The 230,686-nt window shown below is 67.2% G+C and carries 210 protein-coding genes, 1 tRNA gene and 5 pseudogenes (1 of these 216 running past the window's edge); 113 read left to right on the top strand and 103 right to left on the bottom strand.

What is annotated here, in order from left to right; translation table 11 throughout:
• The 5 genes from I1A62_RS11090 to I1A62_RS11070 all read right to left on the bottom strand — a co-directional run.
• Nucleotides 1-272, bottom strand: partial view of a trans-acting enoyl reductase family protein gene (locus I1A62_RS11090; protein ID WP_219458718.1) — the 5' portion only. 973 nt of this gene lie to the left of the window's left edge; only the first 272 of its 1,245 coding nucleotides appear in the window; the start codon lies at nucleotides 270-272; its stop codon lies off the left edge, out of view.
• Between the two features lie 35 nt (nucleotides 273-307).
• Nucleotides 308-718 carry a DUF2784 domain-containing protein gene (locus I1A62_RS11085; protein WP_124395206.1) on the bottom strand — a complete coding sequence of 137 codons (411 nt, stop codon included), beginning with the start codon at nucleotides 716-718 and terminating at the stop codon, nucleotides 308-310.
• An 89-nt stretch (nucleotides 719-807) separates the two neighbouring features.
• Nucleotides 808-1,224, bottom strand: coding sequence for a universal stress protein (locus tag I1A62_RS11080; protein WP_124395205.1), 417 nt, complete (start codon nucleotides 1,222-1,224; stop codon nucleotides 808-810).
• Nucleotides 1,225-1,329: 105 nt separating this feature from the next.
• Nucleotides 1,330-2,781 carry an SDR family oxidoreductase gene (locus I1A62_RS11075; RefSeq protein WP_124395204.1) on the bottom strand — a complete coding sequence of 484 codons (1,452 nt, stop codon included), beginning with the start codon at nucleotides 2,779-2,781 and terminating at the stop codon, nucleotides 1,330-1,332.
• 72 nt (nucleotides 2,782-2,853) lie between these two features.
• A tRNA-Leu gene (locus I1A62_RS11070) sits at nucleotides 2,854-2,939 on the bottom strand.
• Nucleotides 2,940-3,050: 111 nt separating this feature from the next.
• On the opposite strand from I1A62_RS11070, the gene I1A62_RS11065 reads away from it, so the two are divergent.
• Nucleotides 3,051-4,403: a M20/M25/M40 family metallo-hydrolase gene (locus tag I1A62_RS11065; RefSeq protein ID WP_219458717.1), complete on the top strand. Its 1,353-nt coding sequence runs from the start codon at nucleotides 3,051-3,053 to the stop codon at nucleotides 4,401-4,403.
• Nucleotides 4,404-4,436: 33 nt separating this feature from the next.
• A complete protein-coding gene (locus I1A62_RS11060; RefSeq protein WP_124395202.1) occupies nucleotides 4,437-4,967 on the top strand; it encodes a YbhB/YbcL family Raf kinase inhibitor-like protein in 531 nt (176 codons plus the stop codon).
• 77 nt (nucleotides 4,968-5,044) lie between these two features.
• On the opposite strand, the gene I1A62_RS11055 is transcribed toward I1A62_RS11060, so the two are convergent.
• From I1A62_RS11055 to I1A62_RS11045, 3 genes are read right to left on the bottom strand one after another with little or no spacing between them, the layout of a single operon-like run.
• Nucleotides 5,045-6,115, bottom strand: coding sequence for a quinone-dependent dihydroorotate dehydrogenase (locus tag I1A62_RS11055; protein ID WP_206010960.1), 1,071 nt, complete (start codon nucleotides 6,113-6,115; stop codon nucleotides 5,045-5,047).
• 10 nt (nucleotides 6,116-6,125) lie between these two features.
• Nucleotides 6,126-6,365, bottom strand: a complete 240-nt coding sequence (locus I1A62_RS11050) for a DUF5703 family protein (RefSeq protein WP_087557015.1) — start codon at nucleotides 6,363-6,365, stop codon at nucleotides 6,126-6,128.
• Nucleotides 6,366-7,376, bottom strand: a complete 1,011-nt coding sequence (locus I1A62_RS11045; protein WP_124395200.1) for a hypothetical protein — start codon at nucleotides 7,374-7,376, stop codon at nucleotides 6,366-6,368. It lies immediately after the preceding gene.
• Nucleotides 7,377-7,560: 184 nt separating this feature from the next.
• On the opposite strand from I1A62_RS11045, the gene I1A62_RS11040 reads away from it, so the two are divergent.
• Entirely contained in the window at nucleotides 7,561-7,938 is a 378-nt protein-coding gene (locus I1A62_RS11040) for a hypothetical protein (protein WP_124395199.1), read from the top strand.
• A 10-nt stretch (nucleotides 7,939-7,948) separates the two neighbouring features.
• Here I1A62_RS11040 and I1A62_RS11035 read toward each other — a convergent pair whose 3' ends face one another.
• The 5 genes from I1A62_RS11035 to I1A62_RS11015 form a co-directional block, all read right to left on the bottom strand.
• Complete coding sequence (locus I1A62_RS11035) at nucleotides 7,949-8,818, bottom strand: heme ABC transporter ATP-binding protein (RefSeq protein ID WP_124395198.1); 870 nt, start codon at nucleotides 8,816-8,818, stop codon at nucleotides 7,949-7,951.
• A complete protein-coding gene (locus tag I1A62_RS11030; RefSeq protein ID WP_219458716.1) occupies nucleotides 8,815-9,888 on the bottom strand; it encodes an iron ABC transporter permease in 1,074 nt (357 codons plus the stop codon). The genes I1A62_RS11035 and I1A62_RS11030 overlap by 4 nt, the downstream gene beginning before the upstream one ends.
• Nucleotides 9,885-10,919, bottom strand: a complete 1,035-nt coding sequence (locus I1A62_RS11025) for a hemin ABC transporter substrate-binding protein (RefSeq protein ID WP_124395196.1) — start codon at nucleotides 10,917-10,919, stop codon at nucleotides 9,885-9,887. Before I1A62_RS11025 ends, I1A62_RS11030 begins: the two co-directional genes overlap by 4 nt.
• Nucleotides 10,916-11,602, bottom strand: a complete 687-nt coding sequence (locus I1A62_RS11020) for a heme oxygenase (biliverdin-producing) (protein WP_219458715.1) — start codon at nucleotides 11,600-11,602, stop codon at nucleotides 10,916-10,918. The genes I1A62_RS11025 and I1A62_RS11020 overlap by 4 nt, the downstream gene beginning before the upstream one ends.
• 109 nt (nucleotides 11,603-11,711) lie before the next feature.
• Entirely contained in the window at nucleotides 11,712-12,641 is a 930-nt protein-coding gene (locus I1A62_RS11015; protein ID WP_087557010.1) for an aldo/keto reductase, read from the bottom strand.
• 234 nt (nucleotides 12,642-12,875) lie between these two features.
• On the opposite strand from I1A62_RS11015, the gene I1A62_RS11010 reads away from it, so the two are divergent.
• The 5 genes from I1A62_RS11010 to mshC all read left to right on the top strand — a co-directional run bounded on the left by I1A62_RS11010 (nucleotide 12,876) and on the right by mshC (nucleotide 17,309).
• Nucleotides 12,876-13,721, top strand: coding sequence for an undecaprenyl-diphosphate phosphatase (locus I1A62_RS11010; RefSeq protein WP_219458714.1), 846 nt, complete (start codon nucleotides 12,876-12,878; stop codon nucleotides 13,719-13,721).
• A 40-nt stretch (nucleotides 13,722-13,761) separates the two neighbouring features.
• Nucleotides 13,762-14,460, top strand: a complete 699-nt coding sequence (locus tag I1A62_RS11005; RefSeq protein ID WP_124395192.1) for a histidine phosphatase family protein — start codon at nucleotides 13,762-13,764, stop codon at nucleotides 14,458-14,460.
• 128 nt (nucleotides 14,461-14,588) lie between these two features.
• A complete protein-coding gene (locus I1A62_RS11000; protein ID WP_087557007.1) occupies nucleotides 14,589-15,182 on the top strand; it encodes a DUF3090 domain-containing protein in 594 nt (197 codons plus the stop codon).
• A 3-nt stretch (nucleotides 15,183-15,185) separates the two neighbouring features.
• Nucleotides 15,186-15,989, top strand: a complete 804-nt coding sequence (locus I1A62_RS10995; protein WP_124395191.1) for an SCO1664 family protein — start codon at nucleotides 15,186-15,188, stop codon at nucleotides 15,987-15,989.
• A 72-nt stretch (nucleotides 15,990-16,061) separates the two neighbouring features.
• Nucleotides 16,062-17,309 carry a cysteine--1-D-myo-inosityl 2-amino-2-deoxy-alpha-D-glucopyranoside ligase gene (gene mshC / locus I1A62_RS10990; protein WP_219458713.1) on the top strand — a complete coding sequence of 416 codons (1,248 nt, stop codon included), beginning with the start codon at nucleotides 16,062-16,064 and terminating at the stop codon, nucleotides 17,307-17,309.
• A gap of 39 nt (nucleotides 17,310-17,348) precedes the next feature.
• On the opposite strand, the gene I1A62_RS10985 is transcribed toward mshC, so the two are convergent.
• From I1A62_RS10985 to I1A62_RS10965, 5 genes are all read right to left on the bottom strand, one after another.
• The gene (locus tag I1A62_RS10985) at nucleotides 17,349-21,506 is read right to left on the bottom strand and encodes a TIGR02680 family protein (protein WP_219458712.1); all 4,158 of its coding nucleotides are present in this window, start codon (nucleotides 21,504-21,506) and stop codon (nucleotides 17,349-17,351) included.
• Nucleotides 21,503-22,897 (bottom strand): TIGR02678 family protein, encoded by a 1,395-nt coding sequence (locus I1A62_RS10980; RefSeq protein ID WP_219458711.1) that lies wholly within the window; start codon nucleotides 22,895-22,897, stop codon nucleotides 21,503-21,505. The genes I1A62_RS10985 and I1A62_RS10980 overlap by 4 nt, the downstream gene beginning before the upstream one ends.
• Entirely contained in the window at nucleotides 22,894-24,345 is a 1,452-nt protein-coding gene (locus I1A62_RS10975) for a TIGR02677 family protein (RefSeq protein WP_124395211.1), read from the bottom strand. The genes I1A62_RS10980 and I1A62_RS10975 overlap by 4 nt, the downstream gene beginning before the upstream one ends.
• A 175-nt stretch (nucleotides 24,346-24,520) precedes the next feature.
• Nucleotides 24,521-25,675 carry a hypothetical protein gene (locus I1A62_RS10970; RefSeq protein WP_219458710.1) on the bottom strand — a complete coding sequence of 385 codons (1,155 nt, stop codon included), beginning with the start codon at nucleotides 25,673-25,675 and terminating at the stop codon, nucleotides 24,521-24,523.
• 187 nt (nucleotides 25,676-25,862) lie between these two features.
• On the bottom strand, nucleotides 25,863-26,711 hold the full coding sequence (locus tag I1A62_RS10965) for a trans-aconitate 2-methyltransferase (RefSeq protein ID WP_219458709.1): 849 nt from the start codon (nucleotides 26,709-26,711) through the stop codon (nucleotides 25,863-25,865).
• A 47-nt stretch (nucleotides 26,712-26,758) separates the two neighbouring features.
• Here I1A62_RS10965 and I1A62_RS10960 point away from each other — a divergent pair, with 47 nt between their 5' ends.
• Nucleotides 26,759-27,349: a helix-turn-helix domain-containing protein gene (locus I1A62_RS10960; protein ID WP_206010972.1), complete on the top strand. Its 591-nt coding sequence runs from the start codon at nucleotides 26,759-26,761 to the stop codon at nucleotides 27,347-27,349.
• A gap of 71 nt (nucleotides 27,350-27,420) precedes the next feature.
• Nucleotides 27,421-27,633: a hypothetical protein gene (locus tag I1A62_RS10955; RefSeq protein ID WP_124395184.1), complete on the top strand. Its 213-nt coding sequence runs from the start codon at nucleotides 27,421-27,423 to the stop codon at nucleotides 27,631-27,633.
• A gap of 15 nt (nucleotides 27,634-27,648) precedes the next feature.
• Here I1A62_RS10955 and I1A62_RS10950 read toward each other — a convergent pair whose 3' ends face one another.
• A complete protein-coding gene (locus I1A62_RS10950; protein WP_124395183.1) occupies nucleotides 27,649-28,449 on the bottom strand; it encodes an AraC family transcriptional regulator in 801 nt (266 codons plus the stop codon).
• A gap of 65 nt (nucleotides 28,450-28,514) precedes the next feature.
• Here I1A62_RS10950 and I1A62_RS10945 point away from each other — a divergent pair, with 65 nt between their 5' ends.
• Nucleotides 28,515-28,955, top strand: coding sequence for a DUF3224 domain-containing protein (locus tag I1A62_RS10945; RefSeq protein WP_219458708.1), 441 nt, complete (start codon nucleotides 28,515-28,517; stop codon nucleotides 28,953-28,955).
• On the opposite strand, the gene I1A62_RS10940 is transcribed toward I1A62_RS10945, so the two are convergent.
• The 6 genes from I1A62_RS10940 to I1A62_RS10915 form a co-directional block, all read right to left on the bottom strand.
• The gene (locus tag I1A62_RS10940) at nucleotides 28,940-29,527 is read right to left on the bottom strand and encodes a carboxymuconolactone decarboxylase family protein (RefSeq protein WP_206010975.1); all 588 of its coding nucleotides are present in this window, start codon (nucleotides 29,525-29,527) and stop codon (nucleotides 28,940-28,942) included. The two genes, I1A62_RS10945 and I1A62_RS10940, sit on opposite strands and share 16 nt — an antisense overlap.
• A gap of 91 nt (nucleotides 29,528-29,618) precedes the next feature.
• Nucleotides 29,619-31,805 (bottom strand): acyltransferase family protein, encoded by a 2,187-nt coding sequence (locus I1A62_RS10935; protein WP_219458707.1) that lies wholly within the window; start codon nucleotides 31,803-31,805, stop codon nucleotides 29,619-29,621.
• Between the two features lie 125 nt (nucleotides 31,806-31,930).
• The gene (locus I1A62_RS10930) at nucleotides 31,931-32,257 is read right to left on the bottom strand and encodes a nitrite reductase (NAD(P)H) small subunit (RefSeq protein ID WP_087556995.1); all 327 of its coding nucleotides are present in this window, start codon (nucleotides 32,255-32,257) and stop codon (nucleotides 31,931-31,933) included.
• On the bottom strand, nucleotides 32,254-34,749 hold the full coding sequence (nirB, locus tag I1A62_RS10925; protein WP_219458706.1) for a nitrite reductase large subunit NirB: 2,496 nt from the start codon (nucleotides 34,747-34,749) through the stop codon (nucleotides 32,254-32,256). Before nirB ends, I1A62_RS10930 begins: the two co-directional genes overlap by 4 nt.
• Nucleotides 34,750-34,839: 90 nt before the next feature.
• Nucleotides 34,840-35,991 (bottom strand): MFS transporter, encoded by a 1,152-nt coding sequence (locus I1A62_RS10920; RefSeq protein ID WP_124395177.1) that lies wholly within the window; start codon nucleotides 35,989-35,991, stop codon nucleotides 34,840-34,842.
• Nucleotides 35,988-36,929, bottom strand: coding sequence for a PAC2 family protein (locus I1A62_RS10915; protein ID WP_124395176.1), 942 nt, complete (start codon nucleotides 36,927-36,929; stop codon nucleotides 35,988-35,990). The genes I1A62_RS10920 and I1A62_RS10915 overlap by 4 nt, the downstream gene beginning before the upstream one ends.
• A 51-nt stretch (nucleotides 36,930-36,980) precedes the next feature.
• Between I1A62_RS10915 and metH the strand changes: the two genes are divergently transcribed.
• The 6 genes from metH to hisG are packed head-to-tail and all read left to right on the top strand — an operon-like array spanning nucleotide 36,981 to nucleotide 44,209.
• Nucleotides 36,981-40,550 (top strand): methionine synthase, encoded by a 3,570-nt coding sequence (gene metH, locus I1A62_RS10910; protein ID WP_124395175.1) that lies wholly within the window; start codon nucleotides 36,981-36,983, stop codon nucleotides 40,548-40,550.
• A complete protein-coding gene (locus tag I1A62_RS10905; protein WP_124395174.1) occupies nucleotides 40,543-41,235 on the top strand; it encodes an HAD family phosphatase in 693 nt (230 codons plus the stop codon). Before metH ends, I1A62_RS10905 begins: the two co-directional genes overlap by 8 nt.
• A 15-nt stretch (nucleotides 41,236-41,250) precedes the next feature.
• Nucleotides 41,251-42,108, top strand: a complete 858-nt coding sequence (locus tag I1A62_RS10900; RefSeq protein ID WP_124395173.1) for a rhodanese-related sulfurtransferase — start codon at nucleotides 41,251-41,253, stop codon at nucleotides 42,106-42,108.
• 1 nt (nucleotide 42,109) lies between these two features.
• On the top strand, nucleotides 42,110-43,003 hold the full coding sequence (locus I1A62_RS10895) for a pseudouridine synthase (protein ID WP_124395172.1): 894 nt from the start codon (nucleotides 42,110-42,112) through the stop codon (nucleotides 43,001-43,003).
• A gap of 25 nt (nucleotides 43,004-43,028) precedes the next feature.
• Nucleotides 43,029-43,310, top strand: coding sequence for a phosphoribosyl-ATP diphosphatase (locus tag I1A62_RS10890; RefSeq protein ID WP_009473527.1), 282 nt, complete (start codon nucleotides 43,029-43,031; stop codon nucleotides 43,308-43,310).
• A gap of 47 nt (nucleotides 43,311-43,357) precedes the next feature.
• Nucleotides 43,358-44,209, top strand: a complete 852-nt coding sequence (hisG, locus tag I1A62_RS10885; protein WP_012687844.1) for an ATP phosphoribosyltransferase — start codon at nucleotides 43,358-43,360, stop codon at nucleotides 44,207-44,209.
• A 37-nt stretch (nucleotides 44,210-44,246) separates the two neighbouring features.
• Here hisG and I1A62_RS10880 read toward each other — a convergent pair whose 3' ends face one another.
• Together I1A62_RS10880 and I1A62_RS10875 are read right to left on the bottom strand one after the other, a co-directional pair.
• A complete protein-coding gene (locus I1A62_RS10880; protein WP_219458705.1) occupies nucleotides 44,247-45,083 on the bottom strand; it encodes a thioesterase family protein in 837 nt (278 codons plus the stop codon).
• On the bottom strand, nucleotides 45,080-45,985 hold the full coding sequence (locus tag I1A62_RS10875; protein ID WP_219458704.1) for a RecB family exonuclease: 906 nt from the start codon (nucleotides 45,983-45,985) through the stop codon (nucleotides 45,080-45,082). Before I1A62_RS10875 ends, I1A62_RS10880 begins: the two co-directional genes overlap by 4 nt.
• A 95-nt stretch (nucleotides 45,986-46,080) precedes the next feature.
• Here I1A62_RS10875 and I1A62_RS10870 point away from each other — a divergent pair, with 95 nt between their 5' ends.
• The gene (locus I1A62_RS10870; protein ID WP_087556985.1) at nucleotides 46,081-46,935 is read left to right on the top strand and encodes a tRNA (adenine-N1)-methyltransferase; all 855 of its coding nucleotides are present in this window, start codon (nucleotides 46,081-46,083) and stop codon (nucleotides 46,933-46,935) included.
• Between the two features lie 47 nt (nucleotides 46,936-46,982).
• On the opposite strand, the gene I1A62_RS10865 is transcribed toward I1A62_RS10870, so the two are convergent.
• Nucleotides 46,983-47,486, bottom strand: a complete 504-nt coding sequence (locus I1A62_RS10865) for a hypothetical protein (protein ID WP_219458703.1) — start codon at nucleotides 47,484-47,486, stop codon at nucleotides 46,983-46,985.
• Nucleotides 47,487-47,669: 183 nt separating this feature from the next.
• On the opposite strand from I1A62_RS10865, the gene arc reads away from it, so the two are divergent.
• Nucleotides 47,670-49,445 (top strand): proteasome ATPase, encoded by a 1,776-nt coding sequence (arc, locus tag I1A62_RS10860; protein ID WP_124395168.1) that lies wholly within the window; start codon nucleotides 47,670-47,672, stop codon nucleotides 49,443-49,445.
• 81 nt (nucleotides 49,446-49,526) lie between these two features.
• Here the strand turns inward: arc and I1A62_RS10855 are convergent, their stop codons facing one another.
• Nucleotides 49,527-50,075, bottom strand: a complete 549-nt coding sequence (locus I1A62_RS10855; protein WP_124395167.1) for an NUDIX domain-containing protein — start codon at nucleotides 50,073-50,075, stop codon at nucleotides 49,527-49,529.
• Nucleotides 50,076-50,157: 82 nt separating this feature from the next.
• Between I1A62_RS10855 and I1A62_RS10850 the strand changes: the two genes are divergently transcribed.
• The 5 genes from I1A62_RS10850 (at nucleotide 50,158) to prcA (ending at nucleotide 54,130) form a co-directional block, all read left to right on the top strand.
• Complete coding sequence (locus tag I1A62_RS10850; RefSeq protein WP_124395166.1) at nucleotides 50,158-50,535, top strand: nitroreductase family deazaflavin-dependent oxidoreductase; 378 nt, start codon at nucleotides 50,158-50,160, stop codon at nucleotides 50,533-50,535.
• 74 nt (nucleotides 50,536-50,609) lie between these two features.
• A complete protein-coding gene (gene dop, locus I1A62_RS10845) occupies nucleotides 50,610-52,109 on the top strand; it encodes a depupylase/deamidase Dop (protein ID WP_124395165.1) in 1,500 nt (499 codons plus the stop codon).
• A gap of 169 nt (nucleotides 52,110-52,278) precedes the next feature.
• A complete protein-coding gene (locus I1A62_RS10840; protein ID WP_005242990.1) occupies nucleotides 52,279-52,473 on the top strand; it encodes a ubiquitin-like protein Pup in 195 nt (64 codons plus the stop codon).
• Nucleotides 52,470-53,354, top strand: a complete 885-nt coding sequence (prcB, locus tag I1A62_RS10835; RefSeq protein ID WP_219458702.1) for a proteasome subunit beta — start codon at nucleotides 52,470-52,472, stop codon at nucleotides 53,352-53,354. The genes I1A62_RS10840 and prcB overlap by 4 nt, the downstream gene beginning before the upstream one ends.
• Nucleotides 53,351-54,130 (top strand): proteasome subunit alpha, encoded by a 780-nt coding sequence (gene prcA, locus I1A62_RS10830; protein WP_124395163.1) that lies wholly within the window; start codon nucleotides 53,351-53,353, stop codon nucleotides 54,128-54,130. Before prcB ends, prcA begins: the two co-directional genes overlap by 4 nt.
• On the opposite strand, the gene I1A62_RS10825 is transcribed toward prcA, so the two are convergent.
• Entirely contained in the window at nucleotides 54,121-55,584 is a 1,464-nt protein-coding gene (locus I1A62_RS10825) for a phosphatase PAP2 family protein (RefSeq protein WP_219458701.1), read from the bottom strand. The two genes, prcA and I1A62_RS10825, sit on opposite strands and share 10 nt — an antisense overlap.
• 76 nt (nucleotides 55,585-55,660) lie before the next feature.
• Here I1A62_RS10825 and pafA point away from each other — a divergent pair, with 76 nt between their 5' ends.
• The 8 genes from pafA to I1A62_RS10785 all read left to right on the top strand — a co-directional run bounded on the left by pafA (nucleotide 55,661) and on the right by I1A62_RS10785 (nucleotide 65,130).
• The gene (gene pafA / locus I1A62_RS10820) at nucleotides 55,661-57,019 is read left to right on the top strand and encodes a Pup--protein ligase (protein WP_192582067.1); all 1,359 of its coding nucleotides are present in this window, start codon (nucleotides 55,661-55,663) and stop codon (nucleotides 57,017-57,019) included.
• Between the two features lie 47 nt (nucleotides 57,020-57,066).
• A complete protein-coding gene (locus I1A62_RS10815; protein ID WP_219458700.1) occupies nucleotides 57,067-58,059 on the top strand; it encodes a YafY family protein in 993 nt (330 codons plus the stop codon).
• Nucleotides 58,056-59,036, top strand: a complete 981-nt coding sequence (locus I1A62_RS10810) for a YafY family protein (protein ID WP_124395159.1) — start codon at nucleotides 58,056-58,058, stop codon at nucleotides 59,034-59,036. Before I1A62_RS10815 ends, I1A62_RS10810 begins: the two co-directional genes overlap by 4 nt.
• Nucleotides 59,033-60,097 carry a 2-dehydropantoate 2-reductase gene (locus I1A62_RS10805; protein ID WP_219458699.1) on the top strand — a complete coding sequence of 355 codons (1,065 nt, stop codon included), beginning with the start codon at nucleotides 59,033-59,035 and terminating at the stop codon, nucleotides 60,095-60,097. Before I1A62_RS10810 ends, I1A62_RS10805 begins: the two co-directional genes overlap by 4 nt.
• A 72-nt stretch (nucleotides 60,098-60,169) precedes the next feature.
• On the top strand, nucleotides 60,170-60,466 hold the full coding sequence (gene tatA, locus I1A62_RS10800) for a Sec-independent protein translocase subunit TatA (RefSeq protein ID WP_072941710.1): 297 nt from the start codon (nucleotides 60,170-60,172) through the stop codon (nucleotides 60,464-60,466).
• A gap of 71 nt (nucleotides 60,467-60,537) precedes the next feature.
• Entirely contained in the window at nucleotides 60,538-61,578 is a 1,041-nt protein-coding gene (tatC, locus tag I1A62_RS10795) for a twin-arginine translocase subunit TatC (protein WP_124395157.1), read from the top strand.
• Nucleotides 61,579-61,596: 18 nt separating this feature from the next.
• Nucleotides 61,597-64,332, top strand: a complete 2,736-nt coding sequence (locus I1A62_RS10790; RefSeq protein WP_124395210.1) for an RNA helicase — start codon at nucleotides 61,597-61,599, stop codon at nucleotides 64,330-64,332.
• 102 nt (nucleotides 64,333-64,434) lie between these two features.
• Nucleotides 64,435-65,130, top strand: a complete 696-nt coding sequence (locus I1A62_RS10785) for a DUF4333 domain-containing protein (RefSeq protein WP_219458698.1) — start codon at nucleotides 64,435-64,437, stop codon at nucleotides 65,128-65,130.
• 31 nt (nucleotides 65,131-65,161) lie between these two features.
• Here I1A62_RS10785 and I1A62_RS10780 read toward each other — a convergent pair whose 3' ends face one another.
• Nucleotides 65,162-66,118 carry a 5'-3' exonuclease gene (locus I1A62_RS10780; RefSeq protein WP_124395155.1) on the bottom strand — a complete coding sequence of 319 codons (957 nt, stop codon included), beginning with the start codon at nucleotides 66,116-66,118 and terminating at the stop codon, nucleotides 65,162-65,164.
• A 36-nt stretch (nucleotides 66,119-66,154) separates the two neighbouring features.
• Here I1A62_RS10780 and I1A62_RS10775 point away from each other — a divergent pair, with 36 nt between their 5' ends.
• Together I1A62_RS10775 and I1A62_RS10770 are read left to right on the top strand one after the other, a co-directional pair.
• A complete protein-coding gene (locus tag I1A62_RS10775) occupies nucleotides 66,155-67,294 on the top strand; it encodes a Xaa-Pro peptidase family protein (protein WP_219458697.1) in 1,140 nt (379 codons plus the stop codon).
• 128 nt (nucleotides 67,295-67,422) lie between these two features.
• Nucleotides 67,423-68,181: a polyprenol monophosphomannose synthase gene (locus I1A62_RS10770; protein WP_219458696.1), complete on the top strand. Its 759-nt coding sequence runs from the start codon at nucleotides 67,423-67,425 to the stop codon at nucleotides 68,179-68,181.
• On the opposite strand, the gene I1A62_RS10765 is transcribed toward I1A62_RS10770, so the two are convergent.
• Nucleotides 68,141-68,554, bottom strand: coding sequence for a TIGR03618 family F420-dependent PPOX class oxidoreductase (locus tag I1A62_RS10765; RefSeq protein WP_012687822.1), 414 nt, complete (start codon nucleotides 68,552-68,554; stop codon nucleotides 68,141-68,143). The genes I1A62_RS10770 and I1A62_RS10765 overlap by 41 nt on opposite strands.
• Before the next feature lie 30 nt (nucleotides 68,555-68,584).
• Here I1A62_RS10765 and I1A62_RS10760 point away from each other — a divergent pair, with 30 nt between their 5' ends.
• Genes I1A62_RS10760 through I1A62_RS10745 form a run of 4 tightly spaced genes read left to right on the top strand, consistent with a single transcriptional unit; the run spans nucleotide 68,585 to nucleotide 72,085 of the window.
• Nucleotides 68,585-69,358, top strand: a complete 774-nt coding sequence (locus I1A62_RS10760) for an SDR family NAD(P)-dependent oxidoreductase (protein ID WP_219458695.1) — start codon at nucleotides 68,585-68,587, stop codon at nucleotides 69,356-69,358.
• Entirely contained in the window at nucleotides 69,355-70,590 is a 1,236-nt protein-coding gene (cbiE, locus tag I1A62_RS10755; RefSeq protein WP_219458694.1) for a precorrin-6y C5,15-methyltransferase (decarboxylating) subunit CbiE, read from the top strand. Before I1A62_RS10760 ends, cbiE begins: the two co-directional genes overlap by 4 nt.
• Complete coding sequence (gene cobM / locus I1A62_RS10750; RefSeq protein ID WP_219458693.1) at nucleotides 70,587-71,336, top strand: precorrin-4 C(11)-methyltransferase; 750 nt, start codon at nucleotides 70,587-70,589, stop codon at nucleotides 71,334-71,336. Before cbiE ends, cobM begins: the two co-directional genes overlap by 4 nt.
• 2 nt (nucleotides 71,337-71,338) lie before the next feature.
• Nucleotides 71,339-72,085, top strand: coding sequence for a cobalt-precorrin-6A reductase (locus I1A62_RS10745; RefSeq protein ID WP_219458692.1), 747 nt, complete (start codon nucleotides 71,339-71,341; stop codon nucleotides 72,083-72,085).
• 14 nt (nucleotides 72,086-72,099) lie between these two features.
• Here I1A62_RS10745 and I1A62_RS10740 read toward each other — a convergent pair whose 3' ends face one another.
• The gene (locus tag I1A62_RS10740) at nucleotides 72,100-72,537 is read right to left on the bottom strand and encodes a cupin domain-containing protein (RefSeq protein WP_124395149.1); all 438 of its coding nucleotides are present in this window, start codon (nucleotides 72,535-72,537) and stop codon (nucleotides 72,100-72,102) included.
• 206 nt (nucleotides 72,538-72,743) lie between these two features.
• On the opposite strand from I1A62_RS10740, the gene I1A62_RS10735 reads away from it, so the two are divergent.
• A complete protein-coding gene (locus tag I1A62_RS10735) occupies nucleotides 72,744-73,484 on the top strand; it encodes a lipoate--protein ligase family protein (RefSeq protein ID WP_219458691.1) in 741 nt (246 codons plus the stop codon).
• 356 nt (nucleotides 73,485-73,840) lie between these two features.
• Here I1A62_RS10735 and I1A62_RS10730 read toward each other — a convergent pair whose 3' ends face one another.
• The 6 genes and pseudogenes from I1A62_RS10730 to I1A62_RS10705 all read right to left on the bottom strand — a co-directional run bounded on the left by I1A62_RS10730 (nucleotide 73,841) and on the right by I1A62_RS10705 (nucleotide 77,800).
• Nucleotides 73,841-74,071, bottom strand: coding sequence for a DUF3263 domain-containing protein (locus I1A62_RS10730; protein WP_219458690.1), 231 nt, complete (start codon nucleotides 74,069-74,071; stop codon nucleotides 73,841-73,843).
• Between the two features lie 75 nt (nucleotides 74,072-74,146).
• Nucleotides 74,147-74,440, bottom strand: a pseudogene (locus tag I1A62_RS10725) (MBL fold metallo-hydrolase); the annotation flags it as partial.
• Nucleotides 74,441-74,463: 23 nt separating this feature from the next.
• Nucleotides 74,464-75,747, bottom strand: coding sequence for an NAD(P)/FAD-dependent oxidoreductase (locus I1A62_RS10720; protein ID WP_219458688.1), 1,284 nt, complete (start codon nucleotides 75,745-75,747; stop codon nucleotides 74,464-74,466).
• Nucleotides 75,744-76,067 carry a 2Fe-2S iron-sulfur cluster-binding protein gene (locus tag I1A62_RS10715; RefSeq protein WP_015889129.1) on the bottom strand — a complete coding sequence of 108 codons (324 nt, stop codon included), beginning with the start codon at nucleotides 76,065-76,067 and terminating at the stop codon, nucleotides 75,744-75,746. The genes I1A62_RS10720 and I1A62_RS10715 overlap by 4 nt, the downstream gene beginning before the upstream one ends.
• Nucleotides 76,068-76,149: 82 nt before the next feature.
• Nucleotides 76,150-76,461 carry an EthD family reductase gene (locus I1A62_RS10710; RefSeq protein ID WP_219458687.1) on the bottom strand — a complete coding sequence of 104 codons (312 nt, stop codon included), beginning with the start codon at nucleotides 76,459-76,461 and terminating at the stop codon, nucleotides 76,150-76,152.
• Nucleotides 76,462-76,486: 25 nt separating this feature from the next.
• A complete protein-coding gene (locus I1A62_RS10705; protein ID WP_124395143.1) occupies nucleotides 76,487-77,800 on the bottom strand; it encodes a cytochrome P450 in 1,314 nt (437 codons plus the stop codon).
• Nucleotides 77,801-77,962: 162 nt separating this feature from the next.
• Here I1A62_RS10705 and I1A62_RS10700 point away from each other — a divergent pair, with 162 nt between their 5' ends.
• Nucleotides 77,963-78,961 carry an AraC family transcriptional regulator gene (locus I1A62_RS10700; RefSeq protein WP_219458686.1) on the top strand — a complete coding sequence of 333 codons (999 nt, stop codon included), beginning with the start codon at nucleotides 77,963-77,965 and terminating at the stop codon, nucleotides 78,959-78,961.
• A 111-nt stretch (nucleotides 78,962-79,072) separates the two neighbouring features.
• Here I1A62_RS10700 and I1A62_RS10695 read toward each other — a convergent pair whose 3' ends face one another.
• The 3 genes and pseudogenes from I1A62_RS10695 to I1A62_RS10685 form a co-directional block, all read right to left on the bottom strand.
• Entirely contained in the window at nucleotides 79,073-80,110 is a 1,038-nt protein-coding gene (locus I1A62_RS10695; RefSeq protein ID WP_124395142.1) for a 2Fe-2S iron-sulfur cluster-binding protein, read from the bottom strand.
• A gap of 96 nt (nucleotides 80,111-80,206) precedes the next feature.
• Entirely contained in the window at nucleotides 80,207-81,421 is a 1,215-nt protein-coding gene (locus I1A62_RS10690) for a cytochrome P450 (RefSeq protein ID WP_124395141.1), read from the bottom strand.
• Nucleotides 81,422-81,574: 153 nt separating this feature from the next.
• A pseudogene (locus I1A62_RS10685) lies at nucleotides 81,575-82,659 on the bottom strand (VOC family protein).
• Between the two features lie 1,092 nt (nucleotides 82,660-83,751).
• Here I1A62_RS10685 and I1A62_RS10680 point away from each other — a divergent pair.
• On the top strand, nucleotides 83,752-85,014 hold the full coding sequence (locus I1A62_RS10680) for an aminomethyltransferase family protein (protein ID WP_095864000.1): 1,263 nt from the start codon (nucleotides 83,752-83,754) through the stop codon (nucleotides 85,012-85,014).
• Between the two features lie 29 nt (nucleotides 85,015-85,043).
• Nucleotides 85,044-85,904, top strand: a complete 861-nt coding sequence (purU, locus tag I1A62_RS10675; protein WP_095863702.1) for a formyltetrahydrofolate deformylase — start codon at nucleotides 85,044-85,046, stop codon at nucleotides 85,902-85,904.
• Nucleotides 85,905-86,255: 351 nt separating this feature from the next.
• On the opposite strand, the gene I1A62_RS10670 is transcribed toward purU, so the two are convergent.
• The 9 genes from I1A62_RS10670 to I1A62_RS10635 form a co-directional block, all read right to left on the bottom strand.
• On the bottom strand, nucleotides 86,256-87,185 hold the full coding sequence (locus tag I1A62_RS10670) for an amidohydrolase family protein (RefSeq protein ID WP_124395226.1): 930 nt from the start codon (nucleotides 87,183-87,185) through the stop codon (nucleotides 86,256-86,258).
• Between the two features lie 162 nt (nucleotides 87,186-87,347).
• A complete protein-coding gene (locus I1A62_RS10665) occupies nucleotides 87,348-89,240 on the bottom strand; it encodes an acetoacetate--CoA ligase (protein ID WP_219458685.1) in 1,893 nt (630 codons plus the stop codon).
• Between the two features lie 320 nt (nucleotides 89,241-89,560).
• Complete coding sequence (locus I1A62_RS10660) at nucleotides 89,561-90,832, bottom strand: CdaR family transcriptional regulator (RefSeq protein ID WP_219458684.1); 1,272 nt, start codon at nucleotides 90,830-90,832, stop codon at nucleotides 89,561-89,563.
• Nucleotides 90,833-90,848: 16 nt separating this feature from the next.
• The gene (locus I1A62_RS10655; protein WP_219461176.1) at nucleotides 90,849-92,255 is read right to left on the bottom strand and encodes an NAD(P)/FAD-dependent oxidoreductase; all 1,407 of its coding nucleotides are present in this window, start codon (nucleotides 92,253-92,255) and stop codon (nucleotides 90,849-90,851) included.
• Nucleotides 92,252-94,024 carry a DUF3556 domain-containing protein gene (locus tag I1A62_RS10650; RefSeq protein WP_219461173.1) on the bottom strand — a complete coding sequence of 591 codons (1,773 nt, stop codon included), beginning with the start codon at nucleotides 94,022-94,024 and terminating at the stop codon, nucleotides 92,252-92,254. Before I1A62_RS10650 ends, I1A62_RS10655 begins: the two co-directional genes overlap by 4 nt.
• A gap of 239 nt (nucleotides 94,025-94,263) precedes the next feature.
• Nucleotides 94,264-95,364 carry an IS630 family transposase gene (locus I1A62_RS10645; protein WP_219453424.1) on the bottom strand — a complete coding sequence of 367 codons (1,101 nt, stop codon included), beginning with the start codon at nucleotides 95,362-95,364 and terminating at the stop codon, nucleotides 94,264-94,266.
• A gap of 24 nt (nucleotides 95,365-95,388) precedes the next feature.
• Nucleotides 95,389-95,478: a hypothetical protein gene (locus tag I1A62_RS47190; protein WP_374710752.1), complete on the bottom strand. Its 90-nt coding sequence runs from the start codon at nucleotides 95,476-95,478 to the stop codon at nucleotides 95,389-95,391.
• 245 nt (nucleotides 95,479-95,723) lie between these two features.
• Nucleotides 95,724-96,386, bottom strand: coding sequence for a response regulator transcription factor (locus tag I1A62_RS10640; RefSeq protein ID WP_124395224.1), 663 nt, complete (start codon nucleotides 96,384-96,386; stop codon nucleotides 95,724-95,726).
• A 7-nt stretch (nucleotides 96,387-96,393) separates the two neighbouring features.
• Nucleotides 96,394-98,103: a histidine kinase gene (locus I1A62_RS10635; RefSeq protein ID WP_219458683.1), complete on the bottom strand. Its 1,710-nt coding sequence runs from the start codon at nucleotides 98,101-98,103 to the stop codon at nucleotides 96,394-96,396.
• Nucleotides 98,104-98,145: 42 nt separating this feature from the next.
• Here I1A62_RS10635 and I1A62_RS10630 point away from each other — a divergent pair, with 42 nt between their 5' ends.
• The 4 genes from I1A62_RS10630 to fdhD all read left to right on the top strand — a co-directional run bounded on the left by I1A62_RS10630 (nucleotide 98,146) and on the right by fdhD (nucleotide 103,728).
• Entirely contained in the window at nucleotides 98,146-99,009 is an 864-nt protein-coding gene (locus I1A62_RS10630; protein ID WP_124395227.1) for a bifunctional methylenetetrahydrofolate dehydrogenase/methenyltetrahydrofolate cyclohydrolase, read from the top strand.
• On the top strand, nucleotides 98,895-99,875 hold the full coding sequence (gene folP, locus I1A62_RS10625; protein ID WP_219458682.1) for a dihydropteroate synthase: 981 nt from the start codon (nucleotides 98,895-98,897) through the stop codon (nucleotides 99,873-99,875). Before I1A62_RS10630 ends, folP begins: the two co-directional genes overlap by 115 nt.
• Nucleotides 99,876-100,400: 525 nt before the next feature.
• On the top strand, nucleotides 100,401-102,701 hold the full coding sequence (locus tag I1A62_RS10620; RefSeq protein WP_219461171.1) for an FdhF/YdeP family oxidoreductase: 2,301 nt from the start codon (nucleotides 100,401-100,403) through the stop codon (nucleotides 102,699-102,701).
• A gap of 205 nt (nucleotides 102,702-102,906) precedes the next feature.
• A complete protein-coding gene (fdhD, locus tag I1A62_RS10615; RefSeq protein WP_219458681.1) occupies nucleotides 102,907-103,728 on the top strand; it encodes a formate dehydrogenase accessory sulfurtransferase FdhD in 822 nt (273 codons plus the stop codon).
• A 47-nt stretch (nucleotides 103,729-103,775) separates the two neighbouring features.
• On the opposite strand, the gene I1A62_RS10610 is transcribed toward fdhD, so the two are convergent.
• Entirely contained in the window at nucleotides 103,776-104,957 is a 1,182-nt protein-coding gene (locus tag I1A62_RS10610) for a thiolase family protein (RefSeq protein WP_219458680.1), read from the bottom strand.
• A 75-nt stretch (nucleotides 104,958-105,032) separates the two neighbouring features.
• Nucleotides 105,033-105,467, bottom strand: coding sequence for a DUF3263 domain-containing protein (locus I1A62_RS10605; protein ID WP_219458679.1), 435 nt, complete (start codon nucleotides 105,465-105,467; stop codon nucleotides 105,033-105,035).
• Between the two features lie 251 nt (nucleotides 105,468-105,718).
• Here I1A62_RS10605 and I1A62_RS10600 point away from each other — a divergent pair, with 251 nt between their 5' ends.
• From I1A62_RS10600 to I1A62_RS10560, 9 genes are all read left to right on the top strand, one after another.
• Nucleotides 105,719-106,768 carry a porin PorA family protein gene (locus I1A62_RS10600; RefSeq protein WP_124396374.1) on the top strand — a complete coding sequence of 350 codons (1,050 nt, stop codon included), beginning with the start codon at nucleotides 105,719-105,721 and terminating at the stop codon, nucleotides 106,766-106,768.
• 132 nt (nucleotides 106,769-106,900) lie between these two features.
• Complete coding sequence (locus tag I1A62_RS10595) at nucleotides 106,901-107,095, top strand: ferredoxin (RefSeq protein ID WP_124396375.1); 195 nt, start codon at nucleotides 106,901-106,903, stop codon at nucleotides 107,093-107,095.
• Between the two features lie 92 nt (nucleotides 107,096-107,187).
• On the top strand, nucleotides 107,188-107,598 hold the full coding sequence (locus tag I1A62_RS10590; RefSeq protein ID WP_219458678.1) for an SCP2 sterol-binding domain-containing protein: 411 nt from the start codon (nucleotides 107,188-107,190) through the stop codon (nucleotides 107,596-107,598).
• Between the two features lie 158 nt (nucleotides 107,599-107,756).
• Nucleotides 107,757-108,212, top strand: a complete 456-nt coding sequence (locus I1A62_RS10585) for a hypothetical protein (protein ID WP_219458677.1) — start codon at nucleotides 107,757-107,759, stop codon at nucleotides 108,210-108,212.
• Nucleotides 108,209-108,862, top strand: a complete 654-nt coding sequence (locus I1A62_RS10580; RefSeq protein ID WP_219458676.1) for a hypothetical protein — start codon at nucleotides 108,209-108,211, stop codon at nucleotides 108,860-108,862. Before I1A62_RS10585 ends, I1A62_RS10580 begins: the two co-directional genes overlap by 4 nt.
• A gap of 9 nt (nucleotides 108,863-108,871) precedes the next feature.
• Complete coding sequence (locus tag I1A62_RS10575; protein WP_095863720.1) at nucleotides 108,872-109,405, top strand: hypothetical protein; 534 nt, start codon at nucleotides 108,872-108,874, stop codon at nucleotides 109,403-109,405.
• 46 nt (nucleotides 109,406-109,451) lie between these two features.
• Nucleotides 109,452-110,150, top strand: coding sequence for a hypothetical protein (locus I1A62_RS10570; protein ID WP_219458675.1), 699 nt, complete (start codon nucleotides 109,452-109,454; stop codon nucleotides 110,148-110,150).
• The gene (locus I1A62_RS10565) at nucleotides 110,147-110,806 is read left to right on the top strand and encodes a hypothetical protein (protein WP_124396381.1); all 660 of its coding nucleotides are present in this window, start codon (nucleotides 110,147-110,149) and stop codon (nucleotides 110,804-110,806) included. The genes I1A62_RS10570 and I1A62_RS10565 overlap by 4 nt, the downstream gene beginning before the upstream one ends.
• A 38-nt stretch (nucleotides 110,807-110,844) precedes the next feature.
• Complete coding sequence (locus I1A62_RS10560) at nucleotides 110,845-111,369, top strand: hypothetical protein (protein WP_124396382.1); 525 nt, start codon at nucleotides 110,845-110,847, stop codon at nucleotides 111,367-111,369.
• Between the two features lie 57 nt (nucleotides 111,370-111,426).
• Here the strand turns inward: I1A62_RS10560 and I1A62_RS10555 are convergent, their stop codons facing one another.
• The 5 genes from I1A62_RS10555 to I1A62_RS10535 form a co-directional block, all read right to left on the bottom strand.
• Entirely contained in the window at nucleotides 111,427-111,855 is a 429-nt protein-coding gene (locus I1A62_RS10555) for a tautomerase family protein (RefSeq protein ID WP_219458674.1), read from the bottom strand.
• A 28-nt stretch (nucleotides 111,856-111,883) separates the two neighbouring features.
• Nucleotides 111,884-112,636, bottom strand: coding sequence for an SDR family NAD(P)-dependent oxidoreductase (locus I1A62_RS10550; protein ID WP_219458673.1), 753 nt, complete (start codon nucleotides 112,634-112,636; stop codon nucleotides 111,884-111,886).
• A gap of 81 nt (nucleotides 112,637-112,717) precedes the next feature.
• Nucleotides 112,718-114,187 carry an aldehyde dehydrogenase gene (locus tag I1A62_RS10545; RefSeq protein ID WP_219458672.1) on the bottom strand — a complete coding sequence of 490 codons (1,470 nt, stop codon included), beginning with the start codon at nucleotides 114,185-114,187 and terminating at the stop codon, nucleotides 112,718-112,720.
• 233 nt (nucleotides 114,188-114,420) lie between these two features.
• Nucleotides 114,421-115,464 (bottom strand): 4-hydroxy-2-oxovalerate aldolase, encoded by a 1,044-nt coding sequence (dmpG, locus tag I1A62_RS10540; RefSeq protein WP_219458671.1) that lies wholly within the window; start codon nucleotides 115,462-115,464, stop codon nucleotides 114,421-114,423.
• Nucleotides 115,461-116,339, bottom strand: a complete 879-nt coding sequence (locus I1A62_RS10535; protein ID WP_219458670.1) for an acetaldehyde dehydrogenase (acetylating) — start codon at nucleotides 116,337-116,339, stop codon at nucleotides 115,461-115,463. The genes dmpG and I1A62_RS10535 overlap by 4 nt, the downstream gene beginning before the upstream one ends.
• 495 nt (nucleotides 116,340-116,834) lie before the next feature.
• On the opposite strand from I1A62_RS10535, the gene I1A62_RS10530 reads away from it, so the two are divergent.
• The 5 genes from I1A62_RS10530 to I1A62_RS10510 all read left to right on the top strand — a co-directional run bounded on the left by I1A62_RS10530 (nucleotide 116,835) and on the right by I1A62_RS10510 (nucleotide 121,740).
• The gene (locus I1A62_RS10530) at nucleotides 116,835-117,920 is read left to right on the top strand and encodes a VOC family protein (protein ID WP_219458669.1); all 1,086 of its coding nucleotides are present in this window, start codon (nucleotides 116,835-116,837) and stop codon (nucleotides 117,918-117,920) included.
• Nucleotides 117,921-118,247: 327 nt separating this feature from the next.
• Nucleotides 118,248-119,066: an alpha/beta hydrolase gene (locus I1A62_RS10525; protein WP_219458668.1), complete on the top strand. Its 819-nt coding sequence runs from the start codon at nucleotides 118,248-118,250 to the stop codon at nucleotides 119,064-119,066.
• Nucleotides 119,067-119,109: 43 nt separating this feature from the next.
• On the top strand, nucleotides 119,110-120,327 hold the full coding sequence (locus tag I1A62_RS10520; protein WP_219458667.1) for a cytochrome P450: 1,218 nt from the start codon (nucleotides 119,110-119,112) through the stop codon (nucleotides 120,325-120,327).
• A 51-nt stretch (nucleotides 120,328-120,378) separates the two neighbouring features.
• Nucleotides 120,379-120,573, top strand: a complete 195-nt coding sequence (locus tag I1A62_RS10515; RefSeq protein WP_124396216.1) for a ferredoxin — start codon at nucleotides 120,379-120,381, stop codon at nucleotides 120,571-120,573.
• A 3-nt stretch (nucleotides 120,574-120,576) separates the two neighbouring features.
• A complete protein-coding gene (locus tag I1A62_RS10510; RefSeq protein ID WP_124396217.1) occupies nucleotides 120,577-121,740 on the top strand; it encodes an NAD(P)/FAD-dependent oxidoreductase in 1,164 nt (387 codons plus the stop codon).
• A 65-nt stretch (nucleotides 121,741-121,805) separates the two neighbouring features.
• Here I1A62_RS10510 and I1A62_RS10505 read toward each other — a convergent pair whose 3' ends face one another.
• The 5 genes from I1A62_RS10505 to I1A62_RS10485 all read right to left on the bottom strand — a co-directional run bounded on the left by I1A62_RS10505 (nucleotide 121,806) and on the right by I1A62_RS10485 (nucleotide 126,173).
• Nucleotides 121,806-122,798 (bottom strand): helix-turn-helix domain-containing protein, encoded by a 993-nt coding sequence (locus tag I1A62_RS10505; RefSeq protein ID WP_124396218.1) that lies wholly within the window; start codon nucleotides 122,796-122,798, stop codon nucleotides 121,806-121,808.
• Nucleotides 122,799-122,981: 183 nt separating this feature from the next.
• Nucleotides 122,982-124,244: an acyl-CoA dehydrogenase family protein gene (locus I1A62_RS10500; protein WP_124396219.1), complete on the bottom strand. Its 1,263-nt coding sequence runs from the start codon at nucleotides 124,242-124,244 to the stop codon at nucleotides 122,982-122,984.
• Between the two features lie 126 nt (nucleotides 124,245-124,370).
• Nucleotides 124,371-124,568, bottom strand: a complete 198-nt coding sequence (locus I1A62_RS10495; RefSeq protein ID WP_095863736.1) for a tautomerase family protein — start codon at nucleotides 124,566-124,568, stop codon at nucleotides 124,371-124,373.
• A gap of 4 nt (nucleotides 124,569-124,572) precedes the next feature.
• A complete protein-coding gene (locus I1A62_RS10490; RefSeq protein WP_124396221.1) occupies nucleotides 124,573-125,379 on the bottom strand; it encodes a 2-keto-4-pentenoate hydratase in 807 nt (268 codons plus the stop codon).
• Nucleotides 125,376-126,173 (bottom strand): 2-keto-4-pentenoate hydratase, encoded by a 798-nt coding sequence (locus tag I1A62_RS10485; RefSeq protein ID WP_095863738.1) that lies wholly within the window; start codon nucleotides 126,171-126,173, stop codon nucleotides 125,376-125,378. Before I1A62_RS10485 ends, I1A62_RS10490 begins: the two co-directional genes overlap by 4 nt.
• A gap of 105 nt (nucleotides 126,174-126,278) precedes the next feature.
• Between I1A62_RS10485 and I1A62_RS10480 the strand changes: the two genes are divergently transcribed.
• Nucleotides 126,279-127,073 (top strand): IclR family transcriptional regulator, encoded by a 795-nt coding sequence (locus I1A62_RS10480; RefSeq protein WP_124396222.1) that lies wholly within the window; start codon nucleotides 126,279-126,281, stop codon nucleotides 127,071-127,073.
• Between the two features lie 4 nt (nucleotides 127,074-127,077).
• Here I1A62_RS10480 and I1A62_RS10475 read toward each other — a convergent pair whose 3' ends face one another.
• A complete protein-coding gene (locus I1A62_RS10475) occupies nucleotides 127,078-127,884 on the bottom strand; it encodes an IclR family transcriptional regulator (RefSeq protein WP_095863740.1) in 807 nt (268 codons plus the stop codon).
• Between the two features lie 142 nt (nucleotides 127,885-128,026).
• Nucleotides 128,027-129,025 carry a hypothetical protein gene (locus I1A62_RS10470; protein ID WP_219458666.1) on the bottom strand — a complete coding sequence of 333 codons (999 nt, stop codon included), beginning with the start codon at nucleotides 129,023-129,025 and terminating at the stop codon, nucleotides 128,027-128,029.
• Between the two features lie 280 nt (nucleotides 129,026-129,305).
• Here I1A62_RS10470 and I1A62_RS10465 point away from each other — a divergent pair, with 280 nt between their 5' ends.
• Together I1A62_RS10465 and I1A62_RS10460 are read left to right on the top strand one after the other, a co-directional pair.
• Complete coding sequence (locus tag I1A62_RS10465) at nucleotides 129,306-129,602, top strand: hypothetical protein (RefSeq protein WP_219458665.1); 297 nt, start codon at nucleotides 129,306-129,308, stop codon at nucleotides 129,600-129,602.
• Nucleotides 129,603-129,717: 115 nt separating this feature from the next.
• Nucleotides 129,718-133,179, top strand: coding sequence for a serine/threonine-protein kinase (locus I1A62_RS10460; protein ID WP_219458664.1), 3,462 nt, complete (start codon nucleotides 129,718-129,720; stop codon nucleotides 133,177-133,179).
• A gap of 11 nt (nucleotides 133,180-133,190) precedes the next feature.
• Here I1A62_RS10460 and I1A62_RS10455 read toward each other — a convergent pair whose 3' ends face one another.
• Genes I1A62_RS10455 through I1A62_RS10445 form a run of 3 tightly spaced genes read right to left on the bottom strand, consistent with a single transcriptional unit; the run spans nucleotide 133,191 to nucleotide 136,746 of the window.
• Nucleotides 133,191-133,805: an ATP/GTP-binding protein gene (locus tag I1A62_RS10455; protein WP_124393198.1), complete on the bottom strand. Its 615-nt coding sequence runs from the start codon at nucleotides 133,803-133,805 to the stop codon at nucleotides 133,191-133,193.
• Nucleotides 133,802-134,221, bottom strand: coding sequence for a roadblock/LC7 domain-containing protein (locus tag I1A62_RS10450; protein ID WP_095863745.1), 420 nt, complete (start codon nucleotides 134,219-134,221; stop codon nucleotides 133,802-133,804). The genes I1A62_RS10455 and I1A62_RS10450 overlap by 4 nt, the downstream gene beginning before the upstream one ends.
• Nucleotides 134,197-136,746 carry an ATP-binding protein gene (locus I1A62_RS10445; protein WP_257890789.1) on the bottom strand — a complete coding sequence of 850 codons (2,550 nt, stop codon included), beginning with the start codon at nucleotides 136,744-136,746 and terminating at the stop codon, nucleotides 134,197-134,199. The genes I1A62_RS10450 and I1A62_RS10445 overlap by 25 nt, the downstream gene beginning before the upstream one ends.
• A gap of 625 nt (nucleotides 136,747-137,371) precedes the next feature.
• On the opposite strand from I1A62_RS10445, the gene I1A62_RS10440 reads away from it, so the two are divergent.
• The 4 genes from I1A62_RS10440 (at nucleotide 137,372) to I1A62_RS10425 (ending at nucleotide 141,234) form a co-directional block, all read left to right on the top strand.
• Nucleotides 137,372-137,671, top strand: a complete 300-nt coding sequence (locus I1A62_RS10440; RefSeq protein ID WP_257890788.1) for a helix-turn-helix domain-containing protein — start codon at nucleotides 137,372-137,374, stop codon at nucleotides 137,669-137,671.
• Nucleotides 137,672-138,127: 456 nt separating this feature from the next.
• Nucleotides 138,128-139,117, top strand: coding sequence for a nitronate monooxygenase family protein (locus I1A62_RS10435; protein ID WP_219458662.1), 990 nt, complete (start codon nucleotides 138,128-138,130; stop codon nucleotides 139,115-139,117).
• 60 nt (nucleotides 139,118-139,177) lie between these two features.
• Nucleotides 139,178-140,551: an MFS transporter gene (locus tag I1A62_RS10430; protein ID WP_219458661.1), complete on the top strand. Its 1,374-nt coding sequence runs from the start codon at nucleotides 139,178-139,180 to the stop codon at nucleotides 140,549-140,551.
• Nucleotides 140,548-141,234, top strand: coding sequence for a pyridoxamine 5'-phosphate oxidase family protein (locus I1A62_RS10425; protein WP_124393192.1), 687 nt, complete (start codon nucleotides 140,548-140,550; stop codon nucleotides 141,232-141,234). The genes I1A62_RS10430 and I1A62_RS10425 overlap by 4 nt, the downstream gene beginning before the upstream one ends.
• Here the strand turns inward: I1A62_RS10425 and I1A62_RS10420 are convergent.
• A complete protein-coding gene (locus I1A62_RS10420; RefSeq protein WP_124393191.1) occupies nucleotides 141,222-142,091 on the bottom strand; it encodes a LysR family transcriptional regulator in 870 nt (289 codons plus the stop codon). The two genes, I1A62_RS10425 and I1A62_RS10420, sit on opposite strands and share 13 nt — an antisense overlap.
• A gap of 130 nt (nucleotides 142,092-142,221) precedes the next feature.
• Here I1A62_RS10420 and I1A62_RS10415 point away from each other — a divergent pair, with 130 nt between their 5' ends.
• The 3 genes from I1A62_RS10415 to I1A62_RS10405 are packed head-to-tail and all read left to right on the top strand — an operon-like array spanning nucleotide 142,222 to nucleotide 145,419.
• Complete coding sequence (locus I1A62_RS10415) at nucleotides 142,222-143,256, top strand: nitronate monooxygenase family protein (protein ID WP_219458660.1); 1,035 nt, start codon at nucleotides 142,222-142,224, stop codon at nucleotides 143,254-143,256.
• Entirely contained in the window at nucleotides 143,256-144,155 is a 900-nt protein-coding gene (locus tag I1A62_RS10410; protein WP_219458659.1) for a LysR substrate-binding domain-containing protein, read from the top strand. The genes I1A62_RS10415 and I1A62_RS10410 overlap by 1 nt, the downstream gene beginning before the upstream one ends.
• Before the next feature lie 28 nt (nucleotides 144,156-144,183).
• Nucleotides 144,184-145,419 carry a YbfB/YjiJ family MFS transporter gene (locus I1A62_RS10405; RefSeq protein ID WP_124393188.1) on the top strand — a complete coding sequence of 412 codons (1,236 nt, stop codon included), beginning with the start codon at nucleotides 144,184-144,186 and terminating at the stop codon, nucleotides 145,417-145,419.
• Here I1A62_RS10405 and I1A62_RS10400 read toward each other — a convergent pair.
• On the bottom strand, nucleotides 145,347-147,071 hold the full coding sequence (locus I1A62_RS10400; RefSeq protein WP_225858204.1) for a CdaR family transcriptional regulator: 1,725 nt from the start codon (nucleotides 147,069-147,071) through the stop codon (nucleotides 145,347-145,349). The genes I1A62_RS10405 and I1A62_RS10400 overlap by 73 nt on opposite strands.
• 51 nt (nucleotides 147,072-147,122) lie before the next feature.
• On the opposite strand from I1A62_RS10400, the gene I1A62_RS10395 reads away from it, so the two are divergent.
• The 6 genes from I1A62_RS10395 (at nucleotide 147,123) to I1A62_RS10370 (ending at nucleotide 153,007) form a co-directional block, all read left to right on the top strand.
• On the top strand, nucleotides 147,123-148,421 hold the full coding sequence (locus I1A62_RS10395) for an alpha-hydroxy acid oxidase (protein WP_257890786.1): 1,299 nt from the start codon (nucleotides 147,123-147,125) through the stop codon (nucleotides 148,419-148,421).
• A 152-nt stretch (nucleotides 148,422-148,573) separates the two neighbouring features.
• The gene (locus I1A62_RS10390) at nucleotides 148,574-149,341 is read left to right on the top strand and encodes a transporter substrate-binding domain-containing protein (protein WP_257890785.1); all 768 of its coding nucleotides are present in this window, start codon (nucleotides 148,574-148,576) and stop codon (nucleotides 149,339-149,341) included.
• An 11-nt stretch (nucleotides 149,342-149,352) separates the two neighbouring features.
• Nucleotides 149,353-150,288, top strand: a complete 936-nt coding sequence (locus tag I1A62_RS10385; protein ID WP_124393186.1) for an amino acid ABC transporter permease — start codon at nucleotides 149,353-149,355, stop codon at nucleotides 150,286-150,288.
• Nucleotides 150,285-151,049, top strand: coding sequence for an amino acid ABC transporter ATP-binding protein (locus tag I1A62_RS10380; protein WP_124393185.1), 765 nt, complete (start codon nucleotides 150,285-150,287; stop codon nucleotides 151,047-151,049). The genes I1A62_RS10385 and I1A62_RS10380 overlap by 4 nt, the downstream gene beginning before the upstream one ends.
• A gap of 57 nt (nucleotides 151,050-151,106) precedes the next feature.
• Nucleotides 151,107-151,490 carry a RidA family protein gene (locus I1A62_RS10375; RefSeq protein WP_219458657.1) on the top strand — a complete coding sequence of 128 codons (384 nt, stop codon included), beginning with the start codon at nucleotides 151,107-151,109 and terminating at the stop codon, nucleotides 151,488-151,490.
• 272 nt (nucleotides 151,491-151,762) lie between these two features.
• Nucleotides 151,763-153,007, top strand: a complete 1,245-nt coding sequence (locus tag I1A62_RS10370; protein ID WP_124393183.1) for a reverse transcriptase family protein — start codon at nucleotides 151,763-151,765, stop codon at nucleotides 153,005-153,007.
• Between the two features lie 16 nt (nucleotides 153,008-153,023).
• On the opposite strand, the gene I1A62_RS10365 is transcribed toward I1A62_RS10370, so the two are convergent.
• Nucleotides 153,024-153,770 (bottom strand): SDR family oxidoreductase, encoded by a 747-nt coding sequence (locus I1A62_RS10365; protein WP_124393182.1) that lies wholly within the window; start codon nucleotides 153,768-153,770, stop codon nucleotides 153,024-153,026.
• Between the two features lie 121 nt (nucleotides 153,771-153,891).
• Between I1A62_RS10365 and I1A62_RS10360 the strand changes: the two are divergent.
• A pseudogene (locus tag I1A62_RS10360) lies at nucleotides 153,892-154,769 on the top strand (NADPH-dependent oxidoreductase).
• Nucleotides 154,770-154,781: 12 nt separating this feature from the next.
• On the opposite strand, the gene I1A62_RS10355 reads toward I1A62_RS10360, so the two are convergent.
• Complete coding sequence (locus tag I1A62_RS10355; RefSeq protein ID WP_219458656.1) at nucleotides 154,782-156,290, bottom strand: FAD-dependent oxidoreductase; 1,509 nt, start codon at nucleotides 156,288-156,290, stop codon at nucleotides 154,782-154,784.
• Between the two features lie 148 nt (nucleotides 156,291-156,438).
• Between I1A62_RS10355 and I1A62_RS10350 the strand changes: the two genes are divergently transcribed.
• Nucleotides 156,439-157,056, top strand: coding sequence for a TetR/AcrR family transcriptional regulator (locus I1A62_RS10350; protein ID WP_219458655.1), 618 nt, complete (start codon nucleotides 156,439-156,441; stop codon nucleotides 157,054-157,056).
• Between the two features lie 8 nt (nucleotides 157,057-157,064).
• Here I1A62_RS10350 and I1A62_RS10345 read toward each other — a convergent pair whose 3' ends face one another.
• Nucleotides 157,065-157,418 (bottom strand): hypothetical protein, encoded by a 354-nt coding sequence (locus tag I1A62_RS10345; protein WP_308340764.1) that lies wholly within the window; start codon nucleotides 157,416-157,418, stop codon nucleotides 157,065-157,067.
• A 70-nt stretch (nucleotides 157,419-157,488) separates the two neighbouring features.
• A pseudogene (locus I1A62_RS10340) lies at nucleotides 157,489-157,668 on the bottom strand (ABC transporter substrate-binding protein); the annotation flags it as partial.
• A gap of 113 nt (nucleotides 157,669-157,781) precedes the next feature.
• Here I1A62_RS10340 and I1A62_RS47185 point away from each other — a divergent pair.
• The 3 genes from I1A62_RS47185 to I1A62_RS10325 all read left to right on the top strand — a co-directional run bounded on the left by I1A62_RS47185 (nucleotide 157,782) and on the right by I1A62_RS10325 (nucleotide 160,217).
• Entirely contained in the window at nucleotides 157,782-158,252 is a 471-nt protein-coding gene (locus I1A62_RS47185; RefSeq protein ID WP_219458654.1) for a YbaK/EbsC family protein, read from the top strand.
• Nucleotides 158,180-158,728 carry a hypothetical protein gene (locus tag I1A62_RS10330; protein ID WP_219458653.1) on the top strand — a complete coding sequence of 183 codons (549 nt, stop codon included), beginning with the start codon at nucleotides 158,180-158,182 and terminating at the stop codon, nucleotides 158,726-158,728. Before I1A62_RS47185 ends, I1A62_RS10330 begins: the two co-directional genes overlap by 73 nt.
• 514 nt (nucleotides 158,729-159,242) lie before the next feature.
• Complete coding sequence (locus I1A62_RS10325; protein ID WP_257890783.1) at nucleotides 159,243-160,217, top strand: histone-like nucleoid-structuring protein Lsr2; 975 nt, start codon at nucleotides 159,243-159,245, stop codon at nucleotides 160,215-160,217.
• A 133-nt stretch (nucleotides 160,218-160,350) separates the two neighbouring features.
• On the opposite strand, the gene I1A62_RS10320 is transcribed toward I1A62_RS10325, so the two are convergent.
• From I1A62_RS10320 to I1A62_RS10310, 3 genes are all read right to left on the bottom strand, one after another.
• The gene (locus I1A62_RS10320) at nucleotides 160,351-160,815 is read right to left on the bottom strand and encodes a nucleoside deaminase (RefSeq protein WP_124393175.1); all 465 of its coding nucleotides are present in this window, start codon (nucleotides 160,813-160,815) and stop codon (nucleotides 160,351-160,353) included.
• 100 nt (nucleotides 160,816-160,915) lie between these two features.
• A complete protein-coding gene (cynS, locus tag I1A62_RS10315; protein ID WP_218268762.1) occupies nucleotides 160,916-161,386 on the bottom strand; it encodes a cyanase in 471 nt (156 codons plus the stop codon).
• A gap of 73 nt (nucleotides 161,387-161,459) precedes the next feature.
• The gene (locus I1A62_RS10310) at nucleotides 161,460-162,047 is read right to left on the bottom strand and encodes a carbonic anhydrase (protein ID WP_219458651.1); all 588 of its coding nucleotides are present in this window, start codon (nucleotides 162,045-162,047) and stop codon (nucleotides 161,460-161,462) included.
• Nucleotides 162,048-162,171: 124 nt separating this feature from the next.
• Between I1A62_RS10310 and cynR the strand changes: the two genes are divergently transcribed.
• The gene (cynR, locus tag I1A62_RS10305) at nucleotides 162,172-163,077 is read left to right on the top strand and encodes a transcriptional regulator CynR (RefSeq protein WP_219458650.1); all 906 of its coding nucleotides are present in this window, start codon (nucleotides 162,172-162,174) and stop codon (nucleotides 163,075-163,077) included.
• A 674-nt stretch (nucleotides 163,078-163,751) separates the two neighbouring features.
• On the opposite strand, the gene I1A62_RS10300 is transcribed toward cynR, so the two are convergent.
• Nucleotides 163,752-164,447 (bottom strand): S1 family peptidase, encoded by a 696-nt coding sequence (locus I1A62_RS10300; RefSeq protein WP_257890782.1) that lies wholly within the window; start codon nucleotides 164,445-164,447, stop codon nucleotides 163,752-163,754.
• Nucleotides 164,448-165,512: 1,065 nt separating this feature from the next.
• On the opposite strand from I1A62_RS10300, the gene I1A62_RS10295 reads away from it, so the two are divergent.
• Complete coding sequence (locus I1A62_RS10295) at nucleotides 165,513-165,653, top strand: hypothetical protein (RefSeq protein WP_192581919.1); 141 nt, start codon at nucleotides 165,513-165,515, stop codon at nucleotides 165,651-165,653.
• Between the two features lie 45 nt (nucleotides 165,654-165,698).
• The gene (locus I1A62_RS10290) at nucleotides 165,699-165,971 is read left to right on the top strand and encodes a hypothetical protein (RefSeq protein ID WP_124393172.1); all 273 of its coding nucleotides are present in this window, start codon (nucleotides 165,699-165,701) and stop codon (nucleotides 165,969-165,971) included.
• Nucleotides 165,972-166,617: 646 nt separating this feature from the next.
• Here I1A62_RS10290 and I1A62_RS10285 read toward each other — a convergent pair.
• A complete protein-coding gene (locus tag I1A62_RS10285) occupies nucleotides 166,618-167,391 on the bottom strand; it encodes an SDR family NAD(P)-dependent oxidoreductase (protein ID WP_219458649.1) in 774 nt (257 codons plus the stop codon).
• Nucleotides 167,392-167,506: 115 nt separating this feature from the next.
• Here I1A62_RS10285 and I1A62_RS10280 point away from each other — a divergent pair, with 115 nt between their 5' ends.
• A complete protein-coding gene (locus I1A62_RS10280) occupies nucleotides 167,507-168,109 on the top strand; it encodes a TetR/AcrR family transcriptional regulator (protein WP_124393170.1) in 603 nt (200 codons plus the stop codon).
• Here I1A62_RS10280 and I1A62_RS10275 read toward each other — a convergent pair whose 3' ends face one another.
• The gene (locus I1A62_RS10275; protein WP_219458648.1) at nucleotides 168,110-168,715 is read right to left on the bottom strand and encodes a hypothetical protein; all 606 of its coding nucleotides are present in this window, start codon (nucleotides 168,713-168,715) and stop codon (nucleotides 168,110-168,112) included.
• A 335-nt stretch (nucleotides 168,716-169,050) separates the two neighbouring features.
• Between I1A62_RS10275 and I1A62_RS10270 the strand changes: the two genes are divergently transcribed.
• The 8 genes from I1A62_RS10270 to I1A62_RS10240 all read left to right on the top strand — a co-directional run bounded on the left by I1A62_RS10270 (nucleotide 169,051) and on the right by I1A62_RS10240 (nucleotide 176,939).
• Nucleotides 169,051-170,445 (top strand): NAD(P)/FAD-dependent oxidoreductase, encoded by a 1,395-nt coding sequence (locus I1A62_RS10270; RefSeq protein WP_219458647.1) that lies wholly within the window; start codon nucleotides 169,051-169,053, stop codon nucleotides 170,443-170,445.
• Between the two features lie 44 nt (nucleotides 170,446-170,489).
• The gene (gene dapA, locus I1A62_RS10265) at nucleotides 170,490-171,383 is read left to right on the top strand and encodes a 4-hydroxy-tetrahydrodipicolinate synthase (RefSeq protein ID WP_219458646.1); all 894 of its coding nucleotides are present in this window, start codon (nucleotides 170,490-170,492) and stop codon (nucleotides 171,381-171,383) included.
• 3 nt (nucleotides 171,384-171,386) lie between these two features.
• The gene (locus tag I1A62_RS10260; RefSeq protein WP_219458645.1) at nucleotides 171,387-172,880 is read left to right on the top strand and encodes a sodium:alanine symporter family protein; all 1,494 of its coding nucleotides are present in this window, start codon (nucleotides 171,387-171,389) and stop codon (nucleotides 172,878-172,880) included.
• A gap of 216 nt (nucleotides 172,881-173,096) precedes the next feature.
• Nucleotides 173,097-173,405, top strand: a complete 309-nt coding sequence (locus tag I1A62_RS46320; protein WP_257890781.1) for a GntR family transcriptional regulator — start codon at nucleotides 173,097-173,099, stop codon at nucleotides 173,403-173,405.
• Nucleotides 173,321-174,085 carry a hypothetical protein gene (locus I1A62_RS10250; RefSeq protein ID WP_257890780.1) on the top strand — a complete coding sequence of 255 codons (765 nt, stop codon included), beginning with the start codon at nucleotides 173,321-173,323 and terminating at the stop codon, nucleotides 174,083-174,085. The genes I1A62_RS46320 and I1A62_RS10250 overlap by 85 nt, the downstream gene beginning before the upstream one ends.
• Nucleotides 174,086-174,275: 190 nt before the next feature.
• Nucleotides 174,276-174,599: a hypothetical protein gene (locus I1A62_RS46315; protein ID WP_257890779.1), complete on the top strand. Its 324-nt coding sequence runs from the start codon at nucleotides 174,276-174,278 to the stop codon at nucleotides 174,597-174,599.
• Nucleotides 174,596-175,024, top strand: a complete 429-nt coding sequence (locus I1A62_RS46310; RefSeq protein WP_257890778.1) for an inositol monophosphatase family protein — start codon at nucleotides 174,596-174,598, stop codon at nucleotides 175,022-175,024. Before I1A62_RS46315 ends, I1A62_RS46310 begins: the two co-directional genes overlap by 4 nt.
• 508 nt (nucleotides 175,025-175,532) lie before the next feature.
• Nucleotides 175,533-176,939: a DUF2252 domain-containing protein gene (locus tag I1A62_RS10240; protein WP_219458644.1), complete on the top strand. Its 1,407-nt coding sequence runs from the start codon at nucleotides 175,533-175,535 to the stop codon at nucleotides 176,937-176,939.
• 547 nt (nucleotides 176,940-177,486) lie between these two features.
• Here I1A62_RS10240 and I1A62_RS10235 read toward each other — a convergent pair.
• Both I1A62_RS10235 and I1A62_RS47180 read right to left on the bottom strand, forming a co-directional pair.
• Nucleotides 177,487-177,939 (bottom strand): histidine phosphatase family protein, encoded by a 453-nt coding sequence (locus I1A62_RS10235; RefSeq protein ID WP_219458643.1) that lies wholly within the window; start codon nucleotides 177,937-177,939, stop codon nucleotides 177,487-177,489.
• Between the two features lie 137 nt (nucleotides 177,940-178,076).
• Nucleotides 178,077-178,418 carry an ANTAR domain-containing protein gene (locus I1A62_RS47180; protein WP_257890777.1) on the bottom strand — a complete coding sequence of 114 codons (342 nt, stop codon included), beginning with the start codon at nucleotides 178,416-178,418 and terminating at the stop codon, nucleotides 178,077-178,079.
• Between the two features lie 590 nt (nucleotides 178,419-179,008).
• Here I1A62_RS47180 and I1A62_RS10225 point away from each other — a divergent pair.
• The 9 genes from I1A62_RS10225 to I1A62_RS10185 all read left to right on the top strand — a co-directional run bounded on the left by I1A62_RS10225 (nucleotide 179,009) and on the right by I1A62_RS10185 (nucleotide 195,846).
• A complete protein-coding gene (locus I1A62_RS10225; protein ID WP_219458642.1) occupies nucleotides 179,009-179,941 on the top strand; it encodes a LysR family transcriptional regulator in 933 nt (310 codons plus the stop codon).
• 80 nt (nucleotides 179,942-180,021) lie between these two features.
• Nucleotides 180,022-181,725: a long-chain fatty acid--CoA ligase gene (locus I1A62_RS10220; RefSeq protein ID WP_124396388.1), complete on the top strand. Its 1,704-nt coding sequence runs from the start codon at nucleotides 180,022-180,024 to the stop codon at nucleotides 181,723-181,725.
• Between the two features lie 179 nt (nucleotides 181,726-181,904).
• Complete coding sequence (locus I1A62_RS10215) at nucleotides 181,905-183,140, top strand: NAD(P)/FAD-dependent oxidoreductase (protein ID WP_124396389.1); 1,236 nt, start codon at nucleotides 181,905-181,907, stop codon at nucleotides 183,138-183,140.
• Nucleotides 183,137-183,742: an SGNH/GDSL hydrolase family protein gene (locus I1A62_RS10210; RefSeq protein WP_124396390.1), complete on the top strand. Its 606-nt coding sequence runs from the start codon at nucleotides 183,137-183,139 to the stop codon at nucleotides 183,740-183,742. The genes I1A62_RS10215 and I1A62_RS10210 overlap by 4 nt, the downstream gene beginning before the upstream one ends.
• 30 nt (nucleotides 183,743-183,772) lie before the next feature.
• Entirely contained in the window at nucleotides 183,773-190,189 is a 6,417-nt protein-coding gene (locus I1A62_RS10205; RefSeq protein ID WP_257890776.1) for a type I polyketide synthase, read from the top strand.
• The gene (locus I1A62_RS10200) at nucleotides 190,186-192,195 is read left to right on the top strand and encodes a beta-ketoacyl synthase (RefSeq protein ID WP_219458641.1); all 2,010 of its coding nucleotides are present in this window, start codon (nucleotides 190,186-190,188) and stop codon (nucleotides 192,193-192,195) included. Before I1A62_RS10205 ends, I1A62_RS10200 begins: the two co-directional genes overlap by 4 nt.
• A complete protein-coding gene (locus tag I1A62_RS10195; protein WP_219458640.1) occupies nucleotides 192,192-193,760 on the top strand; it encodes a PfaD family polyunsaturated fatty acid/polyketide biosynthesis protein in 1,569 nt (522 codons plus the stop codon). The genes I1A62_RS10200 and I1A62_RS10195 overlap by 4 nt, the downstream gene beginning before the upstream one ends.
• Nucleotides 193,757-195,202, top strand: coding sequence for a pyridoxal-dependent decarboxylase (locus I1A62_RS10190; protein WP_219458639.1), 1,446 nt, complete (start codon nucleotides 193,757-193,759; stop codon nucleotides 195,200-195,202). The genes I1A62_RS10195 and I1A62_RS10190 overlap by 4 nt, the downstream gene beginning before the upstream one ends.
• On the top strand, nucleotides 195,199-195,846 hold the full coding sequence (locus tag I1A62_RS10185) for an N-acetyltransferase (RefSeq protein WP_124396394.1): 648 nt from the start codon (nucleotides 195,199-195,201) through the stop codon (nucleotides 195,844-195,846). Before I1A62_RS10190 ends, I1A62_RS10185 begins: the two co-directional genes overlap by 4 nt.
• Nucleotides 195,847-195,913: 67 nt before the next feature.
• Here I1A62_RS10185 and I1A62_RS10180 read toward each other — a convergent pair whose 3' ends face one another.
• From I1A62_RS10180 to I1A62_RS10160, 5 genes are read right to left on the bottom strand one after another with little or no spacing between them, the layout of a single operon-like run.
• Nucleotides 195,914-196,747 (bottom strand): carbohydrate ABC transporter permease, encoded by an 834-nt coding sequence (locus tag I1A62_RS10180; RefSeq protein WP_219458638.1) that lies wholly within the window; start codon nucleotides 196,745-196,747, stop codon nucleotides 195,914-195,916.
• Nucleotides 196,737-197,696 carry a carbohydrate ABC transporter permease gene (locus I1A62_RS10175; protein WP_219458637.1) on the bottom strand — a complete coding sequence of 320 codons (960 nt, stop codon included), beginning with the start codon at nucleotides 197,694-197,696 and terminating at the stop codon, nucleotides 196,737-196,739. The genes I1A62_RS10180 and I1A62_RS10175 overlap by 11 nt, the downstream gene beginning before the upstream one ends.
• 10 nt (nucleotides 197,697-197,706) lie before the next feature.
• Nucleotides 197,707-198,588 (bottom strand): metallophosphoesterase, encoded by an 882-nt coding sequence (locus tag I1A62_RS10170; RefSeq protein WP_124393999.1) that lies wholly within the window; start codon nucleotides 198,586-198,588, stop codon nucleotides 197,707-197,709.
• Nucleotides 198,585-199,961: an ABC transporter substrate-binding protein gene (locus I1A62_RS10165; protein ID WP_219458636.1), complete on the bottom strand. Its 1,377-nt coding sequence runs from the start codon at nucleotides 199,959-199,961 to the stop codon at nucleotides 198,585-198,587. Before I1A62_RS10165 ends, I1A62_RS10170 begins: the two co-directional genes overlap by 4 nt.
• Nucleotides 199,962-200,010: 49 nt before the next feature.
• Nucleotides 200,011-201,144 carry an ABC transporter ATP-binding protein gene (locus I1A62_RS10160; protein WP_219458635.1) on the bottom strand — a complete coding sequence of 378 codons (1,134 nt, stop codon included), beginning with the start codon at nucleotides 201,142-201,144 and terminating at the stop codon, nucleotides 200,011-200,013.
• Nucleotides 201,145-201,399: 255 nt separating this feature from the next.
• Between I1A62_RS10160 and I1A62_RS10155 the strand changes: the two genes are divergently transcribed.
• Entirely contained in the window at nucleotides 201,400-202,821 is a 1,422-nt protein-coding gene (locus I1A62_RS10155; protein ID WP_124394002.1) for an MFS transporter, read from the top strand.
• Here I1A62_RS10155 and I1A62_RS10150 read toward each other — a convergent pair.
• From I1A62_RS10150 to I1A62_RS10140, 3 genes are read right to left on the bottom strand one after another with little or no spacing between them, the layout of a single operon-like run.
• A complete protein-coding gene (locus I1A62_RS10150) occupies nucleotides 202,776-203,669 on the bottom strand; it encodes an alpha/beta fold hydrolase (RefSeq protein ID WP_219458634.1) in 894 nt (297 codons plus the stop codon). The two genes, I1A62_RS10155 and I1A62_RS10150, sit on opposite strands and share 46 nt — an antisense overlap.
• The gene (locus I1A62_RS10145) at nucleotides 203,669-204,217 is read right to left on the bottom strand and encodes a YiiD C-terminal domain-containing protein (protein WP_124394004.1); all 549 of its coding nucleotides are present in this window, start codon (nucleotides 204,215-204,217) and stop codon (nucleotides 203,669-203,671) included. The genes I1A62_RS10150 and I1A62_RS10145 overlap by 1 nt, the downstream gene beginning before the upstream one ends.
• Before the next feature lie 39 nt (nucleotides 204,218-204,256).
• Nucleotides 204,257-205,414: an acyl-CoA dehydrogenase family protein gene (locus I1A62_RS10140; RefSeq protein ID WP_124394005.1), complete on the bottom strand. Its 1,158-nt coding sequence runs from the start codon at nucleotides 205,412-205,414 to the stop codon at nucleotides 204,257-204,259.
• Between the two features lie 218 nt (nucleotides 205,415-205,632).
• Between I1A62_RS10140 and I1A62_RS10135 the strand changes: the two genes are divergently transcribed.
• From I1A62_RS10135 to I1A62_RS10110, 6 genes are all read left to right on the top strand, one after another.
• Nucleotides 205,633-206,589, top strand: coding sequence for a PDR/VanB family oxidoreductase (locus I1A62_RS10135; protein ID WP_219458633.1), 957 nt, complete (start codon nucleotides 205,633-205,635; stop codon nucleotides 206,587-206,589).
• Nucleotides 206,590-206,913: 324 nt separating this feature from the next.
• Nucleotides 206,914-207,165 (top strand): hypothetical protein, encoded by a 252-nt coding sequence (locus I1A62_RS10130; protein ID WP_219458632.1) that lies wholly within the window; start codon nucleotides 206,914-206,916, stop codon nucleotides 207,163-207,165.
• Nucleotides 207,166-207,360: 195 nt separating this feature from the next.
• Nucleotides 207,361-207,738 carry a three-helix bundle dimerization domain-containing protein gene (locus I1A62_RS10125; RefSeq protein WP_219458631.1) on the top strand — a complete coding sequence of 126 codons (378 nt, stop codon included), beginning with the start codon at nucleotides 207,361-207,363 and terminating at the stop codon, nucleotides 207,736-207,738.
• Nucleotides 207,739-207,884: 146 nt separating this feature from the next.
• Nucleotides 207,885-208,532 (top strand): phosphate signaling complex protein PhoU, encoded by a 648-nt coding sequence (phoU, locus tag I1A62_RS10120; protein ID WP_124394009.1) that lies wholly within the window; start codon nucleotides 207,885-207,887, stop codon nucleotides 208,530-208,532.
• Nucleotides 208,533-209,032: 500 nt separating this feature from the next.
• A complete protein-coding gene (locus tag I1A62_RS10115; RefSeq protein WP_219458630.1) occupies nucleotides 209,033-210,361 on the top strand; it encodes a hypothetical protein in 1,329 nt (442 codons plus the stop codon).
• Nucleotides 210,362-210,383: 22 nt separating this feature from the next.
• The gene (locus I1A62_RS10110; RefSeq protein WP_219458629.1) at nucleotides 210,384-211,415 is read left to right on the top strand and encodes a glutamate ABC transporter substrate-binding protein; all 1,032 of its coding nucleotides are present in this window, start codon (nucleotides 210,384-210,386) and stop codon (nucleotides 211,413-211,415) included.
• Between the two features lie 48 nt (nucleotides 211,416-211,463).
• On the opposite strand, the gene I1A62_RS10105 is transcribed toward I1A62_RS10110, so the two are convergent.
• From I1A62_RS10105 to I1A62_RS10080, 6 genes are all read right to left on the bottom strand, one after another.
• Nucleotides 211,464-211,766: a universal stress protein gene (locus I1A62_RS10105; protein WP_257890775.1), complete on the bottom strand. Its 303-nt coding sequence runs from the start codon at nucleotides 211,764-211,766 to the stop codon at nucleotides 211,464-211,466.
• A 41-nt stretch (nucleotides 211,767-211,807) separates the two neighbouring features.
• On the bottom strand, nucleotides 211,808-212,365 hold the full coding sequence (locus I1A62_RS10100) for a universal stress protein (RefSeq protein ID WP_219458627.1): 558 nt from the start codon (nucleotides 212,363-212,365) through the stop codon (nucleotides 211,808-211,810).
• A gap of 40 nt (nucleotides 212,366-212,405) precedes the next feature.
• On the bottom strand, nucleotides 212,406-216,263 hold the full coding sequence (locus I1A62_RS10095) for a Pls/PosA family non-ribosomal peptide synthetase (protein ID WP_219458626.1): 3,858 nt from the start codon (nucleotides 216,261-216,263) through the stop codon (nucleotides 212,406-212,408).
• Between the two features lie 99 nt (nucleotides 216,264-216,362).
• A complete protein-coding gene (locus tag I1A62_RS10090; protein ID WP_219458625.1) occupies nucleotides 216,363-216,827 on the bottom strand; it encodes a MarR family winged helix-turn-helix transcriptional regulator in 465 nt (154 codons plus the stop codon).
• 171 nt (nucleotides 216,828-216,998) lie between these two features.
• Entirely contained in the window at nucleotides 216,999-217,307 is a 309-nt protein-coding gene (locus I1A62_RS10085) for a TetR-like C-terminal domain-containing protein (protein WP_257890940.1), read from the bottom strand.
• A gap of 1,126 nt (nucleotides 217,308-218,433) precedes the next feature.
• Nucleotides 218,434-218,970, bottom strand: a complete 537-nt coding sequence (locus tag I1A62_RS10080; protein WP_124394017.1) for a DUF6328 family protein — start codon at nucleotides 218,968-218,970, stop codon at nucleotides 218,434-218,436.
• 503 nt (nucleotides 218,971-219,473) lie between these two features.
• Here I1A62_RS10080 and I1A62_RS10075 point away from each other — a divergent pair.
• Both I1A62_RS10075 and I1A62_RS10070 read left to right on the top strand, forming a co-directional pair.
• Nucleotides 219,474-219,872, top strand: coding sequence for a hypothetical protein (locus I1A62_RS10075; RefSeq protein WP_219458624.1), 399 nt, complete (start codon nucleotides 219,474-219,476; stop codon nucleotides 219,870-219,872).
• 514 nt (nucleotides 219,873-220,386) lie between these two features.
• Nucleotides 220,387-221,666 (top strand): annotated as a pseudogene (locus I1A62_RS10070) (cation:proton antiporter).
• 131 nt (nucleotides 221,667-221,797) lie between these two features.
• On the opposite strand, the gene I1A62_RS10065 reads toward I1A62_RS10070, so the two are convergent.
• The 4 genes from I1A62_RS10065 to I1A62_RS10050 form a co-directional block, all read right to left on the bottom strand.
• Entirely contained in the window at nucleotides 221,798-222,559 is a 762-nt protein-coding gene (locus tag I1A62_RS10065; protein ID WP_124394019.1) for a bifunctional 2-polyprenyl-6-hydroxyphenol methylase/3-demethylubiquinol 3-O-methyltransferase UbiG, read from the bottom strand.
• 65 nt (nucleotides 222,560-222,624) lie between these two features.
• Entirely contained in the window at nucleotides 222,625-223,065 is a 441-nt protein-coding gene (locus I1A62_RS10060) for a VOC family protein (RefSeq protein WP_124394020.1), read from the bottom strand.
• 199 nt (nucleotides 223,066-223,264) lie between these two features.
• Entirely contained in the window at nucleotides 223,265-223,447 is a 183-nt protein-coding gene (locus I1A62_RS10055) for a hypothetical protein (RefSeq protein WP_124394021.1), read from the bottom strand.
• A gap of 249 nt (nucleotides 223,448-223,696) precedes the next feature.
• A complete protein-coding gene (locus I1A62_RS10050; protein WP_124394022.1) occupies nucleotides 223,697-224,275 on the bottom strand; it encodes a dihydrofolate reductase family protein in 579 nt (192 codons plus the stop codon).
• A 402-nt stretch (nucleotides 224,276-224,677) separates the two neighbouring features.
• On the opposite strand from I1A62_RS10050, the gene I1A62_RS10045 reads away from it, so the two are divergent.
• On the top strand, nucleotides 224,678-225,205 hold the full coding sequence (locus tag I1A62_RS10045) for a hypothetical protein (protein WP_124394023.1): 528 nt from the start codon (nucleotides 224,678-224,680) through the stop codon (nucleotides 225,203-225,205).
• Nucleotides 225,206-225,247: 42 nt separating this feature from the next.
• Here the strand turns inward: I1A62_RS10045 and I1A62_RS10040 are convergent, their stop codons facing one another.
• Nucleotides 225,248-225,808 (bottom strand): dihydrofolate reductase family protein, encoded by a 561-nt coding sequence (locus I1A62_RS10040; protein ID WP_219458623.1) that lies wholly within the window; start codon nucleotides 225,806-225,808, stop codon nucleotides 225,248-225,250.
• Between the two features lie 200 nt (nucleotides 225,809-226,008).
• On the opposite strand from I1A62_RS10040, the gene I1A62_RS10035 reads away from it, so the two are divergent.
• Entirely contained in the window at nucleotides 226,009-226,635 is a 627-nt protein-coding gene (locus tag I1A62_RS10035; RefSeq protein WP_219458622.1) for a class I SAM-dependent methyltransferase, read from the top strand.
• Between the two features lie 3 nt (nucleotides 226,636-226,638).
• Here the strand turns inward: I1A62_RS10035 and I1A62_RS10030 are convergent, their stop codons facing one another.
• The gene (locus I1A62_RS10030) at nucleotides 226,639-229,176 is read right to left on the bottom strand and encodes a polynucleotide kinase-phosphatase (RefSeq protein ID WP_219458621.1); all 2,538 of its coding nucleotides are present in this window, start codon (nucleotides 229,174-229,176) and stop codon (nucleotides 226,639-226,641) included.
• Nucleotides 229,169-230,596: a 3' terminal RNA ribose 2'-O-methyltransferase Hen1 gene (locus I1A62_RS10025; protein ID WP_219458620.1), complete on the bottom strand. Its 1,428-nt coding sequence runs from the start codon at nucleotides 230,594-230,596 to the stop codon at nucleotides 229,169-229,171. The genes I1A62_RS10030 and I1A62_RS10025 overlap by 8 nt, the downstream gene beginning before the upstream one ends.
• Nucleotides 230,597-230,686 lie beyond the last annotated feature (90 nt).

Genomic DNA, 230,686 nt, shown 5'->3' with positions numbered 1-230,686 from the left:
TAGGGCCCGACCGTCGTCGCGACCACGCGGGTCCGTCCCGCCAGGGCGGCCAGCGACGCGGCGTCGTCGGAGTTCGCGACTATGACGGGCCAGTCCGCCGCGCGCGGACCGAGCGAGGACCGCACCGTCTCCAGTTTGGCGGCCGTCCGTCCCGCGAGCGCGATCCGGACACCGTCCGGGGCGTGCTGAGCGAGATAGTCGGCGAGAAGTTTGCCGACGAAGCCGGTGGCCCCGTAGACGACGAGATCCAATTCACGCGTGCTGTCTGTCATGGCACGACCCTACTCGTCGGTAGGGAAGGGTGGGGTCAGAGTCCGGCACCGCCGGGGCGGGTCGGTGCGAGGGGTGTCCGCGTGCGGACCCGCAGGACGACGTAACCGGCCCACGACGTGACCACGCCCAGCGCCACGAGAGTTTGGATCGCTCCCGCCGCGGATTCCGGGTAGACCACGCCGGTGAGGTAGTGGGCGATGAACCCGGACGAGGGGAGCGGATCCTGCCCGGCGCGGACCCGCGCCCAGCTCTCCAGATGCGTCAGGGGGCAGTCGATGCCGACGATCAGCCCGGTGAATCCCCAGGCCACCGCGGCCAGGTGGAGGGCAATGGTCCGCGGCCAACGCCAGGCGAGAAAACCACCGCACACGACGTAGAGGATGAAGATCAGGTGTGCGACAACCGTCGCGCCCGCGACGACCTCGTAGAAGACCACGCTCCCCATCGATGCACCCCTGACCTCCGAAGTGTCCCCCCAACGCCATCGTAGACGCGGGCTGCCGGGTCCACGGGGGAACGGGCTCGGCGGCGGAATCAGGCCGAGCCGCGCGCCTCTTCCTTGACCACCAGGATCGGAATGTCGACCTCGAGCAGGAGACGCTGCAGCCACCGTTCCAGCAGGAACTTGCCGACCGGGGACATGCGCCGGGTACCCACGACGAGCAGATCCGCGCCGCTGCTGTCGACCAGCGCACGCAATGCACTCACCTGATCGCCGTCGTGTTCGCTGGTGCGCAGTTCCCACGACGACTCGCCGACCCCGCCACTCTCGAGCGTCGCCTGGATCTCGGCGCGCAGAGCGGACCGATCGGACTCGGCATCCTGTCCGGGATCGTCGTCGAGCACGTGGAGGACGAGTAGCTGTTCCCGTCGTTGCACAGCCTCGCGGGCGGCGTGGACGATGGCCGCCCGGCCTTCCGGACTGTCTCGGTGGACAACGGCTATCGCCATGAAGCGCCTCCATATTCAGGGATCGGTACCACGCCCATTATCCCCGTGCCGGAGAGTGCTCCTGCTGTGTCGATGCTCTCGAACGGGGATCCGCGCGGTGCCCGATCACCAGGGTGAGGGCTCGTAGTCCTTCAGGAAGCAGCCGTGCAGATCGACGCCCTGCTCGCCCTGGACGATGGGGTCGTAGACGCGGGCGGCGCCGTCGACGAGGTCGAGGGGGGCATGGAAACCCTCGTCTGCCAGGCGCATCTTGGTGTAGTGCGGCCGCTCGTCGGTGATCCACCCCGTGTCCACGGCGGTCATGAGGATGCCGTCCTCGAGCATCTCCTTCGCGCTGGTGCGGGTGAGCATGTTCAGCGCGGCCTTCGCCATGTTGGTGTGCGGATGCCCCGGACCCTTGTAGGCGCGGCTGAACTGGCCCTCCATCGCGGAGACGTTCACCACGTACTTGCGGCGGGCACCTGCCGCCGCCATCGCGGGCCGCAGCCGGGACACGAGGATGAACGGGGCGACCGAGTTGCACAACTGCACCTCGAGCAGCTCGATCGGGTCGACCTCCTCGACCGTCTGGACCCAGCTGTTGGTGTGCGCCAGATCGGGCAGCAGACCGCCGGCGTCGATCGCGAGACCCTGGTCGATCCGATCGGGAGACGCCGACTTCGCGACCAGCGCGAGCGAACTCACCGCATCGGGGGACAGCGCGGCGCCCGCCATCACGGACACGTCGGACAGCGACCCGGCGAGCGCCGCCGGGTGGGCGTCGCTCGTCTTGCCGAACGTCAGGACGTCGGGAAGGTCGCCGGAGGGCAGCGCACCGGATTCGGCGTCCGCCAGCGCGCTGTAGGCGCCCGGCGAGCGTCGCACCGTCTGCGCCGCATTGTTGATCAGGATGTCCAGCGGGCCCTGCGCGGCGACGGAGTCGGCGAGCGCGACGACCTGCGCCGGGTCGCGCAGATCGATACCGACCACCCGCAACCGGTGGATCCACTCGCTGCTGTCCTCCATCGCCTTGAAGCGGCGGATGGCGTCGTTCGGGAAACGTGTCGTGATGGTGGTGTGGGCGCCGTCGCGCAGCAACCGCAGCGCGATGTACATGCCGATCTTGGCGCGACCACCGGTCAGCAGTGCCCGGCGTCCGGTGAGGTCGGCGCGCGCATCCCTCTTGGCCCGGCTCTTCGTCGCGCAGTCGGGGCACAGCTGGTGGTAGAACGCATCGACCCGGGTGTAGCGCTGCTTGCAGATGTAGCACGGGCGGGGCCGGATCAGGGTGCCCGCGGACGCGCCGTCGGCGTTCGACGTCAGCAGGATGCCCGCGGTCTCGTCGTCGATCCGGTCGGGGGAACCCGTGGCGGTGGCGGCGACGACCTTGCGGTCGGCCTCGGAGACGGCGTCGCGGGCCGCGATCCGCCTGCGCTTCTTCAGCTTCTTGAAAAGGTGACCGACAGCACGCTGGACGGTGACGGAATCGGGATCCGCGTCGTCGAGGTCTGCCGCCAGATCGAGAACTCTCAGGCAGATCTCGAGATCCGCCGGATCGATCGTCGTTGTTTCACCCATCGAACTTCGCCCTCTCACGAAGAAAGCCCCGGTTCAGTGAACCGGGGCTTTTTCGTCTGTCTCAACTCAGAGTGTCCGAGGGGGGACTTGAACCCCCACGTCCGTTAATAGGACACTAGCACCTCAAGCTAGCGCGTCTGCCATTCCGCCACTCGGACTTGCCTGCCCCCATTTCCTGGGTGCTGCAAAAGATTAACCGATGAACCGCCACGGCCCAAATCGCCCCTCTCACCTGAGCGTTTCCGCCTGACCGGTGGTAGGAAAGTGGAGTGCCAACTACACAGGAAACCCCAGGCCAGGGTCGCGCCGAAGCCGAAGTCGTGGATCTCGTCAGTTCATTGATCCGCTTCGACACGTCCAACACCGGAGAGCTCGCGACGACGAAGGGCGAGCGCGAGTGTGCGGAGTGGGTGGCGTCCCAGCTGCAGGAAGTGGGCTACGAGACCGAATATGTGGAGTCGGGCGCACCGGGCCGCGGCAATGTCTTCGCACGGCTGAAGGGTTCGGACCCCGACCGCGGCGCACTGTTGCTGCACGGTCACCTCGACGTCGTCCCCGCCGAACCGGCCGATTGGCGCGTCCACCCGTTCTCCGGAGCCGTCGAGGACGGCTACGTGTGGGGTCGCGGCGCCGTCGACATGAAGGACATGGTCGGGATGATCCTGGCGGTCGCCCGCCAGTTCAAGGCGGAGGGCATCGTTCCTCCCCGCGACCTCGTGTTCGCGTTCGTCGCCGACGAGGAGGCCGGTGGCAAGTACGGCTGCCAGTGGCTGGTCGAGAATCGTCCCGATCTGTTCGAGGGGGTCACGGAAGCAGTCGGGGAGGTCGGCGGTTTCTCCCTGACCGTCGCCCGCCCGGACGGCACGGACCGCAGGCTCTATCTCGTCGAGACCGCGGAGAAGGGCCTCGGATGGATGCGGCTGACCGCGAAGGGGCGGGCCGGACACGGTTCGTTCCTGCACGGCGACAACGCCGTCACCATCCTGGCGCAGGCGGTCGCCCGGCTGGGGGCACACACGTTCCCGCTGGTCATCTCCGATTCGGTGGCCGAATTTCTCGAAGCGGCAGGCGAGGAGACCGGACTCGACTTCGACCCGACATCGCCCGACCTCGACGGCACGCTCGCGAAACTCGGCTCCATCGCCAACATCCTCGGTGCCACGCTCCGTGACACCGCGAACCCGACCATGCTGTCCGCCGGCTACAAGGCCAACGTCATCCCGCAGACCGCGGAGGCCGTCGTCGACTGCAGGATCCTGCCCGGCAGGCAGGCCGAGTTCGAGGCGACGATCGACGAACTCATCGGACCGGACGTCCAGCGCGAATGGATCACGAAGCTCGACTCCTACGAGACCACGTTCGACGGGCATCTGGTCGACGCCATGAACGACGCCATCCTCGCCCACGACCCCGGCGCCCGCACCGTGCCGTACATGCTGTCGGGCGGAACCGACGCCAAGGCGTTCGCGAAGCTCGGCATCCGGTGCTTCGGATTCGCACCGCTGCAATTGCCTGCCGACCTGGATTTCAGCGCGCTGTTCCACGGCGTCGACGAACGGGTACCCGTGGACGCACTACTGTTCGGTACACGCGTGCTGGAACATTTTCTGCTGCACAGCTGATCGAAAACCGATACGCGACAAGAGAGGAACCGCATGTCACACGACCCGTACGAGGCCCTTCCCGACCTGCCGAGTTTCGAGCTGACCTCCACCGACGTCACCGACGGGCAGCCGCTGAACAAGGAACAGGTCAGCGGAATCTTCGGCGCCGGCGGCCACGACAACTCACCGCAGCTGTCGTGGTCGGGGTTCCCCGCCGAGACCAAGAGCTTCGCGGTGACGGTGTACGACCCCGACGCGCCGACGGCGTCCGGATTCTGGCACTGGGCGGTCGCGAACATCCCGGCCGACACGACGACGCTGGTGAGCGGCGCCGGCGACGACGAGGGCACCGGGCTCCCGGCCGGTGCGATCACGCTGAGGAACGACGCCGGACTGAGCCGCTTCCTCGGCGCTGCCCCGCCGGCAGGTCATGGGCCGCACCGCTACATCATCGTGGTCCACGCGGTCGACGTGGAGACCCTCGACGGGGTCACGGCCGACTCGACGCCCGCGTTCCTGGGGTTCAACCTGTTCTCCCACGGGATCGCCCGCGCGAAGATCCAGGGGACGTACGAGCAGTAAATCCGGTAGTTCGGGAACAGACGAGTGGCCGGCGAATCCTCGGGATTCGCCGGCCTCCGGTCTCGGTGCGGGTTTTGTCAGCGCACGGCGCCGGCGCCGACCGCATCGGCGACGGAGGCGTAGCCGGCCTCGCGGACCTTCCGGGCCAGCCCCTTGTGGATGCGGCGAGCCCAGAACGGGCCGCCGTAGATGAAGCCGGTGTACCCCTGCACGAGGGACGCCCCGGCCAGGATGCGTTCCCACGCCTGGTCGACCGTCTCGATGCCGCCGACGGAGATCAGCACCAGACGATCCCCGACCCGCGCGTGCAGGCGGCGCAGGACCTCGAGGGATCGTTCCGCGACCGGAGGGCCGGACAAGCCGCCCGCGCCGATCGCCGTCACCTCGTCGTCCGGGGTGTTCAGCCCGTCGCGGCGGATGGTGGTGTTGGTTGCGACGATGCCGGCGAGGCCGAGTTCGAGGGCGAGATCCGCGACCGCGTCGACGTCGTCGTCGGACAGGTCCGGAGCGATCTTCACCAGCACCGGGACGGTCACGGTGTCGAGAACCGCACGCAGCAGCGGCCGGAGAGATTCGACAGCCTGCAGGTCGCGTAGTCCCGGGGTGTTCGGTGAGCTGACGTTGACCACCATGAAATCGGCGAGCGGGCCGAGCAGTTGCGCGCTCGCCGTGTAATCGGCGGGGGCGTCCGCGGCGTCGACGATCTTGGTCTTGCCGATGTTCGCGCCGATCGGGACACCGGCCCGGCGCTGACGCAGATGGTTGGCCGCGTTGCCTGCGCCGTGGTTGTTGAACCCCATCCGGTTGATCAGGGCGCGGTCCGCGGGCAGCCGGAACAGGCGGGGAGCGGGGTTGCCGGGCTGCGCCTGGGCGGTGACGGTGCCCACCTCGGCGAACCCGAACCCGAGAGGACCCCAGGCGTCGACACCGGTGGCGTCCTTGTCGAACCCGGCGGCCAGCCCGAGCGGCGCCGGGAAGTCGAGTCCGAACACGGTGTTCCGCAGAACCGGATCGTCCACCACGAGAACCCTGCCGACGAGTTGGCGCAGCGGCGAGAACCGCGTGACCAGGCGCATCGCAGCGAAGGCCAGGTGATGAATGCGCTCCGGAGGAAGGCGGAACATCACCTGTAGGAGCAGGTGGTACAAGGAGGTCTCCCTAGATTGCGGGGTCGGGGACATGGTGAGCGGTCTTCCTTCGTTTGAGCAGAACTCGGCGGCTTCCGTCGGAGTACAGGCGGACCCGCGACAGCTCCCAGCCGCCGAATTCCGCCTGGAGGGCCAAGCGCATCGATGCGCTGACGCGGGTGACGTCGGGTGGCAGCCGAAGCGGCACGTACTCGTAGTCCTCGGATTCGATCTCCCACCCGGAGGGGAGTCGACGTGAATGCGATGCCATCTACGAACTCCTCGTCGGGATCTGCTGCAAGCCGTCTCCCGTCGCGGATCCGATCAGGAGGTCACCGTTCACGGTATCCACAGTGACAGAATTCGGCTGCCGGACGGTGGGATACCGGGCCGTTTCCACGCCGACACCGCTGGACAGGTCGAATCCGACCACCTCGTTGGTTCCGGTCAGCGTGACCCACGCCCGGTCGGCGGTGTCGTCGTAGGCGACGGCGTACGGCGCGAGTCCGGCCGGGAACCGCTGGCGGAGCATCAGTGTGTCGGTGGTGTAGGCGAGCAGTTCGTCGCCGGTTGTGTCGGTGACGAGGATCCGCCCGTAGTGGTCGGTCGTGAGTTGCGTCGCGCCTTCACCGGCGCGCAGCGCGACGCCGAGCGCGGAACCCGGGACGTCGACGGCGGTGACGGACGTTTGACCGCGGTCGAGGGCGGTCAGCGAGTCCCCGACGACGGCCAGCCCGTCGACGGAGGTGAGGCCGTCGATCACCTGTGATTCGTTCGTCTCGGTGTTCACGATGTGAATCTCGCCATTGCCCAGGCCCATTGCCAGCCGGCCGTCGGGCAACTGGGCGACCGAACGGACATCGCCGTCGGCGGGGACGAACGTCACCTCACCCGTGCGCAGGTCGAGCCGTCCTACCTGCGTGTTCATCGCGAGAAGGGCCACACCGCCGGGAGCGAGGGACACCTGGGCGACGGCCCCGTCCAGCGGAATCGTCCGCGGAGCCGCCGTGAAATCACCGGCAGGGAACAGCAGGATCTCGTTGCCTTCGCCGCCGAGGACGACGGTCGTGCGGGTCTCGGGGTCGAAGGTGGTCGAATCGATCGGCAGGCCGACGGGGTGGACGACACCCGCGGGCGCGGTGCTCTGCGCCGGGGACTGCGCGGCAGTCGCGGGCGCGATCGTGATCGCCTGATCCTCGTCGGAGTTCGACGAACAACCCGTGACCAGTAGAAATGCCGCTCCGATACACGAGGCGACGACGCGCGCTCCCGGTCTACCCATGTGCTGCTCCTCGGGGTTCTCTCAACGACCTACACCTGCACAACTGTCCACTAGCATCCCTGATCCGCGAAACGCCCACGAATTCGGTCGGTGCCGAGCGGGTGCCGAGGCGATACCGTGAGAAACATCGACCCCGCGCCCGGTGGTTTCCCGACCGCCGGCCCAGGTCATCGAGGAGCAGACCGTGGAAATACCCGAAACGCCGACGTTCACCGTCGAAGACATCTCGGTCGGACCGCACGCGCACGGCTTCGGCCGGACCGCCGAAGGGAACTCCTACGCATTCCGCGTGCGCAAGAGCACGATGCACGTCGAGGTCTACCGCGCCGACGTGGAAACCGAGGTCCCGGACCCGGACGACATCGTGGCGTCCGCGCGGCGTTCGGTCCGGGAGATCGACCTGACCGACGAGCGCAGCATCGTCGCCGTCGTGCGGGACGCCGTGTCCCATCCCGATTCCCTGGCGGCGGGGCCGCCCGATTCCCGGATGGCGGGTACGGAGGACGGCATCACCGTGCGTGCGGTCCTCAGCCGTCTAGGCGCAGTTATCGACGGACTGTGACCGCCGGCCGCTAGCGGTGGTCGCGGCGGGGGAGGACGAGAGTCGCGCCGGTCACCGGGTGCGCGATGACCTCGACAGGGTGTCCGTAGACCCGGGTCAGCAAATCCTCGGACAGGACGTCGCGGGGAGGCCCGTCGGCGGCGACTCGGCCCTGTTCGAGGACCACGATCCGGTCCGCGTACGCGGCGGCGAGCGCGAGGTCGTGGAGCACGACCACCACCGCGGTGCCCCGCTCCGCGCGGGAGCGGGCGAGACGCATCACCGTCTCCTGATGACCGAGGTCGAGGGCGGCAGTGGGCTCGTCCAGCAGGATGGTCTCGGTGCGCTGCGCCAGTACCCGCGCCAGTGCCACGCGGGCCCGTTCGCCGCCCGACAGCGCGGTGAACGGACGTTCGGCGAACGCCACGACGTCACAGATCCGCATGGCCTCGGCGATCGCGGCGTCATCGTCGTCGGTGCGGGGTGTGCGCGCCCACGGGGACCGGCCCATCGTGATCACCTGACGTGCGGTGAACGAGAATCCGACCGTGTTCTGCTGGGGGAGGACCGCCCGTCGCTGGGCCATCTCGAGCGCCGTCCACTCGCCGAGGTCCCGGTCGTCGAGGTGCACGCTGCCCGCGTGCACGTCCTGATCACCGGACAGCGCCGCGAGGAGCGTCGACTTGCCCGCCCCGTTGGGGCCGACGAGAACGAGAACCTCCCCGATCCGCACGTCCACGGACACGTCGTCGAGAACAGGTCTGCCACCGCGGGTGACGGCGATGCCGTCCGCGCGCAGCGTCACGGCCCCCGAGGGCCGCGGTGGGGGCACCGGATCGGTCCGCCGGAACAGGTTCTGCTCGAGGGCCTCGCCGACGCGGGTGCGGAACGACGGACTCATGCCCACCCGCCCTGACTGGCCCGGGTGCGGCGCAGCAACCAGAAGAAGAAGGGCCCGCCGACGAGGGCCGTGAGCATGCCGAGGGGGAGGTCCGCATTGGTCACGAGCGACCGGGCACCAAGGTCGGCAAGCAGCAGCACGAGGGATCCGCACAGAGCGCTCGCGGGAATCAGGGCTCGGTGGCCCGGGCCGACGGCGATCCGCATCAGGTGCGGGACCACCAGTCCGACGAACAGGATGATGCCGGTGAACGCCACGCTGGAGGAGACGAGCAGGGCGACGATCAGCACCGCGATCTGACGCAGCCGTTCGACGTCGAGGCCGAGGTGCCGTGCCGCGTTCTCGCCGAGCGAGAGCAGGTCGAGTTTCCCGGCGATCAGCATGGTGGCCGCGATCCCGGCGACCGTCATCGGCGCCACCACCGCGACCGCGCTCCACGTGGCCCCGTTGAGGCTGCCCAGTTGCCAGAAGACGATCTGATCGCGCGCCGCGGGGGACGCGACGAACGTGAAGAACGCGATGAGGCCGCCGGCGAACGCGTTGACCGCGACACCGGTCAGGACGAGGGTGACGACCTCGGTGCGGCCCTCGTGCCGGGCCAGGAGGTACACGGCGACGGTCGTGACCAGTCCGGCGACGAAGGCGGCCGCCGCCACCGTCCACCCGGCCGCGAACGCGCCGCCGACGACGATTGCGGCGCTGGCACCGACCGCGGCACCTGCGGACACCCCGATGACGCCGGGTTCGGCGAGCGGGTTGGCGAACACACCCTGCAGCAACGCTCCCGCGCATCCGAGTGCCGCCCCCACCAGGATGGCGAGGATCACCCGCGGGAACCGGACCTCCCACAGTGTCACCTCACCGCTGGGGTGCGCGGGCATCGGCCCGAGATCCAGCCCGATGCGGTGCAGGATGCTGCCGACGACCTCCCCGGGGCCGGTCGGCACCTGACCGATGCAGGCCGAGAACAGGGCGGCGACGGCGAGGGCGATCAGCAGACCGCCGAGGACGGCACCGGTCCGGGTGCGTGACGAGGGCTTACCAGGAGCGTCGAGGTCTTCGACCGTCATGGAGTGGCGGCCGGGTAGACGGCGTCGGCCAGGGCGCCCAGGACGCGACCGGTGTTGGGGCCGAAGCTCAGCAGCACCCCGTCCTGCATGTCCACGACCCGCTGGTTCCGGCCTGCCGGTGTCTGCGCCACCCCGGGGATCTTCTCCAAGCCGTCGATCCCGCCGATCGATTCGAGTCCACCGGTCATCATGAGGAGCACGTCGGGGGCGGCGGCGATCAGTGCCTCGCTGGTGATCGGGGCGAACTGCTGCGTGATCCCCGAGGCGGTACCGGCGTCGACGGCGCCGAGCGCGTCGATCAGGGAATCGGCACCCGATCCCGGGCCGCCGATCATGGTGATCGCGGTGCCGCGTAGATAGAGGAACGCGATCTTCAGCGGAGTCTCGCCCTGGGGGGCGCGACTGCGGGCCGCCGCGATCTCGCTCTCCGTGCGGGCCGCGAGTTCCCGGCCCTGCTCCGGCACCCCGAGCGCATTCGCCACCGCGGTGATCTGGCCGGGCACACCGTCGAGGGTGCGCGTCGGATCGAAATAGACGACCGGCACCCCGGCGGCCCGCAATTGGTCCTGCACCGCCTGCGGTCCGATGCTGGTGTCGGTGAGGATCACCGTGGGCGCCAGGTCGAGGATGGCCTCGGCGTTGAGGGACTGGCCGCCCGGGGTGACGACCGGCACGTCCTGCGCGGCCGGGAATTCGGACGCGATGTCCCGGCCCACCACGTTGTCGCCGAGTCCGAGCGCGAACACCGTCTCGGTGAGCGTTCCGTAGCGGTCCGCGGTCACGATCCGGCTCGCGTCCGTGATCGTCACGTCCACCCCGTCGAAACTGCGGACCGTGACGGGCAGCGCCGGTGTCGCCGGGGACGCGAGCGGTTCCGGATTCAGGTTGTCGAGGACCGCCGTGCGCGCGCCGCCCGTGCCGCCGGCGCTGTCGCCGGAACTGCACGCCGACACGGCCACCGCGGACACCAGGAGCAGGATGAGAACGGCGAACAGCGACCTGTCCGCGCGGGCCCGGAACATCGAGCTCATCGTGAGCGGTACCGGTCGATGCCGGCTTCGAGGTCGGCGAACAGGGCGCCGTTGAGGCGATACGCGAGGTTGACCTCGTCGATCACCCGCTGCTGGTCCTCCGGAGACAGCGGCGCCGCGTCGAGTTTCGCACGGTAGGTGTCCTTGAACACCTTCGGTTTCGGGATCTCGTCGAAGATGTAGAACTGCAGGCCGTCGGTGCTGTACCCGTAGGCGCGCTCGAGCATGCGCCGGATGATCTGCCCGCCGGACAGGTCGCCCATGTACCGGATGTAGTGGTGCGCAACGAAACCGGCGGGCGATTCGTATGCCACTTCGCGGAGCCGTTCCACGTACCGGGTGGTGGCGGGCAGCGCCGAGACGGTGTCCCGCCACGACGGCCCGCGCAGGAATGCGAGATCCGCTTCCAGCGACGGAACCCGCAACAGCTCGTCGTGGAGAAACGGCGACACGACGGGGCTGCCGGTGTGGGTACGCCCGGCGTCCTCGAGTTCGCGGTAGACGAGGTACGTCTGCGCGAGCAGTTCGGCGTAGCCGTCCGGGGAGAGTTCACCGGCGAGGAGGGCCCCGACGAAGGGGGACTGCTCGGTCTCCCGGTGAGCGGCGTCCGTGCCCGCCTTGATGCGCTCGGCGAAGCCGACGGTTCCGCGGTCGGCCGCGTCGGCCTCGTTCAGCGTGGTCATGGACTCTCCTGCGGATCTACGGACGTCGGCCGGTGGGCACCAGGTTAGCCTGCCCTGCACGTGAACTGCAGGTGCACTGCAGGTGCACGTCCGCCGGCTCCCGCTCGCGCTACGCGCTGACGTCGTCGAGCGCCGCCGCGATCGCGGCGGGCAGTTCCAGCTCCTCGGCGACGAGCACGCCGGTCAGCTGGGCGATGTCCCTGGCCCCGACAACCGCGCTCGCGACGCCGGGACGGTCGCGTGCCCAGGCGAGTGCGACCGCCAGCGGGGACGTGCCGAGACCGTCGGCCGCGGTCACGACCGCATCGACCACCCGCACGGAGGAGTCGGTGAGGTAGCTCTGGACGTCCTGCGCGTGCGCTTCGTCGGCGCCCCGCGAATCGACGGGGATGCCGTTGCGGTATTTGCCGGTGAGCACCCCGCGGGCCAGCGGTACGGCCGCGAACACCCCGACGCCGTGATGGGCGGCGGCCGGAACGAGCTCTTCCTCGACACCCCGGGCGAGGAGCGAGTACTCCACCTGGGTGGCGACGAGCGTGGTGCCCCGGGACGCGCCTGCCGCTGTGGCCAGCTGCCAGCCCAGGTAGCCCCTTGCCCCGACGTACCGGACCCGGCCGCTGGATACCGCGAAATCGAGTGTGGCGGCGATCTCGTCGACCGGCGTGAACGGATCCCACGTGGCGACCTGCCACATGTCCAGGTAGTCGGTGCCGAGCTCGCGCAGGGTCGCGTCGAGCTGGGCGACGAGTCCCCGTCGCGAGCAGTCGATTCGCGAGGGTCCCGCCGGGTTGATGCCCGAACTCGAGCTCAGGACGAGTTCTGTGCGCGGCACCACGTCGTCGAGCAGTTCCGCCAGGATCCGCTGCGCCGCACCGTCGCCGTACGCGGGGGAGGTGTCGACGAGTGTTCCGCCCGCATCGACGAACGCCGCGATCTGCGCGGCGGCCTCGTCGCCGTCGGTGTCCCGACCCCAGGTGAGCGTGCCCAGGCCGAGACGTGACACTCGCAACCCGCTTGCTCCGACCGATCTCTGTTCCATAACCGCCTGCGTCTCGTACCGTAGCTGCAACCCGGGCCTCGGCCCGAAGATGCTGGTGCCCCCCGGGAACGGCCACCACAGGAGCAGAGTAGTGGGGTTCCGCGTGGCAGGGGGCCTGCCACGCCGGATTCTGCCGGAGCACACCCACCCCGGTACCGTGGCGCCGGTGAATTACGAACGCGACATGGGAAATTGGCGTCAGAGCGGCACATTCGGCCTCGGGACCGGTGAGTGATGGGCGAGGCGATGACCTGGCTCCAGGCGATTGTCCTCGGTGCCGTCCAGGGGTTGACCGAGTTCCTGCCCATCTCCTCGTCGGGCCATCTCCGGATCGTGTCGGAGGTCTTCTTCGGTGACGACGCCGGTGCGTCCTTCACCGCCGTCACCCAGCTCGGCACCGAAGCGGCCGTGCTCATCTACTTCGCCCGTGACATCGGACGGATCATCGCCGGCTGGTTCCGGGGTCTGTTCCACGCCGAGCATCGCAGTGACCTCGATTACCGGATGGGCTGGTATGTGATCATCGGCACGATCCCGGTGGGTGTGCTCGGGTTCCTGTTCAAGGACCATATCCGCACCGGCGCCCGCAACCTGTGGCTGATCGCGACCATGCTGATCGTGTTCGCGTTCGTCATCGCGGCTGCCGAGTACTACGGGCGGAAGGTGCGTCCCGTCGAGGATCTGCGCGCCAAGGACGGCATCATCATGGGTTCGGCCCAGGCGCTCGCCCTGATCCCGGGGGTCTCGCGGTCGGGCGGCACGATCAGCGCCGGCCTCTTCCTCGGACTCACCCGTGAAGCCGCGGCCCGCTATTCGTTCCTCCTCGCCATTCCCGCGGTCGTCGCATCCGGGCTGTTCAGCCTGCCGGATGCGTTCGAACCGGCCGGTGAGGGTCTCAACGCGAGCGGCCCGCAGCTCTTCGTCGCGACCGCGATCGCCTTCGCCATCGGCTACGCGTCGATCGCGTGGCTGCTGCGTTTCGTCGTCGACCACTCCATGTACTGGTTCGTCGGCTACCGCATCATCCTCGGCGTCATCGTCCTGTCGCTTCTCGCGACGGGCGTCGTGTCGGCCACCTGAGATCGGGCGGTCGGGGAGTGCGCGACACTAGGCTGGGCCAATGACAGTTGTGCTGCTGCGCCATGGGCGGTCGACCTCGAACACTGCACACACGCTTGCCGGCCGGTCACCGGGAGTCGAACTCGACGACCGCGGTCGCGAGCAGGCGCAGGCGATCGTGGCCCGGCTCGCGGACGTGGTGATCGAGGAGATCGTGCACTCACCGCTTCTGCGGTGCGAGCAGACGGTGGAACCGCTCGCCCGGGCACGGGGCCTGACCCCGGTGGTGGAACATCGGCTGGTCGAGGTCGACTACGGCGAGTGGACCGGTCGGGAGCTGAAGGTCCTGCTCGAGGAACCGCTGTGGAAGATCGTGCAGCAGCACGCGTCCGCCGCAGTGTTCCCGGGCGGCGAAGGGCTCGCCCAGGTCCAGGCGCGGGCCGTCGCCGCGGTCCGGGAGCACGACGCCCGGCTCGCGGAACTCCACGGCCGCGACGTCGTGTGGGTGGCCTGCTCGCACGGTGACGTCATCAAGTCGGTCCTCGCGGACGCCCTCGGCGCACACCTCGACGGATTCCAGCGAATCGTCGCCGAACCCGCCTCCATCAGCGTCGTCCGGTACACCTCCACCCGCCCCTACGTGCTGAAGATGAACGACACCGGGGCCGATCTGTCGGGGGTGAACGTGCCGCCGGCGTCGGGAGACGGCGCCCGGGCCGAAGTATCCGGATCGGTGCCGGGCGGGGAGGTCCGGTTGTGACGATTGGGCGGACACCGCCGGTAACGATTGACGGATAATGAACGCAGCATGCTGCGAGGAACAGTCCGAGACGGAACAACGAGTGGGCAGCGCCGCAGTAGGGCCCGGCTCCAGCTGAAGGAGGTGCAATGTCACGCGCAATTCACGTATTCCGCACTCCTGACCGATTCATTGCCGGGACGGTGGGTGAACCCGGCGACAGGTCGTTCTATCTCCAGGCAGTACACGAGGCGCGAGTGATCAGCGTCCTGCTGGAGAAACAGCAGGTACAGGTCCTGGCCGACCGGATGGGACTTCTCCTCGAGGAAGTGCACCGCAGGTTCGGGACGGACGTTCCTCCGGAAGGGGCCGAACTCGACGACGCCAGCCCGCTCGTCACTCCGATCGACGCCGAGTTCCGGGTCGGGACGATGGGCCTGGGCTGGGACGCGGACGCCGGAGCCGTTGTCGTGGAACTGCTCGCCGTCAGCGAGACGGAATTCGACGAGTCCGTCGTGCTCGACGACTCCGAGGACGGACCGGACGCCGTGCGCGTGTTCCTCACCCCACTGCAGGCGAGGGACTTCTCCCTGCGGTCCGAACGGGTCATCGCCGCCGGCCGCGCACCGTGCCCGCTGTGCGGTGAGCCGCTCGCCCCGGAGGGACACATCTGCATCCGAACCAACGGGTACCGCCGCGGCCAGAGCTTCGGACTCACCCCGGAAATGGACGAGGAGGACTGACGGTTGCCTGCCGAGGAGTCCGATCCCCTGGAGTCCGGCGAGCTGACCCTCATCGGCCAGATCACCCACGCCAGTAACGCCACCCTGGTCTGCGACGCGGCCGCGGGTGAGAACACCGTCCGCTGCGTGTACAAACCTGTCCGCGGGGAACGCCCGCTGTGGGATTTCCCGGACGGCACGCTCGCCGGACGTGAGGTTGCGTCGTATCTCGTGTCCGAGCAGCTCGGGTGGGGTGTGATACCTCGCACTCTGCTGCGGGACGGCCCGTTCGGCCCGGGGATGGTGCAGCGGTGGATCGACACCCCGGACCGGCACGCCGACGACACCGGCGGCCTCGACCTGGTCGACATCTGCGCCCCCGACGCCGTCCCCGCGGGGTGGTTCGAGATTCTGCGCGCCACCGACATGGACGGCGAACCGGTCGCGCTGATCCACGCGGACGACCCGCGCCTGCAGCGGATGGCCGTCCTCGACGTGCTGATCAACAACGCCGACCGCAAGGGCGGCCACGCGCTCGAGGGTCTCGACGGTTCCGTCTACGGCGTCGACCACGGCATCTGCCTGCACACGGAGAACAAACTGCGGACCGTGCTGTGGGGGTGGGCAGGGACGGAGGTGCCGGGCGCCCTCGTCGTCGACATCGCCGAACTCATCTCCTCGCTGGAGGGCGACTTCGGTGCGCGGCTCGGCGAGCACATCACGTCCGACGAGGTCGCCGCGCTGTACGAGCGCGCCGTGGATCTGCTCGCCGCACCCGTGATGCCCCGGCCGAACGGTCACCGGCCCATCCCGTGGCCCGCGTTCTGAGCGACCTGTTCGGAGCCCGGCGGGCGGCGGCTCCCTCCGAGGCGGAAACGCGGGTCCATTAGGCTCGCTGTCATGCAGTCTTGGTCCGAAACCGCTGTCCCGTCCGTTCCAGGCCAGGGGCCTCCGCTGCGGTTGTTCGACACCGCCGACCGGCAGGTGCGCCCCGTCACTCCCGGACGCACGGCCACGATGTACGTGTGCGGTATCACCCCCTACGACGCGACCCACCTCGGTCACGCCGCCACGTATCTGACGTTCGATCTGGTGAACCGGATCTGGCGTGACACCGGGCACGACGTGCACTATGTCCAGAACGTCACCGACGTGGACGACCCGCTGTTCGAGCGCGCCAACCGCGACGGCGAGGACTGGGTCGTCCTCGGCATGCGCGAGACGGCACTGTTCCGCGAAGACATGGAAGCCCTCCGGGTCATCCCCCCGCGCGACTACATCGGCGCGGTGGAATCGATCGGCGAAGTGATCGAGATGGTCGAGAAGTTCGTCGCGTCCGGCGCCGCCTACATCGTCGACGACGCCGAATTCCCCGACGTGTACTTCCGCGCCGACGCGACGGAACAGTTCGGGTACGAGTCCGGCTACGACCGCGCGACGATGGACAAGTTCTTCGCCGAACGCGGCGGCGACCCCGACCGGCCCGGCAAGCAGAACCCGCTCGACGCGCTGGTGTGGCGCGCGGTCCGGCCGGGTGAGCCGTCCTGGCCGTCGCCGTTCGGCCCCGGGCGTCCCGGCTGGCACATCGAGTGCTCGGCCATCGCCCTCAACCGCATCGGCTCGGGCTTCGACGTCCAGGGCGGCGGCAGCGACCTGATCTTCCCGCACCACGAGTACTCCGCGGCGCACGCCGAGTCGGCCACGGGCGACCGTCGCTTCGCACGCCACTACGTGCACACCGGCATGATCGGCCTCGACGGCGAGAAGATGTCGAAGAGCCGCGGCAACCTCGTGTTCGTGTCGAAGTTGCGCGGCGAGGGCGTCGACCCGGCCGCCATCCGCCTCGGACTGCTGTCCGGGCACTACCGGCAGGACCGTCCGTGGACCGAGCAGGTTCTCGCCGACGCCCACACCCGGCTGCAGTTGTGGAAGGACGCCGCCGCACTCGAGTCGGCGCAGTCGGCCACCGACACGATCGCCCGGTTGCGCCAGCATCTCGCGGACGACCTCGACACCCCGAAGGCGCTCGACGCCCTCGACGGCTGGGCCCGCCGCGCCCTCGACAACGGGGGTTCCGACACGAACGCGCCGAGCGAATTCGCTGCGGCCGTGGATGCCCTGCTCGGTGTGCGGCTTCGCCGCCCGTGAGTACTTCTTAACCGCGGGCGGTTAACAAGTACTCACGGGTCAGGCGAACTCGAGCGCACCCTCCGCGGGCGTCGGGACGCGTCGGCGGAGGGGCGAACCGAGCGCCTGCGCCAGGTCGGTGCCGTCGTGTTCGGCGAGTAGCTCACCGTCGGACCACACGAGCAGGGTGGCGCTGACGCTCTGCTCGGCCGTCGAGTGCGCCAGATCGTAGTGCGCGCAGCCCGGCACGCCGCCGTATGTGATCCACAGGTCGAACCCGGTCATGAACAGGTCGAGGTCGAATTGGACGCTGAGGCCGAGCAGTTCGGCCCGGCCGTTGTCGTCGACGCCGGCGAATGCTTCGTCCAGTGCCAGCAGCCGCGGGGCGTGCGGGTCGGCGGAGTCGAGCATGACGTGTGCTGCGGCGAACAGCGGCAGGTGCAGTGAGACGGACTGCTCGCCGCCGGAGAGTGCGCTGTGCCGGGCGACCGTCAGCCTGTCTTCGTTGCCGTTCCCGCTGATCAGGGTGAACGAGAACACCCGCCACCGCCGGTAGTCGAGGGCGGACGCCAGGATCTCCGGGTACGACCGTTCCGGGTGGGCGGCGCGGGCGGTCCTGATCTGGTGGGCGAAGTGGGCGCGCATCGTGGCGAGTTCGTCCGGGCCCAGCGCCGAGGTGTCGCGCTCGAGCAGTTTGGAGATGGCCTTCGCGCTGTCGTCGAGGTTGTCGGCGAGGACCCAGTGGACGCCGATGGTGTTGCCGGACGACATCCGCCGCTCCCGCATCTCGGTGCCCATCCGGGCGATGAGTTCGCGGGCGTCGACGGTGCGTTCGTGGATCTGCTGGGCGAGACCGGTGAGCAGCGCATCCTCCAGGATGCGGCGCTCGGATTCGGTGAGCAGCAGTTCCTGATCGGAGCGCGCGGACGCGATGCGGGCGGCGAACTCGCCGATCGACGAGTAACCCTCGTCGTCCTGCACCTGGACCACCGTCAGGCCGTCCGGCGCGTCCCACTGCAGCCGGTAGTCCTGGCCGGCGGCCGCGAGTTGTGCGTCGAAGTCCTGCAGCGCGGTGGTGAGCGCGGTCCGCGTCGACTTGCGTGCCGAGTCGCTGACCCGAACCGATTCGGTGGCGCCGTCCAGCGCGCGGAACAACGCGTCCGCTTCGGGCGGCAGGATCGGGGTGTCCTGGTCGGCGTTCTGGATGCGGTATACCAGCTGTTCGGCGCTCATCCACGCCGCCGTGCTGGCCGGCCACGTGTGGCCGCCGTCGACGCCGAGGAGTTCGAGCAGGTCGCGCCGGGCGTACGGCGCGAGGTGGGCGGCGTCGGCGTGGGTTTCGGTGAGCGCCAGCCGAAGCGTCTGGACGGCGGTGTTGTACGCGCCCTCGGCTTTGCCGATGGCCTCGCCCGCATCCTTGTCCGCCTTGCGGGCGTCGCGCTGCTCCTTCTTGCACGCCTCGATCCGCGCGTGCGCTTCCTCGAGTTGCCGGTCCAGTTGCTCGGCTCCTGCGCCCAGTGTGTCGCGGAGCGTCTCGAGGCGCTGGATCTGTTGCGCGAGGACCTCTTCGGCGACGGCGGCTTCCTCCGCGAATTCCTCCGCGTTGCCGCGCGCCTCGTGTAGCCGGTCCTCGGACTGACGCGTGTGCTCGACCTCCTTGCCGTGTTCGCGCCTGCACCGCTGCACCATCTCGCCCTGCTTCTCGAAATGCCGCACTGCCGCGGCGAGCGAGTCGATCTCGCGGGCGACGTGGGGAGTCCGGTGCGTGGATGCGGTGGCCCGGAGTTGCTTTTCCTTCGCGGACAGGTCGGCGATGGCCTGGTCGAGTTCGCGGCCGACGGCTGTCGCGGTGTCGGTGCGGCTGCGGAGCGCGCCTGCCGATTCGGTGACCTTCTTCAGCGCGGTGAGGATCGATCCGGTGCGTGGCAGGGACTGTGCCGCCACGGTCGTCCGCGTCAGCAGCGCTGCCGCCGCATCCGCTGATGCCGTTGTGTCCTCGAGCCGCGCCCGGGTTTCCGCGAGCGTCCTGTCGAGTTCGGTGATGCGGGCGGCACGCCTGCGGGCCCGCGCGGTGGTTCCGATGTACTCCGCATCCGATTTCGAGTGCCGTCCCCGCTGGATCCCCTGGCGGTACGCCCCGTCCCCGGCGACGCCCACCGGACCCTCGGCGAGGTCGAGGGATTCGACGGCGATGGATTCGAGGATTCCGCGCACGCGCTCGTCGGGGACACCGGTGTCTTGCTCGACGTCGAGAACGTCGGCGAGGGTCCTTCCGGTGGGCCGGGCTTCGGCGGGGAGGGCCACGAGGAAGTGTTCGGCTTCGACGTCCGGGAGCTCGTCGTCGACCGTGACCCAGCCGTCGAGGAGATTCGCGGCCTCCAGTGCGGCCTCGATTCCCGCCGCGACGGCGGCGTCGACACCATCGGCGAACCGGACCAGACGCCAGAGCGGCGCACCGGTCAGCCCGGACCGCGCGTCGTGCCTGGCCGCCGGGAGCGGTGGGGCGTCATCGTGCTCGGATTCGATTGCCGCGCGAGCCGATTCGTATTCGGCGATCGCCTCGGCGGCGGCGGCGGCGTCGCGGTCGTGCTGCTGACGACGCAGCCGGAGTGCGTCGACGGCGTCCGTGGTCTGCTCCGTCAGTGTCTCTGTCAGAGTGGCGGCGTCGTCGTCGCCGATCCCGCGGAGGGCGGTGTCCAGTGCGTCGAACAGCGCGGCGGGCGCCTCGATCTCGGCGTAGAGGGACGAGTGCTCCGTCCACCAGGAGCGGAGTTCGGTGGCGCATCGGCTGCGGGCCGATTCGACCGCGGTCTCGGCTTCGAGGACGGCCACCTTCGCGGTGTCGAGTTGCTCCTGGCCGCGACGTGCCGCGTCGTCGGCGCGGGTTCGCTCGGTGGCGGCCTTCTCGACGGTGACGAGCGCGGCCCGGACGGCGCGAAGGTCACCGTCGCGCTCCTCGGCGTGCCCGCGCAGCGCCGCAGTCAACTGGTCGGCGCGCGCGTCGTCGGGGAGTGCGGTCCAGGTGATCCCGGCGTCCTCGGCGGCGGCGTGAAGTTCGTCCTCGGCGTGGGCGAGCGCCTCGACTGCGCGGGTGACGGCGTCGCCCGCCTTCGCGTGCTCCTCGGACCGCTGTTCGAGGGTCGCCTTGGCCTTGCGGGCCTTCTCGGCCTGCAGTTCCGTCGACTTCTCGAGCGTCGACACGGCCTGCGCCAGGTCGTCGAGTTGCGTACGCCCCTCGTAGGCGGTCGAACGCTTCAGTGCGTCCAGAGTGGCGTTGGCCTGGTCGAGTGCGCGGTCGGCGGCGGTGAAGCGTTGTTCGGCGGCCTCCCGGCTCGCCTGGCTGCGCGCCCGGTCGGCTGCCGCCCCGTGGAGGGCGGTGATGCCGGACCGCACCGCGTCGAGGCGGGTCGCGAGCTGGTCGACGTCGGTACGCGCCTGCTGGCGAAGGTATTTCGCGTACACGCCGACGAAGCTCTGCGCCGCCTGGTCCGCCGCCGCCAGCCCCTCGAGTGCCCGGCCGACTTCCTCCATGTCGCTGAACGAGCGCGCCGCCTCGAGGACGAGTTGTTCGTCGAGGGGGCGCAGACCGTCGGTGAGTGCCTGCGACAGTCCCTTGGGGTCGAGGTTCTTCGCGAGCTGGGGGCGGCGTAGCGTGAGGATGAGGTTGATCAGCTGGTCGTAGCGCTGGACACCGAGCCCGAACATCCGTGCGTCGACGGCGGCGCGGTAGTCGAGCGGCCGGTCGGTGATGGAGTCGGTGCCGATCTGTTCGCCGAGTTGCTTCTTCGTGAGTGGACGGTCGTCGCTGCCGAGCAGGGAGAAGTCGACGCCGACCCGGCCGTCGGCCACGAAGTACCAGCGCGTGACCTTGTCGTTGGTGCGGGAGGCACGCATGCCGATGCCTACGGTGACGGCCTCGGGGTCGTCGTTCGCGCCGCGGCAGAACTCCATCCAGACGTACGAGTACGCGCTCTCCTGCCCGCGGTACAGGAGGTTCGACTTCATGGTCCGTTCCTCGCCGGCGAACGGGTTGAGACGGCGCGGTTCGATCCTGCCGTCGAAGACGAACGGGAACAGCACTTCGAGCGCCTTGGTCTTGCCGGAACCGTTGGGGCCGCGGAGAACGAGGCGGCCGTCGGCGAAGGAGAACTCCTGATCCCGGTAGTCCCAGAGGTTGATGATCCCGGCTCGGGTGGGCCGGAAACGCGCACTCGTCATGCTGTGATGTCCTCGCTGTCGTTCGCTGAGCTCTGGAACAGGTCGATCTCCGGTGTGCGGTCGCGGATCGTGACCACCACACCGCGGTAGCGGGCGAGCGCCGGGAGCGCGAGCACGCCGCCCGGCACCGCCGCGGTGAGGCGCAGCCGCTCGAGCAGCGCCAGCGCGGCGCGGCCCAGGCCGTCCGGGTCGGCCTGCCACCCGGCGGCGAACGTGCGCCCGAATCTGTCGGTCAGGGTCCGGACGGTGCCGGTGATCCACTCGTCCTCGACGACCGGGAAGAGCCGGTCGGCGGGGGCGGGCTCGGCGGGTTCGACTCCGTCGTGGCCTGCCAGGCTGTCGAAGATTCCGGACTGCGGAATCGCGCTGTCGACCTGTTCGACCAGGTCCTCGGACCGGCCGCGCGGCAGCGGCATCCGGGCGATCTCCGGCGTGTCGGGATCCAGGACGCGATCGGCGATCTCCCCGGCGAGCAGCAGCGCGACCTGCGCGACCGTCCCCGTCCCGGGGAACCGGACGTCGGAGAGCCGCCCGGAGGAGTCGATCATCGCGACGCCCTCTTCGCGCCGTTCCGCGACCAGTCCGGTGAGCAACGCGACATCGGCTGCGGTGCGGGGGAGCGCGAGCTGCACCAGTTCGTGATCGTCCAGGTCGGCGGCGTAGACGACGGGCCGTTCGACGAGAGCGCGCCGGACCCTCCGCGTCGTCTCCTTCACGTCGACCGTCCGGGACGTCCCGAACTCCGTGGCGTCGTCGTCGGTCATCGATTCCGCGCCGGCGAGCAGACCGCGGATGGAGCGGAGATGCTGCAGTGCGCGCGGCGGCCGGAACAGGGCGATGACGACGGACCGGTCGATGTCGTAGAGCGCTTCGCCCGCATCGGGATTGGCGGCCCAGCCGCCCGCGTCACCATCGGCGAGGGCGATCGCGCCGCGGGCCGCGAGCCAGCCGACGGCGTCGACGAACGCGTCCCGATCGGACGCGCGTTCGGTGGACAGGTCCACCCCGTCGACCTGCGCGGCGTCGGCGGCGACGTGATCGGCGAGTTCGGACAGGGTGATCTGGTTGCCGGCGCGACCCAGCGCGGCCAGCGCCAACGCGAGGTAGGCGTAGCGGTACCGGTCGAACGTGCGGTCGGTGGCCGTCTTGGCCGGGGTCCCGGCGTCGAGTCGGTCGCTGACCGTGAACAGCCGGGCGGTCGTCTCGGTGACCTCGAGCCGGTACCCGAAGAGCGTCATCAGATCTTCGCGCAGTTCGGTGGCCCACCGGCGGAGCAGGGGAAGCGCGATCCGATCCGGATAGGTCTGTGTCACCAGATGATTCGACAGGATGACGCGGGCGGCGCGCTGATACGAATCGAGGGCGAGCGGTGAGATCTCCCGTGCCTTCACCGAACGCTCACCTGCAGTCCGTCGAGGTGCAGACGTCCTCGGGCGGTGTGCACCACCGTCGATTCGCTGTGCGGGCTGAGGGTGAGCTTCACGCCGTTCTCCGATCCGGTGCTGCTCGTGACGCGGCCGCTGACCGGTACCCGCGCCGTCAGTGCGGCGTTCAGCAGGCTCAGCAGCACATCGGTTTCGGACTCGTCGAGTTCCCGCTCGTAGACTCCGCCCCGGGCCAGCGATTGGGCGGCGGCCGCGCGAAGTCGTTGTGCGGTCAGCTGTTCCTCCCGCAGGCGGCGCACGCTGCCCTCGTTGCGCTGCACCCGCGCGGGCAGGCCAGGGGACGGCGGACGTCCGGTCTCGGCCAGCGTGCGGGAGATCTCCACGGGCTGCGCCTCCCACCACGACCGGGTGTCGGGAATGATGTCGGCGTCCGGATGCACCATCGAGAGATGGCGCGGACGCCCGAGGTCGAACACGGCCTGGAACAGCGCGTGCGCGGCGTCTTCGTTCGGAGTCGCAGCGAACCAGCCTGCGAGGTGCCGCAATTGGCTCTCCCTGCTGACGCCGCCCTTGCGGGTCTCGGTGACGCGGCGCAACAGCGACAGGACGGCGGCGATGGCGCTCATCGTGCCCTCGCGCAGGCGTTCCGACTCGCTCGGACCCGCCTCGCTCCCGACGAACCAGTGTGTCAAACCGGCCCACCGGGCGCGCCAATCGGCTTCGCGCTCTTCGACATCGAGGAACACCCGCTCGTCGCTGGCGGCGGCCCGCGCCACCATCGATTCGACGCCGGTGTCTTCCACGAGCGCGATGGCCGCGGCGAGTTTCGGCGCATACCGCGACAGGTCGGAGCTGAACTCGCGCATGTGTGTGAGGAGAGCGTCCTTGTGGGACATGAACGTCTCGGGGGTGATCTCCGTGGTGCGGACGAGGTCGCCCAGAGTCAGATAGAACTGGGCTGCGCGTCCGGCCATGTCGGACAGCGTCGAGTCGAGTCGGTTGAGTTTCCGGTACACCAGGTCGTTGTCGGCGGCGCGATTCGCCGCGGCCAGGTCGTTCATGTCGGCGAGGAGGTCGGGAAGCGCCAGCCGGGACAGCGACGCGTCGTCGAGCCGGGCCGCGAGTGCGTCCTCGACCGCTCGGAACACCTGGTAGCCGGCCTGACTGAACTGGTAGACGAAGTGCCGGTTCCGGTATTCGGCGAGCGTCGAGGCGCGCGTTCCGTCGTAGCTGCGCTCGAGCACTTCCCAGACGTGGAGTTGCTCGAGCAGGGGAGTGACGTCTCCGGCGCCGAGTTGCCCGGCCGGGTCGTCGCCGGCGAGGCCGTCCAGGATGCGGGCGACGTCGCCCGCGTGGAGCAGCACGATGTAGTTGGCGCGGGCGTGATCGAAGGCCCGCAGCACCCACAGGTACTCCGCCCGCTTCTCCGCGGTGGCGAAGGAGAACAGTTTCAGCCGGTCGTCCCGGAGCGGGGGAGCGACCGCCGGACGCGCGGCGCGCAGCCCCGACGGGGACCGACCTGGATCGCTGCCTGATTCACTCACCGTGACAGGTTATGCGGTCGTGCAGCGGTCGAGCGAACGCCGTGCCGACCTGCGCCGACATCTCCCGACGAGCGAGGCGGGGAAATCAGAGGACGAACAGCACGAAGACGATCGCGACCAGCACGAGCGCCAGCCCGACCGCCGCGGCGACGAGCCAAGACGCCCGGGAGGCGTTGTCGGACTCTTCCCCGGACTGCGCGACGGCACGCGGTTCCGGCGGCGTCGCGACCGCCGTTCCGCCCGACGCCCGCGCGGAGGCGCCCACCGCAGCGGCGGACGCGGGGTTCTGCCCGCGGGTGGCCGGCCGGTTCGGGGTTGCGGACGTCGACGGCACGGGCTCGCCGACGACGGCGTCGATCACCTCGGTGACGTCGTACGACGGTGGCAGGCCGATCGGGGTCACCTTGTGGGTGGTCGGATTGAACCCGGCGGCGCGGATGGCGGCACCGAGCGCCGAGGTCTGCTCGGGGCCCGGGCCGACGACGCACCGGACGTCGAACTTCTCGCCGATCGTGGCCGCGAATCCGTGAACGGCCGCGGAGTCCCTCGCGATCAGGCCGTCGCCCGTGACGACCACGGCGTCGAGGTTGCTGGGCAGCCAGCCGAATGCACCGAGCGCGGTCGCGATCTGGGCCGTCGGGGAGCCCCCCGAGGAGAACCGGAACGCCTTGCCTGCCTCCACACCCGAGCGGATCAGCGCGACCGTCGATCCCGTGTCGTCGACGTGGTAGATGCCGACCAACTGCCCGGGGCGCTCGGCGATCTCGGATTCGAACCAGGCCGCGGCGGCTTCGGCGTCCGAGACCAGGGACAGGTACGACATGTCGGCGTAGTCGAGCGCGTCGCGGAGCGCTGCGACCGCAGCCGAGTCCCAGCGGGTCGGGTAGGTGGCCATGATGTCGGGGGCGCCGCCCGTCCGGCCGCCGTGGTCGGGGAGAGGTTCGCACTCGCGGAGCAGGCATCGCATCGCACCCGCGACCAGGTCTTCTGCGCGGTACCGCGATCCGTCGCCCACCGCGACACCTGCCGGGTCGCCGACGCGGGGAAGGAACCCCGACACGGTGTGGGTGTCGCCGATCATGTGCGGCGCCGATCCGCCGAGAATTGCGGTGCCGTCCGGGCACATGTGCAGGACGGTGTCGCGGACGATGACGACCGGATCCGGGGATCCTGGATCGTTCGACGCCACCACCGCGGTGGACACGACACTGCCGATCCTGAGCCCGACTCCCATGGACATGCAAGAACCCCTATTCGTGTTGCGAACGGATTGCGACTTCCGTCAGGCCCGTCCGACTCGGTCGGTGAGGCCACAAGATGTACATCCTGCTACCAGAGGGTGCTTGTGCGCGCCATCACGCGCGGCGTGGCGTGGTCGTATTGCACACAGTCGGGGAGTTTCCGCCTGCGGCGAGTGATCGGTCAGGTCACCGTCGGGCGATCCAGGCCGTCCGGCTGCCGCGGACCGTCAGGTCGCCGCGGTGCAGGACGCTGTCGGGGCCGTCGTCCGAGAGGAGGCGATCGAGAGTGTCGCGGTCGTCGACGGCCAGTTGTCCGTCGAGGGCGGAGCGAACACGGCTCAGAAACGTGTGTGCGTAGCGTCCGGCGCTCGGCGGGGCCGGGGTTGCCTCGCTGGTGAAACTGCGCTCCTCGACGTCCACGAAACCGGCCCGCTCGATGTGGCCCCGCCAGTTCGGGTGCGCGTTCCAATCCATCCGCGCCAAGGCCTCGTGGCAGCGCGACTCCAGGCCCGGGCGGCCCATGCCCAGGTTTTCGGGCAGGAGTCGGGGCAGCGCGTCCATCTCGACGACCACCAGTACGCCGTCGGGGTTCAGCGCGGCGTACATGTCGCGGAGTACCCGGTCGGGGTCGGCGACCTCGTGCAGCGAGGAGGCCGCCCACACGACGTCGGCGGCCTCGACCGCGGGCCAGCCGGCATTCAGATCGGCGTGCACGCCGATCACGCGGTCGGCCAGGCCCTGCGTGTGGGCGGCGGTGCGGATGCGCTCGAGCATCACCTCCGACCTGTCGATCGCGACGACCTCGGCGGCGGGGAACCGCCGAGCCAGTGTCAGGCTGCCGGCGCCCGTTCCCGCGCCCACGTCGACGACCCGGTGCGGGGTCTCTCGGACGCGCAGCCCGGCCCAGTCGGCCACCTGGTCGAGGTAGGAGCCGAAGATCTCGGCGTCCAGGTCGAGGAGATCCGGCAGACCGGCGTCGTGGGCCGAGGTGTGCCCGCCATGGTGCCCGCCGTGGTGATGCGAATGCTGTGTCATGCCTCCAGGCTAGTCACGTTCTGCTCCATGCGCATATACTCTTGCGTATGACGCAAGAACTCGGGTTGGACGGTGTGATCCGGCAGCGCATCCGGGGCCTACGGCTGGCCCGCGGCTGGTCCCTCGACGCGCTCGCCGCCCGCTGCTTCCTCAGTCCGTCCACGCTGAGCCGCATCGAGACGGGCCACCGCAGGATCGCTCTCGACCAACTGGTTCCGATCGCGCGGGCTCTCGGCACCACGCTCGATCAGCTCGTCGAGTCCGTCGACGACGAGGACGTGGTGATCCGGCCGATGCCCGAACAGGCGCGAGGACTCACGACCTGGTTGCTGTCCCGCGAACGCGCCCTCCACGGCGCGACCGTGGCGAAGATGCGTATCACCCCCGAACGGCCCGCGGGCCCGGACCACGTCTGTGTTCATCCCGGTCACGAGTGGTTCACGGTCCTGTCGGGGACGGCCCGCCTGCAACTGGGGGAGCGGACCATCCTGATCGAAGCCGGTGCCGCAGCGGAGTTCTCGACCATGGTGCCGCACTCCATCGGAGCCCACGACGGTCCGGTGGAGATTCTCACGATCTTCGACCACGACGGGGAGCGGGCACACCTGCACGCCGCGGACGACGCCCCGCCGGCGTAACGTGCGCGCCGGCAACGCACGGCCCCATACGATGTGAGCGGCATCGGCGCCGCCGAGAAGAAAGGACGGACATGTCGTCTTCCGACACCACGGGCGAGACGGAATTCCCGGCGAGCATGGGGAAGGTCTCCCGCCGTGAGCTCGCGTCCCACGGCTACACGCGTTTCGATCAACTGACGACGGTCACCGCCAAGGAGCTGTTGAAGATCCACGGCGTCGGACCGAAAGCGATCCGGATCCTCGAGGCGGAACTCGCCGAGCGGGGACTCGGCTTCGCCGGCTGAGCGGAGCCGGAGGCGCTACAGCAGGCCGTGCGCGCGCTGATACGTGGCGGGCGGTGTGCCGACGACCTGCGTGAAGACCCGCGTCAGGTGGGCCTGGTCGCTGAACCCCAATTCGTAGGCGAGCGCCGACCAGTCGATCCTCTCGCCCGAGTGGGCGGCGGCGGCCGCGTCGAGGATGCGAAACCGCTGGATCACCCACTTCGGGCCGATCCCGACGTAGTCGGTGAACAGCCGTTGCAGGGTGCGCAGGCTGCAGCCGGCGTGTGCGGCGAGCTGGTCTGCACGGACGACGTCCCGGCGGCGCTGGGCGTCGCCGACCAGGGTCGTGACCTCCCGTCCCGTCGGGTCCGGAACGGGATCGGTGCGCAGAAGGTACCGCTCGAAGACGTCGATCATCTCCGCGCTGTCCGTGCCGGCGAGGATCCGTTCCGCGACCGGGCGATCGTCACCGGTGAGCAGATCCCGTCCGGGCTGCACGGTCCCCGAGATCGCACCGAGACTGCCCTTCAACAGAGGCCGGAACCCACCGGCGTGGAAGGCGGCCCCCAGCACGTGGCCGTCTCCCGTCAACATTCGGTAGAACGGCGACCGGGAGATCCCGTGCACCAGCAGCTGTCCGTCCTCGGCGGCGACGTGAACGCGCGGCTGAGGAACCACCTGCTGTCGATGCGGCTTCGGCACCGACCACCGCACCAGCCAGTGGTAGTCGACGAACTCGGCCAAATCCGCTCGGGGAGCGACCCGTTCGACCTCGAAACCGGGTTCGCCGGCGGTGGGGCGGACGATCGCCTCGGGGTGTCCTGGCACATTCGGCACTCGCCCATCCTAGTGTCGCGAATGTTCAAGCACGCCACGCCGGCGCGTACCTAGAGTCTCCTGACATGAGCTACTCACACACCGCTCGAAGCAAATTCACCATCGCCGCGTGGTCGGAATCGGTGATCACCGACATCGACGGCGAAGGCACGACCGCCGGCGACACCTACTACCCGGCGCGCGGCGCCACCCGGGCGGCCGTCGAATATTCGTATTCCGGGGACATCGAGGGAACGAGCACGGTGGCCTACCTGATCGCGTACAAGGCCGACGCCGCGCCGGTGCTCGGTCTCGAGCGCTTCGAGGGCTCGATCGGCGGGCACGACGGAACGTGCGTGTTCCAGCACCTCGGCAGCCAGGACCAGGGTTCCGTGTCGGCACGGATCGAGGTGGTGCCGGGTATGGGCACGGGCGGTCTGACCGACCTGCGTGGCAGCGCGGACCTGTCCATCGCCGGACCCGGCGAGGGCGGCTACGAATTCGTCCTGTCCTACGACGTCGGCTGAGTTCGGGTCGTCGGGCGTTCGCTCAGCGGCTTCAGGCCACAGGACGCCGCGAGGCCCTGCGATTCGATGCCCATCGCGGTGTTGGAGCGGGTCATGAAGTTCGTCAGTGCGATGAACGCGGTCAGTTCCACCAGCGCGGCCGGGCCGAGCGCCTCCAGGAGCCTGGCCGACAGTTCGTCGGTGACCGTCGGTGGGGTCAGCGTCATCGCCTCGGCGTACTCCAGCACGTCGCGCTCCAACGGGGTGAAGACGTCCGACTCACGCCACCGGGGCACCTCGCGTGCCTTCGTCTCGTCCAGACCCTTGTTGTGGGCTTGGAAGTAGCCGTAGTCCAGGCAGAAGGCGCAGCCGACCATGCTCGCGACCGCCATGTGGGCAAACGATTTCAGATTCTCGTCGCACCGGTCCCACTTCTGTACCTGCCGGGCGACGCTGAAGCTGAAGTTCGTCACCTTGCGGTTGTGCCACACGACCCCCACCCCCTCGGGCACGTCCCCGAGCATCTTGCGCGACATCCGCTTGACGACCGCACCGTAGATGCCGGTCAATTCTGCCTGCGGGATCCTGGCCATGATTCCTCCTCGGTTCGAATGTTCTCGGCACAGAGACACCGGCCACGAGCCGAATGTGACATCCGAACCGGATTTTTTCGCCGGCCGCCCCTCAGCCCGGCGCGAGTGCGCGGTCGGCCAGCGCGGCGATCACGGGGGAGAGTGCTTGCGCGTGTTCGAGCGTCAGGTGGTTGTCGTCGCGGTACACGAGGTCGTTGCCGACGACCACCGGGCAGCGCTCGGTGGTGCAGAACAGGGTGGTCAGATCGGCGTACCGTCCGCCGCCTGCAGCGGTGGCCGCCGCCTCGGCCGCGACCCCGGCGTCGTTGACCGCGACCAACCGCGGCGGCGAGCAGGCACCCGCGTCGTCGAGGTGTGCGGACAGGCACGTCGGCACGGTCGACTGCGGATCCGGGACGGGACCGAGGACGAGGACGGCCGCACCCGTGGCCCGGAGTTCCGTGACCAACCGGGTCAGGCTGTCGAGCCAGGGCCCGCCGTACACGCTGAAACCGAAATCGGCGCCGTACCGCCGGGACATGCTCAGCACGACCAATTGTGGCCGCTCGGCCCGCAGCCGGTCGAGGATCTCGCCGCGCCACTGCTCGCACTCGCTGTATTCCCGTCCGAGGTAGGGGCTGGTGAGGGGAAGGTCGAGGAGTGGGCAGGTGACCTTGCCCATCGTCTCCAACCGCCAATGCTGCTGTTCGGCGGCCGCTTCGAACGCCGGGGCCCACATCGCGGCATGCGAATCCCCGACGAGCGCCACCGTCGTCGCGGACGTCACGTCACCCGACGCACACTCGTCCTGCCCCACCTCGAGCCATGACCGCACACAGCCGTTGACGAACACCGCGGGCTTGTCGGCCGGTGCGTCGGCGAGCGGCGGCGACAGATTCGACGGAACCGCCTGCAGTCCTGCCGATTCCGCGACCGCCGCCTGCACCTGCGCCGTCATGTCGTGCACCGCCGCGTCACGAGGATCGACTGCGGGAGTGGCCGATTCGACCGGCGCCGAGACGGTGAGGGCTGCTGCGGCGGCGCCGTGTCCGACCGGGACCGGCCGCGCCACCAGCAGCACCAGTGCCGCACAGACGGCGGCGGCGGTGACGGCTCCGCCGAGGACGAGGCTGCGCGAGGCCGAGAGACGCAGCGGAGCCGCGAACCGGACCGGGTTCTCGACCAGGGCCAGTGTCAGTCCGGCCAGACCCGCGGACACCATGACCATCCCCAGCCGATCGGTCAGATCGAGAGAGCGGCCGAGCACGATCGGCGCGAGCAGCAGCACCGGCCAGTGCCAGAGATACCAGGAATAGGACACCCGCCCGACCGCCCGCATCGGCGGCAGGGACAGGCCCCGGCCGACTCCCAGCCGCGGTGCGGCACAGCCCGCTCCGATCACCAGTACCGTGCCGAGAACGGGCAGCAGCGCGGCGGTGCCGGGGTAGGGCGTCTTCTCGCCCAGCCGAAGACAGGCGAAGACGATCAGCGCGAGACCCGCCCATCCGGCCGCCGCAGCGACCATCGGCGGCAGCCGCCGCCAGTGCCGAACCGACAGTGCGACCAACCCGCCTGCGGCCAGTTCCCAGGCGCGGGCGGGCAGCGAGAAGAACGCCCACGGCGGCAGCGTGCGGGTCCAGTCGAGCGAAACCGCGAACGACACCGCCGCGACGACCGCGAGGACTACCAGATACGGGGTGGTCGACGGTGCGTTATCCGGGCCCTGGCGTCGTGTTCGGTGCCGCACGAGCCAGGCGACTCCGATGATCAGCGCAGGCCACAGTAGGTAGAACTGCTCTTCGACGCCGAGCGACCAGTAGTGCTGGAACGGCGACGGGGGCGTGTCGGCGGCCAAATAGTCGGTGCCGTGCAGCGCGAGCCGGTAGTTGCCGACGTAGAGCGCGCTGGCGATGCCGTCGCCGAGGACCGCGCGGGCCTGCAGCGGGGGAAGGAGCAGGGCCGCGCCGATCGCGGTGGCCACCAGCACGACGCACCCGGCGGGCAGCAGCCGCCGGGCACGGGCGCCGTAGAACTCGGCCAGCCCCACGCGGCCGGTGGACGCCACGTCCCGCCACAGCAGCCCGGTGATGAGAAACCCGGAGACGACGAAGAAGATGTCGACACCGGCGAACCCGCCGTCGATCCCGGGCACACCCGCGTGAAAAAACACCACGGCCAGCACCGCGACGGCCCGCAGACCCTCGATGTCCGTACGGAACACGGTTCCCGCGGTCAGGTCACCGGCCTGAGGGCGGTTACCGGATCGGCCCCGTTGTTCCGGACTGGCGACGGTACTCATTCGATCTGCGATCTGTTCATGCGACGAGCCCCTTCAGCTGCAGCACTGGCCTCATGATGACAGCGGTGCCGCAACTTTCCCGAAAGGCACGCCGTACCAGGGCAGAGCGCAATCGGGGCGAACTTTCACACGTGCACGACGACCGACCCGTCGCGGACCGACGCGGGGTAGGTGCGGACCGAGCCCACACCCTCGGATCCGCAGGCGCCCGTGTCGAAGGCGAACGCGTACTGGTGGAGCGGGCACATCACGCCGGTGGCGTCGATCTGCCCGTCGGCGAGGGGACCGCCCTTGTGCGGGCACACCGCGTCCATGGCCCGAACGGTGCCGTCCGACAGCAGGAATACGGCCACCTGACGGTTCTGCACGACGTACGTCCGGCCCTCGCCCGGGGTCAGGTCGCTGACCGGCCCCACTGCCACCTCGGCGGGACCCTCGATCAGGGCGGTCATCGGACCGGCACCTGGGGGAGCGGCAGCAGCGGGAGCGAGGGAGCGAACTGTGCGGGCGATTTCGGTGCGCTGCGCTCCTTCCAGGGATCCCGGTAGCCGTCCACCGCCGTCTGGATCCGCTCATCCAATCCCGTCACGATGTCCTCCTCGTCTCGGACCAGTAGCGCCTGAAGATGTTCGAGCCCCACCCGCGGCACGAAGTCGTAGGTGCGTTCGAGCCATTTCGCGTTCTCGCGGTAGTACTGGATGAATCGCCCGCCGAGTTCGATCACGGCGTCCGGTGATTCGACCGTGGCCAGCAGGTCGCCCTTGCGGATGTGGGCTCCGGCGGCGCCGCCGACGTAGATTTCCCATCGGCCGTCGCCGACCGCGACCACACCGAAGTCCTTGCACAGGGCCTCCGAGCAGTTGCGGGGGCACCCGGCGACCGCGAGTTTCAGCTTCGCGGGCGTCTCCAGGCCCTGAAACCGCTCCTCGAGTGCGATGCCGAGGCTCGTCGAATCGCCGAGACCGTAGCGGCAGAAATCGGTTCCGACGCACGTCTTCACCGTGCGCATGCTCTTGCCGTAGGCGAACCCGGACGGCATGTCGAGGTCACCCCACACCTTGGGGAGGTCCTCCTTCTTGATGCCGAGCAGGTCGATGCGCTGCCCGCCGGTGACCTTCACGAGCGGCACGCCGTACTTGTCGGCGACGTCGGCGATCTTGCGGAGCTGGTCCGGCGTGGTGACACCGCCCTTCATCTGCGGGACCACCGAGAACGTGCCGTCGCGCTGGATGTTGGCGTGCACGCGGTCGTTGATGAACAGCGCGCCTCGCTCGTCCACCCAGTCGGGGCCCCAGATCGTACGGAGCAGGGACGCGAGCGGCATCTTCGCGGACGCGTCCTCCTTCGCGTCCGTCGCGAGTTCGGCGAACACCTGGGACACGGCGCGCAGATCGCGTTCCCGGATGGTCGCGACGAGTTCCGGCTTGCTCATCGGGATGCACGGCACGTACCAGTCGGCGGAGGGGTCTGCTTCGAGTTCGCCGCCGGCGGCGCAGGCCACGATGTCGGCGACGAGTCCCTTGCACGACCCGCAGCCCTTGCCCGCGCGGGTCGTGGCGCAGACGTCGGTGAGGGTCTTGGCGCCGGAATGGACGCAGGCCACCAGATCGCCCTTGCTGACGCCGTTGCAGTTGCACACCTGCAGGTCGTCGGGAAGGTCGGCGACGCCGGCCGCTGCGCCGGGGGCTCCGACGTCGAAGAGCATGCTGATGCGCTCCTCGGGCAGCGGCACCTTGCCGTCGAATGCCTGCGTGAGGAAGCCTGCCTTGCTGATGTCGCCCATCAGCGTGGCGCCGATCAGCTTTCCGTCCCGGACGACGAGGCTCTTGTACGTGCCGCTGCGCGGTTCGTAGTACTGGACGAACTCGTCGTCTGCGGTCTCCGGTCCCTTGACGCCCATCGCGGCCACGTCGACGCCCGCGACCTTCAGTTGGGTGGTGGTGCGCGAACCGACGTAGGCGGCTTCCGGATCGGAGCCGGTGAGAACGTCCGCGAGGATGACCGCCTGCTCCCACACCGGGGCGACGAGGCCGTACGTCTCTCCCCGGTGCTGCGCGCACTCGCCGACGGCGTACACCGAACCCTCGTCCTCGCAGCGCATCTGGTCGTCGACGACGATCCCGCGCTCGACCACCAGACCCGCGGCCCGCGCCAGTTCGGTGTTGGGCCGGATTCCCGCGGTGACGACCACCATGTCGGCGTCCAGCGTGGAGCCGTCGACGAACGACACCCCGGTCACCAGGCCGGCGTCGTCGCGCAGTACGGCGGTGGTCCGCATCGAGGTGTGGACGCCGACACCGAGTTTCTCGATCTCGGCGCGCAGGACGCTGCCGCCGCGTTCGTCGAGTTGCTGATTCATCAGGTGCCCGGGGGAGTGCACGACGTTGACGGTGAGCCCCTGCGTGCGCAGCCCGTACGCGGCCTCGAGCCCGAGCAGACCGCCGCCGATCACCACCGCGGACACGTCGTCGCGTGCCTGCGCCATCTGGAGCATGCCGTTGGTGTCGGCGATGTTGCGGAATCCGAACACCCCGCGGGCCAGGCGTCCGTCGTGCTCGCGCAGTCCGTCCATGTTGGGAAAGAACGTATTGCTGCCTGTGGCGACGATCAGCACGTCGTAGTCGACGACGCGGCCGCTCTCGCACGTGACGGACTTCGCGAACCGGTCGAGCGAGACCGCGCGGTCACCCGCGTGGAGTTTCACGCCGTTCGCCGTGTACCAGCCCATGGGGTTGAGGATCAGGTCCTCGTCGTCGACAGCCGCCTCCCCGGACAGCACGTGCGAGAGCATGATCCGGTTGTAGTTGCCGTAGGGCTCGTCGCCGATCATGGTGATCTCGAACCGCTCACGCCCGCCGCGGTTCAGGATCTCCTCGACGGTGCGGGCGCCGGCCATACCGTTGCCGACGACCAGCAGCTTGCTCGAACTCGGTGTGTGGGCCATGCAAAGAGGCTGCGCCCCGGGAGTGTCGTAACGGCTGCGCGCACGTTACGTGGGAATCAGGAACACCTCACAGCCCTCTCGGGAAGCGTGTCAGGCAGGTGGTCGGTCGCGGGGCATCAGCAGTGGGGCCAGCACGGCGAGGAGCAGGGCGGGCAGAAGGAAGCCCGCCGCGGGCGACACCGCGTACACCGGGGTGAGGGTGATCGGCGCGAGCGCGTTGCCGGTGAACCGCAACGCCTGCACGACGGACACCGCGCCGCCCCGGTTCGGGCCCGGCGACCCGAGCACGGCGGCGTTGACGCCGACCAGGATGAACTGACCTGCGGTTCCGGCCGCAAACCACGCCACGGCCACGACCGCGAGGAGCGACACCGTCCCGGCGGCGGCGACGAGAACCGCACCGCCGAACGCGCCGATCAACACGGCGGCCCGGGCCCCGATCTTGTCGATGACCCCGCCGACGAGGCGTGCGGTGAGGATGCCGGCGACACCGAACCCGGTGAGCAGCAGGCCGCGCTGAGTGGGACTCAGGCCGAACACGTCCTCGGCGCGGAAGGCGACCAGGAAGCTCAGCCCGCCGAGGGCGCCCCAGCCGAGGAGTGCGACCACCCCGATCCTCAGCACCGACGGGGTGAGGGCGTCACGCAGTCGCGGGCGCGCCGCCCCCGGCTCGGCGGGCGGGCTGTCGGGAACGCCGACCAGACCCAGCACCGCGGCGACGAGGGCGATGACGAGGAATGCGAGCCGCCAGTCGACCTCCGCCGCGAGGCCGCCGACGAGCGGGGCACTCGACTGCCCCGCGGCCTGGAAGGCGCCGAAGATCCCCAGCGCCCGGCCGAGGTGCTTCTTCGGCGTCGAGGCGGCGAGCGCGGCCAGCAGCAGCGGCGTCGTGAACGAGTTGGAACATCCCTGGAGCACACGGGCGCCGAGGAAGAGCGGCAGCGTCGGCGCCGCGAAGCAGGCCAGCGACGACAGCAGGTAGACGCCGTACGCGATCCGCACGGTCCGCATCTGCCCCCAGCGGGCGCCCAGCGTGCCCGACACCAGCATGAGCAGCGCGAACGGCAGCAGGTAGGCCGTCAGCGACCCGGCCGCGGCGGACGCGCTCACGCCGAGGTCGTCACCGATCTCGGGGAGGATCGAGGCGACCACACCGCCGCCGAAGGGGCCGAGGAAACCACCGGCGTAGAGCGCCGTGCGCTGGAGCGAGGAACGAAGCGACTCGGACGAGTTCTTCGTCACAGCCCGAAGCTGCCGGGCCCACGCCTGCGGAGATACCGCTCGAACTCGGCCGCAAGCGCGTCACCGTCGATCTTCGAGATGGCGTCGGAGATGTCGGTCTCGGCATCGCCGCGCTCCTCGAGGGAGCGGACATAGTCGCCGATCTCCTCGTCGTCCGCGGTCATTTCGGTGACGGCTTCCTGCCAGTCGTCGGCCTGCGACGGGAGTTCCCCGAGCGGCACCTCGATGTCCAGGACGTCCTCGACCCGTTGCAGCAGTGCCACGGTCGCCTTGGGGTTCGGCGGCTGGGACACGTAATGGGGCACGGCCGCCCAGAACGACACGGCAGGCACACCGGCCCGGACACACGCGTCCTGCAGCACCCCGGTGATCCCGGTCGGCCCCTCGTAGCGGGTCTGCTCCAGCTTGAACCGCTCGGCGGCCTCGCTGCTGTACGCGCTGCCCGTCACCGGGACCGGCCGCGTGTGCGGGGTGTCCGCGAGCAGCGCCCCGAGGATCACCACGGTGTTGATCTGCAGTTGATCGATCAGCTCGAGAAGGTCGTCGCAGAAGCTGCGCCAGCGCATGTTCGGTTCGATTCCGCGCAGCAGCACCACGTCGCGGTCGCTGCCGGGGGGCGAGCACACCGACAGCCGGGTGGCCGGCCACACGATCTCCCGGGTGACACCGTCGACCTGCCGGACCGTGGGGCGATTGACCTGGTAGTCGTAGTATTCCTCGGAGTCCAGTTCGGCCAGCGGCTGGGCGTCCCAGGTCAGTTCGAGGTGCTCGACGGCTCCGCTCGCGGCGTCGCCGGCGTCGTTCCAGCCTTCGAAGGCGGCGACGAGAACAGGGTCACGAAGTACGGGCACGGCGCTGTCGGTGGCACCGTCGTCGGCGGTGTCGGGGGTGTCGTCGTCGGGGCCCGCAGGCGTGACGGGGAACTCACTGGAACTCACCCACCCAGCCTACGGCCAGCGTTGGTTCCCGCGCCCACTAGTCTGGACGGCATGTCTGCGCCATTTCACTCTGCCCTGCTCGATGCGTTGAACCAGCGCGTTGTCATCGGCGACGGAGCCATGGGCACCATGTTGCAGGCCGCGGACCTCACGCTCGACGACTTCCTCGGGCTCGAAGGCTGCAACGAAATCCTCAACGACACCCGCCCTGACGTGCTCAAAGAGATCCACCGCGCGTATTTCGAGGCCGGGGCCGACGCCGTCGAGACCAACACGTTCGGGTGTAACCTCCCCAACCTCGCCGATTACGACATTTCGGACCGTATCCGGGAACTGGCCGAGAAGGGCACCCGGCTGGCGCGTGAGGTTGCCGACGAGATGGGGCCGGGACGCGACGGCATGGGCCGCTTCGTCCTCGGCTCGATGGGGCCCGGAACCAAGCTGCCGACGCTCGGCCACGCGCCGTTCGCGATCCTGCGCGACGCCTACGCCGAAGCCGCGATGGGCATGATCGACGGGGGCGCCGACGCGATCCTCGTCGAGACCTGCCAGGACCTGCTGCAAGTGAAGGCGGCCATCCTGGGCAGTCAGCGGGCGATGGAGACGCTGGGGTCGCGGCTGCCGATCATCACCCACGTCACGGTCGAGACCACCGGCACGATGCTGCTCGGCAGTGAGATCGGTGCCGCGCTGACCGCGCTCGAACCACTCGGTATCGACATGATCGGGCTCAACTGCGCGACCGGTCCCGCCGAGATGAGCGAACATCTCCGCCACCTGTCCAAGTACAGCTCGCTCCCCGTATCGGTGATGCCCAACGCCGGACTGCCGCAGCTCGGCCCGAAGGGCGCCGAGTATCCGCTCACCGCGGAGGAACTCGCCGAGGCGCTCAGCGGCTTCGTCACCGAGTTCGGTCTCGGCCTGGTCGGCGGCTGCTGCGGCACCACCCCGGAGCACATCCGGCAGGTGGCCGAGGCGGTCCGCCTCGTCGAGAAGGCCGCGCGCAACCCGGTGCACGAGTCGGGGACGTCGTCGCTGTACACGGCGGTGCCGTTCGAGCAGGACGCCAGCATTCTGATGATCGGCGAGCGCACGAACTCCAACGGCTCCAAGGCATTTCGTGAGGCGATGATCGCCGAGGACTACCAGAAGTGCCTCGACATCGCGAAGGATCAGACCCGCGACGGCGCCCACATGCTCGACCTCAACGTCGACTACGTCGGACGTGATGGCGCCGCCGACATGGCCGCCCTCGCGAGCCGGTTCGCGACGTCGTCGACGCTGCCGATCATGCTCGACTCCACCGAGCCCGCGGTCCTGCAGGCCGGCCTCGAACACCTCGGCGGCCGGTGCGCCGTCAACTCCGTCAACTACGAGGACGGCGACGGACCGGACTCGCGGTTCCAGAAGATCATGCGGCTCGTCAAGGAACACGGCGCCGCCGTCGTCGCGCTGACCATCGACGAGGAGGGCCAGGCGCGCACCGCCGAGCACAAGGTCCGCATCGCCGAGCGCCTGCTCGACGACATCACCGTGAACTGGGGCCTCGACGAGTCCGACATCATCATCGACGCGCTGACCTTCCCGATCTCCACCGGTCAGGAAGAGGTCCGCCGCGACGGCATCGAGACGATCGAGGCGATCCGCGAACTGAAGAAGCGGCACCCGCGGGTGCACTTCACCCTCGGCGTGTCCAACATCTCGTTCGGCCTCAACCCCGCCGCCCGTCAGGTGCTGAACTCCGTGTTCCTGCACGAGTGCACCGAGGCGGGCCTGGACACGGCCATCGTGCACGCGTCGAAGATCCTGCCGATGGCCCGGATCCCCGACGAACAGCGCGAAACGGCCCTCGACCTGGTCTACGACCGCCGGCGCGAGGGCTACGACCCGCTGCAGAAACTGATGGAACTGTTCGAGGGCGTCTCCGCGGCGTCGGCGCGCGAATCCCGCGCCCAGGAACTGGCGGCGCTTCCGCTGTTCGAGCGGCTGGAAAGGCGCATCGTCGACGGTGAACGCAACGGCCTCGACGACGACCTCACCGCGGCGATGGAAGAGAAGCCGCCGCTCGCGATCATCAACGAGACCCTGCTGTCCGGCATGAAGACCGTCGGCGAACTCTTCGGGTCCGGGCAGATGCAGTTGCCGTTCGTGCTGCAGTCCGCCGAGGTGATGAAGGCGGCCGTGGCGTACCTCGAACCGCACATGGAGGCCACCGACGAGGACGGCAAGGGCCGCATCGTCATCGCCACCGTGAAGGGCGACGTCCACGACATCGGCAAGAACCTCGTCGACATCATCCTGAGCAACAACGGGTACGACGTGGTGAACCTCGGCATCAAGCAGCCGATCGCGACGATCCTCGACGCGGCGATCGAGCAGAAGGCCGACGTCATCGGCATGTCCGGTCTGCTCGTGAAGTCGACCGTGGTGATGAAGGACAACCTGCAGGAACTCAATTCCAAGGGCGTCGCGGAGAAGTTCCCCGTCCTCCTCGGCGGTGCCGCGCTGACCCGCTCGTACGTGGAGAACGACCTGGCCGAGGTGTACGAGGGCGACGTCAGCTACGCGCGCGACGCATTCGAGGGCCTGCACAGGATGGACGAGATCATGGCCGTCAAACGCGGCGGCGGACCCGACCCGGACAGCCCGGAAGCGATCGCGGCCCGGGAGAAGGCGGCCGAACGCAAGGCCCGCCACGAACGGTCCAAGCGGATCGCGGAGAAGCGCAAGGCGGCCGAGACCCCGGTCGAGGTGCCGGAGCGGTCCGACGTGGCCACCGACATCGTCGTCCCGAGCCCGCCGTTCTGGGGCAACCGGATCGTGAAGGGTGTCTCGCTGTCCGACTACGCCGGACTGCTGGACGAGCGCGCCCTGTTCCTCGGGCAGTGGGGCCTGCGCGGGCAGCGTTCCGGCGATGGTCCCACCTACGAGGAACTGGTGGAAACGGAGGGCCGCCCGCGTCTGCGGTACTGGCTCGACCGGCTGAGCACCGAGGGAATCCTCGCGCACGCCGCCGTGGTGTACGGCTATTTCCCCGCCGTGTCCGAGGGCGACGACGTGGTCGTGCTCACCGACCCGGCGCCCGACGCGGACGAACGCTTCCGGTTCACGTTCCCGCGCCAGCACCGGGACCGGTTCCTGTGCGTCGCCGACTTCGTCCGGTCCCGTACCGAGGCGAAGGAGACCGGTCAGGTCGACGTGTTCCCGATGCAGCTGGTCACCATGGGGCAGCCGATCGCGGACTTCGCGAACGAACTGTTCGCCGCCAACTCGTACCGCGACTACCTCGAGGTGCACGGCATCGGCGTGCAGCTGACGGAATCGCTGGCCGAGTACTGGCATCGACGGGTCCGTGAAGAACTCGTGCTGCCCGGCGGCCACAACGTGGCCGAGCAGGATCCGTCGGAGGTGTCGGGGTTCTTCGACCTCGCCTACCGCGGCGCCCGCTACTCCTTCGGGTACGGCGCCTGCCCCAACCTGGAGGACCGCGCGAAGATGGTCGCTCTCCTCGAACCGGAACGGATCGGTGTGAAGTTGTCGGAGGAACTGCAGTTGCATCCCGAGCAGTCCACGGATGCGTTCGTGCTGCACCACCCCGAGGCGAAGTACTTCAATGTCTGACGCATTCGACGGTCTTGCAGGCGTGCTGTGGGACATGGACGGAACGCTGCTCGATTCCGAGAAGATGTGGGACGTCGCGGTCCGCGAGTTGTCGATTCACCTCGGTGGTCCGATGACCGAGGAGACCCGGCTGAAGACGATCGGCGCGTCCAGCGCCAACGCGCTCGGCGTCATCTTCGACGCTCTCGGTCTCGACCGGGATCCGGCGGCCCTCGCCGACGCCAAGGAATGGATGTTCACCCGCGTGGAGGAACTGTTCGGCGACGGGATTCCGTGGCGGCCGGGCGCCCACGACGCACTGCGGACGGCCCGGGCCCACGGCCTGAGGTCGGCGCTGGTGACCAACACCGAGCGTCGTCTCACCGAGCGGGCACTCGAGACGCTCGGCAGGCACCACTTCGACCACTCGGTGTGCGGCGACGAGGTGCCGGCAGGTAAACCGCATCCCGACCCGTACCTGCGGGGCGCCGAACTGCTCGGGCTGCATCCGTCGCAGTGCCTCGCGATCGAGGACTCGCCCACCGGCGCGGCGTCCGCGCAGGCTGCGGGGTGCGTCGTCCTGATCGTCCCGTGCGAGATCCCGGTGGCCGACGGCCCGGGGCGGGTGTTCCGGGACAGTCTCGTAGGCATCACCGGTTCCGATCTGGCCGAGGCCTGGGCGCAGCCGAGCGGTGTGCGTCTCTAGGTAGTCTGGTTTCCCGTGGCTGTCCCGAAAATCGTGCTGTTCTACGTGTTCACCCCGCTCGCCGACCCGGAGGCGATCCGGCTGTGGCAGTACACGCTCGCCGAGGCACACAACCTGACCGGACGGATCCTCGTCTCCGAGCACGGCATCAACGCGACCGTCGGCGGCGACATCCGCGACGTCAAGCGGTACGTGAAGGGGACGCGCGGCTACGCGCCGTTCAAGGACGCCGACATCAAGTGGTCGGACGGGCTGGGGGACGATTTCCCGCGGCTCAGCGTGAAGGTGCGGTCGGAGATCGTGACGTTCGGTGCACCGGGCGAGCTGAAGGTGGACGCGGACGGCGTCGTCGGCGGCGGTACTCACCTGGCGCCGGACGAGGTGCACCGCCTGGTCGAGGGGCGCGGTGACGACGTCGTTTTCTTCGACGGACGCAACGGTTTCGAGGCGGAGATCGGCCGATTCCGGGACGCCGTCGTGCCGGATGTGTCCACCACCCGCGACTTCGTGCACGAACTCGACAGCGGCAAGTACGACCATCTGAAGCACAAGGCCGTCGTCACCTACTGCACCGGGGGAGTGCGGTGCGAGGTCCTGTCCTCGCTGATGCGGTCGCGCGGGTTCGGTGAGGTCTACCAACTCGACGGCGGCATCGTCCGCTACGGCGAGGCGTTCGGCGACTCGGGTCTGTGGGAGGGGTCGCTGTACGTCTTCGACAAGCGGATGACCATCGAGTTCAGCGATCAGGCCAAGACCCTGGGACGATGCACCCGGTGCGGCGGTCCGACGTCCCGGTACGAGAATCTGCCGGACGACCGGGGCCGAGAACTCGTGCTCGTGTGCGCCGGCTGCACCGAGAACCGGGCGGGCTGAGGTGGCCGGGGCGCCGCTGCCCGTCCGCAACGGTCTCGGTCCCGATCGCATCCGGATGCCGGCCGGGCTCGGTGCGAAGACCGTCGCCGAATTCCTGGTCGAGACGTACCCGGACGAGCGGGCGCACTGGCTGTCGCTGATCGACGGTGGGGAAGTCGTCGACGAGCACGGCAGGGTCGTCGACCGCGGCACCCGCTATGCGCCGACCCGGTTCGTGTACTTCTATCGCGACCCCGCACCCGAGATCCCGGTTCCGTTCGAGATCGACATCCTCCACCGCGACGACCACCTCGTGGTGATCGACAAGCCCCACTTCCTCGCGACCATCCCGCGGGGCGCGCACATCACCGAGACGGCGGTCGTGCGGTTGCGGCGGGCGCTCGACCTCCCCGATCTCACTCCGGCGCACCGGCTCGACCGGATGACGGCCGGTGTGCTGGTGTTCCTGATCCGGCGGGAAGACCGCCGGGCGTATCAGGAACTGTTCGTCTCCCAGCAGGTCACCAAGGAATACGAGGCCGTCGCCGGGCACGATCCCGCGCTGGAGTTTCCGCGCATCATCCGCAGCCGCATCGTCAAGGAACACGGGATCATGACGGCCACGGAGGAACCGGGCGAGCCGAACAGCGAAACCGTCGTCGACCTGATCGAGACCCGCGACGCCCGCGCCCGCTACCGGCTGCTGCCGAAGACCGGCCGGACCCACCAACTGCGGCTGCACATGTCGTCGCTGGGGCTGCCGATCGAAGGCGACAACTACTACCCGGATTTCCGCCGATCCGAGCCCGGCGACTTCTCGACGCCGTTGCGGTTGCTGGCGCGGGCCATCGAGTTCACCGATCCCCGTTCGGGCCGGGTCCGCCGGTTCGAGAGTCGCCGCACACTCGGGTGGTGACCGGTTCGGAGAGGTCCGCGGCGGCGTGAAACAATGGGTCCTCGTGAAGACCTTCGAATCCCTGTTCGCCGAGCTGACCGAGCGTGCCGCTACCCGCCCCGAGGGGTCCGGCACCGTTGCCGCCCTCGACGCCGGCGTCCATTCGCAGGGAAAGAAGATCCTCGAAGAGGCGGGTGAGGTGTGGATCGCCGCCGAGCACGAAAGCGACGAGGCGCTCGCCGAGGAGATCTCCCAACTGCTGTACTGGACGCAGGTGCTGATGGTGGGTAAGGGCCTGAAACTCGAGGACGTCTACCGACATCTGTGATCGGTGATCGAGACTCCTCCACCCGCTCCCGAAAGGAACCCTCAGCCATGCTGCGCGTCGCAGTCCCGAACAAGGGCTCGCTGTCCGAGTCCGCCGCCGAAATCCTCTCCGAGGCCGGCTACCGCCGTCGCACCGACTCCCGCGACCTGACGGTCCTCGACCCGTCCAACCAGGTCGAGTTCTTCTTCCTGCGCCCCAAGGACATCGCGATCTACGTCGGTTCCGGTGAACTCGACCTCGGCATCACCGGCCGCGACCTCGCCCGTGATTCGGGCGCCCCGGTCGCCGAGCGGCTGTCGCTCGGCTTCGGCCGCTCCACGTTCCGGTACGCCGCCCCCGCGGGCAAGGACTGGAAGGTCGAGGACCTCGCCGGGCTCCGGATCGCCACGTCCTACCCCAACCTGGTGCGCGACGACCTCTCCGCACGCGGGATCGAGGCCTCGGTCATCCGACTCGACGGCGCCGTGGAGATCTCCATCCAGCTCGGGGTCGCGGACGCGATCGCCGACGTCGTCGGATCCGGCCGCACGCTGCGCCAGCACAACCTGGTCGCGTTCGGTGACACCCTGTGCGACTCCGAGGGTGTGCTCATCGAGCGCGCCGGTTCGCCCGCCGACGATTCCGCGCGCAACCAGTTGGTCGAGCGGGTGCGCGGCATCGTCTTCGCGCAGCAGAATCTGATGCTCGACTACGACTGCCCGAAGACGATCCTCGACGACGCGCTGAAGATCACCCCCGGACTGGAGTCGCCGACGCTGTCGCCGCTCGCCGACGAGAACTGGGTGGCGGTCCGGGCGATGGTGCCGATCAAGGGCCACAACGGAGTGATGGACGAACTCGCGGACCTCGGCGCCAAGGCCATCCTCGCGTCGAACATCCGGTCCTGCCGCGCACTCTGATCTCGTTCCGCCGCAGGACGATCCGCGTCCGTTCCGATCAGGAGCGGGCGCGGACCTGTACGGTCTGGGCGATCCGGCCGACCGCGCCGGTCTCGTCGTACAGCACGCCCGCGCACATTCCCACGCCGTCGGGTCCGATGGACGTCTCGGAGCCGACGCCGACCCACTCACCCTCGGGGACCCGGAAGATGTGCACGGTGAGGTCGGTGTTGAGGAACGTCCAGTCGGCCGGGTCGAGTTTCGATCCCACACCGTTGGCGACGTCCGCGATGGAGAAGAGCCGCTCGAGCGGCGTCATGGCCTCGCCGAGGACCAGTGCGGGCCGCGGCCTCGCCCACAGCTTGCCGGGGCCCTCGCACCCCATCTCGGCGATCCACCGCCAGTCGAGGGTCGTCAGGTAGCCCGAATTCCAGCCCTCGGCGAATTTGCCCTTGCGGCCGGTGGACCGCGGTTCGAGTGGCGGGTCGACGACGTGGACGGCGTTGCTGGTGTCGACGGTCTCCATGCGCCACGCCGAGCCCCGCGCCACCGCACGCGGCCGGTCGCCGACGGTCCACAATTCGGCGACCACCAGTTCCACCCGGCGGCCCGGCCGCTGCACCCAGGACCGGACCTCGAGTTCGGCGATCGGGATCGGGCCGAGGATCTCGACCACGACCCTCGTGATGCGCGCGTCGTCACGAGGGTTGCACCGTTCGAGTGCCCGCACGAGCAGCGCGGACGGGGGAGCGCCGTGCTGCATCGTCTCGGCCCACACGCTGATCGTCAGTTCCGTGCTGTCGAATCGCTCGACCGTGATCTTCTGGTCCGAGTCCACTTCCGGCGCACCCAGTGCTTCCGAACCGAGTGGTACGTAGTAGGACTCGGAACTCATTCGACAATCTCCTCGAAACCTGGTGCGTCTTCGGCGGGCCCCTCCGGCCATCCCGGGTAGGGCGGCGGCGTTCCTCCGAACGAGGGGCACAGGGACTTATGATCACACCAGTCGCAGAGCCGGCTCGGCTTGGGTCGGAAATCGCCGCTGACGCCCGCCGCCAGGATGGCCTTCCAGATCGCCGACAGCGTGCGCTCGAACCGCAGCAGTTCGTCCTCGTCGGGCGCGTAGGTGAGGACCGTCCCGGACGCGAGGTACAGCAGCCGCAGCTGCGCCGGGACGATGCCGCGGGTACGGAGCAGGACCAGCGCATAGAACTTCATCTGGAACAGCGCCTTGGACTCGGACATCTCGCGGGGTGCGCGACCGGTCTTGTAGTCGACCACCCGCACCTCACCGGTGGGGGCCACGTCGATGCGGTCGACGAATCCGCGGAGCAGCACCCCGTCGGCGAGTTCGGTCTCGACGCGCTGTTCGCACGATTCGGCCTCGAACCGGGTGGGGTCCTCCAGCTGGTAATAGGCGGTGACGAGCGACCGCGCCTCGTCGAGGAACGACTCGCGCTGGTCCTCGGGGACCAGGTCGATCAGGTCGGGAGCGTCGGCCAGGAGGCGCTCCCAGGACGGGAGGATCAGCTCGACCGCCTTCTGCGGGACCCGTTCGGCGGCGGGCAGCCCGAACAGCGTCTCGAGCGCGGCGTGCACCACCGTTCCCTTCACCTGCGCGCGCGACGGCGCCTCGGGGAGCCGGTCGACGGCACGGAAGCGGTAGAGGAGCGGGCACTGCTTGAAGTCGCCGGCGCGGGACGGTGACAGGGCGGGCCGCCTGCGGGTGACCGAAGTGTCGCCGGGCTGTGACGGGGAACCCTTTGTGACAGGGGCTGGCGACTCTGAGATGCTCACACCTGGCAGGGTAGGCCCCCGGTCCGACAGTCGTGTCGGGGCAGCGGGGCGGGCGCCGGACGGCGCCGGACGAACAGGCTGAGGAGTCGGTGACGATGGTGGGACGCGAAACGCGACCGAGTGGACCGTTTCGGGTGGGCGATCGCGTCCAGTTGACCGACAGCAAGGGCCGGCATTACACGGTCAACTTGGAGGCAGGCAAGGATTTTCACACGCACCGCGGCGGAATCCTGCACGACGACCTGATCGGCACCGACGAGGGCAGCGTGGTCAAGTCGACCAACGGCACCCCGTACCTCGCGCTGCGTCCGCTGCTCGTCGACTACGTCCTGTCGATGCCCCGCGGGGCGCAGGTCATCTACCCGAAGGACGCCGCGCAGATCGTCCATGAGGGCGACGTCTTCCCCGGCGCCCGCGTTCTCGAGGCCGGCGCCGGTTCGGGCGCATTGACGTGCTCCCTGCTGCGCGCGGTGGGACCGGAAGGCCGGGTCATCTCGTACGAGGTGCGCGACGACCACGCCGAGCACGCGGTGCGGAACGTCGAGACGTTCTTCGGGGAACGCCCCGCGAACTGGGACCTGACCATCGCCGACGTCGCCGAGTTCGATGCCGACGCGGCGGGCGGACAGGTCGACCGGGTCGTCCTCGACATGCTGGCCCCCTGGGACGCGCTGCCCGCCGTGTCCAAGGCTCTGGTCCCCGGCGGTGTGCTCGTCGTCTATGTCGCGACCGTGACGCAGCTCTCCAAGGTCGTCGAGGCGATGCGCGAGCAGGAGTGCTGGACCGAGCCGCGGTCCTGGGAGTCGATCGTCCGTGGCTGGCACGTCGTCGGGCTCGCCGTGCGCCCGGAACACCGGATGCAGGGCCACACCGCGTTCCTGGTGAGCGCCCGGCGTCTCGCCGAGGGAACCGTCACCCCCAAGCCGCAGCGCCGCTCGGGCAAGGGCTGAGACATTCCTTCGGCGGCGCCCGGAGCGGGCGCCGCCGAAGGACCGAGCTAGCTGCAGCCGGCGCGTGCCATGCCGAGCAGGGTGCACGTGCTCGCGTCCGACACCTTCCACACGCCGTCGACGTTCTCCCACGTCCACGCCGTCGGCGCGGCCGTGCCGTGCGGGCTCACGATCGCGACGTTCGCCGTCGCGGTCTCGCCCTCCACCTGCACGTCCGTGACCGTGAAGGACACCGGGTAGTTGGCCATGGCGGCGGTCATCGCCTCCAGATTCGGGCGGCGTTCGTCGCCGTCGACGACCACTGCCGTCTTGTCGTCGACCGGCCGGGCCGGGTCCACGAGCAGCTGGAGCGTACCGAGCAGTTCCTCCGACGTGGGGGCGGCAACAGCCGCGTCTGCCTGGGACGACGTGGACGCGGACGTCGCCGCGGCGGAGTCGGAAGCGTCGTCGGACGAGCAGGCCGACATCCCGAGCGCGAGGACCACCGCACCCACGGCAACCACGGACCTACCGGTGAAGGACGTGCCGTTCAGGGGCTTGCGGATTATCACGACGAACCCTTTCGTTACACAGAACAGAGAGGAAACTGCTCGACAGGTAGGTAAGGCTAACATGAGAGTTTCGGTGGCCCACGGTGTCAGGTATGCCGATTCGCAATCGGCAGAATCCGTGTCACGGCGCAGAATTCGGGCAGTGCCGGTAGCGTTGATAGATCTCATTGGGAGGAGACGCACATGAGCTCGACAGAGAACCCCGATTCGGTTGCGGCCGCACGAGAGCTCGAGGCGTTGCGCGCGGAGGCGTCGGCACTGCGCAGGCAGCTCGCGGAGTCGCCGGAACAGCTTCGTGAGATGGAATCGCGAGTGGACTCGCTGTCCATCCGGAACACCAAGCTGATGGACACCCTCAAGGAGGCCCGTCAGCAGCTCATTGCGCTCCGAGAGGAAGTCGATCGCCTCGGCCAGCCGCCGAGCGGATACGGCGTGCTGCTCGGAGTGCACGACGACCAGACCGTGGACGTGTTCACCTCCGGACGCAAGATGCGGTTGACCTGCTCCCCGAACATCGACGCCGAGACCCTCAAGCTCGGCCAGACCGTGCGCCTCAACGAGGCACTCACGATCGTGGAAGCGGGCAACTTCGAGCGCGTCGGTGAGATCAGCACGCTGCGCGAGGTCCTCGACGACGGTCAGCGCGCCCTCGTGGTCGGCCACGCCGACGAGGAACGGATCGTCTGGCTGGCCGAACCCCTCGCCACCGTGTACGCGGACAGCGAACGAGAGTCGGTCGCGTACGACGCCGAATCGCCCACCCGCAAACTACGGCCGGGCGACTCCCTCCTCGTCGACACGAAGGCCGGGTACGCGTTCGAGCGGATCCCCAAGGCCGAGGTCGAGGATCTCGTGCTCGAAGAGGTTCCCGACGTCCACTACGACGACATCGGCGGCCTCGGCCGGCAGATCGAGCAGATCCGTGACGCCGTCGAGTTGCCGTTCCTCCACAAGGACCTGTTCCACGAATACGAGCTCCGCCCGCCGAAGGGTGTGCTCCTCTACGGTCCGCCCGGGTGCGGCAAGACGCTCATCGCCAAGGCGGTCGCCAACTCGCTCGCGAAGAAGATCGCGGAGGCCCGGGGGCAGGACAGCAAGGAAGCCAAGTCCTACTTCCTCAACATCAAGGGCCCCGAGCTGCTGAACAAGTTCGTCGGCGAGACCGAGCGGCACATCCGGCTGATCTTCCAGCGGGCCCGGGAGAAGGCGTCCGAGGGCACCCCGGTGATCGTGTTCTTCGACGAGATGGATTCGATCTTCCGCACCCGCGGGTCGGGTGTCTCCTCCGACGTCGAGACCACCGTCGTGCCGCAGCTGCTCAGTGAGATCGACGGTGTCGAGGGACTCGAGAACGTCATCGTGATCGGCGCCTCCAACCGCGAGGACATGATCGACCCCGCGATCCTGCGTCCCGGCCGCCTCGACGTGAAGATCAAGATCGAACGCCCCGACGCGGAGTCGGCGCAGGACATCTTCTCGAAGTACCTCGTCGAGACTTTGCCGGTGCACGCCGACGACATCGCGGAGTTCGGTGGCGACCGCACGGCCTGCATCCGGGTGATGATCGAACGGGTCGTCGACCGCATGTACGCCGAGAGCGAGGAGAACCGTTTCCTGGAGGTCACGTACGCCAACGGCGACAAGGAGGTCCTGTATTTCAAGGACTTCAACTCGGGGGCGATGATCCAGAACATCGTCGACCGCGCCAAGAAGTACGCGATCAAGTCGGTGCTCGACACCGGCGCCCCGGGCCTGCGCGTCCAGCACCTGTTCGACTCCATCGTCGACGAGTTCTCGGAGAACGAGGACTTGCCGAACACCACCAACCCCGACGACTGGGCCCGGATCTCGGGCAAGAAGGGTGAGCGGATCGTCTACATCCGCACGTTGGTCACCGGCAAGAACGCGAGCGCGAGCCGCGCCATCGACACCGAGTCCAACACCGGCCAGTACCTGTAGGCCGATCGGCACGACCCGCGCGGCGGGAACCCGGATACGGTTCCCGCCGCGTGGTCGTCCGTGTGTCAGCGGGTCGTCGTGTCAGCGGTCCCGTGCGACGAGGTAGTCCTCGAGGAGTGCCCTCGTGTCCGGGACGAACGGCCACTGCGGATCGCGCAGATGCGTCACCAGTTCGTGGGGTGTCCACCACCAGCCCGATGCGATCTCGCTGGCCTGGTGGACGACGGGCCCGTCCCAGTGCGTCTCGTAGGCGTACAGGTGGCAGCGCAGCCGCAGGCCCTGCCACTCTCCGTCCCACGCCACCGTCGCGATCGGGGTGAGGCCGACCCCGGTGATGCCCAGTTCCTCCGCCAGTTCTCGCGCTGCGGCCTCCTCCGGGGTCTCCCCGGGATCGACCACCCCGCCGGCCAGGCAGTCGTGGTGTCCGGCGAACACGGTCTTCGTGTCCGACCGTCGGTGCACGTAGAGGCGCTGTTCGTCGCCGGATCGGACGAGGACCCCGGCGCTCGCGTGCCACAGTCCCTCGGCGTAGACGCGAGAGCGCGCGGCGGACCCCACCGGTCGCCCGGAACTGTCGAACACCGCCACCACTTCGTCCGTGCCGGGTGGGGTGTTCGGTGCGGAATCCATGAGTCGATCCTGCCAGCACCCCGGCGAACGTCGGTACTGTCGAGGTCGGTTGCTCGTTCCGGTGCCGAAGGGGTGAGAGTTCATGGCGTTGCCGCGTTCGATCGCCCGATTCAACCGGGTCGTCACCAACCGGGTGAGCCGTCACGTCGCGACATTCCTGCCCGGTTTCGCCATCGTCGAGCACCGAGGCCGTACGTCGGGCAAGACGTACCGCACACCCGTCAACGTGTTCGTCGTGGACGGCCGCTACCGGTTCGCCCTCACGTACGGAGCGCACAGCGACTGGGTGCGAAACGTGGTGGCGGCGGGCGGATGCACCATCGTGACGCGCCGCCGGACGGTGCACCTGACCGACCCTCGAATCGGCACCGACGGCACCCACTCCTGGGCCCCGCCCGGGGTCCGGACCGTGCTCGAGGCGATCTCGGCGGACCGGTACCTGGAGTGCTCGCCGGGCTAGTCGCCGGACACCGACGGCTCGCGCGGCAGGAGTGTGCCGCCGGGTGGCGTCGGTGATCGCATAGGCTCGGCAGCATGCAGCGGATCATCGGTGTCGAAGTCGAGTACGGAATCTCCTCACCCAGCGAGCCTTCGGCCAATCCGATCTTGACGTCCACCCAGGCGGTGCTGGCCTATGCGGCGGCAGCGGGAGTGCCGCGCGCCAAGCGCACCCGATGGGATTACGAGGTGGAATCCCCGCTCCGGGACGCCCGCGGATTCGACCTGGGCCGGCTCAGCGGCCCGGCACCGGTGATCGACGCGGACGAGGTCGGCGCGGCCAACATGATCCTCACCAACGGCGCCCGGCTCTACGTCGACCACGCGCACCCCGAGTACTCGGCTCCGGAGGTCACCGACCCCCTGGACGCCGTCATCTGGGACAAGGCCGGCGAACGCGTGATGGAGGCGGCCGCCCGGCACGCGTCGAGCGTCCCCGGCGCCCCGCGACTGCAGCTGTACAAGAACAACGTGGACGGCAAGGGCGCGTCGTACGGCACCCACGAGAACTACCTGATGTCCCGGGCCACGCCGTTCTCGGCGGTGATCAACGGGCTGACGCCGTTCTTCGCGTCCCGTCAGGTGATCTGCGGGTCGGGCCGGGTGGGCATCGGCCAGTCCGGTGACGAGGCCGGCTTCCAGCTGTCCCAGCGGGCCGACTACATCGAGGTGGAGGTCGGGCTCGAGACCACCCTCAAGCGCGGCATCATCAACACCCGCGACGAACCGCACGCGGACGCGGACAAGTACAGGCGCCTGCACGTCATCATCGGCGACGCGAACCTCGCCGAGATGTCGACGTACCTGAAGGTCGGGACGACGGCGCTGGTCCTCGATCTCATCGAGGCCGGTGTCGACCTCACCGACCTGCAGCTGGCCCGACCGGTCACCGCCGTGCACCACATCAGCCACGACCCGACGCTGCGCGCCACGGTCGCGCTGGCCGACGGCCGGGAACTGACCGGGCTTGCGTTGCAGCGGATCTACCTGGACCGGGTCGACAAGTTCATGTCCGCCGAGGGCAACGACGACCCCCGCGTGGCCGACCTGCTGGAGAAGTGGGCGATGGTGCTCGACCTCCTCGAGCGGGACCCGATGGAATGCGCCCATCTGCTGGACTGGCCTGCCAAGCTGCGCCTGCTCGAGGGCTTCCGGAACCGGGAGGGCCTCAACTGGTCCGCACCACGACTGCATCTCGTCGACCTGCAGTACTCGGACGTGCGCCTCGACAAGGGGCTCTACAACCGGCTCGTCGCCCGCGGGTCGATGGAACGCCTGGTGTCGGAGCAGGCGGTGCTCGACGCCGTCGACACCCCGCCGACCGACACCCGCGCCTACTTCCGCGGCGAGTGCCTGCGCAAGTTCGGCGCCGACATTGCGGCTGCGAGCTGGGATTCGGTGATCTTCGATCTCGGTGGCGACTCCCTGGTCCGCATTCCCACCCTGGAGCCGCTGCGGGGCAGCAAGGCGCACGTGGGGAAGCTGCTGGAGTCGGTGGAGACCGCGAAAGAGCTCGTCGACGAGCTCACGAACTGACATCTCGGCCGTTCCCGGACAGATCTGCCCCGAACTCGCCGTCGCGTCGGCACACGTGGGGCGGCGACGCTCGGTAGGGTGAAGGTCCGAGCGGATGATGTAGTCAGACTGCTTGGCAGGACAGGACGCTCGGAAGAAGAGCTCCCTTCACACAAGGAGGTCGGCGGCGATGGCACAAGAGCAGACCAAACGAACTGGCGGCGGCGACGAGGACGACACCCCGGGTGGTGACGGTGCCGCTGGTCAGGAACGTCGCGAAAAGCTGGCCGAGGACACCGACGACCTTCTCGACGAGATCGACGACGTGCTCGAGGAGAACGCCGAGGACTTCGTCCGGGCCTATGTCCAGAAGGGCGGCCAGTGACGGCGGATCGACCGGCATTGCGGACAGGCGACGGTGACACGAGGCTCAGTTTCGGTTCGAATCTGAGCTCGTTCACCGATTATCTGCGTGGTCACGCACCAGAATTGCTGCCGGAGAATCGGATCGGCCATCGTTCGCACTCGACACGGGGTGGTGACGGGATGGAGAGCGGTGATCTCGCACCGCACGGAACGACGATCGTGGCGCTCACCTACAAGGGTGGCGTCCTCCTCGCAGGCGACCGGCGCGCGACCCAGGGCAACCTGATCGCCAGCCGGGACGTCGAGAAGGTGTACGTCACCGACGAATATTCGGCGGCCGGTATCGCCGGCACCGCGGGCATCGCCATCGAACTGGTGCGCCTGTTCGCCGTCGAACTCGAGCACTACGAGAAGATCGAGGGCGTTCCGCTGACCTTCGACGGCAAGGCCAACCGCCTGGCGTCGATGGTGCGGGGCAACCTCGGGGCTGCGATGCAGGGTCTCGCGGTCGTCCCGCTGCTGGTCGGCTACGACCTCGACGCGGACGACGAGGCCCGGGCGGGCCGTATCGTCTCGTACGACGTCGTCGGCGGCCGGTACGAGGAACGCGCCGGATACCACGCGGTCGGTTCGGGATCGTTGTTCGCGAAGTCGGCGCTGAAGAAGATCTACTCGCCGGACAGCGACGAGGAGACCGCCCTGCGGGCGGCGATCGAATCGCTGTACGACGCGGCCGACGACGACTCGGCCACCGGTGGGCCCGACCTGACCCGTGGCATCTACCCGACCGCGGTCACGATCACCCAGGCCGGTGCCGTGCACGTGTCCGAGGAGACGACGTCCGCGTTGGCTCGGCGCATCGTCGCCGAGCGCACCGAACAAGGGGGGTCTGCGCGATGACCATGCCGTACTACGCCTCCGCCGAGCAGATCATGCGGGACCGCTCGGAACTGGCGCGCAAGGGAATTGCCCGGGGACGCAGCGTCGTGGTGCTCACGTTCCGCGACGGCGTGCTGTTCGTCGCCGAGAATCCCTCCACCGCTCTGCACAAGGTCAGCGAACTGTACGACCGGCTCGGCTTCGCGGCCGTCGGCAAGTACAACGAGTTCGAGAACCTGCGGCGCGCCGGGATCGTGCACGCCGACATGCGCGGCTACTCCTACGACCGCCGTGACGTGACGGGCCGATCGCTCGCCAATGCGTACGCGCAGACGCTGGGCACGATCTTCACCGAGCAGCCCAAGCCGTACGAGGTGGAAATCTGCGTCGCGGAGGTCGGGCGGGTGGGCAGCCCGAAGGCTCCCCAGCTGTACCGCATCACGTACGACGGATCCATCGTCGACGAACAGCATTTCGTGGTGATGGGTGGCACGACCGAGCCGATCGCGACCGCCATGCGCGAGTCGTACCGTGCCGACCTCGATCTCGAGGCGGCGGTCGGCATCGCGGTCAACGCCCTGCGTCAGGGCGGTGCGGGGGAGGGCGAGAAGCGGAACGTCGACGTGGCCAGCCTGGAGGTGGCCGTGCTCGATCAGTCCCGTCCTCGCCGCGCGTTCCGGCGGATCGCCGGAACCGCGCTCGAACAGCTGGTTCCCGCGGAGCCGGCGGCCGCCTCGGAGTCCGCTCCGGAGCCGAAACCGGACACCGAGACGAAGCCCGCCGACACTCAGGACTGAGGTCGGTACACGGCGATCGCTCCGGGTTCGGTCCGGAACTCGAACCGCCGGGCGTCGGCCACCACTTCACCGTCGGTGGCCAGCGCCACCGGCGCGCCGTTCACGCGGACGGTGAGCCGGGGCACGAGGGATCGCACGTACACCCGGCTGCTTCCGAGCGTTCCGGTCGCGGCGGCGAACAACAGCCGCGGCCGGGACGCTCGCCGGTCGGCTCGCACGTACCGGACGTCGAGCAGTCCGCCGGTGATCGCGGGACGTGACATCGGAACCTGATCCGCGGGGGAATACCGACCGTTCCCCACGAACAGCATCCAGACCTTCACGGGGCGGCCGTCGATGGTGATGGCGAGCGGTGTTGCCGCGGAGAGAATCCGGACCATCGCCGCAGCGGCCGCGGGCCACTTCCCGTACCGGGGCTGCCACTTCTCCCGCAGCCGCACCGCGTCGGGATAGCCACCGAGACTGGCGGTGTTGAGGAACGGGGCGGGTTCCTCGACATCGGTGTGGACGACGGCCTGATCGACGAGAACCGCATGTCCGGTCTCGACGGCGTTCGCCGTGTCCGAGATCTCGGCGACGCCGGCGTCCCGCGCGAAGTGATTGAGGGTGCCGCCGGGGAACACCGCCAGCGGCAGAGAATGACGCGCCGCCGCGGACGCGACGGCGACCACGGTTCCGTCTCCACCGCACACGCCGAGGGCACGCGGATTCGCCTCGGCCACCCAGGCGTCGAGTTGCGCGGCGAAATCGTGATCGGTGTCGAGGGCGCGCACGTGCGCCTGCGGGAGTGCGGTCGCGATCTCCTCACTGGGATCCACGCTGTCCGGCCCGGACTCCGGGTTCACCACTACGAGCAGGCCCTCACCTTCCGGCAGCGCCGGCGCGTCGACCGCGCGGCCCAGTTCTGCCGGGTCCTCGGTGCGCACGGCCCACCAGCGGCGGGTTCCCGAAGCGACGGCCCCGCCGAGCACCAGCCCGGCGACGACGTCCGACGGCCAGTGCACGCCGTTGTGCACCCGCGAGTACGCGACCGCGGCCGCGAGGGGAGCCAGTACGGCGCCGGCCGCGGGCGATTCCAGGGCGACACCCGCGGTGAACGCTGCCGCCGACGCCGAATGTCCCGACGGAAAGGACGAGGACCGCGGGATCGGCACCCCGCGCAGCACGTTCGTCCACGCGCGGGCGGGCGGGCGCCGCCGCGGGAACACCGGTTTGAGGATGCCGTTGGCGAGACCGCTCGCCATCGCGAGGGACAGCAGGCCTCGCACGGCGCCGCGCCGGGCGCGCCCGCCGACCAGTCCCAGCAGCGCTGCCACACACCACCACAGGACCCCCTTGTCGGCCGCGTGACTGAGGAAGCGCATGGCCCGGTCGACCTCGGAGGGGCGCAGATCGGCGCTGCGGCCGAACACGATCTCGTCGGCCCGGTGGATGCGGTGCAGGTGTCGGTTCACCGTCTCAGCGTAGGCGCGGAGTGTCGCCGCACAGTTTTCCCGCTCCGCCGGGTGATCGGCGTTGTACTCTCGAGGTGTGCAGCGACGAATCATGGGAATTGAGACAGAGTTCGGTGTGACCTGCACCTTCCATGGTCACAGGCGACTGAGCCCGGACGAGGTTGCGCGCTACCTGTTCCGGCGGGTGGTGTCGTGGGGCCGGAGCTCCAACGTGTTCCTCCGGAACGGTGCCCGCCTGTATCTGGACGTCGGCTCGCACCCCGAATATGCGACAGCCGAGTGCGACAACCTCATCCAGTTGGTCAACCACGACCGGGCGGGTGAGCGCGTCCTCGAGGAGTTGCTGATCGACGCCGAGCAGCGGCTTGCCGAGGAAGGCATCGGCGGCGACATCTATCTGTTCAAGAACAACACGGACTCGGCGGGCAATTCGTACGGCTGTCACGAGAACTTCCTCGTGGCCCGGGCCGGCGAATTCTCGCGGATCTCGGACGTGTTGCTCCCGTTCCTGGTGACGCGGCAGCTGATCTGCGGCGCGGGCAAGGTGCTGCAGACGCCGAAGGCGGCCACGTTCTGTCTGTCGCAACGCGCCGAGCACATCTGGGAGGGTGTGTCCTCGGCGACCACGCGGTCGCGGCCCATCATCAACACCCGTGACGAGCCGCACGCCGACGCGGAGAAGTACCGTCGTCTGCACGTGATCGTCGGCGACTCGAACATGTCCGAGTCCACCACGATGCTGAAGGTGGGCACGGCGGCGCTCGTGCTCGAGATGATCGAGGCGGGGGTGTCGTTCCGTGACTTCGCGCTCGACAACCCGATCCGCGCCATCCGCGAGGTCAGCCACGACGTCACCGGGCGCCGTCCGGTGCGGCTCGCAGGCGGCAGGCAGGCCAGTGCCCTCGACATCCAGCGGGAGTACCACGCCCGCGCGGTCGAACACCTGCAGAACCGCGAACCCGATCCGCAGGTCACACAGGTGGTCGAGTTGTGGGGCCGCATGCTCGACGCCGTCGAGACACAAGACTTCGCGAAGGTCGACACGGAGATCGACTGGGTGATCAAGCGCAAGCTGTTCCAGCGCTACCAGGACCGGCACGGCTTCGAACTGGCCGATCCGAAGATCGCGCAACTCGATCTGGCGTACCACGACATCAAACGCGGTCGCGGCGTGTTCGACGTGCTGCAGCGCAAGGGCCTGGTGAAGCGGATCACCGAGGACGAGACGATCGAGGCTGCGGTGGACACCCCGCCGCAGACCACCCGGGCGAAGCTGCGCGGCGAGTTCATCACCGCCGCGCAGGAGGCCGGACGCGACTTCACGGTCGACTGGGTGCATCTCAAGCTCAACGACCAGGCCCAGCGGACCGTGCTGTGCAAGGACCCGTTCCGGTCGGTCGACGAGCGGGTGGAGCGGCTGATTGCCTCGATGTAGCGGCGCTCGGGGAGTCCGTAACGGGCTCACCCACTAGGCTTCCGGGCGTGCCGACTTCCAAGATCGAGCGCTTGATGAACCTGGTGATCTGTTTGCTGTCCACCAGACAGTTCCTCACCGCCGAGAAGATTCGCGAGAGCGTTGCCGGGTACGCCGACTCCGCCAGCGACGAGGCGTTCAGCCGCATGTTCGAACGCGACAAGAACGAGTTGCGGGATCTCGGTGTTCCGCTCGAGACCGGGCAGGCGTCGCGGTTCTCGACGGTCGAGGGCTACCGGATCAACCGCAACGCGTACGAGCTTCCCGACATCGACCTCAACCAGGAGGAGTCGGCGGCGGTCGCGGTGGCGGTCCAGTTGTGGGAGTCGCCGGAGTTGACGTCCGCGGCGCAGGGGGCGCTGCTCAAGCTGCGCGCGGCGGGTGTGCAGGTGGATCCGGATTCGGCGGCCACCCCGATCACGGCCGTGCCCGCCCGTACCCGCGGCTCCGAACCGGCGCTCGGCAAGCTGCTGGCGGCGGTCGACGCCGGCCGGGCCGTGCACTTCCCGCACCGTGGTGCTCTCAACGAGCCGTACACCGAACGCACAGTGGAACCGTGGGGTGTCGTCACCGCGCACGGCCGGTGGTATCTCGTCGGTCACGACGTCGACCGGGGCGCCGTCCGGACATTCCGGCTGTCGCGGATCGGCGACGACGTGACGGAGTTCGGACCGTCGGGGGTCGTCCACAAACCGGCTGGTGTCGACCTCCGGGACATTGTCGACCGGGTCACCGGTTCGGGGGAGGTCACCGGCACCGCCACCGTGTGGGTGGCGGCGGGCCGAGCTCAGGAACTGCGCCGACTGGCGACCACCGCGGAGGAGAAGCGGGTGAACGAGCGCAGCGGCAACGTGCTCCGGATCCCCGTCCACTCCCGGGACTGGATCGCGCGGCTGGTCGCGGGGCACGGGGCGGACGCCCTCGTCCTCGATCCGCCCGAATTGCGACACGAGGTGCTGACCAAGCTGAAGGACGCCGCAGGGGAAGAGGGGACGTCGTGAGCAACAGGCTGTCGTCACGGCTGTCCCGGCTCCTCAACCTGGTGCCGTATTTCATCGCGAACCCCGGAATGAGCGCCGCCGAGGCCGCCGCCGAACTGGGCGTCACCACCACCCAGCTGATGTCCGACCTCAATCAGCTGTGGGTGTGCGGACTGCCCGGCTACGGTCCCGGCGACCTCATCGACCTGTCGTTCTCCGAGGAGAGCATCGAGGTGACGTTCTCGGCGGGCATCGACCGTCCGCTGCGGTTGACGTCCACCGAGGCGACCGCCCTGCTGATTGCCCTGCGTTCGCTGGTGGAGATGCCGGGGATGGTCGACCCGTCCGCGGCGCACAGTGCGATCGCCAAGATCGAGGACGCCGCGGGCACGGCCGCGGCCCGTGCGGCGGTGACGCCGGCGTCCGAGCGGGATGCGGTGGAGGACGTGGCGGAGGATCCGATCGCCGCCACGGTGCGATCCGCGCTCCATCGCCGCCGGGCTCTCAACCTGACGTACTACTCGGCGTCCCGGGACCGGGTCACCGAGCGCACCGTGGACCCGGTGCGGATCGTGCTGGTCGACAATCACAGTTACCTTCAGGCGTGGTGCAGACAGGCCGAGGGGGTCCGGCTGTTCCGCCTCGACCGGATCGACGCCGCCACCGAACTGGACGAGCCGTCCACCCCGCCGGCGCAGGCACTCGTACGGGACTCCAACCTGGAGTTGTTCAGCGGGGACGCGTCCCTTCCGCAGGCACGGTTGCACATCGGCGCCGACTGCGTATGGGTGCTCGACTACTACCCGATGGACGTCGCGACGGTCGCCGCCGACGGGTCGGTCGAGGCGACCATGAGTTATGGGGCGCTGGAGTGGATGGCCCGGCTCGTGCTCGGGTTCGGATCCGGAATCAGGGTGCTCGAACCGCCCGAATTGGTCGACGAGGTGCGCCACCGGGCCGTGGACGCGCTGTCCGCGTACGAGGCCGTCGAGGCGTGAGCGGCGCCGCGCGTCCGCTGCGGATCAGCGTGTTCGGCGCGGGCAGCATCGGGTGCTATCTCGGGGGCCGGCTCGCCGCTACCGGCGCCGAGGTGACCCTGATCGGCCGGGAGCGGGTCGGGGCCGAGATCCGTGACCACGGATTGCGGCTGACGGACCTGCACGGATCGGACATCCGGGTCGCTGCCTCCGACATCGCCTTCGACACCGGTCCCGAGTCGGCGGCCACCGCCGATCTCGTGGTCGTCTCGGTGAAGTCGGCGGGCACACCGGAGGTGGGTGCCACGCTGGCGTCGGCGATCGGCCCCGGAACCGTCGTGGTCAGCGCCCAGAACGGGCTGGGTAACGCGGACACGCTGCGCGCCGCACTTCCGGGTCACGTCGTTCTCGCGGCGATGGTGCCGTTCAACGTGGTGCACCGCGGCGACGGGCACTTCCACCAGGGTTCCGAGGGCGACCTCGAGATCGAGCAGCATCCGGCGGTGCCCGCATTCGCGCCGGTGTTCGCCGACGCCGGACTCCCGCTGCACCCCCACGACGACTTCCGTTCGGTGCAGTGGGCGAAGCTGCTGCTCAACCTGAACAACCCGGTCAACGCCCTGTCCGGTCTGCCGCTCCGCGAGGAGTTGTCGCGGCGGCCGTTCCGCCGGGCTCTCGCCCTGGCGCAGCGCGAAGCCCTCGCACTGCTGGCCGCCCGCGGTATCGCTGTCGCCAAGCTCACACCGCTGCCGCCGCAGTGGATTCCCCGGTTGCTGACCGTCCCGGACGGAGTGTTCCGGGTGGCGGGTAGTCGGATGCTGGCCATCGACCCGCACGCGCGGTCGTCGATGTGGGACGACCTCGAGGCATGCAGGCGCACCGAAGTGGACTGGATCAGTGGGGAGATCGTGCGCCTGGCGGAGGCGTCGGGGACGGCCGCGCCGGTGAACGCGAGGCTGGTCGCACTGATCCGCGAGGCCGAGGCGGGCGGGAACCGGCAGTGGTCCGGGGACGCTTTGCTCGCCGATCTGCGCTCACAGCGGGGCCCCAGGAAACCGGCAGGGAAACGGCAGCGCAACTAGCCGGTTTCGGCCGAACCGGTGCCGTGTATGTCCGGTAGCATCAGGGTCACCTGATCTTTTGGAGGTTTCATCATGGGAGCCATGAGCCCCTGGCACTGGGCCATCGTCGCGCTGGTCGTCGTCATCCTGTTCGGTTCCAAGAAGCTGCCCGACGCGGCTCGTGGACTCGGCCGTTCGCTCCGCATCTTCAAGAGCGAGGTCAAGGAGATGCAGAACGACAACAGCACGCCGGCGCCCACCGCGCAGAGTGCGCCCCCCGCGCAGAGCGCGCCCGCCGAGCTGCCCGTGGCGGACACCACCACCGCACCGGTCACTCCTCCGGCGCCGGTGCAGCCGCAGTCGCAGCACACCGAGCCCAAGTCGGCGTAGCCCGAGCCGCCTGACAACCGGGGTGACTCTTCACCCCGGTTGACTGCTGACCAAGACTAGGGCGAACAACAGTGCGAATTCCGTTCGATCCGCGCCACAGCAAGCGGAGGACCAACCCCGACGGCACCATGTCGTTGGTCGATCACCTCTACGAGCTGCGCACGCGACTGCTCCTGTCGGTGCTGGCCATCGTGGTCACCACCGCGGTGGGCTTCTTCTGGTACTCCCACGAGATCTTCGGCATCGAGAGTCTCGGCGAACTCCTGCGTGGGCCGTACTGTTCGCTGCCGGCGTCGAGTCGCGCCGACCTGAGCAACGACGGGTCGTGCCGACTCCTCGCGACCGGACCGTTCGAGCAGTTCATGCTCCGCTTCAAGGTCGCGTTCACGGCGGGCGTCGTCCTCGCCTGCCCCATCTGGCTGTACCAATTGTGGGCGTTCATCACCCCCGGCCTGTACGCGAAGGAACGCCGCTACGCGATCGGCTTCGTGGTGTCCGGCGCGGCGCTGTTCATGGCCGGCGCCGTTCTGGCGTACGTGGTCGTTGCGAAGGCCCTGCATTTCCTGCTGACGATCGGCGACAACGTCCAGATCACCGCACTCGGGGGCGCGGAATACTTCGGGTTCATCATCAACCTGCTGATCATCTTCGGCGTCAGCTTCGAGATCCCGCTGCTCATCGTCGCCCTGAACTTCGTCGGCATCCTGCCCTACACGAAGCTCAAGGCGTGGCGCCGCGGCCTGATCTTCGCGCTGTTCGTGTTCGCCGCGATCGCCACACCCGGTCAGGACCCGTTCTCGATGCTCGCGCTCGCGTTCGCGTTGACGCTGCTGTTCGAGATCGCCGTGCAGATCGCCCGCGTCAACGACCGCCGCAAGGCTCGTCGCACGGAGCAGGAGTGGGGTGCCCTCGACGACGACGAGGCGTCGACGATCGCGGCGCCGTCGGACCTGAACGAGTCGTTCGACGTGGCCGCCACCGCGGTCGCCGAGCCCGCAGGCCGGTTACGTCGTTCCCGCAAGTCCGGGAAGTCCGGTGCCGCGAACAAGAACGACGACGCGAGCACGACCGGCAGCAACACACCGGGTCAGGACTTCTCCGACACCCTGTGACAATCTGACGGGGTGGCAGTGACAACAGGTGACACGACCGGCGGCACCGAACTCGATGTGTTCTCGGCGCAGCTCGGTTTCGTGCTCGACCCCTTCCAGATCAACGCCTGCCGCGCGCTCGAGGGCGGCCACGGCGTCCTCGTCTGCGCCCCGACCGGCGCGGGAAAGACGGTGGTCGGCGAGTTCGCCGTGCACCTGGCGCTCGCGGCCGGTCGCAAGTGCTTCTACACCACACCGATCAAGGCGCTGAGCAATCAGAAGTACGCGGAACTGGTGCGACGCTACGGCAAGGACACCGTCGGGCTGCTGACCGGAGATTCGAGCATCAACTCGGACGCCCCGGTGGTCGTGATGACCACCGAGGTGTTGCGGAACATGCTGTACGCCGATTCCGCCGCGCTGCGCGGGTTGTCGCACGTCGTCATGGACGAGGTGCACTTCCTGGCCGACCGGTTCCGCGGGGCGGTGTGGGAAGAGGTGATCCTGCACCTGTCCGAGGACGTCCGGCTCGTCAGTCTGTCGGCGACCGTCAGCAACGCCGAGGAGTTCGGTGCGTGGATGGAGACGGTGCGCGGCGACACCACCGTGGTGGTCGACGAGAACCGCCCGATCCCGCTGTGGCAGCACATCATGGTCGGAAAGCGGCTGTTCGACCTGTTCGACACGAGGGCGCGCAGCGGGGACGCCCGCAAGGATCTGGTGGTCGACCAGGATCTGGTGCGTCACGTCAAGCAGCGGCAGGCCCTCGAACGGGCCGACTCGTGGGAGTCGCGGGGCAGGGGACGACGCGGCGGAGGCCGCGGGTACTCCAGCGATTTCCGGCCGCTGCCCCGGCCGGAAGTGATCTCCCGCCTCGACGACGAGGGGCTCCTCCCGGCGATCACGTTCATCTTCAGCCGGGCCGGGTGCGACGCCGCGCTGGCCCAGTGCCTGCGATCCCGACTCGATCTGACGACGCCGGAGCAGGTCGCCGAGATCCGGACCATCGTCGACGCCCACACCGCCGAACTGCCGAAGGCCGATCTGGAGGTCCTCGGGTACTGGGAATGGCGCAAGGCGCTCGAGCGGGGCCTCGCCGCGCACCACGCGGGAATGTTGCCCGCGTTCCGGCAGACGGTCGAGGAGTTGTTCGTCAAGGGGCTGGTCCGGGCCGTATTCGCCACCGAGACGCTGGCGCTCGGCATCAACATGCCCGCCCGCACCGTCGTGCTCGAACGCCTCGTCAAGTACAACGGCGAGGCCCACGCCGAACTCACCCCGGGGGAGTACACCCAGCTCACAGGCCGGGCGGGACGTCGCGGCATCGATATCGAGGGCCACGCGGTGGTCCTGTGGCAGCCCGGGGTGGAACCGGTGGACGTCGCCGGGCTGGCGTCCACCCGCACGTTCCCGCTGCGCAGTTCGTTCCGTCCCGGCTACAACATGACGATCAACCTGGTCGACCGCATGGGTGCGGCGGAATCGCGGGCCCTGCTGGAGCGGTCGTTCGCCCAGTTCCAGGCCGACCGGTCGGTGGTCGGCCTGACCCGCGGCATCGAACGCAACGAGGCCGCGCTCACCACGCTCAGCGAACGCCTCGGCGGCGAGGACGGCGAGTACTTCGAGTACGCGCGCCTGCGGGAGGAACTGAGCAGCCGGGAACGGTCGCTCGAACGCGCAGGCCGGACCGAACGCCGGGACGCCGCCGTCGCCTCGCTCGTCGCCCTGCGGCGCGGCGACGTGATCGCGATCCCCGTGGGACGGCACTCCGGTCTGGCGGTGGTGCTGGAACCGGACCGGGATCCGACGGACCCGAAGCCGTTGATCCTCACCGAGGCGAAGTGGGCGGGCCGGGTGTCGGCGGGCGACTTCCCCGAGCCGGCACGGTCTTTGGGATCGATGCGGTTGCCGCGACGCTTCGATCACCACACGGCCCGGGTGCGACGCGATCTGGCATCGGCGTTGCGCAGCACCGGAATCGTCGCGCCGGGCCGGCGGAAGCGGAAGAAGTCGGGGGCGGCCGGAGACGACGCCGAGATCGCGCGGCTGCGGCGCGCGATCCGGCAGCATCCGTGCCACAGCTGGCCCGACCGCGAGCAGCTGAGCCGGATCGGTGAGCGCTACAACCGGCTGGCCCGCGAGACGGAGACGATGCGGCAGAAGGCCGCCGCCACGACGAACTCGTTGGCGCGCACGTTCGATCGGATCCTGTCGCTGCTCGCCGAGCGCGACTACGTCTCGGCGGGTGAGCACCCCGATGCGACCGAGCACGGCACCCGGTTGAGCCGGATCTATTGCGAGAGCGACCTCTTGGTGGCGGAGTGCCTCCGGCAGGGTGTGTGGAAGGGGCTCGGGCCCGCGGAACTCGCCGCCGTCGCGTCCGCCGTGATCTTCGAATCGCGCCGCGAGGGGGACACGGTCGAGAGCGGCGGTCCGGGAGCTCTGAGGCACGCCCTCGACGAGACCGTGCGGGTGTGGCGGGAACTGCGGGCGGACGAGATTCGGCACAAGCTGCCGCCCACCCGTGAACCGGACTTCGGCTTCGCCGCCGCGATCTACCACTGGGCCAGCGACAATTCGCTCGTCGAGGCGTTGATCGCGGCGGGAGACCAGGGGCGCGCACTGTCGGCCGGCGACTTCGTGCGGTGGTGCAGGCAGGTGATCGACCTCCTCGAACAGGTCCGGTCGACGTCACCCGATCCGGAGGTCGGCAAGGCCGCAGGTCGTGCGGTCGCGGCGATCCGCCGCGGCGTCGTCGCCGTGGATGCTGCGTGACCCGACGCCGTGTGGTTGGATTCGCACGCCGTCCGAAGGCCCGAATCCGATGGTGGGGCGTTACGGTAGGTACAAAACTTGACACGTGAGCGGGAGGCGACGATGAGCGGCCCTTACGGACCGAACGACCCGAACGGGCAATGGGCCCAGGGACAGCAACCGGGCCAGGGTAATCCTGACCAGACCGGCGGCCAGTACGGCGCGCCGCAGTACGGTCAGCAGCCGCCCGCCCAGCCGTGGGGTCAGCAACCGGGTCAGCCTCAGCAAACCGGGCAGCCGCAGTGGGGTCAGCAGCCCCAGCAGCCCGGACAGCCGCAATGGGGTCAGCAGCCGCAGCCCGGTCAGCTCGGACAGCCGGGCCCGGGGCAGTGGGGCCAGCAGCCTCAGCAGCCCGGGCAGCCGCAGTGGGGTCAGCAGCCGGGTCAGCCGCAGCAGTGGGGACAGGCCCCCGGCCAGCAGCAGTGGGGGCAGCCGCCGTCCTCGGGGAAGTCGAAGCTGCCGTTGATCATCGGCGGTGTGGTGGCGCTGCTCGTGATCGTGGGTATCGCGCTGGTACTGGCGTTCACGGTGTTCGGCACGGACAGCCTCGATCAGAAGGCGGCGGAGGACGGTGTCGAACGCATCGTCACCGATTCGTACGGCGCCGAGAACGTGTCCGGCGTCACCTGCCCCTCGGGTCAGGAAGTGAAGAAGGGCAACAGTTTCACGTGCAGCCTCACCGTCGACGGTGAGAAGAAGCAGGTCACTCTCACCTTCACCGACGACAAGGGCACGTACGAGGTGAGCCGCCCCAGCTAGCCCATCGGCTCCCAGGCGGCCCACCCGGCCGTCACGGAACCCGTGCGGCGGCCACCTTTTTCATCGCCGTCGTGAGGCGTCCCACGGAGTTCTCGATTCCGAGTTCGTCCGCCAGCCTGCCGAGCCGGTCCACGTCGACCGGTTCGGCAGGCAGCGTGTCTTCGCGGGACAGTTCGACGTCCGCGTCGCGCACCACCCGCACCACCGGCAGCGCCGCGTCGAGATAGTCGGCCGCGGCGGCGAACTTCGCGCGCGCACCCTTCGCCATGTCGGATTCCGGATCGACGGCCGCGGCCCGCAGTGCGGCGAGCGATCCGTATTGCATGATCAGGCTGGACGCGGTTTTCTCGCCGATGCCCTTCACGCCCGGCAGCCCGTCGGACGAGTCGCCGCGCAGCAGCGCGAGTTCGGCGTAGGCCTCACCGGCCCGGTCGGCGGGCACCCCGTACTTGGCTGCCACTTCTTCGGGCCCGAGCAACTCGGCCTTGGCGAGTCCGCGCACCACGTACAGCACCCGCACGGGCACCGGGTCGTCTGTGACGACCTGCAGGAGGTCGCGGTCGCCGGTGACGACGACGACCGGGTCGCGGGTCTCGGTGGCGGCGAGGGTGCCGAGGACGTCGTCGGCTTCGAGGCCTTCCGCGCCCGCGGTCGCGATTCCGGTGGCGGCCAGGACATCCAGGATCATCGGGACCTGTGGCGACAGGGTGTCGGGGACCTCTTCCTCCGCCCCGCCGGTGTCCTCGGCGACTCGGTGCGCCTTGTAGGTGGGCACCGCTTCGACGCGGAACGCGGGCCGCCAGTCCAGGTCGAGGCACACCGCGAGCCGGGACGGCTGGTGCTTGGTGATCAGTGCGGCCACCATGTCGGTGAATCCGCGCACTGCGTTGACGGATCGACCGTCGGGTGAGGTGATCGAGTCGGGTAGCGCGTAGTACGCGCGAAACCACAGGCTGGCACCGTCGAGGAGAAGCAGAGGCCCTGTCATGACCCTCATCCTGCCAAACCGGTTTAGCCTGAAGCCATGAGTTCCCTCGGCGCATCGACTTCACGTTTCCCGACGACCATCTATGCCGACCGGATCGCGCGCGCAGGCGCCCTGGCCCGCGATGCCGGACTCGACGGCCTCCTCATCACGCCCGGACCGGATCTGCGGTATCTGCTGGGTTCGCGCGCGGAGTCGTTCGAACGGCTCACCTGCCTGGTGATTCCGGCGAACGGCGACACTGCGTCCGTGGTCGTGCCGCGGCTCGAACTGGCTGCGCTCACCGAATCCGCCACGTCCGAACTGGGTCTGACTGTCCGCGATTGGGTGGACGGGGTCGACCCGTACGCGCTGGTGTCGGGTCTGCTGCCGTCTCCGGCGCGGACCGCCGTCACGGATGCGATGCCGGCGCTGCACCTGATTCCGCTGTCGGAGGCGCTCGGGGCGCTGCCGGTCCTGGCGACCGAGGTGTTGCGGGAGCTGCGGATGGTCAAGGACGACGCGGAGATCGACGCGTTGCGCCGGGCCGGTCAGGCCATCGACCGGGTCCACGCCCGGATGGGAGAGTTCCTGAAGGTGGGCCGCACCGAGGCCGAGGTGGCGGCGGACATCACGGCGGCGATCCGAGAGGAGGGTCACACCGAGGCGGCGTTCGTCATCGTCGGCTCGGGACCGCACGGCGCCGACCCGCACCACGAGGTGTCCGAGCGGGTCGTCGAGTCGGGTGACGTCGTGGTCATCGACATCGGCGGACCCGTCGAACCCGGGTACAACTCCGACTCCACCCGCACGTACAGCATGGGTGAGCCCGATCCGGGTGTGGCGAAGAAGTTCGCGGTGCTCGAGAAGGCTCAGGCGGCGGCGGTCGCCCTGGTGCGTCCCGGCGTCACCGCCGAGGCGGTCGACGCAGCCGCGAGGGACCTGCTGGCCGCGCAGGGTCTCGCCGAGGTGTTCGTGCACCGGACCGGGCACGGAATCGGTCTGTCGGTGCACGAGGAGCCGTACATCGTCTCGGGGAACGCGATCGAACTGACCGAGGGGATGGCCTTCAGCGTGGAACCGGGAATCTACTTCCGCGGGGAGTGGGGTGCCCGCATCGAGGACATCGTCATCGTGACCGCCGACGGCTGTGAGCCGGTCAACACCCGGCCGCACGGGCTGACGGTTCTCCCGGGCTGAGTACGCCGCGGGAACCGGGAGTGTGCGGGGCGGTGAGGCGCGGGTAGTAACATCTCCCATTTGTTCACGACCGCACTCGCCGCTGCACGTCCGCGGAGAGTCGGGATCACAGATCAACCGAAGGTGTCATGGAAAGCGTCGCCCCGAAGGTAACCGTCGTCGTCCCGACCTACAACGAACGCGACAACCTGCCCAAGATCGTCGAGCTTCTCGCGGCGTTGGCCATCCCGAACCTGCACGTGCTGGTCGTCGACGACAACTCGCCGGACGGCACCGGTGAGGTCGCCGACACGCTCGCGCAGAGCGGTCCGATCCCGGTCGGTGTGCTGCACCGGACCGTGAAGGACGGCCTCGGGCGGGCCTACGTCGCCGGAATGACGCGGGCGCTGTCCGAGGGCGCGGACATCGTGATCCAGATGGACGCCGACCTGTCGCACCCCACCGAGGCCATCCCGCGGATGGTGGAGACGCTGACGACGACGGATGCGGCCGTCGTGCTCGGCTCCCGCTACGTGGCGGGCGGCGCGGTCGCCAGCGACTGGCCCTGGCACCGCAAGGCGCTGTCGGCGTGGGCGAACTTCTACGTCAACGCGATCCTGCGGTTGCGGGTCAAGGACGCCACCGCCGGGTTCAAGGCGTGGTACGCGGACACGCTGCGGGCGATCGACGTCGAGGGTGTGCAGAGCAACGGGTACGCATTCCAGGTGGAGATGAACTACCGGGTGGTGCAACGCGGCATGACGATCGCCGAGGTCCCGATCCGGTTCGAGGAACGCACCGACGGCGTGTCCAAGATGAGCCTCGCGGTGCAGCTCGAGTCGGCGCGGGTCCCGTGGAAGCTGCGGTTCAGTCGTGACGCAGCGCAGCCGAGCCGAGTACGCGGCTGACGGCGATTTCCACGACCACCCGGGTCGGGTTCACCCGGGGCTGGCGGTACCGCGCGGCGTAGCGGGCCACGGCGTCGGCGACGGATTCGGGGTCGGTGAGGACCCGGGCGGGACCTTCTAGGGTCATCCAGCGCGGTCCGTCCACCTGGCTGACCGCGCCGTACCCTCCGCGTTCGGCGTTGAGGGCCTTCTGCGAAGAGCCGTTGGTGATGACCCGTGCCAGCCCGTGCTCCTGATCCCAGGTGAAGCCGACGGCGACGACGTGCGGGGTGCCGTTCTTGCGGAGCGTGGTGAGCGTCCCGAGGTGGTATTCGCCGAGGAAGGCGAGCGCCGCGTCGGGCAGGCGGATCGGGGTGGAGGGGGTGCGGTCCATCCCCCGACGGTAATCCAGGACACTGGACGGGTGAGCCTGGGATCGAAGAAGAACAGCGGAAAGCCCGACGACGGGGTGGTACTCCTGCTCGGTGGTCGCAGCGAGATCGGCCTCGAGATCGCCTCCCGGCTCGCGCCCGGCCGCAAAATCGTTCTCGCCGCCCGCCGCAGCACCGAACTCGCCGCCGAGCGGCAGGCGCTGCTCGATGCGGGCGCGTCCGCGGTCGACTGCGTGGAGTTCGACGCCGACGACCTCGACAGCCACGAAAAGCTGCTGAGATCCGTCGTCGACGCGCACGGCCCGCTGTCGGTGGCGGTGCTGGCGTTCGGCATTCTGGGTGACCAGGCGCGCGCCGAGCGGGACGCCCGGCACGCCGTCGCCGTGGTCCACACCGACTACGTCGCGCAGGTCTCTGTGCTCACCCACCTCGCCACCCTGCTCCGGGAGCAGCGGTCGGGACGGATCGTGGTGTTCTCGTCCGTCGCGGGTGTCCGGGTGCGCCGCGCCAACTACGTCTACGGGTCGGCGAAGGCCGGCCTGGACGGGTTCGCGTCCGGTCTGGGTGACGCCCTCCACGGCAGTGGTGTGTCCCTGCTGCTCGTGCGATCCGGCTTCGTGATCGGCCGGATGACCGAGGGAATGTCGCCCGCGCCGATGTCGAGCACGCCCGGGCAGGTCGCGGACGCGGTCGTGCGGGGCCTGCGCCGCGGCGCAGGCCGAGTGTGGGTGCCGGGACGGTTGCGACCGGTGTTCTTCGTCATGCGACTGCTGCCGCAGGCGATCTGGCGCCGGATGCCGCGATGACCGACCCGATCGTCGTCGTCGGTATCGGTGCCGACGGATGGGACGGTCTGTCGCCGTCCGCGCGACGCGCGATCGAGACCGCCGACGTCGTGATGGGTTCGGGGCGCCAACTCGCCCTGATTCCGGAGTCGCCGGCGGTGCGGGTTGCCTGGCCGTCGCCGCTGGTCCCGGCACTGCCCGGCCTGTTCGAGCAGCATCACGGCCGGCGGGTCTGCGTGCTGGCCAGCGGAGACCCGATGTTCCACGGCATCGGTGTCACCCTCGTCGACCTTCTCGGCGCGGACCGGGTGCGGGTGATCCCGCATCCGTCGTCCGCCACCCTGGCCTGCGCCCGCCTGGGCTGGGCGGCGCACGACACACCGGTGGTCAGTCTCGTGAACCGGCCCGTGGACACGCTCGTGCCGGCACTCGGCGATCGGACGCGATTGCTGGTCCTGAGCCGCGACGAGCACACCCCCGCTGCCGTGGCCGAACTCCTGACGGAACGAGGATTCGGACCGTCGCGCCTCACCGTGCTCGGCGAACTGGGCGGACCCGACGAGTCGAGGCTCGATGGAACGGCGTCGGCGTGGTCGCACGAGCCGGGGCCCCGGCTGAACGTGATCGCGATCGACTGCCGCGCCGAGTCCGGCGCCCTCCGGCTGACCCGGCTGCCGGGACTGCCGGATGCCGCGTTCACCGGTGACGGGCAGATGACCAAACACGAGGTCCGCGCCCTGACGCTGTGCGCCCTCGCACCCGCGGCGGGGGAGGTGCTGTGGGACGTGGGAGGCGGATCGGGCACGATCGCGATCGAATGGATGCGCACCCACCCTCTTTGCCGGGCAGTGACTTTCGAGCGCAGCGCGGCACGCGTCGACCAGATCACGTCGAACGCCGCAGCGCTCGGGGTGCCGTCCCTCGCGGTGTTCGGCGACGCACCCGTGGCCTTCGGGGACGTGCCCGCCGACCTGTCCGCTCCGGACGCGATCTTCGTCGGCGGTGGCGTCACCCAGGACGGTCTGCTGGACGAGTGCTGGTCCCGGCTCCGGGTCGGTGGCCGGATGGTAGCCAACGCGGTGACGGCGGAATCGGAAGCGCTGCTGCTGCAGTGGTTCTCGCACTGCGGCGGGCAGCTCCGCAAATTTCAGGTGTATCGGGGGGAGCCTCTCGGTGGGTTCACCGCGTGGCGGCCGCAACTGCCGGTGGCGCAGTGGTCGGTGACGAAGCAGTCGAAAGGTGTTGTGGCATGACGGTGTACTTCATCGGAGCCGGTCCCGGTGCGGCCGACCTGGTCACGGTCCGCGCGCAGCGGATCATCGCGGCCAGCCCGGTCTGCCTGTACGCGGGCAGCCTCGTCCCGCAGGAACTCCTGGCGGAATGCCCCGAGGGGGCGCGGGTGATCGACACGGCGCGTCTGAGTCTCGACGAGATCGTCGCCCTGCTGATCGAGGCCGACGCGGCCGGTCAGGACGTCGCGCGACTGCATTCGGGTGACCCGTCGATCTTCAGCGCCGTCGCCGAACAGGTCCGCCGGCTCGAATCCGCCGGGGTCGCGTACCAGGTGGTGCCCGGAGTGCCCGCGTTCACCGCGGCGGCGGCGTCGCTGGGGCGGGAACTGACCGTTCCCGGTGTGTCGCAGTCGATCGTGCTGACCCGCGTGTCCACCCTGTCGACCGCGATGCCGGAGGGTGAGGACCTGCGTTCCCTCGGCCGCAGCGGCGCCACGATGGTGGTGCACCTGGGTGCGCACCGGATCGATCAGATCGCCGAAGAACTCACCGAGAACTACGGCCGCGACTGTCCGGCCGCTGTCGTCGCGTTCGCGTCGCGTCCCGACGAGATCGTGCTGCGCGGCACCCTGGCCACCATCGCCGATCAGGTGAAGGCGGCGGGCGTCACGAAGACCGCCGTGGTGATCGTCGGTAGAGTGCTTGCTGCCGAAGGGTTTCCGGACAGCTACCTGTATTCCGCCACTCGCGAGCGCACCACCCACTGAGCGTGACGCGGATCCTGATCCTCGGCGGAACCGGGGAGGCCCGCGCGCTCGCGGCGGCGCTCGCGGACGTTCCGGGTGTCGAGGCCGTGTCCTCCCTCGCCGGCCGGGTCCGAGACCCGCGCCTGCCCGTCGGTGACGTGCGGATCGGCGGTTTCGGGGGAGCGGACGGCCTCGCGGAGTGGCTGCGCGCGCATCCCGTCGACGCGATCGTGGACGCGACGCACCCGTTCGCGGCGCAGATCACGCGCAACGCCGCCGATGCCGCGCACCGCCGCGGCATCCCACTGGTGGTTCTCCGTCGCCCCGAGTGGTCGCCGCGTCCGGGTGAACATTGGCACGGCGCCGCGGACCTCGCCGACGCCGCCGAACTGCTGCCCGATCTGGGAACGAGAATCTTTCTCACCATCGGCAGGCAGGGCGTCGATGCGTTCGCGGACCTGCAGGCACTGTGGTTCCTGATCCGCGCGATCGATCCGCCCGACGTAGCGATGCCGCCGCACTCGACCCTGCTCCTCGCGCGCGGGCCGTTCGCGGTCGCCGACGAGACCGCACTGATGCGTGAGCACCGCATCGACGTCCTCGTCACCAAGAACAGCGGAGGCGGTCAGACCGACGCGAAACTGGACGCGGCACGCGCGCTGGGCGTCCCGGTACTGATGATCCGCCGTCCGCCGTTGCCGCCGGCGACGGCAACGGTCGACGACGTCGCGGGAGCCATCGCCTGGGTCGGCACGCTCACGCGACGATGACCCGGCCGGTCCGGTCAGCAGGCCGGTGCCGGCGCATCCTCGGACAGGGGCTTGCCCTCCGGTTCGGTGTAGAACGCGAGCAGGACCAGCGGTTCCGTACCCAGATTGGAACCCTCGTGGACGTGATCGCTGCCGTGATCCTCGGTGATCGCCTGACCGGCGGTCGTCACCGCGGTCGTGCAGTCCTGCAGCGTGCGCGTCAGCACACCCGACTCGACGAAGGCGTACACCGGGCCGTCGTGGAAGTGCCACCCCGTCGTGCCGCCGGGGGCGATCTCGATGCGCCGTAGCGTCAGATCCGTGCCCGCCGAACTTCCGGCGACCGCCGGAACCGTCGTCTCGAACAGAATCTGTGCGGTCACCCCCGAGGACGGCGTGGCCTGGGCGGGGGAAGCGGACAGCACCGCGGCGACGGCACTGGACAAGACGACCACACTCGATCTGAGGAGCATCGTGACGACCTCTCGGCGCGCTGACCCTGCACACTGCGCGCAGGCGTCCAGGGGGAGTGCAATACGGCGTGTCCAGGGTAGGGCCACGAACCGTGCGGCCGAGGGGATATCCCCGAAATCCGATCGCCGTGCAGACTGTGTCGGAGACTCGGCGACACGGTAGTGGTGACGTCTGAGGTATTCCGGAGCGGAACGACGGGAAGCGTATGACGATCGAGCAGTTACTGACCACGCATTTTCCGGATGATCCCGTAATGGATGCGGCGTTTGCCTCGGCGCTGCTGCGGCGCACGGGGCGAGATCCGAATGCGTCTGGGCTGGTGCGGATCTACAGTCCCGCGCGGACGTTGTCGTTCGGGCGGTTGGACGCTGTTCGGCCGCAGTTTCCGGCCGCGGCCGCGGCGGCGCGGCACCACGGGTTCACGCCTGTCGTCCGGGGCGCAGGCGGTCGGGCGGCGGCATACCACGAGCAGACCCTCGTCGTGGAGATCGTCTCCCCGGACACGGAGGGCATCGTCGGGGCCCGGCCCCGCTTCCAGCGCCTCACCCCGAGGATCGTCACCGTACTGAGGACGCTCGGCGTCGATGCTCGCATCGGACCGGTGCCCGGCGAGTACTGCCCCGGCGATTGGACGGTGAACGGCGCAGGCCGGGTCAAGTTGGCCGGGACCGCGCAGCGAATAGTCGCCGGCGCGTGGCTCTTCGGCTTCGAGCTTGTGGTCGCCGATTCGGATCCCGTGCGGGCGGTGCTCGCCGATGTCAATGCTGCCCTCGAATTGGAGTTCGACCCCGCCACGGCGGCGTCCCTCACGGACCTGAACCCGGCTCTCGGTCTCGAACAGGTTCGGGCCGCGATCCTTGCCGAGATCGGCGCAGTCCACGAACTGACCGCAGACCCCGACCTCCTCGCGGAGGCCGCGAACCTGCGCGACGCACACGTGGCGTGATCGACCTCAGCCATCAGGGCTTCCTGGGGTGTTCACCCCTTTGCGAGCAATGATGCAGGCCTTGGTCGCTCCACGAACCGGCGAATCGGTAATCACGCGTAAGGGGGGCCTCCAATCACACCTGATTCCACCTGCTGCGGGCACCTTCGCGCACTCCAACTGTTTGATCGCGTAAGGGGGACCCGGACCGAGAATCTGTCCGTCACTACTGCGAGGTACCAAAGCTTGGCTGATGGTGATTCCCCGGTGGTGCCTCTTCCCCGTCCAGTGCACGCCCTTCGCACACGGCGTGGGCTATCTCGGGATTGTTGCGGCGACCAAACCTGGTGGGTGTCGAAGCGTGTCCATCTCCACTCCTACACGGAGGCAGGTTGAGTGGAATAGCGTGCCGCGATCTCCTCGATTCGATGTCGCTCGGCGATCGGCATGTTCCACGCTGCTGCGTTGGTATGCAGGATCCTGGTTATGTTCGCGTAGAACCCCGCTGGGCTCATGCCGAACTGGACGAGGATGTCACCCGGTCGAGCACCCCCGTAGGGTGCCCAACTTCGGGCCAGTTCGAGCATGGCTTGTTCTTCCGTGTTCATAACGTCTCCTGCTTGGGAGGGTGGATGAGGGTGCGTCGCGACGCGGCACACCGTGATGGGGCGGAGGGTTCTCGTTTACTGCCCTCGAGCGATCCATTCGGCGAGGTGCGGTGCCTCGGTGCCGATCGTGGTTCCGTCCCCGTGCCCGGTGTGGACGAGCGTTTCTTCGGGAAGAGCGAACAGCCGGTCGCGGATCGAGCCGATGGTGGTCGGGAAATCCGTGTACGACCGGCCCGTGGTCGCTCCGGGGTGCAGTGGTACCGGGGGGTGCAAACGCTCGGCGAGTTCGGGGGCGACGGTGAGGTGATCGTTGTGACCGTGCGTGCAGATCGCGACGTTCACGAGCCGGTCGCCGACGTCGGTGACGACCCGCTCGATCCGAAGCCTTCCTCTCATGACGCCACCACCTGACGCTCGCCGATGTCGGCCGAAGCAACCTCGTCCTTGTGCGTGTCCTTGTGTCGGGCGATCGCCAATTTGAGGTCGAAGTCCGTGTCGGCTGCCTGTTCGGGGGTGAGCGGCATTTCGGTGGCAAGGATCTTTCGTGCCGCCATGTGGTCGCGGGGCTTGTTGACCGACTCGACGCCGAGTAGCCGGGTGCCGAGGAAGCAGAAGATGGAGAAGACCCCGCTGTCGACGGAACCGCGGACCACGTGGGTGTCCGCGCCGGCGGTCAGCCCAGCCATTTGCAGTTTCGATTCGTACTGCTCGGACCAGAACCACGGCACACTCCGGTAGTGGGTGCTGGTGCCGGTGAGCTGGGCGGCGAGGCAGCGGGCCTGATCGACCGCATTCTGTACGGATTCGAGTCGCACGAAGCCGGCTGTTCCCGGGATCGGGTAGGCGGCGCAGTCACCGATCGCCGAGATGTTCTCGTCGGGGGTGCGGAGGTACTCGTCGACGACGATGCCGTTGTCGACGGGCAGGCCCGCCAGGGCGGCGAGTTCGATGTTGGGTACGACACCGATACCCACGACGACGGCGTCGGCGTGTATGACGTCGCCGGAATTTGTGGTGACCCCGGCTGCTCGGCCGTCGGCTGCGTTGATGGTCTTCACTCCGGTCGACAGCCGCATATGCACGCCGTGTTCGGTGTGTGCGGTGGAGAAGTAGCCCGACATAACCGAGGACAGCGCGCGGGCCATCGGCCGATCCATCGCCTCGACGACGGTCACGTCGAGGCCCTTCTTGCGGGCCGCTGCGGCGACCTCGAGACCGATGAAGCCGGCCCCGATCACGACCAGGGACGAGCACGAGGCCATGCTCGATGTGAGGGACTCTGCTTCGCCGGCGGTACGCAGGTAGTGCACGCCGGGGAGGTTGGCGCCGGGGACGGGCAGGAGCCGGTTGCGGGCGCCGGTCGCCAGGATCAGGTGGTCGTACTCGATGGCGGTGGCATCGATCAGCTCCACCCGTTGTGCATCCCGATCGATGCGGACGACGGGCTTGCCGCACGTGAGCGTGATCCGGTGGTCGTCGAAGTATTGGGCCGGTCGCAGCGCAAGGGATTCCCGGTCGGGGTCGCTGTGCAGGTAGGCCTTCGACAGCGGTGGCCGTTGGTAGGGTACACCCGGCTCGTCGCCGACCAGGGTGATCGTGCCGGAGAATCCGTGACTGCGCAGGCTGACGGCTGCCTCGAATCCGGCCTGTCCGGAACCGATGATGACGATGCTCATACTTGCTCCTCCGGAAGCCGGACGATGAGGCCGTCGACGTCGTCGCTGACCACGAGCTGGCAGGACAGGCGACTGGCCTCGGTGCGGGGGCTGACGGTGTCGTCGAGCATTTCGTCTTCTTCCTCGGAGATCGAGGGAAATTTGTCGGCCCAGGGGCTTTCCACGTAGACGTGACACGTCGCGCACATGGCCTGGCCGCCGCATTCGGCGACGATGCCGTCGATTCCGGCGCCGATGGCGGCCTGCATGACCCTTTTGCCGGTAGGAACCTCGACCTCATGCTTGGTTCCATCAGGGTGAACGTAGGTGACGGTAGGCACGTCTGTCTCTCTTTCACGGATAGTGCAGTAATGACGAACTCAGGTGGGGTGCCGGCAGTCGAGCCGGCACCCCACCGCCGACTCACGGCAGAACGGTCTCTTCGTCGGTGAACAGCATCGTCACGCCGCCGGAGGCGAAGTTCGCGACGTCGGCGGCGGCGTTCTGACCCTCGGGGGAGGCGAATGCCTGTCCCGCCTCTGCTTTGCTCTCGAAGTACAGCTGCGCGAGCGCATACGCCGAGGGGGGATTGCCGTCGAGCGAGTCACACTTGCCTGCGGCGAACCGCTTGACGCTCGGGATCTGCTGCACCAGAGGCACATGCTTGGAGCTGTAGTGCTCGTCGAAGGCGGCCGGGTCGGCGGGGTGGTTGTAGACGATGGTGACGCGGTACATGGAGTCCTCGTTTCGTTGGGGTCGGTCAGGGCCGGTCGGCGGGCACGGGATTCTGCTGGGGATCCCACTCGACCAACACGTGCTCGGGTCCCCGGAACGAGGTGTTGGGAAGGTAGGAGAATTCCTGTCCGGCAACAAGTGACATGTGCGGCAGGCGTCGCGAGACCTCTTCGAGGAAGACCTTCATCTCCAACCGCGCCAGTGTCGCGCCCAGGCAGGTGTGGCTGCCGATGCCGAATGTCAAGTGGCGCCGGGCGTTTCCGCGGTGGATGTCGAAGTCGTCGGGTTCGGGGAACATCGAGTCGTCGCGGTTCGCCGACGCCATGACGATCAGCAGTCGACCGCCGGCCGGGATGTCGACTTCGCCGACAGTGGTGTCCACCACGGCCTTGCGGCGCCAGGCGACGACGGATCCGCTGTAGCGGAGGCATTCCTCGATGGCCTTGGGGATCAGCGTGGGGTCGGCGCAGATCTCGTCCCAGGAACTGCGGTTCTCGAGCAGGGTACGGAACGCGTTACCGGTGGCGTTGGTGGTGGTTTCGTGCGCGGCCACCACACCACTCATCATGATGTTCTGCAGGTAGTTGTCGTCGAAGAGGTCGGGGTGCTGCCGCTGCATCTCGATCGCGTGAGGAATCCACCCCTTCGCGTTCGGGTCGGCCTTGAGCTTGTCGACCAGTCCGCCGGCGAACTCCCAGAACTTCCCCATCCCGGTCGCGACCCGAGTTTGTTCGTCTCCGGTCGGGTGTCCCCAGGTGAACAGGGTCTGCTGCATCCCGAAGTGGCGGCAGGTCTCGATGTCCTCGTCGGGCACGCCGAGGAAGATGAGCGCGACGATGCACGGAACTTCGTAGAGCAGATCGCCGATCAGGTCGGCCCGGCCATCCTTGATGACCCGGTCCAGATAGGTGTTGACGACCTCGCGGATCTTCGGTTCGAGCGTGGCGACGTTATCGGCCTCGAACGGTTGCATCAGCAGGCGGCGACGTTCGGTGTGGATCGGCTCGTCTTCGTTCACGATCGTCGGGCCGGGAGCGAACTGATAGCTGCCGAGGATCAGCAGCGCCTCGTCACTGATCGGGGTGATCTGGTCGAGAGTGATCGACGGGGAGAACACCGACGGTGTCTTGAAGATCTGCTTGATGTCCTCGTAGCGCGTGACCACCCAGTAGTCGAGCAGTGGACTGTAGAACACCGGCTCTTCCTTGCGGGCCTCCCGCAGCGACGAGGATGGATCGACCTGGTAGGCGCCCTGGAACGGATCGAAGCCTGCCGCCATACCTGAAACGGGGCATCCGGTCGGGCTTTTCACGCCTTCCGGCGCGTGATCGACGGTCATTCGTCTCCTCCAAATGTGGATATAGGAGCTGTTGAGTAATTCCCGATTAGCGTATGATTCAGGTCACATGACGCGCTATCCTGTGAGCGCATCAATATAGCCAATTGGCGCAGTAACTGAATCGTTCTCGATTTAGTGCGACCAGAGAGACCGACAAAGTAGATGAGCGAAGACCCGGATCGCGGAAACGGCACAAAGACCTATCTTTCCGACGATATCGACGAGGCGCGGGCCATCGGCAGCGATCTCTACTACCCCCATGAAGTTCGCGTCCTGGGGGACGAGCATATTTTCCAGATGCGAATGACTGCGGCCTCGTTCGGTCCCGTCACGCTCGGCCGGCTGGATTATTCGACCGAGGTGGAAATCTTCACCAACGAGTTGCGCGACTCCTATCAGGTGAACATCCCGATGCGGGGGGAGCTGGTCACCGGCTCGGGTCGCGCGCGGACCGTGGCGACTCCCCACCGCGCCGCGGTCTACCGGTGCGACCAGCGGACCTTGCTGCGTGGGTGGGCCTCGCCCTATCCGACCCCGGTGCTGGCCCTGAAGATCGATCGCCGGGCGCTCGAGGATCAACTCGCGGCACGGTTGGGAAGCGAGATCGTCGACCCGATCGTCTTCGGCATGGACCTCGATCTGGACACCGTCGTCGGCCGTCAGTGGCTCTCACTGGTCGAAGGACTGTCCCATCAACTCGACAGTCCCGAGGCGTTGGCGCTGCATCCCATCGTCTCGACACCGATGGCCGAGTGCCTGATGAGCGGGCTCCTCGTCGCGGCCGAGCACGATTACAGGGCAAGGCTGTACGAACCCAAGCCCGCCCTGCCGGGAATTGTCCGGCTCGCCGTCGACTACCTCGAGGCGCACGCGCAGCAGCCCCTGACAGTGGCGCAGGTCGCCAGGAACGTCGGGGTGAGTGTGCGGTCTCTGCAGGTGGGGTTCCAGAATTCGTTGGGTACGACGCCGATGCGGCAGCTGAAGATCATCCGCATGCAGAAGGCGCGCAAGGACCTGCTCAGGGCGGACCCGGCGAGCGAAGGTGTGACCGAGATCGCGCAGCGGTGGGGGTTCCTGCACGTCGGCCGGTTCGCCGGGGAGTACAAGCAGACCTTCGGCGTGAGTCCGTCGGAGGACCTGCGCACGGTGCCGTTCCGGTAGCAGATATGAACGATCCCGCGGAAGTGATCGTGCTCATTCACTTCCGCGGGATCGGTGCCGTCCGGATCCGTCAGCGCCAACGTCCTGCTCCGGAGGGGGAGGGGCTCGTGGTTACTGCGCCACGGCGGCCAGGTTCGGTGCGGCGATCGTGAATTCTTCACGGAAGATCAGCCGGGGCGCCATCCGACGTCGTTTGAGGGCCTTGACCGCCGCCTCGACCATTGCCGGCGGTCCGCACAGGTAGGCGCTCATGCCCTTGCACGACGAGAAGTCGTCGAGCACGACATCGGTCACCATGCCCATGGCCCCGTCCCACTGTTCCTCGCTCAGCGCGGGGCGGTAGTGGAAGTGCTCGTGCTCCTGTGCGAGGTCACGGAAGAAGCCGACGTCGTACAGATCCTCCTGGCGGCGTCCGCCGTGGTAGAGGTACAACTCCGGAACCAGGCGCTCGGCCAGCGCATGCTGGACGATCGACTTCAACGGCGCCAGTCCGGTACCACCGCCGATCAGGATCGCGGCCTCGTCCTGCTGGTTGACCAGGTTGAACTGGCCCAACGGCCCGCGCAGAGAGATGCGGTCACCGACCTGCATCGGCCCGAAAATCCACCCGTCCGTGGCCAGACCTCCGGTCGTGAGTTTGACGTGGAATTCCAGGTTCCGTGTCTCCGTCGGCGGATTGGCCAACGAGTACTGCCGGCCGACGTTGTGGCCGGGGACGATCAACTCGACGTACTGACCGGCGTTGAACAGCATCGGCGTGTCCACCTCGACCACGAGCCGACGGGTGTTCGCAGCGATGTCCTCGAGCACTGTCACCGTGCCCGCGTAGTCACGCAGTGGGAAGCGCGGAATTCCGTTGTCCCCGGCTCCGCCGATCGGTTCGACCACCAGATCGGAGCAGGGGGTGGCCATACAGCCGAGAGCCAAGCCTTCGGCGCGCTCGTCCGTGGTCAGGGTGTACTCGGGGGATTCGTTGTGGCGTACCTCCCCGCACAGCACCTCGAGCTTGCAGGTGCCGCAGGTGCCCTGGGTGCACGAGTGCGGAAGCCACTCGTTCGCCCGCAGCGCTGCATCGAGGATGGATTGGTCTTCGGCAACGGTGATGTCCGAATTCTTACCCTGGATACGGACCGTGTAGTTATTAGCCATTTCCGACAATGCTCCAATCCAATAAAAATTCTCCCGAAGTGCCCGACCCATCAATCTCCGGACCGGGCACTTCGGACCTCCGGAAATGTGATTCCGTTACACTTCCCATTTGACGAACAATTGCTTCGGTCCACGGAAACCCCAGCCCCAGAAATCGACCTCGTGAGCCTCGTCGCGTTCCAGGTTCGGAATGGACTCGAGCAGTTCCTCCAGGCCGATCCGGATAACCGAGTTGGCGAAATAGGTACCCGCGCAGGCGTGCTTTCCGCCACCGAATGTCATGTTGGGAAGCAGGGCCCGATCGATATCGAATTCGGTCGGGGCGTTGTAGGCGTTCTCGTCTTGGTTGGCCGAGCCATAGGAGAGCATCACGATCGACCCCTCCGGCAGTGTCACGCCACCGACCTCGACCTCGTGCGCGGCGCGCTTGACCACAGCAGACCAGATCGGCGCCACCCAGCGCATGCCTTCCGAGACCGCCCGGGGGATCGACGCCGGGTCGTCGACGACCCGTTCGAGCTGTTCGGGCTTGGTGAACAGTCCTGCCAGCGTGGTCGCCATCGCGTGCCCCGGCTCCTGCATCGCTCCGAGCAGGAAGACGTACAGGTTGGGGTAGATGACATCGCGACTGCGAGTCTCACCTTCGGGCATACCGTCGTGCAGCCAGTGCGAGATCGCGGTGTGATCGGGTTCCATGATCCACTTGTCGATCTTGGGATCGACGTGGGCGATGATCTCGGCCTTGGCTTCGTCGCCGGGGATGAACCCGTCCGGGTTGGCGAATTCGCCGTTCTCGTCGACCGCGGCGTTGGTGAAGGACACGCTCAGCTTGTGGAACCATTCGCGAAGCTTGTCGGTGCTGACGTCATCGAGTCCGAGGAGATCACCGAGAGCACGAACGCTGACCGGCTCACAGTACGCAGCGACGATGTCGGCGTTTCCGTCGTTCTCGATCTCGGCGAGTCGCTGACGGGCGAAGGGGCGCACCAGATCATCGATGTACTTGTCGACCGCTGAGGGCTGCAGGTGCGGTTCGACCATGTCCCGCAGCTTGCGGTGTTCGTCGCCGTTCGTGTTGAGCAGTGCGCCGGGTCCGAAGGTGCGGCCTCCGGCCGCAGAGATGACGGCCGGCCAGTTCTCGGCGTCCTTGGCGATGTCGGCGCACAGTTCCTTCGTCGACACGATATACATGCCCAGAGCCGGGACGAAGGCTACCGGGGCCTCCTTCCTCAGACGCTCGTAGAACGGATAGGGGTCGGTCTCGAGCTCTTCGATCGTGATCTCGTCGATGAAACTCTGGGTGGAAGTCATGGTGCTCCTTCTACTTCGGGCCCGCATGCAGTGGGGACTCGCGCGGTTCACTCGTGTGAACCGACGACCGAGCGAAAGTGGATGGGTTCAGGTGTGAGGTGCCGTGGAGTCGATCGACGATCCCGGCCCGCACAGCCCGACTGGAAAGTGTTGTCAGGACGCGGGTGCGCCGGCGACGGCGTGGGAGTGGTCGATCTCGTCCGGGATCGTCTGATCGGCTGCTGCCGCGTCGGGGGTGGGTCCGCCGGGGCCGAAGTGCGCGTACTTCTCGATGTGCTGGTCGAGCGAGAGCGGGCTGGGGGTGCCGTAGGTGAAGTAGGTCTCCCACGGAAGCTTCGCGCCGCCGATCGCCAGCCCGGTGTCGATGTCGGACATCTGCCAGGTCTTGGTCTCGCCGTCGGGATCGAGGTGCAGGTACCCGACCTCACCGAACAGCTCGATGCGGTTGCCGCCGGGTTCGAAGACGTAGAGGAACTGGGCCTGGGTGATGCCGTGCTTGTCGGGGCCGGCCTCGATGCGAATGTCGTAGTCGCGGAACATCTCGACCGCGTCGATGTTGTGCTGACCGGTGCCGTAGTAGAACGCGAGGTGGTGCATCTTGCCGCGTTCGCCCTGCGCGTCCCGCAGACAGGCGACCTCGTGGCCGAGGATGTTCGAGCCATCCAGGCACCGATCTCGGTGTCGCCGTCGACGACGCGTTCGGTGGTGCGGAACCCGAGGTGGCGTTCGAAGGAGTTCTTCACCGCGCTGACGTCGCTGGCGAGCAGGTTGAGGTGGTCGATGCGCTTGACGGGAATGCCCTGCAGCGGCTTCTTCGACGGGCGGGTGAGGATCTTGGACTGCAGCTCCGGCGGGGCCTGGTACTTCTCGACCTCCCACAGCAGTTCCAGGTTGTGCCCGTCCGGGGACTGGTAGGTGAAGGTCTTGCCGTACCCGAAGTCGCTCTCGCGCCATGCTCCGTCGACGTTGGCGTCCTTGAGTGATGCGGCCCGGCGTTCGAGGGCTTCCGGGGAGCTGGTGCGCAGTGCGGCGTGGCCGAGTCCGGCCTGGGTGGATTCGGTGACCTTCAGGCTCCACTGGTACGGGTCTTCGTAGGCGCGCAGGTAGACCGATTGCCCCTCGGTGTGGGTGATGTACATCCCGAGGAACTTGGTGAAGAAGTCCACCGTTTCCTGCGGCTTGGGGCTCAGCAGTTCGGCACGGGCGAGATGGGAAATCTCGAACCGAGAGTCACTCATGTCGTTCTCCTTTGTTGCCTGCCGGCGATGGCAGGGTCCGCTCCCCGAAGGCGTCGTGGGGTGGTGTGCCCCAACGGCGATCGGGACCAGTGCGGCGTGGCGTTGTCTGGCGCTTCGGCCCTGCCGATTCGGTATCGGCTTGTGTCCGATGTCACGAGAATGATCCGAATCACCCGCTGTCCGCTACACAATCCAGAATTGCCGAACAAGCGACGAAAATCACCCCAATAGTGTTCGGAGACTGGGAAATTGTGCGTTCTGCGGATATCCGCTGCGCTAGTCTGCGTTTTTTGGACTTCGCCAAGTAGGTGGTCCTGTCATGCCGCGCCCAGATCTGGGTTACGCCGTCGTGGCGTACCAGCCGCCGTCTGGGGACCTGGACGGATAGTTCGCGCACTGCGGCCGATCTCCTGGTGCGAGAGCTCGGCGTTCGCGCGCTCTGCGTTCGTGGTCCTCGTCGGCACGGGAGTCGGGGAGCCCGCGGTCCTCCCTCTTGGTAATCCGTCAAGTGTGATGGTCCAGTCGCCGCAATTGGATGCCAAGCGCCATAGCCAACGATGTAGACCGGGTCTTCTCCGGGGCGACTTCGTTACCACCTGGACCCGCTGATTTCCTCGGCAGTGGGAGCTGAAGCATTCAGTGAGCACGCTGCCGCGTAGTCAGGTGGAGGCCGCTCGGTCGCACAGGACAGAGCCCACGGCTACGCCGGTGCGCAGATCGTACCCAACTGGCCGCTTCCAGATCGTCCTCCTCGCCGACGGATGGTGGCGAGCTCTTCTTGTGTGAATGGATTCTCTTCCTGAGGTGTCACTTCGTCGCGAGCCTGACAGTGTCGTCGACCCCAGATCTAGGTACAACTCCGAGATTGCCGCGGCGGCCTCCGCGTCTGATTCGGCTCATGTGGCAAAGAGGCTCCCTCGATGGGGCAAATGACCTAGCCGCGGCAGGTCATGAATCGTCGTGATCGGAGTCATACGAGTGTGTTGCTCGAGAGGGCAGCGGTCTTACCGTGAGTAGACAGACCCCGGCGCTCGACTTTTCGTCTGCGCCTACAGCAGAGATGGGAAAGCAATGACGTTCACAGTCGACGGGATGCGAACCGCACCAGAGGTATACGCGTGGAGCCGTTTCGGGCAGCAGGAGTACACCGATTGGCTCGACGAGAGCATGTCCTGGAAGCAGACCTGCTACATCGGCGACTGGTCTTTCCTGTGGCAACACCGGTTCACCGGCCCCGACGCCCTCCGGCTGTTCTCCGACATCTCCGTCAACAGCTTCGCGAAGTTCGATCACGGCCAGTCCAAGCACGTGATCCACACGAACAATGACGGGAAGGTGATCCACGAGGGCGTCTTGACCAAGTTCGGGGACGACGACTTCATGCTGCACGGACGCGGCGGCTTCTGGGCGAGCTACCAACTGGGCCGCACCGACTATGACGTGAAGGTTCAGCAGGAGGACTGGTTTATCTACCAGGTGTCCGGCCCGAACTCGGTGAAAGTGCTCGAGAAGGTCAGCGGTGAGTCCGGCCTGCGCGATACCGGGTTCATGCGCCTGCACCCGATCACGATCGGTGGCTACAAGATCTGGGCACTGCGGCAGGGCATGTCCGGTGAGATCGGCTTCGAGTTGCAGGGCCCGAAGGAATACGGGCAGGAAATCTATGACCTCATCGTCGAGGCCGGGCAGGAGTTCGGGATCCGCAAGCTCGGCGGCCGGGTCGCGATGATCAACCACCTCGAGGCGTGCTTCCCGACCATCGCCACCGACTACATTCCGGCGATCTTCGACGAGGACATGGCCGAGTACCTCGACGTCTTCACCTCGTCGATGCCGTCGTTCGCGCAACCCGCCTACATCGCCGGCAGCTACGACGGGCGTGCGATCAGTGAGTACTACCGCAGCCCGGTCGAACTGGGATGGGCCCGCAACATCAACTTCGACCACGACTTTCTCGGCCGCGCCGCATTGGAGGAGGAGAAGGCCAACCCCCGCCGCGTGATCCGCACCCTGGTGTGGGACGCCGACGACGTTCAGGACGTGTTCGCCTCGCTGTTCCGGCCGGGGGAGAACTACCCGTACATGGAGATGCCGCGCGACCAGCGGGGGTTCATGTGGGCCGACAAGGTAACCGCAGGCGACGACCTGGTCGGTATCGCAACCTCCCGGGGATACAGCTACTACTACCGGCAGATGCTCTCGCTCAGCACGATCGACGTGGCGCACAGCGAACCCGGGACCGAGCTGACCGTGCATTGGGGTCGCCCGGGCGGCCCTCAGAAGCCGATCCGCGCGACCGTGGCGCCGGCTCCGTACAAGCCGGACCGCCGGCGAAGTGACCTCCACACCGCATAATCCACCTCGAAGAATGTGAAAGTCCCGTCATGACCCACTCTTACGTGCTGACCTTCTCCTGTGACGACGAGCCGGGCATCGTCAGCGCCGCCTCGACCGCCCTGTTGCAGCTCGGCTGCACCATTACCGACGCCCAACACTTCGACGACCAGCTCACCGGCCGGTTCTTCTCGCGTATTCAGTTCGACACGGTGCGCGCCGACCTCGAGAAATCAGAGGTCAGCGCCGGATTGTCACCGGTGCTGACGTCGTTCGATGCAACGTGGACAGTCACTAGCACCGACGAGCGAATGCGCGTACTGATCATGGCGTCAAAGCTCGATCACTGCCTGGTGGACCTGCTGTACCGCTGGCGCACCGGCGAGCTGCCCATGGATGTCGTGGGTATCGTGTCGAACCACCCGCGCGAGGTATACCAGAACATCGACCTCGGCGACCTGCCCTTCCATCACCTTCCGGTCACCAAGGACACCAAGGCGGATCAGGAAGCCAAGCTCCTCGGCCTCGTCGACGAATACCGGGTCGACCTCGTGGTCCTCGCCCGGTACATGCAGATCCTCTCCGATGACTTGTCCGCAAAGTTGGCCGGAAGGTGCATCAACATCCATCATTCGTTCCTGCCCGGCTTCAAGGGTGCGAAACCGTACCACCAGGCTCATGCGCGAGGTGTGAAGCTGATCGGAGCCACCGCGCACTACGTGACCGGCGACCTGGACGAGGGACCCATCATCATCCAGGATGTCGAGCCGGTGACCCACCGCGACACCCCGGACCAACTCGTGAGGAAGGGGCGGGACATCGAACGTCGAGTTCTTGCCGCGGCAGTCCGCCATCATTTGACCGGGCGGGTGCTGACCAACGGCAGCACCACCGTGGTGTTCGCTGACTGAGAGGACGAAGGCAGCTGGGTGGCAATGCACCCAGCTGCCAGTCACGATGCACCTGCGCGGCGTAAGGGTTCGGGTTCGTCCGCCTCGAGTTCGACCACCCAGCAGGCGTGGATGGATTTCGACCGACAGGTGACGCGTCTGACGAGGGAAGGTACTCGTCGGACGCGTCACCCGTGTAAGGGGGACCACCCGCCGCGAAGTCGAGGATGGCTCGACTGACGGCCTGGATGAGCTCCGACGGCCGTGCTTTTCGCTGTGGATGGCCGCCACGCGAGAGAGGCGAGCGTGGCCGTGCATCCGCCTGCACCTCGCCGAACGAAGATTCCGGTGTTCGTTCGGCGAGGTGCAGGCTTAGCGGAAGCCGAGGGCGGTGAGAGCGTTCTCCTTCAGGATCAGGGGGCGAATTTCTTTCCTGATCTCGAGTTTGTCGAACTCGCTCATCCATCGATCCGATTGCAGGACGGGAAAATCGGAACCGAAGAGAACTTTGTGTCTGAGATACGAGTTTGCGGCACGGACGAGTTGGGGCGGAAAGTATTTCGGGGACCATCCGGAGAGGTCGATGTAGACATTGGCTTTGTGTGTTGCGATTGCGATCTGTTCGTCGGCCCACGGGATCGCCGGGTGGGCCATGATGATGGTGAGATCGGGGAAGTCGGCGGCGATGTCGTCGAGCAGCATGGGATTGGAGTAGCGGAGTTTGACTCCATGGCCTCCAGGGAGACCTGCTCCGATGCCAGTCTGTCCGGTGTGGAACAGGGCAGGTACGCCGGCTTCGGTGATTGCCTCGTACAGCGGATAAAATCGTCGGTCGTTCGGCTCGAAGCCTTGCATGCTCGGATGGAACTTGAAGCCACGAACTCCGTAGTCGTCGACCAGGTGAACGGCCCGTTTGACGGCCGCCTTGCCGCCCCACGGATCGACAGACCCGAACGGGATCAGCACATCGTTGTTGCGCGCGGCACCTCGGGCAATATCTTCCACCGAGTTTCCGGGATGACCGCTGGCGGAGCCGGCGTCCACAGTGAAGACGATCGCTGCCATGTTGCGTGCACGGTAGTGAGCCGCGACCGAATCGACTGTGCTGGCCCTGTCGGCCTCTGACTTGAAGTACTGAGCGGATGCCGCCATGAGATCGTCGTCAAGTGCTCGATGACCGCACCCGTCAACCTCCACATGGGTGTGGACGTCGAGGGCGGTAATTGCGTCGAAGTCGATTGCGCATTCGTACTTCTCGGCGCGGATGCTGGAATCGTCCGCTAGGGAAGTTGAGAGACTCATTCGTTGTTCCTTGGTCGGGATGGGTGAGGTCGGGCGCTGCGGCGGCCTTCAGGCGCCGGTAGGGGCACCGTTCAGGGCGCGTCGTATGAGTGAGGCCGTCTCGGAAACATGCTCCGGGCTCACTACCACACCGAGGTCGAGGGCGTCAGAGATGCTTTCGCCCTAGACGATCCGCTTCAGTGGAAGCTCGAGGCGCTTACCGGTCCTATTGCGTGGAATGCTGGGAACGATGACGACATGATCAGGAGCGTGCCGCGGTGAGAGGCGTGTCCGAAGTGTGCGTCGAACCTCGTGGTGCACCTGTTCCGGCTCGACAGCGCTGGTAGCCGCAAGTTCGACGGCGAGCACCAGTGCGCCCATCCCGGCTTCATCTTCGAAATGCAGAACGATGCTGTCGGTAATGTCGGGTTCCGAGTCGAGGACGGCGTAGAACTCGGCGGTGCCGAGCCGAACCCCGCCTCGGTTGAGGGTCGCGTCGGAGCGGCCGGTAATCACCCAGGTGTCGCGTTCGGTGTGGATCAGCCAGTCGCCGTGTCGCCATTGGTTCGGATATACGTCGAAGTAGCTCGCGCGGTACCGTGCAAAATCCTCGTCGCCCCAGAAGAACACCGGCATCGAGGGCATCGGCTGGCGAACCACCAATTCGCCCGGAACACCCTGAACGGGAACACCGTGCGGGTCGAGTGCGTCGACATCGACCCCGAGTGGGCGGCAGGACATCTCGCCCGCATAGACCGCCACCAGGGGGCAACCTCCGATGAATCCCGTTCCCACATCGGTGCCACCAGAGGACGAGAGCAGCAGGAGATCGTTGTTCACCGCGGTGTAGATCCACCCGGACGCGTCGGCTGCCAACGCCGATCCGGATGACATGATCAGCCGTAGATTGTGCAGATCCCACTGGTCTGCGGGGCGTAGTCCCGAATGTGCCCAACGCGTCAAGTAGGCTGCGCCGGTCCCAAGGAACGTAGCTCCTGTCTCTGCAGCGATAGCCCACTGTGACCACGGGCCGTCGAGCGCTGGCCACGCCGGGTCGCCGTCGACAAGCACGATGGCCGTGCCGAGCAGAAGTGAGGACACCATCAGGTTCCACACGACCCAACCGGTGGTGGTGTAGTAGAACGCGATGTCGTCTGCGGTGAAGTCCTGGTGAAGGCCGAGCATCTTGTAGTGTTCGAGAAGAAACCCGCCGTGACAGTGCACGATGGCTTTGGGGCGCCCTGTTGTTCCAGAGGAAAAGAGCACCACTAGTGGATGACCGAAGGGTACCGGGTCCGTGGTGACGGGCCCGTCCTCAGCGGTGAACTCGGAGTACGAAATGAAGTTGTCGGGAATCGTTGCGTCCGCGTCGAGATAGGGCAGCAGGACCATCGTGGAATCGGGCAGTGCGGCACTGATTTCCATCAGATCGGCTTCGCGGCCGATGTTCTTGTCGCCCCAGCGGTATCCGTCAACCGATATGACCAACGACGGATCGAGCTGGTTGATGCGTTGGAGTGCCGCGCTCGCCCCCATCTCCGGCGGAACGCAGCTCCACACCGCTCCCACCGCGCTGGTAGCGAGGTACGCGGCGACGGCTTCGGGGACGTTCGGCAGGTAGCCCACGACACGGTCCCCGCGCCCGATGCCCAATCGGCGCAGACCGGACTGGATGCGTCCGATCTCCGCGATCAGGCGTGCACCGGTCCATTCGACGTTGCCCGTGGTTTGGCTACGCGAGAGGACCATCACTCTGTCTGGTCGCGCCGACAGCTCTCGCAGGATGTGTTCTGCGTAGTTGAGTGTGGTACCTGGGAACCACTGTGCCCCCGGCATCGTCGGGTCCGCGAGCACAGCAGAGTGCGGTGTGTGCGCGATGACGCCGAATTCGTCGCAGATCGATTCCCAGAAGCCCTGGAGATCCGTAGTCGACCATCGCCAAGCGTCTTCGTAGGTGTCGAAGTGCTGGTCGGTGCGTTCCTCGATCTTCGATAGGTATCGGCCCAGCCGGCTGTTGTGCCACTCGGTCTTTGTGGGTGCCGGACGAAGCACGTGTCCTGGTGCGGGAGTATTCATCATCGGTGGATCACTTTCGGAGAGTTGAAGTCCCGGCTACGGTGGTGAGCCGGAATCGGGCGAGGAAGTCACTATGCGTCAGAGGTTTACACTCTCGGACACTGATTCACGTGTAGTCGGTCAGTCCCCAGCTCACGCTTTCGGCGACCGGAGGTTCGCCGATACGTCGATGAACTACGCACTGCCGCAACCCGGGTAGAGCCGGCACTGTCGAATCGTTCGGCGGGTTCACAGGTCCTGACGGCTGCGCAGTCCACTGGTGTGCAGTGCAACCAGACGATCGGCCCGTGCACACATTTCGGAGGCCCGTCGCCTCGATGTCACGGCGGCGCACACAGCACGGAACTGCCGTACCACCGGCAGACCTCCAGAGCGGCCGATACAGTGAACTGATCGACTCCCTCGGGCGTTCCTCCCAGCTCTTCAGATGCTTGCTGAACCCGGTACGTGACCGTATTTCGATGCAGCATCATGCGCTCGGACGCCGCCGCGGGGCTCCGATTGCATGCGAGGTAGACGCGCAGTGTTTCACGGAGTTCATGTGCACGTTCGGTATCGGCTGACAACGGGCCGAGGGTTGCTCCCACGAAGTAGCGTAACTCGGCGACGTCACCCGTCATCATCGCGACGGGGGCAACATCGGCGAACGTGAGGATCTGAGGTGGCCCAGGCCGGGCCGATTCAGCGAGCTTCCTCACGCGTGCTGCCTGGTCGTACGAACAGCGGAAGCCATCGACACCGTCACCCGGCAGCCCCGTGGCCACCTGGACCGGGAGCGGATCAGCGTCGAGCAGGGCTTTCAGCCTGGCGATGAGATTCCGTTCCGGTTCGCGCAGTGACACCCAGATCGTCATGGCTGCCTCATCGGTATGAACTGACACCGTGCTCGCTCGAGCAGCCGCTGTCGTCATCAGGTCATGGAAGCGGTCGAGAACCTCGACCGACGCCGTCACCTGCGCGCGATCTGCAATAATCCACGCATCGACGGCCAGATGGGTTCCCGAGAGCGGGTAACCGATGGCCCGCTGCGCCTCCGCCGTATCGGCCACCGTTCCGGCCAACAGCCGAGATATCCAATGCTGCTTCAATCCGCTGCGGCTATGAATCCACCGTTCGCGCTCCTCCTCGAAATCGACAGTGATGCATTCACATACGTGGTCGAGGTAAGTCGCTACTGTGTCAATCACTGTTTTCACCGCCCGCAAGTCGTTGGCCTCGTCCAGGCCGTCGGCCACGTCAAGGCAGATTCCGGTGAACTGGGCTTGACCCACCCGATAGATCCGCAACAGGTCGGCCAGGGAAACGCCGCGCCGAGCAAGTCCGCGTGCATATGTGACCGCACCGGGCGGAGGCGAGATACTCACCGGGTCGACATTGGCACGAAGCGCATCGAGGAGGACCATCGTGTTCTCGATGACGCTTACCCGGAGCATGTCGCGATATTCGCGATCCGGAACGACCGACGGCATGTCTGTGATGATGGAAGCGAGCAATCCCTCAGCGAATTCTGCTTGATGGGGAATGACACGATCGGCGATCTCTCGGATCACCCTGTTGTTGCGCTCGGCGGACCGATCGGCTGTCTCGGACAAGGCACTGTCACCTCCCTCAGTTCCGTAGCGCTGCGAGGGCCGCATTATGTCCGCACATCCCGTGCACTCCAGCACCTGGAGGTGTTGCGGCCGAACAGATGTAGACGCCGTCGATTCCAGTGCGATAGGGATCGACGGCAATACGGGGGCGCAACACCAACTGAACGGGATTGTTCTCGCCGGTGATGATATCGCCGCCGACATAGTTCGGGTTGTAGACGCTCATCGCAGCTGTCGATCTACTGAAGGCACCCACGATCCGTTCGCGCGTTCCGGGCGCGAACCGTTCGATCTGGCCGATGATGGCATCCGTTGCATCGCCACTGTACCCATGGGGTACGTGAGCATACGCCCAGATCGGATGGACGTCACCGTTCGAACGGTCTGGATCGGCAAGATACTGCTGACCGATCAAGACGAACGGACGCGAGGGCATAATTCCCCGCGCAATATCACGTTCAGAGGCAATGATCTCGGCAAGGTTCCCGCCGAGATGTACCGTGCCCGCTCGACGGCAGTGTTCATTGATCCATGGGACACCACCGTCGACCGCCAGGTCGACCTTGAAGGCACCGGGCCCGTACCGATATCGGCTGTACGCGCGGCGAACTCGGGCCGGTAGAAGGTCGCCGGCGATATCGACGACACCTCGCGGCGCAAGATCGAGCATCACGATGTCCGATGGCGGCAGGTCACTCAGCGAGCGCACTGGTTGACCGGTCTCGATCTTTCCGCCGAGCGATCCGAGGAGCGAGGCGAGAGCGTTTGTGATCGACTGCGACCCGCCGGCCGCTACCGGCCAACCGTAGGTGTGCGCCGCCGCGATCATCATCGTGCCGACCGACGACGTCGCCGGGCGGGTGAGCGGGTGAATGACATGCGCGGCGATTCCGGCGAAGAGAGCTCTCGCCTCCTCGGATTGGAATACGCGCGCCAACGTCCCTGCCGGCGGCAACGCGCGCAGCCCGAGCTGCGCAAGCGCACCGGGATGGCGGGGTACGTGAGCAATCGGCCGCAACAGATCCTGCGCGAGGTCGTCGAATCGACTGGCCAGCGGACCGAACAGTTGGCGCCACCGCCGACCGTCGGCGCCGAGCAGGTGTGCAGTGTCGTCGAGGGAGCGGAGCAGCACTCCGGCGCTGCCGGTGTCGAGTGGGTGCGCGGCGTCGACCTCCGGCCACTTCCACTCGAGCCCGTGCGAATCGAGATCGAGGGTTCGAAGATACGGGGAGCCGGCGCCCATTGGATGGACTGCCGAGCAGTCGTCGTGCAATACCCCGGGGACGGTGTGTTCGCTGCTTCGCGTACCGCCCCCGATGGTCTCGGCGGCCTCGATTACGGTCACTTCGACGCCGTGTTGGGCGAGCGTGACGGCTGCAGCCAGACCATTGGGCCCTGCGCCGACCACTAGTGCGGTGGTCATGCTTCGACAACACCCTTCCCGAATGAGCTGCGGTGGTCGGCGTGGGACCATTGCGGATGGACCCGGATGGGTCCGTCCTCGAGCCACGGTTGCGCGGTGATCATGTCGGCGACGTCGATATATCCACGTTCGATCTCTCCGACCGCCAGGTCGTAGACGCGATACCGCTGTCGCAAGTTGTGGACGGGTTGCGATTCGATGTAAACGACAATCGCTTCACCTGGTGCGAAGCTGCACCGCTCCTGAATCGCCTCCATCAATTGTGCCCCGTGTAGATGCCCGTCGCCGAACGACCAACCCAGCACCGCGCCGGCGACGAATTCACCTTCCCGAATGTCGTAATTCTGATAGGAGTCGACGTGGTTTCCGATCAGAGTGGTCAGTGCTCTGCCATGGCTGTGAAGAGATCGCCACGCAACCGCCTTCTCGACAAGCAGTTCAGCCACGTCGCGCCCATACAGTGATGTGAGTTGATCGACCTGGATCGGCGCAGCCTTCACGATCTTGTCGTTCAGGCGGGACTCGCTTCCCTTGCGGAACGCCCACTGGGTGGTGGCCCAGTTTCCTGCGTAGTAGCGCATCGACCACAGGAACGAGATCCTGTCGGGAAAGAAGTTTCCCAGAACCGGAAACAGTGACAACCCGAGAACAAGCGCGAGCAACAGCATCGGCGAGATCGACCCGATGCCGTAACCGTCGGCGGGATACAGCCCGAACAGGTAGACGGCGCTGAATACGTAGAAGATGTTCCATTCCAAGGGAACTCCGAGCGGAAACATCGACGTGATGAAGAGATGGAAGAACACGATGACTACCAACGCGCAGATCGTTACGAGCCGATTCGAGGAGAACAGCAACACAACGGGTACAACGAACTCGATGACGGTTCCCTGGTGCGCTATGAACGACGCCACTTTGGAAGGGCGCAGATCATCCGGGTAGTTCCGATACAGGCGCCGCTTCAGACGGGGCGAGCGGAACCATGGTGCATTGCTCATCATCGCCGAGACCACGAACGAAAAGTGACGGCCGAGCTTCGAGAATGCTGCACCCCACCAGACTGCCATCATGATCAGCTTCAGTCCGACGATCATCTCGACGAAGGGAAGGAACGCGAAGAAGATGGCGGCCACCCAGTACTGCTCGGACCGGGCCGCCAGGAAGAGCGTCTTGTCCCGCAAGCCGGCGATCGCGAGCAGCACGATCAGTGGCAGTAACAGGGCCGGGTCGAGCAGTCCGACGCTGTCGGCGGGCTGTCCTTCCTTCGAGACGCCGTCGGACAGTAGGAGTGTGACCAGCGAAGCGACCACGCCCAGATAGGTCGCAACGTCGAACCAGGTACGCCGGCTTCCCTTCGTGAAGGGGATCGCGGACGGCCATGGTGGGAGCCGGATCGTGTTCGGCCGCAACCAATGCAAGACTCCGCCGATCGGTGGCGAGAAGCGGAATGCGAGCGGTCCAGAGGACGCTCCGAGCCCGAGGAACTCGAACAGCATGGTCCACAGCAGCATCTTTTGATAGAAGATCGGTTGGGTCCAGAAGGCTCCGATATCCCAGAAGCCGCCGAAACCGCTCGTGAAACTGGCGATCACCACTCCGGTGAAGAGATACGTAACTATCTTGGCGACGTACAGCATGTGCACGCTCCACGGAGTCCCGACACCGAACTCGGCCCAATGGCGCGTGAGGACCTTCAACCTGTCGAGGTATGGACGGTGCTTGAACGTGGCCAGGTCCACGTCAGGAAAGTCTGCTTCAGTAAAGCTCATAGCGATCGTTCCTTCTTGGAGGATGTCAACTTTCGACGAACGTCGTTTGCAGAAGAGAGGTGCCGCCGCGCCCGATCGGGCGACGGAAGCTGAACCACGTTCCGCAGTCACCTGACCTATCGAGAGCTGCCCACTTCGTTCGCGGAGCTCGCCGGCCGGTCCGGCAGGGGCGAGAATGTCGAGCGATCGAGCCTGTGGGTGTCTGTTTCAGCTGTCGATAGCCGGTTACGCGACCAAGACTAGTGGTCTGTCTGCGATTTGATCTTGTGGAGGGCGGTGCGGCCGCGTTGGACTTTGGCGATGATGTCTTCCGCGGTCGCTTTCCACACGAAGGGTTTGGGTTCCTCGTTCCAGTGTTGTGCCCACGTGGTGATCGCGTCGGCAAGGTCGGTGACGCTGGTGAAGACGCCGCGGCGCAGCCGCTTGTCGGTCAGTTCTTTGAACCAGCGTTCGATCAGGTTCAGCCAGGAACTCGACGTTGGGGTGTAATGCAGGTGCCACCGGCGACGGTTCTTGTGCGCCAACCACGCTTTGATCTCCGGGGTCGAGTGCGCGGACAGGTTGTCGAGCACGACGTGAACGTCGAGCGAGCGCGGGACGCTGGCGTCGATCTGCTTGAAGAACCGCAGCACATCGGCTCCGGCGTGGCCCTTGCGGAGGTCTGTGAGGACCTCCCCGGTGCCGACGTTCATCGCCGCGAACAGATCGATGGTGCCGTTGCGCTTGTAGTCGTGGGTCATCGTCCCGGCGCGTCCTGGCTTCATGGGCAGCGACGGCTGGGTGCGGTCCAACGCCTGGCATTGCGTCTTCTCGTCGAACGAGAACACCACCGCCCGCGCGGGCGGGTTCAGGTACAGCCCAACGACATCGACGAGTTTCTCCTCGAATCGCGGATCGTTGCTGATCTTGAACGTCGCGACCCGCCAGGGCTTGAGATTGTGATCAGCCCAGATCTTGGCGACGGAGTCCTTCCCGATCCCGACGCGGGCGGCCATCGTCCGGGTGCTCCAGTGTGTCGAGCCGTCCGCCGGACGCTCCTGATGGGTCAACCGCAGCACCTCTTCGACTGTGCCCGCCGGCAAACTCGGTTTGCGGCCTCGCCCCTTCGCGACCGTCCCGACCCCGGAAGTTCCCTCTTCTGTGAAACGAGAGCGCCAGCGCCGCACCGCTTCCGGAGTCACCTGGCAACGTCTGGCTATCTCGGCATTGGCCACCCCGTCGCCTGCCCACAGCAAGGCCCGCGCCTGGACCACCTTCCGGTGCGGCAGTGTCGTCGAGGCCGCCATCCGCCTCAACTCCGCCCGCTGTTCGTCACTGACCGACAACGCCGCTGCAACCATGCGTCGACTATATAAAACGCTCGACTAATTCGCAGACGGACCACTAGGGGGCGAATGTGATCTGGACCATATGCCAGGGCGCCAAACGTGGCCCCGGTCTTGTGCTGGGAGCACATGGCTTACGACACTACGATCGCCTGGTAGGGACGCTAGTGGCCGAAGATCGCGAAGTGTGATCTCCGACAGTGGAACGCGCGAGAAACCTCACGGCGAGTGCTTTTGTCACGACTTCCGGAGGATGAACTCGTTCTGTGCGGACCCTGCTGGGTCTTTGCGGACTCGGGGCTGGTGAGCCGGCAGAGTGATCGAACGACCCCCAGCCATCGTGTTGCATGCCTGGGAGCGTGAACTGTGGCGTCTCAGAGCTGGACAAGCCCTTCGCGCACCGCGACGAGGGCGGCCTGGGTTCGCGAGTTCAGATGCATCTTCGCCAGGACGTTGCATACGTGCGTGCGAGCTGTGCGTTCACTGATCGACAGTTCCTTGGCGATGGCCCGGTTCGACAGGCCTCGCCCGACGAGGACGAGGACGTCACGTTCGCGAGTGCTCAACGAGCGGAGGCCGGCCACCGGCGTGACCATCTGATGGGTCAGCTGACGGGCGATCGCGGTGTCGAGAAAGACCTCGTCGCGCGTCGACGCTCGGATAGCCGACTCGACCTCGGACGGGTCGGCATCCTTGAGCAGGTATCCCGAGGCCCCGTTGGCGAGAGCAGTATGTACCCGCTCGGTCTCCCCGAAGCTGGTCAACACGACCACGCGGACACTCGGGTAGCGGGAGGCGATTTGCTTCGCGGTCTCCACTCCGTCCATTCGCGGCATGACGAGATCGAGCAGGGCGACGTCGGGCAGCTGGTGGTGCGCCGACATCGCGGCGAGCTTCTCCAATGCCTCAACTCCGTCGCCGGCTTCGTCGGCGACGATGATGTCGTCCGTAGAGGCGAGGAAACTGGCGATTCCGCGACGGACGACCGCGTGATCGTCGATCACGAGGACACGAATGGTGGTTGTCGAGTCGTCCATCTGGTCTCTACCTCGTCGTTTGGTCGGGATGGGGTGGGGGCGGCACGAGAGTCGCAGTGACCCGGGTACCTCGGGCGGAATCGTTCGGTGTGACATCAAGGTGCCCGGACCACCGGGTGACGCGTTCACGCATCGATGTCAGCCCGTATCCGCCCTGGGTCGACGACGTGTTCGTCAAGCCGGAGCCGTCGTCGATGATCTCGATCCGGACAACGCGAGGACCGTCGGATATCTCGATGGATACGAGAACGGTCGACGGAGCGGCGTGTTTGACCGCGTTGTGCAGCGATTCGCTGACGACCTGATAGACGTCTTCGACGAAATCCGCATCGTCGTCGTCGAGCTCCGGACTGACTGACAACTCTATCTGGATGTCGGTACGCCGCGTGATCTTCTCGGCGAGCAGGTGCAAGGCGGCCGACAGACCCATCTCGGCGGCCATCGACGGCTGCAGAGCAAGTACAACCCCCCGCAGATCGTGTTGAACCGCCTGGCTCAGCTCCCCGACCTCGGCAGCGATCCGGCCGATGTCGGTGGCGAGCGGTTCGGGGCCTTTGGTGGCCATCCTCTGCAGCGCGCGAGCCTGCATTCCGATCGAGAAGACTTGCTGAACGACGGAATCGTGAAGATCTCGGGCCAGTCGCTTGCGTTCTTCCCTGCGCACAGCGATCCGATCGCGCTCCAATAGAGTGGCGTAATCGATTGCCAGAGAGGCTTGGTCGGCCATCGCTGTGAAAAAGTCGAGCATGGTGTGTCCGGCGTGGTAGCTCGGTTCCATGTAGACGTTGAGGACACCGACGGACTTACCTCGAGTCATCAAGGGTGTACAGACGAAGTCGTCCCATTCGAGTTGAGAGATATAGGCGTGGATCGGCTGCCAATCGGGATCGGCCAGCATCTCGGCTCGCCGGTGCGGATACACAATCTGCTGTCCGCGGTCCATCACCTCGTAGGTGGCCAGGTTCGCGCCGCGGCGATGTGATGCCATGAGCAGGTCGAAGAAGGTGTGCACCTCCGCGAAGCCCGCAGCTCCCATCACCTGCAGCCGTCTGGTCGCCGGTGCCACGGTAATGAACTGGGCAGCGGCGACGCCCTCGGACTGCTGAACTTCCCACGCCATTGCATCGAGCACCGACGTGGTGACCGATCGTTGTGCCGCCATGTTCGACGCCGTGCGTGCCAAGGCGGCAACGCGACGTTGCTGACGCCGTTGATCGGTGACATCACGGAACGTCACGACCGTCCCGTCGGCCGTATCGGAACCGAATTGGTAGGAGAGCATGACGAAGTCCTCGAGGCCGACGTCCCAGTATCCGACGCGTTCGGCGTCAGCATCGGATCCCGCGGATTCAGATCCGAACTCGAACGGGCTCTGCACACCAGGCAGTTCATCCGGTGTCGCGGCGCCGAGTATGAGAGCCCCGGCGGAGTTGACGGAGACGAACCGGCCGACGTCATCGACGACCGCAACCCCGATTGCAATAGCGTCCACGATCGACCTGCTGTTCACTCGATCCATGGTAGGTCGCCCCGGGACGGTCGGAGCAGCGGCCGGCGCGTCAATTGACCTAGCGATGCCCACCGAGATCGGCCGTGACTTCACGTCGGACGCCGCTGCCTGACCAATAGGCACCCGGCCTAGCGTTGACGGCGAAGTAGAGCGGCGCGAACGCGCCCGCATCCGCAGGCCGCGGTCATCTGTGCGGTCCTGCGTCACTCTCACGAAAGGGGATGTTCGGTGAGCGCACTCTCGTCCACGATGATCGGGCCCACGGTGGTGCTAGACGGCAAAGCTGCAGCTAAGGACATCCGCAGCGAACTGGCCGGACGGGTATCGGCACTGGAGGCCCGATCGGTCTCTGCCGGACTCGGAACGGTACTGATCGGTGAGGACCCGGCCAGCAGGGCCTACGTTGCGGGCAAACACCGCGATTGCGCCGAGATCGGTCTGTCCTCGTTCAAGATCAACCTTCCCGCAAGCGCGAGCACGGCAGATGCGCTAGCAGCCCTCGATGATCTCAACAGTGAAACGGCGTGTACCGGATATATCGTTCAACTCCCGCTACCAGCACATATCGACCGGACCGCACTCCTCGAGCGCGTCGACCCGGACAAAGACGCTGACGGCCTGCACCCGGTGAACCTCGGTCGCCTGGTTCTCGGTGCTGCGGGACCGCTGCCCTGCACACCCCGGGGCATCGTCGAACTCCTGCGCCGCTACAGCATCCCCCTCGACGGGGCGGAAGTTGTCGTCGTCGGATGCGGCATCACCGTCGGGCGGCCACTCGGACTTCTCCTCACCAGAGAAACCGAGAACGCCACCGTCACCCTCTGCCACAGAGGGACGCGCGATATCCGTACACACCTACGCGGCGCCGACATTGTTGTCGGGGCAGCCGGTAGCCCCGCGCTCATCACCGGCTCCGACATCAAACCGGGTGCCGCGGTCCTGGACGTGGGTATTACACGAACCGAAGAGGGCATCGTCGGCGACATCGCGCCCGACGCATGGGGAGTCGCGGGGTACCTGACACCGATGCCGGGAGGTGTGGGTCCGATGACCCGCGCCATGCTGCTGGCGAATATCGTCGAAGCTGCCGAACGGAAGGCCCCGACTACGTGACTTCCACGCTCCCAGCGCTGCCCGCTGAATCGAAGCCATTCGCGACGATCAGCACCTGTCGTCCGGAATCGGCAGGCACAACCGTTCTCGGCATTCTCAACGTCACCCCCGATTCCTTTTCCGACGGCGGCCGATTTCTCGCCGCCTCCTCGGCTGTGGCCCACGGGCTTCGCCTCCATCACGCGGGGGCACATATCGTCGACGTCGGGGGAGAATCAACGCGACCTGGCGCACTCCGGGTATCCGGGCCGGTCGAGCGGTCCCGCGTCATCCCCGTCATCGAGGAACTGGCGGCACGCGGTGTCGCGGTCAGCGTGGATACGATGCGCGCGGACACGGCAGCCGCGGCAACACGGGCCGGCGCCACCTACATCAACGACGTCTCGGGCGGCTGCGCGGACCCGAAAATGTATGCCGTGGCGGCAGAATACGGAGTTCGACTGATCATCACCCACTGGCGCGACTCGCCTAGGCACATCGCACGACCGGTGGAGGACATCGTCGCTCGAGTTCTCTCCGATCTCGACACCGCGACTACTCGCGCGCTCGCCGCAGGCGTGTCACGCGAATCGATCATTGTCGACCCCGGCTTGGGATTCGGCAAGAACAGCGACGACAACTGGGCCCTTTTGGCCGATCTTCCCCAACTGTGTTCGCTCGGGTATCCAGTCCTGATCGGAGCGTCACGCAAACGCTTCCTCGGTGCATTGCTGAGAGAAGGTAATCACGACAGGAGCACCGCCGAACGTGACACCGCCACCGCGGTCATCTCCGTCCTCGCGGCTCGCGCTGGCGCGTGGGGTGTTCGGGTACACGATGTGACAGGCACGACGGACGCGCTTCGCGTCGCCGAGAAACTGACATAAGTCCGCACACCACGCTCGTGCGTGATAGCTCCGTCTTCCGGAGCATCTCCGTTTCGACCCAGATCAGCGGTGTCGCGCTCTGTCCCGATTAACCGACTTCGCCGTGGCCTCCGAGGGCTGTGTGTTCGGCAGTTCCGGCAACGATGCCGGGGCAATGATGTCACGCGGCAACATCGGTGGACCGGACGGCGAGTCGGCGTAAGTTCGCGGAGGACTGAGGGGGACAGGGCGTGGACAGTCAGGATTCGACGATCCTCGAATTCGCGTGTCGCTGGTTGCCGTACGGAGGGCCTCCGTCCGAAGAAATCCTGGTCGACTTCGGTATGACGGAACTCCGATTCGATCAGCACCTTGTCAGAATTCTCGGCAGCGTGTCCTCCCGTCACCTCGCGCCCGGAGACCGGGCCACACTGCACGAGCAGCTGCTGGAGCGGCGTGAACGAAGACGACGTTCGAACGCTTCCGTCCACTAGTCGCCCGGTCCCGACCCTCACTCTCTTGACCGCCTTCAACGAAAGCGCTGACATGCCCCACCACATGCCCGATATCGACGAGGATGATGTCGTTGTCACGCACGAGAAGTCCTATGCGGCAGGTGTTCCTGCGGTGTTGGTCTCACTCAAGCGCGGACTGGAGCAGATGGGTCCGGTGCGTACGGCCCGGACCCTGATGAAGCTGAATCAACGCCAGGGATTCGACTGCCCGGGCTGCGCATGGCCGGAAACCCCCGGGCACCGCAAGCATGCGGAGTTCTGTGAGAACGGCGCGAAGGCGGTCGCGGAGGAGGCCACCACCCGGACGGTGACGCCGGAGTTCTTCGCCGAGCATTCGGTGGCGGAGTTGCTGGGCCGCACCGAGTTCTGGCTGGGTCAGCAGGGCCGGTTGACGCATCCGATGGTCCTGCTGCCCGGGGCCACGCATTACGAACCGATCGGGTGGGAGGCGGCGTTTTCGTTGATCGCCGGGGAACTGCGCGGTCTGGGGTCGCCGGACGAGGCGGTGTTCTACACCTCCGGGCGCACGTCGAATGAGGCGGCGTTCGTGTATCAGTTGATGATCCGGGCGTTCGGGACGAACAATCTGCCGGATTGTTCGAACATGTGCCACGAATCGTCCGGGTCGGCGTTGGTGGAGACGATCGGGATCGGGAAGGGGTCGGTGTCGGTCCCCGACATCGAGGACGCGGATCTGATCCTGATCGCCGGCCAGAATCCGGGGACGAATCATCCGCGGATGCTCTCGACGTTGGAGAAGGCGAAGGCGAATGGGGCGAGGGTGATCGCGATCAACCCGTTGCCGGAGGCCGGGTTGCTGCGGTTCAAGGACCCGCAGAAGGTGCACGGCGTCGTCGGCGACGGGGTGCAGATCGCGGACGAGTTCCTGCAGATCCGGATCGGCGGCGACCAGGCCCTGTTCCAGGGGCTGGGCCGGTTGCTGCTCGAGGCCGAGGACGCGGCACCGGGCACCGTGCTGGATCGGGAGTTCATCGACCGGCACACCGCCGGATTCGAGGAGTGCGCGGCGCATCTGCGGCAGGTCGATCTGGGCACCGTGGTGGCGGCGACCGGGTTGACGTTCGACCAGATCCGGGCCACCGCGGACGCGTTGATCGGATCGAAGAAGACCATCATCTGCTGGGCGATGGGATTGACGCAGCAGACCCATGGGGTGGCGACCATCCAGGACGCGGTGAACCTGCTGCTGCTGCAGGGGATGATCGGCAAACCGGGTGCCGGGGTGTGCCCGGTGCGCGGGCACTCCAACGTCCAGGGTGATCGGACGATGGGGATCTGGGAGAAGATGCCCGAATCCTTCCTGACCGCGTTGGATACGGAGTTCGGTATCCGGTCCCCGCGCAAGCACGGGTTCGACGCGGTCGATTCGATCCGGGCGATGCGCGACGGCAGGGCGTCGGTGTTCATCGGGATGGGCGGCAACTTCGTCTCCGCGACCCCGGACACCGAGACCACCGAGGCGGCGCTGCGCAGGTGTGCGTTGACGGTGCAGGTGTCGACGAAACTGAACCGCTCGCACCTGGTGACCGGGCAGTCCGCGTTGATCCTGCCGTCGCTGGGCCGCACCGACAAGGACGTGCAGAACGGTCGCAAGCAGCAGGTGACGGTCGAGGATTCGATGTCGATGGTGCACCTCTCCCGCGGCGGCCTGCCCCCGGCGAGTGATCAGTTGCGCAGTGAGGTCGCGATCGTCTGCGGGATCGCGCAGGCGTTGTTCGGGCCGGAGCATGCGGTGCCGTGGGCGGAGTTCACCGCCGACTACGACCGGATCCGCGATTCCATTGCCCGGGTGGTCCCGGGGTTCGAGGACTTCAACCGGAGGGTGCGCGGGCCGGACGGGTTCGGGTTGCCGCACCCGCCGCGGGACGAGCGCCGGTTCGACACGAACACGGGGAAGGCCAATTTCACGGTCAGCGAGTTGTCGTGGGTGCCGGTGCCGGCGGGGAAGCTGATCCTGCAGACGATGCGGTCGCACGATCAGTACAACACCACCATCTACGGTCTCGACGACCGGTACCGCGGTGTCAAGGGCGGACGGCGGGTGCTGTTCATCAGCACGCAGGATCTGGAGTCGTTCGGGTACGCGGCGGGGGATCGGGTGGACCTGGTCTCCGAATGGACGACGGCCGATGGTGGTGTGGAGGAGCGGCGGGCGGAGGATTTCCGGTTGGTGCCCTACCCGACGCCGGTCGGGAATGTGGCCGCGTACTACCCGGAGACGAATCCGCTGATCCCGCTCGATCACGTCGCCCGCAAGTCGAACACGCCGGTGTCGAAGGCGGTCACCATCCGCCTCGAGAAGCGGGTCTGATCTTCATCAATGTGGGCCCCGGCAACGCGGGGTCTCGAGAAGGGCCAATTGTGCTGTCGCTCATCCTGCACGCGTTCGCGGCGTTCATCTACCTGTTCGTCCGCAGCGTCGGACGCCGACCTCCCCACTTCGACTCACCGTCCGGCCCACGCGAGGAGGCCAATGCCACGGTCTGTAGTCGGCCGGCGCCGGCGAGATGGTCGCATTGGGCCGAGTAACCACGCGACGTCCCGTCAGCCGCATCGACGGTGAGCAGCGGCGCACCCGCGTCGACACCGTGGTCGCCGAGGAGCCCCTCGAGATCCGGGTGAACCGGGTGCCGCTAGCGGTGACGATGCGGACACCTGGCTCGGATATGGAACTGGCGCAGGGGTTTCTGCTGACCGAGGGCATCATCGCCGACCGCGCGGACATCGCGTCGATTCGCTACTGCAACAGCGTCGACGACAACGGTGTCAACACCTACAACGTCCTCGATGTCGATCTGGCAACCGGGGTGCTCCTGCCCGATACCGGTATCGAACGCAACTTCTACACCACCTCCTCGTGCGGCGTCTGCGGGAAGGCCTCGCTCGATGCGATCCGGCAACGCACGAAGCATTCCCCGGCGGCGGACACGGTGCGGGTCGATTCGGCCACCATCGCGGAACTACCCGACCGTTTGCGGGCGGCGCAGAAGGTGTTCGACACCACCGGCGGGCTGCACGCGGCGGGGTTGTTCACCCGGTCCGGGGAACTGCTCGCGGTCCGGGAGGACGTCGGCCGGCACAATGCCGTCGACAAGCTGATCGGGTGGGCCACCGAACAGGACCGGGTGCCGCTGCGCGGGACGGTGCTGCTCGTATCGGGTCGGGCGTCGTTCGAGTTGGCGCAGAAGGCGGTGATGGCAGGGATCCCGATCCTCGCGGCGGTGTCGGCGCCGTCGTCGCTGGCGATCGACCTCGCCCACGACACCGGGCTGACCCTCATCGGGTTCCTCCGTGGCACCACCATGAACCTCTACACCCACCCGGACCGCATCACCTGACGTGAGTGGCACAGCGTGTGCGGGCACACTGTGCCACTCACCTGGGGTCAGATGCGCTTGAAGAGGGCAGCGAGGGCCTGGCCGCCGCCGATGCACATGGTGACGATGCCGAGTTCGAGGTCGCGGCGCACCATGTCCTTCGCGATCCGCAGGCTCAGGATCGCCCCCGTCGCCCCGACCGGGTGACCCAACGCGATCGCCCCGCCGTACGGGTTGGTCTTCTCCGGGCTGAGCTTCGCGTCCCGGATCACCGCGACCGCCTGCGACGCGAACGCCTCGTTCAGCTCGATCACGTCGATGTCTCCCGGGGTGGTCCCGGTCTGCTCGAACAGGTTCTGCAACGCCAGCACGGGGGCGTATCCCATCAGCGCGGGGTCCATCGCCGCCGTCGCGACCGCCTCCAGGGTCACCAGCCCGGTCAGGCCCTTGTCCCGGGCGGCGGACTCGGTGGCCAGCACCAGCGCCGCGGCGCCGTCGTTGATCCCCGACGCGTTGCCCGCGGTCACCGACCCGCCCTCCTCGAACGCCGGCCGCAACTTCGCCAGGGTCTCGAGGGTGGTGTCGGGCTTGGGATGCTCGTCGACCTCGACCGTCTTGGGACGCCGGCCCCCGATCTCGACGGGGGTGATCTCCTCGGCGAACGCGGCCCGCGCCACATCCGAGGCGGCGCGGCGCTGGGATTCGACGGCGAACTCGTCCTGCTGCTCCCTGCTCACGTCGTACTTGCGGGCGACGGCCTCGGCGGTGCGGCCCATGTGCACGCCACCGAACGGGTCGGTCAGGATCGCGACGGTGCCGTCGACCAGTGTGCGGTCACCGAGCTTGTACCCGGAGCGGGCCGAGAAGTCGTAGAACGGCATCCGCGACATGCTCTCGTCGCCGCCGGCGAGGGCGAAGTTCACCCCACCCCACCGCATCTGCTGCGCCGCCGACCACACCGCCTGCAGACCCGACCCGCACAGCCGGTTGACGGTGTACGCCGGGGTCTTCTCGGGAAGTCCCGCGGCCAGGGCGACGCGGCGGGCGTTGTAGGCGTCCGGCCCGACCTGACCGATGCAGCCCATCACCACCTCGTCGATGTCCGAACCCGGCACCCCGGCACGGTCCAGCGCGGCCTTCGCGGCGGTCGCACCCAGTTCGTGGGCGGGCACGTCCTTGAACGCGCCCCCGAAGCTGCCGATCGGGGTCCTCGCGCCGTCGACTACGACGATCAGTTCGGGAGAATTCATGGGGAGACCTTCTTCATCGTGCGTGTTGAGTGTGCCGCTGGTGCCGTAGGCCCTGCCTGGCAGGGGAAGCCGATGTCACACGGGGGAAGCCGTCGCGCGTGTCAGTGCTGCTTGGCGTTCAGCGAGGCGTAGCCAAAGCTTGCGTCGCGTATCGAGGGGAATGTGCGAGGGATAGTCGTCCAGGATCCGGCTGAGCTGCTGCTCGTATCTCGTACTCGTCATGCCGAATTGGGTGAGCAACTCCTCTGGCGGGGGAGTGCCGTAGGGCAGCCATTCGCAGGCGAATTCGACGATCGCGGAATCAAAGCTGTTCATCACACGGGCCTGTCCTTTGCGGTTCGGCGCTGAGATCGGCGCCGAAGTCAGTGTGTGTCGGTGCGTGACGAAATGGTGTCGGCGCCACGATGTCAGGACGAGTGCGGCGGTAATGTAGCCGTTGTCCCGGACCGCTGGATCGGTGTGATCGCAGAGCATCGGCGCCAACCGAATTGCATTTGTGTACTCAGTCACACAGTTCCGGTTGTTGTGTCCGGCATCACGGCAATGGTCCCGCGGTTTCCGCGCGATTGATCGGGATATGCGGACAGCCCTGGACCGGAGCGGTGGTGTCTCGGCAGTGTTCCGCCGTGACCACGGTTGAGGGTTACCCAACGAACCGACGGACTGCCATTCACACACCGGTCTGCACGATCGACACAGCCGAGCAGGCAGTCCAATTCCGGTGGCAACGACGGGCGCATCCTCATCTACCGCTCGAATACATGAAGGACCGGTCGATGCTTGTCAGACGATCTTCGAAAATCTTTGTGGTCGTGGGAGTGCTGTTCATCGCTCTTGCCGCCCTCGTGCGGTTCGTCCTGGTGCCCACGCTGTCAAAGCTGCCCGGTGACCTCGATGTCAATCCCGTCTACGAGGGGACCGGCACGCTGCTCAACGCCCAAGCCCTGCAGGCCGGCGACATCGCCAATGTGGTCGCGTCCGATGTTCCCGTGACCATTGATCGTCATATCTACGTGTCGAGCACCGACGGTGACACGGCGCTCGCGCATGACGACATCACCCTCGCGGCGCCTGGCCTTTCGGTGCCGTCCAACCACACCTATGCCATCGACCGGAAGACGATGGACGCGGCGGCAGGTGACTCCGGTGAGGGGGTCGAACCGCACAGCGGCATGACCATCGCTCTTCCGCTGCATCCAGACCCGGCAGCGAGCTACCAATACTACGACTCCGCGACCAGAACCACGGTCCCGATGACGTACGTCGACTCGGGCACCGTCTCCGGCCGTGACGTACTCAACTACACAGTGGAAGCGAAGGGGGCCTTGCGTGATCCCGCCATCGCAGGAACGCTGCCGCCGGCGCTGCCCAAATCGCTGGTCGGGTCCCTCGCGCCCCTGCTGCCGGCGGATGTGCAGCAGAGTCTTGGTGGGGCCCTCGGTCAGCTCGCCGATCCGGTGCCGTTCACGTACACCGCGGTCACCCGCATCAACCTCGCCGCCGACCAGACCTTGGGCTCACCGATCGATGCGCAATTGAACCAGCAGATCATCGCGAATGTTGAGATCGGCGGCCAGTTGGTTCCCGTGATGCCCGTACTGTCCATCGACACCGCCCTCAACGACCAGTCGATCAGCGACGCAGCGGCCTCGGCCAAGTCCCAGGCAATGCAGTTGAACCTGATCAGTGTGGTCGCACCGATCGTCCTGTTGGTCCTCGGCGTGCTGGCACTGCTCACAGGCATCCTGCGGCGACGCCCACGCGCAATCATTCAGTCTCCGGCGCAGCGGGAGAACCTGTCGGTCCGATAGCCGCAGGCGCCGAGCGCTGATCTGAACCCATCCACACACTCCGCACACAACCGTTGCTCGGTGAGAGCTGAACATGCCCACACCCATCGGGTCTCCCCGAGCCACCTGTCCACATGAAAGGGAGATTCGGGCATGGACATCCACGTCGACTACGACCGATGCGAAGGGCACGGCGAATGCGTCATCGCAGCCCCCGAAGTCTTCGACCTCAACGATGACGGCGACGAGGTGATCGTCCTGGACGACTCTCCCGCCGAGGCTCTTCGCCGGAAGGTGGAAGCGGCGGTCAAGTTGTGCCCGGTCGCGGCTCTGCGGATCGCCGACTGAACTTGACCTTTCGCACCGGACACCCGGCATTACCCGGGCAGAACCGACTCAACCCTTGCAAGTAACACCCATCAGAGAGAAAGCAGAGAACAATGCTCGCATTCACCGACCCCACCGACCTGCGTAAGTTCGTCGGAGGCATTTTCGAAAAGGCTTACCTGGACGAAAAGCTCGGTCCCAAGCTCACCGCCACCGGCGCCGTTCTGCTCGTCTCGTGCCACGACCCCGTCTGTGAGGTCGTCCTCGACATGCCCAACAACAAGGTCTATTCCAGTGTCGCGGAGAGCGGTGTCACTCCGAACGCCACGCTGAGGATGAGTTCGGAGAACGCGAACAAGTTCTGGCAGGGCAAGCTCAATATGACGATGGCTCTCACGACGGGCACCGTCAAGGCCGAGGGGCAGATCATGAAGGTGCTCAAGCTGGTTCCCAGCACCAAGTTCCTGTTCCCGATCTACATCCAGGACCTCAAGGACGCCGGACGCGAGGATCTCATCGCCTAGACCCTGACAGCGGGAGCATCCCGGCGACGCCCGATCGACGATGGGGCCGGTATCTGCACCGGCCCCATCCTCGTGCCCGGACCGAACCCGCCTGGCCCGTCGACAGCTCCTGCCGCGGGCCGCAACGCCGAACGATTCCCAACATCGAAAGGCTGACATTGACGACAATCGAACACACGAAGTACGCGGTTTCCCTGTACGACGGACCCGATGCCAACAGCATCGCAGGCCTGATCGGTACTCACCTCGGGGAGAGCCTCGAGGCAGCCCCCTCACGTATCGAGTTGGTGCACAAACTCGCCCGACCCGTGGCGATCGTCAGTGCGGATACCGACAGCGCGTGCACGATCGTGTGCGGGGACGACGAGGCTGTGGTCTACAACGGTCTCGTCGGACAGCCGGACGTGGTCCTGATCGTCACCGACAAACACCTCGACCTCATCGCTCAGCTACCAGGAAAGGTGGGGCCACTCGGTGCAGTCGGCCTCGTGACCGGTCGCGGCGTGAGATTGCTCGCGGCGATCCTGACCCGCCGGATGGTCGTCAAGGGACTCTTCGCCCATGCCGCGACCGTGCTACACACGATCGCCCTGTTGTCTGCGAGCCCGACATGACCGCGTTCACCGGCCCTCACAGCGGTGCCGGCAGGGAATTCGACGACCAGCTGACCGTCCCGCTTGCGTCCTCTCCAGTTCAGGTTCGTCGATCAGACACCGAACCGCGTCGCGCCTCCACGCGGACGAAAGTTCTGCGGGGCATCGTCCTGCTCGCTCTGATCCCGATCACCGCCTTCTACCTCTATCCCCGCATCCACGACCTGACCGCGACACCGTATCGGCTCGACCAGGCGGTGGTGTCCGCCAACAACTACAACCCCGCGCTCGCCGAACTCGTCGAACACGAAAAGGTCACCCTCTCCGCGTTCGCCGCCCTCGACAAGATGAGGGCGGCACTGGCCAGCGTCCAAGAAACCGATGCCACCGTCGCAGCGGAACTCAATACGCTGATCGGTCAAATCAGCGGAGACGTTCAGAACACTCTGGACCAGGCCGGTACGAATGTCGACGACCTTGTGGCATCCCTTGACACTCTGACCGCACAGATCAACACCCTTCAGCCACCGGTCGACGGTGCGACTGCGGCGTTGACCGGCAACCGCGCCACGCTCGCCTCGATTCTCGACGACGCACGGTCGACGGCCGCGGAAGTGCACAACGCCCGCGTCTCGGCGGAAGAGTCCGCGAACGACCTGTCAGGAAAGTAAGGAACTATTGTGATCTTCTTCGGACGCCGCGGTGGCCCGGCACGCATGGTCCTCGCGATCGTCGCGGTCGGTGTCCTGGGACTGCTGACCTTCGTCGTGTACAACCTCAATCACCGACTCGACAATCAGCAGCAGGTCAACGTGACCAGCATCGGTGTCTCTCAGGACATCGTCGACGTCAACGACAAACTGACCGGACAACTGCAGCAGTTGACCGAACTCACGCACACCGCACAAACCGCACTGGATTCCACACAGGCGCTCGGGCCGCTTCTGACCAAACTCGACGAGGCCATCACCCCCGCCGCGGCGATGCTCGCCCAGGGAACGTCGGGGGCGCAGATGACCAACGAACAGTTGCAGAACATCCAGTCCATTCTCGGTGAGGTCCAGAACACGGTGCTGCCCTTGGTGTCATCCGCCGAAGCGTTCGGTGCACAGGGCCGCGATCTCCTCGCGATCGTGCAGGGCCTGGTGAGCGATCTGGAGGGGTCGGTGGCGGCGGCACAGACGATCAACCAGATGCTGCCCCTGCCCGGATAGACCGCCACCGCCCGAACCGCCCATCCCTTCTCCGACTGGACGTGATATGCAGCAGGGCAACACTTTGTCTCCAGCATCTCTCTCGCGCCGAGGCCTGGCCGGCTATCAGCGCTTCGACATACCGACCTCGGCGCTGCCTGAACGAAAGAGCCCGCCGACCCACCCCCCAGGTGCATCCGGGCCGACACAGACGCGGTACGCCGTCGTCACCGAGTGGTGTGGCCGCGCCGCGGCCGTCACCGCCGTCGTCCTCTTCGGGATGGTCTTGCTGACCATCCACAAGGGCCTCCTCGTGCAAGACAGTGCACGCACCGTGGTCGACAACTTCCGGGTGACGAACGAGTTCTTCGCCCAGCGAGCAGATCTCACCGCGCCCGCCACCGCGCGCAAACAACTCGACGAACTCAACGGAGTCCTGGCACAACTGAATTCCGCAGCAGCTACGGACGTCGACCACCTCGCCGCGCTGCTGCCCAACGCCCAGGCGCTCGTCGCAGCAGGCCAGGGCGACACCCAGATCGCGGGTCAGCTCGAATCGGTCGCGACCACCCTGCAAGGGTCGGCCGCCTCGCTGCACCAGGTCTCCGCGGACGCGAACACCACGGTTTCGACCGTCAACGACGAACTCACCCGAGCACTCGACCTGACCACTCAGCTCAATTCGGAACTGACCCGCACGGCGAACAAACTCGCACTCGTGCCCGCTTCCGACGCGTTCATCCCCGCACCGGAAGGAAATCGATGATCTCGAAAAAGACATGGTCTCTCGTTGTGCTGGTCCTGGGCGTCGTTCCGGCCGTGGTCCTGTGCGCGCTGAACGGCTTCTTCCCGGCGTTGCGCGACGTCAGCGATCCGCTGGGCCGCCCCTCTGCGTTGAGCCTCGAACTCATCGACTCCGCGGGCCAGTTCGATTCTCTGTCCGCTCTCCTGCTTCCCAAGCACGCCCAACTGGCAACCGATATCCAGACGCTCACTCCGCTCGCCGACGATCTGGAAGGACTCACCACCAAGGCCGGTGAACTTTCCGGTTTGGCGAAGACCGTCAATGCCTCCACCTCGTCTGTCGGAGCCACCGCACAACCGCTGCCCGATCTCGTGGCCTCGGTGACCGCTCGCGCCGACCAGGCGAGTCCGACCGTGGCCGGACTGTCCACCGCGGTCGGGTCGGTGACCACCCAATTGGAAGGTATTCATCAAGGATTGACGACGGTGGGCGGCTCACTGGGCGAACTCGGGCCGAAGGCCTCGGCGATCGCCGCCACCTTGTCGGTCATCCGGGAGGAGGCTGCGCACGTTCAGGAGTTCGGGCCCCTTCTCGCGGTCATCGGTCCGCCGGTCAACGACCTGAATCTGCCCCCGCTGGGCGTTGCACCCACACCGGCGTCTGCGCCCCCCGCATGACGGCGCACCACGGATCCTTTCGAAAGGCGGAATCCTCGATGCTTCGGCTCTCCTGGGCAGTTGCCCTCGCATTCACTATCGCCGTACTTGCCGGCATCCTCATCGTCACCCGCGATCTGAACATCTCGAACGACATCTTCAAGGACGGAGTGGCGCAGGCGAAGATCGTCGACAGCACCACCGACCAAGCACTGGACGGAGCACAGCAACTACCGCCCGCCAATGCGGCGATCAACAACAGCATGCCCCATGTGGTCGGGGTACTGGACTCACTGACCCGGGCCGACCAGACTCTCGGCTCGCTCGGGGACCAGCTGGCCGCCCTCGGGACCGCTCTGCAATCCGCGGACGCACCGCTCGTGGGCATCATCGGTGCCGGACAGGCGGCGACGGATCAGGCCAATGCCGCGGCAGCGCCGGCCGCGTCGATCGTCACCACGCTCAGCGAAGCCGACGCCAAGGTGAAGGCACTCGGTCCGCTGCTCGACCAATCCCTCGCCCTCGGGCAGACGATCGACTCGAAGCTGCGCATCTCTCTTCTCCTACCGAAAGTCCCCAAGTAGAAAACACCCGCGACAAACGACGCGAGGGCATCGGCGGCTGATCGCGCCGCCGATGCCCTAGCTCGGGGTTTTCGCCGCGCCGGCGCGACCGGCGATCTCACTGGCACGGGTCGTCGCGGCGGCGGTCCCCGCGATCGCCCAGTTCGCCGGGTCGACCTCGACGATCTGTCCGCGCACGAGCGAGCGCTGCGCACCGAGGAGGTCGACGATCAGATCGGTGAAGCGCGCCGCGAGTTCCTGTCGTTGCGTCGCGGGGCGGCCGGCGAGCACGATCGCGGTGAAGTACGGCGCGGGCGGTGCCCCTGCTCCGACGACGGTCCCCGCGACAGCGACGTCGTCGGGGTGGTATCGGACGATGAAGGCCCGTATTCGTTCGAGTGGGGAGCCGAGGACCTCGGAATAGCAGCGACTCGCGGCAGTGAGCAGTTCCCGGTGCTGCTCGGGCGTGTAAGCGCCGTCGACGAGGTGGAAGTGGGCGACGGGCATGGGCCGCAATTCCTTTCGGTTGAAGTGGTCAGGCGATTCCGTGGCGGGTTCCGCCGTCGACGTTGAGCACCGAACCGTGCAGGACCGCGGCCTCGGGGGCGAGCAGCGTCTCGACGATCCAGCCGATCTCGCCGAGCGTGGGCAGCCGGCCGAGGGTGGTCTTCGCGCGGTACCGCTCCCAGATCTCCTCCGCATCCCGCCCGGTTTCCGCGGACTCCGTCTCGACGAAGGCGCGGAGCCTCGGCGTATCCACCGGTCCCGGAGCGATCGTGTGCGTGGTGACACCCTTCGGACCGTACAGAGCGCTGAGCTGGCGCATCAGGTTGAACACGGCGGCGTTGGCCGTGCCCGGTGCGGCATCGAAGGGACCGGGTTCGAGGCCGAGCGAACCGGCGATGGTCACGAACCGGGACCCGTCGACGAGCTGGCCACGTACGGCATGCAGCAATCGCAGCAGTCCGCCGACCTTGATGTTCGTCGCCACGGCCACGTCGCCCGGCGGGATCGTGTCGGCGGAGCCCCGCACCGGCAGGCCGGCGGCGAACAGCGCCAGCCGGACGGGTGAATCCACGTGAGCGGAGATGGTTTCGATCGCGTCGTCGTGGGCGACGTCAGCGGTGCAGGGGACGATGCGCTCGTCCGCTGCGGCGAGCTTTTCGAGGTCGTCGGTGCGACGGGCGACGGCGAGGACCCGCAGCCCGCGGCGGGCCAGGCGCAGGGTGATCTCGGTGCCCATCGCACCGGTCGCACCCACGACGACGCAGAGTTCCGGTGATGTCACGGCAGTGTTCTCCTCGGAAGGAAAAGGCGAGCGGCCGGAGCGGTGAGATACCCGCTCCGGCCGCTCGTGGACGACAGGGAATCAGCTGCGCAGCCGGATGGTGACCGCCCGCGGTTCGGTGAAGAACTCGCGGGAGTACTGGCCGCCCTCACGGCCGAGGCCACTGCTTCCTTCACCGCCGAACGGCAACCGGAGGTCGCGCTCGAAGAAGGTGTTGATCCACACCGTGCCGGCCTTCCAGCGGGCGGCCATGCGGTGGGCGCGGTTGAGGTTGTCGGTGAACAGCATGCCGGCGAGTCCGTACGGGGAGTCGTTGGCGATGCGCAGCGCCTCGTCCTCGGTGTCGAAGCCTAGAACCGTTTCGACGGGGCCGAAGATCTCCTCACGCGCGGTGCGCGAGTCGTTGGTGAGCCCGGTGATGACGGTCGGTGGGTAGTAGAAGCCCTTGGCGCGGGCGTCGTCGGTGAGCCGGGACCCGCCGGTGACGATCTTGCCGCCTTCCTCCTGCGCGAGTTCGACGTAGCTGTGTACCTTCTCGAGGTGCTTCTCCTCGATGAGCGGGCCGACGAAGTTCGCGGGGTCCTTCGGGTCGCCCACGGTGAGGTTACGGGCCTGTTCGGCGAACCGGTCGAGGAACTCGTCCATGATCGAGTTCTGCACCAGCAGGCGCGACCCGGACAGGCATACCTGCCCGTTGCCGCCGAAGATGGCGCGGATGGCCATCGGGACGGCGATGTCGAGGTCGGCGTCGTCGAAGACGATGTTCGCGGACTTGCCGCCCATCTCCGCCGAGACCGGGGTGTGGTTGACCGCAGCCGCCTGCAGGATCTTCACGCCGGTAGCGCTCGACCCGGTGAACGTGATCCGGTCGACCCGCGGGTCCGCGGTGAGTGGACCGGCGACGGCCTCGCCGCCGAATCCGTGGACCACGTTGAGGACGCCCTCCGGGAGGCCGGCCTCGAGGGCGAGTTCGGCGAACCGGTGCGCGGTGAGCGGCGTCTGCGGTGCGGGCTTGAGGACCGTGGTGTTACCGAAGGCCAAGGCGGGGGCGATCTTCCACGTCGCGAGCATCAGCGGCGCGTTCCAGGGGCTGATCGCGGACACCACCCCAGCGGGCGGGTACAGGACGTAGGAGAGCAGGTCCCCGTCCGGGTAGGCCTCGTTGGCGGCCATGGACACGTAGTCGGCGAAGAACCGCAGGTTGTGCGCGACCCGCGGGATTTCGGCGTGCAGGGACTGGTTGATGCTCTTGCCGCCGTCGCGGGTCTCGATCTGGGCCAGTTCCTCGCGGTGTTCGTCGACCTTGTCGGCGACCGCGTGCAGGATCTTCGCACGCTCCTTCGGCGACATCTGCGGCCACGGACCGTCGTCGAACGCCTTCCGCGCCGCGGAGACTGCGTCGGTTCCATCGGCGGCCGTTCCCTGGGGGACGGTGCCGAGCAGGGAGCCGTCGTGCGGGTCGCGAGTTTCGAACGTCGCGCCGTCCGATGCGGGACGCCAGTCGCCACCGATGAGGTGCTTGACGTCGGAAATTTCCGGTACTGCGGTCATGTGCTCTCCTGTTGAATCAGGCTGGGACCCAATAGCCTTCAGATCCTGATGTGGCCGCGGCGATGCGCGGCATGTCATACACGGTGTCTGTGACTTACGACACTACGAGTTGCGCTCCGTGCACACCATGGCTTCACGCGCACATCGCGTGGTCTCCAGGCGCACGGCAACGGCACGGGACGTCCGAGGAAGGGGTGCTCGCAGACCCTCGTCCCGAGCACCCCTTCACTCGATCAGGATCCCGCCATCGCCGGAGTCTCGTAGGTGCGGCCGGCCAGTTCCGAGGCGACGTCGATGATCATGTCTTCCTGACCGCCGATGACGCCGCGGCGGCCCAGCTCCATGAGGATGTCGCGGGCGGGGACGCCGAACTTCTTCGCGGCCCGCTTGGTGGGGTGGAAGAAGGTGGAGTACACCCCGGCGTAGCCGAGGATCAGGGCGGTCTCGTCGACGATCTGCGGTTCCTTCATCAGCGGCGCGACGACGTGCTCGGCGGTGTCGATGAGCGGGAACAGGTCGACCCCGGTGTCCCAGCCGGCCCGCTCGAAGGCGGCGGCGAGGACCTCGGTCTGCGCGTTGCCGGCGCTGGCACCGAGCCCGCGCAGGGACCCGTCGATGTAGGTGGCCCCGTTCTCGGCGGCGGTGAGTGCGTTGGCGATTCCGACGCCGAGGTTGTTGTGGGCGTGGAATCCGATGTCCGCGGTGATCGCCTGCCGCAGGGCGGCGACCCGGTCACCGGCGTGCTGGGGCACCATGGCGCCGGCGGAGTCGACGACGTAGACGACGTCGGCGCCGTAGGAGTCGAGTTTGGCGGCCTGCTCGGCGAGCGGTTCGGGCGCGAGTTTGTGGCTCATCATCAGGAACGTCATCACGGTCAGGCCCTGCTCCTTGGCCCACTCCACCGGCTGCTGCCCGCAGTCGGCCTCGGTGCAGTGCACCGCGACGCGGACGGTCTTGATGCCGGCGTCGATGGCCTTCTGCAGTTCGGCCAGGGTCGCGATACCGGGGACGTACAGGGCGGCGATGTCGGCGTTCTCGACGGCGTCGACGGCGGCGCGCACGTAGTCCGGGTCGGTGGCGGCGGCGAACCCGTACTGGATGGACGAGGCGCCGAGTCCGATGCCGTGGGCGACCTCGATGGTGCCGACACCGGCCTTGTCCAGTCCGCGGGCGATGTCCGCGACGTTCTGCGGGGTGAACTGGTGCGAGACCGAGGACATGCCGTCGCGCAGGGTGGTGTCGACGATCGTGATCTTCTTCTGGGCGGGGGTATTCACTGTGCTGCTCCCTGGACGAGGTTCTGCTGGGCCATGACGTCGGCGACCTGGACGGCGGCCGCGGTGATGATGTCGAGGTTGCCGGCGTAGGTGGGCAGGAAGTCGCCGGCGCCGACGACCTCGAGCATGACGGTGACCAGGTCGCCGTCGACGTCGACCAGGCGCAACGAGTAGCCGGGGACGTACTGCTGCACCTTGGCGACCATGTCGATCACGGCGCGCTCGATGGCGGCGGCGTCGGGGTTGCGGACCTTGGCGTAGACGGTGTCGCGCATGTTCATCGGCGGTTCGGCCGGGTTGATCACCGAGATCGCCTTGGCGCGGTCGGCGCCGGCGACCTGGGCCAGCGCCTTGCCGGTCTTCTCGCTGAATTCGCTGAGGTTCTGGCGGGTGCCGGGCCCGGCGCTGTGGGAGGCGATGGCGGCGACGATCTCGCCGTAGGAGGCGTCGGCGACCTCGTTGATGGCGTAGAGGATGGGGATGGTGGCCTGGCCGGCGCAGCTGACCATGTTCACGTTGGGGGCGCTCAGGTGCGCGTCGAGGTTGACTGCGGGGACCACGTACGGGCCGACCGAGGCCGGGGTGAGGTCGATGGCGGTGATCCCGGCCTCGGCGTAGCGCGGTGCGGCGGCGGCGTGGATCTTCGCGGACGTGGCCTCGAAGACGATGTCGGGCAGCTCGGGCTGGGACAGCAGCCAGTCCACCCCGCCGGCGGAGGCTTCGAGGCCTTCCTGCCGGGCGCGGGCCAGGCCTTCGCTGGCGGGGTCGATGCCCACCATGAAGCGGGGTTCGACGTGCTCGGACCGCAGCAGCTTGTACATCAGATCCGTACCGATGTTGCCGGAGCCGATAATCGCGGCGCTCTTGCGACTCATTGTGTGCCTCTCGCTCATATCTGCCTGTGCCGACAGAACCTGGTGCGTCGAAATGTGGTGGAGTGCCCGCATGCGGTCTGCGCGTAAATCGCGCTCACACCCCACCGAAGTCCCTTTCGAGACAACCACCGATGCGCTGCGGTGGGTCCGATGGTCGGAATACCCGAACAGCACCCCGGTGTGGGACCGCCCCGATCCGGATTAATCGGAGATCGGGCCGAGACATGCTGGTCACGGACGTAGTGGCGATGCTCGGCGACCGAACGTCGGGGCGGATGCGGTGCGCCTGGAGGCAAAACGATGTGCGCCTGGAGCCATGGCTCGACGCCGCCACGGCTCGTAGTGTTCTAGGCCACAGGCAGTCACAACCGCGACAGCGGTCACCGCCGGTTTCAAGGGCCCGGACGTATCCCCGCCCGAGTCCCGTATCCACCACAAACGTCGCCGGCGAACACGGCCCACCGCGGTCGTGGCGGCGCGACAAAGGAGAACGACATGAGTGACTCTCGGTTCGAGATTTCCCATCTCGCCCGTGCCGAACTGCTGAGCCCCAAGCCGCAGGAAACGGTGGACTTCTTCACCAAGTTCCTCGGGATGTACATCACCCACACCGAGGGGCAATCGGTCTACCTGCGCGCCTACGAAGACCCGTACCAGTGGAGCCTGAAGGTCACCGAATCCACCCAGGCCGGACTCGGCCACGCCGCACTGCGCACCAGCTCCCCGGAAGCCCTCGAACGCCGGGCCGCATCACTCAAGGACGCCAACGTCGACGGAGCATGGCGCGAGAGCGACTTCGGGTACGGCAAGACCTTCACCTACCAGTCCCCGGACGGGCACAACCTGGAACTGCTGTGGGAGGTCGAGAAGTACCAGGCCCCGCCGGAGCTGCAGTCCAAGATCCTCACCCGCCCGTCGAAGAAGCCGCTGCAGGGCATTCCCGTCAAGCGCATCGACCACCTCAACCTGCTCGCCAGCGACGTCAGCGCGGTGAAGAACTCCTTCGAACGCCACCTCGGGTTCCGCACCACCGAACGCGTCGTCGACGGCGACACCGAGATCGGTGCCTGGATGAGCTCGAACATCCTCGGCCACGAGGTCGCCTGTCTGCGGGACGCGCAGGGCGAACGCGGCAAGATGCACCACCTCGCGTTCTACTACGGCACCGGTCAGCACAACATCGACGCGGTCGAGATGTTCCGCGACTACGACATTCGCATCGAGGCCGGCCCCGACAAGCACGGCATCACCCAGGCCCAGTTCCTCTACGTCTTCGAACCCGGCGGCAACCGCATCGAGCTGTTCGGTGAGGTCGGGTACCTGCACCTCGATCCCGACGGCGAGACCAAGACCTGGCAGATGTCCGACATCGACACCGGCCTGGCGATCGGCGGCGCGAAGCTTCCGTGGGAGACCTACTTCACCTACGGCACCCCCAGCCCGCTCTCGCTCGACCAGCACATCGAGAAGTACGCGCACTTCGGCCCCGACGGACCCACCCCCGACGCGGCAGCAGCCGAGCAGACGATCCCGGACGAGATCGACCAGCCCCGCGCCGTCGCCGGCGCACCCGCGTCCTGATACGCACGTGGCTGTGATCGGAACCCCGGTCACACCCACGTGATTCCACCGGAAACGCGACGGACCACTTGGTCCGTCGCGTTTCCTCGTGTGTGAGCGCAGCCTTGCACCGATTTTCTCGAGCACGGGTCGCCCCAGTCGCAGCCGTGCGCCTGAATGCCAAATGATGTGCGCCTGACGCCATGGCACACCTACGCGGCGGCTCGTAGTGTTGTGGATCACAGGCACAAACCGCGAATGACCTTCGCGACAGGCTCGACATCGTCGGAACCAAGCACGACGAGCCCCTGCCGACTCGCACACCTGACCTTCTGGAAAGGCCTCTTCATGAATGACGTTCAAGTGCAGTCCAATCTGCGCGTCGCCGAGGTGGACGGCTTCGAGATCGCCGTCGATCTGTACCGCCCGGACATCGACAACCCGCCGGCGGTGATCTACCTCCACGGGGGCGGATGGCAGCTCGGCGACAAGAAGGACGGCGCCGACGACCGCCTCGCGCGACTGGCCTCGTACGGCGTCGCCGTGGTGTCCGCGAACTACCGTCTCGCGCCGCAGGGTTCGTATCCGAACCCGATTCACGACGTCAAGGCCGTCGTGCGGTGGCTGCGCGCACACGGAGCCGAGCTCGGGGTCTCCACCGACCGGATCGGGGTCTGGGGCGCATCGGCAGGTGCGTACCTGGCCACCATGGTCGGGCTGACCCCCGGCGACGAGGAACTCGAAGGTGTCGTCGGCGACGATCTCGATCAGTCCAGCCGGGTCGACGCAGTCGTCCACTGGTTCGGACCGTCCGACCTGGCCGCCAACGCAGGCCGCAGCTGGATCGAAAGCCATCTTCTCCCACCGCCGTTCGAGAACGCCCTGCTCGGTGAGAACGAGGTCTCGGCGCCGTCGGACACCTCGTGGAACGCCAGCCCACTCAGCCGCGTGACCGCTCTGGCCCCGCCGTTTCTGATCGCGCACGGTGATCGTGACCGGATCACGTTGTCCTCGCAGAGCCACGCACTGCACGACGCCCTGGTCAGCACGGGCGCCCGGTCCACCCTTCTCGTGCTCGGTGGCGCGGGCCACGAAGGCCCCGAGTTCGATCAACCCGATCACCTCGGCATCACGGCAGCCTTCCTCTCCGCGCACCTTCGCGGCTGAACACCCAGAACTTAAATTTCGACGACATTCAAGGAGAAGAACAATGACGCAGGATGCAGCGGTCGAGCAGCAGCAACCGCCGGCCGGTATTCCGAGTTTCGACGACGATCTCCACGTCGACGAAGTGCTCGTAGATCCCTTCCCCACCTACGCGAAGCTGCGCGATGCCGGGCCGGTGGTCTGGCTCGAAAAATATGGGTACTACGCCTGCGCTCGCTACGACGAGGTGTCCGCGGTGCTCTCGGACTGGGAGACCTTCACCTCCCGTGAGGGCGTGGGGTTCAACCAGTTCTTCAACGGCATCACCGAGACCAGCCTGCAGACCGAGGGCGATCACCACGACGAGATCCGTCAGGTCGAGGGATGCCCCATCAAGAAGGGTCCGCTCGAAGAGCTCAAGCCGCGGCTGCAGGACTTCGCCGAGAACCTGGTCGAATCCCTGAAGGGCAAGGACAACCTCGACGGCGTCGCGGACGTGGCGATGGCGATGCCCATCGAGATCGTCACCGATCTGGTCGGTGTCGAGGGCGTCACCCAGGAGCAGATGTTCAAGTGGGGTGTCGCCGGATTCGACAGCATCGGCCCCCTGCACGCCCCGCGTACCCAGCCGGCCCTGGAAACGATGATGGGGTACATGGAGTTCGCCGACGAGAACTTCCCGAGCAATGTGCGTGAGGGTGGTTGGGCGGATCAGCTGTTCAAGAACGGTGCGGCCGTGGGGTGGCCCGAGGACTTCGCCCGCGGGGTGATGAACGACTACATCTACCCGAGCGTGGACAGCACCATCAGCGCGATCGGGATCGGCCTGCTGTTGTTCGCTCAGCACCCGGACCAGTGGGATCGCCTGCGCGCGGACCGTTCCCTGCTGACCAGCGCGATCCCCGAGATCGTGCGCCTGGCGTCGCCGTTGCAGTTCTTCACCCGGGTCGCGACGAAGGACACCGAGATCGCCGGAGTGGCTATTCCGGAGGGCTCGCGTGTGGTGGTGATGTACGGCTCCGCGAACAGGGACGAGCGCAAGTTCGAGAACCCCGATTCGTTCGACATCACTCGTGATCCGGCCGGTCACCTGGGGTGGGGGCGAGGGAAGCACGCATGCCTGGGGAAGCCGTTGGCGCGGTTGGAGATGATCACGTTGTTCAACGTGCTCGCCGACAACGTCGAACGCTTCCATGCCGGTAAGCACCGCTTCCAGCCCAACAACATCATCCGCAGCCTCGGGGAGCTCGAACTCTCCATCACCTGGGCCGACAAAAACTAGCTAGCCGGCGTTCCGACGTCGTCCCTATCGCATAGGGAAGGGAAAGAGAAGATGAAGATCCAGATCGAGTACGGAATGTGTGATGGTCACGGAGAGTGCGTCATCGCCGCCCCCGAGGTCTTCGACCTCAACGACGACGGCGACGAGGTGATCCTGCTGGACGAGAATCCCGCCGAGGAACTCCGAAACAAGGTCAACGCCGCAATCAAGCTCTGCCCCGTCGCTGCCATCCGCATCGAGGGGTGAGCCGTGACCAACACAGTGATCGTCGGCGGCGGCCTGGCCGGTCTCCGCGCAGCGCAGCGGCTCCGCGAGACCGGCACGTCCGAGCTGATCACCATCGTCGGCGACGAGAAGCATCGCCCGTACAATCGTCCGCCCCTGTCCAAGCAGCTGCTTGCCGGAACCATGTCCCCGGTGGAATGTGAATTCGACACCGCGGCTGACGACTTCGAATGGATCCTCGGTAACGCCGCGGCCGGACTGGATGTGGAGAACCGGCGGCTCAGTCTCACCGACGGCGAGATCGGTTACGACAAACTGATCATCGCGACCGGTAGGGGTGCGCGCACCCTTCCCGGCCTGCCGGAGCTGGACGGATTCCACGTGCTGCGCGGCCTCGACGACGCGATCGCCTTGCACACCGCGGCCCAGCACGCCGAGAATGTGGTCATCATCGGTGGCGGCTTCATCGGATGTGAGGTCGCGTCGAGCCTGCGCGTCAACGGGGTGGAATCGGTCACGATTGTCGAGCGTGCCGCCACGTTGATGCCCCTTCTCGGACCGGACATCGGCCGGTTCGCCGAGCGCCTGCACCGCGAGCACGGCGTGAACATCCACTGCAACACCTCGGTGACCCAGTTCCACGGGGAAAGCCGAGTCGAGCGGGTCGAACTCGACAACGGTCAGATCCTCGACGCCGATCTGGTCCTGCTCTCACTCGGATCGGTTCCCAACACCGACTGGTTGGCGGGGTCGGGTCTGGAACTGGACCAGGGGAGCGTGGTGTGCGACGAGTTCTGTCATGCATCAGGGCACCCGGACATCGTGGCAGTCGGGGACGTCGCATCCTGGACCCACCGCGGTGTCGGGAAGCGGGTCCGGATCGAGCACTGGTCGAACGCTGCCGACATGGGTGCGGCCGCGGCGGAGAATCTGTTCGCCGCGGTCGGTGGGAAGGCCCCCTACTCACCCATACCGACGTTCTGGACCGATCAGTACGATGTCAATTTCAAGGCGGCCGGATTCGTCACGATGGTCGACAGCTTCGTGCCGGTGGACACCGGCGTCGAGGGCAAGTGGAACTGGGACGGGCTGGGCGAGTCCGGGCTCGTCGCTGGTGTCACCGCGAACGACAACAAGGCCTTCCTGAAGTACCGGCGCACCATCGCCGGAGCGGGAACGAAACCCTGACACAGTGTCCGCAGCGCGCAGTCCCACCCCGCACTCGAGGGGTGGGACTGCGGCGTTTTGTCCAGTCAGCGCCGGCGGTACTGGCCGGGGCTCGCTCCGTAGAAAGTGCGGAACGACCGGCTGAAGTGCGAGATGTCCTTGAAACCCACCCGGCTGGCCAGGTCACTGATGGTGATGTCAGTGCTCAGCAAGATCATGCGAGCACGTTCGAGCCGAGCCTGAAGAAGCCACTCACTCGGCGTACTTCCGGTGCTCTGGAAGATCTTCTGCAGGTACCGAAGCGAGATTCCCAGCTCTGCGGCTGCTTCGGTGATGGACAGGTTCTCGTCGTGGAGCCGGGTCTTGAGCAGGTTCTGCGCCCGAAGCAGGTCCGCGGCGTGGGCTTGCTGCGTCGGACTGACCGTCCCAGCCGTATCGGCCAAGGCGGTCACGATCATGTCCAACGCGGAGGCCGACAGTGCAGCGGCCGGCGCATCGGGCACCGCGGCATCGAGGGCGGCGAGCTGCTGCAGGAACCTGCTGACGACGACGCCCGCACCGGAAGCGGCCGACACCGGCTGTGCCATCACGCGGTCGACGTCCCGCTCGGACATCCGCCCCAGCAGCAGCGGGCGGGGAACACGAACGACGATCTGCTCGAACCTTTGCGGAAAGTCGAACCTGAACGGCTGGCCGGCGTCGATGATCGCGAACGAGCCCTTGTCGAGCCAGATCGAGCGGTCGTGCTGCTCGATTCGTCCGGGACCTCCGGTCACCGCGCACAGAAAGTAGTCCTCGGAATCGGTGTCGCCGATCATCGCCGGTGTCCGCAGAACCGAATGTGCATGGGCGCGTACGGTGCTCAGGGACAGGTCCCCGAACTGGCGAGTGCTCAGTCTCGCCTCGAAGCGGCCGCTGCGCGACTCCCACTGCGGGTCCATCTCGCAGTAGGTCTCCGCGAGAGCGTCCGTCCACCACTCGCGGCCACCGGACATCTCCTGGCGCGCCGGCGTCGTGTTCACGGGCGGCGGGTTCTCCCCATCGGGGGCATCGTCGCCCTGATCGTCACGCGTTGACATCGCGGATCACCTCCTCAGGTGAACGCAGTGTTACACGCTCAAGGCTACCGGTTGGCCCTGAAAGGATTATCCGACGTAACAGGTACCCGCGGGGGCTGGTTGTTCGGATACCCCGAACATGGCCTGTGCCGCGCCGAACGTGGCCGTGCACCCGGGTCGGTGCGCGACCACGTCGGCTCCGGGTCAGCCGGTGATCTCTCGTCCGAAGATCTGCCGGGCGAGCACCCACTTCTGGACCTCGTTGGCGCCCTCGTAGATCTCACCGATCTTGCTGTCCCGGTAGAACGCCTCCACCGGCCCGTCGGTGTCGTCCGCGCCGAGGGACTGGGTGAATCCGAGCCCCCCGAAGGCCTGCACGGCGTCGCGGGCCATGTCCACGGAGATTTCGGTGCCGCGCAGTTTGGCCATCGCGGCCTCCGGTTCGGGGAAGGCGACACCGGAGTCGAGCCGCAGCGCCGCCTTCAGGTACAGGTCGCGGGCGGATTCGATGGCCGTGGCCCGGTCCGCCATCAGGAACTGCCAGTGCTGCTTGCCGGCCAGGGGGCCACCGAAGGCATGCCGTCGAGCGAGGTGCTGGGCGGTGTGGTCGAACGCCGCCTGGGCCATTCCCACCCCGGCCGCCGCGATGCCGATCCGTCCGTAGGTGAGGGTCTGCAGGGCGATCTTCAGCCCGCCGCCCTCCTCGCCGAGCAGCGCGTCGGCGTCCAGGTGCACCTGGTCGAGGATGACGTCCGCGGTGATCTGTCCCTTGTTGCCCAGCTTGCGGTCGGGGGTGCCGATGGTGACGCCCGGAGTATCGGTGGGCACGATGAAGGTGCTGAGCCGGGTGCCGGTGCGTGCCAGCACGACCACGAACGAGGCGACGGCGGAGTTCGTGATCCAGCGCTTGCGGCCGTGCAGGACCCAGCCGGTCGCCGTCCGGGTGGCCTCGGTGGTGACGGCGGCCGGGGACAGGTCGCTCGAGGCAGCCGGCTCGCTGGTGGCGAACGATCCGACGATCTCACCGGCGACCACCGGGGCGAGCCAGCGCTGCCGCTGCGCATCGGTGCCCTGGTTGACCGCATTGCCCGCGAGGATGCAGTGCACGTCGAAGATCGCGGCGACGCTGTTGGAGTAGTACGCGAGTTCCTCGACCGCGACGGCGGTTGCGGTGGCGCGGTGGGTGAGGTCGTCGCCGCCGACGTCACCGGCGAACGGGATACGGAACACTCCGGCCGAGGCGAGGGAGTCGAAGGCGTCGCGGGGGAAGCCGTCGATCCGTTCGTCGCCGCGGGCGATGCGGCTGGCAATCGGGGCGATCGTGTCCGCGGCGACCCGGCGTACCCGGCGGCGCACCTGCGCGATCTCGGGCGGGGAGAGCAGGTCGTGGTAAAGCCGGTCGGCGATGCGCGGAGGATCGTAGGTGTCGACGTCGGTATCAGCGTCGACGGCATGAATTGTGGTCACGAGGGCTCCCAGGAGAAAGATGGTTGTGTCCCTACTGGTCTACGGTCCCCGGCCGCCGCGGACAACGCGGTGTCGGCAATGCTGATCGGCCCCCGACTGCCGATCAGCATTGTCCAGTTACTCCGATCAGCGCGCCGCGCGCCGCTCGGCGATCGTGACGTCACCGGCAGCCCAGTGCGTCTCCGGAACTTCGCGGACGACGACGCGAATGTTGTCCTTCGGCGCCTCGATCGCCCGATGCGCGGCCTCGGTCAGTTCGTGGATCAGTGATCGGATCTGCTCCGGGGAACGGCCCAGTCCGATGGTGACATCGATGAACGGCATGCGGTTATCCTCCCGAGATGGTGATGGAGCCGAGCGAGGTGAAGTGCGCGGCTACCCGGGCACCGGGTTCGACCGCGACGGCGTCCGTCATCCCGCCGGTCAACACGACCCATCCGGCTTCGATGGCGTGCCCGCGCTCGGCCAGCGTGTTCGCCGCGAACGCGAGTGCTTCGGCCGGATGACCCTGCACGGCGGCGCCGGTCGCGGTGTCGACGATCTGGCCGTCGATCTCGAGTAAGCACGCCTCCAGGGCGAGGTCGAGATCCTCCGGTCGCCGCAGCACCGGGCCGGTAACGTACACGCCGGACGAGTTATTGTCTGCGACAGCGTCTTCGAGGGTGAACTTGAATCCGGCGTAACGGCTGTCGATGATCTCGATCGCCCCGAACACGTGATCGACCGCCGCCAGTGCCTGGGCGGCGGTGACTCCGGGCCCGGCGAGCCGGCGGCCCATCACGAACGCGATTTCCGGCTCCGCGCGCGGGTGGATGAGCCGGTTGCGGGGGACCGGGTCACCGGCAGGTAAAGCCATGACATCGGTCAGCCAGGCCACGGAGGGGGCGTCGACGCCCATCTGCCGCTGCTTCGCCCTGGAGGTCAGCCCCAGCTTGATGCCGGTGACGATCTCGCCGCGGGCCTTGCGGGCGGCGAGGGCGATGTCCTGCGCCTCGTAGGCCACGGGAAGGGTCAGGCCGGGCCACTCGGCGGACAGCGAGGTTCGCGAGGTGGTGGTGGCCTCGGCGTCGAGGAGGATGTCGGCGATGCGGCCGGCGCTCCAGTGCCGTTCGCTCGTCTGCTGTTCGCTGGTCACTGTTCTGCTCGCTCTCCGAGGATGGCGGACACGCTGCCGAGTCCGCTCATGTTGGCCACTATGGAATCGCCCGGCGAAATGGGGAACGCCTTGGTCATCGACCCCGGCAACACCACGTGGCCCGGTTCGAGGGTCACACCGAGTGGGCCGACAGTGTTGGCCAGCCACACCAGCGAATTCAGCGGGGAGCCGAGCACCGCGCCGCCGGCGCCGGTCGCCACCAGTTCACCGTTGATGTGCAGCGTGCAGCCGGTCAGGCGCAAATCGACGTCCCGCAACAGCACCGGACGACTCCCGAGAACGACTCCGCCGGAGGAGGCGTTGTCGGCGATGGTGTCGAAGATGCCGATCTTCCAGTCCCGGATCCGGGAGTCGACGATCTCGAGGGCGGGAAGGACGAACTCCACGGCACGGACCGCGTCCGCGATCGTGACCCCCGGCCCGGTCAGCGGGCGGCCGAGGACGAACGCGGTCTCCGGCTCGATCCGCGGCTGGATGTACGTCGCGGCCGGGATCGGCTGATGCTCGAGGTGGAACATGCTCGCCGTCAGGTGACCGAAGTCGGGCTGGTCCACCCCCATCTGCCGTTGGATCGCGGCGGACGCGAGCCCGACCTTGTGCCCCTTGACGGTGTCACCGTCTTTCTCCCACTGTTCGACCTGAGCCTGCGCGATGCGATAGGCGGTCGACAATTCCGCCTGCGCGAACTCGGGTGTCAACGGATCGATCGGCGTACCGCTGCGGTACGCCTCGAGCAGCCGCTGCGCGGCGCCTTGTACCTGGTCGGATGACATGAAGACCTCGGGCTTTCCTCGGAAGCGCCCCGCGTCGCTGTCGCAGCTCCGCCGGGGATGTGACCTGTTGCACTGAACTCCCACCATCGGGCACTATGGGCCGTTATGCAAGACGATTGTGCCGATGAACGGCACAGCACCTCGGGAACGACCGCCGCCGGCGACGCCGGCTCCATCGCCCGTGCGGTCGCCGTGCTCGACACCCTCGGCGCCGCCGACACCGCCCTCGGGGTCTCGGAGATCGCCCGCCGCTGCGGCCTGCCCAAGTCCAGCGTGCAGCGAATGCTCAAGGCGCTGCATGCGGCGAAGCTGCTCGAACGGGACGGCACCCGCTACCGGCTCGGGCTCAAACTGTTCGAACTCGGTCAGCACGTGCCCCGTCAGCGCGATCTGCGCGAGGCGGCCCGCCCGTTCATGGCCGACTTGCAGGAGGCGACGGGCCACTCCGTCCACTTCGCGGTCCTCGACGGTGACTGCGTGGTCTACCTCGAGGTTCTGCACAGCCCGAACTCCCCGCCGCTGCCGACCCGGATGGGCGGCCGGTGGCCCGCACACGGCACCGGCATCGGCAAGGCCATCCTCGCCTTCTCCGACCAGGCGGTTCTCGAGCACATCCTCGCCACCGGCCTCCCCCGCCTGAGCGAGCGGACCATCGTGGAGCCAGGCCGGTTCGCCGCCGAACTGACCCGGATCCGCGAACGCGGAGTTGCCTACGACTTGGAGGAGTCGCGGGCCGGGGTGGCCTGTGTGGCCAGCCCCGTCTTCGGGTTGGGCGGTCAGGTCGTCGCCGGAATCTCGGTGTCCGGGTGGCACACTCGCATCAACCTGGACCATTCGGCGGCCGCCGTCCGGACCGCCGCCCTGAGTCTGTCGCGGTACCTGTCGATGCGGTCGGGCTGAGCGGTCAGCTCGCCGCCGCGACCGTCGGATCGTCGCGCTCGGTCCGCACCACGGGGTCCGCGGAGTTCGCGATCGCCCGCGAGATCTCGGCGCCGGCGGCGATGACCGCGTTCTTGAATTCCGTTTGGGCGGGTACGAACCGGCTGGCCGGCACACTCATGCTCACCGCCGCGACCACCAGTCCCATCTCGTCTCGGACGGGGGCGGCGACGCAGTGCACCTCGGGAACGGCCTCACCGGCATCGAAGGCGCACCCGGACCGCAGCACCGACCGCAGCTCCTGTGCCAGGGAGGCCGGATTGGTGATCGTCGACGGCGTCAGTCGCCGCAACGGCTTGTTGGTGATGTTGCGTTCGATTTCGCCGGGATCGCATTGCGCGAGGAGAAGTTTGCCGACGGCGCTACAATGCGGCTCGAGATGTGCACCGACCCGGGCTCCGGCGACGTTGATGACGTGGTTACCGAGCACCTTGTCGACGTAGAGCACCCGGTACCGCTCCATCACGGCCAGGTGTGTGGTCTCGCCGTACTTGTGCGCGAGATCCTGCAGAATCGGGGAGGCGCAGGAGCGGACATCGACGGTGCCCTTGAGGGTCTGGCTCAGTTCCACCACCCGCCAGCCGATGCGGTAGCGCCCGCGGTTGCGGCACTGCAACAATCCGGTCTCGACCAGGGAGGACAGCAAGGCGTGCGCACTCGAGCGTGGCACGTCGATGGCCGCGGCGACCTCGGACGCCCCCCATTCCGGACGGGACACGGTGAACAGGTCCAGAACAGGACCGATCTTCTGAACCGTTTGGAGAGGCGCCACAACATTTCCTTTCGCGTCGGCGACGACCGGGTGCGTCATCGCTTTCCGAGTATGTGCGGCAGCTCACAGACGGGTCCACTCGTTCGTGCCGGTGACCGGCACGAACGAGTGGGCATGCGGATGTCCCGATCGATCGGACCCCTCAGCTCGCCATCACGGACGGGCGTGACCGTCCGGCGGCACGGACTGCACCGTGCCGGAATTCGAGCCAATCGAACGGATCGACCTGCGACCACGGTCCCCGGGAATCTTGCAGCCGCCGAGCAACCTGGCCGGCCAGGGCCTCGCCCGCCAGAGCGTCCTCTTCAGGGGTAGCGCCCCGGATCTGCAACGGACCGAGCACGAACTCGTGCGCCGTCCCGGAGATACATCCCCCTTCGTGCGCAATGAGCCCGGACGAGTGCATCGGCAGCCCCGCCATCACCGCGGGAAGCTCACCGGTCGCATTCACCACCAGCTGCGCCGCACGCACCTGCGAGGACCCGTTGCGTTCACCGGTCACCACCGCATCGACGCGGCCACGACCCCGTATCTGCAGGAGCCGGCCCTGACCGCGAACGTCGATTGCGACACCCTCCAGCCGCGCCGGTAGACCGTCGACCACAGCCCGCTGCCCGGGAAGGCAACCTCCTAGTACGACAATCTCCTGGGCACCACCTCTGCCCGCGGTGCGGGCCACCGCCCGGACGGCGGCGCAGGCGCGCTCACCCGAGCCCACAACAACCGCGCGCGACCAATCCGCCACCCCACAATCCGGGTCCGGGGTGACGTCATCGGCCCACATACTGCCCGCGAGCCCTGCCCCGGGGACCGGCAGCGGTCTGTCACGGAACGAGGTGAACGCGTACACCACGGCGTCGTAGCGGGCGATCAGATCGCCCCGGCTGACAGACTCCAGCTCCGGAACCACGATGGCGCGGACCTGTGAGCACCCGCGTTCGACACCGAACCGCTGGTCCGCGGCCCGGCCCGAGACCACGACGTCCACCGACAGCCCCGCACCGCATCGTTCGGCGAGGCCATCGACGAATCGTCGGCCGCCGTGCCCACCGATCACCGCGACACGACGCCGGTCCGAGCCCGCGAGCGAGAGCCGCGGCCTACCACTGTCGGTCGTCCGAATCACCGAGGAGTGTTGCATGCCACACACTCTGTGCCGTCGCATCACATTTTCGCGATCGGGTTCGGCTATCCCGGACAACGAGCGCCGGATCCGGGCCGCAACGCCGATCATGACAACAGTGCGCGCCGACCAGCGAACCGTCCTCATAACGTGACGAGAATTCACGCCGTCAACCACGCCCGGGGGACATCTGGTGGAAGCACACGACATACCGGATCGACTGGTACCACCGAACTGGTCACCCGCGCAGACGGTCTGCGCAGCATTCGCGGCGGCATCCACGACCACAGGACTGCTCGTGACGGTCACGACCGGTCGCCCGATCAGCCTCGGTCTGCTCCTTCTCGGTCTGCTCACCTTCGCGGTGATGCACACGAGTCGAGTGACCGGGCCATACCTGGTGCTCAGCGGCACCGTGGAGCTCCAACTCGGTCTGGCGAGCAGGTCGACGACGTCTCCGCGCTGGTCGCACGACGTTCTTCTCACTCCGGGCACCGCCTACGGGGTCGTCGGGATCGCAGCAGTGGTGCTTGGCTGCCTCTACTGCAGGATCGCCACGTCTCGATATCGCGGGTGCTTTTTCGACGCCGGGTGAGGCCGCCGATACCTAGAATGGGGTAGTCGCATCGCGAGGAGACCCCATGGGCGAGAGCTGGTCAGCCCGGACGCGGCGCATCGACGAACCGGCCGCGACGCGCTGAGGGCCAACCATGCCGGACGACACCGAGAGCACTCAACGCCAGGTCGACGCGGACATCGTCGCGGAGCTGGCGGCCGAAGGCTTCGAAGAGGCGTGCATCGCCGGGCGCGGCGGCTTCGGCATCGTCTACCGATGCCGGCAACCGACGCTCGACCGGTTGGTGGCAGTCAAGGTCCTCAGCCCCGACCCGGACCACATGGATCGCGCACGGTTCCTGCGCGAGCAGCAGGCCATGGGCAGGTTGTCCGGGCACCCGAACATCGTCCACGTCCTGCAAGCCGGGATCACCTACACCGGACGCCCCTACATAGTGATGCCGTTCCATCGCCGGGACTCCCTCGACTCGTGGATCGCCGAGCACGGGCCGCTGACTGCGGCCGAGGTACTCGCCGTCGGGGTCAAACTCGCCGGCGCCCTCGAAACCGCGCACCGCGGGGGAGTACTGCATCGCGATATCAAACCGGCCAACATTCTGTTGACCGAGTACGGCGAACCACAGCTGACCGACTTCGGTATCGCCCGCATCGCCGGAGGTGACGAGACCACCCGGGACGGGTTGGTGGCCGGGTCCCCGGCCTATACCGCGCCGGAACTGCTCAGCGGCGCCGGCGCGTCGACCGTCACCGACGTCTACGGACTCGGTGCCACACTGTTCACCGCGCTCGCGGGCCGCCCCGCCTACGCCCGTCGCCGGGGCGAACAGGTCTTCGCACAACTTCTGCGCATCGGCACGGAGCCAGTGCCCGATCTCCGGGGCAAGGGCATCCCCGACGCCGTCTGCGTCGCGATCGAGACGGCGATGGCCCGTGACCCCGCAGATCGCCCTGCCACCGCCCGCGAACTGGGCGCGGTGCTCCGCCGGGCGGGGGAACAGATCGGACTTACGCTGGCCGACCTGCCGTTGCCCCTGGCGGGTGACGACGACCGCCCCTTCCGGCCCTCGACCGAGATCGAGACCGGGGTGTCGGAATACCTGCGACACCGACCCGCCGGCAGCACCCGGCCCGAGCCGGCGCCGCCACCCAGTGCATCCACCAAGTACCGTCCGCCGGTTACGCCCGGTGCGGCGGTGACGCGCACCCACCTGCTCGAACGCCTGCGCCGCAGTGGCCGCCCCCGTCTCGTGCTCATTCACGCACCCGCGGGGTTCGGCAAGAGCACACTCGCCGCCCAGCGCATCGAGGCACTCCGAGGGGAGGGGGTGGCCACTGCGTGGCTGACGATCGACAACGACGACAACACGCTCATCTGGTTCCTCACCCACCTGATCGAGGCCATTGCGGTCGCGCAACCATCCTTCGGCCGGGAACTGGTGCGGGAGATCGAGATCCACGGCGACGGCCGAGAGCGGTATGTTCTCACCTCGTTGATCGACAGGCTCCATTCCGCCGACCACCACGTCGCCCTCGTCATCGACGACTGGCACCGCGTGACGAACGAGGACACGCGGGCGGCGCTGGCCTTCCTGCTCGAGCACGGTTGCCATCACCTGCACCTGATCGTCACCAGCCGTACCCGGCTCGGTCTCCCACTCAGCAGAATGGGTGTGCACAACGAACTCATCGAAATCGACTCCACGACGTTGCGTTTCGACGTTCACGAGTCGACCCAATTGCTCGTCGACCGCTCCGGACTCGCCCTGGACGAACCCGACATCGTCGAACTCGAACAGTCGACGGACGGGTGGGCGGCGGCACTGCAACTGGTCTCGCTGGCACTGCGCGATCACCCGAACCCCCGCGAGTTGATCGAGCACCTGACCGGAGGGAATCGAGCGATCGGCGAATACCTGGCCGACAACGTTCTCGGCAGCCTCGATCGACGAACCCTCGACTTCCTCCTCGCAACCTCGATCACCGAGAAGACCTGCAGCAGCTTGGCACGCGCACTCACCAGCGACCAGGAAGGCCAAGCGGCACTCGAGGACCTCGAGTCACGGGACCTGTTCCTGCGACGGCTCGACGACGAGGGCGAGTGGTTCCGTTATCACCACCTGTTCGCCGAATTCCTTCAACACCGCCTCGAACGGGAGGATCCCGACCGGGTAGTCGAGCTCCATCGGAAAGCAGGCGGGTGGTTCGCCGACCGGCACCTTCTCAGCCAGGCCGTCGACCACTACCTCCTCGCAGGCGACGAGGACGACGCCGTCACGCTCGTCGAAAAGGCGGCGATGGACCTGCTCGAGCAGTCGCAGATGGGAACGCTCCTCGGCCTCGCCGCGAAACTGCCGACGAAACCAACCACCGACCGGCCCCGCCTCCAGATCGCGCTCGCGTGGGCGCACGCCCTGTTGCACCACCCACGCGACGCCGAACAATTTCTCTCCATTGCGGAAACAGCTCTCGTCAGCGCAGGTGACGATCCCGCGACGGTGGATATGCGCGTCGAGGCCGCCTTCATCCGGGCTACCGTCACCGTCTTCGACGACGAGATCGACGGCCTCGACGAGGCCGTCGAGGGATGCATGGCACGGGCGAGCACACTGCGTCCCTGGGTTCTGTGCGGCGCCGCCGACGTCGCCTCCTTCCGCGCGATCTATCGTTTCGACTTCGATGACGCTCGCCGATGGCAGAAATGGGCGCTTCCCTTCCATCAGCGCTCCAGCGGCCCCTTCAGCGTGATCTACGGATACTGCATGGCCGGGATCGCGGCACGAGAACAACTCGATCTGCCGGCCGCGGAGGCCAGCTTCCGGCACGCCATGGCACTGGCCACCGACGCCGAAAAAGGTCTCGGGTACGGCACCCGGCTCACCGCCGCGCTGCTCGGCGACCTCCTGTACGAACAGGGGCATCTCGCGGAAGCGGACCGTCTCCTCGACCGCAGCCACACTCTGGGGGCGGAGGGTGGCACCGTCGACTTCATGCTCGCCACCTACGGGACGGGCGCACGGCTGAAGCGCCTGCTCGGGCAGGGGGAGGCCGCGAAGTCGCGTCTCGACGAGGGCGCCCGGCTGGCGCAACGACTGCGGTTGCCCCGGCTGGAAGCGCGGGTCGCCAACGAACGAGTCCGCGCCGGGCTGGCATCCAGTGCGCAGGCGATCGACCGCGGGATCCGGCCTCGCAGCGACCGAGATAACGGAATTGTGCTACTCACCTCGGAATTGGAGGAGGACTCGATGATCCGCGAGGCCCTGACGGCGCAGTCCGACGTGCAGGACCTGGAAGCGGTGTACGCCCGGGTGCTTGCCCTCGTCGAGTCGATCGATTCGCAGGCCCGCCCCCGCGCATTCCTCAATGCCGCCTTGCTGAGGGTAGAAGTGCTGGCTGTCGCAGGACGTGAGGAGGCCGCGTTGACGGCGCTGTGGCCACTCACGGAGCAGTGCGCGCGACTCGGGCTGGTACGGCCGGTACTCGACGCCGGATCTGCGGTGAGCCGGCTGGCTCGAGGTCTCCGGACGCATGGCGTCGGCGCTCCGGTGTCCTCCGTCCTGGACGAGTATCTTGCCGAGTTGGAGCAGCAACCAACCTGATCAGGCAAGTGCTAGTTGGAAACTCGATTATTCAACTCCTGCAGCGCGTATGCCGTGATCTCGAGAAGTGAATCCTTCACCGAGGCACGGTTGCGGGCATCGACGCAGATGATCGGCACGTCAGCCGCGACTGCCAGCGCGGCCCGGATGTCGTCCAACGGGTACCGCGGAGCGTCATCGAACTCGTTGACAGCAACCAGAAAGGGAAGTCCGCGGGACTCGAAATAGTCGACAGCGGCGAAACTGTCGTCGAGTCTGCGGGTGTCGATCAAGACGATCGCGCCGATCGCTCCGCGCACGAGGTCGTCCCACATGAACCAGAACCGGTGCTGGCCGGGTGTTCCGAAGAGGTAGAGGATCAAATCGTCTGCCAGCGTGAGGCGCCCGAAATCCATTGCGACGGTGGTGGTCACCTTCTGCGGTGTTGCCATGACGCTGTCCACGTCTGTGCTGGCGTCGGTGACCATGGCTTCGGTCCGCAACGGAACGATCTCGGATACCGCCCCGACCAGGGTGGTCTTGCCGACACCGAAACCGCCCGCGATGACGATCTTGGCCGAAGTGACGCGGCCGGCCGAGAAGTTCGTACCTTCAGGGCCGGTCGAACGTAACCCTGACGGAATCATGACCGAACTGCCGAACGAGGCATGGCCTCGATTTCGGATCCGACCCGTTCGACCAAAATTGCCATCTCGTAACCGACCTGTCCGATGTCGCACTCGGCTGTAGTCAGGGCGGCCAGTTGCGAGCCGTCCCCGACACTCATCAACAACAGATACCCGTGCTGCATCTCGACGACCGACTGCAAGACACCACCGCCCTCGAACAGCGTCGACACCCCGGCCGAGAGGCTGGCGAGGCCTGATGTCACCGCGGCGAGCTGTTCGGCCCGATCGAGTGGCAAATGCGTACTCGCGGCCATCAGCAGCCCATCGGCCGAGACCAGCACGGCATGCGTCACGCGGGGAACGTCACTGGCGAAATTCGATACCAACCAGTCCAGCGTGCCACGACTCGTCACGAAGATTCCTCCTGTTGCCATGGGTCAAGTGGTCCGAGGACGGGACGTGTGCCCGTCCTGCCTGCTCGAACACCGCTTTGATGTCGGGTGAGGTGTGCGCGGACCGCCTCGGGTGTGCGGACACGAATCGGTGCCTGGTCGTCGGCGTCGACACCGCCGGGGACCAGGCGCTGCCCGGGCACACGCTGCGGAAGACCGCCGTCTGTGACCGGTGCCTGGGGGCCCTGCGCGGCGCGCCGCGCGGCCGACCAGCCGGTGTCCGCTCGGGTGACCCACCGCTGCGGAACATCGGCGTCGCTCTCCGTGGGGTCGGTCAGCCACAGGGGAGCGATACTGGCGAAGATCGGGGTCTGTACCGTCGGATCCTCCGAAGCCGCTTGCGTAAGTGGTCGAGGCTGGAAGAACGATGCCGTCCTCACCGGGTCCAATCGATGTCGAGGTGCAGGTTCTTCACGCACCGGTGGGCTGGTCGAAGGTTCCGGTGCGGCGTGAACTCGCGTGGAGGTGCCGATTCCGGTTGCACCCGGTCGGCGGCGGGGTAGAGCGCCGGGTCCGGGCGCCTCCGGTCGTCGCGTACCACCGTCTGCGGGAAGTACCGGTGTCCGGCTGGGCGGTTCTTCCTCGGCGGTGGCGGCTCCTGCTTCGGTAACAACCGCGGCGTAACCGTGGGGCGTGTGATCGTCATACCGATCAGCAGCCTGGGGAGGGTCGGGGATGGCCTGGACTCGAGGCTCGACAGCCGAAGTCAGTACGTCTCCGGGAACGTGGACCGACGCGGTGATTCCCGCATTGCGTGGTCGGTCCAGCGTCGGGCGGAGGGTGACGGTGATGTCGTGACGCTTGGCCAGTTCGCTGACGACGAACAGGCCCATGTGGCGAGCCGTATCAGGAGTGACTTCGGGTGTCGAAGCGATTCGATCGTTGAGCTCGCGAAGATCGTTCGGTGACATGCCGATTCCGCGGTCCACGATCTCGATCACGACACCGCCGTCGATGGTGCGCGCACAGGTGGCGGTCACCGCACTGTCCGGCGGTGAGAAGTGCAACGAGTTGTCGAACAATTCGGCCAGGACATGTACGAGATCCCTTCCGGCCGTGCCGGTCAGGGCCACCGATGGTACCGGCCCGACCTGAACGCGCTGGTAGTGCTCCACCTCGGAGATGGACGCACGCACGGCGTCGCCCAATTGGATCGGCGCCGGACGACCGCGGCGGTTGCTGTTGCCTGCAAGGATCAGCAGGTTGTCGCCATTTCGGCGCATCCGTGTGGCGAGGTGGTCGAGCCGGAAGAGGTTGTCGAGACGCTTGGGATCGCGTTCCTCGAACTCGAGTTGTTCGATCATCTCCAGTTGCAGGTCGATCAGGGACCTACTTCGGCGGGCGAGGGTTTCGAAGACATTGTTCATCTGCAACCTCAGGTGGGCCTGCTCGCCGGCAAGGAGGAGAGCCTGGTTGTGAATGTCATCGATCGCGCGAGCGACCTGCCCGACCTCTTCGTGGGTGTGGACGTCGATGGGGTCGACCTCGAGTGCGGTAGCTTCCGTCCCGGACTTGAGTCGCTCGACCGCCTCTGGAAGGCCGGTGTGTGCCACTCGGAGAGCGCCGTGTCGTAGTCGTCGAAGCGGCGTCAGCAAGGATCGAGCCACGACCACGGCGAGCAGAATCGCGGCGAGCAGCAGCACAATCACGACTGCCATGTCCCGCCACGCGCCGGTCCGTAGCGCATCCGATTTGGCCGCAACCGCATCGCGTAGGTCGGCGGACGCTGTGGCGACTGCGCCGGAGTAGTCGTCGATGCTGTCGAACAGCGAGTATTTGAGGCTGGTCAGGGTCCGATCAGTGCTCTCACGGTGAGTGACATTCTGCACCAGTGCGGTTCGATCGTTGTTGCCTTCCCGTAGTGCTGCAACGGTCGGGTCGTCGGGCGGATAGCGTTGCGCCACCCGGTCGAGCAGTGCGGATTCGGTTCTCAGGTGAGCGAGCAGGTCGACACTCTCGGTCTCGAGACTTTCGGTGGATTCACCGGCGAGAATTGCCGAGGATGCGACGACCGACAGGCCCTCAGCGGATATCAGCTTCTGGGCCGACCACAGGTCCTCGAGGCGACCCGTCTCGACGACAACCTCGGGATCGGCGATCGGCTCGGTGATCGCGGACACCGTCCTCGACAAGGCCGATCGGATGGAGGCGAGTTGTTCGGTGAGAGCTGCCGTCGATGTCGGTCCCCGCTTGGCCTGAGCGCTCAACGATCGAGCATCGGAGAGCGCAGTCGCGAGGTCCGCGGCCGGGTCCTCGTCGAGCCCGGCCTCTGGACTTACCTGGTCAACCACTTCGATCGACCTGTTGCCGACCGAGTCCAGATGCTTCCGCTTCTTGTCGAGTTGGACGGGAACGCGTCGGTCGTGATGGGAACGCTGGCGCAGCGCACGATCACCCCGGAGATGATCGACAACCTCGACCGTCGTGAAGTCCGCCGCCGCGCGCAGGCTTTGTTCGACGCGAAGACCACCGAGCGCAGCAGCAACAGCGATCGGAACGATCAACACGATGGCTATCTTCCAACGCAGCGGCCATCCTGCGAGCCCCCGTGACCGCCGCCGCTCGTGACGTCGCCGGAAGCCCCGCCAACCACGGCGGGTGTGCGACTCATCCTTGCCTCTCGGGTCATGCTCCCTCCGGTACGAGAGGGTGCGTGGCAACGCCGAGGGCGCGGACCGGCAATGTCCGAACTGGCCTTGGCTGTTGACCGGGAGACTATGTTCGACCGAGCCGAGTGAGGGAACGCTGCCAGGATGTCGGGATTCCGCCCGCAATGGACCCAGCGCGCGTTCGGAAAAGCCGGAGAAACGGTCATCGGAGTCGATCAGCCACGACATCGGGACGCCCGACCGGTTGCAGGCCTTTCGGGGGTTGCTAGCGCGCCTGCGGCGCCACGATGACGGAGTCGGTGATCACTGATAGAGGGTGCGAAGCACGGGTGCGGACGCTCCGCTGACCTGGGACGGTGGTTGGCGCGCTTTGTGATCCCAGGCGGTGCAGGTTCCTTCACCCTGCGCTGTCTACTTCGAAAGATTCGACGCGGGCGTTGGATCAGCACACGTATCTGGCGCAGGCGGCGGAGGGTGTGAGGTTGGCGGCGGTGCATGCCGCCTCGAGCAGGCCGGTCGTGCGGTGACGGTGGCACCGCAGGCGACGATGTCGACGACGCAGCAGGCCGCGGATCTGCTGGGGGTGAGCCGGCCGACGGTGCGCCGGGTGATCGATGTGGGAGTGTTGCCGGCGGAGAAGGTCGGCACTCGGCATCGGCTGTTGCTGCGGGATGTTCTCGAGTATCCGCATCAGCGCCGTGCCCGCCGAGATGAGGCACTCGCCCAGACCGCTGTCGAGATCGACGAGGACGATTCAGCGGTGTTAGCAAAGCGCCGACGCACACGCGGCGTGGATCGGTCAGCCGCGGCGGGTGGTCGATAGGCAGCCGGGGTGTTCGCAGCAGTTCTCGACACGTGTGTTCTGGCCGAGCCTGCAGCGGGATTTCCTGCTGTCGATGGCGGTCGAAGGCTTGTACCGGCCGTTGTGGTCGGAGGTAATCCTCGACGAACTCGAATTCCACGAGGCCGCGAAACTGGAACGACGCGGGCACAGTGCGGCGGCAGCCCGAGCGGCTGGTGGGAGCACACCATGGATGGATGGTGGATGGGTGGATCCTGTACGGGCTGCACGTGAACTGTTGCAGAGCAGTGGGTTTCGCGACCCCTCTGTGCGCTGCCATCGGCTTCTCGAGCGTTCTGTCCTGGAGAACGCAGGGTTCGGTACAAACCGTTGGACCCCCCTTCTGCCGGCTTCTAGCGTTGTCGCAAAGCCGTCCGGTGTGACGTGCAGCACGTGGAGAACACGGCGACACGTCGGAAATGTGTGGAGGAGCCCAGCATGAGTCTGCAGAACCGTCTGACCGAGAAATTCGGAATCGAACACCCGGTAGTCCTTGCACCGATGGATTACGTCTCCGATTGGCGATTGGCCACCGCCGTGGCCGAGGCTGGTGGGCTGGGACTCATCGGCGGCGGATACGGCGACGAGGCCTGGTTGCGTGATCAGTTCGACCACGTGACGACCGGCGCGGTCGGTTGTGGCTTCATCACGTGGTCCATGGCGCAGCAACCGCGGCTTCTCGAGAAGACGATCGGCTACCGGCCTGCGGCGATCTTCCTCTCCTTCGCCGACCCGGCGCCGCATGCGCCTGCGATTCGTGCCGCGGGAATCCCGCTGATCTGCCAGGTGCACGACGTCGACCAGGCGCGCCGGGCGGTCGAGGTGGGGGCGAGCGTCGTCGCTGCTCAGGGCGGAGAGGCGGGCGGCCACGGGACGGGGGCCCGATCGACGTTCACTCTGGTGCCCGAGATCGCCGATCTCCTTCGGCGGGAGGCGCCGGAGGTGATGCTGCTGGCGGCCGGTGGAATCGGCGACGGCCGGGGCCTGGCGGCCGCGCTCGCGCTCGGTGCCGACGGCGCCCTCGTCGGAACCAGGTTCTGGGCGGCCGAGGAGGCGGCGATTCCGCGTGCGGCCCAGCACCGCGCGTTGTCGGCGGGTGGGGACGACACGATCAGGCAGAGCGCCTTCGACATCGTGCGTGAGAAGCCCTGGCCGACTCGGTACACGGGACGAGTCCTGCACAACGACTTCATCCGCCAGTGGCACGGCGACGAGCCGGGTCTGCGGGGCGCGCTCCGGGAGAGGCAGGCGCAGTTCCGGGCAGCGGTGAAGGCCGAGGACTACGACGTCGCGAATCTGATCGTCGGTGAGGTCGTCGGACAGATCGATCGTGTCGACACCGTCGCGTCGATCATCGACGAGATGGTCGGCACGGCCTGCTCGATCCTGGGCCGCACTTCCCACGACCTGGCGGCGATCGGCTCCTAGCGCCCGATCGGTGCGACCTCGCAAAACCCTCACCCCGCGCGTCCCCCAGAAGGATTCCCCATGACCAGCCAGTCCGTTTCACCACCTGCTCTCGCGAGCGGTGTAGCGAAGAGCAGTCTTCGCAAGATCATCACCGCGTCCAGCGTCGGAACGTTGATCGAATGGTACGACTTCTACATCTATGGCAGTCTCGCCGTCGTGTTCTCAGGGATGTTCTTTCCCGAAGGAAACGGAACCGCAGCACTACTCGTCACGATCGCCGCCTTCGGAACGGGCTTCGTCGTACGCCCCATCGGCGCAATCGTGTTCGGCAGAATGGGGGACCGGGTCGGACGCAAGAAGACGTTCATGACGACGTTGCTCATCATGGGCGGCGCCACCACGATGCTCGGACTGATGCCCACCTATGCCCACATCGGAATCCTGGCGCCGATACTGCTGGTGACGTTGCGGCTGCTGCAGGGTCTCGCGATCGGCGGTGAGTACGGGGGTGCCGTCGTCTACATCGCGGAGAACTCGCCTTCGAAGAAACGCGGAGCCGTCACGAGTGTTCTCCAAACCACCGCGACCGGCGGTCTGCTGCTGTCGATCGGCGTCATCGTGCTCTGCCGGGTCGGGTTGGGCGAGGAGGCATTCGACTCGTGGGGCTGGCGGATCCCGTTCCTCCTGTCCGCGGTCCTGGTGCTCTTCTCGCTGAAGATCCGCATGAAGATGCACGAGTCTCCGGTGTTCGAGGAGATGCGACGGACCGGAAACCTCTCGCGTTCACCGATCAAGGATGCCGTCGCGCACAAGCCGTCCTTTGCGTTGTTACTCGTCGTGGTCTTCGGGGTGACGGCCGGTCTGGGGGTCGCCTGGTACACGAGCCAGTTCTACACGCTGTACTTCCTGCAGACGATCTTGAAGATCGACTTCCTCACAGCCAATGTCTCCGTCGGGATCGCACTGGTCATCGCGACACCGTTCTTCGTCCTCTTCGGAAAGCTGTCCGACAAGCATGGACGGACCCGGATCATTTTGTGCGGACTGGTCTTTTCGGCAGCCGGCTACCTCCCGCTGTTCGCGTGGATTCGACACGCCGCCGTCCACGGCGACCAGCTCCAGATGGTCCTGGCGCTGACGATCCAGGTCGTCTTCGTCACCATGATCTACGGGCCCACGGCGGCCTTCCTGTCCGAGTTGTTCCCACCGCAGATCCGCTACACCGGACTGTCCCTGGCCTACCACGTCGGGACCGGTGTGTTCGGTGGCTTCACCCCTCTGGTGGCGCTCTCGCTCAACACCGCGACCGGGAACGTCCTCGCCGGACTGATCTATCCCATCGCGGTCACCGCGGTCACCGCAGTGGTATTCGTGCTGACGTTGCGGCGGGGAGTCGACAGCCCGATAGTCCGGCGGGCGTGGAAGCAGATCGATTCCGAGTGCTCGTCATGAGCCACCCGACCCGGTACGGTGCGATCGCGTTCACCGCCCCGGTGGCCGAGCGGCAGAAGGCGACGGGAAGCATCCACTGGTACGGGCGGAGGCGTGCGCAGGGCGAAAACGTCGGCAGGCCCGACGAACTCGACACAACTGTGACCGCACTGATCCGGGCCACCGACTCGTTCTTCCTCGCGACGGTGACGCCCTCCGGGTGGCCGTACATCCAACACCGGGGTGGACCGCCCGGCTTCGTGCACGTGCTCGATCCCTCGACGATCGCGCTCGCGGATTATTCGGGAAATCAGCAGTTCGTCACGATCGGCAACCTCGACGAGAACGACGCCGTGGCCCTCTTCTTCATCGACTACCCCACCCGCACCAGAGTCAAGGTTTACGGACGAGCCGAGGTCGTCGAGCGTGCCGACGATCCGGATCTCGTCGCCAGGCTCCTCACCGCGCCCGACGGGGTCGTGAAGGCCGGCTGTGACCGCGCGCTCGTCGTCCACGTCGAGGCGCTGGACCGGAACTGCACGAAGAACATTCCCGCGAAGTACGGCGAGGCGCGGATGCGGGAATCGCTCACGTTGGCCCGCAAGGGATTGCAGGGCGAAATCGATATCCTGAAATCCCGTAATGCCGACCTGGAGCGGGAGATCGCGCAATTGCGTGACGGCGGTGACGGTCAGCGCCGTTGACGGACGGTGGCGCCGCCGGGTGGGGGAGAGTTGCGGATCGCGGCGTCCCGCAGAACTCGCAGGAGCGGCGTCACCCGGTTGCGGCGGTACACGAACCTCACGACCGCGGGCGGCGCACCGACCAGCGGGATGAACCGGACGTTGCGGTGGTTTACCCGCCGCCGGGCGACTTCCGGAACCGTACCCACACCGCGATCCGCAGCGATCAGTTCGAGCCACTCGTCGAAGTTCGAGCACGTCACCACCGGGCCGTCGTGGTTCGGCCACAAATCCTCGGACGTGGTGCCGCTGAGGGTGTTGATGACCAGAGGAAGTGTTCCGAACTCCGCCCAGTCGATGGACTCGCGGCCCGCGAGAGGCGAGGCAGCGGATACCGCCGCGATCCGCTGCTCCTCGAACAGCGGATGCTGCACGAACTCGTCGCCCGGGACGTCCCGGCGGACGACCGCGGCGTCCACGGTGGCGTTGTTCAGCGCGGCGATGGGGTCGTCGCAGCGACGCGGAACCACGGTGGCGCGGGAGTTCCTCTCGACGTCGTCGATCACCTGCTGCGCCCACGGATCGGGGAGGAGCCAACTGAAGCCCAGGGCAAGGGTTCGGGTGGTGTACAGCGCCACCGCGGAATCGAGATCACCGAGAATGACGCGCACCTTCTCGACGAACCCGGCGCCGTCCTCGGTGAGGGCGAGCGCACGCGAGGTCCGGTCGAACAACCGCACGCCGAGCGAGGCCTCGAGTTGCTGCACCGTTCGGGTCAGCGCCGGTTGCGTGATGTGGAGCGCGGTCGCCGCGGCGGTGAACGAGCCCGCCTCGGCGACCGCCACGACCGCTCGCAGATGCCGCAGTTCGATGGTCATAACTGCCAAGCATAGATCCAGCCGAAACGGCATTTCCGCTCCCCGATGCGGCGGTGCACGATGGTGGACGGAAGCGTGAGAAGGGCGTGAACCTCGTTTCGTCACGCACCCATCCACCGAAAGGATCCTGGTGTTCGATTTCGAGGAAGACCTCCGAATTCCCATCGTCGGGGCGCCCATGGCGGGAGGGCCGAGCACCCCCGAACTCGTTGCTGCGGTCTCGTCCACCGGCGGCCTCGGTTTCCTTGCGGCCGGGTACAAGAGCGTCGACGCGGTTCGCCATGAGGTCGACGCGGTTCGCGCTCTGACGGACGCACCATTCGGACTCAATCTCTTCGTCCCAGGCCGTCCCCTGGCCGACCGCGCGGTCGTGGAGACCTATCGGGAGCGGTTGCAGCCGCTCGCCGAACGCCGGAACGTGGTGCTGCCCGAGGTCGTCGACCACGACGACGATGCGTTCGACGCCAAGGTCGACCTCGCGGTCGAGCTCGCCATGTCCGTGGTGTCCTTCACGTTCGGCCTTCCGCCGCGAGGCGTCGTCGATCGGTTGCACGCTGCCGGCACTGCCGTCGTGGCCACGGTGTCGGATGTCGACGAGGCACGGTCGGCCGCCGAGCGGGGCGTCGATGCGATCTGTCTGCAGGGAGTCGACGCAGGCGGGCATCGGGCGACGCTCGATCCGGACGCGGAGCCGGACCCACGTCCGACCCGGGAATTGGTCGAGGCGGCCCGCGCCGCGGTCGACCTTCCCGTGGTCGCGGCGGGCGGGATCGCGACGGGCGCAGACGTTGCGGCAACACTCGAAGCCGGTGCCACTGCCGTGCAGATCGGTACCGCTCTCCTCGACGCCGACGAGGCAGGGACCAAACCCGCCCACCGGGCCGCGTTGCACGACGCCCGCTTCACCGACACCGTCGTCACCCGCGCGTTCTCGGGTCGTCCCGCCCGCGGCCTGGTCAACGATTTCATCACCGACTTCGATGCCTACGCGGTGACGGCCTATCCGCAGGTTCACCTGCTGACCAGTGGGCTGCGGGCCGCGGCGGGCGCCGCGGACGATCCGCAGGGCCTCGCCCTGTGGGCCGGCGTCGGGTATCGCAGTGCCCGGTCGGCCCCCGTCGAAGAGATCGTCCGGGACCTGTGGAGAGAAGCGCGGGACGTCTGATGGACATCGGCGACCTGAGCTTCTTCCTGGCCGTGGCCCGCGCCGGGGGAATCTCCCGGGCTTCGAAAGAACTTCTGACGGTGCAGTCGAACATCAGCTCACGGATCCGGGCGCTCGAGGACGAACTCGGAGTGGAACTGTTTCGACGCCATGCGCGCGGAGTGACTCTGACAAACCCCGGCGAACGTCTGCTGCCGTACGCCGAACACATCACTCGGCTCGTACGCGAAGTGACGCAGGTCGTCGGCGACGACCTGGATCCTTCCGGACGACTCGCGATCGGGTCGATGGAGACCACCGCGGGATTGCGGCTCCCCGGGGTGCTGGCCGCCTTCAGCGAGGAATGCCCCCGAGTCGACTTCACCCTGACGACCGACACGACCGACGCCCTCACCACCCAGGTGCTCGAGCATCGACTCGACGGTGCGTTCGTCTGCGGACCGGTGCGGCATCCGGACCTGGTCTCCGAGCAGGTGTTCGTCGAGCAATTGGTGCTGGTGAGCGGCGTCCGCCTCGCGGATCTGGACTCGGTGCCTGCCGACGGACGGCGGCACAAGGTCCTCGTCCTCCGCGCAGGATGCGCCTACCGCGCCCGACTCGAGCGACTCTTCGAGCAGCACGGTCTGCCGGGCCCGGACGTCCTCGAGTTCGGAAGCCTCGAGGGCATCCTCGGGTGCGCGGCCGCGGGAATGGGTGTGACGCTGCTGCCGCTGGGCGTGGTGACCGCGTCTCCGTTGGCGTCGGCCGTGAAAGTGCATCACCTCGCGCCGGCCGACGCGCGCGCGGAGACGCTCTTCATCCGTCGGAAGGACGCCACCACGACCCCTGCCCTGTCCCGGTTCCTGTTCCACACCCACGAGTCCAGCCGCCCGGCCTCGCTGAGAGCCGTCGCTCGCTAGCGCTGCGAATGTCTTTGAAAGAGAACGTATGAACGCAATTGGTAGCGCCGAAGGTCTGGTCACGTTCCGCACGCCGACATCGCCGTGGGTCACGGTCGGCCAGGTCGGGGCTGCATTGGCGGCGAGTATGGGCATCGGACGGTTCGTCTACACACCCGTACTTCCGCTGATGGAGGCCCAGGCAGGATTGACACCGTCGGCGGGCGCCGCTCTGGCGACCGCAAACTATCTCGGATATCTCATCGGGGCGCTCGCCGGAATCGCCTTACCCGGGATGATGCGCTCGGCGGCAACCCTGCGTGTCTCGCTGCTCGTCCTGACCCTCACGCTGGCGTTCATGCCGGTGGCATCGAACGAAACCTTCTGGGGCGTGCTGCGATTCATCGCAGGAGTCGCCAGTGCGATGGTGTTCGTCATCGCTGTCGGCGCCATGCACTCCACGCTGAGTGGGCACGCGGAACACCTGTCGGGCTGGGCGTTCGGCGGAATCGGGGCGGGTATCGCCCTGTCCGGGCTCGTCGTCCTGATCCTGCGGTCGATGGGCACGTGGGAGTCGGTGTGGTGGGCGGCTGCGCTGCTGACCCTGATCTGCACCTTCGCCGCGTGGACGCTCACACCGGAACGCGCTCCCATGGCGCCGACGGTGGAGCGCCGAAAATCGCCCAAGAGGAAGCGCCGCTGGTTCAGCATGCTGTTCATCAGCTATTCCCTCGAGGGCGTCGGATACATCATCGCCGGCACTTTTCTCGTCGTAGCGATCGACCACACCGCAGGCAGCGTCGCCGGCAGTGGCGCCTGGGTGATCGTCGGGCTCGCGGCGCTACCGTCCGCTCCACTCTGGGCGTTGCTCGGCCGGCGATGGTCTCGCCCGATCCTGCTGGTGACCGCCCTCGTCGTTCAGGCCGCCGGCATTGCGCTGCCTGCGGTGGCAGACGGCATCTGGGCCGCCCTGATCTCTGCCTTCCTGTTCGGGGGAACATTCCTCGGCATCAGTCAGATGTCGCTGACGATCGGCGCTCACCTCCAGTTCCCACGCGCGGTCGCGATCTTGACGAGCGGATACAGCCTCGGTCAGATCGCGGGCCCGCTCGTCGTGACACCACTGCTGTCCGACGGCTACCACCTCGCCCTGCTCGTCGCCGCGGGTATCGTTCTGGCGGCAGCACTCACCGCCACGCTACTTGCGTCCACTCACATGAGGTCTGTCGAAACGAGTCGGAGCCACAGCCACAGCCGCGTGGTCGGATTGTCGAAGTCGATCTGAAACTCTTCGGCGAGACGGGTGATCCGGTACCGAATGGTATTGCCGTGGACATGTATTCGGTCAGCCGCCTTGGACACGTTCGCGTTCGAATCGAAGTACGCACGTAGAGTGATCAGAAAGTCGGTGTGATGGGTGGCGTCGTACGCCCGGATCGCATCGATGACGTCGAACTTGTCCAGATGCTTCTCGGTTATGTACTTACCGATCTCCAGTAGGTTGAGCTCGGTCCAATAGTCTTCGAACACAGCCGCTGCCGGGGCTTGAGGTGTCGGATTCTCTCGCGTGACCGACTGTTGGTGCATCAGGTACCGCAGTGTGCGCAGCGCCTCGGTCCGGGATCGAGGTAGCTCGCTGATCTGCTCGGCGATCCCGCCCACAGCGGAGACGACGGGATGCGCGCTGATCGTCGTCGCGTAGGAGCCGATGTCACGAATGACGCGACGGTGGGCTGCACGGGGAGAGTCGCCTGCGCAGGGCAACAGCGCATACACGACCGAGTCGATGAGGGCGCTGTACGCACTGCGGAACTGGACGTTGCACGTGACGGTCACGAGCTGCAGTAGCCGATGTTGCTCGCGCATGGCGTCGAGGCTGCCGCCGTTCGGATGGGTGAGGGCGAACGCCGCGATGGCGAATCCGTCGGTGAACTCGAGACCGAGTTGCGCGGCGGCGAACGAGGCCCGGGCCGGATCGTCCATCAACGTCCGCATGAGATCGGCGTTGCGTCGTTCGGTGAAATCGGAAGCGGACCGGGCGTGAAGCATGTGCAGTCCGGCCAGCGGCGCCAGCCTGTCGAGCGCATCGAGGGCCGGTTGGCGGCGTTCACCTCCGGGATCGATGATCCAGATCGATCCGAGCAGTTCCCCGCCCGCCCGGACCGCGAGCGCCAGCCGGTCCGCGATCCCGCTGGGCGACTGCACGAACAGTGCGGCGGTGGAGGAGTAGACGACCTTGAAATCGGCGTCGAGGGCTGGAGGTGTCCGCTCCTGCAGGGTCAGAGTCGTCTCGCGCCGTAGGTCGTCGATCGGCTGGCCCGGCACCGTGGAGTATCCGAGGATGCGGCCCGAAGGATCGACGATGCTGGCGGCGCCATTGGTTATCGAGGCAACGGCGTTGGCGAAGGCGAACAGATCGCCCAGGCGCACGCCCGATACCGAATCGACCGCAGCACCCGCGACCGCTGTTCGTGCCATCGCGATCAGTCGTGTCCAATCCGCGTCGTCGCCGACGACGAGCACGGGAACGTCGTGACGACTGGACGCGGCCCGCAGGTCCTCGATCGGTGTTCCTCGTGCTTTGACGATCACTGCGGCGGCCTCGCCGTCGGCGGCGTGGACGAGTACCCGCTCGAATCCGGCGGACCCGCAGGACACCCCCATCGCGAGGACGACGGTGTTCCTGACGTTCGCCTGGTCGTCGAGTGCGTCGTAGAGCTGTACGTCGGCGACGGGACGGCGGAGATTCTCGGCGGTCGGGTTGACGTGCAGTAGATCTTCCTGCACCAGCCTGTTCCAGGCTGACAGCGCGATCGGCGCAGGTGTCGTGTCGCGATGACGCAACGACTCCTCCGTGCGATCCATTTGGAACATCTTACAAGCATTATTTTCGAGCTTGGAAACTCCTCCATATGAACCAGGTGAGGTCTGGATCACTATTGGTTCCACCCCGCGCACCGGGTGTCAGCACCACTTCGAGGAGTCCCGATGAAACTCAGAGATATCAGGTCGTTAGTGAATGTCGAGGGCCCCGCTCGGTCCGCGTCACAACGCCTTGCACGGCGATGCCACAGCATCGAAGACGTACGAAAGCTGGCTGCCGCCCGTCTGCCGCTGAGCATCTTCGACTACATCGAGGGCGGCGGCGAGGACGAAGCGTCGGTCCGCCGCAATCGTTGCTCGTTCGACGACTGGTCCTTCGTGCCACGCTGGGGCGCGGTGGAGAACCTCGACCTGGCGTCGACTCTCCTGGGCAAGCCGGTCGCCATGCCGTTGATGCTCTCACCCACCGGTGGAACACGACTCTTTCACCCGGAGGGCGAACTCGGTGCGGCGCGTGCTGCTCTCGCCGCGAATGTGCCGTACGGTCTGGCGCACCTGAGTACGACGCCGATGGAACTGGTCAGCGCGCAGACCCCGGGCCTTCGTCGCTGGTTCAACATCGAACCGATGGCGGACAAGGGCATGCTCCAGGCGATGCTCGACCGGACAGCGAACGCGGGATACGAGGCCCTGCTGGTCAACGTCGATTGCCGAGCGATCGGTCATCGCGAACGCGACTACCGCAACGGCTTCACTGCACCCCCGTCCCTGAAACCGCGGACGGTCGTCGAAGGGGCACTCCATCCCGTATGGGCGTGGAGGTTTCTGCGCAACGACGCGATCGCTTTCCCTAATCTCGACGGAACCATCGCGGAGGGGCCGCTGGCGAGCACGCCGGATATGTGGCGAACCCTGCTGTCGGGTTCCTACGAACCCACCGATTGGGACACCCTCTGCGACTTGCGCTCCCGATGGAGCGGTCCGATCGTCCTCAAGGGGTGTGTCAGCGCCGACGATGCGGCGATCGCCGCCGACATCGGGATCGACGCCATCCAGGTCAGCAACCACGGCGGCCGGCAACTCGATCACATGGCCTCCCCGCTGGACGTTCTGCCGGAGATCGTCGAACGCGTGAACGGTCGGGTCGAGGTCATCGTCGACGGCGGCATCCGCCGTGGCTCGGACGCGATCAAGGCGCTGGCGCTGGGGGCGACCGCGTGCGCGATCGGCCGTCCCTACCTCTACGGCCTCGCGGCGGCGGGCCAGGAGGGTGTTGCGCACGTGCTGCGGATCTTCGCGGAGGAGATGACCCGAACGATGATGCTGCTGGGGGTGTCGAGCATCAAGGAACTGCAGGACAGCGGGCCGTCCCTCGTGAGGAACCGCCACTCCGCCTTCGCCCGCTCGACGAACGCGTCCACCGGACCGCGCACGGCCACCCCGAAGCGGAAGTCCTCGTCATGACGAGTCGTCCCGGAGGCTACTCTCACCGATTCCTGTGTGCCGGCGCACTCGCCGCCCTTCTCCTCTCCACGGTTGGTTGCGGTCGGCTCGAAGAATTTGCGGACCCGCCGGCCTCGGCTCCCGTCGAGGGTGACAGCACGCCGTCGCTTGCGGTGAACGAATCGGCCGTCGCACTGCTGCCCGGTTCGGTGTCCGCACGGCACACGCTGCGGGTGGCGATCCCGACGAACGAACCTCCTACCCAGTTCTATTCGGAGGGCACCCGGTACATGACGGGCACGAACCCCGACATTGCGAGACTCATCGGAAATGCCCTGAACCTGGATGTCGACATCAAGGTTGTCAATTTCGACTCCATCATTCCCGGCATCGCTGCCGGACGCTACGACATGACGGTGTCCTCGATGACGCCCACCACCAAGCGAATGGCGGCAATGGATTTCGTCGACTACATGCAAATGGGGAATGCCATCGTCGTCGCGAAGGGAGCGGAGCCCGTCACGAGGGACACTCTCTGCGGCAGGAGAGTCGGCGTCCTGACGGGCTCGTATCAGCTCACCGTCAACGTTCCGGCCTACGAGCAGGACTGCGCGGCCGCCGGCAAGCCGCCGATCCGGATCGGCCAGTTCCAGGACACGCGGCAGGCGATCTCTGCGCTGGCCAGCGGCCGGCAAGATGCTGTGCTGGCAGACTCACCGATCCTCGAGTACGCCACGGCCAACAATCCGGCAATCGAGGTGTCGGACACGTTCGACTACACCCCCGTCGCGGTCGGCGTGACCAAGGAACCGGCACTCGTCGACGCCGTATCCGCTGCACTCGACTCCGTCATCGCCGGCGACGCGTACCGGGAAGTCCTCGAGAAATATGGTGCGGAGTCCGCGATGATCACCCGAGCTCGCGTCAACGCGGCCCAATAAGGAGACCTACCATGCACCAATTGGCCTCGCGAGACGCCTTCCCTCCGCCGTCCGCGGTATCGGCGTTCCCGGAGACGTCCATCCCGGTTGTGCCACTCAAACATCCTGTCCGGCAAACATTCGGACTGGCACTGCTCATCGTCGCAGTGGCGGTGACGTGGAACGTCGCAACCAACGACCGGTTCCATTGGAATGTCGTGTCGTCCTATCTCTTTGCGCCGGAGATACTTCGAGGAATTGTTCTGACAATCGTCCTGACGATCGTGTCGATGACCGTCGGTATTTCGCTCGGAACGCTCCTTGCCGTCATGCGACTGTCGGAGAACCCGATCGTCAGTTCGATCAGCCGGGGCTACATCTGGTTCTTCCGGGGAACTCCGCTCCTCGTCCAACTGATCTTCTGGTACAACATCGCAGCCCTGTATCCCACCATCTCGATCGGAATCCCTTTCGGGGGACCCGAATTCATGATCGGTTCCGTCAACACGCTGATCACGCCACTCGGGGCCGCCCTCCTCGGGCTGTCCCTGAACGAAGCGGCCTACATGGCAGAGATCATCCGCGGTGGCATCGGATCGGTGGACAACGGCCAGTACGACGCGGCTCAGGCGCTGGGAATGAACAAGACTCAGCTGATGCGCCGGGTCATTCTTCCCCAGGCGATGCGTGTGGTGTTACCGCCGACGGGGAACCAGGTGATCTCGATGCTGAAAGGGACCACCCTCGTCAGCGTTCTGGCGATCTCCGATCTGCTGTACTCCGCGCAGATCATCTATTCGCTGAATTACCAGACGATCCCGCTGCTCATCGTCGCGAGCCTGTGGTATCTCCTGATGACCACCATCCTGAGCTTCTTCCAGGACAAGCTCGAGAAGCGCTACGCGCGCGGTTTCACCGCGGCGGTCACCCCCGCACGCCGTCGATTTGCACTGGGAAGGGCGAAATGAACACCGTCATGGTGAAAGCAGAGGGAGTCCGGAAGCGATTCGGTGCCACCGAGATCCTCAAGGGCATCGACCTCAGCGTCGAGCGTGGCTCGGTGACCTGCCTCATCGGACCGTCCGGATCCGGGAAGACGACCTTCCTGCGCTGCATCAATCACCTCGAGAAGGTTGATGCGGGCCGCCTGTACGTGGATCAACAGTTGATCGGCTACTCGGAACGTAATGGCCGGCTTCACGAGATGAAGCCCCGCCAGACGGCACGGTCTCGACTGAATGCCGGCATGGTGTTCCAGCGCTTCAACCTGTTTCCGCACATGACCGTGCTCGAGAACATCGTCGAAGCCCCGATCCACGTTCTCGGCAGACCCCGCGACGAGGTGACGGCGGAGGCACACGTGCTGCTCGATCGTGTCGGACTGGGGAACCGAGGTCAGGCATACCCGCGGGAGCTGTCCGGGGGGCAGCAACAGCGGATCGCGATTGCCCGCGCCCTGGCGATGAAGCCCAAGTTGCTGCTCTTCGACGAGCCGACCTCCGCGCTCGACCCGGAACTCGTCGGTGAGGTACTGGACGTGATGAAGTCCCTTGCGGAAGCTGGTATGACCATGGTCGTGGTTACCCACGAGCTGGGGTTTGCCCGCGAGGTCAGCGATCAGATCGTCTTCATGGATCAGGGTGTCGTCGTCGAGGCGGGCCCGCCGGCCGAGGTTCTGGGGAATCCGCACCAGGAGAGGACCCGCGCGTTTCTCTCGAAGGTGCTGTGAACACCTCACCTGCCCGCCCGCGACCGATAGCACCGAACGATCAGGATGGAGATGCACATGAACAGGCAACAGATCAGCACAGAACATGCACCCAGCCCCGCAGGGCCCTACTCTCAGGCGATCATTGCCGACGGGGTCCTGTACACAGCAGGTCAGACGCCCCACCACCCGGATACGGGGGAGCTCGTCGGCTCCACCATCGAAGAACAAACGGAACAGGCGATGCGCAATCTCGCGGCCGTCCTCGAATCGTGCGGCTCGGACTTCTCGCGCGTGGTCAAAGCGACCGTCCACCTGCAGAATCCGGCGCGAGACTTCACCGGCTTCAACGAGACCTATGAGAAGTTCGTCTCGCACCCGTACCCGGCGCGGACCACCGTCGGATCGCATCTCGGTGACTTCCTGGTCGAAATCGACGTCGTCGCCCTGTGTCCCCGCTGACCGGGTCGATGGCGCACTCCGACCGGCGGAGTCGCTCGATGCGAAATCAGGACCGATAGGGCCCGCACGGCAGAGATCATGTGGCATTCTCACGAGGTGCGACGGTGCAGAGGGGAGAGTGGTGTGGCCGGTTCGCCGGCCGCGACCACGTCAGGGGTAACCCCTGGCTCGACAGTGTTCATCGGAGACACCGTCCGACGCGCGACCGCATGCTCCGCGTGCTCCGGCGCGCCGCAGACGACAGATATCGGTCACCTCGCACCGTCGCACGCATGACGGCCCGCCCGGCCCTGCCGCCCGAGGTCGCTCGTCGCCTCGCGGCGGTGGCGATCGACGGAGCCTGGACCAGGGCCGGCCTTGTCCTCCGCTTCGAGGAAACCGGAGTGCCGGACGCCGGCCGGATCGCGACACGGCTCCACGACCTCATGCCCACGCCGCCGATCGACGGCGCCGACAGCGTCTTTCGGCTGCTGTCGGAACTCCCGCTGATCGAGCGAGCAGAGCCGATCGTCGACGAGGTATCCGGCAACGACTGGAGGTTCGACGTCCCGCAGTGGTCGCGCACCGCCGCGGTCGCCGAGGCGGTCGGACTCACACTCGCCGAACTCGACTGGTTCGCCGATCCCGGCGGGTGGCTGCGCACGAAGGCGCCGCCGTTGCAGCACTACCGCTATCGGATCCGGTCGGACAACCGCCTGCTCGAAGCGCCCAAGGAACGTCTCCGAGAGGTGCAGCGCCGGATGCTGCGGACCGTCCTCGACCGCGTTCCGCCTCATGCGGCGGCGCACGGATTCGTCCGAGGTCGCAGCGTCCACACCTTCGCCGCTCCGCATGCGGGGCACGAGGTCGTGGTGCGCATCGACCTTCGCGCCTTCTTTCCCTCGGTTTCGCAGACGCGGGTGCGGGCGGTCTTCGACACACTCGGCTATCCGACCCGGGTGTCCCGGGTGCTCGCCGGGCTCTGCACGACGTCGACCCCACCCGGTGTCCTCGCGCAGCTTCCGTTCGACGCGGCGAGCCGGCTCCGGGGTGCGCACCTACCTCAGGGAGCGCCGACGTCGCCGGCTCTCGCCAATCTGGTTGCACACCGGCTCGATCGCAGGCTGACCGGACTTGCGCGCGCCCACCGCGTCGACTACACCCGGTATGCCGACGACCTCGCGTTCTCCGGCTCGGATCTGGCGGTGGATCGACTGATCCACGCCGTCGGCAGGATCGTGGCGGACGAAGGTTTCGCCGTCCACCCCGGCAAGACCCGGGTGATGCGAGCACACCGGCGCCAGCACCTGGCCGGGCTGGTGGTCAACACTCGTCCGCAGGCGGCCCGCGCCGAGTACGACGACGTGAAGGCACTGCTGTTTAATTGCGTTCGGCACGGACCGGATTCGCAGAATCGCGACGGCAGACCGCACTTTCGCGAGTACGTCTACGGACGCATCGCCTGGGTCGGCGAATCGAACGAGAGCAGGAAACGTTCGCTGCACGCACTGGCCGCCCGCGTCGACTGGGCGCGGTAAGGCCGCCGGACCGCGGTCAGCCGCGGCCGACGAACGGCATGCGGGAGGCCATGATCGTCAACGTCGGCACGGTGACGTCGAGGGGGAGTTCGACCAGTCGGGTGACCGCGTCCGCGACGTACCGCGGATCGAAGGTGGGTTCGGCTCGCATGGACCCGTCCGCTTGGCGCGCGGAGTGGCTGATGCCGGCGGTCATGGCGGTGTCGGCGTTTCCGATGTCGATCTGGGTGCAGCAGATGTCGTGGTCGCGTCCGTCGAGTGCGATCGACTTGGTCAACCCCGATACCGCGTGTTTGGTTGCGGTGTAGGCGACGCTCGCGGGTCGGGGTGTGTGCGCCGACAGGGAGCCGTTGTTGATGATGCGTCCGCCGCGGGGTGTCTGCGCCTTCATCATTCGGACTGCTTCGCGCGAGCAGAGAAAGACCCCGGTGAGGTTTGTGGCAACGGTCCGGTCCCAGTCCTCCGGTTCGATCTCGTCCACTGCGCCGGAGGGGCCGAAGGTACCCGCATTGTTGACGAGTACGTCGACGCGGCCGAACCGTTCGGCGACGGCGGCGAAGAGGCTGTGCACGGACGGAGGTGAAGAGACGTCGGTGGGCACAACGAGCGCGTGGTCGTGCCCGTGCGCTGTCTGATCGAGGGCCTCTCGTGTCCGTCCGGTCAGCACCACGTGGTGTCCGGCATCGAGTAGTCCGGTCGCGATGGACCGCCCGATTCCCGAGCCCGCACCCGTCACGACGATGACCCGTTCCGTCACGTTCACTCCTCAGTTCGATCGGTAACGCATGGTTCACGACCAACTGATGGTAACCATCGAACTGTCGTCGATCGCCGGTGTTCGACAGCGGCTGTTCGCCGGGCGGTTTTTGGTCCCCGCAGGAATCATGGTGCGCCGAACCCTGGAGTGGGGGAGCGGAGTCGGGTTTCCTGTCCCGGTGACCATCGCAGACATCGCACCTCGTACCGCACTGCAGCAGCGCTACTGGGACCCCGCCCTCACCGAACCCGCCCAGTGGAATCCGGTTCTGGAAGCCCTGCATTCGCACCGGTCGGTTCGCAACTACCTGCCCGATCCGCTGACCGACGAGACCCTCGACGTCCTCGTCTCGGCGGCACAGTCGGCCGCCACGTCGTCGAACCTCCAGGCGTGGAGCGTCGTCGCGGTCCGCGACCCCGACCGAAAGGCTCGCCTGGCCGCCCTTGCCGGCGATCAGGCCCACATCGTCGAGGCCCCGGTCCTGCTGGTCTGGCTCGCCGACTTCGCCCGCGTCCGCCAACTCGCCGGCGACCGCGGCGCGCCGATCGAGGGCGCCGACTACCTCGAGAGCAGCTACCTCGGGTTCATCGACGCCGCCCTGGCGGCGCAGAACGCCGTGACCGCGGCGGAGTCCCTCGGCTTGGGGACGGTGTTCATCGGCGCAATCCGCAACAAGCCCGAGGAGGTCGCCGCGGAACTCGGGCTGCCTCCCCACGTGTTCGCGGTGTTCGGACTGGTCGTCGGGCAACCCCATCCGGACGCCGACGCCCAGATCAAGCCGCGTCTGCCCCGACAGGCCGTGCTGCACCCGAGACGTACGACCTGCCTGCCCAGCGCGAGCACGTCGACGCCTACGAGGGGCGCATTGCCGCCTTCTACGGCACCCAGCAGCTCGAGCATTCGTGGACTGCACGGGTTCTGGACCGACTCGCCTCGGCAGCACGGTTGAACGGGCGCGATCGGCTCAAGGAATCGCTGATCCGACTCGGGTTCCCCCTGCGCTAGGAGCTGTCGACGCTATGAACTGGCGCCTTCGGAAATTCGAACCGCTGTGTCCGACGGGGCCGGCAGGGCCTGGATCGCGTGGCGGAGTGCAGCGCCCGGTTCGGTGCCTGCCGGCCACCATCCGGCCGTCGACCCGTCCGGGCGGGCCAGGAGTGCCCCGCCGTGGGGGATGCCCATTCCGCGGGCGGTGATGGCGTCGAGGTCGTGGACGACGAGCGGCGGCCCGGAAAGCGAGGTCGCGGCGCGCTGCCACGACGCGCTCGGGCGCGTCGTGAACAGCGTCAGCCCGGGTCCGAGCAGGTCGAGGGTGGACACCGTGTGGGCGTGGGAGGGCAGCCAGACGTGCGGGATTCGGCCGCCGAGGTCCGCAGGGAGTTCCTGCGCGGCGAGCCGGGTTCCGCCGTGCGGATCGGCCGAGCGGGCCACGTTGTGCGCGGCCACCGGTCGGCGTTCGGTTTCGTAGGTGTCCAACAGCTGCGGTCCGGTCCAGCCGCGCAGTACCCAGGCGAGTTTCCATCCGAGGTCGTGGGCGCTCTGGATCGCGGTGTTCATGCCGGTGCCCCCGCGCGGCGTGATCTGGTGCGCCGCGTCGCCGGTCAGGAACACGGCGCCGTCCCGCCAGCGGTCCGCGAGCTGCGCCGCGAACGTGAAGGTCCCGATGCGTTCGATTCGCGGCTCCAGGTCGGCCAGTCCGCTGCCGAGCCGGATGAGGCGGGCGGCCTGATCCTTCGTCGGACTCGACACGAACTGCCGGGCGAGGTCGTGCTCCACGCCGTACACCCATCGGTCACCGCGGCCGGCCGGGACGAAGACCCCCGCGGCGTCGGGGTGGGTGACGGCGTAGATGCAGAAGCGGCGGTCGCCGAGCAGTTCCCACAGCGGGGCGCGGAATTCGGTTCCGATGGCCTGGGACAGCCGGCCCGGCCCACGCATGGCGATCCCGAGGGTATCGCGCACCGTGCTGCGCGCGCCGTCCGCCGCGACGAGGAAGCGGGCGTGGACGGAACGGGTTTCGCGGCTTTCGACGTCGCGCAGTGTCACCTCGACACCGTCGGACCGGTGGTCGAGGCCGGCCACCTCGGTGCCCATTTCCACCCGCGCGGTGCCGAACGACCGTAGGTGGTCGAGCAGCACGGGCTCGAGGTGATCCTGCGGAACCGAGGCCGGGGCGGTCGGGCTGAGGACCGCGCTCTGTTCACGCGTCGGGAAGCTCGTCAAGTGTGCGTCACCGGCCGCGGTGAGCGTGGGACCGACCCATTGCTTCCATTCGACGTCCACCCCGCCCGCCCGAATCTCTTGTTCCAGGCCCCAGGAACGCAGCAATTCCATCGTGCGGGTACTGACAGACGCCGCCCGCGGCAGCCCCGAGGGGGCCGGTCGCCGCTCCACCACCACGACCTCGAGCCCGTGGCGAGCCAGGGTGATGGCCGCGGTCAGTCCCGCCGGTCCCGCACCGACCACGAGCACGGGCGTGGACGCCGGGGGACTCTGCGGGCGGGGGGTCGTGCCGATGCTGTTCATGACGTCAGCTCCATCGTCGGAAGGCTGGTTGTACCGGTACCAGGAAGGTGTTCAGCCACTTCCCAATTTCGCCGGACAGTATGTCTTTCGATTACCAGCCTGAACTTCACGAGACGACATGTCAAGTGAAAATGTTAGAGTGACGCCTGTGGCGACCAGAAAGTATGAGCAGCGCCTGCGTGCGGAGGCGGCCGAGGAAACACGACGCAGCATCCTCGACGCGGTCTACGAGCGGCTGCGGGCAGCGCCGGCTACACCGGTGAGCGTCGACAAAGTGGCCCGGACGGCGGGTGTCTCCCGCTCCACCGTCTACCTGGTGTTCGGTTCACGAGCTGGGCTCTTCGACGCACTCACCACCGACTTGTGGTGGAACCGGGCGGGGTTCCAGGGGGTGGTGGACGCGGTGGAGCACTCGGACGCGCGCGAGCACCTGCGCGGCGGGATCGACGCGGGAGTCCGGGTGTTCGCAGCCCACCGCGACGTCTTCCGGACACTGTTCTCGATGGCTCAACTCGACGCGGATGCCGTCGGCGGGGCCATCGAGCGGATCGAGGAGAACAGGGCCGGGGGGATGGTTCACCTCGCCCGGCGGCTGGCCGAGCAGGACGTCCTGCGGCCGGACGTCACCGCCGACGAAGCCGCAGACCTGCTCTGGCTGCTGACGAGCTTCGACAGCTTCGATCAGCTCTACACGGGGCGCAGCCTGCCCGTCGACGAGGTCGCGCGCATCCTGATCGCCACCGCCGAACGGAGCCTCTGCCGGTGAGCGGTGCGTCACGCCGGGTCGGTGGCCCTGCGGGGTTGGCGGCGCTGGTGAAACCGAGCACGCTGCAGATCCAGGAGCGTCGCGCTCTCGGCATCTGCTTGCTGCTGTCGACGGGCAATTCCGACCCGAACGGCGGTCGTACGTCGGTGAAGTTCCGCCGCCCGGCCGTCGGCGTTCTCGTCGTCGAGAAAATGGGCGGCCGCGCGATCGCACCGAATCAGCAATTGTTCGTAGGCGAGGCGCGCCGGCGCTCGCTCGTCGAATTGCGTGATCGCGATGTCCTCCACGAATTGCAAAGGGATGCGCAGTAATTGGTAATTCATTCGCAAAAGTGTCATCGGAACGCCGCGCAATGTTGTCACGATCGGGGATGCTAGCCCTCGTGGCCGACGTGTGTGCAGCGTTTCGCGATCGCCGGGTGGTCAATTGGTATCAATCACGGTAGGTGGGTATGGGCGGGCCGGCCACCGGACCGAGCGGTGCCGCAAGCCAGCGGTTGTAGAGACGCATCCAGGTGCCGTCGGCGCGCACTCGTTCGAGAGTGCCGTTGACCGCCCGCACGACGTCGTCGTGGTCCTTGTTCACACCGATGCCGTACTGATCCAACTGCAATCGTCGAGGTCCCGGACGGCGACGATCGTCGCGGTCGGCACCAGCCGCTGCACGGCAGGCGAGTGCCTCGGGGCGGGTCCCGGCGTCGCCTGCGTGTGCTTAGGTACCCGGTCATGCCGCACCTGCGACTGCTCGTGCTGGCCAGTGGAGCGCACCGCGTGAACACCAAATTGGTCGCGACGACCCTTCGGGATCGAAACCATCACCCGGGCAAAGCGGACCTTCGTCGTCGAATCGCCAGGACAACAGATCGGCGGGTCTCGCCGATCGGGCACCCACAGCCCCTGCGGACCATTCTCGACGCCGACCTGGTCCGGCATGATCTGCTGTGGGCCGGCGGTGGAGACCCCACACCATGTTCTGCGCGACCTACGCCGAACTGCTGGAACTCACTTCCGCCACAACAGCACCCGTCAATATCTGCTGATCTGGATCGCTTGACGCCCACGTGGGGAGTACGGCCCGCGATGCGGGTCACGCGGTCTGCACGCGGGCCTGACAGAATCACCACGTGTCATGGAATCAGCCAACAATTACCGGATGGACGGCCCGGATCAACGACGACCTGTCCTCGGTCACGCTGATCGATCCGTCGCATATCACTCGCGCCACACTGCGCCCCGGCCCTGGTGACGAGTTCACCGCCCACTTCTCCCGCCTCGCGCGAGAATCCCTGGCCGAGCGCATTGACCGCTACGGTGCCGCGCTACGTAAAGGCGTACCGGCATCCCTGGAACTGGCCGACGGAACCACCGGGGCCGTCACCGACCAAATGCCCGGAAAGATGCGCCGCAAATATAAACGAGCCGAAATCACCCTCCCCGGCCGCGCATACACACTTCGGCACACGTCCGGCCGCAAGGCGACCGTTGAGCGCGACGGAGCACCGCACGCAGAACTCGTCCGCGGGCGCGGACTCCGCTCCATCAGCGTCACGCGCACCACCCACACGCACACCGACCACCTCGACGAGCTGATCCTGACCCTCTTCGAGAAGGTGATTGTCCCCGGCCGCGGCGGCGCCATCGACGAATTCGTATCAAGTCTCAGCGGAGTCTGAGTACTCGCAGCGTGGTTGGGCGACGTCCAGTTCGACTTATGGGCCATGTGCTTCGTCGTCGCGCGTGTCAGCGTACTGCCCAATGCGTACTGGGGTCGTCTGCGGAGGGCGTCGAGCGAACAGAGTCGCGCCGACGGCTGGAGTGTGTATTTCGTAATCAATTGCTGAGGGTACGGACGCCCATCTGCATCGGTTATGGTTTCCGTGCAGTTCCAGACGTCACGACTCGGTACAGATGTGATCCGGCGCACGCTGTGCTCGGAACTCTCATCGCCGAGTGCGTCAAACCTGACGCACTTGATACTGCAGAGGTAGAAGCATTTTCGGGGGTGGTGGGGAATCGATGTTCGGGGGCGAGTCGCGCGTTGGAGCCCGGATCATCGTGTTGGCCTGCCCAGATAGGCAATAGCTTGAGATGTCGAGAAGCGATCTCAGGTGACCTTTCTGACTACCGAGAGAATTTTGCCGTTACTGTGTGCGTTCGACGATTGCCCGGCGAAGAAGGAGAAACAAAATGGCCCAAACACCGAGGGGTTCGAAAGGTTCGGCGAAGACGACCAGGGAGATTCGCGAGTGGGCGATCGGTGCGGGTCATGATGTGTCGTCCCGTGGTCGGATTTCGGCGGAGATCGTGGATGCCTTCGAGGGCGCTCACGCCAAGAAGCGTCAGCCTGAGAAGGTTCAGGCAACAAGGGTTTCGGCGAAGAAGGTCTCCGTCGGCAAGCCAGCTGTGAAAAAGGTAGCCGCGGAGAAGTCTGTCGCGACGAAGGCTCCGGCGAAACGACTGGCTGTGAGGAAGGCTCCGGCGGCGAGGACAACCAAGGAGATTCGCGAGTGGGCGATCGGTGCGGGTCATGATGTGTCCTCGCGCGGTCGGATTTCGGCGGAGATCGTGGAAGCCTTCGAGGGCGCTCAGGCCAAGAAGCGTCAGCCCAAGAAGGGTCAGGCAACAAGGGGTCCGGCGAAGAAGGCCGCTGCGGGAAAGCAGCCTGCTGAGAAGGTAGCCGCGCGGAAGTCGGTTGTGAAGACGTCGGCCGTGAAGAAGCCTGCCGCGACGAAGGCTCCGGCGGCGGCGACGACCAATGAGATTCGGGAGTGGGCGATCGGTGCGGGTCTCGGCGTGTCGTCCCGTGGCCGGATTTCGGCAGAGATCGTAAAAGCGTTCGATGACGCTCAGAAAAAGAAGGTTAAGGCAAAGACGGCTCGGGCGAAGAAGGTCGCTGCGGGGAAGCCGGCTGTGAAGAAAGCAGCCGCGGAGAAGACGACCCCGGAGAAGACGGCCCCGGAGAAGCCTGCCGCGAGGAAGCCTGCCGCGAGGAAGGCTCCGTCGAACAGAGCGGCGGTGAGGAAGGCTCCGGCGAAGAGGACGACCAAGGACATTCGGGAGTGGGCGATCGGCGAGGGCCTCGATGTGTCCTCCCGTGGCCGGATTTCGGCAGAGATCGTCGACGCTTTTCATGTCGCTCAGGCCAAGGAGCCGGCCGCGTAGGCAGCAACGCTGACGTGAGGAATCTCGCGGCCGTCGTACCGGGAAGCAGTCAGGTGCCGTCGGGTTTCCTCCGACGGTTGGCCTGCACCGTTGGCGCAGGGCAACCGTCCACTGCAGTGCGCCGGAGATGGTGCTATGCCGAGTTCGCTTGCCAGAGCCGGTAGACGTCGATGGCGTCATCGCGTGGTTCGTATCGCATGGGGAGCCGGCGTTCGTCCCAGGGTTTGGAGAACTCGTCGTAGAAGGTGGCGAGTTCGAAGTACTTGCGGTCGTCGACGTAGTAGGCCTCGTAGGCTGCGCGTGTGGTGAGGAAGACGACTTCGTCTGGTGAGCAGTAGTACAGCGAACCCAGGCACATAGGGCAGGGGTGGGCGAGGACGTAGATGGTGGCGCCGGTCAGGTGCTCGGTGCCCAGGTTGGTGCAGGCTTCGCGGATCGCGAGAATCTCCGCGTGGGCGGTGGGGTCACCGGTCTGGGCGACCTTGTTGGGGCTCTCGGCGACGATCTCGCCGTCCTTGACGATGACGGTTGCGAATGGTCGGCCACCCGTGGTGACGTTCTGGCGGGCGAGATCGATGGTGCGTTGGACGAAGTCCATGGAGGCGTCCTCCTTCGATGAGTGGTCTGGATGGGGGTGGGCCGGAAGATGCTTCCGGCCCACCCTGTCGATGCCTGGCCTGTGCAGGCTCGATGTCGGATCAGAACGGCTTCGTCGGTAAGTACTTGCCGTCCAGTGTGATCACGGCGCGCTCGCCCCCCTCGGGGTCCGCAACCTTCTTCACGTCGAGCTTGAAGTTGATTGCGGAGATGATGCCGTCGCCGAACTGCTCGTGGACGAGCGCCTTGAGGGTGGTGCCGTAGACCTGGAGCATCTCGTAGAAGCGGTAGATAGTCGGGTCGGTGGGAATATTGCCAGGGACCGATCCTCGGGTCGGGACGGACTGGAGCAGCAGGGCTGCGTCCTCATCGAGGCCGAGCAGCTCAGCGACGGCCTTTGCCGACTGCTCCGGCAGAGGGTGCTGGCCGAGGACTGCGGCGGTGGTGAAGGCCACCGACAGGTCGGACGCGTCGGCGATCTGCTGCCAGGAAAGGCCCTTGCGGGTCTTGGCGTCGACAGCTGTGTTGGCGATGGCCTGACGGGCGGTCGGGTCGAATTGGGCCTGCATCATCATTGGTGCTTCTTTCGCTTCTCGGGAGGACCACTTCGCGAGGATCGCGAGGTGGAAGTTGTGTGTAGGGGAGTCAGGAAACGAGACCGGAGCCTGCGGTGGGCAGTACTTCGACTGCGCCGGTGGCGATATCGAAGACCCAGCCGCGGAGGGTGAGCTTCTGCTCCGCCAAGGCGCGAGCAACCGAAGGGTGGGTGGACAGGTTCGCCAGCTGCGCGAGCACGTTCTCGCGCACCAGAGCGTCGACGTCACCGGTGACGGCGGTGCGGGCCCGGGAAGCGTCCGCGTGCCGCAGCCATGCGGCAACCGCGGGGGCACCACTGAGGTCGTGTCCCTGAGCCAGCGCGGTCATCGCGCCGCAGGCGGAGTGGCCGCAGACGACGATGTCTTTCACAGCCAACGCCGCCACGGCATACTCGATACTCGCAACCACACCGTCGGTTTCGGGCGTGTAGGCGGGCACCAGGTTGCCGGCAGTGCGGATGACGAACAGGTCACCCGGCTCAGTGCCGGTGATCAACTCCGGCACGACGCGGGCGTCGGAACAGCCGATGAACAGGGTATGCGGCGTGTGATGCGAGGCCAGGTGGGCGAACAATTCCGCCTTTTCCGGGAATACGGCTTCCCGGAAGTGGGCGACACCTACGGCGAGGTCTTGCATGGGTCACTTCCTTCAGTGGTGATCAGCCCCTTGTCGGCTGTGACTTCCACCCTGCACGAACTGCATCTATAGAGTCCAAGACTTGATATCCATCGATTCAATTGTTGACAGCTATAGTTGATCCATGGCCGCCCTCGAACTGCGCCACCTGCGCTATCTGCTCGCCGTCGCCGAGCACGGCAACTTCACCCGCGCTGCCGAAGACCTGCACATCTCCCAGCCCACGCTTTCTCAACAGATCAAGCAACTCGAGCGCGCAGTGGGTGTACAGCTCCTCGACCGCACCGGCCGTAGAGTCCGGCTCACGGACGCCGGTGACGTCTACGTCGACCATGCCCGGCGTGCGCTGCGTGATCTGGGAGCCGCCGAACGTGCAGTTCATGACGTCCAAGACCTCTCTCGCGGCCATCTGCGCCTGGGTGCCACCCCCACCTTCGCGGCGTACCTCATCGGCCCACTCGTCGCCGAATTCCACACCCGCCACCCGGGTATTGTCCTGACCCTCACCGAGACAACTCAGGATCGCATCGAATCGGCCCTGCTCGCCGACGATCTGGACCTCGGCATCGCCTTTACCGGGTCCCACCTCACCGGCATCACTGCTGCCGCGCTCTTCATCGAAACCCTCGGTCTCGTCACCGGCGTCCAGGGCTCTGATCCGAGTCCGGAACCCCTACCCGTGCAAGCATTACACGACCGGCAACTGGCGCTGCTCAGTGGCGACTTCGCCACCCGCAGCCACATCGACACCTACTTTGCCGAACACCGCGTCGATCCACGAATTATATTTGAGGCGAACTCGATTCCATCCATAATCGAGATCGTCCAACGCGCATCTGTGGCCACTGTTCTGCCGGACGCCACCACCCACGACCACCCCCATCTTGTCCCCGTCCTCCTCGACCCGCCCCTGCCGTCCCGTACGGTAGCCCTCCTCTACCGACAAGGCGCCTACATCAGCACCGCCGCCCGCACCTTCACCCAGACCGCCTACGAACTTGTCGGTTCTCGCGGCTACACCCCACCGTGACGGTGATCGCCGGCGCCCTGTCTGACGACCTTCATCCTGGACGGCGTGCTGACCGGAACTCGACTGCCGCTCGACAATTCGAGTTCACTGTCACCGCCACCAACGGGGATAAGACGGAACGCCGAGCTGTCCGTGGTCCTGGACATTCTCGAACCCGTCGGTGCGCGGTCCACGTTCGGGCATGTCGCTGGTGCCATCGAGGCCTTGCGCCGACCTGGTGGGCACTTGGATAAGGACGGTCCCCGCGCTTCGATCCGTCTGTTCGATCCCGTGGCTCGCCGCCGCACACGGGATGCGGTCGTCGATTCCTACCTCGCCGATCAGACCGAGGCGTCGGCCGTTAGTTGCCGGCGTCGGCGACCGCCGGTCGGTTACCCTCGGGTGGGTGCTCCATGGGCCGGGGGGCGCAGCTTCGCTCCTCGGATGTACCCGTTCTCTGGCGCAGTGCCGACAGATTTGCTGCTCACCACAAGCGGTACGGCTGCGGTGTGCACCGATTATTCGGCGCCGTGTTCGTCGAGAGGTCGGACGTATGATCGACGGACCGCCGGAGCGCCTACGCGGAAGGACGGGCAATGGACAATTGGTGGCTGTACTACAGTCCGTTTCCTCAACCTGTCCGAGAATGGTTGTGGCTGATTGTGCAGCAGGTGTGGTAGTCCGTGGGATGTGGGTCAATTGTTGGTGACGACGAAGCCCTTGCCGATTGGGTTGGGTTGGGCGCTGATGCCGTCGAGGACGGCAGCGAATTTGATGTACTCGAACGCGAAGAGCAGAGGGTCGAATCCGCGTACCATGCCCACGATTTCGGTGTTGTTCTGAAGTACGGGACCACCGGAGTCACCACCGCCTGATTGGGCGTTGCTGTAGAAGCGTGTCGTGTTCTGCGAAGTGATCGACCCACAGTGAATTCCGGTACCGGCCCCGTCCTTGCAATGGGGACCGACCGGATCGGAGGCGCCGATCCCGTCGACCCGGGCACTGGGACCATCCGATGTGAGGACCGCGTCAGCGTTGAGGCGGATGACCACCCAGTCGACACCGGTCCCGCCGCCGGGACTGCGGTACGCGATGTTCCCGATGTGTTCGCGCGGTCCGGTCGGCGTGTAGCGGTAGACGGGCGCACCGTCGGGTGCGTCGTCGACACAGTGGGCGGCGGAGATGCCGATCTTGTTGCCGAGCGAGTCGGAACCGACGACGCCCATCGTGCAGAACTCGATGACGCCGGGTGGGTGCGGCACCGGGTTCAGGTCGTCGGTCCAGGGAATGCCGTTGGACACGACACCGGTGGCTGATGCCGCCGGCGTGTTGACCAGGAATGCGCCGAGGGTGGCTGCGAGACACGCAAGAAACCCGTATAGCCTTCTCAATTGGATTCTCTCTTCTTGGCGGCCTCGAGGGACTGTCTCGAGGCCGTTCTTCGTGGGGGGCGAGCTGGGCTCGATGTGACGATTTCTCCACGGCTGACTGTCGGGAGCCGCCGAGCAGCGGAACCTTGTCTGCCGGTCGCCAATCACCCGGTCATAGCGGATGCAGATCGTGCCCCGGGCACCCTGGGTGAGGGAGCTTCGCTCAGTTCGGTTCTGCGGCACGACGAGCACATGGATGAGTCGAGGGCGAGTGTCGCGGGGGACTGATCGGGGTGGCGGATGGTGCAGACGTCGCGTGCGACGAGGGGGGAGCGGTGGAGCAGATCGTGCATGGGGGCCTCGACTTGCAGGGTTCGGGAGTTGTTCGACTCCCACACTCCTCGCGAGATGTCCATCCGGCGACGGTAGAACGACCGCTGGACATACCTATTTCGTGCCCGGGCTGTCCGTAGGGTGGGATCCGCACGGTGAAGGTCGTGGATGTGACCGCCGAATTCGACTGCGCCGATGGTCAATGCCGTGTCCGCGCGGCGCCGATGTCGGGCGTGAACGCGGAAGTAGACGAACGAGACCGGGGGCGGGGTGACTCGCTTCGAGGGGAGAGTGCATCAACGATCTTCGTGAGCCGGAGCACGGAAGTCCAGGGAGTGTGATCCATGCCACTGCACTATTTTCGCACCTTCCGAATTACCGACTGGTAAGTGCGATTTCGAGTCCTCGTGCGCCGGGTGCGATCCGGTTGGGGTTGCTCGGGCGCGAGCCTGCGACCGGGTTGGTCGTCGGATTTTTCTGTGCTACAGCGTGTCTGAGTACGTGCGACGGAGTGCGGACGCCAGCAATGTGACGTAAGACACAGCTGAATTTATGGGGGAGGTCTGGCGCTCGGGGATGTTGGGTTGCAACTCTTAGCCGAGACCCAAGCCCCCATACCCAGATTCGGGTATGGGTGTGGGTATTTCGGCCAATGTGCAGGTGTCGAAGTCGGTCCAAGGTAGCTGGTATGCCACGTCATCGACGTGGCAACCGAGAATATCTGCACGTGAGAGACGTGAGAGAAGAGTTGTCATGGCACCGATCACCGAGAATCTGGGTACCAATCTGCTGAATACATTGCGGGTCAGTGTGGTTGGCACTGTTCTGTACGCCGGGCTCATCATGGGTGTGGTCGTGGTGGCGGTGTGGAAGTTCCCGATGCCCGGCGTGTAGGCGTGGCGCCCATGACCGGCTCCTGTTGGTGTGGAAGGAACGACAATGTTCGGGACGAACATCGGCGCGATGGTTGCTCTGCTTGTGGTTGCACTCGTGGTAGTTCCCGTCTCGTTCGGTGTGGCGGCACGAGCGGACGCGAAGGTCCGCGGTCTCTCGCGGCCCCGAGTCCCCGATCCGGACCCGAGGGGGTCAGTCGCGGACGTGGACGAGCGGCGCGAGCAATGGCGGCAGTTGGCAACGCGGGCATGGCTGATCTGCGGCGGTGCCTCGCTGGTCGCAGTGGCGGTCGTGGGCGTCCTGATCTGTGTGGCGTGAGGTCGACGACGGGCGCCGGGAGTACGCCGGTGTGAAGTTGCGGGTGTGCTGGTCGGTCCGGGCTGAACCTGAGCGTCGAGCCCACGGCCGGGTTTTCAACGGAGCCTGAAACCATCTCAGCCGCTGTGACATACGCGCCCGACGTCGCCCCAAGACGCGGTCTGTAACCCGGGTGAGTCGATGCGGAATTTCGTCACGACCAGTCCGCTCGGCTGCGGTGATGGACGCTGAGGCAACTGGTGCAGGCGAATTCGTCGGCTGGCGGGTTTTGGCGGTCGGCATCGGGCATAGAGGCCCGCCCGTACGACGGTGCCGTCGTACGGGCGGGATGATCCCCCGACGCGCACCAGGGGGGTGGTGCGGTCGTGGAGTGCAGCACCGATCCCTCAAAAGGGGGCGCATGTTGCCTGTCTGTGGCTGCGCGGGGTGTGCTGCCTGCGTGTCTGCGAGTGAAGTTGTGGGTCGGACATTGTGTCCGGCGGCCTCCTTCTCACGATTCGGCGGGTTTCGACGTGCTTCCAATTGTGTGGTGATCTGCGACGTTGCGCATGGGTCGTTTGACGTATGGCCGTACCTGTTTCTGCGGTTCGCGTAGTTCTTGCCGGTCGTGTGCGTTGCGTCGGTTTCGGCTTTGCCGCGGGCGCGTCTACACGGTGTTGACCGCGACGCGTCCGCCGTCGACGTCGAGGACCGTCCCGTGGATGAAGTGGGCGTCGTCGGAGGTGAGGTAGAGCACGGCGGCGGCGATGTCTTCGGCGGTGCCCGGCATGCCGGCGGGTGTGGAGTGCATCAGGGCGTCGGCCGGAGAGTCTGTGTCGGGTCCGGCGGGGCGGATGACGCCGGGGGAGACGGCGTTGACGCGGAGTCCTCGGGGCCCGAATTCGGCGGCCCACGATCGGGTGAGGCTTTCCACCGCGGCCTTGGATGACGCGTAGACGGGGCCGTGGGGGATGCCGAGGCGGGCCACCCAAGAGCCGAGGTTGACGACGACGCCACCACCGTTGTCGATCATGTGTGGGGCGAAAGCCTGCATCAGGAAGATGGGCGCTTTGACGTTCACGGCGTAGATGCGGTCGACGATGTCGTCGTCGACGGTCAGCGTGCCGGACGGCGGGAAGACGCCGGCGTTGTTGACGAGGATGTCGAGGTGCCCGCCGGTCAGATGCAGTGTCTGTTCGGCGAGGGTGCGGCTGGTGGCGGAGGTGCCGTCGAGGTCGGCGGGGAGGAAGTCGGCGCGGCCTCCCACCGCGTGGATCGCGGCGATGGTCTCGTTCCCGCGGGTGGTGTCGCGGCCGGAGACGATGACGTGTGCGCCTTCGGCGGCGAAGGCGAGGGCGATGGCACGGCCGATGTGGGAGGTCGATCCGGTGACGAGAGCGGTGCGGCCGCGGAGTCGGTTGCCGGTGAGGTGATTGGTCATGCCCCCGACGGTAGGAACAAACTTTTGGACCAGCAAGTCCAGAAAATTCGGTGTGATCGTGGGCAATAGCAGTCGGTCAGGGTTGTCCGGTCCAGAACTGCGCTACCGTTGCCACGTGCCGATCACAGCGAAGGGACTCGCGACCCGACAGCGCATCGTCGAGGGCGCGGCGACGCATCTTCGGGGTGGTGAGCCGGGCCGGGTCACGCTCGACGACATCCGCGCGATCACCGGCACCAGCAAGGGGCAGCTGTTCCACTACTTTCCGGGCGGCAAGGACGAACTGCTACTTGCCGTCGCCGTCTTCGAGGCGGACCGGGTTCTCGACGATCAGCAACCGCACCTCGGCGCGCTGACGACGTGGGCGGCGTGGTTGAGGTGGCGGGAGGCGTTGGTCACCCGGTACCGCGCTCAGGGGGCGCACTGTCCGCTCGGTTCGCTGCTGGCGCAGGCGGGCGGAACTCCGGGGGCGTCCGAGGTGGTCCGAACAATGTTGGCGCAGTGGCGGACCCACGTCGCGGCGGGGATCGAGGCGATGCAAGCGACGGGCGAGGTGCGGGCGGAGGTAGATGCGTCGCGCACTGCATCCGCGTTCATCGCGGGTATTCAGGGTGGGGTACAGGTTCTGCGGTCGACGGGCAGTGTCGAGGATCTCGAGGCCGTCCTCGACACTCTGATCGACTACCTTCGGGGCCCGGAGTCACCCACTACCTGCTGATCAGGGGTTGTCGAGCCGTTTCCATTCGTATGCCCATTGGCGCAGTCGCTTTCGGCGCAGCAGCGTGCGGGTGAGTGCGGTGGGGATGAGGAGAGCGCCGGCGGACAGTGCCCAGACCCCGGTTGCCGCGGTCGCCGCGAGAGCCGTGTTTTGCCCGCCGCTGGGGATGGGTCCGGTGAGGTTGCCATCGGCGCCGATGCTGATGGTGATTGTCTGGCCGGCTTTGGCGGGGGCGTCGGTGGGCACGACGGCGGTGTGCTCGCCGTGGGGTGTCGTCCAGCGGGCGCGGGCGCTGTCTTCGCTGCCGGCGGGGCGGAGGGCGTCTTCGGGGGTGTCAGGTGCGGGATGGGTGTCCTCGAGTAGGACGGCCACCACCTGCTGCTGATCAGCCCGGAGCGCGCGGGTCTGTTGTTCGAGCCGGGCGTGGGTGGCGGTTCCGAATGCCGCGGCGAATGGGATCGCCAGCAGTATCAGTACGGCGGTGATCAGGATGATGGCAGCTTCGGCCCGGTCGCTCGGCCGCATGAGGTGGTTGCGGCTCCACGGGCTCAGTCGCCACCACCGGGTCGGGGTGGGTACCGGTGCCGATTCCTCCGGGCGACGCATGGCTCACCTCCCGCACGGGCCTGTTCGCTGTCTCCACTCTCGATTGTGCCCAAATCTGAGGTGGTGACGCATTCATAACCGGACGGTCAGTTTGCCGCAGCCGTCGGAATCCCCGAAATTTCCGCGATTCGGGATTGCGTGATCTGTGATCACACTTTAGTCTTGAGTGGTCCGGGTATGACGGGCATCACCATCAGAGCCCGATATGTGCGACTCGACCCCTCCTGGCTTTCACGGCGCTGCCGCAAGCCAGGACGGGCGTCCCGAAACAAGGATTCGCCAGAAACTCGCCGATGCCTCCGGTGGGGACGCGGCGCTAGTCAAGGAGATACGAAGTGCGAGATGTAGTTGTTGTCGGCGCGGGCCTGGCCGGACTCTCAGCCGGTTGGCGGTTGCGTCATTGGGACACCATTATTCTGGAGTCCGACGAGCGCGTCGGTGGCCGTATTCGCTCCGAGCGTCGCGGGTCGTACTGGCTGAACTGGGGTGGCCACGTGTTCGCCGGCCCCGGATCGTCGACCGAAGCCCTGCTCAACGAGGCCGGCGTCATGTCGGTCGACATTCCCGGGTCGCTTCAGGCGCTCTCCATGAACGGGAAGTTCCTTAAAAAGGGACACATCGCCACCTACCCCTTCCGGATCCCGATGTCCCTGTCGGCGCGGATGGCGACCATGCGTGCCGGAATGAAGATCGTTGCGGGCGTAGGAAAGTACACAGGAGTGGTGCGGACGCGTGCTGGTGAGTCCGGCGCAATGCGACAGCAGCGAATCTACAACTTCGCGAACGACGAGTCGTTCCTCGATTTCGTCGGGGACCTGCCGGAGGATGCGGCGGCCCTGTTCAAGACGACCGTCACCCGGTCGGCGGGAAACATGGACCAGATCTCAGCGGGTGCGGGCATCGGATACTTCAGCTTGGTGCTCGGATTCGGACAGGGTCTGAGCCGGGGCATCGTCGGCGGCCCCTCCACCCTCACCGAAGCCCTCGCCGCGTCGCTGGGCGACCGCGTCCAGTTGGGTGCCGAGGTGCAGGAGGTCGTCCACAAGAAGGAATCGGTCGTCGTCCGCTACCGCCAAGACGGCCGTGACCACGAGGTAGAGGCGCGAACCGTCGTCCTCGCCACGACCGCGGACGTGTCGCATCGCGTCGGTGTCGATCTGCCGCAGGAGCTGCGTGAAGCGCTCGCGCAGGTCAAGTACGGACCCCACGTCAGCTCGGCGTTCCTCACCGACGAGAAGACGAAGCAGCCGTGGGACGACATCTATGCCATCGCTGCCCCGAAGCGTTCCTTCGCGATTGCCCTGAACCAGGCAAGCATCGTGCGCGGCAGCGAGTCCGTTCGGCAGCCGGGCGGCAGCTTCATGACGTTCTCGCCGGCAGCCCTGGGGCAGGCACTGCTCGACAAGAGCGACGAAGAGGTCGTACAGACCCACCTCGCCGATCTCGAGCAGATCCTCGGGCCCGGGTTCTCCGACACGGTCGTCGAGGCCAAGGCCGCGCGATGGAAGAATGCGTCGCCCTACAGCTTCCCGGGCCGCGCGAAGCTGCAGCCCACGCTGACTCGTGGAGCGGGTCGCGTCTTCCTGGCCGGCGACTATCTCGGAACGCTCTACACGGAAACGTCGATCACCTCCGGGTTCTCCGCCGCACAAGAGGTGACGAGTGTGCTTGCCACACATCGTCAGACACTTCACAGCAGCCCCGTCGCTGCACAGGCCGCCAGCGCCTGACATTCCGCACACCCAACACCCGCCAACGATCCAGGAGTCACTTTATGTCCAAGCAACTCAGCGGTGTCCTCACTGCATTGACCACCCCGTTCGACGCCGACGAGCAGATCGACGTGAACAAGCTCGAGGTCGTGGTGGACCGGTCGATCAAGGCGGGCGTCGACGGTGTCGTCGCCGCGGGATCGACCGGTGAGGTCGGGGCGCTGTCGTCGGACGAGCGCCTGCGGCTCGTCGACACGGTCATCGAGCACGCCGATGGCCGGGTACCCGTCATCGCTCAGACCGGTGCCACGACAACTGCCGAAGCCATCCGGCTTTCCCGCGCCGCCGAGAAGTCGGGCGCGGACGTGCTCATGCTGATCACCCCGTTCTACGAGCCGCTCTCGACCGAAGAGACGGTGACTTACATCAAGGATGTCGCGTCGTCGGTGGAACTGCCGATCATGCTGTACAACATCCCCGCGGTCACCGGTGTGAACCTGGACCCCGCCACCGTGCGCTCGCTGGCCGAAGAGGTCGACAACATCCGCTACATCAAGGACTCGAGCGCGAACTGGGAACAGGCACTGCAGCTGATCCACCACCACAGTGACGTGATCGGTACGTTCATCGGCTGGGACTCCTACATCTACAGCGCCCTGGTCGAGGGTGCTGCCGGAGTCATGGCGGGTGCCGCGAATGTGGTTCCGGACGAGATCGTCGCAGTCAACCGGCTCATCACCGACGGCGACCTGCACGGCGCGCTCGCCAAGTGGCGCGAACTGTACCCGGTGATCGATTCGATGATCTCCGTTCCGTTCATCGCCGCCGTCAAGGCAGGACTTGCCCTGCAGGGCGAGCCGGTCGGCGCTCCCCGTCGACCCACGGCAGAGCTCCCCGCCGAGCAGGTCGAGCGAATCGGACGGGCTCTGAAGAAGCTCGCTGACCGGAACGGGTAAATCGTGCCGGAAATCGACTGGGCCGAGTTACTCACGACTCTGGCAGACGGAATCTGGGGACCGATGGCCTATGTCGTCCTGGGCCTGGGGTTGGCATACACCATTGCCATGAAAGGCATTCAGTTCCGGCGCATTCCCGACATGATTCGCCAGCTGAGGGAGCACAGCGAGGGAGAAGGAGGCCTGTCTTCCTTCCAAGCGCTCGTGCTCGCTCTCGGGAGCCGCGTCGGTGTCGGAAGCATCGCGGGCGTCGCCACCGCGGTCGGCGGTGGTGGACCGGGCGCACTGCTGTGGATGGCCGTGACGGGACTCGTCGGCTGTACCGTCGGGTACGCCGAGGCCACCCTGGCGCAGGTGTTCAAACGGCAGGTGGAGGACGAAGACCGGAAGAAGGCCGGCGAGGACATCGGCGGCATGCCGTACTACATCAAGTACGGCCTGAAGCTTCCGAAGGTCGCGGCGCTCATCGCGTTTCTCGGCCTGGTCGGCTACGGCTTCATGTTCCCCGGGTTTCAGGTCAGCACCATCGCGTCCAGCGCTCAGCTGGCGTGGGGTCTGCCGAGCTGGGTGCCTGCAGTCTTCGTCACCGCGCTGATCGCATTGGTGATCTTCGGTGGCACGACGCGGATCGTCAAAGTCACCCAGACTCTCGTCCCGACTCTTGCAATCGGGTACCTCGTGCTGGCACTGGCCGTGATCTTCGCGAACCTCGAAAGCGTCCCCGACGCAATCAAGCTCATCGTGAACTCGGCATTCGGTCTCGATCCGGTGCTGGGCGGTATCGCAGGCGCCGCAGTGGCGTGGGGTGTTCGCCGGGCGGTCTTCGCGTCGGCGAACGGCATCGGTGAGGCCACCTTCGCGGCCGCGGCGGCGCGGACCTCGCATCCCGGTAAGCAGGGCCTCGTCCAGACCTTCAGCATCTACATCGATGTCCTGCTGATCTGCATGGCAACGGGTTTGATGATGGTGGTGTCCGGCCAGTACAACGTCTCGGACGGCTCCGGCGGACATCTCGTCGAGAACCTTCCCGGCGTCGAGGCAGGGCCGAACTGGGTCCAGAAGTCCATCGACACGCTGGCGCCGGGATGGGGTGCGGGCTTCATCGCCGTAGCCGTGTTCCTGTTCGGCTTCACCTGTCTGCTGCTGTACTACTACGTCGCGAACTCGAATCTTCTGTTCCTACTGAACGGGCGAAAGGGTCCGGTGCCCAGGCTGATTCTCAAGGTCGGCACACTCGCGATCGTCTTCGTGGGCTCCGTGGTGAACGCCGGAATCGTGTGGGCCATCGGTGATATCGGGCTCGGGATGATCGCCTGGATCAACCTCGCCTGCCTGTTACTGCTGTTCCCCATGGTCTACAAGGTCTACCGCGACTTCGAGCAGCAGAAGAAGCACGGACTCGACCCGACCTTCGACCCGAAGTCGCTCGGCATCGAAGGAGCCGACTTCTGGGAGGAAAGCACCGCCACAGCCGCCACGGCGGATCGCAAAGACTGAGCAGTTCGTTCGAGGACCGTGCACTGCGTCGATACGACGCGGTGCACGGTCCTTTCGCTGTGCGCGGCAGTTGGTGACCGGCACCCTCGCGCGGGCTGCGTCGGCAATCGACGGGCGCGAACAGCCCGACAACTTGTCCACCCGTTCAGCGGCGTTTCCTTCCCGGTTACCTGCAGGGCAGTTGTCCGTACAACTCGGCCCGTGACAGTGGTCGCCATGACGGAGCATCGGTACCGCACCATCGCGGACCAACTGGAATGCGAGATCGATCGCTTGGCGCCGGGCACCAAACTCGACAGCGAACACGAGTTGATGAAGCGTTTCGGGGTGGGCCGGGCGGCTGCGCGGGGCGCGGTGCAGGAACTGGAGCGGCGACTGCGGGTGCGGCGCGTCCAGGGTGCGGGGCCCTCCGCGCCGCCGGGGCCACCTGGTGGCAGCAGGTGGCCGGCGTCTTCCCGCAGGCCCTCCCCGCTTTCGTCGCCACCGCCCTGCACCGCTTCGACATCAACCTGCGCGCATCCGTGATCCTCGGCTACGTCGGGGTGAGCGGCATCGGCATGGAACTGTCGCTGGCGATGAAGACGATGAACTACCCCCGCGGAATGGCTCTGGCGCTGTTCGTCGTCGCGCTCTGCGTCGTGATCGAACTCGTCTCCGGCGCCGTCCGGCGCTCCCTGCTCGGTGACCGGGCGCCGAAGCGTCGCGGACTGCGCGAGCGGGTGCTCGCCGCCGGCGACGGCTGGGCGGAGAACGGTGACGCGACGTCCGACAAACCCGCCGCCCTGCGCACGGCCGGTGGCGCCTACCGGATCAGCCCACCCTGGACGGGCGAGCGGATCAGGCGCACCCTCTATCTCGGCGCGACCGCCCTGGCACTTGCCGCCGCCACGTGGGCTTCCGGCATCGACCTGTCACGGATGGCCGACGGCATCACGTCTCTGCCCGTCACCCTCGACCTGTTCTTCCCACCCGGCACCGGTGGAATCTGGGACGAACTTCTCGCGCAGCTTCTCGTCACGGTGCAGATCGCACTCGCGGCAACGCTTCTGGGTCTGCTCCTGCCCGTGCCGATCGGAATCCTGGCCGCCCGCAACGTGGCTCCCACTCCGGGAGTCGCGAAGTTCTTCCGCATCGTCCTCATGGTCTTCGCCGTCGTGATGGCCGTCGAGGGCATCGCGATGTGGATGCGCCGGGCGATGTCCTAGCGATGAAATCTGATCCGTCTGACTTTCGAGTGCGCCGCGGCCGCGTGCGACCTCGACGAGGATGGATTCGGTGGCAGGGGCCGAACTCCGGATCGGCGAATCCTTGTGACTGATCATCAACTATCTGTGTGGAGGAATCTCCTGATGAACCCGACCAAATACAGTTCGGACCGAGGCACATTCAGGGCTGATGGCGGCGGCCGACGCCGCCGTGGACGCCTACCGCCATGCACTGACCACCTACTCCCGCGAGAAGCTGCGGTCCATCGCGAAGCAGGGGGCGGACGGCACCCCGACCATGTTCGTGGACGTCGTCGTCGAGGACGCCATCATTGATGCCGCCACCGCGGCCGGGCTCAACGTGCTGTCCGAGGAGCGGGGCTGGGTCGACGTCGGCTCGGCCGTCACCCTGGTGGTCGACCCGGTCGACGGCTCGGCCAACGCCGCCGCGGCGTGCCGCTGGCCTGCTTCAGTGCGGCCGTCGTCGTGGACGGTGAATTCACCGAGGCCATGACCAGTTGGCTGCACATGGACGAGCGCTGGTGGGCGTCGCGGACCGGCTCGCCCTACCTCACCAGCGGCTGCCGGTCCGTCGCCGATGCCGCCGGATCGATGCTGCGCCCGCACCAGCACAACTGGGACGCGTGGACCCGCGTCGCGCAGAAGGCGACCCGTATCCGGATCCTCAGCTGCAGCACCCTCGACGCCGTCCTGGTGGCCACAGGAGCCGTCGATGCGTTCGACGCCGGAAGCGACACGCACCGCCTCATGGACATCGCCGCGGCTGTTGTCCTCGTCGGCGCCTCCGGTGGCGTCGTCCTCGATGCCTTCGGCCGGCCCGTCGAGTTCGACACCGACCTCACCCGCCGCTGGAGCGGGATCGTCGCGGCCACCCCCGAACTCGGCGAGGAGCTCCGAGCGCTCATCGCAGAGGCGTAGCAGCGTGCCGTGGGGTGCCCCGTGAACCCTTGAGGTCCGATTGGCCGGCCAGAGCCGAGCGCCCTGACGATGCGCGACGTTTCAGTGCCCCACCGAGGCGATAGCCTCACCATGGAATTGGCGCCGCACTCGATCCGGGTAAATGTCGTCGCTCCGACGAACTGCAACACCGACATGATCCACAACGACGCCGTTTGGCGACTCTTCCGCCGCACCTCATGCACACGAATACCCGACCGTCTCGTTCGGGCACCGAGCACAGGTGAGGATGGGACCGTCGACTCAGATCGAGGATTCGCGATCCTGGTCCGGTGCTTACAACGGCATGTACCGCAACAGCACGCGACCGTGGGCCGTGAGTGCCAGCTACGCGTCGATATGCTGCACGCATCCTTACTGCTGACAGCGAAGAGACGGTGATCGAGTTGTCTGATGGGCAACGTGACCAACCCGGACAAGCTGCACGCCGTGGTGGTCGGCCCATCGTCGACGTCGGCGCGCGGTAACCGTGGACGCGCACATCGTGTTGCCGACCGTCGACGGGCAGTCGTTCGCGTCGTTGCGCCGCCGGGCCACGCCGAGGGCGGAGCGGTATTCGCTCGGCAAACGCCTGCGCAAGCAGACACCGCGGTCGGCTCTCGGCGAGTGGCGCGCACCGGACGATCGCCCCGATGTGGTGGATCAGATCGGTGTGTCGCACCGGGGTCGGGTGGAATCCCTGATACCGGTCAGGGCGGGGCGGATGGCGGCTTCGCCGTATGGTTTTCTGCGCGGCACCGCGATCGTGATGGCCCAGGATCTCGCCGGGCTGCCGGCGACCGGAATCCGGCCGGTGATCTGTGGGGACGCGCATCTGGGCAACTTCGGGTTCTACGCCTCGCCGGAGCGCGACCTGGTGCTGGATCTGAACGACTTCGACGAGGCGCATCCCGGCGGCTGGGAATGGGACCTGCGCCGATTGACTGCGAGCATCTGGGTGGCGGGCCGGCAGAACTCGGCGACCGAGGGGCAGTGTGAGAGTGCAGTGCAGTCGTGCGTCGCCACCTATCGCGAGCATGTGCGCTGGCTCGCGGATCAACCATTGCTGGCGCGCTCGTTCGAGCGACTCGACCTCGACCGGCTGCACGCGACGGCGTCGGACGAGTCGCTGCGCCATGAGATCACCCGCGCCGCGGAGCGGGCCCGGCGCCGTGTCAGTGACCGGGCGCTGCCCCGATTCACCGAGCAGGACGAAACCGGCCGGCGCATCGTGGAGGAGCCGCCGCTGATCACCCGGGTGTCCGAGGCGGAGGCCGAGCATCTCGCCGCCGGGCTCGACGAATACCTCACCACGCTGCCCAGCCACTGGGCACGACTGCTCAGTGGCTACACCGTCGTCGATGTCGCGCACAAAGTGGTCGGCGTGGGCAGCGTCGGACTGCGTGCCTACGTCGTGCTGTGCGAAGGGAGCAGTGCCGACGACGTGGTGTTCCTGCAGCTCAAGCAGGCGCGTCGATCCGTCGTGGCGCGCTTCGTGCACGGCGAATCCGCCTGGCACGACCATCAGGGGCGGCGCGTGGTCGAGTACCAGCAGGCCCTGCAGACCGTCAGCGATCCGTTGCTCGGCTGGACCACGGTGGAGGGCCGCCAGTATTACGTGCGGCAGTTCCGGAACATGAAGGGGGCGGTCCCGATCGACAACCTCAGCGCGGCAGCTCTGACCGACTACGCCGGCATCTGCGGGCGTCTGCTCGCGAAGGGCCACGCGCGGACCAGTGGGGCGTCGATGATCGCCGGCTACGTCGGAAAGTCGGACACGCTCGACGTCGCGCTGAGTCGGTTCGCGCACGCCTACGCGGATCAGACCGAACGCGACCACGCCACTTTGGTCGACGCGGTGAAGCGGGGGAAGGTGCCGTGTGAGTCGCCGACGTGAATCGGTGTGCCCCGCGCCCGCCAGAAACCCGACCCACCGAGGCGATCGGCCCCTTGCGGGTCTGACCAACCGCCCACCACGGTAGTCACGGAAGATGCCGGTGCGGCGAGATGAGCGCGCTGCTCGGCTGTCGGTCGAGGCCACGCGTGTCGATCTGGCGGTATACGTGACCCCGCCTTGCCATTTGGTGTCGGTTCGACACCGACACGGGCGAGGCGGGGTCGAGGTGCCGCAGTGTGACGGGTCGTGATCGGTTGTCGCGACACTCCCTCAGCGTAGGCATCATTCAAAAGGGTCGGAGGCTACGTGTCAGGGAAGTCTGGGTGAACTTTCCCGTGCACCTCCGGTGGTCGGATCCAGCGCTTGTCATTGGCCAGACGCGATTCGTGCCACGAAGTGCCAGGTCAACGGATGGCAGACCGCACGAAACGCTCGTGAACTCTCGAACAACACAAAGACATGGGCGGGCCCGAATGGTTACGCTGCGCATGCTTTTTCGTATCGGTTGCAGGACGAACTGCATGGGGATCGGCATGACGAACATCAGTTATTGCGGCGGATCGGGGTCGATGTAGCGCACCGGGGTGTGGGCATCGAGCAGCCAGGCACCACCTTTTGCGGTGTCGCCGATGGGGAAGGGGCGGGTGCCGTCCGTGTGGGTGAGCGCGGCGAGCGCGGTGAGGGTTTCGCCGTGGGTGCACCACAGGGTGCCGGCGAGGGCGATGCTTTCGAGGGCGGCGCGCAGTTCGTCGGCGGCGGCGTCCGGGGCGAGCAGCGGGTGTTCGTGGATGGAAAGTCCGTGGGCGGCGGCCAATGGTGCGAGGGTGTCGAGGCAGCGGGTGGTCGGGCTGCAGTAGAGAACGCGGAGCTCGACCCCGGTGAGGGTGGTGACGAGTCCGGCCGCCTGCTGACGGCCGAGTTCACTGAGAGGCCGGTGGGCGTCGGGCCCGCTCCAGCTCTTCTTTGATATCGCATGGGCGTGCCGGAGCAGGACGAACATTGCAGGGCCCTTCCCGGACGAGAGCGTGTGCGTGTTCGGGCCAGCTTAGGTGCCGGAGCCGAACGGATCGTGCCGATTCGCAATGCCGAGTCGTGGGTTCCGGCGGCGGTGCTTGGTGTGACGGACTCCGATGATGTTCATCGGGTGGTGACGGTCGGTGCCGTCCGGGCGGCATACGGTGAAAATGCTGTTGCTGCGGTGGTCCTGGTCGAGCGGATCCACTGCAGGATCGGAGCAGAAGCGCTACCGAGCCGACCCCGGCCACTGTGCGAGATGTGACTCCCATTCGGCCAACGCCCCATTGGCGTCCGCGTGCCGTTCCGGGATCCCAGCGGGGGATGGGCATCGATCGCGAGATCCACCAGAGCGTGGGCGACGGTCAGCACACTGAGATGGTGGCGTTGCGCGACTCGGAGCAGTTCGTCGAACGCGTCGGGCTGGCCGCACCGTCGCAGCGCGATGAGGATGCCCTCCGCCACCGACAGTGTTTCGCGCGCATCCCTCGCATGACCGATCCCAACCCCGGCACGTCCAGAAGTCGGGTGAGGTTCGGGCATCGTCGCCATGGGCATCATCTCCCGAGATCGCGCTATCCCGATCGCCGATTGGGCCGGCAACCGTAGGTGGCGTACCCGCGCCATGCGCTACTCACACTTCAGGAGAACTTGATCACGGACTCCCCGAACTGGACGGGTTCCCGCCCGCTTTACGCGTTGATCAACGCATAAAGCTTGGCGGCTTCACGTTCGGCCTGCTCTACTGCCTCGAACAACACGCTGCGCAGCAGGCTCGCGTCGACGCCACCCGGCTGGCGACCTGAACTCGTGCAGGACACGCCTCACTGCCGACGGGTGCCCGCGCGGTCTCGCCGATCCACCCCATGACGAGAGGTTCGGCCGGCAGAGGCGTGGCGGTGCGATCGTCCGCCTTCGATGCCGTTTCCGGCGCGGGTGGCGCTGGTGCTGGTTCACACAGTGCTCACGAGCGCTGCTCGGCCCGTGCGCGCACAGTTCACCCGGAGTTATGACACCCCGCTAGCCTTTCGGTCACGAGCTATTGGGGAGTGACTGTGGAATTCAGACATCTCGTCTCGTTCATCACTATTGCCGAAGATCTGCATTTCGGGAAAGCTGCAGCGCGGTTACATCTGACGCAACCGTCGCTGAGCGCGCACCTGCAGAAGTTGGAGAAGTCCCTCGGGGTGCGGTTGGTCGCGCGCACGTCACACGAAGTGAAGCTCACAGCCGCGGGGAGGGAATTCGAGGTCCAGGCGCGGTTGATCGTCGCGCAGATGGACAAGGCCGCCCAGATCGCCCGGGCGACCGCGGACGGTCGTTCGGGAACCTTGAATATCGGCTACAACATGCCCGCCAGCCGTCACGTGCTGCCATCCGCTCTGGCGCGGATGAGTGCCGCCCATCCCGACGTCGTAGTGTCCTTGTGGGAGAGGCGTACTGGGCCGCAACTCGACGACCTCGCGGACGGCGGGCTCGATGTCGCGCTCGTCTACGGTCATCCGCGTACCGCCGAATTCCGGTATCGGCGGGTCCTGCGTAATGTGCCGCTGGTCGCGGTCGTGGGGGAGGGACACAGCTGGGCGGGCCGGCCCGGTGTTCCGTTCGCCGAACTTGCTTCCCAACCGTGCGTGATGTTCGCGCGCGAGCAGTGTCCGGCAATGTACGACTCGATTTTCGGCGCCGCATCGGACAGCAAAATTTCGCTCAACGTCGTTCAGATGGCGGATGATCCGGGTGCGACGGCACACATGGTGTCGGTCAAGTCTCTGGTGGGATTCGCGTCGTTGCCTCGCGCGTCATCCGGGGGTCTGCTCGCGATGGGCACCAGTTCGGTGGCGGTGAAGCTGTTCGACCCGATTCCCACGATCGACCTGTATGCGGTGTGGCGTGCCGAGGAAATAAATCCCGCTGTATCCTCTTTTCTCGACTGTATCGACCTTTGCGACGAGACGCCGAGGGCGAAAAACGGGCTCGTCGCTATTTGACTTCGGCGATAGAAATATCCGTTCGCGCATTTGTTTAATGTTCATTGCCGACTCGTGGCGGGTGCCGAACAATTATTTCCATGAACTCTGTGTCGTTTTTTGGAAATGGTGTCGAACTGACCCACGAATCGGGACTGTATTCGGTGGTGCGTGGCGCCGCTGCGGCCGCACCGGAGCGGATCGCGCTGTGTGCTGGAGCGGAGGGTGAGCAGCTGTCCTGTGCCCGACTCGATGCCCGTGTCCGGGCGCTGGCGTCTGCGTTCATCGACTGCGGCGTGCAGGTGGGTGATCGGGTGGCGGTTCTCGGGCGGACCGGCGTCGAGTGGGCGTTGGTGGATCTCGCCGTACTCGCCATCGGCGCGGTGGTGGTGCCGGTGTACCCGACGTCGTCCGACGCGCAGATCGCGCACATCCTCTCCGACTCCGGTTCCCGGCATTTCGCTGCGGAAACCGAGCACGATGCGGGCCGGCTGACGGCGGCCGGCGCGACGACGGTGTGGGGGTTCGCCGAAGTCGCCACCTGGTCCCACGGTATCGAGGGCGACGAGCTCGACGCCCGGACAACTGCCGTCCGCGCGGACGATCACGCCATGATCGTCTACACCAGCGGCACAACGGGTCCCGCGAAGGGATGCATCCTCACCCACCGCAACATGTTCGCCTCGGCCGCCAACACCGTCCTCCACACCGGTGAGATGTTCGGCGGTGACGAGCGCGGGCAGGCTGTGACCGCCCACGCGCTTCCGCTCGCGCATGTGTTCGGTCAAACCATCCTGTTCGCCTGCCTGATCGGCGGCACCCGCACGCACCTGTTGCCGGCGATCCCTGAACTGGTGCCAGTGCTGCCCAAGGTGCGGCCGACGTTCCTCGCCCTCGTCCCTTACGCGCTCGAGAAGATCCGTAAGGCGGCCCGCGGTCTGCTGCCCGCGGACGGCGAAAACGCGGCGGTCGAACAGGGGATCGCCATCCTGCGCGGTCAGAGCGATCCTGGGCAGCCGGTGGGCCCGGTCGTCGACCTGCTCGGCGGCCGGCTCACCCATGTCATCTCCGGCGGTGCCTCCCTCGACACCACGACGGCCGGCTTCTTCGCGGCCTTCGGCCTGCGCATCCTCAACTGCTACGGAATGACCGAAACCGCTACGGCCGTCACCGTCAACGAGCCGGCCACCAACCGGCTCGAGACCGTGGGTCGTCCGATCCCCGGTACGACGGTCGCGATCGCCGACGACGGTGAGGTCCTGATCAAGGGCGCCAACGTGACCCCCGGATACTGGGGCGCCGCCGCCGACAAGACCCCACTCGACCGCGACGGCTGGTTGCACACCGGCGACATCGGGGAACTCGACTCCGACGGTTACCTCCGGATCACCGGACGGCGCAAGGAAATCCTCGTCACCAGCGGCGGAAAGAACGTCGCCCCCACACCACTCGAAGACCGCCTCCGGCTGCACCCGCTGGTGAGCAACTGCATCGTCCTCGGTGAGGGCCGCACCTACATCTGCGCCCTCCTCACCCTCGACGGCGACCGGTGGTCGCTGTGGCGGCAGGACACCGGCGCCGCGGACGATCGGAACGATCCCCGTCTTCGCGAAGAGTTGCAGGTCGCCGTCGACGACGCCAACAGCCTCGTCTCCCGTGCCGAATCGATCCGTGAATTCCGCGTCGTCGACGGCGACTTCACCGTCGAGGCCGGACTCTTGACCTCGTCACTGAAACTGCGACGAACGGAAATCGAAAACACGTACCTCGCCGAAATTAATGACATGTACGCGGCGAGAGTCTGAATTCGAGGCCACGGTAAGTCGAACTTCCGGCGAAGACATTCGAATTGTTTTTCCGCCGATAGTGACCGGCGATCGCCCGATCAATTACGTGCTCCTGGAATACAGGAACGGTACGAGTCGAAGAATACTCGTCCACAGACATGGTGACCGCGAAACGCGAAAACAGGAGAACCGTGAAAATGTATGACGTCATTGTTGTCGGCGCCCGGGTAGCCGGCTCACCGCTGGCGATGCTCCTCGCCCGCAGGGGATACCGAGTGCTCGCGGTGGACCGCGCCAGCTTCCCCAGCGACACCGTCTCCACCCACTACATCCACCAAGCCGGCCTCTCCCGACTGAAGGACTGGGGGCTGCTGGACAAGGTGATCGCCACCGGCTGCCCACCGATCCGGCACCTGAACTTCTCCTACACCGACATCGCCCTCGACGGCTTCGCCGACCCGATCGACGGTATCGACGCGGTGTACTGCCCGCGCCGCACCGTCTTGGACAAGATCCTCATCGAGTCCGCCGCCGCGGCCGGAGTCGAGGTCATCGAACGGTTCAAGGTCACCGACCTGGTCGAACACGATGGCCGCGTCGTCGGCATCCGCGGCACCGAGGGCGATGGAACAGCACTGGAATTCCGGGCCCAGATCGTCGTCGGTGCGGACGGGGCGAACTCGATTGTCGCATCGAAGGTCGGCGCCGACACCTACCGCGGGGCACCGGGCGGCTGCTTCGTCTACTACTCCTACTACTCGGGCATCGACTGGGGCATGCACCACCGCACCGGATTCGGCCGCCAGCAGTTCGCGTCCTGGCCCACCAACGACGACCTGAGCCTGGTCGCCGTGATGCGCCCGCGCGAGAAGTTCCGGGACTTTCGGGCCGACCCAGATGCCGGCGTCAACGAGATCATCGACGCCATCGACCCGAAGTACGGAGAAGACCTGCGATACAACGGAACCCGTGAAGAGCAATTCCGGCCCATGCTGTATCCGGACAACTACTACCGGCAGTCCTTCGGACCCGGCTGGGCACTGGTCGGCGATGCCGGCTACCACAAGGACCCCTTCACCGGCTGGGGCATCACCGACGCCTTCAAGTACGCCGAGCTGCTGTCCGAGCAGATCGACGAGGGCCTGAGCGGCCGACGCCCGATGGAGGAGGCCCTCGCCGACTACCAGCGCACCCGTGACGAACAGAGCGCCGGCACCTACGAGTTGACCCTGAGCATCTCCGAACTCACCCTGACGCCCTACTACGACTCGGTGTTCCGGGCCGCCGCCAAGAGCCCGGCCTACACCAAGAAATTCTTCGGACTCATCGCCGGCGGCATCCCGGGCGAGGAGTTCTTCGCACCGCAGAACCTCGCCGGCCTGTACGCCGAGGTCGACCTGCCCGAATCCGACCGACACCTGACCCCGGCATGAGCGGCCACGCCCTGACCGTGATCGGAGACAGCTTCGTCGAGGGCCGCGGCGACCCGGCCCCGCACGGCGGCTACCGCGGCTGGGCGCCGCGGCTGGCCACTCAGCTGGGCCTGCGCGCCACCAAGGTGCACAACTTCGGCACCCACGGCGCCACCACCACCGATGTCGTGCACTCCCAACTGAGCCCGGCCCTGACCACGAAGGCACCACTCATCGGGGTCGTCGTCGGCGTCAACGACCTCGTCAGCGACTACGACGAGGCGCGCTTCGTGCGCAATGTGCGCACCATCTTCACCGCCCTGACCGACAGCGGCGCGACCGTGCTCACTGCCACCTACCCCGACATCCCCGCCCGCCTCCCGGTCCCGGACAACTTCAAGACACTGCTGCGCACCCGCTTCACCGAAGCCAACCACGCACTCGCCGACGTCACCGCGCACACCGGAACCCTGCTGCTCGACCTCGCCGCGACACCCGAGTGGGGCCGCGACGAGCTGTGGACCTCCGACGGGCTGCACCCGAGCCCTACCGGGCACCGCCACTTCGCGGCCGCCGCAGCCGAGCTGATCGCGCACACCACCGCCACCACCATCGCCGCCTGAGCGGCCCGCCCGCACCTCGAGAGGACCCTCGTGACCGCCGAAACCCCCGATCGGCTGGACGACCGACGACTGGCACGGAACCCGATCGCCATCGTCGGCATGTCCGGACTGTTCCCCAAAGCCCGCAACCACCGCGAATACTGGCAGAACATCGTCGACGGCATCGACTGCACCGAGGACGTCCCCGAGTCCCGCTGGAGCCTGGACGACTACTACGACGAGGACCGCACGGCACCGGACAAGACGTACTCGCGGCGCGGCGCCTTCCTCCCCGACATCGACTTCGACCCCCTCGAATTCGGGTTGCCCCCGAACCAACTCGAAGTCACCAGCACCATGCAGACCCTGAGCCTCGGAGTCGCCCGCGACCTGCTCACCGATGCCGGCGCCCCGGACTCGACCTGGTACGACCCCGCCCGGACCGGCGTTGTGCTCGGCACCACCGGACCGGTGCCGCTCATGCATCCGCTCGCCGCGCGCCTGTCGACGCCGGTGCTCAAACAGGTAGCCCGCAGCTGCGGACTGTCGGACACCGACGCGAACACGCTGGCCGACAAGTTCGTCACCGCGTTCGCACCGTGGGAGGAGAACTCGTTCCCCGGACTGCTCGCGAACGTGGTCGCCGGCCGAATCGCCAACCGGTTCGGGCTCGGCGGCATCAACTGCACCGTAGACGCCGCCTGCGCCGCCTCACTGGCCGCGATGCGGACCGCGATCGCCGAACTGCTCGACGGCCGCGCCGACACCATGATCACCGGCGGAGTGGACACCGAAAACTCGATCTTCATCTACATGTGCTTCAGCAAGGTCGGGGCACTGTCCCCGACCGGGCGGATCAGCCCCTTCTCCGACCAGGCCAACGGCACCATCCTCGGTGAGGGCATCAGCATGCTCGCGCTGCGCCGCCTCGACGACGCCGAGCGCGACGGCAACCGCATCTACGCCGTCATCAAAGGCCTCGGCTCCTCCAGCGACGGCCGCTCCAAGAGCATCTACGCCCCCCGCGCCGAAGGCCAACGCGTCGCACTCGACCGCGCCTACACGGACGCGGACTGCTCACCGGCGTCGGTCGAACTGTTCGAGGCGCACGCCACCGGCACCGCGGTCGGCGACCGCACCGAACTCACCGCCCTCGGTGGCCTGCTCACCGACGCCAGCGACGAACCCCGCTTCGCCGCCCTCGGCAGCGTCAAGTCCCAGATCGGGCACACCAAGGGTGCCGCCGGCACCGCCAGCGTCATGAAACTCGCCCTCGGCCTATACCACCGCGTGCTCCCAGGCACCATCAACGTCGACAAACCCAACCCGGCCATCGACACCGCCGCCGCACCGTACTACGTCAACACCCGCACCCGGCCCTGGATCCGCGATCCCGAGCGCCCCGTCCGCCGCGCCGCCGCCTCGGCAATGGGATTCGGTGGCACCAACTTCCACATCGTCCTCGAAGAACACACCACCCCGATCGCGGACCGGCGCACCCTGCACACCGCCCCGACCGCCCACCTGTGGCACGCACCCGACGTCACCGCCCTCATCGACCTCGTCCGCACCCAGCCCTCCCAGGACGGCGGCCAGATCCCCACCGATCACGTCCGGATCGGGTTCGTCTCCCTCGACGAGGACAACGAGACCCATCTGCGCGAACTCGCCGCCGACCAACTCACGAACAACCCCGATGCCACGGCCTGGAACCACCCCGAGGGCATCTCCTACCGCGCCTCCGCACAACCCGACCTGCGTATCGGTGCCCTCTTCGCTGGCCAGGGCAGCCAGTACGTCGACATGGGAACCGCCGCAGCACTTGCCAATCCGCTGATCGCGGACACCTTCGACCGTGCCAACGCAGCATTCGCCGGCGAACCCCAGCGCCTCGGCGCCGTCGTGTTCCCCCCGCCGGTCTTCGACGAGGCCGACCGCGACACCCAGGAAACCCTGCTGCGTCGCACCGAATTCGCGCAGCCGGCCATCGGCGCGCTGTCCGCAGGACAATTCCGCGCCCTCACCGAGCTGGGCTTCACCGCCGACGGCTACCTCGGACACAGCTTCGGGGAGCTGACCGCCCTGTGGGCGGCCGGGTCCCTGACCACCGACGACTTCTTCACCCTGGCCCGCGCCCGCGGCCGGGCCATGGCACCGCAGCCCGGCGCCGAGACCGGCACGATGCTCGCCGTCGCTGCCACCCGCGACGACGTCGACGCCCTGATCGCCGGCCTCGACGACGTGTGGGTGTGCAACCACAACGCCCCCGATCAGATCGTCGTCGGCGGCGGTACCGAGGCGGTCGCCGCGTTCGCCCGCACCTGCGCCGACCGCGGCGTCGCCACCCGCGAGCTGCCGGTGTCGGCGGCCTTCCACACCCCGTACGTCGGGCATGCCGTCGCCGCCTTCGAACCCGCCGTCGCCGAGGTGCGTATCGGAGAACCGGCCGCACCGGTGTACGCGAATTCACCCGGTGCCCGATACGGGATGGACGTCGACACGAACCGCGCGACCCTGGTCGGGCAGCTCCTGCGACCGGTCGAGTTCGTCACCGCACTCGACAGCATGCGGCAGGACGGGTGCACGGTCTTCGTCGAATTCGGCCCCAAGCAGGTCCTGACCTCCCTGGTGCGCCGCACCCTCGGCGATGACGTCGTCGCCATCGCCACCGACGGCGGACCGCTCGGCGACAGCGACCTCAGCCTCAAGCGAACCGCGGTCCAGCTCGCGGTGCTCGGGCAGGCCCTCCACGGCATCAACCGCTACCGTGACGTACCCCCAGCGCCGGTCGAGCGTCGCGGGATGAGCGTGAGTTTGTCTGCCCCGGAATACACCCCCGAACAGCGGCGCCGCGCCTACGCCGACGCACTCGCGGACGGCTACCGGGTCTCACCGGTCACCACGCCGGCCGCATCCACCCCGGAACCGACCGCCACGCATTCCGCTCCGCTTCCGATCCCGTCGGCGCCGCCCGCCGTCGCCGCGACCCCCCTGCCCATCCGAGCAACGGAGAACACCGTGTCACATCCCGCGGGGCAGTCCACCGGCCTCGACACTGCCCTGTCGCAGCACGTGGCAACCCACAACGACTACCTCGACGGCCAACTCGAACTCGCCCGGGAACTGGCCCGCGCCCTGAACACCGCTCAGCTCGACGACGGCATGGTTCGCGCGATCGAGGCCGTCAAGGATCACGGGGTGGCCATCAGCCACACCCACGCCCGCGCCACCGAAATCCTGGGCCACCTGGCCGAACTCGACACCCCCGCCACCGCCGGCACCACCGTTGCGGTGTCCTCCCGGGCGGACCTGCTGGCGTTGCCGCCGCGCCCCGCACCGCAGCTGGCACCGACTCCCACGTCGGCCGCTGCCCACGCACCCACCCCGATCCCGGCCCCGGTTTCCGCGCCCACCCCGGCCCCGGCACCGCCGGCACCGAGCACACCGGCGACCCTCACCGCACCGATCGCCGCCGACACACCCGCCTCCTCCGCAGCCGTCGATGCCGCGGCGCTGCGTTCGGCGTTGCAGGAGGTGGTGGCGGACAAGACTGGTTACCCGGTGGAGATGGTCGATCCGTCGATGGACCTCGAGGCGGATCTGGGTGTCGACTCGATCAAGCGGGTGCAGGTACTCGGCGCCGTGCAGGAACGGTTCCCACAGTTGCCGAGCCTGGGCCCCGAGCAACTCGGTGTCCTTCGGACACTGAATCAGATCGTCGAGATCCTCGCCAACGCCCCGGCCCCGGCCCCGACACACACAGAGAAGTCGGAAACCTCAGCGACACCGCAGGAGTCGACTTCCTCGGTGGTAAGCTCCGCGGCGCTGCGTTCGGCGTTGCAGGAAGTGGTGGCGGACAAGACTGGTTACCCGGTGGAGATGGTCGATCCGTCGATGGACCTCGAGGCGGACCTGGGTGTCGACTCGATCAAGCGGGTGCAGGTACTCGGCGCCGTGCAGGAACGGTTCCCGAACTTGCCGAGCCTGGGTCCCGAGCAACTCGGCACCCTGCGCACCCTCGACCAGATCGTCGATCTCCTCGCCGAGGGGAGTGATGTCCACCCAAAAGCTGAAGCCGCGGCCACCGCGCCGCGGCACCTCGTCGAACTCGTCGCCCTGCCCCCGATCGACCACCAGGACAACACCTTCGGCGACCACCCCCACGCGGTAATCATCGAACTCGGACCCGACCAAGACAACAGTGACGGCGCCGCCCTCGCCCACGCCCTCACCGACCACCACTGGACGGTCCGCCGACTCCACCTCACCGGCACCCTCGACGACATCGACACCACTCTGACCGACGCTCTCGACGAGCCCACCGACCTGTGCATCGTCACCGTGGGCCACACCCACGACGCGGCCGACGCGACCCAGGCACTCGGCGCCACAATCCTCGCCGCCAAACACACCCACCCCGCACTCCTGAACACCGCACGCACGGGCACGCGGGCCGCGTTCGTCACCGTCACCCGGATCGACGGCGCACTCGGCTTCGTCGGCGACGGCGACCCGGTCGGGGCACTGGCCGGCGGTGTCGGCGGCGTCGTCAAGACCCTCTGCGTCGAGCACCCGGAACTGTTCAGCCGCGCCCTCGACATCCACCCCGCCCTCGACACGGACCGGTTCACCGCTGCCGTCCTCGCCGAACTCCACGACAGCGCCATCGACACCCCCGAGGTCGGGGTCGGCGAACTCGGCGACCGGCAGACCCTAGTCCCCGGTATCCACGCCTGCTCCGCCGAACCGACCAGCGTGCACCTTGACACCCCCGTCGAGATCCCCGCTCTGACCGCCGACGATGTCGTCCTCGTCACCGGCGGCGCCCGCGGCGTCACCGCCCTGTGCGTCCGGGACCTCGCCCGCCACTGCGACGCCCGCTTCATCCTGCTCGGCCGCACCGAACTGGTACCCGAACCGCAGTGGGCACACGGTGTCGAGGACCATGATCTGCGCCGGGCCGCGATCGCCGGACTCGGCGGCACCGCCACCACCCCACGGGAAATCGCCCGCACCTGCGCAGCGATCACCGCGAACCGCGAAATCCAGGACACCCTGAGAGTCTTGGGGGAGCGCGGACGCTACATCGCCGCCGATGTCACCGACACCGCAGCCATCGAGGCCGCGCTCGGCGCCGACCGCGACCAGATCACCGCCCTGGTGCACGGGGCCGGTGTCCTCGCCGACGCACTGATAGTGAAGAAAACCGCCGGCGAGATCGACCGGGTGCTCAGCCCCAAGATCGGTGGGCTCGCCGCGGTCCTCGGCGCCCTCGGTGAGACGCCGCCGCTTCGACACCTGGTGTTCTTCACCTCCGTCGCCGGGCTGTACGGAAACTCCGGGCAGGCCGACTACGCCGCGGCCAACGAGGCCCTCGGCCGCTTCGCCGCCACCTGGAAACACCGGCACCCCGACCATCATGTGACGGCCATCGACTGGGGCGCCTGGGACGGCGGCATGGTCACGCCGGAACTGCGCGGATACTTCCTCGACCGCGGCATCACCCTGCTCGACCCGGATGTCGGTGCCCGGGCCTTCACCGAACAGTTCACCACCGCACGCCGCGATGACGTCGTCATCTTGATCGGGGAAGCAAAATCCCTGGCGACCGGCGAACCGACGCACCGACCCGATACGCTGGTCCGCCGCAGTCTGCAGGACCTGCCTGCGCACCGCATCATCGCCGCCCACCGCATCGGTGACCACACCGTGCTGCCCGCGACATTCGGGCTCGGTGCGATGATCAACGTCGTCGAGCGAGCCCACCCCGGGCTGTGCGTGACCACGGTCCGCGACTTCCGCGTGCACAAGGGCATCGTCTTCGATCACCCGATCACCGACGTGTCGATCGAGACCACGCACACCGCCGACACAGAACCGGTGCGCGTGCACGTTCAGGTCTTCGGGACCGACAACGACAGACGGGTACCGCACTACGCGGCCACCTTCGACCTGTCCACCACCGCGGACACGGCACCGGTAGTCCCGGTGACCTGGCCGGCCACCGGTGCGGACGCCGGGATCCTCTACCGGGACGCGACACAATTCCATGCCCCACCGTTGCAGGGCATGCGGCGCATCCTGCGTGACGACGCAGACGCCCTCGTCCTCGAATGCGCCCTGTCCGCTGCACCGGTCGCGCTCGGCGCGTTCACCGGCGTCCTGCACAATCCCGTCCTCGCCGACGTGATCCTGCAGGGACCCCCGGTGGCCGGTCACCGGGCACTCGGATCGGCCTGCCTGCCCCTGGGCATCGGCCGCATCGAATATTACGACGCTCTCCCCGACGACGAGCCCTTCGTCCTGATCGTCGACAACGCCCGCCCCGGGCCGGTGGACGCACTGGTCGATGCGTGCGCGGTCACCGCGAACGGCACCGTCCTGCAACGGTTCACCGACGTCGCCGTCGTCACGACCCCCGACCTGTCCGAGAAGTTCCGCGAATCAGTGAGGCAGTGGAGCGCATGAACCCCGTGCCGACGACCACCCCCGACGTCCTGTCCTTCGACGGCGTCGCGTTCAACCCGGTCCCGATCAGCCCGACCATCACCCCTACGACCATCCCCGCACCTGTGCCGAGTACACCGGCGCGCGCACTGCCCGCCACCGCGGCGACCCCGCTGGCCGAGGTCCGCGCCGGGCTCGTCGTCGCGCACCGCGCCGCTCTCGCCGCACAGACCGCGGTGCAGCGGCGCCTGCTCCGCGACGCACGCACCATCACCACCACCACCGCGGAGGTCATCGCCCCCGCCTCAGGTGGGCCGGTCGCGGCGGTGACCGCGGCCCCGGAAGGTGCGTACAAACCCCTCGCCCGCACCGGCGTGGACCGCCTCGACGCCGCCGCACTCGACCTGCTCACCCGCGGGCAGATCCCCGCCGTGTTCGGGCCCGCCTATCAGCAACTCGGCGCCAACCATGACATCCGCCTCGCCGCCGACGGCTCCCCGCTGCTCCTGCACAGTGTCAGCGAAATCGGTTTACGCGACGGCGCACTCGGCCTCGGACGCCTGCGCGCCCGCTACACCGGCAACCCGGCGGCAGCCGCCGTCCAAGCCGGACAAGTCTTCGCGCTCTACGCCGGCCTGCACCTGTGCCTCGCCGACGCGCACCTCGACAGCGCCGCCTCCGCCACCGCGGCGACCGACGCATCGACCGAATCCGACCTCGAACTGATCGTCACCGACATCGACCTCGTCCCACGCCCGCACCTGACCGCCGAAGTCCTGTGCGGCGGATCGAGCGTGCCAGTGTCGGTCACCGTCACCGAAAACCCCGCCGCCGTCATCGGTCCCGGCGCCGGCGGCACCCTCGACACCTGGACCGGACGCATCACCGCAGCCGGAGAAAGGGCGCTGCTCAACGAATTCCACATGGCCCATCTGGCCCGAGGTGACCAGGGCATCGCACTCGGACCCGAATTCGCCCACTACACCGGGATCCGGGCCACCCGCGTGCCCACCGGCGGCCTGCTCCTCGTCGACCGCATCACCGACTTCGGCGGCACCCGCGGCACCCTCGACCAACAGCTCACCTACCGCAGCGAGTACGACTCACCCGCCGACTCGTGGTACTACGCCGATACCGCGAACGAATCCATGCCGCACTTCGTGTACATGGAAACGTCACTGCAGGCCGCCCTGCTGATGGGGTACTACCTCGGGCCCACCCTGACTCAACCCCACACCACCCAAAGTCTGCGCAACCTCGGCGGCACCGCCACGGTCCTGCGCCGAGTCGAGTTGCGCGACAAAACCATCACCCAGACCTCCCGGCTGCTGTCGACCACCCTGCTGCCCGGGTCCTCGCTGCAGAGCTTCGACTACACCCTCTCCGCCGACGGCGAACCCTTCTACCAGGGTGAGACGATGTTCGGCTACTTCAGCGACGAAGCACTGTCCAACCAGACCGGCCTCGACGCCGGCCGCCACCGCCCCACCTGGCTCGCCGAGCACCCCGACCGGGCAAGCACCCGCCGCATCGACCTCGACGCCCGCCGCCGCAACCCCGGCGACCAGCTGTGCAACCGCCGCAACCTGGCCCTGCTGGACTGGATCGACGTCGTCGACGGCGGGGGAGCGTTCGGCAACGGCTACCTGCACGCCCTGCGCCGCATCGACCCGCAGGACTGGTTCTTCTCCCGCCACTTCCACCTCGACCCCGTCATACCCGGATCGCTCGGGGTGGAATCGGTGATCCAGGCTCTGCAGGAGTGGGCCGCCGACACCGGACTGGCCGACCACCTGGCCGACCCGGTGTTCTCCATCCCCGCGAACATCGCCTTCACCTGGAAATACCGCGGACAGTTCCTCCCGTCCGACGGCACCTGCGAGCTCGAGGTCCACATCAAGACGGTGACCCACTCGGCCACCGGGGTCGTGGTCACCGCCGACGCGTCGCTGTGGAAACCGGGGCTGCGGATCTACGAACTCGAAGACATCGCCATCGAACTGACCGAGCGGAAGACCCCGGCATGACCATTCCCTCCGTGACCGCACCCGTCCGCGACCTCATCCAGGTCCGCGCCACCCTGCTGAATCTGACGGCACCGTGCTGGGTGGTCCGCGGTCCCGACGGTATCGACATCACCGCCGACGCCGGGCGCGCCGCCCACGCCGAGGTGCTCACCGCCGTCGGCCCCCTCCCAGCCCACCAGCTCGGCGATCACACCTTCGGTGCCTTCCACGGCGTCCGCTACGCCTACACGGCAGGAGCCATGGCCAACGGCATCGCCTCACCGGCCATGGTGGCGGCGCTGGCGCGGGCGGGCTACCTCGCCTCCTACGGCGCCGCCGGAGTGCTCCCGGCACGTGTGGACACCGCTCTCGCCGAACTCGCCACCACTCTGGGCGAACTTCCTTACGCCTGCAACCTCATTCACAGCCCGAGCGAACCCGCCCTCGAACGAGCCATCGTCGACGCCTGCCTGCGGCACCGGGTGCGTTGCGTCGAGGCCTCCGCGTTCATGGACCTGAGCCCGGAGATCGTCCGGTACCGACTGACCGGACTGTCCACCGCCCCCGACGGCCGGGTGATCCGGGCGCACCGGGTCGTCGCGAAGGTCTCCCGGGTCGAGGTCGCCGAACTGTTCCTCCGACCGGCACCGGCGGCGCTGGTGCACCAGCTCCTCGACCGCGGCGACATCACCACCGAGCAGGCGAGGCTCGCCGTATCAGTCCCGATGGCCGACGACATCACCGCCGAGGCCGACTCCGGCGGACACACCGACCGGCGCCCCCTGATGGTGCTCCTGCCCGACCTGATCGCCGCCCGCGACCGCATCCACCGCGAACTGCCCGCGCTGGGCCAGGTCCGGATCGGCGCCGGCGGCGGCATCGGCACCCCCGCCGCGGCGGCCGCCGCGTTCGCCCTCGGCGCCGCCTACATCGTGACCGGCTCGATTAACCAGGCCACCGTCGAAGCCGATCAATCCGACGCGACCAAAACCCTGCTCGCCGGCGCCGGCGTGGCCGACTGCACGATGGCACCGTCGTCGGACATGTTCGAACTCGGTGTCCAGGTCCAGGTTCTCCGCCGCGGCACCATGTTCGCCACCCGCGCACACCGCCTCTACGACACCTACCGGGCCTACGCGGGCATCGACGCGATCCCCGCCGCCCGCCGCGAGGACCTCGAATCGGCGGTGTTCCGCCGACCGCTCACCGAGGTGTGGGACGACTGCGTCACCTACTTCACCGAGCGCGACCCCGTGCAACTCGCCGGTGCCGCCGACGACCCGAAACGCAAGATGGCCCTGATCTTCCGGTGGTACCTCGGACTCTCGTCGGGGTGGAGCATCCGCGGCGCCAACGACCGGACCGCCGACTACCAGATTTGGTGCGGGCCGGCGATGGGCGCCTTCAACAACTGGGTCGCCGGCACCCACCTGGCCGCCCCCGCCCACCGCCGGGTCGCCGAGATCGCCCACCACATCCTCGAAGGCGCCGCCTACCTCACCCGCGTCGGCCAGCTCCGCACCGCCGGCGTACGGCTGCCCTCCGAGATCGCCCACTACCTCCCCGCACCCCGGGAGGAGCGGTGACCGCAGCCGGAGCCCGCAGGGAGACCGCGGACCTACTCCACACGATCAGCGACTACAGCGCGAACTACCTCCAGGATCCGCGCACCGAGCACACCGGCTCCGCCGTCGACCGGAGCGAACTGCGCCGCCGTCTCGCCGCCCCGCTGCCCCGGAACGGAGTCGACGCGCAGACCGTGCTCGGTGAGCTGATCGAGCACGGCGAGCCGGGACTGCTGCATTCGGGGGCGCCGACGTTCCTCGGATTCGTCATGGGTGGGGCATATCCCGTTGCGGTGGCGAGCGAATGGCTCACCTCGGTGTGGGACCAGTGCGGCGCCCTCTACGCGACGAGCCCGACGGCGTCGGTGATCGAGGAGGCGGTGTCGCGGTGGCTGATCACGCTCTTCGGGCTTCCGGCACAGACGTCGGTGGGGATCACGACGGGCTGCGCGACAGCCAACCTCACCGGGCTGGCCGCCGCCCGCCACCACGTGCTCGCCGCCTCCGGGTGGGACGTCGAGCGGGACGGGTTGATCGGCGCACCCGCGCCGAGAATCTTGGTGAGCGAGGGTTGTCACGTCACGGTTCACCGGGCGCTGCGGCTGCTCGGGCTCGCTGGGCAGGTACGAACCGTCGAGACCGACGATCAGGGCCGGATGTGTGCGCGTGCGCTCGCGGCGGAGCTGTCTCGGACGAGGGGGCCCCTGATCGTGTGCGGTCAGGTCGGCAACGTCGACTCGGGTGCCGTCGATCCTCTCGCGGACGTGTGCGATCTCGCACACGAGTACGGCGGCTGGGTACATCTCGATGCCGCATTCGGAATGTGGGCCGCGGCGAGTGTGCCCGCCCGTCGGCACGTGTCGGGGTTGGAACGCGCCGATTCGTGGGCGACCGATGCTCACAAGTGGCTGAACGTCCCCTACGACTGCGGAATCGTGCTGTGCGCCCATCCGACGTCCCACCGCGCTGCGCTGCGCACCAGCGCCGAGTACCTGACCCCGGCGGTCGACGGAGGCCGGGACCCCGTCGACTACACCCCGGACATGTCCCGCCGTGCCCGCAGCCTCGTGCTCTGGGCCACGCTCCGGCACCTCGGCGTCGACGGTGTTGCCGAGTTGATCGACCGCTGCTGCAACCACGCCCGACGTCTGGCTGCGGGGTTGGCCCACACCGACGGCGTCACCGTCGTCAACGACGTCGTGCTCAACCAGGTGCTGGTCGCGTTCACGCCGGATGAGAGGAGCACCGACGCGGAACACCTCGCCCGCATCGTCGCGACCCTCCAGCGCGGACCGGTGGCGTGGGCCAGCCCGACCACCTGGCGTGGCCGGCCGTGCCTGCGCCTGTCGGTCTGCAATTGGCAGACCACCTCGGACGACATCGACGAGTGCATCGCCGCGATCGTGTCCGCACACCGCGACGCCGGCGCGCGTCGTCACACCCACATCGAGGAGCTCGCATGACTCTGCCCGACTTATCGACGACGGAACCCGTCGTTACCGCAGACCCCGATCTCGATGCCGTGGTCGACACCCTCGTCACCGCGTTCCGGGACGACCCGATCATCGAATGGGCGATCCCACCGAACACCCTCGGGCGCGACTACCACCTCGCCGCGTTCTTCGCGTCGACGACCGAATTCCTGCTGGGCCACGGCGGGATCGTCGCCGCGCCGGAAGACTATTCGGCAGTCCTGGTCTGGTCACCGCCGGGTGAACCCGCCGTGTCCGACGCCGAGAACCGGGTGTTCCTCGACCGGCTCGCCGCCTCCACCGGCGCGTGCGGGCCCCGGGTACGGGCGCTGATGGAGGCACTCGACGCGCACCACCCCACCGACCTTCCGCCGCACTGCCACGTCATGTTCGCCGCCGTCCGGCCCGAACACCGGGGCACCGGTGTGCGGGCGGCACTGACCGACGCGCTGCGCGCGATGCGACTGCACGACGGCATCGGGGTGTACGCCGAAGCGTCCAGCACCCGTAATCTGCGGCTGTGGGAGCGTTTGGGCGGCAGGCGGATCGGCGAGGAGATAGTCCTGCCAGATGGTGGACCGTCGCTGTACCCGATCTACTTCGGGCTGCCACCCGAGTCGATCGACGCCACCTGACACAACCCGGCACGCAGCAGAGCCGGCGCGCGAATCGGTGCGCGCCGGCTCCGCCGTGTTCCGACGACTATTTCAGTCCGGAACGGACGAACGCGTTGACGATGTGCCGCTGCAGCACGACGTAGAGCGCGAAGACGGGAAGGCATGCCAGACCGGCGACGGCCATCATCGGCCCCCAGTCGTTGCCCTCGGTCCCCATGAAACTCCGCAGCCCCAACTGCACGACCGAGTTGCTGCGTTGCAGGACCACCGCGGGCCAGAAGTATTCGTTCCAGGCATTGATGAACAACAGAATCGACAGCGCCGCCAATGCGGGACGCAGATTCGGCACCACGACGGTCCAGAGGATCGACCATGAGGAACGGCCGTCCATCTTCGCCGCCGCGACCAGTTCTTTCGGGAAGCTGGCCATGTGCTGGCGGAGCATCAGGACACCCAGCGCGGAACACAGCGTCGGCACGATCACCCCGGCAAGGTTGTTGATCAGTCCCAGCTGGTACAGCAGTACATAGTTGGGGAGCATCGTGACCTGGAAGGGCACCAGCCAGGTGCCGACGAACGCGAGGTAGAGCAGGCGTTGGAAGCGGAACGAATACATCGCGAACGCGTACGAGGCGAGCAGGGCCACGAGAAGCTGACCAGCTGCCGAGACAGCGGAGACGGCGAACGTGTTGGCGAGCAGTCGGATCACGTCGACCTTCTCGGTCGCATCCACATAGTTGCCCAGTGACGGCGGCCACGGAACGGGGGAGAGGGAGCCGACGTCGTCGGGCCGTCGCAGAGACGTGGCGAGCAGCCAGTAGATGGGAAATGCGCACACGAGGGCGATGGTGATGAGGACTGCATGTCCCCGCGCCCGCCGCCATAACGGTTCGGGTACGACTGCCTCGCTAGTCGTCATGGAACGAGATCCTTTCCGAGATCCACACGAGCACACCGGCAACGAGACCGAATCCGATGAACAGCATGATGCCCGCGGCGGCACTGAGTCCCGCGTCGAAGCTGTGGAACCCGTAGTCCCACAACAGGTAGTAGATGTTGGTCGTCGCCTGCGACGGTCCGCCCTGGGTGAGGGTGTCGATGAGCGGGAAGGTCCACTGCGCGCTCAGCAGCACGGTCATGAGTCCGAGGAACACCAGTGTTGGCGACAACAGTGGCAGGGTGATCCACCAGTCGATCTGCCGCCGCGTCGCCCCGTCGACCTGCGCCGCCTCGGCGTAATGATCGCTCACCCCGGCCATTCCGGCCGAGACCACGAGCACCGCGAAACCCATGAAATGCCACCCGGTGATCAGCACGATCACCCACTGGGCGGTGCCCGGTTCGTGGATCCAGTTGGTGTCCGAACTCAGCACCCGGTTCACCACCCCCGCGCCGGGGTCCAGCAGCCACTGCCACACCGCCGCACTGGCCACCGGGGCAACCAGAAAAGGCGCGAAGATCAAGCTCTGGTAGGTCGCCCGGGAGCGCCCGCGGATGCCGCGGGTCGCGAACGCGACCACCACCGGCATCACCAGGGTGAACGGCAGCAGACCGACGATGAGAACCACGGTCCGCCAGACCGAATCCCCGACCGCCGGCAACTCCAGCAACCGCTGATAGTTGTCGGCACCCACGTGCACCATCGGCGTAGTCGGCAGCAGATTCCACGAATACGTGGACAGCTGGGCGGCCTGGAGCAGAGGCCGGTAGGTCCACACGATCAGTAGCGCGACCGCAGGCGTGAGATACAGGTACGGGGCGGCCGCCCGCACCACCCTCCGAAGAGGGTGGACACGGATGGCCGGGACCACCGCAGGCGACTGCGCGGCTCGTGCCGCGTCGGCGAGATCAGGTACGGCAATAAACACGATCGCCTCCTCAGCCAGCCTCGAGCGCGAGCGCGCGCAACCGGTCGAGCATGTCCTGCTCGGGGATGTCGTAGACCACCTCGGCCGGGGTCGCCTCCACCGCGGTGGCGACCACGGCGTCGCCGAGGACATCGATCCGGGTGAATCCGTAGCCGGCATGGCCGCGGTGCCGGCCGGCCGGGGCGAACGGGTCGACCCGGTACGACAACGCCGGACCCACCCACACCGGAATCCCCGCAACCGCACCGGTACCGGTCAGGTGCGCGTGTCCGCACAGGATCATCCGGACATCGGAGCCGGCCACGACCGACGCCAGCCGGTCCGGCTCCTGCAACCGCAGGTAGTTCACCGTCGTGACCGGCGATGGAATCGGTGGATGGTGCAGGACCAGGAGCGTGCCGCGCGCGCTCGGCCGGGACAGGGTGCCTCTGAGCCAGTTCAGTTGGCTATCGGTCAGCCAGCCCTCGTGCCGGCCCGGGGTGGTGCTGTCGAGCACCACGATCCGCAGCCCGTGTACCTCGTGGACGGCGTCGTAGGGTGCGGTCAGACCACCACTGTCCTTCGTGCTTCGTCCGCACAGTTCGGTGCCGAACGCGGTCCGCTCGTCGTGATTGCCCATCGCGTAGACGATGCGGGCGCCGAGGGCCGCCGCCGCCGGCTCGACGACCGCACGCAACCGCCGATAGGCCTCCGGCGCTCCGTTGTCGGTGAGATCGCCGGACAGGACCAGCGCGTCGACCCGCCGACCGGATCCGACGATCCGGTCGAGCGTGCGCCGCAGCGAGTCCAGAGTGTCCACGGCATCGTGGACGAGTTTCCCGCCGGCGGTGATGTGGGTGTCGGTCAGTTGCACGATCGTCAACTGGTCGGACGGGCCCGTGGGGGTGCTCATTCGGCGGGCAGAAGCGTGCTCGCCTGCTTCTGGGCGGCCTCGAGGGTGGACTTCGGGTCGGCGTCCTGATACACGCTCGCCTCGACGGCATCCATCATGCCGTCGCGGATCTGCAGATAGTTGTTGCCGGGCATGGAAATCCACGGCTCCATCGACTTCAGCTGCGCGAGGTTGGGGGCGAGAAGCGGATTCTTCTGCGCCCAGTCCTGTAGCCCGGCCGGGTCGTCGACGAGCCCGGTCCGCAGCGGGAGGTAGCCGATGCCCTGCGCGATCTTCGTGTAGGCCTGCTCGCTCGTGAGGTACTTGATCAGCTCCCACGACGCCCGCTGCTTCGCGGGGTCCGAGGCGAACGTGAACAGGGAGGCACCGGAGTTGGTCGGTACCGTGGTCTTGGCGGCAAAGGCGGGCATCGTGGTCGCGCGCAGATCCCACTTGTCCTTGGCGCCCTTGATGAACGTGCCCTGGATCGCGCTGGTTTCGAGGATCATGCCGAGGTCCCCGCGGGCGAACGCCTCATAACCCTGCTGTTGGCTCAACTTCGGGGTGGCACCGGAGCGCACCAGATCCTGGGCCATCGCGGTGACCTGCACCGCCGGGTCGTCGGCAAAGGTCAGCGTGGACCGGTCGTCGGAGATCACCTGCCCGCCGTTCGAGCGGACCAGGCTCTGGAAGCACCAATCCTTGGCGGTCTTGGTCAAACAATCCAGGTACACCCCGCCCTTGCCGGTCTTCGCGGCGATGGCCGCCGCGGCATCGGCAACCTGATCCCACGTGGTCGGCGGCTGCGCGGGGTCGAGCCCGGCCTGCTCGAACAGGGTGGCGTTGTAGTAGAACACCGGGGTGGAGAAGACGAACGGAACACCGTAGGTGGTGCCCTCCCAGTCACCGAGGGTGCGGGCCGTTGGCGCGTACGGGTATTTCGCGCCGTCGAAGTTCTTCTGCACGGACTCCGTGCCCACCAGGTCGTCGAGCGGTTTCGCACCCAGTTGATGAATCGTGAAGTCGAGGTCACTGAACCCGAGCTGCGCAACATCGGGTGGGGTTCCCGCGACCGTCTGGCTCTGGATGCTCGAGATCGTGTCGGTGGCCGGGTTCGGGCTGTTGCCCTGAGGCTTTTGCGCGGTGACCTTGATGTTGGGGTGCAACTTGGTGAAGTCGGCGATCAGCGCGTTGAAGGTGTCGGTCCACGCTCCCGCCATTCCGTAGTTGTAGCTTTCGAACACGATCGACACCTGCTGGTCCGGTCCCAGTTCCGGGACCGGACCGGAACCGCTGGCCGAGGACTCCGTGGTGGTGGTGCCCAGGCCGCCGCAGGCGGTCAGGGCCGCGGCGCTGGTCACGAGCGCGACCAGCGCGGGCAAGGTCTTCTTCACTGTTTTCTCCTGTGACGTGTGAAAGGCGAAGCGGGATCGGGTGGCCGGTTCAGGCCACTGAAAGGGCGGAGGCGCCGGGGACCGATGCCTCGTGCTCGTGTGGTGGTCGCCAGAGAAGGCGGCGTCCCGTGCCGGATTCGAACAGGTGGAGGTCGCGGGACTCGACACCCAGCCCGACGGCATCGCCGGCCCGCACCGGCACGGGCCGAGGGGCCCGCACCGCGAGGCTGGTGACGCCCACGCTGATGTGCACGATTTCCTCACCGCCGAGGTTCTCGATGGCGGTGACGACACCGCGCAGGCGGGCCTCTGGGGCGTTCAGACGCAGCCGTTCCGGCCGAATCCCGACCGTCACCGTCCGTGACCCCGAAGCCGCGCCGGCAGGCAGTCCGAGCGGTGCATCCAGGCCGTCGGCCACCACATGCAGCTCGCCGGCGCGGTCGACGATCGCCGCGTCGAACAGATTCATCGGTGGGGCACCCAGGAACGCGGCAACGAACGTCGACCGCGGTGCGTCGTACAACTCGGACGGGGTTCCGACCTGCTCGACCCGGCCCCCGTTGAGGAGTGCGATCCTCGTGGCCATGGTCATTGCCTCGACCTGGTCGTGGGTGACGTACAGGAACGTGGTGCCCAATCTGCGGTGCAGCCCGGTCAGCTCGGTCCTGGTGGCACTGCGCAGCGCCGCATCGAGATTCGACAGTGGCTCGTCCATCAGAAACGCGCCCGGCTCGCGCACCATCGCCCGGGCGAGCGCGACTCGCTGACGCTGCCCGCCGGACAGGGCGCCCGGCCGCCGGTCGAGGTGCTCGTCCAGGCCGAGGGTCGCCGCCACGTCGGTGACCGTCTCGCGGATCTGCTGCCGCGAGCGGCCTCGGGCGCGCAGCGGGAAGCCGATGTTCTTCGCGACGGTCAGGTGGGGATACAAGGCGTAACTCTGGAACACCATCGCCACGTTCCGCTGCTGCGGCGGCGTCGCGGTGATATCGCGGTCGTCGAGCAGGATTCGCCCTGCCGACGGCGACTCGAGTCCGGCGATCATCCGCAGTAGCGTCGACTTGCCGCACCCGCTGGGCCCGAGCAGGACCAGAAACTCACCGTCCGTGATGTCCAGATTCACCTCCCGCACGACCTGGGTCGTGCCGAACTGTTTCGACACCCCATCGAGTCTTATCCGTGCCACCCACGTCTCCTCACATTCGTTGTCGTTCCGGCGGAACGACAACAGTTGCCAGTGACTGCCCGGTGAACGCCGCGCGGCCGGCTCATGTTGACCCGCACCCGCGGTAACGGCGGCCTGCACCAATAGGAGAACATCACCGGTGCGATCGACAGTTGCGATCACCCGGCTTCCGGAGGCGATAGGCGATGTCTATCGCACAGACCGAAAAACAGTGCATGCGAGCGTGTTTGACGGCACCGAACTTAGCCTGATTCGGTGACTTCGCATCCAGACACCGGTCCCCGCTCGACGCTGCTGCTCCTCGGGATCTGCGCGATGACGTTCGTCGTCTACCTCGATACCAGCATCACCCCGGTCGCGCTGCCGGACATCGTCGGCGACGTGGGCGGCGGCGGCACCGCCGCCCCGTGGATCCTCGACGCTTATACCCTCGCCTTCGCGTGCCTGCTCCTGGCCGGCGGGGTGCTCGGCGACCGGCTCGGTGCGCGGCGGGTCATGCTCGCCGGTGCCCTCGTGTTCACCATCGCCTCGATCGTCTGCGCCGTCGCACCGAGTATCGCTGTGTTGGTCGCTGCCCGCGCACTCCAGGGAGTCGCCGCCGCAGCTCTCGTCCCGCTCTCGGTCGCGGCACTGAGCACGCACATTCGGCACCCGCGCGCCCGAGCCCGCGCCATCGGCCTGTGGGGTGGCACCGCCGGCGTCGCGCTCGCGGTCGGACCGCTGCTCGGGGGAGTGCTGGTCACGGCGACGAGCTGGCGCGCCCTGTTCTGGATCAACATCCCGATCTGTCTCGTCGGATTCTGGTGCCTGCGGGCATCTCTCCGGCGGGACCGCGTGGCATCCGGCCAGCGGATGGACCTCCCGGGGCAGCTGCTGTTCATCGCCGCCGGCTGCGGGGCGACCCTCGCGCTGATCGAGGGCCCGCACCGCGGCTGGAGCTCGCCCTTCATCCTCGGCTGCGTCGGCGCCGCGGTGATCGCGATCGCCGCGTTCACCCTCTGGGAGAACCGGACCGCGACACCGCTGCTGCCTCGGGGGTTGCTGCGCATTCCCGAGGTCGCCGTGGCCTGCTCGGTCAACTTCCTTGGACTGTTCGGGCTGTACGGGGTGCTGTTCGTGCTGACGCTGTACTTCCAGCGCGATCTCGGACTCTCCCCACTGCACACCGGTCTGCGGTTCCTGCCGCTTTTCGGGATGCTCGGGATCGCCTCCCTCACCGCGGCGAGCGTTGCCCGCCGACTCGGCACCCGGCCGACCATGCTGACCGGTCTCGCCCTCATCGGCACCGGTCTCGTCGGGCTCGTCACCATCGAGTTATCGGCGCCGCCCGCCGTGTACCTCGGTGCCCTCGGTCTTCTCGGCGCGGGGATCCCGCTCTCCGGTGGTGTAGTGGCCATCGCGGCCATGGCGAACGCCGTACCGGAGACCACCATGGGCGCCGCATCGGGTGCGATGAACACCTTCCGCCAGTTCGGTGCCGTCTTCGGTGTCGCGGTGGCCGCTTTGCTCTCCCCACCGTCCCCGACCACCGCGGTGACCCACCTGTCGGCCACCTTCCTCGTCGCGGCCACGGGCGCAGCGCTCGGCGCGGTCCTCACCGCCGTCACGCTGCGCCCGAAACCGACCGCAGCTCAGGCGAAAGCGGAACCGGAGTCGATCCACTCCGCCACTCGCTGAGCCACCACCGGAGAATCCTTCAACCATTCGAAATGATCACGGTGCACCACCGGAGAGTCGCCCTCGACATGCCACTGCGTCACCGTCGCCGCCGGCATGCGGGAGACCAGGAAGTCGACATTGGACTTGGGCCCGAGCCGGTCGTGCTCGAGGGAGACCGCCAGCACCGGCATCGTCATCTCCGCCAGTAACGTGTCGTAGTCGACGGAGGCACCCTTGGGGCGGTAGCGGCTGGTCAGCGAGTGCTTCGACCAGTCGATCATCACCCCACCCGCCATCGCACCGGGAATCAGCACGCCGCCCGGCCAGTACCCCTTCACCCGTGAAACCAGACCGATCCACTGGATACTGGTCAAGGCCTCCACCCAGCGGCGGGGACCGAACGCCCGCCAGAACACCGTCCCCGTGCCGATGACCGTGACACTGGTCGCCGCGGTCGGCCGGGCGGCCGCGAACAGCAACGCCAATTGCCCACCGAGGCTGTGCCCGAACAGATGCAAGGGCGCGTGCGGAAACCGCTGCCGCAGCGCCGCGACGATCGCGGGCAGGTCGACCTCTAGCATCTCGCGGTACCCGAAGTCCCTACCCTCGCGCAGCGCCGGACGACTCTCGCCCTGCGCACGCAGATCAGTCAACGCCACCGACAGTCCCTGCGCGTGGAAGGCCTTGCCGAGCGCCAGATAGTGCTTGGCCTTCATCGCCATCGCCGGCAGGATCAGCACCAGCGGCGCGTCCGGGCGGGCCGACGGGAGGACCCGTACCCGGAACGTCACCCCGTCGGGGGTACTCACCGCCACCGACTCGAGGGTGGAGTACTCCGAGGGTGGCCGCGTCGGAGAGGTCGTCATCATGCGTCCTTGTCGTTCGCTCGGGCGGGGAACACGGTGTCCACGATGTAGTCGAACGTGAATTTCGCGACCACGACGTCGGCATCATCGAGCAACATCGCTTTGCCGGACAGTTCGAACCGCTCATCACGGTCGGCGGCCAAAATTGTGCGCAGCTCGCGTTCGTCGACCGTCGCGACCGCGCGGATCCGACCCAGCGCCGGCTTGCGGTACGAGGCGCCCGCGCCGCGCAACACCAGCCGCGCGATGGTATCGAGGCGTGCGGCGGCCGCGCCCACGAACGCGGCGGCACCGGCGATGTCGGCGGCGGTGAACAGTGCCCCCGCATGCACGGTGCCCATGTGGTTGGTCACGTCCGGGGTCGCGGGAATCTCCACGACCGCCCGGTCCGGTCCGAGCTCGGTGATGGTGGTGCCGGCCGTGGTGCCGAACGGCACCATGCCGTCCGACACCGCACGCAGGTGCTCGTAGTCGAGGGCGGCGGGGTCCAGGGTGCCGTACACGGCGGCGAAGCCGGTACGGGCCCGATCATCGGTGTGAGTGGTCACGGGAAACTCCTCAAGTCGTAGTGGGGGAGGGTGTTGTGGTCAGCGGACCGTGCGCAAGACCCGGCGGGCGATCGACCAGCGCAGCACCTCGGACGGTCCCTCGTAGATGCGGAAGGCGCGGGCCTCGACCAGGAAACGGGCGACGAGGTGGTCCTCGCACACGCCGAGCCCGCCGTGCAGCTGCACCGCGCGGTCGAGGATCCGCCAGACCGCCTCGGACACGAATGTCTTCGCGATCGATGCGTGGTGGCGCGCCGCCGACGACGCTGGGCCCTGTTCGTCGATCGACTCCGCCGCGGTGCGAATAAGACCCCGGGACGCGGCGATGTCGATCTCGCTGTCGGCGACCAACCCCTGGGCCATCCCGTGCTCGGCGATCGGCACCCCGAACGCCGACCGGCCGGTGATGTGCCGCGCCGCCATCTCGTGGGCGCGGACCGCAAGGCCGAGCCAGTTCATGCAGAACACCAACCGGGACGGTGCCAGGCGCACCTGTGCGTACTCCATGCCCAGGCCGGCCTCGCCGAGCACGGCGTCCCCGGTGATCTCACAGTCGACGAAGTCGACCTCACAGTGCCCGCCCGGAACGCTGTGGTCCAGGGTGGGCATCCGGCGCCCGACCCGTAGTCCGGGATTGTTCTGGTCGACCAGAAACATGGTCGGCCCATCCGCGGTCGCGGCGACACAGATGGTGAAACCGGCACCGTCGGCGCCGGTCGTGAAGTGCTTCTTCCCGTTGATCACCCATCCGGAGCCGGTCCGTTCGGCGACGGTACTCAGCAGCGACGGATCCGACCCGGCACCGGGGGCGGGTTCGGTCATCGCGATCGACGACCGGATCTCCCCCGACGCGAGCGGCGCCAGATACCGTTCCTTCTGCTCGGGGGTGCCGGCGTGCGCGAGCAAGTGAATGTTGCCGTCGTCGGGAGCCGACCCGTTCACCGACAGCGGCCCCAGCAGACTGGCGCCCGCCGCCTCCAGGACACGCGCCTGCGCCCTGGTGTCGAGACCGAGCCCGCCGTAACGCACGTCCGACAGCGGGCCGAAAACTCCCGCATCCTTGGCCTTCTTCTGCAGGTCCAGGCGCAGCGCGTCGTCGACGACGCGCCCGTGGACGACGACTTCGTACTCCACCGGAATGACGGTGTCGCGAATGAAATCCGCGGTTCTTGCGACCAGCGGTTCGAGTGCAGTCATGAATCGGTGTCACTTCCCTGTGGTTGCGGATAGTCCAGTCCTCGACGGTCAGTCTCACGCGGCGCGCGTGCACGGCAGAGCCGTGATAGGGAACGCCGATCGCCCGAGTCGATTGCTTCTCATCGCGGGCGGGCCGTCCACCACTGGGCGAGTCTGGACGAGACAGCGGAACCGAACCGTCCGCGCCCGGCGGATCCGTCTCTCCAGGAGGAGTTCACATGCTTTCGGCCGACGGCACCTTTCCGGTCATAGTCGTTGCACGGCAGCACGAAACCCCGGACGTCGTCTCCCTCGAACTCGCGTTACCCGGCGGCGGCGAACTGCCTCGCTGGACACCGGGCGCGCACATCGACATCGAGGTCGGCGACGCCGGAGTCCGTCAGTATTCGCTGTGCGGCGACCCCCAGGACCGGTTCCGGTGGCGAGTCGGTGTACTCCTCGAACGCGACGGGCGGGGAGGATCCCGATACCTGCATCGGCAGGTTGCTCCGGGAAGTACCCTGACGGTGTCACTGCCACGCAACAACTTTGCCCTCGACGAGGGCAGGACCTACATCTTCGTGGCCGGCGGAATCGGCATCACCCCGATCCTGCCGATGATCGCCGCAGCCGAGGACGAGGGTGCGAGCTGGTCCCTGCATTACGGCGGTCGAACCCGCCAGTCCATGGCCTACCGCGACGAGGTCTCGGTGCACGGCTCCCGGGTGAGCGTGCTGCCCCAGGACGAGTGCGGCCTGCTCCCGCTCGGGGACATCCTCGCGGGCGGCGACCCGAGTGCCCAGATCTACTGCTGCGGGCCAGAGCCCCTACTCGCCGCGGTGGAGTCCGCCCTCGGGCCGGCCGAGTCGCGACGGCTCCACCTCGAGCGGTTTCGGCCGCGCACGGTCGGCGAGGACTCCGGCCCCGACCGTGACTTCACCGTCAAGATCGCGAGTACCGGCGCCACCATCCGAGTCGGAGAGGATCAATCGATCGTCGACGCCCTCGAAGACGCCGGGATCACGGTCGAGACGTCGTGCCGGGAGGGCACCTGCGCAAGCTGTGAGACCTCGGTGATCGAGGGCGAGGTCTGTCATCGAGACTCGGTGCTGTCCGCCGGCGAACGCGAGCAGAGTGCGTCGATCATGCTCTGTGTTTCGCGGGCCCGGTCGGATCTGCTGGTGCTCGACCTGTAGTACGGCTGGTCAGTCGCAGTCGGACATGTCCTCACACCCGGCCGCGCGATGACCGTCGCCACGGCCGACATTTACGCCGGCGAAACACACTGCGCCACCGTGCTGGTAACGATGCGCAACATCGAACTCTGACCGTGATACTCGGCGGGATTACCGTCGCGAGGGTCGAAACCCACCCCCTGAGCGCCTCGGAAGACGCGATGAAGGGGTCATTCATCAGAGCTACATCACGAAGCCAGCTCGTCGTTCCCGCCATGTCGACTGGCGCGAACATCGTTTCGTACCAGAACGATCAGCGACCAACCCGGGATGGAGTGAGGATCAATGGATGCGGATATCCTGATCGAGTTGACCGCGCTTTCCGTCATTCGACCCACTCCTGGCGCGAGCGCCGAGGCCATGGCCGCATGGTACGAAGCGCAAGCACGCCAGTATGAGTACAACGCGCTGCGAGCAGGACCGGATGCAGCGTTGGACAGCGCCCGCGCCGCACGGGCGCACCAGCGGTCGCTGCAGTTGCTCCGTGCCGCGACCCGCGTGAGCGCCGCCGAAGAGTTTCCGTCACGAGCGTCGTGACATCACACCGTCCACCCGTTTCCGTGATGTCGCCGGCGAGGGAGGGGCGGGAGGACTGGATTGCTGGTCCTCGAGGAGCCGCACGGTGCGAGGTACAGCTCGGTGTTGCCCATTTGTTCCACGGGGAGATGAGACCGCGCTGACGATGTACCGCTGGTCATTGACCCCGCCTGCAACCCGGCGGAGGATTTTGTCATGACGAACGATGAAGAGCTCCTGCACATCGATCAAGTCATCGACCGCCTCGGTATGCGGTTCCCGGAACTCCCTCGGGAGAGCATCGAACAGGTTGTGCACTCGGCGCACGAGCATTTCGCGAACGGCAAGGTGCGGGACTTCGTTCCGCTTCTGGTCGAGCGGCTCGCCCGCGAGAAACTTCAGAGGATGGCGCCCATCGCGCCCGCCGCGCCCCCCGCTGCGCCCGTGGCGGAGCCGAAGACCGGTGCCGAGGTGATCGCTGTCGGCCGGTGGCGGTGGTCGGGCTGGCTGCGGGGTTGGTACCCGGACGTCCGAATGCCGATGATCGTCGTGGTGGCTCCGCGGGCGGCGTTTCCTAGCCCGGATCGGGCCTGAGCGGCGAGGGAATCAGGTCGCTGCCCTCCGCCGGGGTACGGGCGAGAATAAATTGTTTCCGCCGGGAAGGGGCGGGTATCCCCACGCCGAACCCGCGTCGGGTGTCTCGGATCGCGGAGTAGTCGATCGTTGGAAGAAATTGGGCAATGCGGGAACAATTCGACGAACAGCTCGAGGAGATCAGAGACGACCTGGTCGAGCTGTGTGCCCTGACCGAGGTGGCCATCGATTGCGGCACGCGCGCCGTACTCGATACCGACCGCGCCGCGGCCGACCGGGCCGCCGAGGTGTGTGCGGACATCGATACCCGGGGCCGCGAGCTCGATTATCGCGCGCTCACCCTGATTGCCCGTCAGCAACCGGTGGCTCAGGACCTGCGGGCGTTGATCAGCGGCATACACAACATTGCGGACCTACGGCGGATGGGCAGCCTGGCGGCGCACATTGCCGAGGTGGCGCGGCTCCATTACCCCGAACCGGTCGTTCCCCACGAGCTGCGGGCCATCATCTCGGACATGGGCGCCGCGGCGACGGCGCAGGCCGCGGCGGCGCAAGAAGTCTTGCGTTTCCGCGACCAGGTGGCCGCGCTGGAACTCATCTGGGCGGACGATCGAACCGACGAGCTGCTGCGCCGGCTGTTCGCAGCCACCAAGAGCGACGAGTGGCTGTACGGTGCCGCGTCCGCGGTGAACATCACGCTGCTCGGTCGGTTCTATGAACGGTTCTGCGATCACACCGTCGAGATAAGTCGCCGCGTCATCTTCGTGATCACCGGAGAACTTCCCGACGAGTGACCCATCCGGTATTGCGCCCTCGCCCCCGCACGCGCAACGGGTGGTGCCCGCTGCGGGTGTCTTGATCCGCCTCATGCCAAGATGGGGCGCAGGTGGCACTCCCGAGTTCGAGGAGGTGGGTGCCGTCACGGTGTACGCGAAATGACTACCCGATGAATGTTCGATGACATTTGCGCGCACCAGGAAGGACGAATCGAACACCACAAGAGCGATGGGCAACAGCGTATTTCGACCCGCAGGGCGGGCCGGCTCTGCGAAGAAGTGAGATACCGCGCCATTGCCGCTGGTCGGGCGGTGGTGGACCTCGGGACTGGGAGTAGCCGTGTCTCTGTGGTCGTGGTCGAAGCGAACCGAAGAATCGTGTTCGGTGGGTCGAGCGGCTGCCTCGCCGTCGTCGTGGTCGGGTGAGAATGGGACATCCGAATTCGGTCCGGCGCCACGGTTCGGGTGGCGTGTCGCCGAATCAGGCTTGGTAGCAGTGTGTGTGGGGAGGAGGTCTGGTGTTCCTACGCGGAGATACCGTGGTCGACGACCCGCACGCGCTGGACGAGTCTCTACTCATCGAGCCTCGACGACTTCAATCATCCTGGCGAGGGTTTCTCATGTCGACCCCCGGGCGACTGTCGGTGCTCGCTGTGGTCCTGGTAGTAGCCACCCTCGCTGCGGGGACGGTGACTTCGGCGATCAACGCCGCGCGTCAACAGGAAATCGAGACCTTGCGGACCTACTCGGAACCTCTCGCCGACGCGGCGCAGAACCTCTACAGTGCGCTGTCGATCGCGGATGCCACCGCCGCGGCGTCCTTCATCTTCGGCGGGGTCGAACCGGCGGTGGTACGCGAACGCTACAACCAGGCCGTCGGTGATGCCTCCAACGCGTTGGTGACCGCCTCGAACGGCGTCGATCCGGCGGACGCGGAAGCCCTCGGACTGCTGTCGGAGGTGTCGAGACGCTTCGCTGAGTACACCAGTCTCGTCTCCACCGCCCGCGCGAACGATCGCTGGGGAAACCCGATCGGAATCACGTATCTCCGTAGCGCTTCGTCGATGATGCAGGGCACCATCCTTCCGCTGGCGCACCGCCTGTGCGCCGAGCAGTGGAAGGCGGTGGCCGCGACACAGGCGCGCACAACCCGACTGCCGGTGGCGACGTTCGCCGTGACGGCCACCGCTCTCGTCGGGTTGGTGCTCGCGCACGTGTACCTGACCCGTAAGAGCCGACGACTGTTCAACCCCGGACTGATCGTGGCCATGCTCCTCATGGTGACCCTTCTGGTGTGGTCGACGACGGCGTTCGGGATGTCCACCTCGGCGGGGGAGCGCGCGAGGGTTGATGGGGCGCAGCCTCTCAGCGCGATCGCTGCCGCCCGGATCCTGGCGCAACAGGCCCGGGCGGATGAGATGCTCGGGGTGTTGCAGCGCGGTTCGGACCCACAATCCGAGGTCGACTTCTCGCGGCATTCCACGGTCCTGGCAGGGATACTCGACCACCACCGGAACTCAGCCGGCGGGGTCGCCGACGCCGCCGTTGCGTTCGAGGGCTGGCGGAGTACCCACGAGTTGCTCCAGCAGACACTCGTGAACGGGGACTATCCGGCGGCCGCGGCCATGGCGGTCGATACCGGGGCGCTCGCGCCGACCGCCAAGTCTTCCGCACTCGACGAGGCATTGCAGTCCGCGATCAAGCAATTGACGGGCGAGGAACGCGAGGCCACGACCGAGGCGTATCGCTCGACCTCGCTTCTCACTGTGGCTGCCGTCGTGCTCGGCGTCCTCGCCGGGTTTTCCGTCGGCGGGGGTATCTGGCCAAGACTGAACGAGTACCACTGATGCCGCCGGTGAGGTGAAGCCGATGCTGACCGGTCCCCGCACCGAGCATGACCACGGGCGTAGAGCATCCCGCGTTCGTGCCCTCGTCGGCATGTTCGCGACCGTCGGCGCCGTCCTCGCCGGCTGTGCGACCCCCGACCGCGTCACTCCTGCCGTGACGGGGGACTACACGCAACTGTCCCTGCCGGACGGGACGCAGATCATCCCACCGTCGGGCACCGCCCCCGCGGCGCCGGCGGCACCGTCCACGTGCGGGGCGTTGGCGAGCCTGCGTCCGGGGCCATCCGTCCCGGCGGGCCCCGCGTCACCGGGGAGGCTGGTCGCCGACATCCTCGCGAGGGACCGGCTGATCGTCGGCGTCGACCAGAGCACCAATCTGTTCAGCTTCCGCGACCCGAGTACAGACACGCTCGAGGGATTCGACGTGGACGTGGCGCGGGAGGTCGCGCGCGATCTCCTCGGCGACCCGGCGAAGGTCGAGTTCCGACTCCTCACCCCCGCCGGCCGTTTTGACGCACTCGAGAAGAATCAGGTCGATATCGTCGCGCAAACCCTCACGATCACGTGCCAGCGCGCCGAGCGGGTGGCGTTTTCCACCGTCTACCTCGAGGCGCACCACCGTGTGCTGGTAGCCGGCGGGTCGGAGATCTCCGGGCCCGCGGACCTGGCCGGTAAACGGGTGTGCGCCGCCGCCGACACCCCGTCACTCACCACGATTCAGCGGATCCAGCCACAGGCCACGATCGTCGCGGTTCCCGACTGGGACGACTGCCTGATGGTTCTGCAGCAACGTCAGGCCGACGCCGTCAGCACGGACGACGCCATCCTCGCGGGTCTGGCCGCTCAGGACCCGACCCTCCAGATCGTCGGTCCGCCACTGGAAACCGAGCCCTACGGCATCGGTATCAACAAGACGAACACCGCCCTCGTGCGGGTGGTGAACGGCACCCTCGCACGGATACGCGCGGACGGAACGTGGACGCGTTTCTACGACCGGTGGTTGACCGTCCTCGGCCCGGTCACCGGCCCACCCGCACCGACCTACCGAGAGTGAGGTAAAGCCCGCCGCTCATGGGGAAGGCGGAACTCCACGCACCACTGCTCAGGCATTCGAGTGGTGCGGTGCGCGGTGGATCATGATCGGGCACGGGCTGTGGCGGAGGAGGTGCTGGCTCACCGACCCGAGGATTGCGCCGGCGAGACGACCGTGGCCGTGACTGCCGACGACAACCAGTTGCGCGTCCATGGCCTGATCGAGGATCAACCGGGCCGGAGTTGTCGGCTCGACCACCTCCGTCACCGCGACGCCCGGGTACCGCTCCCTCATCTCGACGAGGTGTGCGGCCAGCACATCAAGTTCGGACTTCTGAAGAGCGTCCCGGTCGACGAGAAGGGGGATGGTCACGTTCCCCGCCGCCTGTCGAGGCGACCACGCATGGGCGGCGATCACGGTGCACCGAACAGGTGCGCGAAATCGAAGGCGGACAAGACTGCGGCTGCGCTGGAATCACCGTCGCCGATGCCGACGACGACCGGCCGCCGATCCGGAAGCATCTCGGACTGTCGGCGGCACAGCGTGATCGGGCAGCGGGCATGCCTGGCCAGTGCGATGGCGGTCGATCCCGCCGCGAGGGCCCCCACACCCGAGGGGGTGCCGGCACCGAGCACGATCATCCCCGAGGTTGCACCCGCTGCCGCCAACGCCGGAGCGGTCGGACCGGGCACCAGCTCGGTGTGCACGTCGACCCCCGGGAACCCGAGCCGGGCTTCGGTGGACGCATCATCGAGAAACCGTTGACCGGCCGCGCGGTGCTGGGCGATGGCCTGCCCCTGCCCCATGACCGCGGCGTCGGTCATCAAGTAGAGGGCCTCCGGAAGGACATGCACGCGCCGCAGCGGTGCCTCGGTGCGGGAGGCGAACGCCGCTGCCCATACTGCAGCCCTGCGAGCGGCCGATGATCCATCGACACCGACCAGCACCGCTCGACCCGCAGATGCATTCATCTCGATTCCTCACCGATGGGCAGACGGGTGATCAGGCCGGTCAGGTCACGGGTGCAATGGGGTTGCCCTGCCAACGGGTGGACGATGGGACGGTGTCCCCGCGCATCACCAATGAGGCGGGGCCGACGGTGGCGCCCTCGCCGAGGGAGGCGGCGGGTAGGGCGACACAGTGCGGTCCGAGGGTGGCGCCCGCGCCGAGCGTCACGGTGTCCATGCTCATGATGCGATCGTGGAACAGGTGGGTCTGCACGACGCAGCCTCGGTTGACGGTGGCGCCGTCGCCGAGGTGTACCAGATCGGCCTCAGGGAGCCAATAGGTTTCGCACCACACGCCGCGTCCGAGGTGGGAGCCCATGGCACGCAGCCAAGTATTCAGCGCGGCGGTGCCGGTGGCCGCCCGCGCGAACCAGGGCGCGGCGACCGTCTCGACGAAGGCATCGCAGACCTCGTTGCGCCACACGAAGGAACTCCACAGCGGATGCTCCACGTCGTCGATCCGTCCGACGAGAAGCCACTTCGCCGCCACGGACACCGCCCCGGCCACCGCGCCCGCGAGCATGAGGACGCCACCGCCGAGTGCGGCCGCGACGAGGTAGCCGGCGCGGCCGGCCAAGGCCTCGAGCCCGAACAGCACGCCGAGTCCGATCGCGAAGCTGATCGTGACCGGGATCAGCCGGCACGTTTCGACGGCGGCTCGGGCGACCTTCAGCCGCGGCGGCGGGGCGAAGGTGCGGGCGGAGTCGGATTCGGTTGCTGCGCGCCGCAGTCGCACGGGTGGGCTGCCCAGCCAGGACGAGCCGGGCTTCGACTTGTTCGGTGCGGCGGACAGCACCGCGACCAGACCGTTCTTCGGTACCCGCCGGCCGGGCCCGGTCATGCCGGAGTTGCCGAGGAAGGCGCGTTTGCCGACCTTGGCCCGTTCGATTCGCAGCCATCCTCCGCCGAGCTCGTAGGCCGCGATCATGGTGTCGTCCGCGAGGAACGCGCCGTCGGCGACCGTGGTGAACTTCGGCACGAGCAGAACGGTGGAAGCCTCGACGTTCTTCCCGACCTTCGCGCCCAACAGACGCAGCCACCCGGGCGTGAGCATGCCCGCGTAAAGCGGGAACAGGAAGGTACGGGCGGAATCCATCAAACGCTCGGTGGCCCAGACCTGCCACCCGATGCGACTTCGCACCGGGTGATACCCCTCGCGGAGACCGATGCTGAGCAACCGGACCGCGAGCACGGTCAGGACGGCGAACACGACCAGCGCGAGCAGGGTTGCGGCAGGAAGCATCGACAGCGCCGCCGCGGCGGCGGCGCCCACGGTGTCGGCGCCGCGGATCCACCAACCGAGCAACAGCAGACCGCAGCCCAGCGCGATCAGCGGCATCGCGGACAACATCAGCGAGGTCAGTCCGTAGACCGGCACCCATCGGGACGCCGGCTCGGGACGCTGCGCCGGCCACGGGTGATGCGCCTTGCCGGTCTTGGCGGCGGGCGACCCGGCCCAGCGCTGACCGGCCTTGACCTTGCCGATCACCGCGGACCCGGCCGCGACCTCGGCGTCACGCCCGATCACCGCGCCGGGCAGCAGTGTCGACCGGGCGCCGACCGTCGCGCCTTCACCGATTCTGATCGACCCGACACGGACGACATCGCCGTCGATCCAGTACCCGGACAGGTCGGTCTCGGGATCGACCGAGCAGCCGTCGCCGAGTGCGAGCATCCCGGTCACCGGGGGCAGGGTGTGCAGGTCGACATCGCGGCCGATCCGGGCGCCGAGAGCTCGGGCGTAGTAGATCATCCACGGCGCGCCGGACAGGTTCGCGGCGCCACTGGCTTCGGCGAGCCGCTCGGCCAGCCAGATCCGCAGGTGCACCGACCCGCCGCGCGGATACGTGCCCGGTGTGACGGTCCGCAACAGGACGCGGGCACCGACCACCGAGATGGTCATCCGGCCGAGCGGGGTGATGAACACCAGGAACATCGCCGCCACCGCCCACCAGGACAGGGTCGGGGCCCAGGCGACATCGACAAACCACGCCAGGACGTTGTTCGCGACGGCGAGCCAGGTCACCCATTGCAGTCCGGTCAGTGTGGTCAGAGGTACGGACAGTGCGAGCTGCGTCCACTGGGCGCGCCGCGGCGTGGGGATCACCGTGCGAGGCTCCACCGATGCGGCGGGCGCGAGGTCGTCGAGGAACTCGGCGAGTGACCCCAGCCGCGGGTGGTCGTACAGCTGGGCGACGGTGACCTCAGGGAACCGCTCCCGCAGCGCACTGACGAGCTGGGCGGCACTGAGGGAGCCGCCGCCGATCGCGAAGAAGTCGTCGTCGAGCCCGCCGGCCTCGGCGCCGAGAATCCGGGTCCACAGCTCGGCGACCCAGGCCGCGGTGCCCGCGAGGGCCGGGGACGCTGTGTTCTGCGTGCCGGCCCCGGGCAGCGGCCAGGGCAACGCGGCCCGGTCCACTTTTCCGGAGGTGCGGGTGGGCAGCTCGTCGAGGACCGCCAGTCGGGGCACCAGTGCGGCCGGAAGCTGTCCGGCCAGGCACGTCCTGGCGGCGCTGACGTCGAAATTCCTCGGTGCGGCGAGGTAGCCGACGAGCACCTTGGTGCCCGAGGCGGTGGTGCGGACCGCGGCGGCCGCCCCGGCGACCCCGGGCAGGGCCTGCAGAGCCGCGTCCACCTCGCCGAGCTCGATGCGCCTGCCACCGAGTTTGATCTGGTCGTCGGCGCGGCCCTGGAACAGCAGTCCGGCGCGGTCCAGCCGCACCAGGTCGCCGCTGCGGTACGCGCGGTCCCAGCCCAGGGTCGGCATCGGCGCGTACTTCTCCGCGTCCTTGGCAGGATCGAGGTAGCGGGCCAGCCCGACGCCGCCGATGATGAGCTCACCGACCTCACCTTCGGCGACGGGATGGTCGTCGGCGCCGACGACCGCCAGATCCCAGCCGTCGAGGGGCAGTCCGATGCGCACCGGTCCGGTTCCCGTCATCTGCGCGGCGCAGGCGACGACGGTGGCCTCGGTGGGGCCGTAGGTGTTCCACACCTCGCGGCCCGGAACCGCCAGGCGCGCGGCCAGTTCCGGTGGGCAGGCCTCGCCGCCGAAGATCAACAGCCGCACCGATTCCAGCGCTTCCACGGGCCACAGTGCGGCCAGGGTCGGCACGGTGGACACGACATTGATCTCGCGGGAGATCAGCCACGGGCCGAGGTCCATGCCGGTGCGCACCAGCGACCGGGGCGCGGGGACCAGGCAGGCCCCGTGCCGCCACGCCAGCCACATTTCCTCGCAGGACGCGTCGAAGGCCACCGACAGCCCGGCCAGTACCCGGTCGCCGGGGCCGAGCGGGGCGCCCTGCAGGAACAGCCGGGCCTCGGCGTCGACGAAGGCGGCGGCGTTGCGGTGGGTCACCGCGACGCCCTTGGGGGTGCCGGTGGATCCGGAGGTGAAGATGATCCAGGCGTCGTCGTCGGGTGTCGGGACACGCACTTCGGCCGGCACCGACGCCGTCGTCTGGGCGCCTTCCGCGGTGACGATCGTCTTGACCCGCGCTTGGCCGAACACGAGCTCGGCGCGTTCGTCGGGGTCGTCGGCGTCGACCGGGACATACGCGGCGCCGGCGGCGAGAGTGGACAGGATCGCCAGGTACAGCTCCCGCGAACCCGACGGCATCCGGATGCCCACCCGGTCGCCGGCGCGGACACCGCCGCTCGCGAGCTGCCGCGCGCCCTCGGCCACCCGTTCCATCAACTCCGCGTAGGTCAGCGAGCTGTCGCCGTCGTCGATGGCGGGCGCGTCCGGGTACCGATGGGCGGTCGCCTCGAGGATGTCGAGGAGGGTGCGGGCTGGGGCTGCGAGGTCACCGCGAGTGAATGCGGTGGGAAGGATCCGTTCGCTGAGTGAGACGGACATGGAGAACCGTTGTTCCTCTCTGGGGTGGGCAGGCCGGGGCCCGGCACCCGAAAGTTCGATGAGCCGAGCGGCGCGCCGGCGGCGGTGGTCGCCTCGGTGTCAGACGTCGGTGTCGGCGTATTTCTTGGGATGGCCCAGGGCGCGAAGCGCAAGGCGGTGCAGGGTCCGGCGGTCTTTCGCACTGAGGTCGGCGAACAACCTGTCGGTGGTCCCTTCGACCAGATCTTGGGTCCGGGCCACGGCCTTTTCACCGTCCTCGGTCAGCGTGAGCAGATGCTTTCGCCGATCTTTGGCGTCTTTTCTTCGCACCACGAATCCTCGTTTCTCCAGGCCGTCGACCAGGCGCACCATGTCGCTGCGGTCGACGGCGAGAACGTCGCACACCTGACGCTGGGTGAGCTCACCCTCCTGTTTCAGGCACGCGAGAATCCAATGCATTCGAAGCGTGAACCCTTCGTCGGCCAGCGCAGCATCGAGCTGTGCGCGCCCCACCCGATGGAGATCGGAAACGACGAATGCGACGCTTCGCAGCAACGCTTCGGGCGGGGTGGTCGACTTGGGCACACCGATCACCGTAGCACTTACGGGGAATGTAGATGATGGGGAACACCCGCAATAATCGGCGTGTCGCCGCAGGTAGAGGTATTGACCTGCGGCAATGCTGCAACGCAATGCGATCGGCTCACGCCCGCGCGCCGGTCGATGAGTCAGCCGAATCATCGGTCGGCGCCGACCTCACGGGTGGGTGGTGGCTGCCCACTGGTCGAATCGACTCCGGAGGTTCGGTGCGGGGGTGGGGAGCCCGGCGCCGGCGAACGCGCGGCGCACTGCGAGCTCGTACATCGCGGCCGGATCGTCGAGCCAGACGAGGTGGTGATTGATCTCCAGAGTCACGGCGCCATGGAACGCCGTCCAGACGACGGCGAGCTCCTCGGCGGGCAGCTCGGGGGAGTCGAGGTCGGCCAGCGCGTCGACGATCGGTGCGAACACCGCGGTCTGTGCGGCGATGGTCGGACCGCCTGGCGGGGCCTGGTAGCCGGGCAGAACGTCTACGGCTACGGCCCAGTTTCCGGACCGCTCACCGAGGCGCTCCCGCTGGGCGCGACCACTCGGAAGGGCCGGGTGCGGGCGCAGATGTGGCGCGACCTAGCCGACGCACACCAGGCGGGGCGGTTGCGCGTCGTCGCCGGGCGGGCATCGGACTTCTTCGGGCCCGGCGTCATCGCATCCGCGGTCGGCGACCGCTTCTTCACACCGATCTGCCGCGGCGCGCGGGTGGATGTAGTGGGCGATCCCGACCGCCTCCACACCTATACCTACGTCCCCGACTTCGGTGAGGCGCTGGTCCGGTTGAGCGAGACACCGGCGACCTGGGGGAGTGCCTGGCACATCCCGAATGCCACCACAGGCACCACCCGCGAGTTCGCCGCCACCGCCGCGGGCCTCGCCGCGGCGCAGTTGCGGCTGCGCCCGGTCCGGGCCTGGCAATTGCGCCTCATCGGGACGGTCGTGCCACCGATCCGCGAGACCGTCGAGATGCTCTACGAGTTCGACGAGGACCACGTCGTCGACCACACCGCGTACGCCGCCGTGCTCGGTGACCACGCCACTCCGTTGGACGACGCGGTGGAGGCCACCGTCGCCGCCTACACCGCGCCCCGGTGCGGCGCCCAGAGGTGATCGGAACCTTCCGCCCAGATGCCCGGCGCGGGCTTGGGCGGTCACGACGTACCCGTGGCGCCGCGGGCCGTGGCCGTACAGGGTGGCACCGATGCCCGATTCTCCACACAGTGCGCCGCTCCAGCTGGTCGGCAGCACCGTGGAGCGCTGGAATGGGTCAGCACTCCACCTTCTTGCATGGCCGGAGTCCCGGTGCGGCGGTTCCGGTCTCGATCCACTGCCGCGTCACGCTGTTGAACAGGTCGACATCCTCGATGCTCCAGGCGTGATGCATCCGTGGAACGATCCGTGTCACGGTCCGCGGCAGTCGCCGGTGCCTGCGCACGCCAGTACCACGGGCCGCGACCAGAACCGAACCTGTAACCGCCCGAGTGCGCGGGGTAGCCCGGATGTGGTGCTCGTGTCGGGTCGGGTAGGTGCGCTGGGCGACGGTCTCGACGGGTTGCCCACCCGTCCGATACGAGTGCGGCGAGGCGCCGTGGCAGGCTCGTCAGTCGCCCGAGGAGGGTGGGCGGTCGTCGTCGATGCGGTGCCGCAGGCGCAGGATCGTGGCGAGTAGGGACAGCCCGCAGAAGATGGCCGCTGCGATTGCCGCCGCAACGAGGCCGACCCTCGGGGAGATGACGAAACTGAAGATGAGCAGCACGACCCCGACGAGTGCTGCCCCGAATGTGGTGATGCCGCAGGCCGTCAGTTTGTGCGCGGTGGACACCAGTGTCGGGAGCGCGTGCTGGCGGAACAACATGCGATGGATCCCGACGGGTGCGACCAGCAGCATCGTCGACAGGACCGACAGGGCGACCGTCACGAGGTAGACCCTGACCTCGAAGTCCGTCAGATCCTCGAAGCGCTGTTGGAACGGCAACGTCAACAGGAACCCGGTGAGCAGTTGCACTCCGGTCTGCACGACGCGGAGTTCCTGCAGCAGAGCCGCCCAGTTTCGGTCGAGTCGTTGGGTTTCGGTCTCGTGGCGAGCACGGTAGTTCCACTCGTTGTCCCGTGCCTGCTCATCGTTGCCGTCCGACATGTCCAACCCACTGTTCTCGATAGGGTTCGGTGACCGTGGCTGGACGCGAGGTGCCGCAATCAGGATGGGCCCGGATCGAGGTGCCTGCCGCCCGGCCGGTACCGAGCACTACTCGCGGGATACCCGAAATGTCCGTCTGTCACACCGAGGTCTGGAGTGGTGACTCCTGCGTGGCGAGAGGATCGGCCGGTCTGCAGTTCGACTTAGAGCAGCCCGATGATGAACCCGTTCTCGCCGTCGGTGGTCCCGGCGCGGGCGCTGAGGACGCGGAGAGCGCCGAGGGCCACGACGCTGACCTGACAGTCCCGATGATGCCCGGACCCGGCTGGAAACGGCGCCGCACACGACATAGCGCCTCGAGGGTGATCTGTTCATGTTTCGGAGCTCATCTGTTCATCTCCGGAGGTCTGCTGATTGTCGTGCACGCGTGTCAGGCTTGATGGGACGGGCCGTCGATGACGCGTCGCGGCCCGCGGGAGGGCTCGACTCGAAAGGGAACGTTCATGTCCGAGCAATCGCTGGTCAAACAGGGTGTGGCACAAGGAACGTCGATGGGCGGGGCGGTTCTCCTCGTCACTGTCGGCGTTCTCGAATTCCTTCAAGGGATCTCCGCGATCGCCAAGGATCAGGTGATCATCGCCGGCATCGAATATACCTACCAATTCGACGTCACAGCGTGGGGATGGATTCATCTCGTGCTCGGCGTGATCGTCGCCGGGATCGGTGCCGCATTGTTCACCGGGGCCGGCTGGGCGCGTGTCGGCGCGATGACGATCTGCGCTGTATCGATCTTCGCCAACTTCCTGTGGCTGCCCTACTACCCGTGGTGGTCGATCACGATCATCGCACTCAACGCCGTCGTGATCTGGGCGGTCGCCACCTGGAATCCTGAGGCGTTCTGACCGCTGTCAGGACTCAGGAAGCGTCCGCTGTGGATGCATTCTCGCTGTGCTCTTGCGTTGGCGCTCTTGCGTTGGCAAACCCCTGTGTAACCCGCTCTCCCTTCATGAGTGGACGGAGGACCGGCACCGAAGGTGAATACGGAACGAGTGGCCGCTATCCGACCGGCCAGTTCTCGGACAGTGTTTTTCTCGGTCGGCAGCGCGGATGTATGAATCCCGTTGTCGGGTGGCGGCCGATGGGCGCGGCTGGGCCGCACCGGTCGACCTTTCGCGCAGCCGGTGAGATGCGCCTCGTTCCGGGGCCGCGACGTCCGCCACTGGCGCGATGTTGTGCGATTCACGAGGCGTATGAGGTCGTCCGCTGTGGAACAGCGGTGGCGGACGTGATCCGAGAGCGGTTGGACGACCGCCGGTTGCTGGTGGGATAGGTACGGGGCATGTGACCGGCGTTTCGGGGAGTCGATTTCCGTGAACTCTTCACTGTCCTCCCTTTCCACGAAAGGTGCGCGGGATCATCGTGAATACCGACGTCGTCTACCTGTCCGCCGGTGTGGCGTTGCTGCTCGCCGCGACCGTTCCGCGCATCGTGCGCAACCGGGCGGTATCGGCGCCGCTGGTGGTGCTCGCGGTCGGAGCGGTGGTGGGAGTGTTTCTCGGAAACGTCGATCTGGTGTCTCCGGTGGCGCATCCCGCGGTGGCCGAGCATGTGAGCGAGGGGTGTGTCAGCGTCGCGCTGATGGGTGTCGGCCTGGCGATCGACCGGCCGCTCGGCTTACGGTCGTGGAACTCGACGTGGCGGCTGCTGGGCATCGCGATGCCGCTCGGTATCGCCGCGGTGGCGGTCCTCGGTTGGTGGGCGGCGGCGCTGACACCGGTTGCGGCGCTGCTGCTCGGTGCGGTGCGGTGCGGTGCTCGCTCCGACGGATCCTGCTGGCCTCCGACGTCCAGGTGGAGGGACCGTCGTCGGGGGACGATTCCGACCGTGAGGACGACGAGGTGCGGTTCGCTCTGACGTCGGAGGCCGGACTCAACGACGCTCTCGCGTTTCCGTTCGTCTATCTGGCGTTGTTCCTGATCACGAAGGGTCCGGCCGAGGATTGGATCGCACGGTGGTTCCTGTGGGAGTTGGTCGGCAAGTCCGTGCTGGGCGCGGCGATCGGCGCGGTCGCCGGGTACCTGCTCGGCCGGGCGGTGTTCCACTTCCCGATTCCGCATGTGCGGCTGGCCGAGAGTGGTGAACCGATCGTCGCGCTGGCCGCCACTTTCGCCGTGTACGGGCTCACCGAATTCGTCGGTGGGTATGGCTTTCTCGCCGTTTTCGCGTGTGCGGTCGCGCTCCGTCGGATCGAGCGGGCACATACGTATCACGCGGAAATGCACTGTGTGATGGAACAACTCGAGCACGTCCTGACCCTCGCCGTGCTGCTGTTGCTGGGCGTCGCGCTCACGTCGGGCCTGCTGGATCACCTGACCTGGGGTGGGGTCCTGGTTGCGGTGGCGCTCGTCGTTGTGATCCGTCCGGTCGTGGGGTGGGTGGCGTTGCTCGGCTGCCGCGAGATGACGGTCCAGGAGCGGCGGGTGACCGCGTTCTTCGGTATCCGAGGCGTCGGCTCGATCTACTACCTCGCATTCGCTGCCGCGGTCGCGGGCATCGATCAGGAGAGCGCGTTGTGGTCGACGGCCGCGTTCGCCGTGGTCCTGTCGCTGTTCGTCCACAGCGTCACCGCCACGACCGTCATGCAGTTGCTCGACCGGGGGCGAGGCGACACCGCCGACGACGGCCGAACCGGGTAAGGGGGCGCGGTTCGCTCGGGCTGGGGCGGAGCGTTCCGCGGCATCTCTACGATGCCGCGGTGGTGGCGTGCACATCGAAAACCCGGTGACGGACGGCACGGCCTACCTCTGTCGGCTGCCGCCCCGCCGATCTACCGCCAATCCGCGCAGGGAATGTTGGCGGGGGTCAGTGCCACGAGCCAGGTCATGTAGTGCTCGACCACGGTGTTTCCGAGTTCCCGGACAGCGGCGGCAGCGCGGTCGGCCTCCTCTGCGGTCCAGTCGCTGAACGTCGAGAACAGCCGGAACACTTGCCGGTCGTTCAGCTCAATGTTCCACCGGAACGTACGGACCACGTCGACGGCGAACAGGCCCGAACGAGTGAACTCCGCGGTGAGCGCTGAAACATCCTCCGGATCGGATCCGGGGCGAGGTGGTGTGCGACGGTCCTGCACGATCCGTGCGACATGCTCCCGGAACGGAGTCCTGGCATCGGGGTCTCCGAAGACGTTCCGCCACACCAGGAACCCTCCGTTGTTGGTCAGCGTGCGGTGGATCTTCGGAAGAGCGATATCGAGGTCGATCCAGTGAATCGATGTCGCCGCGATTGCGATATCGAAGGCCTTCTCCGGAAGCTCGGCGTCCTCGACGCGTTCGACGATGACGGCCGCTTCGGGATGTGCATGTCGAAGGTGTGTGGCGAGCCGGCGGCCGGGCTCCACCGCCGTGACGTTCAGGCCCGCGGCGATCAGGGGACCGGTCGCCTGCCCCGTTCCCGCTCCGATGTCCAGGGCGCGGAGGCCGGGCTCGAGAACACCGAGACCGCGAAGACTGTCCCACAGGGCAGGCGGATACGGCGGCCGCGCCTCACCGTAGATGGCGGCGTGCGCCTCGAAATGCATCGGATCGACCACGCACGAAAGTCTAGATTCCTGCGCAGACCGGCATGGTCGTCGATCCGCTGTCGCAGGACGTGCCGTCAGCCGAGCTCCTCGGCCAACGCGACGATGATGCCCGCGGGTCCGCGGACGTAGCAGAGCCGGTAGCTGTCCTGGTACTGCGCCACCTCACCGACGAGGTCCGCACCGTGGGCTCGCAGACCGGCGATTGTGGCGTCGACGTCGTCGACGGCGAACATGATGCTCCGTAGACCCAGCGTGTTCCCCAGAGCGTTCTTCGGCTCGGCGCTGACCGCCGTCGGGTGGTGGAACTTCGTCAGCTCGAGCCGGCCGTGGCCGTCCGGGGTCCGCATCATCGTGATGTCGACTCGGACGCCGTCGAGCCCGTTGATGCGGTCCACCCAAGGTCCCTCGATCTGCGCCGCGCCCTCCCGCTCCATGCCGAGTTCGACAAAGAACGCAATAGCGGCCTCGAGGTCGTCGACGACGACGCTCACGTGGTCCATCCGCTGAATCGTCATGTGGTTCTCCCTAGTGGTCGCGCGGCCTGTCGTGGCCGCTGATGTGCCTGGGACGGAGCCGGCGCCGCATTCTCGACATCCGTGTAGAGAGTCCAGCAGGCGAGTTCTCATCGGTGCGTTGTTTCAGGGCCGGTACTGCCAGTTCAGTTTTCCGTCGGACACAGCGGGCGTCCATCCACCATCGAACGCCGCTCCGGTCTCACGGCAGTCGGCAAGATCGGACAGCATTGCAGTGAGTGTCGATGAAGAGCAGGTTGCCGTCGAGCCCGGCGAACGGGATGAACTCGGGCAGGTCGGTGAATGCGGTCTCGCCTGCGGAATTGCCACCCGCGGGTGCGCCGCCAATTTCTTCGTCGAACTCTCCCCAGACTTCTAGTTCCATCTGCCGCTCCTCGACGAGGCGTTCGAGGTCGAACAGTTCGTGGGCCGGCAACAGCGCGGGACGTAGGAATCACCGACTTTCACCGTCGTCAGTGGCAACGGGTGCTCGGCGGGCCACAGCTGCAGCAAGACCGCCACGTCACCCCGGTCGGCGTCCCGTCCTCGCCCGTGGACACGGATGATGCCATTCGGTATGCCGATCCGTCGAAGACGGACCGGAAATTCCACTCGCGCATCGGGAATCGGTAGGTCAATGGAGCGTGGGTCGGTAGATCAGCTCCTGGATGTGACCGTCGAGCGTCCGGTGCTCGATCAGCTCCAGGTCGAAGTCGGCCGCACCCTGGAAGATCGGGTCGTCACCGGTCTGACCGGTGATCACCGGGAACAGCGTCACCTGCAGGCGGTCGACGAGGCCGGCGGCCAACAGTGCCCTGTTCATCGACAGGCTGCCGTGGGAACGCAGCGGCACGTCGGACTCCTGCTTGAGCCGGGCGACGACGTCGACGGCGTCGCCGCTCACGATGGTCGCGTCCGGCCAGTCCAGAGGTCCTTCCAGCGTCGTCGACACCACCGTTGCCGGCAGACTCCTCATCCGAGTGACCCACGGGTCACGCACTTCGGACTCTTCGGTGCTCGATTCCAGCATCTGTGCAAATGCCCGATACGTGTTGGCCCCGAAGACCATCCGCTGCTCCGACCCGTACAGAGAAAGGCGGTGGTCGAGCAACTCGGGGCCTTGCTTGCCCCAGTACCCTCCCCAGTCTCCGTCGCTGACGCCGCCGTAGCCGTCGAGGCTGGAAAAGACGTCGAAAGTGTAGGTCGCGGTCATGTCGTTCTCCTCGAGTCACGTTTGATCGATGTAGGTACTGACTGGGAACCAATGCAAAACTCATCGTCGCCGATGGGGCGCAGCGTCGCGCGGGGTTCCGTGAGGTGGCTCTCCGCCCGCTACAGCCCCGGGGTCGCGCTGTGGCGGGCGGAGCGGATCGCCCCTGTCGGAGGGGCGAACTACTCTTACCATCGCGACGGGCAACAGGTCGCCACTCACTGCCCCAGACCGGTGATCTGATCACGGTCCTGATCTGCGGAGTTCCGCGGATTGGCAGGCGTGCGGCGACCTGTTCCTCTGTGCAGAGCGGAACACGAGGGCCGCCACAGACACCGCGATCCCGGCCACCGCTGCGGACACCGATACCCACTGTGCTGCCGACACCTGTGCTTCAATCGCGTTATGCGCAAGTCACTGCTGATAGTCGCGTTGATCGTATCCTGGTCGGTTGCCGGGGCTGTGCCTGTGGGGGCTGCACCAACGCAGCCGTCCTGGTCCGGGGAGTACTCGTTGAAGCGCTTCGCCGCGACGAAGACCGGTACGAGTTTGGCAGCGCGGCAGTGGGAGCCCGACTTCGCTGATACGTACCGATTCGAGACGAGTTGCACGGACGACTCCTGCGTTGCCACCGTGACCGATGGGCCCACGCCGGCCAATCCAACGCTGCCGCTACCACCTCGGTACACCTGGGACGGGACCAGCTGGGTCCACACCTACGACTGGGAGTGGGACTGCTACCAGGGCGAGGGCGTGCCGAAGGTGTGGGCACCCGCGCACTCGGTTGCGTACTACACACCCCAGCCAGACGGGACGTTGACCGGTTCCTGGCGTACCGACATCGACAGCGGCCCGTGCGAGGGCTCGGTGGTCATGGATGTCGCCGCCTATCCCGTCCAGCCGCCACCCGGACCATTCGGCAGCAGTTCATAGGACGCGGACACGAGTGCAGCCACACACCATCTGCACCCTTGCCTAGCTGCCGACCTGTGAGCATGCCCAGCGCTCATAGATCACGCGCGAGCCGAATGTCCTGGTCTCGATCAGGTCCAGCGGAACGTCTTCGGTGACCGGCGGCAGGAACGGCGTGCCGCCGCCGACGACGATCGGATTGCGGAACATGCGCAGCTCGTCTACGAGGCCGAGCTCGATTGCTGCCGCGGCCAGACCGGCGCCCCCGATCGAGACGTCCTTGTCGGTCGCGTCGAGCGCTGCGGCGACTTCCTCGGCCACCGACGCCTCGGCGAGCCGGGCGTTGCCGTGAACGCTGTCGAGCGTGCGGCTGAAGACGACCTTCGGGACAGTGCACCAGACGTCGGCGAACGCGGCCTGGGGCTCGTGGTCGCGCATCGACGGGTCGGTTTCCCAGGGCAGCATGGTCTCGTAGAGCTTACGGCCGCAGAGATAGCCGCCGAGCCCGCGTATCTGCTCGATGTGGAAACGGAACTGCTCGTCGTTGGGCACCGTCCACCCGAATCCGCCCGTCCGGTCGGCGATGAAGCCGTCCACCGAGACGCTCATCGAGTAGATCAACATGGCAATGTCACCGTTGAGCTGGACATTCCGCTCTCCATCCTTCTGCACGCTGCTCAGCCACACACTGTGATCGATCGCGAGACGACGACGGTCCGTCGCGGGTGGTCCCAGCGATCGTACGGTGATTGTCGACGCCAAGTGCCGACTCGCCCGCGGGGACGTTCGGCGTGAACAGCACCCGATCGACGATCATTGACGGCATGGCGAACGCGAGAACCCAGCCGGGCGGCATCGTCCGGAAGTCGTACTCGGCCAGATCCTCGGAATACACGGATCTCTTCGGCTCCATGACTTCTACACACGCGTCTGATCGGGCCCTGGTGAGCAGTTGGGCTGCCTCACTGACGGGACCCGTGCTCGACGCCGGGTGTGGTCCGGGGCAGTGGACCGACTTCCTGGCCGCGTGCGGAGTCGCTGCGTGCGGAGTCGACTTGGTGCCCGATTTCGTCGAGCGGGCCCGCGCGCAGTATCCGGACCTCTCCTTCGAAATCGGCAGCTTCGAGACGCTGGACGTCGCGACAGAATCACTGGGTGGTGTGCTGTCCTGGTACTCGCTCATTCACCACGGTCCGCAAGACATCCAGACTCCGCTCGCCGAGTTCGCACGCGTGATCCGACCGGGCGGAGGGCTGCTGGTCGGGTTCTTCGAAGGAACAACCGTGGAGACTTTCGACCATGCCGTCACCACTGCCCATCGATGGCCGGTTGCAGAACTCAGCCGGCAGTTGGTCCAGGCCGGCTTCGAGGTGATCGAGACACATACCCGAACGGGGACCGGCTCCAGGCCTCACGGCGCAATCACCGCGCGCAGGCAGAGCAACCCGTGACGGCTACAACCGTGGGTCCACCGGCTCGGACTCCAGCGCCAGAACCGCGAACACCGCTTCATGCACGCGCCACAGCGGGTCGCCTTCGGTGAGCCGGGTCAGCGCCTCGAGACCGAGCGCATGTTCGCGCAGGGCCATCGATCGTTTGCGGCCGAGTGATCGGTCGCGGAGAACATCGAGGTTCTCGGTGTAATCGGGGCCGTATATGATTCGCAGGTATTCCCGTCCCCTCACCTTGATGCCCGGCTGAATCCTCCGGTGCGCCAGTTCTGCGGGTGTGGGGCCGAGTGGCTTGACCACCATGCCCTCACCGCCGGCATCGGTCAGTTGCGACCACCAGGTGGTCGCCGCGTCCCGGGACTCGTCGGACGTGAGATCGACGAGCTGGTGCCTGGTCGCGGCGATGAGGGGATCGTCGAGTGTCGCCAGCTTCGCGAGGTGCCAGGAGTGCGGTTCGGTGACTGCAGTCGCGCGGCCGTCACAGGCGAGGATGTGGAACGGCGCGAGCCGCACTCCGTCCAGGCCGGTCACCGGCCAGCAGTACCGCGCGTATGCGTCCCTGAAACGCCGGGCGTTGGCCGCGCGGGTTCGGTTGTGAGCCAACAGGTCTGCGACGTCCAACCCCCGCGCCGCGGCCCGTTCCAGCGCGGTGATCGCGTCCGGCAGCGCCGCACCCGCCGCGGCGCCGACCGACGCGTATTGGCTGCGAATCAGTTCTCCCGCCTTCGCCGACCACGGCAGCAGTTCGCAATCGAGCGCCAGCCACGACGACCCGAGGTCGTCCATCAGCGGCCTGCACGCGGTGCGGAGCCGCGCCACCAGTTCGCTCATCGTGGCCGGGTCGTCGAAGAACGGTCGGCCGGTGCGGGTGTAGACGATCCCCGAGCTTCCGTCGGTGACACCGAACCGCTCCGCCGCGGTTGCGGCATCGTAGGCCAGCACGGCGATCGCCCGGGAACCCATGTGCTTCTCCTCGCACACGATCTCGGTGACCCCGCTCGCCGCGAACTCGGCGAAGGCCTGCGCAGGGTGTTCCAGGTAGCCGTCGAGGTTCGAGGTGGCCGGCGGAGCCATGGTCGGCGGCAGGTACACCAGCCAGCGCGGGTCGACGGCGAACCGGCTCATGATCTCGAGCGCGGCGGCGGAGTTCTCCTCACGCACCTTGATGCGTCCCTTGTTGTAGCGGACGTCGAGGTGCCGTGTTCCGCGCACGTCGTCGATCGACAACAGGGCCGGATCGCGCTGCGTCCGACGACCCGGTGCGGCCCGCCCCGTGTCGAGTGGTCGCGCCGGTTCGAACCACACCTGCTCGGCCGGAACGGACACGATGTCCTTACCGGGGTAGCGCAGGGCGGTCAGCTTGCCGCCGAAGACGACCCCGGTGTCGAGGCAGATGGTGTTGTTGATCCACTCGGTCTCCGGAACGGGCGTGTGGCCGTAGACGACGACGGCCCGCCCGCGGTACTCGTGGGCCCACGGGTACCGCACCGGTAGCCCGTACTCGTCGGTCTCGCCGGTGGTGTCGCCATAGAGGGCGAACGAACGAACCCGCGCCGATGCGCGGCCGTGGTAGGCCTCCTTCAGCCCGGCATGCGCGACCACCAGGTTTCCGCCGTCGAGTTCGTAGTGGCTGATCAGACCGTCGATGAACGCGTGCGCCGACTTACGGAAGTCGTCGGGTTCCGCGGCAAGCTGATCGAGCGACTCCTGCAGACCGTGCGAGGCGGCGACCTTCCGGCCGTGCAGCGCCCGCGCGAGCTTCTGTTCGTGATTGCCTGAGACGCACAGCGCCGTTCCTGCCGCCACCATGCCCATCACCAGGCGCAGCACTCCCGGGGTGTCCGGTCCGCGGTCGACCAGGTCGCCGACGAACACCGCGGTCCGCCCCTCGGGGTGGTAGGCGCCGGCGCCGTCGGACTGGAGCTGCCAGCCGAGTTCCCGCAGCAGCGTTTCCAGTTCGCTTCGGCAGCCGTGGACGTCGCCGATGATGTCGAACGGTCCGGTCAGATCACGCTTGTCGGTCCAGGCCTTCTCGATCGACACCGACGCCGAGTCGATGGCATCGACACCGGAGAGCACGTGCACTCGCCGGAAGCCTTCGCGGCCGATCCTCGGCAGCGACCGCCGAAGGTCCTTGTGCTGCCGTCGGATCACGTGTGCACCGAAGTCGCGGTCCGGTCGGGTCGCGTTGCGCGCGATCGCGACGTCGTCGGGAACGTCGATCACGATCGCGTCCACCAGGACGTCATGGGACTTGGCCAGATCGATCAGTGCCTTGCGCGCTTCACGCTGCACATTGGTGGCATCGACGACCGTGAGCAGACCACGCCGCAGCCGGGTCCCGGCGATGTAGAGCAGCACGTCGAAGGCGTCCGAGGTTGCGGCCTGGTCGCTTTCGTCGTCGGCGACCAGCCCCCGGCAGAAGTCGGACGACAGCACCTGGGTCGGGGCGAAATGCCGCGCAGCGAAGCCGGACTTGCCGCTGCCGGACACACCCACGAGAACCACCAGCGACAGAGCCGGCACAGAGATGTCAGGCATCGGAACCACCCGCCCGCGCGAAAACCGCCATCTGAGTCGGTGAACCGACCTCGGAGTCGTCCTCGCCGACCGGCCGGAAGTCGGCGGAGTATCCGTGGACCTGGCAGACGTTGCCTGCCCACGAACGGAATTCGGCCCTGGACCACTCGAAGCGGTGGTCTCGGTGACGCATTCCCACGAGGTCGGCGTACCGCACGTTGTACTCGGAGTTGGGTGTCGTCACGATGACGTGCCCGGGCCGCGCAGCACCGAAGATCACCTGTTCGAGTGCGGTGAGCCGCGGCGGGTCGATGTGCTCGATGACCTCCATCAACACGGCCGCGTCGTAGCCGGCGAACCTGTGGTCGGTGTAGGTGAGGGCCGCCTGGAACAGCTGTAGACGCTCGCGGCGGCGCTCCGGCATGCGATCGAGCCGCAGCCGACGTGCGGCGATCGTCAGCGCCCGGGTCGACACGTCCACCCCGGCGATCTCGGTGAAACGGGGATCGTCGAGCAGCGCGGAAACGAGTTGACCGGAACCGCATCCGAGGTCGATGACCGTGCGGGCCTCGAGTTCGCCGAGGGCTCCGAGGACCGCCTCGCGCCGAAGCAGGTTCAGCGGCGGGGCGGCCACGGTTTCCGCCGCGACCGCCGCGTCGCTGCCGGGCTCCTCGTCGACCGGTGGTTCCAACCGCTCCGCCACGTCGTCGCCGAGTTCGGCGAGCCGCTCGAACGCCGAGCGCGTCAGGGCGGACTGATGCCGCAGGTAACGGCGGGTGATGAGGGTTCTCTCCGGGTGCTCCGCGAGCCAGGATCCACCGGCCCGGATCAGCTTGTCGACCTCGTCGGAGGCGACCCAATAGTGTTTGGCGTCGTCCAGCACCGGAAGCAATACGTACAGGTGGTTGAGAGCGTCGGCGAGCCGGATGTCGCCGCGCAGGGTGAGCCGGACATAGCGGGAGTCGCCCCATTCCGGAAACGCATCGTCGAGCGGCACGGGGCGTGCCTCGACGGTCCACCCGAGTGGCGTGAATAGTTGTTCGGCCAGTTCCGGTCCACCGCGACACGGCAGTGCGGGCAGCGAAATCTCCAGGGGGATCGGCGTCGCGGCCAACTCCGGTTTGAGGGGGCACCGTCCGGCACGGGCGGTGCGGAAGACGTCCGCCAACGCCACCGACAGCAGCGACGACACGGCGTACGGCCGGTCGTTGACGTACTGGCCGAGCGCGTAGTCGGCGGACCTGCCCGACGTGCGGGCGAGCCGGATCGCATCGACATCGAGCAACAACGCTACCGTGCAACGATTTTCGTTCGCCTCGGGATAGAACACGCGTGCGACACCGCAGGATTGGGTGAACTCCTGAACCCGATCGGGGTGCTTGTGCAGCAGGTACCCGAGATCGGTTGCCGGGCGCGCCGTCGTGGAAATCGTCAGGATCACCAGGCACAGTCTGCCGTAGGCAGGGCGTCCGCCGCACCAGATTTTCGGGCCGAGGAGGCGGCCGCCTGAGTTACGGTGAGCAAGGATGGG

The organism is Rhodococcus sp. USK10, assembly GCF_019378875.1.
Classification (GTDB): Bacteria; Actinomycetota; Actinomycetes; order Mycobacteriales; family Mycobacteriaceae; genus Rhodococcus_F; species Rhodococcus_F pseudokoreensis.
The sequence above is the reverse complement of the archived record's forward strand: the minus strand, read 5'-3'. Positions and strand labels throughout refer to the sequence as shown.

Coding starts and splice junctions, on each gene's coding strand:
- I1A62_RS11085 (WP_124395206.1), bottom strand. CDS start 718: ATGGGGAGCGTGGTCTTCTACGAGGTCGTCGCGGGCGCGACGGTTGTC.
- I1A62_RS11080 (WP_124395205.1), bottom strand. CDS start 1,224: ATGGCGATAGCCGTTGTCCACCGAGACAGTCCGGAAGGCCGGGCGGCC.
- I1A62_RS11075 (WP_124395204.1), bottom strand. CDS start 2,781: ATGGGTGAAACAACGACGATCGATCCGGCGGATCTCGAGATCTGCCTG.
- I1A62_RS11060 (WP_124395202.1), top strand. CDS start 4,437: ATGTCACACGACCCGTACGAGGCCCTTCCCGACCTGCCGAGTTTCGAG.
- I1A62_RS11050 (WP_087557015.1), bottom strand. CDS start 6,365: ATGGCATCGCATTCACGTCGACTCCCCTCCGGGTGGGAGATCGAATCC.
- I1A62_RS11045 (WP_124395200.1), bottom strand. CDS start 7,376: ATGGGTAGACCGGGAGCGCGCGTCGTCGCCTCGTGTATCGGAGCGGCA.
- I1A62_RS11035 (WP_124395198.1), bottom strand. CDS start 8,818: ATGAGTCCGTCGTTCCGCACCCGCGTCGGCGAGGCCCTCGAGCAGAAC.
- I1A62_RS11030 (WP_219458716.1), bottom strand. CDS start 9,888: ATGACGGTCGAAGACCTCGACGCTCCTGGTAAGCCCTCGTCACGCACC.
- I1A62_RS11025 (WP_124395196.1), bottom strand. CDS start 10,919: ATGAGCTCGATGTTCCGGGCCCGCGCGGACAGGTCGCTGTTCGCCGTT.
- I1A62_RS11020 (WP_219458715.1), bottom strand. CDS start 11,602: ATGACCACGCTGAACGAGGCCGACGCGGCCGACCGCGGAACCGTCGGC.
- I1A62_RS11015 (WP_087557010.1), bottom strand. CDS start 12,641: ATGGAACAGAGATCGGTCGGAGCAAGCGGGTTGCGAGTGTCACGTCTC.
- I1A62_RS11010 (WP_219458714.1), top strand. CDS start 12,876: ATGGGCGAGGCGATGACCTGGCTCCAGGCGATTGTCCTCGGTGCCGTC.
- I1A62_RS11005 (WP_124395192.1), top strand. CDS start 13,762: ATGACAGTTGTGCTGCTGCGCCATGGGCGGTCGACCTCGAACACTGCA.
- I1A62_RS11000 (WP_087557007.1), top strand. CDS start 14,589: ATGTCACGCGCAATTCACGTATTCCGCACTCCTGACCGATTCATTGCC.
- mshC (WP_219458713.1), top strand. CDS start 16,062: ATGCAGTCTTGGTCCGAAACCGCTGTCCCGTCCGTTCCAGGCCAGGGG.
- I1A62_RS10985 (WP_219458712.1), bottom strand. CDS start 21,506: ATGACGAGTGCGCGTTTCCGGCCCACCCGAGCCGGGATCATCAACCTC.
- I1A62_RS10970 (WP_219458710.1), bottom strand. CDS start 25,675: ATGTCCATGGGAGTCGGGCTCAGGATCGGCAGTGTCGTGTCCACCGCG.
- I1A62_RS10965 (WP_219458709.1), bottom strand. CDS start 26,711: ATGACACAGCATTCGCATCACCACGGCGGGCACCATGGCGGGCACACC.
- I1A62_RS10960 (WP_206010972.1), top strand. CDS start 26,759: ATGACGCAAGAACTCGGGTTGGACGGTGTGATCCGGCAGCGCATCCGG.
- I1A62_RS10955 (WP_124395184.1), top strand. CDS start 27,421: ATGTCGTCTTCCGACACCACGGGCGAGACGGAATTCCCGGCGAGCATG.
- I1A62_RS10945 (WP_219458708.1), top strand. CDS start 28,515: ATGAGCTACTCACACACCGCTCGAAGCAAATTCACCATCGCCGCGTGG.
- I1A62_RS10940 (WP_206010975.1), bottom strand. CDS start 29,527: ATGGCCAGGATCCCGCAGGCAGAATTGACCGGCATCTACGGTGCGGTC.
- I1A62_RS10935 (WP_219458707.1), bottom strand. CDS start 31,805: ATGAGTACCGTCGCCAGTCCGGAACAACGGGGCCGATCCGGTAACCGC.
- I1A62_RS10930 (WP_087556995.1), bottom strand. CDS start 32,257: ATGACCGCCCTGATCGAGGGTCCCGCCGAGGTGGCAGTGGGGCCGGTC.
- nirB (WP_219458706.1), bottom strand. CDS start 34,749: ATGGCCCACACACCGAGTTCGAGCAAGCTGCTGGTCGTCGGCAACGGT.
- metH (WP_124395175.1), top strand. CDS start 36,981: ATGTCTGCGCCATTTCACTCTGCCCTGCTCGATGCGTTGAACCAGCGC.
- I1A62_RS10905 (WP_124395174.1), top strand. CDS start 40,543: ATGTCTGACGCATTCGACGGTCTTGCAGGCGTGCTGTGGGACATGGAC.
- hisG (WP_012687844.1), top strand. CDS start 43,358: ATGCTGCGCGTCGCAGTCCCGAACAAGGGCTCGCTGTCCGAGTCCGCC.
- I1A62_RS10880 (WP_219458705.1), bottom strand. CDS start 45,083: ATGAGTTCCGAGTCCTACTACGTACCACTCGGTTCGGAAGCACTGGGT.
- I1A62_RS10870 (WP_087556985.1), top strand. CDS start 46,081: ATGGTGGGACGCGAAACGCGACCGAGTGGACCGTTTCGGGTGGGCGAT.
- arc (WP_124395168.1), top strand. CDS start 47,670: ATGAGCTCGACAGAGAACCCCGATTCGGTTGCGGCCGCACGAGAGCTC.
- I1A62_RS10855 (WP_124395167.1), bottom strand. CDS start 50,075: ATGGATTCCGCACCGAACACCCCACCCGGCACGGACGAAGTGGTGGCG.
- I1A62_RS10850 (WP_124395166.1), top strand. CDS start 50,158: ATGGCGTTGCCGCGTTCGATCGCCCGATTCAACCGGGTCGTCACCAAC.
- dop (WP_124395165.1), top strand. CDS start 50,610: ATGCAGCGGATCATCGGTGTCGAAGTCGAGTACGGAATCTCCTCACCC.
- I1A62_RS10840 (WP_005242990.1), top strand. CDS start 52,279: ATGGCACAAGAGCAGACCAAACGAACTGGCGGCGGCGACGAGGACGAC.
- prcA (WP_124395163.1), top strand. CDS start 53,351: ATGACCATGCCGTACTACGCCTCCGCCGAGCAGATCATGCGGGACCGC.
- tatA (WP_072941710.1), top strand. CDS start 60,170: ATGGGAGCCATGAGCCCCTGGCACTGGGCCATCGTCGCGCTGGTCGTC.
- I1A62_RS10785 (WP_219458698.1), top strand. CDS start 64,435: ATGAGCGGCCCTTACGGACCGAACGACCCGAACGGGCAATGGGCCCAG.
- I1A62_RS10780 (WP_124395155.1), bottom strand. CDS start 66,118: ATGACAGGGCCTCTGCTTCTCCTCGACGGTGCCAGCCTGTGGTTTCGC.
- I1A62_RS10775 (WP_219458697.1), top strand. CDS start 66,155: ATGAGTTCCCTCGGCGCATCGACTTCACGTTTCCCGACGACCATCTAT.
- I1A62_RS10770 (WP_219458696.1), top strand. CDS start 67,423: ATGGAAAGCGTCGCCCCGAAGGTAACCGTCGTCGTCCCGACCTACAAC.
- I1A62_RS10765 (WP_012687822.1), bottom strand. CDS start 68,554: ATGGACCGCACCCCCTCCACCCCGATCCGCCTGCCCGACGCGGCGCTC.
- cbiE (WP_219458694.1), top strand. CDS start 69,355: ATGACCGACCCGATCGTCGTCGTCGGTATCGGTGCCGACGGATGGGAC.
- cobM (WP_219458693.1), top strand. CDS start 70,587: ATGACGGTGTACTTCATCGGAGCCGGTCCCGGTGCGGCCGACCTGGTC.
- I1A62_RS10740 (WP_124395149.1), bottom strand. CDS start 72,537: ATGCTCCTCAGATCGAGTGTGGTCGTCTTGTCCAGTGCCGTCGCCGCG.
- I1A62_RS10735 (WP_219458691.1), top strand. CDS start 72,744: ATGACGATCGAGCAGTTACTGACCACGCATTTTCCGGATGATCCCGTA.
- I1A62_RS10730 (WP_219458690.1), bottom strand. CDS start 74,071: ATGAACACGGAAGAACAAGCCATGCTCGAACTGGCCCGAAGTTGGGCA.
- I1A62_RS10720 (WP_219458688.1), bottom strand. CDS start 75,747: ATGAGCATCGTCATCATCGGTTCCGGACAGGCCGGATTCGAGGCAGCC.
- I1A62_RS10710 (WP_219458687.1), bottom strand. CDS start 76,461: ATGTACCGCGTCACCATCGTCTACAACCACCCCGCCGACCCGGCCGCC.
- I1A62_RS10705 (WP_124395143.1), bottom strand. CDS start 77,800: ATGACCGTCGATCACGCGCCGGAAGGCGTGAAAAGCCCGACCGGATGC.
- I1A62_RS10700 (WP_219458686.1), top strand. CDS start 77,963: ATGAGCGAAGACCCGGATCGCGGAAACGGCACAAAGACCTATCTTTCC.
- I1A62_RS10695 (WP_124395142.1), bottom strand. CDS start 80,110: ATGGCTAATAACTACACGGTCCGTATCCAGGGTAAGAATTCGGACATC.
- I1A62_RS10690 (WP_124395141.1), bottom strand. CDS start 81,421: ATGACTTCCACCCAGAGTTTCATCGACGAGATCACGATCGAAGAGCTC.
- I1A62_RS10680 (WP_095864000.1), top strand. CDS start 83,752: ATGCGAACCGCACCAGAGGTATACGCGTGGAGCCGTTTCGGGCAGCAG.
- purU (WP_095863702.1), top strand. CDS start 85,044: ATGACCCACTCTTACGTGCTGACCTTCTCCTGTGACGACGAGCCGGGC.
- I1A62_RS10670 (WP_124395226.1), bottom strand. CDS start 87,185: ATGAGTCTCTCAACTTCCCTAGCGGACGATTCCAGCATCCGCGCCGAG.
- I1A62_RS10665 (WP_219458685.1), bottom strand. CDS start 89,240: ATGAATACTCCCGCACCAGGACACGTGCTTCGTCCGGCACCCACAAAG.
- I1A62_RS10655 (WP_219461176.1), bottom strand. CDS start 92,255: ATGACCACCGCACTAGTGGTCGGCGCAGGGCCCAATGGTCTGGCTGCA.
- I1A62_RS10650 (WP_219461173.1), bottom strand. CDS start 94,024: ATGAGCTTTACTGAAGCAGACTTTCCTGACGTGGACCTGGCCACGTTC.
- I1A62_RS10645 (WP_219453424.1), bottom strand. CDS start 95,364: ATGGTTGCAGCGGCGTTGTCGGTCAGTGACGAACAGCGGGCGGAGTTG.
- I1A62_RS10640 (WP_124395224.1), bottom strand. CDS start 96,386: ATGGACGACTCGACAACCACCATTCGTGTCCTCGTGATCGACGATCAC.
- I1A62_RS10630 (WP_124395227.1), top strand. CDS start 98,146: ATGATCGGGCCCACGGTGGTGCTAGACGGCAAAGCTGCAGCTAAGGAC.
- folP (WP_219458682.1), top strand. CDS start 98,895: ATGGGGAGTCGCGGGGTACCTGACACCGATGCCGGGAGGTGTGGGTCC.
- I1A62_RS10620 (WP_219461171.1), top strand. CDS start 100,401: ATGCCCCACCACATGCCCGATATCGACGAGGATGATGTCGTTGTCACG.
- I1A62_RS10610 (WP_219458680.1), bottom strand. CDS start 104,957: ATGAATTCTCCCGAACTGATCGTCGTAGTCGACGGCGCGAGGACCCCG.
- I1A62_RS10600 (WP_124396374.1), top strand. CDS start 105,719: ATGAAGGACCGGTCGATGCTTGTCAGACGATCTTCGAAAATCTTTGTG.
- I1A62_RS10595 (WP_124396375.1), top strand. CDS start 106,901: ATGGACATCCACGTCGACTACGACCGATGCGAAGGGCACGGCGAATGC.
- I1A62_RS10590 (WP_219458678.1), top strand. CDS start 107,188: ATGCTCGCATTCACCGACCCCACCGACCTGCGTAAGTTCGTCGGAGGC.
- I1A62_RS10580 (WP_219458676.1), top strand. CDS start 108,209: ATGACCGCGTTCACCGGCCCTCACAGCGGTGCCGGCAGGGAATTCGAC.
- I1A62_RS10570 (WP_219458675.1), top strand. CDS start 109,452: ATGCAGCAGGGCAACACTTTGTCTCCAGCATCTCTCTCGCGCCGAGGC.
- I1A62_RS10565 (WP_124396381.1), top strand. CDS start 110,147: ATGATCTCGAAAAAGACATGGTCTCTCGTTGTGCTGGTCCTGGGCGTC.
- I1A62_RS10560 (WP_124396382.1), top strand. CDS start 110,845: ATGCTTCGGCTCTCCTGGGCAGTTGCCCTCGCATTCACTATCGCCGTA.
- I1A62_RS10555 (WP_219458674.1), bottom strand. CDS start 111,855: ATGCCCGTCGCCCACTTCCACCTCGTCGACGGCGCTTACACGCCCGAG.
- I1A62_RS10545 (WP_219458672.1), bottom strand. CDS start 114,187: ATGACCGCAGTACCGGAAATTTCCGACGTCAAGCACCTCATCGGTGGC.
- I1A62_RS10535 (WP_219458670.1), bottom strand. CDS start 116,339: ATGAGTCGCAAGAGCGCCGCGATTATCGGCTCCGGCAACATCGGTACG.
- I1A62_RS10530 (WP_219458669.1), top strand. CDS start 116,835: ATGAGTGACTCTCGGTTCGAGATTTCCCATCTCGCCCGTGCCGAACTG.
- I1A62_RS10525 (WP_219458668.1), top strand. CDS start 118,248: ATGAATGACGTTCAAGTGCAGTCCAATCTGCGCGTCGCCGAGGTGGAC.
- I1A62_RS10520 (WP_219458667.1), top strand. CDS start 119,110: ATGACGCAGGATGCAGCGGTCGAGCAGCAGCAACCGCCGGCCGGTATT.
- I1A62_RS10515 (WP_124396216.1), top strand. CDS start 120,379: ATGAAGATCCAGATCGAGTACGGAATGTGTGATGGTCACGGAGAGTGC.
- I1A62_RS10505 (WP_124396218.1), bottom strand. CDS start 122,798: ATGTCAACGCGTGACGATCAGGGCGACGATGCCCCCGATGGGGAGAAC.
- I1A62_RS10495 (WP_095863736.1), bottom strand. CDS start 124,568: ATGCCGTTCATCGATGTCACCATCGGACTGGGCCGTTCCCCGGAGCAG.
- I1A62_RS10485 (WP_095863738.1), bottom strand. CDS start 126,173: ATGTCATCCGACCAGGTACAAGGCGCCGCGCAGCGGCTGCTCGAGGCG.
- I1A62_RS10480 (WP_124396222.1), top strand. CDS start 126,279: ATGCAAGACGATTGTGCCGATGAACGGCACAGCACCTCGGGAACGACC.
- I1A62_RS10470 (WP_219458666.1), bottom strand. CDS start 129,025: ATGCAACACTCCTCGGTGATTCGGACGACCGACAGTGGTAGGCCGCGG.
- I1A62_RS10460 (WP_219458664.1), top strand. CDS start 129,718: ATGCCGGACGACACCGAGAGCACTCAACGCCAGGTCGACGCGGACATC.
- I1A62_RS10455 (WP_124393198.1), bottom strand. CDS start 133,805: ATGATTCCGTCAGGGTTACGTTCGACCGGCCCTGAAGGTACGAACTTC.
- I1A62_RS10450 (WP_095863745.1), bottom strand. CDS start 134,221: ATGGCAACAGGAGGAATCTTCGTGACGAGTCGTGGCACGCTGGACTGG.
- I1A62_RS10435 (WP_219458662.1), top strand. CDS start 138,128: ATGAGTCTGCAGAACCGTCTGACCGAGAAATTCGGAATCGAACACCCG.
- I1A62_RS10430 (WP_219458661.1), top strand. CDS start 139,178: ATGACCAGCCAGTCCGTTTCACCACCTGCTCTCGCGAGCGGTGTAGCG.
- I1A62_RS10425 (WP_124393192.1), top strand. CDS start 140,548: ATGAGCCACCCGACCCGGTACGGTGCGATCGCGTTCACCGCCCCGGTG.
- I1A62_RS10420 (WP_124393191.1), bottom strand. CDS start 142,091: ATGACCATCGAACTGCGGCATCTGCGAGCGGTCGTGGCGGTCGCCGAG.
- I1A62_RS10410 (WP_219458659.1), top strand. CDS start 143,256: ATGGACATCGGCGACCTGAGCTTCTTCCTGGCCGTGGCCCGCGCCGGG.
- I1A62_RS10405 (WP_124393188.1), top strand. CDS start 144,184: ATGAACGCAATTGGTAGCGCCGAAGGTCTGGTCACGTTCCGCACGCCG.
- I1A62_RS10395 (WP_257890786.1), top strand. CDS start 147,123: ATGAAACTCAGAGATATCAGGTCGTTAGTGAATGTCGAGGGCCCCGCT.
- I1A62_RS10385 (WP_124393186.1), top strand. CDS start 149,353: ATGCACCAATTGGCCTCGCGAGACGCCTTCCCTCCGCCGTCCGCGGTA.
- I1A62_RS10380 (WP_124393185.1), top strand. CDS start 150,285: ATGAACACCGTCATGGTGAAAGCAGAGGGAGTCCGGAAGCGATTCGGT.
- I1A62_RS10375 (WP_219458657.1), top strand. CDS start 151,107: ATGAACAGGCAACAGATCAGCACAGAACATGCACCCAGCCCCGCAGGG.
- I1A62_RS10370 (WP_124393183.1), top strand. CDS start 151,763: ATGACGGCCCGCCCGGCCCTGCCGCCCGAGGTCGCTCGTCGCCTCGCG.
- I1A62_RS10355 (WP_219458656.1), bottom strand. CDS start 156,290: ATGAACAGCATCGGCACGACCCCCCGCCCGCAGAGTCCCCCGGCGTCC.
- I1A62_RS47185 (WP_219458654.1), top strand. CDS start 157,782: ATGCCGCACCTGCGACTGCTCGTGCTGGCCAGTGGAGCGCACCGCGTG.
- I1A62_RS10325 (WP_257890783.1), top strand. CDS start 159,243: ATGGCCCAAACACCGAGGGGTTCGAAAGGTTCGGCGAAGACGACCAGG.
- I1A62_RS10320 (WP_124393175.1), bottom strand. CDS start 160,815: ATGGACTTCGTCCAACGCACCATCGATCTCGCCCGCCAGAACGTCACC.
- cynS (WP_218268762.1), bottom strand. CDS start 161,386: ATGATGCAGGCCCAATTCGACCCGACCGCCCGTCAGGCCATCGCCAAC.
- I1A62_RS10310 (WP_219458651.1), bottom strand. CDS start 162,047: ATGCAAGACCTCGCCGTAGGTGTCGCCCACTTCCGGGAAGCCGTATTC.
- cynR (WP_219458650.1), top strand. CDS start 162,172: ATGGCCGCCCTCGAACTGCGCCACCTGCGCTATCTGCTCGCCGTCGCC.
- I1A62_RS10295 (WP_192581919.1), top strand. CDS start 165,513: ATGGCACCGATCACCGAGAATCTGGGTACCAATCTGCTGAATACATTG.
- I1A62_RS10290 (WP_124393172.1), top strand. CDS start 165,699: ATGTTCGGGACGAACATCGGCGCGATGGTTGCTCTGCTTGTGGTTGCA.
- I1A62_RS10285 (WP_219458649.1), bottom strand. CDS start 167,391: ATGACCAATCACCTCACCGGCAACCGACTCCGCGGCCGCACCGCTCTC.
- I1A62_RS10275 (WP_219458648.1), bottom strand. CDS start 168,715: ATGCGTCGCCCGGAGGAATCGGCACCGGTACCCACCCCGACCCGGTGG.
- dapA (WP_219458646.1), top strand. CDS start 170,490: ATGTCCAAGCAACTCAGCGGTGTCCTCACTGCATTGACCACCCCGTTC.
- I1A62_RS46320 (WP_257890781.1), top strand. CDS start 173,097: ATGACGGAGCATCGGTACCGCACCATCGCGGACCAACTGGAATGCGAG.
- I1A62_RS46315 (WP_257890779.1), top strand. CDS start 174,276: ATGGCGGCGGCCGACGCCGCCGTGGACGCCTACCGCCATGCACTGACC.
- I1A62_RS46310 (WP_257890778.1), top strand. CDS start 174,596: ATGACCAGTTGGCTGCACATGGACGAGCGCTGGTGGGCGTCGCGGACC.
- I1A62_RS10235 (WP_219458643.1), bottom strand. CDS start 177,939: ATGTTCGTCCTGCTCCGGCACGCCCATGCGATATCAAAGAAGAGCTGG.
- I1A62_RS10220 (WP_124396388.1), top strand. CDS start 180,022: ATGAACTCTGTGTCGTTTTTTGGAAATGGTGTCGAACTGACCCACGAA.
- I1A62_RS10215 (WP_124396389.1), top strand. CDS start 181,905: ATGTATGACGTCATTGTTGTCGGCGCCCGGGTAGCCGGCTCACCGCTG.
- I1A62_RS10210 (WP_124396390.1), top strand. CDS start 183,137: ATGAGCGGCCACGCCCTGACCGTGATCGGAGACAGCTTCGTCGAGGGC.
- I1A62_RS10200 (WP_219458641.1), top strand. CDS start 190,186: ATGAACCCCGTGCCGACGACCACCCCCGACGTCCTGTCCTTCGACGGC.
- I1A62_RS10195 (WP_219458640.1), top strand. CDS start 192,192: ATGACCATTCCCTCCGTGACCGCACCCGTCCGCGACCTCATCCAGGTC.
- I1A62_RS10185 (WP_124396394.1), top strand. CDS start 195,199: ATGACTCTGCCCGACTTATCGACGACGGAACCCGTCGTTACCGCAGAC.
- I1A62_RS10180 (WP_219458638.1), bottom strand. CDS start 196,747: ATGACGACTAGCGAGGCAGTCGTACCCGAACCGTTATGGCGGCGGGCG.
- I1A62_RS10170 (WP_124393999.1), bottom strand. CDS start 198,588: ATGAGCACCCCCACGGGCCCGTCCGACCAGTTGACGATCGTGCAACTG.
- I1A62_RS10150 (WP_219458634.1), bottom strand. CDS start 203,669: ATGACGACCTCTCCGACGCGGCCACCCTCGGAGTACTCCACCCTCGAG.
- I1A62_RS10140 (WP_124394005.1), bottom strand. CDS start 205,414: ATGACTGCACTCGAACCGCTGGTCGCAAGAACCGCGGATTTCATTCGC.
- I1A62_RS10135 (WP_219458633.1), top strand. CDS start 205,633: ATGCTTTCGGCCGACGGCACCTTTCCGGTCATAGTCGTTGCACGGCAG.
- I1A62_RS10130 (WP_219458632.1), top strand. CDS start 206,914: ATGGATGCGGATATCCTGATCGAGTTGACCGCGCTTTCCGTCATTCGA.
- I1A62_RS10125 (WP_219458631.1), top strand. CDS start 207,361: ATGACGAACGATGAAGAGCTCCTGCACATCGATCAAGTCATCGACCGC.
- phoU (WP_124394009.1), top strand. CDS start 207,885: ATGCGGGAACAATTCGACGAACAGCTCGAGGAGATCAGAGACGACCTG.
- I1A62_RS10110 (WP_219458629.1), top strand. CDS start 210,384: ATGCTGACCGGTCCCCGCACCGAGCATGACCACGGGCGTAGAGCATCC.
- I1A62_RS10100 (WP_219458627.1), bottom strand. CDS start 212,365: ATGAATGCATCTGCGGGTCGAGCGGTGCTGGTCGGTGTCGATGGATCA.
- I1A62_RS10095 (WP_219458626.1), bottom strand. CDS start 216,263: ATGTCCGTCTCACTCAGCGAACGGATCCTTCCCACCGCATTCACTCGC.
- I1A62_RS10080 (WP_124394017.1), bottom strand. CDS start 218,970: ATGTCGGACGGCAACGATGAGCAGGCACGGGACAACGAGTGGAACTAC.
- I1A62_RS10075 (WP_219458624.1), top strand. CDS start 219,474: ATGTCCGAGCAATCGCTGGTCAAACAGGGTGTGGCACAAGGAACGTCG.
- I1A62_RS10060 (WP_124394020.1), bottom strand. CDS start 223,065: ATGACGATTCAGCGGATGGACCACGTGAGCGTCGTCGTCGACGACCTC.
- I1A62_RS10055 (WP_124394021.1), bottom strand. CDS start 223,447: ATGGAACTAGAAGTCTGGGGAGAGTTCGACGAAGAAATTGGCGGCGCA.
- I1A62_RS10050 (WP_124394022.1), bottom strand. CDS start 224,275: ATGACCGCGACCTACACTTTCGACGTCTTTTCCAGCCTCGACGGCTAC.
- I1A62_RS10045 (WP_124394023.1), top strand. CDS start 224,678: ATGCGCAAGTCACTGCTGATAGTCGCGTTGATCGTATCCTGGTCGGTT.
- I1A62_RS10040 (WP_219458623.1), bottom strand. CDS start 225,808: ATGTTGATCTACTCGATGAGCGTCTCGGTGGACGGCTTCATCGCCGAC.
- I1A62_RS10035 (WP_219458622.1), top strand. CDS start 226,009: ATGGCGAACGCGAGAACCCAGCCGGGCGGCATCGTCCGGAAGTCGTAC.
- I1A62_RS10030 (WP_219458621.1), bottom strand. CDS start 229,176: ATGCCTGACATCTCTGTGCCGGCTCTGTCGCTGGTGGTTCTCGTGGGT.